Genomic DNA, 223,888 nt, shown 5'->3' on the forward strand with positions numbered 1-223,888 from the left:
CCGGTTGATGCCGGAAAGCATCGACGAACCAGAGCCAAGCCAATGCCGGATCGCACCACCCGTTCCATCGCCCATTTCGCGGCACCCTTCGTGCTTAGCGGGCTGGAAGGGCAACTGCCGGCCGGCGACTATGACATCGATCACGACGAAGAGCTGATCGAGGGCATGTCGCGGCTTGCCTGGCGTCGCGTCGCCACCTTCATCCATTTGCCGGCAAGGGCGGTGAAGAACCCGGCCACCAGCCAGCTTGTCGCCATCGACTACCTCGAACTCGAAACAGCGCTGAGGCGCGACCAGGAGAACGCAGCATGATCCGCTTCCAGCAGAATGCGCGTCCGCGCACCGATACGCCCTCGCACCTCTTCGCCATCGGCCAGACCGTGCGCATGAAGAGCCGCAGCGGGCTCGCCCAGCAGACCGCCGAGCTGTTTCAGATCAAGAGCAGATTGCCGGTCAAGGATGGCTCGCCGCAATATCGCATCCGCAGCGAGGAGGAGACCTATGAGCGGGTCACCACGGAAGACAACCTCGAAGTAGCGGACGCCCCGGCTGTCCCCGACAGCCAGGCAGTCTGACACCGCACCCACCCAGCACGTACGAAGGAGCAAACAGATGGCCAAGGGTCAGCAGCGCAGCAATCGCGAAACGCGCAAGCCCAAGAAAGACAAGGTGGTGGCCAAGGCCGCCTCCCCGTTCGGTTCCTCGGTCAAGCAGGCAGAGAGCAGCCTGAAGCCGAAGTCGAAGGGCTGACCAGGCAGGGCGCGCCTGGCGCACCTGCCGGCAATGGACTGACGATCTCGGACTGACGATCTCGCCCAAAACTCTGCAACGGAGGCTTGCTTGAACTTCTTCATCGAGTTCTACCGTTCGCGCGACGCCGACGAAGCCACGCTCGACAAAGTGTCGCTGGAAGCGCCCAACCTGCGCGCCGCCCTGCAAGGTGCCACCGCGCTGTTCCATACGCTGGCCATGCCGCAGATCCCCGACCGCGTGCGCATCTGCGACGAGGACGGCAGCGAGCTCTACGCCGGCCCCGGCGTAGGTTTGAGATGAGCCTAATGGCAACCAAACGCTATAGCAGCTTGTTTTCGCAGCCTCGAAGCACGACTCATGCTAACAATCCCATCCGTTGTGGGAAGTGCCGGTCACATTCCAAGTCTTAGCGACCAAAGAACAAATCATGTACCATGTTCAAGCTTCTCAAGCAGAGCTTTTGCCTCATCGTAGTAAGCCTTCGTAGCGGGCTTTAATCTAACTGCTTCAACAAATGCTTCGTCTGCGCTAACAAAGCCTTCCCTCAATTCGAGATATTTCGCCGTAGCAGCTAGCTCCAAGCAGCGCCAGTGCTTCTTATTCATTAGATGAACCTGATCAGCCTTATCAAAAGGTCGACTAGTTTCATTCTCCTGAATAAATTCAACACCATCACCGGTTAATTTATACGAATATCTGGAGTTTCCGTTCGAGCTATCATCAAAATATTCCACATACTCTTCAAGGAGGCCAAAAGAAACAGCAAATTGAAGGGCATCGGACACCGTTCGGCTGTAAGGTCCATAGTGGTGATATTCAAAATCAGTTATATCAAAATCTTCCAACCCTAAGGCCGCAAGCAGGAAGGTCTCTTTCTGCAGCCGTATTCGGGTATCAAGAGCATCGCCGGATGCGTGCACAATTCGGAGGATGCCCAGCACGGTCTTAGGTCGTCCCATCGTCACTCTCCCATTTCTCCCTATGATAGCACGCGGAACAAACAATGAACATACTACTTCAACAAAACATCCCGAACTTGGTCGAGCACGATCAAACGAGGAAAATAGTGCTTATTTTTCAAAGCTTTGACTATCGCACTGTCCGCATCCTCCTCAATCGGCTGGTCCTTCTTTCCGGCTCCTGTCAGCCAAATTGATTCATCGAAGGATTCCGGGGTAAAATTATAGCCTTTGTAACTAGTCCGAGAGGGATCATCGACTGCGACATAAAATCCGGCAGCCTCCTCACCCACAATTCCAGCCGTTATCTCCAGCGCTTTTTCCCGTTTTGCGGTTATTTTTGCGTAACCTATGTCCTCTATAGAAATAGACTTAAGTAGACTCCGGGTCATAATCCTTGAACTTAGATCGGACATTACGAAATCTTTTGAATGCCTCCAATGCTCGATTAGCGTCCAAATAGTCGCGTCAGAGACCCGTCCATAGGCCACGATACTAACTTTTGAACCTTGCTCCAAAATGGCCACAAGTGGGTGAGCGATCCCGTCGACGGCAGGGAATATAGATTTGTCGCCCTTCTGAAAAAGCTCATACGCCCGCCGGAAAAGCGACAGAAGCATCTGCGTTGCGGCTCGAACCGCTTGGTGATAATAGATAGCCCTATACAGTTGATCTATTGTAACCAAATAAGCCTCAACTGCCTCAATCGCGCCTCTATCCACTGCGATGCTTTTTCCGTCATGAATATCGAGTAGTCTATAAGCCGTTCAAAATCAAAACCATGCCCCTTTATTCCGCAAGACAAGGCATCTCGCTGCGTGTAGTCAAGTCTGTCGGCATCCATCTGGCTTGACACGATCTTGAATTTCCAGTGATCCGCCGATCTCAGCTTGAAATCAAAAAAGGCAGAAACTCTATCTCGTAATTTGTCGTCAATTTGATCAAGAATAGTTCTTATGGGTCCATCAGAGTTTATAAATGACCTCGTCATAGTTTCATGATGAAACTCAATGCCATTTCCCTCTAATATTTCTTCTAACGTATGAGAAAAGGCTCCGTGGCCCACATCGTGAAGCAAGGAGGCCAGTAAAACCTCCATTTTGTCGTCTAGGTTTTCCTCCATTGTACGGTTTCGGCAAATGCGCTCGAACATCAACCGGGCAACGTGCTGGACACCTATGCTATGAGAAAAGCGAGAGTGTTCAGCGCCGTGAAACACGAAGTTGGCTAAGCCGTTCTGCCTAATAAGTCGAAGGCGCTGAAAGCACTCGGTATCAATGAGCTTTTGCAATGCCCAACTTATCTGCTCCGCTTTTGACAAGCCCTTTGCAGGCGCAGCCAAATTTACAGAGTCGAACCGAATTTGCAGGTGTACAGGGTCTCGGAAGAATTTTGGCCGCGACATCGGTAGTGCCCCCCGACACTAGTTAGCTATACTAATCGAAGATTCGCAATCCTTCAAAATATTGCGAATCGATCAGTGCACTGAATCCAGTCTCAATGCCTCAGTAGCGGACACTCGCTCGTCGAGGCGTTTGCGTTTCCCTCTCTCGTTCTGGCAAACGAGAGGCCCGACGTGTGCTCCCTCAAATGCCCCGACCGCCTAGACTCTGCACCTCTCCCGAGGAAGTAAGGAAAGTGCCTGCTCGCCTGCCAGCGGACCTTCTCGTGTTGGGTCCGAGAGGCCCCCTAGCACGGACCGTTGTCGACGACGCGATAGTCGGCGGCACGAGCCTCGCAAGCATTGGGGAAGGTGCGCAGCTCGCCATGCCGGCGGGCGCAGACGGGCGCGTATTCGCGGGTGCAGAACGTCGGCTCTTCGCTGCCGCCGCCGCCGCCGTCACGGCAAGGGCCGTCGCGCACGATGCGGTAGCCCGAGCGCTCCGCGAGGCAGGCATTGGCGAAGGTCTGGCGGTCGCCACCGCGCCGCGCGCAGACCGGCTCATATTGCTTGCTGCAGAATTGCGGTTCAGGCCGTGGCGGACGGGGTCCCGGCCCGTCATCGACGACGACGGTGCAGGCCGCAAGAAGACCCGACAGGAAGAGAATGGTAAAACCCTGGCGCGAGAAGATCGTCGCAAGAAATCTCATGAATATGCCTCCCTCGAGACCCCCCGTCCCGGCGCAAAACGCGCCTGTCGATCCTCGCCATTCCCTTGCCAAATGCAACCCCCGTTTGCGGCGCTGCGGAGCCATGCGATGCCTCGCCCCCGCATTGGTCTGGCCCTGGACCAGACCGCTGGACCATGCGTGGCCGGGCTCTGGCTGGTGAACTCTCAAGAGGCCGGGTTTATCGAAGCGCCTGCGTCGGGACGCGTCGATGGACGCGGCCCGCGGCGCTATCTTGCAACGATCACGTTTCCGTGCGATAAATTTTGTGTTCGGGCATTTGCGACCCGGAGAGCGGAACGTTTTGGACGACCTTTCCCCGATACTGTGAATCTCTGACGGCCCCGTTTTCGGCGGGGGGTTTTACCATGCGCAAATGCAGGACTGCCGAAGCAACCACCGGGACTTGCCCACGATGCCAGGCGGCGGGCAAACCACAAGACTGACACGGGTGAAGGAGTTTCCCCAATGGCCCAGACCGGCACCGTTAAATTCTTCAACGCGACCAAAGGCTTCGGCTTCATCACGCCCGACGGCGGCGCCAAGGATGTGTTCGTCCACATTTCCGCGATCGAGGCCTCGGGCCTGCGTACCCTCGTCGACGGCCAGAAGGTCACCTTCGACGTTGAACCCGACCGCATGGGCAAGGGTCCGAAGGCGGTCAACCTCCGCGCGGCCTGAACCGGCGGTGCCCGCGCGCCCGTCAGGGCGCTCGAAAAAGCACCTCAAGCGTGTTTGAACCGGCTTTGTCAGCCGTCCAGAGTTTCGAAGGCGCGACGTTTCTGGTCGCGCCTTTTTCATGTCCGCCGTCGCCGCAGGCAAAGGACGCTCTACCGGTCCATGGCGTGGCTGATCGCCGGAGCAATCGTCTGGCGCGAATTGCCTTCGGTGCAACAATCTATTTGACCAGCCTTCAGCGTTGCCGCCCTGGCCAAAACTTTCTCTTGCCGATAGCGCTAAAATAAAGGACAAATTTCCCTTCGGGCATTTGCCGGCCCGAAACTGGACTTTATGGGATCAAAGGGAGCTTCCCATGCCGCAGACCGGCACTGTCAAATTCTTCAATCATGCCAAAGGCTTCGGCTTCATTACGCCCGACGACGGGCAGAAGGATGTCTTCGTTCATATTTCGGCCGTGCAGGCTTCGGGTCTTTCCGGTCTGGAGGATGGACAGAAAGTGACATTCGACACCGAGCCGGACAAGCGCGGCAAGGGTCCGAAGGCCGTCAACCTGTCGGTCGGCTAAGCCGGCTCAAGACAGTCCGGACGGAGATTGACGAGGCGGAGCGCCTTGCGTACGCGCTTGGTTTTGCCGCAAGAACTGGATCGTATCAGCCAATTCCGTTCAGCCCCCGTTCAGCCACGGTCTTCTATTAATCGTCCCCCAGGCTGGACCGCATCCCCCGAAAACTATCCGGGCCGGCACGAAGGAGACCAAAATGAATCGCATTTTCAAGACCGCCATCCTGGGCGCCGCTCTCGCCGCGACCACCCTCGCCACCTTGCCTGCCGCCAATGCCAAGGACTGGAACCGCTGGCATCATGGCCATGGTCGTCATCATAATGGCGACGCGCTTGCGGCCGGTGTCGTCGGCCTTGCGGCCGGCGCTCTGATCGCCGGTGCGCTGAGCAACCCGCAGCCGCGCTACAGCAGCTATGACGACGACTATGACTATCGCGAAGTGCGGCCGGCGCCGGTGCGCCGTTACTATGCCGAACCGCGGGTCGTCTATGCCGACCGCTATGCCGAGCCGTGGACCCGCGACTGGTACGAATACTGCTCGGACCGCTACCGGAGCTTCAATGCCCGCAGCGGCACGTTCACCGGCAATGACGGTGAGCAGCATTTCTGCGTCGCGAATTGACGCTTCCCTGCCCCAAAAAAAGCGCTGACCGCAAGGCCAGCGCTTTTTTTGTTGGCAGAAAGACATCGCTAAGTCAGGAAGGGATTGGTCCGCCTTTCCTCGCCAAAGCGGCCACCCGGGCCGTGGCCGCAGATGAAACCGATCTCGTCACCGAGCGGCAAAAGCTTGTTCTTGATCGAGGCGATCAGCGCAGCATGGTCGCCGCCCGGCAGGTCGGTGCGCCCGACCGAGCCGCGAAACAGCACATCGCCGACATGGGCGAACTTCGCCGCGCGGTTGTAGTATACGACATGGCCAGGCGCATGGCCGGGGCAATGCAGCACCTCGAATATATGTGAGCCGAACGAAACCGTCTCGCCCTCGCTGAGGAACCGGTCGGGGACGCAGTTGCGCACCCCGGTAATGCCGTAGCGCTGGCCCTGGTTCTCGAGATTGTCGAGCAATAGCTTGTCGGCTTCGTGCGGGCCGACGATCTCGATGCCGAGTGCTTCCTTCAGCTCCATGGCGCCACCGGCGTGATCGATGTGGCCATGGGTGATCCAGATCGCAGCGGCGGTGATCGCATTGTCCTTCAGCACCGCCAGCACCTTGTCGATGTCGCCGCCCGGATCGACGACGACGCCATGCTTGTCATCCATGTCGAACAGGATGGTGCAGTTCTGCTGGAAAGGCGTGACCGGCACGATGCCGGCATTGAGCTGACCCATGATTGTCCTTTCGCTGTTCCAGCGTGATGTAGAGGCGTGGGCGAAGGCCGTCCACTGCTGAAAGGCAAACAGTCCGTCCTAAAACAGAAATGGGCGGCCCAACGGCCGCCCATTTGACGAAGCCTCAGTCTCAAGCAATTCCAGGAAAAGTGTAAAGCGGTTTTCCGTCCGGAATTGCGTAAAACAACAAACTAGATCATTCGCCGTGAAACGGTGAATGATCTAGTTGGCTTACTTCTTCATCGCGCCCATGACCGCACCGATGATGCCGGTCAGGATGGCGCCGCCGCCGGCGCCGCCGAGCAGGTTTTTGAGGTTCAGCGTATCGCCCAATCCGCCCGCTGCCGTGGCAGCCGCTGCCGGGTCGGCCGTGCCGCCGAGCAGGCTGCCGAGGATCGCCGCGCCGCCGACGCCGCCAACGGCGCCACCGATGATTTTGGTCAGCTGGCCCATCGCCGCATTCTTCAGCGCAACGCCGACCGCCTGACCACCGACAACACCTGCAATTACCTGTACAACGAGCGCAATGAGCGTATTCGTATCCATGAACCTAGTCCCTCCATAGCTGCCAGCCTCCCGGGCCGACACCATCATGAGACGCTGAATTATACGAAAGTCAAATGCACAGATGCTGAAATAAAGGGGCGGGCCTCAAAACCGCCCCTGCTTGCGAAAAAAGCTGTGACTTTCGTTATTCTGCGGCTATCGCATGCTTAGGTTGCACCGCAGCAGAATAGTCGTTCATCAAAGTCTTGGCGATCTCGCCGACCTCGAATCGGTACGGACCGATCTCTGAGACCGGCGTCACTTCCGCTGCCGTTCCGGTGAGGAAGCACTGTTCGAAGCCTTCGAGTTCCTCAGGCATGATGGCGCGCTCGACGACTTCAAGGCCGCGGTCCTTGGCGAGGCCGATGACGGTGCGGCGGGTGATGCCGTCGAGGAAGCAATCGGGCTTCGGCGTGTGGATCTTGCCATCCTTGACGAAGAAGATGTTGGCGCCCGTTGCTTCGGCGACCTGGCCGCGCCAGTCGAGCATCATGGCATCGGCATAGCCCTTGGCCTCGGCGGCATGCTTGGACATGGTGCAGATCATGTAGAGGCCGGCGGCTTTCGACTTCGACGGCGCGGTGCGCGGATCGGGCCGGCGCCATTCCGCCAGATCGAGACGGATGCCCTTGAGCTTCTGCGCCGGGTCGAAATAGCTCGGCCATTGCCAGATGGCGATGGCGCAGTTGATGCGGCTGTTCTGCGCCGACACCCCCATCTGTTCGCTGCCGCGCCAGGCGATCGGCCTGACATAGGCGTCCTGGAAACCCTGCTTCTTCAGAAGCGTGGTCGAGGCGTCATTGAGCTCGGCCACGGAATAGGGAATATTGAAGCCGAGCAGGCGCGCTGATTCATGCAGACGCTCGTTGTGCTCATTGAGCTTGAAGATGGCACCGCCATAGGCGCGCTCGCCCTCGAAGACGGCGCTGGCATAGTGGAGGCCGTGGGTCAGCACGTGGATCTTGGCGTCGGCCCATTTGACGAACTCGCCGTTGATCCAGATGAAGCCGTCCAGTTGGTCGAAGGGAACGGATGCCATGGAAACCTCCCGCGGGCGGCGACCCGCATATCATTGGTGTTGTTTTTGGTGCGCGACAGCCGCGTCGGGCGGCCCTTGAAGCGTAAGCGGAGAATCGAACTCTGGCAAACTCAGGAAGTTCCGGAAAAACTGCACTCCCTTGCCTTTTCGTTCGCAATCCGCCCAAAAGCTTGCCAAAAATTACCATTGCAGGGAAATTACGTCAATAGTACTGACATAATTTCCCTCTATGGACGGAGAAATGATGACGGATCGAAGCCCAGCTGCCGGAAAACCGATCAAGACGCCTATCACCGACGAAGACGGCATCGACTTCGCCATCATCGAACTGTTCTTCTTTGCCTATCGCGATTTCACTTCCGATCCCGACCAGATCCTGGCCGATTACGGCTTTGGCCGCGCCCATCACCGGGTGCTGCATTTCGTCAACCGCCGGCCGGGACTGACGGTCGCTGAACTGCTCGACGTGCTCAAGATCACCAAGCAGAGCCTGGCGCGGGTGCTCAAGCAGTTGATCGACACCGACCATATCGTGCAATTGCAGGGTCCGCGCGACCGCCGCCAGCGGGAGCTCTATCCGACAGCCAAGGGGCGCGCCCTGGCGCTGGCCCTGGCGCGGCCACAGTCACGCCGCATCCGTGCTGCATTGGAAGATTCCGGAGCCAGCGAGCGTCCCTTGATCGAACGATTCCTGGAAGCCATGGTCAATCCGGAACTAAGGGCGCAGATCGACATTGTGCCTGCAAACATGTCAGGGAAAAGCCATGGAGACCATTGAGAGGGTGGACCAGCCGACGGCGCCGGACGATGACGCGCCGCATCTGCTTGTGGTCGACGACGACACCCGCATTCGCAATTTGCTCAAGCAGTATCTGACCGAAAACGGTTTTCGCGTCACAGTCGCCGGAAATGCCGGCGAGGCCAGGCGAAAGCTCGCCGGACTCGACTTCGACCTCCTTGTCCTCGACGTCATGATGCCCGGAGAGACCGGCGTCGACCTCACCAAGGCGCTGCGGGCGGAGAAGAACGTGCCGATCCTGATGCTCACCGCGCTATCGGAAACCGACAGCCGCATCACCGGGCTCGAGGCCGGGGCCGACGACTATCTGCCCAAGCCCTTCGACCCGCGCGAGCTGATCCTGCGCATAAACAACATCCTGCGCCGTGGCGGCCCGGCGACGACGCCCAAGGTCGAGCAGCTGGTCTTCGGCCCCTACACCTTCCAGATCGCCAGGCGCGAGCTGAAGCGGGGCGGCGAGGCGCTGAAGCTGACCGACCGCGAGCAGGAGATCCTGGCGATCTTTGCCGCGCGGGCCGGCGAAACGATCCCGCGCCATGAACTTGTCGGCGACGATTCGGAAGTCGGCGAGCGCACCATCGACGTTCAGATCAACCGGCTGCGCCGCAAGATCGAGCGCGATCCGTCCAATCCGGTCTGGCTGCAGACGGTGCGCGGTATTGGGTATCGGCTCAGCGTGGAATAGAATGCCGCTGACGGCCGCCCTTTGGCCATAGATATGTGGCCATCGACCAGCGGCCATTGACCCAGCGGAAGGATAAATGGCGACCACGCAACTGGAACGGCCGGAACAGGGCGGCTTTGGCGCGCGCGTATCACGCGCGCTGAAAGCAATGCCGCGTGCCTGGAAGCGGTTCTGGCGGCTGGTTGCGTTCTATATGCCCAAGCGGCTTTATGCCCGCTCGCTGATCATCGTCATCGCGCCGATGATCCTTCTGCAGTCGGTCGTCGCCTTCGACTTCATGGAACGCCACTGGGCAACCGTGACGCAGCGCTTGTCGCAGGCCACCGTGCGGGACATCGCCGCGATCATCGACATGATCGAGACCTATCCGCACGATGGCGACTACGCGAACATCATCCGCATCGCCCAGGACCGCATGCAGTTGAAGGTCGACCTCTTGCCGCCCGACCCGTTGCCGGCGCCTGGACCCAAGCCCTTCTTCTCGATCCTTGACGACGTCCTTTCCACCGAGATCACCCGCCAGATCAACCGCCCGTTCTGGATCGACACGGTCGGCAATTCCAACATCGTCGAGGTCCGCATCCAGCTCGAGGGCAAGGTGCTGCGCGTCTTCGTGCGCCGCAGCCAGGCCTATGCCTCCAACACCCACATCTTCCTGATCTGGATGGTCGGGACGTCACTGGTGCTGCTGACGATTGCCATCCCCTTCCTTCGCAACCAGATCCGGCCGATCCTGTCTCTGGCCGAGGCCGCCGAAAGCTTCGGCAAGGGCCGGCCGATGCCGCGCGATTTCCGCCCACGCGGCGCCGAGGAGGTTCGCCGGGCCGGCTTTGCCTTCATCCAGATGCGCGAGCGCATCGAACGCCAGCTGGAACAGCGCACCGCCATGCTGACCGGCGTCAGCCACGATCTCAGAACCATCCTCACCCGCTTCAAGCTGCAGCTGGCGCTGGCCGGCGGCAAGCCCGAGACCAAGGCCGCGCTCAACCAGGACATCGACGACATGCAGTCGATGCTGGAAGGCTATATCGCCTTTGCCCGCGGCGAAGCGTCGGAAGATGCCGGCCATTTCGATCTTGAGGCCTATTTCCAAAAGCTCGGCGACGAGGCGTCGCTGCACAAGCGCAAGCTATCGACCGTGCTTGCCGGTGATCCGGACGTGCATGTGCGCCCGCACGCTTTCGCCCGGCTGTTGTCCAATGTCGCCGGCAATGCCTTGCGCTATGCCAAGACGGTGGAGATCAGCGCCGATCACGGCCGCGGCTCACTCGTCGTCACCATCGACGATGACGGTCCGGGCATTCCGCTGGAAAAGCGCGAGGACGTGTTCAAACCGTTCGTGCGGCTCGACGAAGCGCGCAACCTCGACGCCAGCGGCACCGGCCTTGGCCTCTCCATCGCCCGCGACATCGCCCGCAGCCATGGCGGCGACATCACGCTGGAAGACAGCCCGCTCGGCGGCCTGCGGGCGGTGATCAAGGTGCCCGCCTGACCAAAGCATGATCTGGAAGGCGGGCTCGGCCAAAAACCACCTTCATCCGCCCGTCATGAAACCATGGTCAAGAGCGCGCATGAAGCGCGCGACCTCAGTTGATTCGGCTCAGCCGCCTTACTTCGACCTCGTGCCTGCCCGGGTGCGGTGGAGCGAAGCGAGGGCAGCCGGGCCGTACCGCTATCGCATCAAGGCAACCGTCGATCCGAGCAAAGGACCGCCATGCGCATCCTGATGGTCACCGACGCCTGGCGGCCGCAAGTCAACGGCGTCGTCCACACGCTGGAGCGGCTCACCGAAACGCTGAAAACCTTCGACGTTGCGGTCGACTTCCTGACCCCGAACATCTTTCGCACCTTGCCGTTGCCGACCTACCCCGACATCAGGCTGGCGCTGACCACGCCCGGTCATGTCGCGCGGCTGATCGAGGCTCGCAAGGCCGACCATATCCATATCGTCACCGAAGGCCCGCTCGGCATCATGGCGCGGCGCTATTGCCGCAATGCCGGCCGTCCCTTCACCACCAGCTATCACACCCGCTTTCCCGAATATCTCAGCGCCCGCCTGCCGGTGCCGGAGAGCTGGGCCTATCGCTGGCTGCGTGATTTCCACAATTCGGGACAAGGCACGCTGGTCGCCACCCAGTCGCTGGCGGAGGACCTTGCGTCGCGAGGCTTCACCAAGCTCAGGCCGTGGACGCGGGGCGTCGACACCGATCACTTCCGCCCGGACAAGAAGAAGGACCTCGGCTTTCCCGGCCCGGTATTCCTGTGCGTCGGCCGCGTCGCCATCGAGAAGAACCTGAGCGCCTTCCTCGATCTCGACCTGCCCGGCAGCAAGGTGATCGTCGGCGAAGGACCGGAACTGGCCAGGCTCAGGGCGAAGTACCCGCAGGCGCACTTCCTCGGCCATCGCCCGAACGATGAGCTGGCCGAGATCTACGCCTCGGCTGATGTTTTCGTTTTCCCCAGCCGCACCGACACGTTCGGCAACGTCATCATCGAGGCGCTGGCCAGCGGCACGCCGGTGGCCGCCTATCCGGTCACCGGACCGATCGACATTGTCGGCGACGGCATCGGCGGCGCGGTGTCGACCGATCTGCGCGAGGCCTCGCTCGCAGCGCTCAATGTCGACCGCGCCGAGGCGCGCGAACGCGCCATGCGCTACAGCTGGAAAGCCTGCGCCGAAATGTTCATGGACACGGTCGAAGACGCGCTGAGCACAAGGCGCAAGCTGGCCGCCTGACGCAATCTTCCTAAAACAACCTGCCGCCGTCCGGCACCTTGCGCTCGATGGCGCCAAGGACCACGGCGCCTTCCTCATCAGGGAAGCCGAGCGTGAGCACTTCCGACATGAACGGACCGATCTGGCGCGGCGGGAAATTCACCACCGCAAACACCTGCCGTCCCACCAGCGTTTCCGGCGCATAGTATTTCGTGATCTGTGCCGAGGATTTCTTCACGCCGATCTCAGGGCCGAAATCGATCTTCAGCTTGAACGCGGGTTTGCGCGCCTCGGGAAAAGGCTCGGCCTCGACGATCGTGCCGGCACGGATGTCGACACGATCAAAATCGGCAAAGCTGATCTCGGGCTTGCGCGCGCTGCTCGAACTCATGGAAGCTCAAGCGTTGCCATAGGTCTCGAACAGGACGCCGGCCAGCGCATCCTTGGCCGAGGTTCCCGACCAGACAACGAACTGGAAGGCCTGGAAATAGCACTCGCAGGCTTCAAGCGCCGACGACAAAAGCACCTCGACCTGCTGGCTCGACGGTTCGACCCCGCCGGCAAGCAGCAGCGACTGGCGAAACATGATCGCGCCCTCCTGCTCCCAGAGATCGAAATGGCCAAACAGCATCTGCTCGTTGATCAGCGACAACAGCCGCATCACTTCCAGCGCGCGGGCTTCCGGCACCTTGATGTCGAAAGCACAGGCCAGATGCAGCGCCTCGAAATCCTCCATCCATGAGAAGGAGACGTGATAGTCGGTCCAGCTGCCGGCAACCGAGATCGAGATTTCGTCATCGCCGGCCCGTTCGAAGGACCAGTCATTGTTATGGGCGACCTGCTCGATGACATCCACCGGATGGATTTCGCGGGAGAATTCGAGTTCGAGAAGTTCCATGGAATGCTTCCTGTGTTCAGGGGAGCGCCACACGCTCCGCGGGGCACACACGACGAACAATCTTGTCTTGAACTCGGACGGCCAGGACTTCACGACACAAAAACCCCGGACCGGACCCCACCGCCCGGCCGCATGACCCTGCTCCGAATCATGCAACAAATTCAGTCTATTGATCGGGAGTCGCGTGAACAGCCTAATTTTTCGCACTGCGTCATCAGCATGTGGAAAGGCGCTGTCACAAAGATTCATGCATCGCCGGTAAACGATTCACGGCAAAGCATTTTTTCGGATTGTGCTTTGTGGAAAAGTTCAAATTTTATTTTTTTGCTTTGGGCTTTGCCGCAGCCACAGGTGCGGCCTGTCCGGTCAATTCGGCAAGCCTGGCCTCGAGCGCATCGATGCGGGCGGCCAGCCTGGTGTTTTCTTCGCGGGCCTTGGCAGCCATGTCGCGGGCAGCCTCGAACTCCTCGCGCTGCACCACATCCATGGTGTTGAGGATGCGCTCGGCCTGCCCCTTGAAGGCAGTCTCCACCTCGCGGCGCACGCCTTGTGCGGCACCCGCGGCATCGGTCATCAGCTTGGCGAATTCATCGAGAATGCGGTTCGGTCCGGTCGACATGGCAAATCCTCGCTTGCTGGAATTGACGTAGTGGCACTGCCTGCGGAATGCAAGAACGTTGAAGCGGCTTCATGTCGGACGCGATTTGGCTCACGGTCCGGCCGACAGATTGCCATTATCGCAAATGGATTCGTGGAACGACGGTTGCCGTGACGGACAGTGCGGACTTGGAGAAGCGCTTTGCAGCACTCGATGCAGCACTCGCAAAGGGCATTTCGGATGCCAGTGCGGGCCGGGTCTAGCCTGGCGACGAGGTGCTGGACAGGCTTGAAGCCAAATACAGGGCAATGGCAGAGAGAACCACGTGAAGTTACTGGTCTTCACAGACCAGCGGCCTAGTTTTCCTCACGACTTGCTCAGGCAAGAGTCACTCTCATTCAGGATCAACCAATGGCAACGCCCCCGCGCCGACCGACCAATCCGATGGAAGCCGCTGAAGCGGCCTTCAAGCCGGTCAAGAAACCCGCGCCTCCCATTCGCGAACCCTCCGCCGCACCAAACGTTCGCGAGCTTGTCTCGATCAGGATCGATCGCGCCGTGCTCGACCATTTCCAGGAAGATGGCCCCGGCTGGCAAGACAGGATCAACGATGCGCTCAGGCAATTGGTCGCCGGCAAGCCGCAGGGTTGAGCCCGTTATCTCTGACGATCAGGCTGCCGTCACCTTGCCTTGACCCCGCCAAAACCCTGCCGCATGGTCCGCGCCCTAACGCGAGCCCTCCCGGGAGATCCTGTTGAACGACTATTTCCTGCTGCCGATGGCGTCGCTGTCCTTCCCCAACATCGACCCGATCCTGGTTCAGATCGGCCCGCTGGCGGTGCACTGGTACGGCATCGGCTATATCGTCGGCATCCTGTTCGCCTGGTGGAACGCCAAGCGGCTCGTCACCAACACAAGGCTGTGGCCTGATGGCGTCTTGCCGATGAAGCCGATCGACCTCGACGATTTCATCGTCTGGGCTGCCGTCGGCGTCGTGCTTGGCGGCCGCACCGGCTATGTGCTGTTCTACGATTTAAAGCGCTATATCGACCACCCGCTCGACATCTTCGCCGTCTGGCAGGGCGGCATGTCGTTCCATGGCGGCCTGCTTGGGGTCATCCTCGCCATGACGCTGTTTTCCCTCAAGCGCGGCATCCGCACCTGGACACTGTTCGACGTGGTGGCAGCCGGCGTGCCGGTCGGGCTCGGCCTCGTCCGCATCGCGAACTTCGTCAATGCCGAACTCTGGGGTCGCGTGACCGACGTGTCGTGGGGCGTCGTCTTCTGCAACGAGCGTCTCCAGCAGACCGTGGCGGGTTGTGTCGCGGGCCTGGAGCCTCGCCATCCGAGCCAGCTCTACGAAGCGCTGCTCGAGGGCGCGGTGCTGTTCCTGGTCCTGCGCTTCCTCACCCATTCGCGGCTGAAGCTGAAGACGCCGCGCTTTGTCGGCGGCGCCTTCATTTGCGGCTACGGCCTGTCACGCATCTTCGTCGAGTTCTTCCGCGAGCCCGACCAGCAGCTCGGCTACCTCCTCGGCGGCTGGCTCACCATGGGCATGGTGCTGTCGCTGCCGATGGTGCTGGCCGGTATCTGGGCGATGGCCACAGCCAAACCGGCGCCGCAACCACAGCCGGCATGACACGGCTGAAGACCCGCATCGTCGACCTGATCGGCGCGCTCGGCCCCCTCCCCGTCAACGAGTACATGGCGCTCTGCCTGTTCGATCCCAGCGACGGCTACTACACCACGCGCGAGCCGTTCGGTGCCGCCGGCGACTTCGTCACCGCACCCGAGATCAGCCAGATGTTCGGCGAACTCGTCACCGTCTGGCTCTATCAGGCCTGGCTGGCGATCGGCCGCCCCCTGCCGGTCACCATCGCGGAGATCGGGCCTGGCCGCGGCACGCTGATGAAGGACATGCTTCGCACCCTGACGCGGCTCGATCCGGCTATCGCCGCCGGAGCCTCCTTCGCTCTGGTCGAGACCAGTCCGCGGCTGACTGAAATCCAGAAGCAGATGCTTGCCGAAACTTCGGTTGAGCTCGGCTGGCACAAAAACATCGCCACACTACCGCAGGCGCCGTTGCTGATTGTCGGCAACGAATTGTTCGACGCTGTGCCGATCCGCCAGTTCATCCGCGCCGGCGCCGGCTGGCGCGAACGGGTGATCGGCCTCGACGTCTCAGACGAGTTGAGCTTCTTCGCCGGCGCCGGCTCGGTCGAGGCGACGCTGCTGCCGGAAGACGCCGCCGAGGCGCCACAAGGCTCTATTTTCGAAATAGCACCGGCCCGCGCGGCACTGATGGCGACCATTGTCGAACGCATAGCCGACCACGGCGGCGCCGGGCTGTTCCCTGATTACGGCCATCTCCAGCCCGGTTTCGGCGACACATTGCAGGCCGTGCGCAGACACGCCCCAGAAGATGTGCTGGCCAATCCCGGCGAAGCCGATCTCACCGCCCATGTCGACTTCGCGGCACTGGCCGCCGTCGTGCGGGCACATGGCCTCGATGTGGAATTGGCGACGCAGGGCGACTTTCTGCTTGGCATGGGATTGCTTGAGCGAGCTGGCCAGTTGGGCAGCCAGGCAAGCCAAGAGGCACGACAAACCATTGCCGATGCTGTCGAGCGCCTGGCCGGATCCGACGGCATGGGCACGCTGTTCAAAATCCTGAAAATCCTGCCGCATCAGCCAGTCTGACCCTCAGAGATCGTTACAAGCCGTCCCGCGACGCCGCCTATGGTCGCATGCCTGCTTTTGGCCAATGCAAAGTCGACGCGGCAGCACTGTCGCAATCACTCGGCCGAACTTCGCCTTGACGAAAACGCCGGCGCGGACAACAAACCCATCCATGCTGAATCAGACCAAACCGGATCCTGTTCGCTCGCCGCTGCTGGAAGCGGCCAAGCCGCGAGGTATCCGCCATGGCTATTTCACCCGTATCGGCGGCGTCTCCGGCGGCATCTATCAGGGACTTAACATCGGCACCGGCTCGGATGACGATCAGATGCTGGTCGCCGAGAACCGCCGCCGCGTCGCTGCCTGGATGGGTGTGCCGGCCAGCCATCTCCTGACCGCGCATCAGGTCCACTCGCCCGATGTCGTTGTTGCCAGGGAACCCTTTCCCGGCCCGCGGCCCAAGGCCGACGCCATCGTCACCGACCGGCCGGGCATCGCCATCGGCGCCTCGACGGCCGATTGCGGCCCGGTGCTGTTCGCCGATGCGCAAGCGCGCATCATTGGCGCTGCACACACCGGCTGGAAGGGCGCTTTCACCGGTGTGCTTGAAAACACCATTGCCGCGATGGAAAGCCTCGGCGCCCGCCGTGAGCGCATCATTGCGGTTCTCGGTCCTTCGATCGGCCCCGACAATTACGAGGTCGGGCCGGAATTCGTCGCCCGTTTCGTCGAAGCCGATGCCGAAAACATCGGCTATTTCGCGCCTTCGGCCAATCCGGCGCATGCAATGTTCGATCTCAACCTCTATACGGTCGACCGGCTGAAGAAGGCTGGCGTGACCGCGCAGGGGCTTGGCCGCTGCACCTATGCCGAGGAGGATCTCTTCTTTTCCTACCGGCGCGCGACGCATCGCAAGGAACCGGACTACGGTCGGCAGGTTTCGGCAATTGTTTTGGAGAACGGATAATGGCGCTGCATTTCGAACGGTCGGAATTTGACGCCCGGCGTGACCGGTTGATGATCGAGATGACGGAAAAGAAGCTCGATGCTGTACTGCTTTTCGCCCAGGAGAGCATGTACTGGCTAACCGGCTACGACACGTTCGGCTTCTGTTTCTTCCAGTGCCTGGTTGTGAAGGCTGACGGCTCGATGGTGCTGCTCACCCGCTCGGCCGATTTGCGCCAGGCGCGCCACACATCGATCATCGACAACATCGTGCTGTGGACCGACCGCGACGGCGCCAACCCGGCGGTCGACCTGCGCAACCTGCTCAACGACCTCAATCTCCTCGGCGCCCGCATCGGCGTCGAATACGACACCCATGGCCTGACCGCCTTCAATGGCCGCCGCGTCGACGAGCAGCTGCAGACCTTCGGCCAGATCGCCGACGCCTCCGGTATTGTCGGCCGTCTGCGCCTGTTCAAGAGCCCGGCTGAAATCGCCAAGGCCGAAAAGGCCGCCAACCTTTCCGACGACGCGCTCGACGCGGCCCTGCCGCTGATCAAGCAGGGCGGCGACGAAGCGCTGATCCTTGCCGCCATGCAGGGCGCGGTGTTTGCCGGCGGCGGCGACTATCCGGCCAATGAATTCATCATCGGCTCGGGCATCGACGCGCTGCTCTGCCGCTACAAGGCCGGGCGCCGCAAGCTGACCAAGAACGATCAGCTGACGCTCGAATGGGCCGGCGTGTTCCATCACTATCACGCGCCGATGATGCGCACCGTGCTGACCGGCAAGGCGTCGAAGCGTCATCAGGAGCTGTTCGACGCCGCCCGCGCGGCTCTTCTGGCGGTCGAGAAGGCGATGACGCCCGGCAACACCTTCGGCGACGTCTTCGACGCGCATGCCCGCACGCTGGAGGCGCACAGCCTGACCAAGCATCGGTTGAATGCCTGCGGCTATTCCGTCGGCGCCCGCTTCACCCCGTCCTGGATGGACATGCCGATGTTCTACCAGGGCAATCCCGAGCCGATCGCGCCCAACATGACATTGTTCGCGCACATGATCATCATGGACTCCGAAACCGAGACGGCGATGACGCTTGGCCGCACCTACCTGACCACCGAATCCCAGCCGAAGCCGCTTTCACGCCATGATCTCGACTTGATCGTACAGTGAATCCATAATGGTTGGTCCACGCGGGGGCGTTCACGACTAAGGAGTTTTCGGGCAGATGAGACGATCGCATGTGACGACCGTGTCATTGCTCGCAGCGCTTGTGCTAGCCGCTTGCACCAACGCCAAGGACGTCCTTGAGCCGTCCGCCATCACGCCGCCGGCAGCCTCGGCTCAGCCCTTGGCTGCCCCGGGCATTGCGCCCGCCGCCACACCAGCGCCGGCCGTCGGCGCCACGACACCCGCCAACCCCGCGCAGAGCGCCGCCGCTTTGTCGAAGACCCGGCTGCAGATCGCGCCGATCGTCGGCGCCTCGGTGGAAGCGGCAACGCCGCTGACGGCCGAACTGCAGACACGCGCCAAGCAGCGCGGCATCACCCTTGCCGGCAGCGCCGACCAAGCCGCCACCCATGTGCTGAAGGGCTACTTCTCGACGATGACGGAAGGCAAGGACACCACCGTTATCTATGTCTGGGACGTCTATGACCCCGCCGGCAACCGGCTACACCGCATCAATGGCCAGCAGAAGGCGCCCTCGGTCAATGCCGCCGAAGGCTGGCCCGCGGTTGCACCCGCTACCATGCAGGCGGTCGCCGACCAGACGATCGACCAGTTCGCGGCCTGGCTCGGCGGCAGCGCCGGCTGATCCGCCTGTTACCGGCTTCCGTTCACTGTTGACGTTTTTGAGATTAGCCGGCGGATTCCCGTCAACGAGGCTTGCAATACCGGCACGGCTCGCTACAAGCCCGATTAAGAGGACCTCCCCATCCTTCGCCAGGAACGGTGCATGAAGCTTTTCGCGGGCAATTCCAACCGGGTGCTGGCCGAAGCGGTCGCCCGCTATCTCAATGTCCCGCTGGGCAAGGCCAGCGTCAGACGCTTCGCCGATCAGGAAATCTTCGTCGAAATCCAGGAAAACGTGCGCGGCGAGGATGTCTTCATCCTGCAGTCGACCTCGTTCCCGACCAACGATCATCTGATGGAACTGCTCATCATGATCGATGCCTTCATGCGCTCCTCGGCCAAGCGCATCACCGCGGTCATCCCATATTTCGGTTACGCCAGGCAGGATCGCCGGGCCTCGGGCCGCACACCGATCTCGGCGAAGCTGGTCGCCAACATGATCACCCGCGCCGGCGTCGACCGCGTCTTGACGCTCGACCTCCATGCCGGCCAGATCCAGGGTTTTTTCGACATTCCGACCGACAATCTGTTCTCGGTGCCGGTGATGGCCCGTGACGTGAAGGCAAAATACAAACAGCTTGCCAATGTCGTCGTCGTCTCGCCCGACATCGGCGGCGTGGTGCGCGCCCGCGCGCTCGCCAAACGCTTCGACGCACAACTGGCCATCGTCGACAAGCGCCGCGAACGTCCCGGTGAATCCGAAGTGATGAACATCATCGGCGCGGTCGCCGGCAAGGATTGCCTGCTGATCGACGACATCGTCGATTCCGGCGGCACGCTGTGCAACGCCGCCGATGCGCTGCTCGCCAACGGCGCTACCAGCGTCACCGCCTATATCACCCACGGCGTGCTGTCGGGCGGTGCGGTCGCCCGCATCAGCGGCTCGAAGCTGCAGGAACTGGTGATCACCGATTCCATCCAGCCGACGCAAGGCGTGCTCGACGCCCCGAATATCCGCGTCATCTCCATCGCCGACCTGATGGGCGAGGCGATTTCGCGCACAGCGACCGAAGAGTCCGTGTCGAGCCTGTTCGATTAATCCATGTTGCCCAAAAGCGTGCCCCCGGGCCTGGCTCGGGGGTAATCTCGTTTTTGGAATCTGCCCCAAACCGTCGTGAAAGGAGCCAGCTGATGCGCAATCGAATCAAGGCTGCAGGCATCGCAGGAATGCTTCTCGCAATCGGCATCGCCAGCGCGGCCTATGCGCCGACAATCGCTCCGGTTTCGACCGCGCAGGCGCAAACGGAATATCTTCCCACCGAAAAGGATTTCATCGGCAAATGGAGCATCGCAGGGTCCGCAATCCGGCCACCGCGTGATCTGAAAGAGCCGGCGAAGCCCGACCAGGAAGCGGCTGCGACCGAATTTCAGCAGACTGTGACCGCCTTTTATGGCGCCTTCGACTATCTGGAGATCACGGCGGACGGCCGCTACAATTTTCACCAACCGGGTGACCCGGCATCGGGGCCTTGCGTCTGGTGCGGGACATGGTCGTTCAAGAACGATTCCGTGTGGCTCGAACTGGACACGGCACCCAGGCTCGACATCTACACCGAGGGCGGCGACATGCAGATGACCTACACGGCCGAGCCTGAAGAGACGTCACGATACAAATGGCTTGTTTTCAGCTGGACCAAGGCTGATTGAACTGAGGGGTGAGGCGTTCTCGCGCACGCCAACCGAAGCATCGGTGTCAAGCCCGATCTCCTGAGGCGGGCAGTCAGTCCATGGTTGCATTGTGCGAGGAGTTCACCATGGCCATACTGCCCCTCCAATCAACGGAGGAGTAGCAGATGCGGCGTAGGACTTTGCTCGGGCTCGCGGTTTCCATTGCAGCCACCCTTTCAGTACCGGCGGCCTGGGCCGCCGATTTTCCGGACCGGACCATCACCATGGTTGTCCCCTTTTCCGCCGGTGGCTCGACGGATCTGGTCGCGCGCCTGGTCGCCAACAAGATGTCCGAAAAGCTGGGCCAGCAGATTGTCGTCGAAAATGTCGGCGGCGCCGGGGGCAGCATCGGCGCTGCCCAGGTCGCCCGAGCCGAACCGGACGGCTACACGATCCTGATGGGCACGGTTGCCACACACGCTCTCAACCCGCTGATCCTGAAAACAAAGCCCTACGATGCGGAGAAGGATTTTGCGCCGGTATCGTTGCTCGTCCTGGTGCCGAACGTCCTGGTCGTGAACCCTGAATTCCCCGCCAAGGACGTCAAGGAACTGATCGAGCTGCTGAAGAAGGATCCGGACAAATACGCCTATGCCTCATCCGGCAACGGCACCCCGCTGCATCTCTCGGGCGAGCTTTTCAAGACGATGGCCGGCGTCAGCATGCAGCACATTCCCTACAAGGGCGCCGGACCGGCCTTGAACGACGTTATCGGCAATCAGGTGCCGATGATGTTCGACAACCTCCCCTCTTCATCGGGCCATATCAAGAGTGGGACGCTGAGGGCTCTCGGCGTTACCACCAAGGAGCGCGTCCCCTCCTTCCCCGACGTGCCGGCCATTGCCGAAACCATTCCTGGCTATGAAACCTACAGCTGGAACGCTCTGTTCGCGCCCGCAGGCACGCCGCCGGAGGTCGTCGCCGTTCTTCAGAAGGCGGCAGTTGAAGCCCTGAAAGACCCTGATGTGATCGCCCGCATGGCCCAGTTCAGCGCCTCGATCGTGGCCTCCACCCCGGAAGAGCTTGGAGCGCATGTGAAGGCCGAACTCGCCAAATGGGAACCGATCGTCAAGGCCAGCGGCGTTCAGCTGGACTAGGGCCTACGACAAAGTGGCTGCGGGCTTTTCCTGGCGCTACGGCGCCGGGGCCTCAAGCCGAGGCTGAGCCCGCCGCATGCCTTCGTCGCGGGCGCCGCGCATATAGCCGCGCGGCGAGGCGCCGAGCATGCGCTTGAACATGGTTATGAATGCCGGCACGCTGTCATAACCGAGGTCGAGCGCCACCCTGGTGATCGGCTCGCCGTCGGCGAGCCTGGGAAGTGCCGCGAACAGGCAGGCCTGCTGGCGCCATGTCGACAAGGACAGTCCGGTCTGGCGGTGGAAGGCACGGGTGAAGGAGCGCCGGCTCATCCCCGCGGCATCGGCCCACTCGTCGATCGTGGCATGCGGCGACGGCGCCGCCACGAAGCGTCGGCAGAGCGCCGCCAGCCTGGGATCAGACGGGAACGGCAGGCCGAGCGGCCGTTCCGGCAAGGTCGGGATCTCGTGCAGCAAGAGGTTCATGATCAACCCGCCGCGGCCTTCCAGTTCGCCGCCTTGCGGCAGCTTTTCCGATTCGACGATCAGGCTGTGCATCAGCTCGGTGATGCCGACGACGCGCAAACCTTCCGGCAGGCCCGGGATCGCGCCCGGCATGACATAGACCGAGCGCATCGAGACATCGCCCAGCATTTCGACGGAATGCTCGGTGCCGGCCGGTATCCACATTGCGTGGTCGGGTGGCACCATCCAGCGCCCGTACCTGGTCGTCACCAGCACGACACCGACCAGCGCATGCAGCAACTGGCTGCGGCTGTGGCGGTGTTGCGGAACGTGGTAGCCGTCGGGATATTCGGTCGGCAAAGCCACCGCCGGCCCGGAAACCTCCTCCAGCCACTGCCAGCGGCTTTCGTGCAATCGGCCGAGATCGGCATTGCCGGCCCGGAAGATATCCCTGCGATGTGGCATCGGCTATGGCCCACTTGCGAAACTATTGGACCAAACCACGAAAGAAGTCGCCTCGCAAGCAGCTTATAAGGCAGCCATCCCCAAGGCGCTCCGCGGGGGCGTCGCCCCATGCGCTTCAGACGAGCGTCCTTAAGGCGGTCCGCGGGAGCGGCCACCAAGCCTGCCCGCGGGCAAACACCCGCCAAAAGACCTCGGAGCCTGCCTTGACCGATACAGCCACCAGCATTGCACCGCAGCCAAGCGCCAGCCTCCCTTCAGCCCAAGCGACCGCCTTCACCGTCATTCTGGCGGTGAGCTTTTGCCACGGCATCAACGACATCATGCAATCGCTGCTGCCGGCGATCTATCCGCTGCTGAAAGAGAATTACGGTCTCGATTTCTGGCAGATCGGTCTTCTGACCTTCACCTTCCAGGTCACGGCGTCGCTGCTGCAGCCGGTCATCGGCATGATCACCGACAAGCGGCCAATGCCCTATTCGCTGCCCTACGGCATGGCGTCCTCGCTGATTGGCCTGATCGTTCTGGCCTATGCCGGCCACTATGCGCTGCTTCTGGTCGGCGCCTCGCTGATCGGAATCGGCTCGGCGATCTTCCATCCGGAATCCTCGCGCATTGCCCGCTTTGCCTCCGGCGGCCGCTTTGGCCTGGCGCAATCTTTGTTCCAGGTCGGCGGCAATTTCGGCCAGTCGATGGGGCCGCTGCTCGCTGCCTTCATCGTTGTGCCCTTCGGCCAGACCAGCATTTCATGGTTCGCCGTCGGGTCTCTGATCGGCATCATCGTTTTGTCGCGGGTCGGCGGCTGGTACAGCCGGATGCGCGCCGCGCAGGGCAATCGCAAGGCGGCAAGCTTCGTCTCCCCCTTCCCGCGCAAGAAGGTGATGGGAGCGCTGGCAGTGCTGACGCTGCTGGTGCTGACCAAGAATGCCTACATCGCCTCGCTCTCCAGCTACTACACCTTCTATTCCATCCATAAGTTCGGCGTGTCGGTGCAGATGAGCCAGGTCATGCTGTTCCTGTTCCTCGGCGCCTCGGCGCTGGGCATCCTGCTCGGCGGACCGTTCGGCGACCGCTACGGCCAGAAGGCGATGATCTGGTTCTCGATCGTCGGCGTGCTGCCGTTCACGCTGGCGCTGCCCTACGCCAATTTCGAATGGACGATGGTGCTGACGGTGCTGATCGGCCTGATCCTGTCCTCGGCCTTCTCCAACATCGTGGTGTTTGCGCAGGAGTTGGTGCCGGGACGTGTCGGCACCATCGCCGGGATCTTCTTCGGCTTCGCCTTCGGCATGGGCGGCATTGCAGCCGCCGTGCTCGGCGTCGTCGCCGACATGAAGGGCATCGATTTCGTCTTCCAGATCTGCTCGTATCTGCCGCTGCTCGGCCTGCTGACGGTGTTCCTGCCCAACATGAAGGAAGCCAGGAAGGCGCAAGCGGCGGCCAGATAAAACCGGTCGATTTTGCGGATTTGACGCAGGGCGCGGCATTGCTGCCCTCTGTGATTCTTTCACCATGCGCTGGTTGAAAAGCCTGCTAGAGATAGTCATCAACGAAGGCTTGGGGCCTTCGACGTCTCTGGGGGATGACATGCGCAAGATCGTATTGGCCGTATTGGGTGTGCTTCTTGTTACCTTGCCGGCGACGGCACGCATCGTTCCCTTTCCGCCGGGTTTCAAGACGCAGTCCGTCGAAACCAACGGCACCAAACTCTATGTGCGCGTTGGCGGCAAGGGTCCCGCCGTCGTGCTGCTGCACGGCTTTGCCGATACCGGAGACATGTGGGGCGCCGCGGCCATCGCCCTCGCAAAGGACCACACCGTCATCGTGCCGGACCTGCGCGGCATGGGTCTGTCGGCCCACCCGGAAGCGGGCTACGCCAAGAAGAACCAGGCCGTCGACATCGCCGGCGTGTTGGATGCCCTGAAGATCGACAAGGCAGATCTCGTCACCCACGATATCGGCAACATGGTCGGCTATGCGCTCGCCGCTCAGTATCCCAAGCGCATCACCAAATGGGTTATCATCGACGCGCCGCTGCCCGGCATAGGCGACTGGGAAAAGATCAAGCAAAGCCCGCTGCTTTGGCACTTCAACTTCCGCGGCCCTGATATGGAGCGGCTGGTCGCGGGGCGCGAGCGCATCTATCTCGACCGCTTCTACAACGAGCTGTCGGCTGACCCCAAGAAGATCGACGAGGCGACGCGCAGGCACTACGCCAAACTCTATGCCCGCCCGCATGCGATGCATGACGCTTTCGAGCAGTTCAAGGCGTTTGACCAGGACGCGATCGACAACCAGGCGATGCTTGCCGCCGGCGGCAAACTGACCATGCCGCTACTGGCTGTCGGCGGTGAAAAATCCGCTGGCACTACGCAGGCCGATCTCCTGCGGCTTGTTGCGACCGATGTAACGAGCGGCATCGTGCCCGACTCCGGTCACTGGATCATGGAGGAAAATCCCGACGCGACCGTCAAGCTGATCACTGGTTTTCTCGATAAATAAGGCACCGCCTCGCTGACATTTCGATGAAAGCAAAGGCACCCGCCCGGCGGCGGGTGCCTTGCTTATCCGACTGGACGATGTCTATTCAACTGAACGGTTCTACGCCTTGAAGAAGGCCAGGAGGTCGGCATTGATGACATCGGCATGGGTCGTCGCCATGCCGTGCGGGAAGCCCTTGTAGACCTTGAGCTCGCCCTTTTTGAGCAGCTTGACAGCCAGCAGCGCGGAGTCGGCGATCGGAACGATCTGGTCGTCGTCGCCATGCATCACCAGCACCGGCACGTCGATGGCCTTCAGATCGTCGGTGAAGTCGGTTTCCGAGAACGCCTTGATGCAATCATAATGCGCCTTGGTGCCGCCCATCATGCCCTGGCGCCACCAATTCTCGACGACAGCCTGCGACACCTGGGCGCCGGGGCGGTTGAAGCCGTAGAACGGGCCGGCCGCAACATCGTGGAAAAACTGGGCGCGGTTGCCTGCCTGGGCGGAGCGGAAACCGTCGAAAACCTCGATCGGCAGGCCGCCGGGATTGGCCGCCGTCTTCAGCATGATCGGCGGCACCGCGCCGAGCAATGCGGCCTTGGCGACACGGCCACCGGAGCCGTACTTCGCGACATAACGGGCCACTTCGCCGCCACCGGTGGAATGGCCGACATGGATGGCGTCTCTGAGGTCGAGATGCGCCGCAAGTTCCGCGACATCGGCGGCATACGTATCCATCTCGTTGCCGGTATCGGTCTGGGTCGAGCGGCCATGGCCGCGCCGGTCATGGGCAATGACGCGGTAGCCCTTGGAAAGGAAGAACAGCATCTGGGCGTCCCAGTCGTCGCTGCTCAGCGGCCAGCCGTGATGGAAGACGATGGGTTGTCCCGTTCCCCAATCCTTGTAGAAAATTTCGGTGCCGTCCTTGGTGGTGATCGTGCTGCTGCCGGGCTTGGTCATCTCGCTCTCCATTGATTGCTTCCGCGATAATCAATATCGCGATAACCATAAGATTAGCGCAGGTCCAAATCCTTGTCTACAGAAAAATATATCGCGATATCATTTTTCGTGGTACATATTGACGTGCTCAGTCGGCAAAGGAATGCCTCGTGCCTCTCCCGTTGGACAACCAGCTCTGCTTCACGCTTTACGCCACCAGCATGGCAATCAATCGCACCTACAAGCCCATGCTGGACGAGATGGGCATCACCTATCCGCAATACCTCGTGCTGAACGCACTTGCCGAAGCCGGCGGGATGTCGGTCGGCTCGATTGCGCACAGGCTCGCTTTGGAATCGAGCACCATCACGCCGCTGGTGAAGCGCATGGAACAGGCCGGTCTCGTCACCCGCCAGCGCAGCCAGACGGACGAGCGCCAAGTGCAGGTCGACCTGACGCCTGCCGGCCGCGCGCTGCTCGTCCAGTGCAACTGCCTCAACGAAACCCTGATCGAACGCTCGGGCATGACGATGGCTGAACTCGATGCCTTGAATCGGCGGATCCAGGCGCTGCGCGAAGCGTTGAGCAGCAAGCCGGACTAGCTGCCCTACAAACACGCCAGGCTTAATCCTTGCCGGCCAGCCAGCGCACGACGTTGCCCATCAGCTTGCCGTAGAGCGGCCATCCCAAAAAGTCCTGCGACAGCCAGTGTGGGCCGATGTCGGTCGCCCACGCGACGGTGCGGCCACGGCCATGCTCACGAACCGCAAGCAGCGGCCAGTCCGTGCCGCGATACTGGCAGGTCGCCAGAAGCTGGGACGAGCCGTCGCGCCTGAAATCGAGTTTGTTCATGCCGAGGATCGGCGGCAACGGACCCGCGACACCGGCAAGGATCGGATGCGACGCCTGAAGGATCGACGGCTGCAGGCCTTGCGGCACTTCCAGCCCGTCCGAGAATGGCAGGCAGCGCACGGGCAGCACGTCCTCGACCGGGGTGTCGTGGAAACGCGCCGTGCCGAACAGGCCTTGGAACCCCATATAGCCGCCGGCCAGCATCAGCCCGCCGCCGCCTTCGACATAGGCCTTGAGGACGTCGAGGCGGTTGACGCCGATGCGCCCGGCGCGGGCCTCCGGCGTGACCAGCAAGGTCAGCGCGCCGACATCGGAGATCACCACCGCCTGGTATTCGGCCAGCGCGTCGAGGTCATACGGAAATTCGGCCGCACAGCGATCGCCACCGATCTGCGTCACCGCTATGCGCTCTGCGGCAAGGGCGGCATTGAAGGCCGTCGCGCCATTCACCCATGTCGCACTTGTCAGAACGTCGCCGCCGGCAGCGACCGACGTCGTCGCCGCGAAGGTCTCGCCTGCCAGCAAGAGTTTCATCGTCGCCCTCACGCTTTTCGACTGACAATTGAACGAGCGGGCGCCGGCTTGAACCGGCGCCCGCCGGGCCTTGGGAGGCTTAGAACTTAAACTCGGCCAGGTTTTCCGGCGTCACGATCTTGGCCGGGCCAAGGATCAGTTCGCCGCTGGCGCCGATCGTGTACTCGCCGAGCCTGCCTGCCGTGAACTTCTCACCTTCCTTGCCGGTGATCTTGCACTGCGCCAGCGCCTGGGCCGCCTGATAGGTCAGGTAGCCGAGATCGGTGACATTCCACCAGATATCCTGGGCAGCGCCATCCTTGATGTATTTCGAAATCAAAGTGGCCGGCGCAAGGCCGGTCAGCTTGACCTTGCCGATCATACCGGCTTCCTCGAGTGCGCGCGCGGCCGCCGGAAGGCCTATGCCTGCCGGCACGATGATCACCTTGAGATCCGGAAACGCCTGCACCAGCGCCAAGGCCTGCTGCTGGTTGACCTGCTCGCTCTCCTCGCCATAGGCGACCTGCACCAGTTTCATCTTGGCGTATTTCGGCTCTGCCGCCATCTTCGCCTTCATGAAGTCGATCCAGGCGTTCTGGTTGGTCGCCGTCGGCGTCGACGACAGGATGGCGAACTCGCCTTCGCCGCCGCTGAGGTTGAATGCGCTTTCCAGCATCATTTCGGCCAGACTGTCGCCCTTCACCTGGTTCACGAACACCGCGCGCGCATCGGCCGCGACGTCGGAATCGTACGAGATCACCCGGACGCCTTGCTGAACGGCGCGCTTCAGCGCAGGCGCAACGGCATTGGCGTCGTTGCCGGCGATAGCGATGACGCCGACCTTCTGCGACACAAGGCTGTTGATGAATTCGATCTGTGCCTCGGCCGTCGCCTGCGACGGGGCGACCTGGGTGGCGGTGCCGCCAATTTCCTTCGCCGCCTCTTCGGCGCCGCCGAAAGCCACCTTGAAGTAGGGATCGGTGTCGAGCTTGGGCAGGAAGCCGACGGTCACCGGTTCCTTGGCGCATTCCTGGCTGTAGGTCAGCGAGGCCGGCGCAAGCAGAACCGCGGATGCGAGCAGGGCTATTCTAAACGCTTTCATTGTGTCTCCTCCGTCAGAATTCGGGCTTGAAGAAAGGGGCCCGAGATCACCCCTTGGTTTCGCGCAGGACGCGCGATCTTGACAGCCGCTCCTCCAGGGAGCGCCAGTAATTGCCGACCAGCAGCGAGCCGATCAGAAGCAGGCCGATGATCATGCCTTGAGCGTCGCCGCCGATCTGGTTGAGCGCCAGCACATTTCGGATGATGGCGATCAACAGCAGCGCCAGCATGACCCCCGTGAGCCGCCCCTTACCACCGAAGACGCTGACGCCGCCGAGCAGCACGATGGTGATGACATCGAGCTCCATGCCGAGCGCATTGTTGGCGCGGGCGTTGGAGAGGCGCGCGGTGTAGACGATGCCGGCGATGGCTGCGACCATGCCCGAAACGACGAACAGCTTCAGCACCATTTTGCGCGTATCGATGCCGGAATAACGCGCCACTTCGGGGCTGCCGCCGAGCGCATAGATGCGCTTGCCGGTCGGCGTCTTCTGCAGCACCACCGCGAAGATCGGCGCCAGCAGCAGGAACGGCACGATGGTCCACGGGATTTGTGTGCCCGGCAGGTTGCTGATGCCGAAATCGACGACCGCCGGCGGCAATATGTTGACCGAACCGGTGCCGAGCAGGATGTAGCCAATGCCCCGATAGAGCGCCATGGTGCCGAGCGTCACCACCAGCGACTGCAGCCCCAGCCCTGAAACCAGATAGCCATTGAAGGCGCCGAGCAGGCCGCCGAAGACCAGCGTCAGCGGAATGGCCGCCAGCGTCGGCACGCCGCCCTGGACGAGCAGGCCAAACACCACGGATGTCAGCGCCAGCACCGAGGCGATCGACAGGTCGATCTCGCGGGTGATGATGAGCAGCGTCATCGGCAGGATCAGCAACGCCTTTTCCGAGGCGCTCGCCGCCAGCTGAGAAAGGTTAAAGCCGGAAACGAAATTCGGCACGAAGACCGCCGCATAGACGAAGACAGCGAGGCAGGCGGTCGCCAGCAGCAGATCCCAGAAGTCGATCGAGCGGATAAACTTTTTCATCTCGCCCTCGCCTGTCTTGCCTGTTCGGCACGCCGCGCGATGAAGGTGTCGATGCCGATGGCAACCAGGATCACCAGGCCATAGACGCCCTGCAGCCAGAGCGGGTCGACACGCACCAGCGTCAGCCCGTTCTTGATGACCAAGAGCGTGAGCGCGCCAAGGATGATGCCGAGCAGCGTGCCCGAGCCGCCGCGGATGGCGACGCCGCCGACCACCGCAGAGGCGATCACCGTGAGTTCGAAGCCGAGCGCGACGCGGGCATCGATGGTGGCATAGCGCGAAGCCCACAGGGCGCCGCACAGGCCGCCTAGCAGGCCGGCCATGCCGAAGGCCAGCAGGATGCGCCGGTCGACCGGAATGCCGATCAGCCTTGCGCCGTCCGGGTTGGAACCGGTGGCAAACAGCTCGCGCCCGGTTGCGGTGCGATAGAGCAGCACATAGCCGGCGCACAGGATGACAATAGCGATGATGACGATCAGCGGCACGCCTGCGATCTTCAGCCCGGTCATGTCGAGCCAGGCTTGCGTGACTTCGTCGGCGCTGACCTGGTCGCCCGCCGCCCAGATCGAGTTGAAACCGCGGAAGATCGACATCGAAGCCAGCGTAACGACGATGGCCGGGATCTTTCCCCTGGTAACGACAAGGCCGTTGAGCAGTCCGGCAAAGCCGCCGACGGCGCAGGCGGTGATCAGGCCGATGCCGATGTCCAATCCGGGATAGGCCTGAACCATGCTGGCCGCCATATAGGCGGAGAGGCCGATCACAGCTGCGATCGACAGGTCGATGTTGCGGGTGATCAGCACCAGCATCTGCGCCAGTGCGGCGACAATCAGCAAGGCCGCGTCCATCGACACAGCGGTGAGGTTCGCCGCGCTCACCATGCGCGGGTTGATGATGGTGACCGGAATGGCGACGGCGAGCATCGCCGCAAGCAGGCCGAATTCCCGCCGCTTCAGAAAATCGAACGGTCCTTTTGCCTTTTCCTCCTCGGCGGCGCGTTCTATCTGCGCTGCCTGGCCGGCACGTTCATCGGTCCTGGTCGCCGATTCCAGTACCTTTTCCTGCGTGGCTTGCCCACTCAGCAGTCTGGCGGCCTTCGCGCAGCACGATAATGCGGTCGCACATGCCGATCAGCTCGGGCATCTCTGACGAGATCAGCAGGATCGCCATGCCTTGCGCGGCAAGGTCAGCGATCATTGCATGCACTTCCGCCTTGGTACCGACATCGATGCCTTGCGTCGGCTCGTCGAGGATGAGCACGCGCGGCTCGGTGCGCAGCCATTTGGCCAGCACCACCTTCTGCTGGTTGCCGCCGGATAACTCTTTCACCGGCTGCCCGTAGCCGGAAAAGCGCAGCTTCATGCGCTTCAGCCAGTCCGCCACCAGACCGATGGCGCGGTCGGTGCCGTAGAGACCGCGTTGTGCGGCCTTGTCGAGAACAGGTAGTACCGCATTGTCGAGGATGGAGAAATCCATCACCAGGCTCTGGCCCATGCGATCTTCCGACACATAGGCGATGCGCGCATCCATGGCGTCGCGCGCCGAGGCGAACTGCACGGGCTTGCCGTCGATCAGGATTTCGCCGGCGTCGGGCCGGTCGATACCGAACAGCACGCGCGCAATCTCGGTGCGTCCGCTGCCGACCAGGCCGCCAAGCCCCAGCACCTCGCCGGCGTGAAGCTTGAGGTCGATACCGGCAAACCCGCCGGCGCGCGAAAGTCCCTTCGCCTCCAGCACCAGCGCGCCTGAGGCATGGCGCCGTTCGGGATAGAGGTCGGTGACTTCACGCCCGACCATCATGCTGATGGCGGCAGCACGGCCAAGCTCGGCCTTCGGCTTGACGCCGATCAGGCGCCCGTCGCGCAGCACCGCGATGCGGTCGGCGATGCGGAAGATCTCGTCCATACGGTGGCCGACGAACATCATCGCCACGCCGTGCAGCCTGAGATCGGCAACGACGGAAAACAGCCGCTCGACCTCGCGCTGCGACAGCGCCGCCGTCGGTTCGTCCATGATCAGCACGCGCGCATCCAGCGATAGCGCCCGGGCTATTTCGACCAGTTGCTGTTCTGAGGTACGCAGGGTTCCCAGCCGCGTTGCCGCCGGCACGTCGAGCCCGACGGTCGCCAGCACCTTGCGCGCGCCGGCCAGCATGGCGGCATTGTCGATGCCGCCAAAGCGGTCGCGCGGCATGTGGCCGAGATAGATGTTCTCCGCCACCGACAGATCGGGAAACAAGCCAGGATGCTGGTGCATGACCGCAATGCCGGCCGCCTGCGCGTCATGCGGCGAATGGAAGACGGCTGATTTGCCGTCAACCTCGACATGACCGCTGGTGGGAGAATGCACACCGGCCAGAAGCTTCACGCAGGTGCTCTTCCCGGCGCCGTTTTCGCCAAGCAGCGCCAGCACCTCGCCGGAGCGCAATTCGAAGGAGGCGTCCTTGAGCGCAATCGTGCCGCCGAAAGCCTTCGTCGCCTGAACCAGGGCAACAGGAACAGCCCGCACCACCGCAGCGTCACTTTGTGTGCCCGAGTGCAGCACGTCTCCTCCCTGACCAGTTATTTTTTCAATTTGCTATATTAAATAGCGCAAAGGCGCAACGGCAAAATTGACTTCCATGGTTCCGACGCGCACTGTCGCCTCTCGCACAGGCATCGCAGGATGCTTCGGCCGAAGGTGGTTTCGGCCTCTTGCGGTAAGAACGGCGACATTTGAGGAGACGCGGGTTTTGTCAGGGAAAGGCAGCAATTCTGTCAAAGTTCGCCACTACAACGAGCGTTTCGTGCTCGACGCCGTCCGTCGCCTCAAGGAAGCCTCCAAGTCCGATCTGGCGCGCGCGGCCAGCCTGACGCCGGCGGCCGTCGCTGCCATCGTCGACGGCTTGGAATCATCCGGATTCGTAAAGCAAGTGGGAAAAAGGTTCGGGCAACGCGGATCGCCCTCCACGCTTTACCGGCTGACACCGGAACGCATCTACAGCGTTGGCATCAAGATCGGCCGGCGTGCGCTTGAAGCCGTTCTGGTCGACTTCGCCGGTGAAATCCGCGCAAGAGAGTCGCACGAATACCGCTTCCCCGATCCTGATCTGGTGCTGAAGGCCGGCAACATGGCGCTGGCCACCTTCGAAAAGCTGGTGGATGGGCTTGGCGATGCCAGCATCGTCGGCGTCGGCATTGCCTCACCCTATTTCCTCGGCGGCTGGAGCGAGGAACTCGGCTTTCCCGGCGATCTCGGCAGCCGCTGGGAGGCGATCGACCTGACGACATGCTTTGCCACGCCGGCGAAGACGCCGGTGTTCGTGGAAAACGACGCCACGTCGGCGGCGCTGGCCGAACTTGTCCAGGGCGCCGGCGCCCGCTTCCGCGATTTCATGCACATCTCGATCGACACTTTTGTCGGCGGCGGCCTGGTGCAAGGCGGCAGGGTCCATACCGGGCCGCATGGCAACAGCGCTGCCCTCGGACCCTTGCCGGTCTCGCCCTCAAGCCTCGATTCGGTGGCGGCGAAGCCTGCGCGCTACCAGAGCCTGCTGCATCGCGCCTCGATCTATGTGCTGGTCAATCACCTGAGGTCGCGCGGCGTGGTGATCAACCGCGTGCGAGAGCTCGATCCGTTGCCGCCCGAGGCGCGCGCGCCCTTGTTCGAATGGATCGACGATTGCGCGAGCGCGCTGGTCGAGGCGATCATCGCCATCACCTCCATCATCGATATCGAGGCCATCGTTCTCGACTCGATCCTGCCCAGGCCGATCCATCTCGAACTGCTGGCAAGGGTGCAGGCCCAGTTCAACCAGGCCAGCGCCATCGGCATCGTGGCGCCGGAGATCGTGCCGGGGCAATTCGGCCCCGAAGCGTCCTCGATCGGCGCCGCCATGCTGCCGTTCTCGGCGCTGCTGGCGCCCGACAGCGGCGTGCTCATGATCGGCAAGGACCGGACGAAACTGCTGAGCGCTCTGTCCACGCTCGGTGGCGCCAAGGGAAACGGATCAAATCCGCCCACCGACCTGCCGGCCTGAGCGCAATGCGGCGCGCCCAACGCAGGCATCGGCCGCCCTTGCCCGCCATGGCTTGCACGCCTGCCCGCCTTCCGCTATAGAGCCGCCACCCGCGTAGACACCCTTGGAGGCAACGCGGCGGAAGGCTGCCTTCCTTGTGATCCCGAACAAAGCTCCGCGTATGCGGTTTCTGGCATTCGGACATCCAGGCCTGGCGGCTTTCGACGTTTACGGTCCAGGCACACTGCCACCGCAAACGCTCCATAAAACGCGAAAGGAAATGCCATGAGCCACGATACTTACGAGCTCAAGGCCGAAGCGCGCGAACAGGTCGGTAAGGGGTCCGCCCGTGCAGTTCGCCGCAACGGTAAAGTGCCTGCAGTTATCTACGGCGACAGACAGCCTCCCCTGGCGATTGCGCTGAACTACAAGGACGTCTTCTACAAAATCCATGGCGGCGGGTTTTTGACCACGATCGCCACGATCGATGTCGACGGCAAGAAAATCCAGGTTCTGCCCAAGGATTTCCAGCTCGACCCGGTCAAGGATTTCCCGGTCCATGTCGACTTCCTGCGCATCGGCAAGGACACCGAGGTCAACGTCGACGTGCCCGTCCACTTCATCAATGAAGACAAGTCGCCCGGCATCAAACGCGGCGGCGTGCTCAACATCGTGCGTCACGAAGTCGAGTTCCACTGCCCGGCCAATGCGATCCCGGAATTCATCACCGTCGATCTCACCGGCGCCGACATTGGCGATTCGATCCACATCTCGGCGGTTACCTTGCCGGCCGGCGTCAAGCCGGTGATCTCCGATCGCGACTTCACCATCGCGACCATTGCCGGCTCCTCGGCGATGAAGCCGGAGACGGAAGAGACGGCGGAAGCGGCAGCCCCCGAAGCGGCGGCTCCTGCTGCCGAAGAGAAGTAATTTTCGGGCCCGGAGTTCACGATGCTTGTCTTTGCAGGCCTCGGCAATCCGGGCGCGAAATACGCTGATAACCGGCACAATGTCGGCTTCATGGCGGCGGACGCAATTGCCCGCCGCCATTCGTTTTCGCCCTGGTCGAAGAAGTTCCAGGGCCTGATCGCCGAAGGCACGATTGCCGGCGAAAAGATTCTCCTGATCAAGCCGCAGACCTTCATGAACCTGTCGGGACAGCCGGTCGGCGAAGCCCTGCGCTTCTACAAGCTCGGCCCCGAGGCGCTGACCGTCTTCTACGACGAGATCGACCTGCCGGCCGGCAAATTGCGGGTCAAGGTCGGCGGTGGCGCCGGCGGACACAACGGCATCCGCTCGCTCGACCAGCATGTCGGCAAGAACTTTCGCCGCGTGCGCATCGGCGTCGGCCATCCCGGCGTCCGGGAAATGGTGCATGGCCATGTGCTCGGCGACTTCGCCAAGGCCGACCGCGAATGGCTGGACGTGCTGCTCAACACCATCGCCGACGATGCCGGGCTGCTGGCCAAGGGCGACGACAGTTCCTTCATGAACCGGGTGACGCTGGCCTTGCGCGACAAGCTAACGCCAACCGGCGACGACGACCGTCCGCCACCCAAGGCGCCGAAGGCTGAGGGCCCGAAAGCTCAAAGCCACATCCGCCAGGCACGGCCACAGCAGGCGGCGGCCAAGCTGCCGGAAAGCGGCCCGATGGCCGCCATGCTGAAGAAACTGTTCGGCAAGAAGGACTGAGCGTCGATAGGATCGGGACCGCGGGGCTTGACGTTGCTCACTCCTATCGCCCATAGCCCTCATCAAATTTCTAGTTTCCCGATAGGACCGGACACATGGGTTTCAAATGCGGCATCGTTGGCTTGCCCAACGTCGGCAAGTCGACGCTTTTCAACGCGTTGACCAGGACGGCGGCGGCGCAGGCCGCCAACTATCCGTTCTGCACCATCGAACCGAACACCGGCGAGGTGGCGGTGCCTGATCCGCGGCTGCAGAAGATCGCCGCAATCGCCAAGTCTAAGGAGATCATCCCGACCCGCATCTCCTTCGTCGACATCGCCGGCCTGGTGCGCGGCGCCTCCAAGGGCGAAGGGCTGGGCAACCAGTTCCTCGCCAACATCCGTGAGGTCGACGCCATCGTGCATGTGCTGCGCTGTTTCGAGGATGACGACATCACCCATGTCGAGGGCAAGATCGACCCTGTCGCCGACGCCGATACGGTCGAGACCGAGCTGATGCTCGCCGACCTCGACAGCCTCGAGCGCCGCATCGTGCAGATCCGCAAGCGCGCCGGCAGCAAGGACAAGGAAGCAACCACCGTGCTGCCGATGATGGAGGCCGCACTCGAGCTCCTCCAGGCCGGCAAGCCGACCCGCATCCTGCTCAACGGCATTTCAGCGGAAGACCTGCGCATCCTGCAGGGACTGAACCTCTTGACCTCGCACCCCGTGCTCTATGTATGCAACGTCGCCGAAGCCGACGCCGCCACCGGCAACGAGCACACCAGGGCCGTGGAAAAGATGGCGACCGCGCAGGGCGCCGGCACCGTGGTGATCTCAGCCGCGATCGAAGCCGAAGTCGCCCAGCTCTCCGACGAGGAAGAGATGGAGTTCCTGTCCTCGCTCGGCCTCGACGAACCTGGCCTCAACAAGGTCATCCGCGCCGGCTACGATCTGTTGCATCTCATCACCTATTTCACCGCCGGGCCGAAGGAGACGCGCGCCTGGACGATCCACAAGGGCGATAAGGCCCCGCAGGCGGCCGGCGTCATCCACACCGATTTCGAGCGCGGCTTCATCCGCGCGCAGACCATCGCCTACAACGACTACATCACGCTAGGCGGCGAAGTGGCGGCCAAGGAAGCCGGCAAGGCGCGCGACGAAGGCAAGGAATATGTCGTCCAGGACGGCGACGTCCTGCTGTTCAAGTTCAACACCTGAGACGCCGAGGCATCTCGCGGCTCGCGCGCTGACGGCGGCCGATCACGGCTTCGTCAAGTGGAGGAGCCGGCATGCCGCTTCGCTTGACTGCCCTTGGCACCGGGTCTAAGGCCCTCTGCATCCGACTGGCCGTGGCCGTGGGAACTGCCGCGCGTGCAAGACCCATCGCTATCGAACGGAACCTCTTGGGCTCAACCAATGGAGAGCGGCGATGATCAAGGCCTTCGTCGTCGACAATGACCGCCTGCGCCCCGCCGACGATCTCGTGGCCAATGGCGATCACGTCGTCTGGGCCGACCTTCTCAACCCGACCAAGGAAGAAGAAACAGCGATCGAGACCTGGCTCGGCGTTGCCATCCCGACGCGCGAGGAGATGGAGGAGATCGAGATTTCGAGCCGCCTCTACATCGAGGACGGCGCCTACTTCATGACCGCCACCTTGCCAGCGCAGACCGAAATCGATGATCCCTTGATGTCACCGGTTACCTTTGTGCTTGCCGGCCCGAGACTGGTCACCATCCGTTATCATGAGCCGAAGGCGTTCAAGACCTTTCCCCTGCGCGCCGAGAAGGTGGCGACAGGCTGCACCACCGGCAACACCATCCTGATCGGCCTGCTGGAGGCGATCGTCGATCGCCTAGCCGATATTCTCGAACGCGCCGGCCGTGACATCGAGACGATCTCGCGCGATATCTTCGAAGCGCGGTCGACCAAGGTGAACAAGCGCAATCGCGACTTCCAGGAACTGCTCAAGGCCATCGGCCGCAAGGAGGACATTGCCTCCTCGATCCGCGACAGCCTTATCTCGCTGCAGCGCCTCACCGGCTTCCTTGCCCATGTCGCGACCCAGATCAAGATGAGCAAGGACGTCCGCGCCCGCATCAAGACAGTATCGCGCGACGTGCTGTCGCTCGCCGACCACGCCACCTTCCTGTCGCAGAAGATCTCGTTCCTGCTCGACGCGACGCTCGGCATGATCTCGATCGAGCAGAACGCCATAATCAAGATCTTCTCGGTCGCCGCCGTCATCTTCCTGCCGCCGACGCTGGTAGCTTCGATCTACGGCATGAATTTCGACGTCATCCCGGAGCTGAAATGGGAGCTCGGCTATCCCTTCGCCATCGGCCTGATGATCCTGTCGGCGATCCTGCCGTTCTGGTATTTCCGCCGCCGCGGCTGGTTGTAGGCCCAATAGAATTCGCTTGACCAAACGCCGCCCGGACGGCATCCGGATGCCCGGTGATCGTACAACCGGATTGGGATCATGACCGCAAAAAGCTGGGCCTACGAGGATTTCACCGAGGGCGCATCGATCGACCTCGGCGCCAAGCAGGTGAGTGCGGCCGAAATCATCGAATTCGCCACCGAATTCGACCCGCAGCCGATGCATCTCGACGAAGCCGCCGGCAAGGCCAGCATCCTTGGCGGCTTGGCCGCCTCCGGCTGGCACACCTGCGCGATCTTCATGCGCATGCTGTGCGACGCCTTCCTGCTCGACTCGACCGCGCAAGGCGCGCCCGGCATCGACCAGGTCAAATGGAAGAAGCCGGTGCTGGCCGGCGACACGCTGGCCGGCAGCACCAGCGTGCTTGCCAGGCGCCTGTCGAAATCCAGGCCTCAGCTCGGCCTCGTCACCTTGCGCAGCGAACTGTTCAACCAGCGCGGTGAAAGCGTCTTCGAACTTGAGAACACTGTCATGTTCTTGACCCGCGAGGCCGGCGCATGAGCCTCGACGCGTTCTTCCGCATCGGCGATACCATCAACCTCGGTTCGCACACATTCGAAGCCGAGGCGATCAAGGCGTTCGCCTGCAAATACGATCCACAGGTCTTTCATGTCGACGAGGAGGCGGCGAAGAAAAGCGTGTTCGGCCGCCTCTGCGCCTCGGGCTGGCACACCGCGGCCACCTGGATGAAGCTCAATCTCAAAAATCCTATGGACGCTTCTCAATGGACCGGACCCGGCCCGGTACCAGAATTCGGCCCCTCCCCCGGCTTCAGGAACCTGAAATGGCCAAAGCCGGTCTATGCCGGAGAAACCGTCACCTTCATGCGCACGGCCCTGTCCCACCGCCCGCTTGCCACCCGCCCCGGCTGGCGCCTGCTGGCGCTGCGCTCGGAAGGTTCCGATTCGGCAGGCGACAAGGTGCTGGAGTTCGACAGCGCCGTGCTGGTGAAGGCTGGGTAGTGAATAGTGAATAGTGAGTAGTGAGTAGTGAGTAGTGAGTAGTGAGTAGTGAGTATTCAATATCAGAGTGAGGTGAGTAAGCCTAGCGCCTGTCATTGAACGCTGACATTCACTATTCACTATTCACTATTCACTATTCACTATTCACTATTCACTATTCACTATTCACTATTCACTAATGCCCCTCAAACCCGATCAACGTCCGCACCGGCACGCCCAGCGCTTCGAGCTTCGCCCGTCCGCCGAGATCCGGCAGGTCGATGACGAAGCACGCGGCAAGAATATCGGCGCCGATCTGCCTTAGCAGCTTGACCGCCGCCTCCGCCGTGCCGCCGGTCGCGATCAGGTCGTCAACCAGGATCACCTTCTCGCCCGGCGCAACGCCGTCCTTGTGCATCTCCATCTCGTCCAGCCCGTACTCCAGGCTGTAGGCGACGCGTACCGTCTCGTAAGGCAGCTTGCCCTTCTTCCGGATCGGCACGAAACCGGCCGAAAGCTGGTGCGCGACCGCACCGCCGAGGATGAAGCCGCGTGCTTCGATGCCGGCGATCTTGTCGATCTTCTGCCCGGCATAGGGATGCACCAGCTCGTCGATGGCGCGGCGGAAGGCGCGCGCATTGCCGAGCAAAGTGGTGATGTCGCGAAACAGGATGCCGGGCTTGGGGTAGTCCGGAATGGTGCGGATCGCGGCGAGCAGCGTGTCTTCGAGCGAGGATTTCATGGGTCGAGATTACCTGAAACGGAGGTTGTTGCGCGACAATTGTTCGATCGAACTGCAGCCCATCAGCTTCATGCCGCGCTCGATCTCGATCCGCATCTGCTCCAGCGCCCGCTCGACGCCCGGCCGTCCGGCCGCCGCCAGGGGGAACAGATAATAGCGGCCGACGCCAACAGCCTTGGCGCCGAGCGACAGCGCCTTCAGCACATGGGTGCCGCGCTGCACGCCGCCATCCATGATGATGTCTATTCTGTCGCCGACGGCATCTACGATCTCGGCCAGCTGGTCGAACGCCGCCCGCGAGCCGTCCAGCTGCCGGCCGCCATGGTTGGACAGCACAATGCCGCTGCAGCCGATCTCGACGGCGCGCTTGGCATCCTCCACCGACATGACGCCCTTGAGACAGAACGGACCTCCCCACAGTCTGACCATCTCGGCAACATCGTCCCAGGTCATCGACGGATCGAGCATCTCGGTGAAGTAGCGGCTGATCGACATCGTGCCGCCGCCCATGTCGACATGCTCGTCGAGCTGCGGCAGCTTGAATCCCTCATGGGTGAAATAGTTGATCGCCCAACCCGGCTTCAGCGCGAACTGCAGCATGCCGGCAAGGTTGAGCTTGAAGGGGATGGCAAAGCCGGTGCGCTTGTCGCGCTCGCGGTTGCCTCCGGTGATGCTGTCGACGGTCAGCATCATCACTTCGACTCCAACCGCTTTCGCCCGCTGCATCATCGCCAGGTTGAGGCCGCGATCCCGGTGGAAATAGAACTGGTAGACCTGCGGGCTGCTGCTGATCTTGCGCGCTTCCTCAAGACTGACAGTGCCGAGCGAGGACACGCCGAACATCGTGCCGAATTTGGCCGAAGCCTTGGCCACCGCGCGCTCGCCTTGATGATGGAACAGCCGCTGCAAGGCGGTCGGCGAGCAATAGACGGGCATGGCCAGCTTCTGGCCCATCACCGTCACCGACATGTCGATCTCGCTTACCCCGCGCAGCACGTTGGGAACGAGGTCGCAGCGCTCGAAGCTCTCGGTGTTGCGGCGATAGGTGACCTCGTCGTCGGCCGCGCCATCGATGTAGTTGAAGATTGGCCCAGGCAACCGCTGCTGGGCCATGCGCCGGAAATCGGAAAAGTTGTGACAGTCGCGTAGCCGCATCATCGATTCCCAGGTGTCTTATCGCCGGCAATCCTTCATCACCGGTCGCGCGTGCATACCAATCACATGGCGCCCTGCCAACGGACTTGTTCGACCAGGCGGGTGGTTGCACCCAAGGCGACAGCCCCCTGCCCGCTTCGGCAAGCAAAAAGGGCGCCCGAAGACGCCCTTTCCGATTTCACAGGGGTAGCGGCGGTTAGTGGGCCACGCCTTCCCATACCTTGCGCTTGGTCAGATACATCAGCGCCCCAAACAGAAGCAGAAACACCAGCACGCGGAAGCCGGTCTTCTTGCGGTCTTCCATATGCGGCTCGGCCGCCCACATCAGGAACGCCGAGACGTCGCGCGAATACTGGTCGATCGTCTGCGGCGAACCGTCATCGTAGGTGACCTGGCCGTCGGAGAGCGGCTTGGGCATCTTCAGCGACACGCCGGACATGAAGTATGGATTATAGTGGGTGCCTTCGGGGATCACCATGCCGGCAGGTGGCGTCTCGTCGTAGCCGGTCAGCAGCGAATGGATGTAGTCCGGGCCGCCCTGCGCATATTGCGTGAAGATGTCGAAGACGAAGCGCGGGAAGCCGCGCTCGACGCCGCGCGCCTTGGCCAGCAGCGACATATCCGGTGGGGCAGCGCCGCCGTTGGAAGCGGCAGCCGCCTCCTCATTGGCGAACGGCGCCGGGAAATGGTCGGACGGCTTGCCCGGCCGGTCGAACATGTCGCCGGCATCGTTGGGTCCATCATGGATGGTGTACTCGGCCGACAGGGACTTGATCTGCGCTTCCGAATAGCCGAGGTCCTCCAGCGTGCGGAACGCCACCAAATTCATCGAGTGGCAGGCCGAGCAGACTTCCTTGTAGACCTTCAAGCCACGCTGCAGCTGCGCCTTGTCGTAGGTGCCGAACGGACCGGCAAAAGTCCAGTCCATCTCCTTCGGCTCGTGGATCGGGAAATGCGTCGGTGCCGCCGCGTTGTGCGCCTCTTCAGCGGCGATCGCCACACTGCCGACGGCTCCGATGCCAGCGGCAAACACGCCTAGCAAGGCGAGCGAGGTGAGAATCTTTTTCATGCCAAATCCCCTTAGATTCTCACTCAGCCTTTGGTTTCCGGCGCCGCGGTCGCACCGGCCGGATGTCCCCCTCCGGCACCCTTGTTCTTCTCCAGCACCGCCTCGCTGATCGAATTCGGCAGTCTGCGTGGCGTCTCGATCAGGCCAAGCACCGGCAGGATGACGAGGAAGAAGGCGAAGTAGAACAGTGTCGCCGCTTGAGCGTAGCCAACATAGTTGCCCGAGACCTCACCTATCAGGAGGGTCAACAGACCGCCGCCTTCCGCCGGCTGCGAGCCAAGCCAGCCAAGCAGGACAGCGTCGGCGACGAACAGCCAGAAGAACAGCTTGTACCAGGGCCGGTAGACCGCCGAGCGCACCTTGGAGGTGTCGAGCCACGGCACCAGGAACAGCATGACGATGGCGCCGAACATGCACAGCACGCCACCGAGCTTGGAGTTGATCGGCCCGATGTTGAAGGTGATCGCGCGCAGGATCGCGTAGAACGGCAGGAAGTACCATTCCGGCACGATGTGGGCCGGCGTCTTCAGCGGGTTGGCGATCGTGTAATTGTCCGGATGGCCGAGAAAGTTCGGCAGGTAGAAGACGAAATAGGCGAAGAAGAACAGGAACACGATCATGCCGAATGCATCCTTGATGGTCGCATAGGGCGTAAAGGCAACGGTGTCGGTCTTCGATTTCACCTCGATGCCGGTCGGGTTCGACTGGCCGACCACGTGCAGCGCCCAGACGTGCAGCACGACGACGCCGGCGATCATGAACGGCAGCAAATAGTGCAGCGCAAAGAAGCGGTTGAGCGTCGGGTTGTCGACGGCGAAACCGCCGAGCAGCAGTTCCTGGATCCAGTTGCCGACCAGCGGAATGGCGCTGAAGAAGCCGGTGATGACGGTGGCGCCCCAGAAGCTCATCTGACCCCAAGGCAGCACATAGCCCATGAAGCCGGTCGCCATCATCAGCAGATAGATGATGCAGCCGAGGATCCACAGCAGCTCGCGCGGCGCCTTGTAGGAGCCGTAATAAAGCCCGCGGAAGATGTGGATGTAGACGGCGACGAAGAAGAACGAGGCGCCGTTGGAATGCATGTAGCGCAACAGCCAGCCCGAATTGACGTCGCGCATGATCTTCTCGACCGAATTGAAGGCGAGGTTGGTGTCGGCGGTATAGTGCATGGCCAGCACGATACCGGTCAGGATCTGCGCCACCAGCATGATCGTGAGGATGCCGCCGAAGGTCCACGCATAGTTAAGGTTGCGCGGCACCGGATAGGCGATGAAGCTGTCATAGACCATGCGCGGCAGCGGCATGCGGGCGTCGAACCAGCGTTCGATACCGGTCTTGGGCGTATAGGTCGAGTGTCCCTCGCTCATCGAAATATCCCCTGCCTCAACCGATAAGGATTTTGGTATCGGAAATGAACTTGAATACCGGTACGGCCATGTTTTCCGGCGCCGGGCCTTTGCGGATGCGGCCGGCGGTATCGTACACCGAACCGTGGCACGGGCAGAACCAGCCGCCGAAATCGCCTTCCTGGCCAAGCGGAATGCAGCCCAGATGCGTGCAAACCTGCACCATCACCATCCAGGCTTCCTTGCCGGGCGTGGTGCGGTTGGCGTCGGTCGCCGGCGCATCGGCGGGCAGATTGGCGTTGCGGGCGATAGGATCCTTGAGGTCGGCAAGGTTCACGGCTTCGCCGTCCTTCATCTCCTGCTCGGTGCGATTGCGCACCACGACCGGCTTGCCGCGCCATTTGACAATCAGCGACATGCCAGGCGTCAGCGAGGCGACATCAACCTCGACCGAGGCGAGCGCCAGCGTCGAGGCATCGGGGCGCATCTGGTCGATGAACGGCCAGGCAACGGCGCCTGCGCCAACGACTGCGGCCATGCCGGTGGCGACGTAGAGAAAATCACGACGGTTGGGATCCTGGGTGTCGGTTGCGCTCACGGGTGCCTGATCCTTTCGCCTCTTCCGAGCCGGCGGCCGAGCTTTGTCCCCGCTCCATCGCGCCGGCCCGACAGCGCATGGCGAACAAGCTAGCGAATTCCTCCGGCATTTGGATTTCGGTTTATGCGTGAAGCCCGTTTTTGTCCAGCGGGCTGAAGCCACAAGGGCAGATTGTCGCGGGGACAGAACAGCGCGTCAGTTGGCCAGATGCCCAAAGGTCGGCAAAGGCGGCTAAACAACAGGGAAATATCAGCAAATCCGAGGCTCCCCGCCTGTCTCGACAGGACAGGTTGCCGTGATCTAGTCTCGCCGGCATGGCACATATTATCGACCGCGAGACCTGGACCAGGACGCCCGGCCGCTGGCAGGGCGAACTGCAATGCGGCGCCTACGGCTCCAACTCCTGCCTGATTTTCAACTATCAGGAAGAGATTGGCGGCGGCCCACGCCTGCACACGCATCCCTATTGTGAAATCTTCATCATCCGGCAAGGCACCGGCCTGTTCACGATCGGCGACCAGCAGATCGAGGCCACGGCCGGCCAGATCCTGATCGTCCCTCCCGATACGCCGCACAAATTCACCAATCTTGGCCCAGGCCCGCTCGAAACGACCGACATCCACGAAAACGGCAGCTTCATCACCGAATGGCTGGAATGATCGTTTGCCGGCCGGCGGCTTTCAGCTTGCACCGAGCCTGACCAGCACGGCCCTTGGGATATCGTATTCGCGGATGACCGACTCATGCCGGCGCAGGCCGCAGAGTTCACGCTGGATGAAATAGGCGTGCACCGCTGCGGCAGCCTCCTTGAGCAGCCGCGATCGCTGCTCCTTGTCGTCGTTGTTCTGACGGAGCTTGGCCAGCGTTTCCTCGACCCGTTGGCCGGCACGGCCGAGCGCTGCGGCCTTTTCAGCCAGTATCTCATGGCCGAGGGCGTCGAACGCGGCCTCGGCAGCCGAGGCGCCTAGGGATGGCGGACGCAGTGACATCTCAGCCTCCTTTTCTGTCTTGAGAGAGCATCATCCGGTGCGTGACGAATTCTTCGCCCACCACCGGCTGGAAGCCAAGCCGTTCATAGAAGCCAAAGGCTTCTTGTGGCGCGCGGGTGTTCAGCACGGCAAAATGCTGACGTGCCCTGTCAATGACGGTCTCGACCAGCATGCGGCCAAGGCCGCTGCGGCGATGACGCGCGCTGACGAACAGGTGCCTGACCCGGCCGTGGTCCCGGCCTTCGAAATAAGGATCGATGTTCAACCCGCACACACCAGCGAGTTCTCGGCCATGCCATGCGCCAAACAGCGCCTCGCCTCGTTTCAGGAACTTGTTGCGGCCGCCTGCCCAGCCATCCGCCAGACGCACCAGCATCCAGTAGCCCTCCAGCCGGCTCTCCTCCTTCAGCGCGTCGAAGGCCGGCGCGGATGGCCGCAGCCGCTTGAGGACGTAGCCAGCATCAGGCGACCCTGCCATGCCCTACTCCGCAGGCCGTGTTTCTTCCAGCACGCTTTCCTCGTGGTAGAGGAAGCCGCCGGACTGCCGCTTCCACAGCCGCGCATAGAGCCCGTCGAGCGCCACCAGCTCGTCATGCGTGCCCTGTTCGACGATGCGGCCTCCGTCCAGCACCACAAGACGGTCGAGCGCGGCGATGGTCGACAGCCGATGAGCGATGGCGATGACAGTCTTGTTCTCCATCAGGCTGGCGAGATTCTCCTGGATCGCCGCCTCGATATCGGAATCGAGCGCCGAGGTCGCCTCGTCGAGGATCAGGATCGGCGCATCCTTGAGGAAGACGCGGGCGATCGCGACGCGCTGGCGCTGGCCGCCCGACAGTTTCACGCCGCGCTCGCCGACAAAAGCCTCGTAGCCGGTACGGTCCCGGTTGTCGCGCAGGCCCAATATGAACTCGTGCGCCTCCGCCTTCTTCGCCGCCGCGATCACCTCGGCGTCGGTCGCGTCCGGCATGCCGAGCTTGATGTTGTCGCGCAGCGAGCGGTGGAACAGCGCCGTGTCCTGGCTGACCACGCCGATATTGGCGCGCAGCGAGTTCTGCGTCACCTCGGCGACGTCTTGCCCGTCGATCAGGACTTTCCCACTCTCGAGGTCGTAGAGGCGCAGGATGAGGTTGGCGAGCGTCGTCTTGCCCGCACCGGACGGCCCGACCAGCCCGACCTTCTCGCCAGGCTTGACGACGAGATCGATGCCGTTCAGCACGCCAAACCCCTTGCCGTAGTGGAACTCGACATTCTTCACCTCGATGCGGCCGCCGGCGACGACAAGCTCCTTCGCATCGGGCGCATCGACAAGGCCAAGCGGCTGCGAGATCAGCGCCTTGGAGTTTTCCAGCACGCCGAGGTTTCGCAAAATGCCGTTGAGCTGCATCATCACGCGCCCGAGCAGCATGTTGAGCCGTAGCACCAGGGACAGCGTGAAGGCGACGGCGCCGACAGTGATCGACCCTTCGACCCAGAGATAGACGGCAAAGCAGCCAATCGCGGTGATCATGATGCCCGACAGCGTCGTCAGCGCCATTCGCACGCCGGTCAGCCGGCGGGTGAAGGGCCGTAGTGCATCGAGATAGATGTCGAAGCCGTTCTTGATGTAGCGGTCGTCGCCGTCGGCCGAGAACAGCTTCAGCGTCTGCACGTTGGAATAGGAATCGATGATGCGCCCATTGATCATCGAGCCCGCTTCGGCCGTGGCCTCGGCATGCCTGCGGATCGAGGGCAGATAGAGCTTGGCCAGCCAGGCGAAAGCGAGGATCCAGATCACCACCAGCACGGCCAGGCGCAGATCCAGCCCGGCGACCAGCGCCAAGGTCGTCACCGTATAGATGAGCATGAACCAGATGACCTCGATGAAGCTCTCCATCAGGTCGCCGGTCGCCTGCCCCGCCTGCCAGACTTTTGTCGCGATACGGCCGGCGAAATCGTTCTGGAAGAAAGTGTAGGACTGCCGCGACACATGCCGGTGTGCCTGCCAGCGCACCAGATTGTAGAAGCCCGGCGTGATCGTCTGTTCGTTGACCAGCGCCGACAGGCCGACGACGACGGTGCGGATGACCAGCACCACTGCGATCATGAAGACAAGCTCAGGCCCGGCGGCGGTCCACAGCGCGTGCCAGCTGCGCTCGCCAGGAAGCTGGTCGAGAATATCGACCAGCCGCCCGACGAAGTAGAAAAGCCCGGCCTCGATCAGCGGCGCGATGCCGCCGATGACCAGCATGGCGAAGAAGGCGAACTTCGCCTGGCCGACATAGTGCCAGAGGAAGCCGCCGACGCTTGGCGGTGGCCGAAGGTCCGCCGGCTCCCTGAACGGATAGACCCAGTCCTCGAACCAGCGATAGACGGCTGTCATCATGCTGACGTCATCACTCTGCGGCTTCACCCTTCACGCCGATGTCGTTGGCAACGGCGTCATTGGCGGCATCGACCGGACCGTCGTCGAGCAGGAACCCGCCCGACTGGCGCTGCCAGAGCTGCGCGTAGAGCCCGCCGCTGGCAACGAGTTCCTCGTGCGACCCTTCCTCGATGACACGGCCCTTGTCGAGGACGACGAGCCTGTCCATCGCCGCGATGGTCGACAGCCGGTGCGCAATGGCGATGACGGTCTTGCCTTGCATGAGCTTGTAGAGATTCTCCTGGATGGCGGCCTCGGCTTCGGAATCCAGCGCCGACGTCGCTTCGTCAAGGATAAGTATCGGTGCGTCCTTCAACATAACGCGAGCAATGGCGATGCGTTGCCGCTGGCCGCCGGACAATTTGACGCCGCGGTCGCCGACATGAGCATCGAGCCCTTTACGTCCGGTGTGATCCGAAAGCCTGCCGATAAACTCCAGCGCCTCGGCCCGCCCGGCTGCCTCGACAAGCATTTCCTCCGTCGCATCGGGCCGCCCGTAAAGGATGTTGTCGCGCACCGAACGATGCAGCAGCGAGGTGTCCTGCGTCACCATGCCGATCTGCGCGCGCAGCGAATCCTGCGTCACCGAAGCGATCTCCTGGCCGTCGATCAGGATCCGGCCGTTCTCGAGGTCGTAGAACCGCAACAGGAGATTGACCAGCGTCGACTTGCCCGCGCCCGAGCGCCCGACAATGCCGACTTTTTCGCCGGGCTTCACCGTCAGCGACAGGTTCTCGATGACGCCCTTCTGCTTGCCATAGTGGAAACGAATGTCGTCGAAGCGGATCTCGCCCTTGGTGACGGCAATGTCCTTCGCCCCCGGCCGGTCTTCGACCAGGCGCGGCAGCGAGATCGAGGCGATACCGTCTTGCACCGTGCCGATGTTCTCGAACAGGCTCGACATTTCCCACATGATCCACTGCGACATGCCCCACATACGGAGCACGAGGCCGATGACCACGGCGACGGCGCCGATCGTCACCGCCTGGCCGAGCCACAGCCACAGCGCCGTCGCCGTCACCGAAAACAGGAGCAGCGCGTTGAGGATATAGAGCAGCCCGTAAAGCACCGTCACCAGCCGCATCGACCGGTAGACCGTGTCGAGGAAGCCTGCCATGCCTTCTTTGGCGAACGTTGCTTCGCGCCGTGCATGAGAAAACAACTTGACCGTCTGGATGTTGGTGTAGCTGTCGACGACGCGGCCGGTCATAGTCGATCGCGCATTGGCCTGCGCCTCGCCGACCTTGCCCAGCTTCGGGATGATATAGCGCAACAACCCGATATAGCCGAGGAGCCAGACGCCGAGAGGTGCCGCCAGCCGCAAGTCGGCCGAGCCGACGATGAACAGCATGCCGAGGAAATAGACGATGACGTAATTGAGCACCTCGATCACCTTGATGACGCATTCGCGCACGGCGAGTGCCGTCTGCATCAGCTTGGTGGCGATGCGGCCGGCAAATTCGTCCTGGTAGAAGCTCATCGACTGCTTCAAGAGATAACGATGCACCTGCCATCGGATGCGCATGGGGTAGTTGCCCATCAGCGTCTGCTGGTTGAGCAAAGAATGCAGCCATACCGTACCCGGCAGCGCGAACAGCACGACGAAGGCCATGCCGGCGAGCTTCCAGCTCTCGGTCTGCAGGAAGGTTTCGCGGTTCTGCCCGGACAGCCAGTCGACGATGTGGCCCATGAAGCCGAACATCCACACTTCCGCGATGGCAATCGCCGTCACCAGCACCGCATCGACGATGATGTATGGCCAGGCGCCGCGCGTATAATGCACGCAGAAGGCAACCAGCGTCTTCGGCGGCTCGACCGGTTCCGCTGCGGGGAACGGATCGAGCCTTCTTTCAAACCAGCTAAACATAGGGATGCTCACAAAACTGTTGTCCGCTCATGCGGCGCGGGAAAAATCCCCGGGGCGCTCCGCGTCCCCAGACCGTACGTCGGCGGGGACTGACGGCCCGGAATCACCCGGGCCATCGGTCCTGCTTCGCGCAATATAGGGACTTGCGGGCTTTTCACCGACAGAAGCCTTCGACTGAACTGACGGCACGCCGCCGCCAGTCCGGTTTTTCGCGCCCGGCCGGATCAGCCGGATGATCCGGCGCACCAGCGACGGCCGGCTGTGGTCGGGAACCGCACGCGAGAAATCGACATCCGGCAACATGCCGCGATGCGGACGCCGGCGCGTCTGCGCGTGAACCGCCGACGAATAGGTCTCGCCGACCAGCAACGCCCAGGTCGCCGTCTTGCGTTCGTGCAGGCTTCTTGAACCAGGTATCTTATAGGGATCGAACATCGGTCCGTCCTCCGTGTGAAAATAGACATAAAAAGGCGAAGCAATGTCGTGCGCCGGCATTCGGCCGGAGGCACGGATTGCATCCGTCGGGACACGAGGATAGGCCTCGGTCGCGACATGCTCAGCTGGGGCGCTTGGCCCCTTTAACCGGTTGAAAAACATCGCAGGATTCCTTCGAGAGCCGAAAATTGGGTTCGGCGGGAATCGGTGCGATCAGATCTAAGAAATCAGGTAAATCGTCGTACCGAAACCGCCGGAAGGCAGGTAAGCCCACGGGAGGGGCGCTGGATGTGCATGGTCATCATGAAATACCCCTCCATCGGTTCGGGTTGACAATGCGTGCGGTATAATCGACTTCGCAGAAAATGGCCACCCGCAGGTCCAGCAATTTCCAAAACCAGCCACCCGCTGTGGCCGATCTGCCACTTATTAGAAAGACGCGGAAATGAACCACCGTCTCCGCATCGCCCTCTACCAGCCTGACATCGCCGGCAACACCGGAACTATCCTGCGCTTCGCCGCCTGCCTCGGCCTTGGCGTCGACATCATCGAACCAGCCGGGTTTCCGCTCTCCGACAAAGCGCTCAAGCGTGCCGGGATGGACTACCTCGAAATGGCTGCCCTGACCCGCCATGTCGACTGGAACGCCTTCGAGGATTGGCGCAAGGGCGAAGCCTGCCGGCTGGTGCTGCTCACCACCAAAGCCGCGACCCCCTATGCGGGCTTCAGCTTCGCCCAAGGCGACATCCTGCTGTTCGGCCGCGAATCCGCCGGCGTGCCGGATCCTGTCCATCAGGCGGCGGATGCGCGGCTGACGATCCCGATGCAGCCGGGCACGCGCAGCATCAACGTCGCGCTGTCGGTCGCCATGGTCGCCGGTGAAGCCATCCGGCAGCTCGGCTAGACCCTTCAGCGCGTTGTCGTCATCGCCAACGGCCGTTGCGTCTTGCATCATTCTCACCCAGGCGCACATCGCCTTCTCCTCAATTGCCCTATCGACGTTTCCTGGCTACAAGCTCAACTTAAGTTGAGGTCAAGCGGAAAATCGAGATGGCTCCGGTAAAGGAATTGACGGTCGGCCAGGTGGCGATGCGCAGCGGCGTGGCGGTGTCGGCGCTGCATTTCTACGAGGCGCGCGGGCTGATCCGCAGCCACCGCACGTCGGGCAACCAGCGGCGCTATGGCCGCGACGTGCTGCGGCGGGTGGCGATCATCCGGATCGCCCAGGAGGTCGGCATCTCGCTGGCCGAGATCGGCGCCGCACTTGAATCGCTGCCAGAAGGCCGTACCCCGACGCGCGAGGACTGGAACCTGTTGTCGACCGGCTGGCGCGACGACCTCGATCGCAAGATCACTCAGCTAAAGAAGCTGCGCGACGGCCTGACCGACTGCATCGGCTGCGGCTGCATGTCGATCGACAAATGCCCGCTGCGAAACAGGGAAGATCGCTTGAGTGCGCAAGGGCCGGGCGCAAGGCGACTGCTTGCGGAATTCTAATCCGCCGCAGGCAGCCGCCGTATCGTGAATTCGATGACGTCGCCTGGCCGTTCGAACCAGCTTTCGATCTCGGTCCAGTAGGCCTGCTTGGGAAAGCGTTCGAACCATTCCTTGGCTTTGAGCCGCGCATCGGGGCGCGGCAAGACAAAGGTCTCCCGCAAAAACCCGTCACGCGGCATGCGCTCGCGCTCGGCGCGTGAACGATCGAGCCTTTTCTTCAGGCCATGCAGCGGCGGTCTTGCCGGCGTGCGCATGAAAGAACTCCTGGGCCGAACCAGATGACACTTGACCCTTGCCCCTAAGAGATTAGGGATCGCGCCCGGAAAAGGCTAGTGCTCCGATTCCAACATTCGCCTTCCTAATCCCCAGTCGCCGTTGCGAACGTTGGAATCACAAGGACCACTAGCAAGTTCATGTTTCTGGTGGAGTTTTCGAATTTGACATTTGCGTCGTGCCCTGCGCCACGCTGTGTGCAAATCTCAAATTCACTCCACTAGGTCCTTTGTCGGCTGCGACCGGAGACAGCATTTTGGAACGACCAGAAATACCGGCAGGCCTGCCAGCCGACATCGAACAGAAGAAAATGAAGGCCAGGCTCTGGTTCGAGACGCTGCGGGAGCGCATCTGCACCACCTTCGAGCAGATCGAGCAGGACTTGACCGGTCCGCTGGCCGAATGGTCGCCCGGCCGCTTCGAAAAGACGCCGTGGGAACGAGACCATGGCAAGGGCGGCGGCGGCGCCATGTCGATGATGCGCGGCCGCGTCTTCGAGAAGGTCGGCGTCCATACTTCGACCGTCTATGGCGAATTCTCGCCCGAATTCAGGAAGCAGATGCCCGGCGCCGAGGAAGACCCGAGCTTCTGGGCATCAGGCATTTCGTTGATCGCGCATCCCTGGAACCCCAACGTGCCGGCCGTGCACATGAACACCCGCATGGTCGTGACGTCGCGCCACTGGTTTGGCGGCGGCGCCGATCTGACGCCGGTGCTCGACCGCAACCGCACGGAAGATCACCCCGACACGGTCGCCTTCCATCGAGCCATGCAGTTCGCCTGCGAGAAGAACGCTGCGATCGCCGACCACCCCAAATTCAAGGCCTGGTGCGACGAGTATTTCTATCTGCCGCACCGCCACGAGCCGCGCGGCGTCGGCGGCATCTTTTTCGACTGGCTGCATTCGGGGGAGGAGAAAGGCGGCTGGAATGCCGATTTGAACTTCGTCCAGGATGTCGGGCGTTCTTTCCTTGTCGTCTACGGACACCTGGTTCGCGCCCATTTCAACGAGAACTGGACCGACGACGACCGCGACGAGCAGCTCATTCGCCGCGGCCGCTACGTCGAATTCAACCTTCTTCACGATCGCGGCACCATCTTCGGCCTGAAGACCGGCGGCAATGTCGCTTCGATCCTGTCCAGCCTGCCGCCGGAGGTCAGGTGGCCGTAAAAAATCGGTGAGCGAAACGTGAGCCGCATTGACGTCCCATTCGCCGAATCTGGGCAGCCAATGTGGCATCGCCATTATCTTTTTCGTCTAATAGGCGATTGAAATAAAACGACTATTTGTCGTTTCGGGCCGGGAAGCGCCGGCGGTTCAGTCCCGAACCGCGACACGACGCTACCGGACGGCCCTGAACAAGGCGGAGCATTTTCCAAACGGATGCCCGCATTTCCAGGAGTATTACATGCGAAAGCTCATTGTTTCGGCAGCCGCCGCTGCCCTTCTCGCTTCCGGCTCGATTGCCTTTGCCGCGGTCAAGCACACCACGGGCACGGTCAAGACCTATGATGGCACGGCCATGAGCCTCGTTCTGGACGATGGATCGACCTTTACGCTGCCCAAGACCTTCAAGGATCCTGGCCTGAAGGCAGGCGAAAAGGTCCGCGTTTCCTGGGACATGAGCGGCAAGAACAAGGTTGCCGAGTCCGTCAAGATCGAGAAGTGACCGGGACAAGACCGAACGTTCTCGCCTTGGCTTAGCCTGGCAAGAGGGGGCGGAGCAGCGCTGCTCCGCCTTTTTCGCCCCCACGGCAACCAAACTCGTGGAACCGTGTTATGCTAGCTCCCCCGTGCGCGCCCCCGAAACCGACTGCTGTGACAGGGCGCGGAACAGAGATGGCGGAGCTTCGTGTGCCCATGAGAGGCACAGGCTCCAAGGAGGAAAAGGAGAAAATCCCATGAAGGAATTCCATTGCGGCTCGCTGGTTCCCGGCTGTGAGTGGCACACCCGTGCCGGTGAGGAAGCCGAGGTCATGCGCCGCGCCGTCGACCATATGCGCGAGACACATGGCGAAACGGTCATTCGCGAGACGATGATCGAGGCGATCCGCTCGCGCATCGAGAAAGTTCGCGACGCGGCCTGAGCAGTCCTATCTGGCCTTCAAGGCTTCCGCGGCGCGCTCCAGCAGCGCGTCGCGATCGAGCGCAAAGCCGGACCAGATCCATTCCTTTTCCAGGTTTTTCAGGATCGCACCGAGTATTGGCCCCGGCGACGCGCCAAGCGCCGTCAGATCGCCGCCCTTGACTGGGAACACCGGTTTTTCCCATTTCAGCGCAAAAGCGAGCAGGCGCGAAAACCCGCCGGCCTGAACCAGCGAGTCATTGTCCTCGAGAGCCCGCGCTCGCGCCGACGCCAGCGACAGCCGCAGGCGATCGAGAAAACCCTGGCGCTCGCCGGAATAGAGTTTCTTGGCAAGTTCCGCTTCGCTTGTCTTGGGCTCGACGGCAGCCGTCAGCGCCCAGTGGCGCAGGCGCTCCGCCTCAGTGGTCGAAAGTTTCAGCCGCTCGGCCAGTGTCTTCATCCGCGCCGCATCGGGCGGCACGATCGCCTCCAGCCTGAGCAGCGGCTCCGGCGCCCAGCCCAGATCCTTCTCTGTCTTGGTCAGCCCATGAATGGCATCGATGCCCCATTTCTCGCTTTCCGGCAGGGCGCTGGTGAGCACGCCGGCCTGGCGCATCCACAGCAAGGCGCGCGACGGATCTGGGGCCGATAACAACTTCTTCAGCTCGGACCAGATGCGTTCGGCCGAGAGATGGGCGAGACCGTCCTTGAGCCGGGCGCAGGCCTTCAATCCCTCGGCATCGGGCCGACCCTCGCCATACCAGGCGAAAAAGCGGAAGAAACGCAGGATGCGCAGATAGTCTTCGCGGATCCGCTGCTCGGCATCGCCAATGAAGCGCAGCCTTCGTGCCTCGATATCGCCGACGCCGCCGACCAGGTCCACGACCGTCCCGTCAGCCTCCGCATAGAGCGCGTTGATGGTGAAATCGCGCCGTTCGGCGTCGGCCTTCCAGTCGCGGCCGAACGACACTTTGGCGCGGCGGCCATCGGTCTCGATGTCGGCGCGCAGCGTGGTGACCTCATAGGGCGCGCCGCCGGCAATCACCGTGATCGTGCCGTGCTCGATGCCGGTCGGCACCGCCTTGAAGCCCGCCGCCTCGGCGCGGCGAACGGTTTCCTCGGGCAGGCAAGTGGTAGCAACGTCGATATCGGCGACCGGCTGCCCAATCAGCGCATTGCGCACCGCGCCGCCCGCGATGCGGGCTTCCTCGCCGCCCTGCGCCAGCACGGCAAGCAGCCGCTGCAGATGCTTTTCACCCAGCCAGTCGGCTCTGCCCGCCAGCGATATCGGATCACTCAAGCATAGAGCCTTTCATAGAGCGTGCGGATGATGCCGGCGGTGACGCCCCAGATGCGCTGGCCGCCATAGGGCATATCGTAGAAGAACCATTCCAGGTCGTTCCACATGCGGCTGTCCCTGGTGTGGTTGGCCGGATCCATCAGGAACGAAAGCGGCACTTCGAAGGCGGCGTCGACCTCGTCGGAATTGAGCGACAGCGTAAAACCGGGCTCGACGATCGCCAGCACCGGCGCGATGCGATAGCCGCTGCCGGCGACATAATCGGGCATGCGGCCGATGATCTCGATGCGGTCATGGCCGAGGCCGATCTCCTCGAAGGTCTCGCGCAAGGCCGCTGCTTCCGGGGTCGCATCGGTGGGATCAATGGTGCCGCCAGGAAAAGCCACCTGCCCGGAATGGCTGCGCAGTTTTTCCGCCCGCTTGGTCAAAAGCACGGTCGCATCGCGTCCATGATCGACGACCGGGATCAGCACCGCGGCGTCGCGCAGCGCTTTGAGCTGCGTCAACCGTGGATGGCCGGGGTTGAAGCGATGATCGCCATAATCGTCGCCGGCATGGGCCTCAGCTTGCGCCGCGACCCGCGCGCGAAAATCCGCTGTGGAAAACGGCGGCGGCCTCACCTGATCCATCATGCGCTCAGCCTCTTCAGTTTTTCCGCCGGCATGATCGGATAGATTTCGCCTTTCGAGCGCACGGCAAACATCGTCTTGCCGCCGATATCGATCTCCTCGCCATGCTCGACCAGTTCGTACATCACCGGCCGCGCCACCAGCGCTTCCAGCCGCCCGCGCACCAGCACATAGGGTTTTAGCCCGCCGGTCTCGTTCTCGTCGACGAAGCGCAGCGGATGGCCAGGTCCGGCCTCGACGACATCGCCGACATTGGTGCGGAAAGTGATGGTCTGCTCGGCGCCGGCGCCGGAAACATCCATTTCAACCGCGATGAAAGGCGCGTCCACGACGCGGATGCCGACCCGTTCGACCGGCGTCACCAGATAGGTCCTGCCATCCTCGTCCTTGCGCAGCACGCTGGAAAACAGCTGCACCAGCGGCATGCGGCCGATCGGCGTGCCGAGATAGAACCACGTTCCGTCTTGTTTGATCTCCATGTCTAGATCGCCGCAAAAGTCGGGATTCCAGCGCTCCACCGGCGCCGCGCCCTTGCCGGCGCGAGCCGCACGCGAGATCAACGCTTCGAGACCGCGCGCCTCGGTTGCGGCAGCAAGGCTGTGCTCGCGATGTTCGGAGCGTTCCGTCATGGTCACGAAATAGTCACTGTTGTTCCGCTTGTCAGCCTAAGTCTGTGATTTAAATTCATTCGTAGGCGCCAGGCGAAGCCGAATCGCGGCATTCTAAGGCACTACAGTGCAAGCCGGTACTTCCAGCACAAGGATCGATGCGGCATGAGCGTAATGGTCAAGGAAAGCCCAATCAGCGAAAAGGACATGATCGCCCAGGCCGAGACGGCGCTGGCCGATATTTCCAGGGTGCGCGACGGCGTCGGCCGTGTCATTTTCGGCCAAGAAGTGGTGGTCGAGCGCACGCTGGTGGCGCTGCTTGCCGGCGGCCATGCGCTGCTGGTCGGCGTGCCCGGCCTTGCCAAGACCAAGCTGGTCGAAACGCTCGGTGTCGTGCTCGGCCTCGATTCGCGCCGCATCCAGTTCACGCCCGACCTGATGCCGTCCGACATTCTCGGCTCCGAAGTGATGGAGCAGGACGAGGCGGGAAAGCGCTCCTTCCGCTTCATCTCCGGCCCGATCTTCGCGCAATTGCTGATGGCCGACGAGATCAACCGCGCCTCGCCGCGCACCCAGTCGGCGCTGCTGCAGGCAATGCAGGAATATCACGTCACCATCGCCGGCATTCGCCACGACCTGCCCGCACCCTTCCATGTACTGGCGACGCAAAACCCGCTGGAGCAGGAAGGCACCTATCCCCTGCCCGAAGCGCAGCTCGACCGCTTCCTGATGCAGGTCGACATCCTTTATCCCGAAATCGAGGCCGAGCGGCGCATTCTGCTGGAGACCACCGGCATCGAGGACGCCAAGGCGCAAAACGTGCTGCAGCCGGCGCGGCTGAGGGAAATCCAGACGCTGATCCGCCGTATGCCGGTGCCCGAAAGCGTCGTCGACGCCATCCTCAAACTGGTGCGTTCGGCGCGTCCCGGCCAGGACAATGCCGAGACCGGCAAGCATGTCGCCTGGGGTCCCGGCCCGCGCGCCAGCCAGGCGCTGACGCTGTGCGCCCGTGCGCGCGCGCTTTATGACGGGCGGCTGGCGCCGTCGGTGGACGACATCCGCGCGCTGGCCGAACCGGTGCTGCAGCACCGCATGGCGCTGACCTTTGCCGCCCGCGCCGAGGGCACGACCGTGCGCGACGTGGTAGCGAAACTGGCCAAAGGAATCTGATGGCGCGTATCGGCGAAGTCCAGGCACCGGCAGCGACGCGCGACGCGCTCGCCAGGGGACGGTTGCGGGCTTCGCTGGTGCCGGACCTGCTGGTCGAGGCACGCCGTATCGTCAATACCGTAATTGCCGGCTGGCATGGCCGCCGCAAGCGCGGCATCGGCGAGAATTTCTGGCAGTTCCGCCCCTATGTCGAAGGCGATTCCTCGCGCATCGACTGGCGCCGTTCGGCCCGGGACGACCACACCTATGTGCGCGACCGCGAATGGGAAGCAGCCCACACGGTGTGGCTTTGGGCCGACCCATCGCCCTCCATGCTCTACAAATCGACTGGCGCCAGCGTTTCCAAGGAATCGCGCGCGCTGGTGCTGGCACTGGCCATGGCCGAATTGCTATCTCGCAGCGGCGAGCGCATCGCCTGGCCCGGCCTGACCGATCCGTTCACCGCCCGCAACGGCGCCGAGCGCATCGCGGCGCCGTTGATGCACGCCGCCGACCCGCCGGCAAAGCCTGACCTGTCCGCCATCCGCCGCTTCTGCGACATCGTCGTCGTCAGCGATTTCCTCGACCCGGTCGAGGAGACCATGGAATGGCTCGATGTGCTGGCGCGGCATGGCGTGCGTGCGCATCTGATCGAGGTTGCCGATCCGGCGGAGGAGACCTTTCCCTATGCCGGCCGCACCGAATTCACCGATCCCGAGACCGGCGACAAGCTGACCGCCGGCCGCGCCGAAATGCTCGGCGACGAATATCGCCTGCTCTACACCGCCCGCCGCCAGGAGCTGGCCAGCTGGTGCAAGCGCCTCGGCTGGAGCTATACCGTCAATCACACCGACCGCCTCGCTTCCGAGGCGCTGGTGCGCATCCACATGGCGATGACCGCCGATGGCGCATTCGTGGGAAGGGCCGGCGCATGAGCTGGCTGCCGCTCTCCTTTGGCGCTCCCATGGTGTTGTGGGGCCTGCTGGCGCTGCCGGTGATCTGGTGGCTGCTCAGGCTCACACCGCCCAAGCCGCAGTCCGAAATGTTTCCGCCGCTGAAGATCCTCGCTCGCGTGCTGAAGCGCGAGGAAACGCCGCAGCAGAGCCCGTGGTGGCTGACGCTGCTGCGGCTGTTGATGGCAGCCCTTGTCGTCGCGGCATTAGCCGAACCCGTTTTCAATCCGCGCGAAAAATTGCCGGCCGAGGGCGCCGCCCTGGCGCTCGTCATCGACAATGACTGGGCGAGTGCCGCCGACTGGGGCAAGCGCGTCGCCACCGCCCAGCGGCTGATCGCCGATGCCGGTTCGAACGGCGTACCGGTCGTCATCGCCTTCACCGCCGAAAAGCCGAACGCCGAGATCGGCCCCTTCGATGCGGCGGCTGCTCTCGACCGGCTGCGCGCCGCCAAGCCGAGGCCGATCCCGACCGACCGACCCGCTGTCTATGCCCGCGTCGCCGGCGTGCTGGAAACCTTGCCCGGCGCCAGCGTTGCCGTTCTCACCGACGGCCTTGCGGCAAAGGGCGACGAGGCCGCCTTCAACACACTGCTGTCGAAAAACGCCGCCCGTGTCGTCTGGGCCAATTCCGACCGGCTGGCGCTGACTGGGCTCACTGGCGCCGAAAATCAGGTCGACGGCTTCGCCCTGACCGCCATCCGCGCGCCCGGCGATCCGGCGCCGGCACAAGTCACCGCCGGCGCCTTCGACGATAAGGGCCGCCGCATCGCCGACGCGACGCTGACCTTCGCGCCGGGTGAGACTACCGCCACCGGCACGATGGCGGTGCCGTTCGAAATGCGCAACGACTTCGCCTCGATCGCGCTCGACGGCGAACGCCAGGCAGGTGCGGTGCGCGTGCTCGACGAAAGCTCCAAGCGCCGCCGCGTCGGACTTTTATCGCAGGCCGAGGCCGACCAGGCGCAGCCGCTTCTGTCGCCGCTCTATTACATCAGGCGCGCGCTGCAGCCTTTCGCCGATCTGGTCGAACCGTCGAGCGTCGATCTCGCCGACGCCATCCCGCAGCTTCTCGACCAGAAGCCGGCGATGATCGTCATGGCCGATATCGGTACCATTCCGCCGCAGGTCCATCAGCGGCTGGTCGACTGGGTCGACAATGGCGGCACGCTGGTGCGCTTTGCCGGTTCGCGGCTGGCCGCCGCCGGCAATGACGATGATCTGTTGCCGGTCAGGCTGCGCACCGGCGAGCGCTCGCTTGGCGGCGCGCTGTCATGGACGACGCCGCAAGCGGTGACCGAATTCCCGAAGAACGGCCCGTTCGCCGACCTCGCACCGCCGGCCGAGGTCACGGTGAGCCGGCAGGTGTTGGCCGAACCGACGCCGGACATCGTCGAACGCACCTGGGCAACCCTTGCCGATGGCACCCCGCTGGTGACCGGGTTGAAGAAGGGCAAGGGCACGCTGGTTCTGTTCCACATCACCCCGGAAGCGACATGGTCGACGCTGCCGATCTCCGGCAGCTTCGTCGAGATGCTGCGGCGCATCGTGCAGCTGTCGCGCAACCAGGGTGCGGCGGTTGCCAACGCCGAAGCCGCTGCTACGTCGCTGGCGCCTTATCGCATGATAGCCGCCGACGGCACTTTGGTGCCGCCGACGCCGGACGCGCGACCGCTGGTCCCCGGCGCCGGCACGCTGCCGGTGACGTTCGAGAACCCGCCCGGCGTCTACGGCTCGGAAACCGGCGTTTTCGCCCACAATCTGCTCGACCCGGCCACCGCCTTCGCGCCGCTGGTGCGCCCGCAATTCACAGTGCCGGTGACCAATATCCAGTACGCTTTCGATGAATCGCGCGACCTCAAGGGATCGCTGGTCACAGCGGCACTTGTGCTTATGCTGCTCGACACGCTGGCGGTGTTCTGGATGGGCGGGCTGATGTCGCGCCGACCGCGCCGCGGCCGATCGGCCGCAGCAACGACGGCTGCGCTGCTGCTTGGCCTCGGCATGCTGTTTGGCCATGCCGACCTCGCCCGCGCCGACGACGCCAAGCCCGGCGATGCCGCGGCAATCGAGGATATTGCCAAGACCCGCATCGCCTATGTGCTGACCGGTGTGCCCGGTGACGATTCGATCAGCCGCGCCGGGCTCGAAGGCCTGACCCGCTTCCTGATCGAGAAGACCGCGCTCGAGCCGGGCGCGCCGGCGGGCGTCGATATCTCGAAGGACGAGCTTTCCTTCTATCCGCTGATCTACTGGCCGATCGATCCTTCCGCGCCGATGCCGAGCCAAGCCGCGATCGCCCGCATCGACGCCTATATGCAGCAGGGCGGCACGGTGCTGTTCGACACGCGCGACCAGTTCGCCAACGGCATCGGTGCGGATTCGGCGAGCCCGGCGACGGAACGGTTGCGCGACATTCTCGGCAATCTCAACGTGCCGCCGCTGGAGCCGGTGCCCGCCGACCATGTGCTGACCAAATCCTTCTTCATCCTGCCCGAATTTCCCGGCCGCTTCTCCGGCAGCCCGCTCTGGGTGGAAGCCTCGCTCGAGGCCAGCAATGCCGAGAATCGGCCGGTACGCGTCGGCGACGGCGTCTCGCCGATCCTGATCACCGCCAATGATTTTGCCGGCGCCTGGGCCGTCGACGGGAATGGTGACCCGCTTTTGCCGACCGTGCCATCGGATCCGATGCAGCGCATCTATGCGCTGCGCGCCGGCGTCAACATCATGATGTACATGCTGACCGGCAACTACAAATCCGACCAGGTGCACGTGCCGATCCTGCTCGAACGGCTGGGGCAGTAGAATGGCGGTATTGGCTAATTTCGTCTCGATCCTGTCTCGAGCCGGCGGCGCAGCCTCACCCTCCCCCTTTTGGGGAGGGTCGGCTCGCTGTCGCAGCGAAGCGAAGACAGTGAGCCGGGGTGGGGGTGCAGCGCCAGCGCTCTGTCGCCTACCCCCACCCCGCTCCGCTACGCGGATCGACCCTCCCTACAAGGGGGAGGGTAAACGATGAACTGGTCGATTTCCTTCGAACCGCTGCTGTCCTGGCCCTTGCTGGCTTTGGTGCTCGCACCGCTGCTGGTGCTGGCGGCTGTCGGCTTGTGGTTTCGCCAGCGCGGCGCGATCTTCCGCTTCGCGGCGCTGATTGCGCTGGGCGCAGCACTCCTCAATCCGGTCTTCCTCGATGAGGAGCGCGAGGCGCTGAAGAGCGTCGTTGCCGTCATCGTCGACCGCAGCCAGAGCCAGGATATCGGCGACCGGACCAAACAGACCGACGAAGCGCTTGCCGGTTTGCAGCAGCGCCTTGGCCGCTTCAAGCAGTTCGACGTCCGCGTCGTCGAGGCCGGCAAGTCGGAAGCCGCCGACGAGCGCACCGAGACCAAGCTTTTTGCAGCGCTTGAAGGCGCGTTCCGCGACGTGCCGCCCTCGCGCATCGGTGGCGCCATCATGATCACCGATGGCGAGGTGCATGACGCGCCGGCCGCCCCCGACTTCAATGCGCCGCTGCACGCGCTGATCACCGGCAACGAGCACGAGAAGGACCGCCGCATCCGCTTCGAGAACGCGCCGCGCTTCGGCCTCGTCGGCAAGCCGCTCGACATGACCTACCGCGTCATCGCCACCGACGGCGAAACCGGCCCGGTCGATGTCCGCGTCTCGGTCAATGGCGAGCAGGTCGCGGTCGAAGAGGCGACCATCGGCCAGGCGATGCCGCTGCAGGTGACCATCCCCGGCGCCGGCCGCAACATCGTCGAACTCTCCATTGACCGCGAGCCGGGCGAACTGACCGACGCCAACAACCGCGCCATCGCGCTGATCGACGGCATCCGCGAGAACTTGCGCGTGCTTTTGGTTTCCGGCGAACCGCATGCCGGCGAGCGCACCTGGCGCAATCTGCTGAAATCCGACGCCTCGGTCGATCTCGTCCATTTCACCATTCTGCGGCCGCCGGAAAAGCAGGACGGCACGCCGATCAACGAACTGTCGCTGATCGCCTTCCCGACCCGCGAGTTGTTCGTCGAGAAGATCAAGGATTTCGATCTCATCATATTCGACCGCTACCAGCACCGCGACGTGCTGCCGATCCTCTATTACGACTACATCTCCGAATACGTCGAAAAGGGCGGCGCGCTGCTGATCGCCGCCGGGCCAGAATATGCCGGCGACTCCTCGATTGCCCGCACCCCGCTAATGTCGTCGCTGCCGGCAATGCCGACCGGCGAAGTCATCGACAAGGCCTTCTATCCGCGCCTCACCGATCTCGGCCAGCGCCATCCGGTAACGCGCGGCCTCGACGGCTCGGCGACCGAGCCGCCGCGCTGGAGCCGCTGGTTCCGCACCATCGGCGTGCAGAACCCCGAAGGCGAAGTGGTGATGAAGGGCGCCGACAACCGCCCGCTGCTTCTGCTCGATCATAAGGGCGAAGGCCGCGTCGGCATGCTTCTGTCCGATCAGGGCTGGCTATGGGCGCGCGGCTTCGAGGGTGGCGGGCCGCATGTCCAGCTTTACCGCCGCATCGCCCACTGGCTGATGAAGGAACCTGAACTTGAGGAAGAGCGGCTGACCGCCGGCGGCCGCGGCATGATGCTGGAAATCCGCCGCCAGACGATGAGCGACGATCCCGGCCCGGCGCAGGTGATCACCCCTTCGGGCAAGGCGCTGATCGTCAAGCTGGAGAAGTCCGAACCCGGCGTTTTCCTGGGCAGCATCGAGACCAAGGAGATCGGCCTCTACCAGATCGGCAATGGTGACCTGACCGCACTCGCCCATGTCGGCCCGGTCAACGCGCCGGAATTCTCCGACGTCGTCTCTACCGAGGACCGCTTGAAGGCTCCGACTGAGGCCACCGGCGGCAGCGTGCGCCGGCTGGCGGCCTCCTCCACCCTTGGCCAGCTCACCGGCAGCGTCGCCCTGCCCTCCATCGTCCCGGTCCGCGCCTCCGGTGCGGCCTCGGGCGCAGACTGGATCGGCCTGCGCAGCACCGACGACAGCGTGCTCAAAGCCGTCTCGCGCGTACCCCTGTTCGGCGGCTTCCTCGGCCTTTGCCTGCTGCTGCTGGCCATGGGCGCGATGTGGTACAGAGAGGGACGGTAGCACCGCTTATCCTTCTCCCGGTTCACGGGGAGAAGGTGCCCGAAGGGCGGATGAGGGGCAGCGCGAGCCTGAGGCTGTTGGCAATCTCCTCGGCCCGCGCAAGCGAACTGTCATCGACCTCGGCGCTGCCCCTCATTGTCTCAACCTACTCCTCCGGCTCCGTCGTAAACAGCAGCGGGTACCCCTTGGCCTTGGCCGCGTCGATGGCCCGTGTCGCCTTGGTCTCGGCGACATCCCTGGTGAAGACGGCAACGACGCAAACGCCGAGCCGGTGCGCGGTGATCATCACCCGGTTCGCCTGGTCTTCGCTGAGCTTGAACTCGCCCTTCAGCACCGTCACCACGAATTCGCGCGGCGTAAAATCGTCATTGATGAGGATGACCTTGTAGAGCTTCGGCCGCTCGGTCTGCGGCTTGGTCTTGGTGCGGGGTTTGGAACTGATTTCAGGCATCGGGAACCGGTATCGCGCGAGGGGTCGCTCTCACTTTGTCATGGGGGAAAGCCGTCGTCCATTTTGATCGGCGCGCCAAACCGGCTTCCCGGAAGTGCTGCCGTTCACAAATTTAGGAAGTGTATGCTGCGGTTCAACGGCCCTGGCGATTAGCGACGCGACGAGCCTGGAATTGCCGTGCGCTGGATGCCGCATCCGGCCTTGATCCGGCCGCCTTGTATTCGACCCAGGCGACCGCGAGCCAGCCGAAGAAGCAGGCCAGCGCCGCGCCGGTGATCACGGTAAGCAGCAGGCTTTGCCATGGTGTGATGTATTGCCAGCTGCTGGAGATTGCCGGTGCAAACAGCGACGGCTCTGTGCGCCCGCTCACCGGATCGGGCACCGGGCTGGCGGTGAACTGGATCAGCACCCTGACCATTGCCGAGGCCACAAGGCCGCCGATGGCCATCGAGCGCAGAATGGATGAAAGCCGCTTCTTCATGCGGGCTATCCTACCGGATCTGCATTGCAAACGGGTTAAAGTCCTGGGTGGCCGGCACCCATCAACGGGTAATCATGCTCACACGACAAGGCCGCTCCAGCCGGGGGGTGCTGGAGCGGCCTTGTTACAGACAAGCCTGTTGGCTGTCTGGATCAGGCCTTCGGGGCGTCCGTCTTGACGACCTTCTTCGCCTTCTTGTGCTTCTTGACGGGCTTCTTGGCGACGACCTTCTTCACCGGGGGCTTGGCGGTCGTGGTCGCCGGAGCGGTGGTCGTGGAAGCAGCCGGAGCAGCGGTCGTGGTGGCAGCGGCATTGCCCAGAGCCGGCATTGCGAAAGCGAGAGCGACGGCGAGACCGGTGGCGGAGAGGATGGACTTTTTCATGGCTTCATTTCCTTCTTTGTGCGGGTCGAGTTTCGAGTGTCACTGAACCGGGTCGATCGGTGTCACTCCAAGCAGCTTCAAAGCGTTCGCGAGCATCCGGATACCCTGTGCCTGTTTCTTGTTGGCGCAGAACCGGTTTCCCTTTCTTTGCAGTGCTTTCGCCGCGGTGACCTGCGTTGCCGCGGCATGGGTTTCGAGGGCTTCGTCTACCTGGCGATTGAGATCGATGCAGCGCTCGCTCCTTGTGATCGGCGTCACCTTTGCGGTTGTGGCTCCGATCGCGCCTGTGACGAGCGGAATGCTGAGCAGCGCACCCATCAAGCTGATCGTGAACCTGTGCATTGGTGATGTCCGTTACTCCGGAGACTTCGCGTCGCAGCCGATGTCCTGACCGCCACGGCACCCTTTATGCCCTTGATTTTTTTCGGGAGTTTTTCCGGACTATAGAATTTTGTTTCTGAATTGTTTCTGGCAAATCGGCTTTGCGGGCGATCATCGCCGCTGGCCAACATGTGGCCAGAATTCTATCGTGTGGGTGACGCCACAGAAGCAGACTCAGAAGGCAGCCGCCGACCGGCCGCCAGCAATGACAGGATCGCCGTGAAATCCGATGCGCACATACTGATCGTCGACGACGACAAGGGCATTCGCGACCTGCTTCAGGAATTCTTCCAGAAGCGCGGCCTGCGCACCACGGTTGCCGCCGACGGCGTCGAGATGGAAGACATACTGCGCCGCACGCAGGTAGACCTGATCGTGCTTGATGTGATGCTGCCAGGAAAGAGCGGGCTGGAGCTCTGCCGCGACCTGCGCGCCAGCTACTCGACGCCGATCATCATGCTGACGGCGGTCACCGAGACCACCGACCGCGTCGTCGGCCTGGAAATGGGCGCCGACGATTATGTGCCCAAACCCTTCGATCCGCGCGAGCTGCTGGCCCGCATCCGCGCCGTTTTGAGGCGCAATGGTGCTGCCGAGCCGAAGCGCGCCACCACCAAGCAGATCCATCATTTCGCCGGCTGGACGATGGACTGCTCGCGCCGGCGGCTGATGGCGCCGGGCGATGTCAGGGTCGAGCTGACGATGGCGGAGTTCAACCTGTTGCAGACCTTCGTCAAAAGCGCGCAGCGCGTGCTCACCCGCGACCAGCTCATCGAGCTTTCCGGCGGTGACAGCGACTATTCCTTCGACCGCAGCATCGACATCCTGGTCAGCCGTCTCAGGCGCAAGATGGAAGACGACCCCAAGACGCCGAAACTGATCCTGACCGTGCGCAGCGGCGGCTACCAGTTCCTGCCCGAGACCACCTCCGAATGAGACGGTTCCTGCCGCAAACCCTGCCGGTCTGGGTTTTGCTCATCGTCATTGCCGGCCTGCTGATCAGCCAGGTCGCTACGCTCTATATCGTCTCGCGCGATCGCGCCGTCGCCAATGACGAGGTCGATCTCTACCGGCTTAACGACCGCGCCTATTCGCTGGTGCAGCTGATGCATGACGACACGCCGGAGCAGCGCAAGCTGACGGCCTCCGGTCTGTTCAACGCCACCTATGCGCTCACCGTTTCGGACACGCCCGCGGTCACCTCGTCGATCGCCGGCGACGACGAACTGGCCGAACTCGAGGACATCCTGGTCGGGCGGCTGTCGAAATTCGGCATCACCGACGCCCGCGTCCGGCGCGATCCGGCAACCCAGGCAGCCAACGCGCCTGGCGGTGTGGCCGTGACCAAGGATGTGGGCGCGGTGGAGCGTGACCTGTTATCGCTGGCGGCCAGCTTCGCCCAGAGCGACAAGCTGACGGCATCTGTCCGCTTCGCCGACGGCCAATGGCTGAATTTCACCGAGCCCAACACGCCGGTCGGACCGATATTGAGCTTCGACAGCCTGCCGCTCTATTCGCTGATCGCGGCCCTGGTGGTGATCATGTCGATCTGGTCGCTGCGCCGGCTGACGGCGCCCTATCGGATGATGGAAACGGCGGTCAACCGGATCGGCACGGACCTGAAGAGCCCGCCGATCGCCGAGACCGGCAGCCGCGAAATCCGCGCCGCGGCCAAAGCCGTCAACGCCATGCAGGTGAGGCTGCGCGACTATGTCGAGGACCGCGAACATCTGGCCGCCGCGCTCGCCCACGATCTGCGCACTCCGCTGACCCGCATGCGGCTGCGCCTCGAGCTGTTGCGCAGATCGACGGCGCGCGAGGCGCTCGCCCACGACCTCGCCGACATCGAGAGCATCGCCAGCTCCGTCATCGACTTCGCCACCTTCGAAGTCACCGAGGAGAAGAGCGAGCGGATCGATTTCTGGTCGCTGGTGGAATCGATCGCCGACAGTTTCGAGGACGTCACGTTCGACCATGACGGCGCCAGGCCGCGTGGCATGATCTGCATGGCGCGGCCGGTGGCGCTCAAGCGCTGCGTCAACAATCTGGTCCAGAATGCCGTGACCTACGGCAAGAAAGCCCATGTCAGCCTGCGGCAGTCGGACGGCACGGTCACGCTGGTTATCCGCGACGAGGGGCCCGGCATACCGCAGGCGCAGCTCGACCAGGTGTTCGGTTCCTTCGTGCGGCTGGAGCAATCGCGCAACCGCCAGACCGGCGGTCTCGGGCTAGGCCTGACCATTGCCCGCAACATTGCGCGTGCCGCCGGCGGCGATGTCAACCTGTCCAACCATCCTCGCGGCGGCCTGCTGACGGAGCTCAGCCTGCCGCTGGCGGCATAAGGCAGCAGACTAGCGTCTCGATGGGCACCGGGGGTGGATCAACCAACCCAACCTTGCAATAGTGCGGCCGCTCGAACAGGAGGAGATCGCCGCATGCTTTACGCCATCCTGGCCTATCACGTCGAACAGACCATCCAGTCCCTGACGCCGCAGCAGGACGCGGCGCTGATGCACGACCTGCTCGAGGTCAATGCCAGATTGACCCGCGAAGGCAAGCTCGGGCCGGCGGCAAGACTGGGCGCGACCGCCGACGCCGTCACGCTGCGTGGTCCGGGAGACGGCATCGTCATCGACGGGCCGTTTGCCGAGACCAAGGAACAATTGCTGGGTCTTTATGTCCTCGACTGCGCCACGCAGGAGGCGGCGATTGTGGCTGCGCGCGACTTGCGCCGCGTGAACCCCTCGGCGGTGTACGAGATCCGGCCGATCACATTTTACCTTCCCGGCCTGGCGTTCCCCGTGATGAAGGGCGATTTCCAGGAGGCCGCCAGCGGCTGAGAGCCGCTTGCCCTACCCCATGGCCGGTCAGGCAGAAGCGATCTCGTTGCCCAGGCGGACCGTTTCGGCGACGAGAAGGTCGAGATCCTCGCGCCGGGTCCGGTGGTTGTTGATCGCCACCCTCAGGCAATGCTGGCCTTGCACCGTGGTATCGGAAATGGCGGCGATGCCTTCTTCCTGCAGCCTCAGCATGATCTCGATGTTGAGCGCCTTCGAGCGCTCGCCATCGAGCCCTTCCGCGCGATAGCGGAAGCAGACGATGTTGATGCTGGTCGGCGCTGTCAGTTCGAGCGCCGGTTGAGCCTCGATCAGGCCTGAGAGATACTGCCCCTGCGCAATGTTCTGGTCGATCAGACGGCCGAATTTTTCGACGCCGTGTTCCCGCAGCGCCATCCACACTTTCAGCGCCTTGAAGCCGCGTGTCGTCTGCAGACCGTAATCGTGCAGCCATTGGCCGGAGGCGAGGCCGCGCGGTGTCGATTCCAGATATTCCGGCGTCACCGCGAAGGTCTTGCGATGCGCCGAGGCATCCCGCACCAGCGCGCAGCCTGCCTCGAAAGGCGCATGCAGCCATTTGTGCGGATCGAGCGCGATGGAATCGGCCCATTCGATGCCGGCGACGCGATGTGCATTCTCAGGCGCGATCGCGATCAGCGCGCCGATGCAGCCGTCGACATGGAACCAGAGGTCCTCCTCATGCGCCAGCTTGGCCAGCGCCTGCAGATCGTCGATGGCGCCGGTGTTGACAGTGCCGGCGTTGCCGATGATGCAGGCCGGCTTGAACCCGGCCGCGCGATCTTCCGATATCGCAGTCCTCAAACCTTCAATGTCGATGCGCAGGCCGGCGTCGCTGGCAATGCGGCGCAGCGCCTTGTTGCCGAGACCGAGCGCTTCCATCCCCTTGCGGTGACAGGAATGGACCTGGTCCGAGCCATAGAAACGCAAAGGCTTTTCGATTGCTCCAACGCCGTGCTCGCGCACGCCGATGCCGGCCTTGGTGTTGCGCGCCACGGTGAGCCCGATGATGTTGGCCATCGAGCCGCCGCTGACCAGCGTGCCGCTGGCCGAAGCCGGCATGCCCATCATCTGCTTGCACCAGTCGACCACCTGGCCGTCCATCAGGGCGGCGGCATGGTTGCCGCCGCCGAGATTGGAGCCCTGGATTGCCGCCAGGAAATCGCCGATCGCGCCGGTAAAATTGCTCGACCCCATATACCAGGACCAGAAGCGCGGATGGATGTTGCCCATCGGATAGGGCATCACCTTGTCCACGACATCGCCATAGATGTCGGCAAGCGGGGTCGGCGATTGCGGCAGCGAGGCGGTGAAGAAATCCCTCACATCTCCAGGCATCTCCTGCCACACCGGCCGTTGCCTGACATCGCGCAGGTAAGCGACGGCATCGTCAACGATCCGATGCGACAGGCTTTGCACATCGGCCCAGTCCGAGGGGTCAAGCGTTTCCTCGGTACTGGTAGCCGAGTGTCCAGGCATCGCGTCCATGCAATTTGCTCCCGCGTCATCATGCCGGGAACTGGCAACCGGGCGTCGAGCGCGAGAGAGCAAGCTCTTCCGCATTCATCTCGGCCTCGATGCCGTCGAACAAAGGCGTGGTCATGTAGCGTTCACCGGTATCGGGAAGCATGCACAGGATCACCGATCCGGCCGGCGCTGTGCCGGCGATCTGGCGCGCCACGGCAAAAGCCGAACCGCCGGAAATGCCGGTGAAGATGCCTTCCTGCTGCGCCAGCGCCTTGGCCCATTTCATGCCCTCCGGCCCGGCGATCGGCATCACCTCGTCATAGAAGTTGCCATCGATGGCCTCCTGCAGGACGTGCGGGATGAAATCCGGCGTCCAGCCCTGGATCGGGTGCGGTTCGAAAGCCGGATGGCTGGCGGCCGGCGCTCCGCCGGCGCCACGCATCTGCCGCTTGCCGCTGCCGACAAGCTGCGCGTTGGCCGGTTCGGTGAGCACGATCCGGGTCTCAGGCCGCTCGCGGCGCAGCACCCGCGCCACGCCGGCGACGGTGCCGCCGGTGCCGTAGCCGGTGACGAAATAGTCGAGCCGCGAGCCGGCGAAATCGTTGACGATCTCGCGTCCCGTGGTAGCTTCATGAATGTCGGCGTTGGCCTTGGTCTCGAACTGGCGGGCCAGGAACCAGCCATTGGCTTCGGCCAGTTCCACCGCCTTCTTGTACATGCCGAAGCCTTTCTCGGCGCGCGGCGTCAGCACCACCTTGGCGCCCAGCATCCGCATCAGCTTGCGGCGCTCGACCGAGAAACTGTCGGCCATCGTCACCACCAGCTTGTAGCCCTTCTGCGCACAGACCATGGCAAGACCGATGCCGGTGTTGCCGCTGGTCGCCTCGACAATGGTCTGTCCAGGCTTGAGCGCGCCGGTGCGTTCACCTTCCTCGATGATGTTGAGCGCCAGCCGGTCCTTCACCGACGCCGCCGGATTGAAGAACTCGGCCTTGACGTAGATGGTGGCGTGCGCCGGTCCGAGATTATTGACGCGGATGACCGGCGTGTCGCCGGTGGTGTCGAGAATGCTGTCGAACAGGCGGCCGCGGCCGGCCGTGGTTCTGATTTTCTGCTGATGCAACATGGGTAAACTCCTGGTTCTTGCTCACGGGCCGGTTACACACCGGCGGTTTGAGCGGCGAGATTTCGACACCTTGCCGCACTACAGGTCCTTGACGTGCGGCAGTGTGGTAAACACCACATTCGGCGCACAAATTTTGCGAGCCGGGTGCACTTTGTCGTGCTCGGTGGTAAAGCAGGGGCCGACAGGTCAGCGTGGGAGCAGGCGTGGTATCTGGCGTGGAATCGAGCCTGGCGAGCAGCTATCAAGGTGTTGTCGTGCGCCTGTTTGGGCCGCCGACGATTGCGCGCGACGGCGTCCCGGTGGTCTTGCCGGCATCGCGCAAGCTGCGCGCGCTGCTGGCCTATCTGGCGCTGGCGCCCCATCCGGTCGGACGTGGCAAGCTCTGCGAGTTGCTGTGGGATGTTCCAAATGATCCCAGGGGTGAGCTTCGCTGGTGCCTGAGCAAGCTGCGGGCCGCGCTCGACGAACCGGGCCGCCGCAGGATCGAAACATCGGGCGATACGATCGCGCTCGACCTCGACGGCATCTCAGTCGACGTTCTGGATGTCGCGGCGGCGGCTGCCGCAGGCATCGAAACGCTCGAGCCGACGCGACTGCAGTTGCTCTCCGACCTGTTCGTCGGCGACTTCCTCGAAGGGCTGGAGATCGACCGCAGCCCTCTCTTCAACAGCTGGCTGACCGCGCAGCGCCGCCGTTTCGGTTCCTGCCAAGCTGCTATACTGGAACATCTGGTCAAGACGCTGCCGGCCGATTCCGAAGACGTCTCCGCCCATCTCGAAAAATGGCTGGAATTGACCCCGTTCGACAGCAGCGCCCATGTCGCACTCCTGGTGAGGCTGGCGCGGCGCGGCCAGTTCGGTGCCTGCGAGGACCATCTTGCCGCAGCAGCATCGCTCTTCCAATCGGAAGACCTGGATTTCGGCCCTGTGCGCCAGGCGTGGCTTGCCATTCGCGCGGAACGTCACTGCGCGACTTTGCCGGCACAGCCTGCGGTAGCGCCGGTGGCGGGCCACAGCCCGATCGCGCGTGCCCCCACCGAAGCCGCGACACCGCACAAGGCTTCGCTTGCCGTCATGCCGTTCGCCGAAGATGCCGGCGGCGTTCGTGGTGGGCTAGCCGACGGCTTGACCCATGACATCATTACCCGCCTCGCCAAGCTCAGGGATTTTTTCGTCATTGCCCGCGGCTCGGTCTTTGCGCTGGCGGAAAAGAACATCGCGCCGGAGGATGCCGGCCGCCGGCTGAATGTCGACTATGTCGCCACCGGCTCCGTGCGCAGTCTGGCGGGCCGGCTGACCGTCACCGTCGAGCTTGTCGAGGTTCGCACGGCCAGGATCGTCTGGGCCGAGACCTTCGAGCGCAAGCCCGAGGACATCTTCATTGTCCTCGACGACATCGGCAACAGCATCGTGGCCTCTATCTCATCCGAGATAGAGATGGTCGAGCGCAACCGCGCCATGCTGAAGGCGCCCAATTCGCTCAACGCCTGGGAGGCCTACCATCGCGGCCTCTGGCACATGTATCGCTTCACCCGCAGCGAGAACGACCTCGCACGGCATTTCTTCGACATTGCTGTCAGGCAGGATCCGACCTTCACCCGCGCCTATGCCGGCCTCTCCTTCACCCACTGGCAGAGCGCCTTCCAGCGCTGGGGCGGCCGCGATCAGGACAGCGCGCTTGCCTTTGAGGCAGCCGGCCAAAGCCTTTTGGTCGACGATCATAATCCCGCCGCGCACTGGGCGATGGGCCGGGCGCTGTGGCTGCGCGGCGAGGGTGATGCGTCCGTGGTAGAACTGCAAAGAGCCGTCGACCTCAGCCCGAACTTCGCGCTTGGCCACTATGCGCTGTCGTTCGTGCATTCGCAGTCGGGCGACCCGCACGCGGCGATCGGATCGTCGGATCATTCGCGCCATCTGTCGCCGTTCGACCCGATGCTGTTCGGCATGCTGGGCGCGCGCGCCATGGCGCATGTCCGCCTCGGCCAGTTCGACGAGGCAGCCGATTGGGCACTGAAGGCGGCCGCCCGCCCCAACGCCCATGTCATCATCCTGTCGATCGCCGCTCACTGCCTGGCGTTGGCTGGGCGGCTGGACGAGGCGAAAAACTTCGCCGCGGCCATCCGCAAGACGCTTCCGGATTACCGAGCCGACGACTTCATCGACACCTTCCGCTTCGACCGGGATGCCACAGCCCTGTTCAAGCTCGGCGCCGCGCGTATCGGGCTGGCTTAGCGCCGCAACACCGCGCTCAGCACGTCGCGTATGCCGATCGCCCCGACAAAGCGCGACTGGTCGTCGAACAGCGCCACGGGTGCGGTCTGCGAGCGGTGCATGGCCAGCATCACCGTCTTCAGCGAGGTCCCGGGATTGGCCCAGAACACTTGCGCCGTCTCCTCCGGCTGCGCCTCGACATCGGCGCATGAAACCCATACCGCCGGTTTGCCGTCGCGTTCCGCCGCCGCCACCAGCCCGTGCTCGTCGATCTTGAAGCGCGTCGTCTTGCGCCGGTCGAGCCACACCCAGCCATTATCGCCGTGCTCGAGGTCGCGGCTGTCGCGCATGACGTTCCAGGCGGTCAGCACCGACAACGGATTCACATTGGCGATGAAGTCGCGGACATAGTCATTGGCGGGCTTGAGCACGATGTCTTCCGGCGCCCCGGTCTGCACGATGCGACCGCCCTCCATGATGGTGATGTGGGTGCCGATCTTCAGCGCCTCTTCCAGATCATGGCTGACGAAGATGATGGTCTTCTTCAGCTCCGCCTGCAGCTGCAGCAATTCGTCCTGCAGCTTGGTGCGGATCAGCGGATCGAGCGCCGAGAACGGCTCGTCCATCAGCAGGATCGGCGCCTCGGTGGCGAAGGCACGGGCCAGGCCGACGCGCTGCTGCATGCCGCCGGACAGCTCATGCGCGTATTTCTTCGACCACTGGTCGAGATTGACCAGTTTCAGCTGGCGTTGCACGCGCTCCTTGCGCTCTTGCTCCGGCACGCCGGCGAGTTCGAGGCCGAGGCCGACATTCTCCTCCACCGTACGCCAAGGCAGCAGGCCGAACTGCTGGAACACCATCGCCACCTGCTTCTGCCGCAGCCGCCGCAGCGTCGCCTGATCGCAGGTCACGACATCGACGATATTGTCGCCGTCCTTGACCAGCACCTGGCCGCGCGACACCACGTTGAGCCGGTTGACCGCCCGCAGCAGCGTCGACTTGCCCGAGCCGGACAGGCCCATCAGCACCGAGATTTCGCCCTCATGCACGGTCAGGCTGGCGCCGGCGCAACCCAGCACATTGCCGGTCTTTTCAAGGATTTCGGCGCGCGTGGCGCCGCCATCGATCAGCGCTAGCGAACCGGCCTGGTCGGACCCGAAGACGATATCGACATTTTTGAAATCGACGGCGACGGTCATTTCTTGCCTCCAACGCCGATACGCGTCATCCGGTCGAGCACGATGGCGAGTACGACAATCGCCAGGCCCGCCTCGAGCCCGAGATCGATGCGGCGCGAGCCGAGCGCGCGGTTGATTTCAGTGCCGAGGCCGCCGGCGCCGATGAGTGCTGCAAACACCACCATCGACAGCGACAGCATGATCGATTGCGTCAGCCCGGCCATGATGGTCGGCAGCGCTGAGGGCAATTCGACCTTCCACAGCAGCTGCTGCTTGGTGGCGCCAAACGCCTCGCCGGCCTCGATGATCGACTTCGGCACCGAGACGACGCCGAGATGGGTGAGCCGGACCGCGGTCGGGATGACGAAGATGATGGTGACGATGAGGCCGGGCGCGTTGCCGAGACCGAACAGGGTCAGGACCGGGATCAGGTAGACGAAGGTCGGCAGCGTCTGCATCAGGTCGAGCACCGGCAGCATGATGCGGTAGACCTTCGGCTTGTGCGCGGCCCAGATGCCGAGCGGCACGCCGATGGCCATCGCCATGGCGGCGGCGGCCACGACCAGCACCAGCGTCTGCACCGTCTGCTTCCAGAGGTTCTGGTTGATGATGAAGATCAGGCCGAGAAAGACGCCTATGGCCAGCGGGCGCGAGCGCTGCAGCAGCCAGGCGATGATGGCGATGATCAGCGCCAGCAGCACCGGCGGCACCATCAAAAGGATGCCAACCAGCCCGTCGAGCAGGAAATTGAGGCCATTCGAGAAGGCTCTGAACACGGTGTCGAAATTGTCGGTGAGGAAACCGAAGAACGCCTTTCCCCAGGCGCCGATCGGTATCTTGTGATCAACCATGAATTTCGAAATCGGATCCATATCGCCCCTCTCATGCGAGAGACCGCCTGCTTCCGGCCTCCGCTCTCATTAGGTCATCTTCTCACAGGATATGAAAAAGGGCAGCCTTTTCTAGATTGGCTGCCCTTCCTGGTTCGGCTTGGCCGAATTAGTCGGCTCAGCTTCCGAGCGCGGTCTTGACCGCCGCTGCCGCATCGCCGCCATCGAAGGTGGTGACGCCGGCAATCCACGGCGCAACCGCGTCAGGGTGCTTCTTCAGCCAGTCGGCTGCGACCGTGTTGGCGTCGCCGCCCTTCAGGATCGCGTCCATCATCTCGCCTTCCATGTCCAGGTTGAACTTCAGGTTGGCGATGAACTTGCCGGCATTCGGGCATTCGGTGGTGTAGCCCTTGCGCACATTGGTGTAGACGGTGGCGGCGCCGAAGCCGCTGTCGCCCATGCCGTCGAGATAGGTGAGCTTCATGGCGCCCATCACCGGATGCGGCGTCCAGCCGAGGAACGCGATCCACTCATTGTTCTTGATCGACTGCTCGGCCTGCGTCAGCATGCCGGCTTCCGAGGACTCGACCAGCTCGAAGCCTTCGAGATTGTCCTTCGGGTTCTTGATCATGTCGAGGATGATGCGGTTGCCGTCATTGCCCGCCTCGATGCCGTAAATCTTGCCGTTGAACTTGTCCTTGAACTTGCCGATGTCGGTCAGCGACTTGACGCCGGCCTCCGCGACATAGGTCGGTACGACGATGCCGTAGCCGGCGCCGGTCAGGTTGGTGCCGATCGTCTCGACCGAACCATCGGCGGTGTAGTCCTTGATGTCGTTGGTCATCGACGGCATCCAGTTGCCGAGGAAGACGTCGAGATCCTTGTTTTTCAGCGACGCCATGGTCACCGGTACCGATAGCTGGATCGTCTGCGGCTCGTAGCCGAGCGCGGTGAGCAGCACCGAAGCGACGCCGGTGGTTGCCTGGATGTCGGTCCAGCCGACATCGGAAAGGCGCACCGCCTTGCAGCTCTCCGGATCGCCGGCAAGTGCAGCGCTCGTGGACAGAAAAGTCGCCAGGCCGAGGCCGGCGACGAAGGTGTTCATACGCGACATTGGCAGTCTCCCATTGTGATTCTTTGGCGAAGCGTAGTTACGGTTTCTCTGCCCGCCTTGTTTCGTCAGCCAAACACCATTCTGGTGTGGTTTCAAGCGCTAAGACAATCACGATCAACGGCGCGGACTGGCCAAACAGCGACACGCCCGCCACTTTTTCGATTGCAGACGGCTTTTCCCATCAAATGCAGCGGTGCCCTCTCCCCGCGCCGCGCCAACTCGGCTTAAAAGGACGGCATGGCCAAGCTCTACTTCCACTATGCGACGATGAATGCCGGCAAAACGACAATGCTGCTGCAGGCGTCCTACAATTATCGCGAACGCGGTATGACGACGATGCTGTTCGTCGCCGGCCACTACAGAAAGGGCGACACCGGGCTGATCTCGTCGCGCATCGGCCTGGAGACGGAGGCCGAGATGTTCCGCGACGGCGACGATCTCTACGCTCGCGTCGCCGAGCATCACGAACATACGACGGTGCATTGCATCTTTGTCGACGAGGCGCAATTTCTCGAGGAAGAGCAGGTCTGGCAGCTCGCCCGTATCGCCGACCGGCTGAACATCCCGGTGATGTGCTACGGCCTGCGCACCGATTTCCAGGGCAATCTGTTTTCCGGTTCGCGAGCGCTTCTGGCCATCGCAGACGATCTGCGCGAAGTGCGCACCATCTGCCGCTGCGGCCGCAAGGCGACGATGGTCGTGCGTCTCGGCGCTGACGGCAAGGTGGCCAGACAAGGCGAACAGGTGGCGATCGGCAAGGACGTCTATATCTCGCTCTGCCGCCGCCACTGGGAAGAGGAAATGGGCCGCGCCGCGCCCGACGATTTCATTGGCTTCACCAGAGGCTGAACGGCCGGGACAACATGAAAATTCTGCAGTTCACAGTTGATTGCCCGTTTCCGCCGGTCTCCGGCGGAGAGATCCGGAACGCCGCCAATGCACGCGCCCTGGCATCGATGGGCGAGGTCCTGACGGTAAGCCTGACTGGCGCCCCGGCACCCTCCACACCGCGGAACATCCCTCACCGGATCATCGAGGCAGCGCGCGGCAGGGCGCCCTGGGGCAGGCGCAGCCCGCACCCGACCGTGCATATGATGCCGGACGACGAGCTGGCCGAAGCCGACGCCATCTGGAGGGAATTCGCGCCCGATCTCGTGGTGATCGAGGAGATCGTGCTTTCGCAGCTGCTGACGCTGGCGCCGAAGCATCGCGCGCGCACCGTCCTTGACCAGCACAACATTGATTCCCGGACGGTGTCCGACCGGATCGCCGGCCTGACGCTGTGGCAGCAAATTCGAGACTGGCGCCAAAACAGGCGAAGGAAGGCAGAGGCGCGCGAAGCCGACAGGTGTGCGGCTGCCCTGGCCGACCAGGTCTGGGTTTGTTCGCGGGCGGACGAAGCGCTTCTGTCCGCTCTCGGCCCCGTCAACGACGTCAGGTTCGTCGCCAACCCCATTCCAGACGAGAGCGTGCTTTCCCTGCCGATTGCTGCCGAGCGCTTCAGTGAGCTCAGCCTGTGCTTCATCGGGCATCTCGGCTACTTCCCAAACATCGACGCCGTCAAGCAGATCGGCCGCGCGATGGCGCCGCGCCTCGCCGCCTCCGGCCGGCCCTGGTCGATCACCGTCGCCGGCAGAAACCCGCGCGATGTCGTGCGCGGTCTATGCACCAGGCATGGTCTGCGGTTGATCGAGAACCCACCGCATCTGCCGGAATTACTTGGGCGTGCCGGCTATGCGCCGATCCCGCTGCGCTTCGGCGGCGGAACCCGCATCAAGGTGCTGGAGGCGATGGCGGCGGGCCTTGTCGTCGCCGCCACCGAAAAGGCCGTCGAAGGGCTTGGCCTGCAGGCGGGCAGGCATTTCCTGTCCAGCGACGATGCCGGCAAGTTGGCATTGAAAATCATCGATCTCGCGACACGCCCGCAAGCGGCCGCCGAGATGGCGGAGATCGGCCGCGCTTTCGTGCGCGACAATCATTCGTCGGCGGCGATTGAAAAGCAGGTCAAGCAGGCGGTCGCGGCTATCCCGCGCACGGATTGAGCCCGGCTGCTATCCACCGGCATACGGCGTTTGTTAAGGCCTGCAGCCTATTTTGCCCTCAGCCAGAGCCAGCCGGGAACCGCCATGCTTCGAGCCATTTCATCAGGCCTTGTCATTTACTTGGCCGGTATCCTCGCCGCGCTGACCGACGGCGATGCAGCACTTGGCAAGAAAGTGTTCTACCGCTGCATGGCCTGTCACGAGGCGGCAAGCGACCGCGACAAGGTCGGCCCGCATCTCCTCGGTATCGTCGGCCGCATCGCCGGCACCGCCCAGAACTTCAACTATTCGCAGGCCATGAAGGACGCCGGCGCGGCCGGCCTGGTCTGGGACGAAGCCAACCTCAAAGTCTATCTCGGCGCTCCCAAGCTGAAGTACCCGGCAACAGGATGGGCTTCTCCGGCCTGAGCAGCGACGAGGACATCGCCAACGTCATCGCCTATCTGAAGGCCGATCCGAAGCCTTGAACGGCGCGATGGGTAGCGTGATGGCGACGGCTTCCGCCAGCTGTCTCGCGCTTGCAACTCGTTGAGTCCTCTGTCGAATTCAGGACACCCACACTGTCCGAAATCGACTTCTTCGCAGCCGTCAAAGTTCAATGACGGTTGAACAATACTTGGCCGGCTGGTTAATCACGCCATGACCCCGCCTTCATTGCCTTTCAAGACGACCGCGTATGTTTTTGTTTTCGGGGCGGGTCTTGTCTTGCGTCTTTCAATCCCCTGATACCCCACATATATTCGCCGCTGTTCGCAGCCAGCGACCGGAAGCCGAAGCGGGAGGCCCCTATGGCGACATTGCAGAATTTCGATGCCGAAATTGCCAAGACCAGGCAGGTCGTGCAGGACATGCGCTCCAAGATCGAGCAGTCCGGCACGGTGCTTGATACGCTGGCCACCGCCGACAAGAAGATCGGCGACGCCAATTTCGACATCGAGAATGCCCGCATCGAGGACGTGCTGAAGCAGCAGAAGGTGATGGAAGGCAACATCGCCGACCTGATCATCGGGCTGGAAGACGCCACCAACGTCTTCGGCACCGAATTCGAGAGCATGAAGAACTACACCGGCTGGGAAAGCTTCGTCGGCGTCTTCTCGGCGCAACGCAAGCAGCGCATGCGCACCGACCGCGTCCGCAACATGTCGCTGGCCGGCAATCTGCAGGAGCTTCTGGTCAAGTCCGACACCATCGTCGGCATCCTGAAAGCGCAGAAAGAGGTCCTCGACCAGCGCTACAAGACCTCGGAAAACAGCCTGTCGCAGGTGATCGAGCGCCGCAAGGTCACCATGACCAACCTCGAGGCGGTGCAGAAGCGCATCGAGGAGGTCAATCCGCTGCTGCTCGACATCGAAAACAAGATCGCCGCTTCTACCAGTCAGAAGGAGCGCACGCAGCTTGAGGGCGAGCGCTCGAAACTGGCGACCGAATACAATGAAAAGCAGGCCAAGGAGCAGGAGCTTCTGGCCGAAAGCCAGACGCTGGAACGCTACACCTCGATGTTCCAGACCTTCGTCGATTCGCTCAACAATCAGATCGCAGCGCAGTCGACGCTGATCAACAAGCTGACCATCGATACCGAGCAGCGCATCGTGCTCTACAAGGCACTGGAAGATTCCTTGAAGACCGCCGCCCAGCAGGATGTCGCCCACAAGATCAACACGCTGGGCAGCCAGGTTGACAACACCGCCGAAGAGACCATGGCCGGCATTGGCGCCGCCTCGCAAAAGCACATCGGCGATCTCCTCGAAATGCACGAGAAGAACATGGTCGCCAGCTCCGACATCCAGCGCCGCAAGAAGCTCGCCGACGACGCCTTCGCCCGCCGTTTCGACGACGTGATGAAGAAGCACAATTCGGCCAACTACGTGCAGTCGTAAGGAGCGGCTGCACGCGGGCACACCGGCATGACTCCCGAAAACGAAGCGGCGGCGCGCTATTTTTCCGCCATCACGGCGGCACTCAGCGGCCTCGAAGTGTTCATGCGCGACGACCGCTCGCCGCTTTACCGGCACGGCATCGTCGCCAAGATTGTCGCCGAATACATTGCCCGGCTGGACAAATCGTTTTCCTGCTGGCGCAACCGGCTCGGCTTCATGGACACGTTCCGCATTTCGCGCGCCGACAGCGGCTATCCCGTCTTCCAGAACCTGCTCGAACTGGAAAACGACCGCCGCCAGGCCGAGGCGCGGCTGGCCAACATTCCGCTGGCCGGCGAATTGCGCGAGGAAATGGCCGACTTCATCCTGCGCCACAAGGAATTCCCCGAAGCGCTGCAGAAGTCGATGGCCGAGCGGCTCTATCTCGAGGACGTCAAGAGCGAACAGACTTTTGGCCCGTTCTCGCTGGCGCAGACGGCCAAGGTCTCGGTCAATCCAAAGACCGGGCGCCCCTATTACCTCGTGCACTGGGCGAGCTTCGACGGCAGCGCCAACCTGCCGCTCGTCTACATGGTGACGGTGGAGGATTCTTCCGAAAGCATGATCCGGCAGCTCGTTGACAGCAACGGCAAGCTCAATGAACGGGTCGACATCCCGCTGCCGGTGGACGGCCTGCTCAACCCCGAACTCGCCCATCGCTTCGACGATTTCACCGAGAAGAATTCCGCCTACACGCTTTCGCCCGCAACGATTGCGGTCAATCTCGACAAGGATTTCGAGCCGCTGCACCCTAAGCAGCTGCGCCGCGTCGTGCTCGGCCCCTTTTATTCCGCAGGCATTACGGACAACAATTCGACCGTGACCGAGGTGCTGGCCAAGGTGCGCAAACCGGAAAATGCCTGGCTGCTCACCTGGACCATCCAGGAGGTCTACTCCAAGGGCGAGAAGCCCGGCCGCAAGGGCCTGTTTTCGAGCGAGAAGACCACGCAGGAATTCTTTATCAACACCGACGATCTCGAAGCCGCGCGCCAGGGTGTGTCGAGCTACGAGAACCACGCCCTGATCCCGCACGAAGCCTATCAAGCACTCTACGCCGCCGGCGAAGCTCAAAAGATCTTTTCCGGTTACAAGGTTCACATCCTGTCAAATGGGCAGGTGATTTCAGATGTCTGACCGTCACATCGCGGAGCATCCTTCATGGACACCGGCCTGACCACCATTCCGGAAGCGGCTATCGAAAAGCACCGCGCAACCGCGCAAAGCTTCATCACTCGCGTCGTCGTGCTGGAGGATCCTTCACGCGAATCCGGCACCGCGCTTGCCGGCACCAACCGCCGCTTCGTCTCCACCGTCTCGGTCGGCTCGGTGCGCCGCACACGCGAGGTCGAGCTGACCAAGACCGTGGCCGCAATCCATCCCGACGACCAGCTGATGAGCATCCCCCAGCACACGCTGCTGTTCCGCGCCCGCCGCGGCCTGGCGATTGCGCTCGCCATCTCCGACGTCTTCGCCGAGGGCTCCGACCTCGAAAGCCTCCAGGCCAAGAACACCCGCGCGCCTCTTGAGGGCGATGAGGCGGCGACCTTCAAGAAGCTTCTGTCAGCCTCGGCTTACGTTTCAGCCTTCAGCCTCGCCTCTTACCTGTTCCAGCTGATCGACAGCGACGGCGAGGCTCCCAACGATATCCCCGAACCGGACTTCCTGTTCGACACGCCGCAGGACGCGGTGAAGTCGATCGTCGCCGGGTTGGACAAGGCGATTGCAGGCTCCAACGACGACGGCGACCTGACGACGCGCGCGCGAGCTTTTGCACGGGTCGCCATTGATGGGCTGCTGGCCCGCAAAGGCCGCTTCGACGGCATCGGTCCGTTCGAGAACGCCCATATCCGCATCGACGCCGACGATTTCACCCTCGACGGCTTCGACGTCGCGCCCGGCAAGCGTTCGAAACCGCTGGTGATGACCTTCAAGAAGCCGGAAGAGGTCGTCGGCAACCACATTGCCAAATACCAGTCGGTCAAGCTCGCCAAGATGCTGATGGCCTACGATTTCGAGCGCGAGTTGAACCCGTTCGTCGAACTCGGGGGCTTCCTCTTCACCTTCATCGGCGACGGCGCGCCGGGCACCGGCAAGACGACGCTGATCCAGATGATCGCCGGCCTCGTAAACGGCTATTGCCAGGTCGCCGGCTATCCCTTCGCCTATGAGAATTTCGGCGTCGACCAGATCTCGTCCTACCAGGGCAAATCCGGCCAGAATTGCCGCCAGTTCATCAACAATGTCTTGAACCCACGCGTCATCGGTTTCGGCACCGTCGACGACATCGACCAGGTGGCGGCCCGCCGCTCCGACGACCGCGCCTCGGCCGGCCAACAGGAAATCACCGGCGTCTTGATGGACGCCTTTGCCGGCGCCGGCACGGTGGTGCGCGGCAATTGCTCGTTCGGCATGTTTTCCAACTATCCCGAAAATGTCGACGATGCGCTGCGCCAGCGCGCCGGGGCCCGCTGGCTGGTCGACGGCCCACAGAGCCGCGACGACTATATCGACATCTTCGTCCTGCTTGCCGGCAAGAACCACAAGATCCCACTCGGCGACCACAAGCTCTACGCCGCGCAGGAGATCCAGCGCGCGGTGACCGAAGCCTATGAGGAGCACGAGAAGCCTCAGGAAGACGGGCTGATGAAGGTCTATGAGCGCTACATGAAGGAGAATGGCGCGCCGAAATCGATGGCCGACATCGGCACCTATCTGCACCTGATCAAGGATGCCGAGCCGCGCTTCACCGGCCGAGCCATCAAGAACGTCACCGACGCCATCAAGATGCGCGCCATGGACATCGAGCTGCCCGACGACTGGTTCGAGAAGCCGGAAGCCTTCATGCACAAGGGCTACGACGAGAAGAAAGCCATGATCGAGGAACTGCGTGGGCCGTTCTCGATGGACATGGTCATGCAGGAGATCAACCGCTACGCCGACTCGGAGTTCCGCTATTCCGACAAATCCGACGACGCCGCGGTGGAGAAGCTGCTGCGCGACGCACGCCTGCGCGAACGGGCGGGGCGCGAGATGGAGGAGATGAAGAAGAAGGGGCTGTGGAATGCGTGAGCTTCCTTCGTTGCCCGCGGGTGCTGAAAGGCTTGGCGCTAACGCTGACGCCCACCTCTCCCCGTCCTTCACGGGGCGAGGGCAAGGGTGAGGGGCGGCGCATGCGTGGACCAGAGATCGCTACGACCATACTGGCAGCTATCGAACAGCGCCTCGATCGGCACATCCGGACCAATGATCTTCGATTTATTGCCGCCAAAGGCCATGGGGAGACATGTCCTTGAATGCTAGCGCTGCCCCTCACCCTTGCCCTCTCCCCGTGCAGAACGGGGAGAGGGAGGCGTCAGCGTTGGCGCTTCGCCACAACAGGCAACGCCACTCGGAACGTTCTGCATGAGCCACGCCAAAAAGCCCGACCTTCTCCGCGACAATGAGCTGATCTACGGCCGCTTGCTCACCGTCGACGAGCCGCACCTCATCCAGCGTTACAACAAGGCGCTTGTCGCCTTCGGCCTCAAACCGACCAAGCTGAAGAGCTTCCAGATCGACCGCACCGGCTTCTCGCCCGAAGTGGCCGAGGAATGCGGCGATTACGATTATCTCGACCCCAACGAGGTCAACCGCCGCTTCATCATCCTGACGCCGTCGCAGATCGATCTGCCGGTGGTGCACACCGCCTTTTCCAACACCTCGCAGCTGATGTTCGAGTTCATGTCCAAGAACCAGCGCGCCATCGATGCGCTGACGATCAAGGATGTCATCTACGGGGAGATCGAGGATTCCGTTCCCCTGGTCAACGACATCGAGGATCTGCTGTCGATCAGCCAGGTCGAGTTCAGGGTGCTTTCGGCCGAGGACGTGCTGGGCAAGGCCGCCGAACTCGGCAAGCTGGTCGACCGGCTGAAGCAGGAGCCCGATGCCTGGCGCGACAACACCATGCTGAGCCGTATGGTGGAGCTGGCGAAGGTCTGCGGCGATATCCGTGAGAATGCGCTGGTGCCCGACCAGGTGATCTTCCGCCACAACGCCTACTGGACCAGCCATTTCGGCGGCGTCTACGTCTTCGTCGATCCTGATATGACCACCGTCATCGGCGACCCGGCCGCCCCCGGCTTTCGCCGTTCGCGGCCCTGGCAGGTCAGCTATCTCTCGATCAACGATGCCGACAAGGTGTTCAAGTTCCTGGCCAGCACCGGCCGCATCGAACTGCCCCGTGCGTCATGGGTCGAAAGCTCGGGCTATCTCGAGCATCGCGCCGAGATGGTGGTGCGCGCTCTCATCCGCGACACAGAGCCGAACCGCAATTTGACCGAGGTCGACAAGGTCTGGCTGCAGACCTGGATCCATGGCCATGCCGATCTGATCACCAAGGACGGCAATTTCCCCTTTCTCAACGCCGCCAAGCGTGAGATCGCCCAGCTCGGCCATCTCAAGATCGAGGATGTGTTTCCGCAACAGCGCTTCCTGGTCGTGCGTGGCAAGCCCGACCATCCCGACGCCTGGCTGACCAACCAGCTGATCTCGGATTTCGTGCCGCAGGACTTCGTCTCGCGTTACGTCTTCAACAAGCCGGGCTTCTACAAGGACTATGACGGCTACAGCGACGCCTGGCGGTCGCATGTTGTGGACGTTCTGAAAACCACATATTTGAAAGACAAAGTGGCGTTTCGCACGCGCCTTTACGGCCTGACTGACTGAGGGGTGAACGAGAGCCATGCTTGATCCGATCGTGAATTTCTTCACCCGCATCTTCCAATGGATAGGCCGCGGCATCGGCCTCGTCATCGGCGCGATCCTGTGGCCGTTCCTCTGGGCTGGGCGCTGGTATACGCAGCGCGGCTGGATCCTGAAGGCTGTGGTCGGCCTCGCGCTTCTGGTGTTGATCGGCCTCTACGCCAATTTCTTCTACGCCACCCAGTGGTGGAACAAGTTCGATCCCAACTACGTCGACAAATACACCTTCGAGAACCGCAACATTTCCGCCGGCGAACAGGTCGCCGCCGGCGCCGGCACCGACACCGCCAAGACCTGCGGCAATTCGGGCATCGCCCAGGTGGCGGCCGACCTGACGGACTTCAACGTCAACCAGAATGCCTGGATCTCGTCGATGATCCTCTACAAACTCGGCCTGTTCGGCATCGACTGGGACAACACGCCGTTCATGGACAACAAGGCCTCGTTCCAGCGCGGCATCAACCAGGCGGTGCGGCGCACCGCCACCGAGCTTGCCGACAATCTCGGGCGTGTTCGCACCACATCGCAGATCGACGGCGACCTGCAGGATGCGCGCGGCAATCTGCAGTTCGACGAGGAGACCTGGTATTTCGGCCTCAACCCGTTCGGCCCCAAGACGCCGACGCCGAGCTATTATCGCGATGCCGTCACCAAGCTGCGCTCCTTCAACGCCCGCCTCGGCAGCTGCCAGGCGACGTTCGATGCCCGCGCCGACAATCTGAAGCAGTATATCGACCGCATCTCCTCCGACATCGGTTCGACCTCGGCGATCCTCAAGGAGCGCGCCGAAAACCATAACAATGGCTGGTTCGACTTCCGCGCCGATGACCGCTTCTGGTTCGCCTATGGCCAGCTCTATGCCTATTACGGCCTGATGAAGGGCGCCCAGGCCGACTTCGAGGACGTCATCAAGGAAAAGCATCTCGGCAATCTGTGGGACACAATGGATGCGCAATTCGTCTCGGCGCTGCGCATCCAGCCCTTCATAATCGCCAATGGCCGTGAGGATGGCTGGATCATGCCGACGCACCTGACGACGATGGGTTTCTACGTGCTTCGCGTGCGCTCCAACATGGTCGAGATCAGCAACGTCCTGACTCAGTAGCGTTCACTGCTTCCCGGTGAGCGATGGCGAATTTGCGCCGTCGCCTCTGTCGCATTCCGTGCATTGGGCGGCTGTTTTGAGACGGCGGAACGTCGCGTCCTCTGGCTTCTATACGGCGCGGCAACGGAGCCAGGAAGAACCGGCGACAGGTGGGCCGGCCGCAGAGACACTTTCTTCATAGGAAACATAGTTGCATGCAAGTTGAGGCCGCGGCAGCGACAGGGTTAGAACATGCCCGCGCCCGGGTTCAACATGCCTGCGAGTGAGATCAAACCCGTCCCCTCCACCGTCCAATCCGAAGGAAAGCCGTCATGGCCGAAGTGAAGTCCGACATCGAGATCGCGCGCGGCGCCAAGAAAAAGCAGATCCAGGAGATCGGCCAGAAGATCGGCATCCCGACTGAGCACCTTTTGCCCTACGGCCACGACAAGGCGAAGATTTCGGCCGAATTCATCAAATCGGTGAAGGGCAACAAGGACGGCAAGCTGATCCTCGTCACCGCCATCAACCCGACGCCGGCCGGCGAAGGCAAGACGACCACTACCGTCGGCCTTGGTGACGGTCTGAACCGCATCGGCAAGAAGGCGATCGTCTGCATCCGCGAGGCTTCGCTCGGCCCGAATTTCGGCGTCAAGGGCGGGGCCGCCGGCGGCGGCTACGCGCAGGTCGTGCCGATGGAGGACATGAACCTCCACTTCACCGGCGACTTCCACGCCATCACCACGGCGCACAATCTTCTGTCGGCGCTGATCGACAACCACATCTACTGGGGCAATGAGCTCGGCATCGACACCCGCCGCGTCGCCTGGCGCCGCGTCATGGACATGAACGACCGGGCGCTGCGCGAAATCATCTGCTCGCTCGGCGGCGTCGCCAACGGTTATCCGCGCGAGGCAGGCTTCGACATCACCGTCGCCTCTGAAGTGATGGCTATCCTGTGCCTGTCCACCGACCTCAAGGATCTGGAAAAGCGCCTCGGCGACATCATCGTCGCCTACCGCCGCGACAAGACGCCGGTCTATGCCCGCGACCTCAAGGCCGACGGCGCCATGGCGGTGCTGCTGAAGGACGCCATGCAGCCAAACCTGGTGCAGACGCTGGAGAACAACCCTGCCTTCGTGCATGGCGGTCCGTTCGCCAACATCGCCCATGGCTGCAACTCGGTCGTCGCCACCACGACGGCGCTGAAGCTCGCCGACTACGTCGTCACCGAAGCCGGCTTCGGCGCCGACCTCGGTGCTGAAAAATTCTTCGACATCAAGTGCCGCAAGGCGGGTTTGAAGCCGGCGGCTGCCGTCATCGTCGCCACGGTGCGCGCCATGAAGATGAATGGCGGCGTCAAGAAGGAAGACCTCGGCAAGGAAAACATCGAGGCAGTCAAGAAGGGCTGCCTCAATCTGGGCCGCCACATCGAGAATGTGAAACAGTTCGGCGTGCCTGCGATCGTGGCGATCAATCATTTCACCACCGATACCGAGGTGGAAATCCAGGCGATGAAGGATTTCGTCGCCTCGCTCGGCGCCGAGGCGATCCTGTGCAAGCATTGGGCCAATGGCTCTGCCGGCATTGAGGAGTTGGCGCGCAAGGTCGTCGAGATCGCCGAATCCGGCGCCTCGCAGTTCGCGCCGCTCTATCCCGACGCAATGCCGCTGTTCGAGAAGATCAACACCATCGTCCAGCGCATCTATCGCGGCGACGAGGCGATCGCCGACAAGTCGGTGCGCGACCAGCTGCATGCCTGGGAGCAGGCCGGCTACGGGCACCTGCCGGTCTGCATGGCCAAGACCCAATATTCCTTCTCGACCGACCCGAACCTGCGCGGCGCGCCGACCGGGCACACCGTGCCGGTACGCGAGGTCAGGCTTTCGGCGGGCGCCGGCTTCGTCGTCGTCATCTGCGGTGAGGTCATGACCATGCCCGGCCTGCCCAAGGCGCCGTCCTCGGAAAAAATCTTCCTCAACGAGATCGGCCAGATCGAAGGCCTGTTTTGAAAATTTCGAGATCGTTGCGAGATCCAAGAAGGGCGGCCACTGGCCGCCCTTTTGCTTTTCGGGGACAGATTTGCCTATGCAGCGTTGCGCGCCAGCGCGCGCTGGTTGGACGCATAGGGCGTGTCGCGTTCGGGCAAAGCACCGGTCTTCAGGCAATCGATCCATTCGGCGGTCTTGAGCACGGCCGCAAAGCGCGACTGCAGGATGATGGACACCACGCGGTGGATCTCCTCGGCCGAGGCGTAGCCGGCGCTGTTGGCGTAAGGCAGCGAACCGGTGGCGTCGGACAGGAACTCGACCGCAAAGCCGACATGCGCGGCGTGGATGATGCTCGACAGGTCGCAATTATGCGTCATGTAGCCGATCACCGTTATCGTATCGATGGTATTGGCGCGCAGCCACGCCTCGAGGTCGGTGCCGGCAAAGGCGCTAGGCAGTGACTTCTCGACATAGTGGTCGCGGCTTCGCCGGGCGATCTCGGGATGCAGTTCGCCGCCATGGCTGCCCTTGGCGAAGACTGGCGAGGTCTCGGGCGCCATCTGCTTGACGACCACCACCTTCACGCCGGCCGCAGCGGCGGCATCCATAGCGCGCGCGACATTGACGACGCTGTCGCGGAACGGCGGATACTGGATGGCGAGGTTGCCGCCATCATAATCGTTCTGGACATCAATGACGATGAGCGCGCGGCGCGGCGTGATATTGGCGGACATGGTGTTCTCCTTCGGGCTTGAATGGGATAGGTCGAAAATAGGCGGATCGCCCGACTGCCAAAAGTGGCCCGATTGACATCATTCGAAAGAATTGGGACAATGCGCTTTTCGCTTGCTGGAAACACGCATGGCCGACCCGATCATTGCCGTTCTCGCCTTTGACGGCATCAGCCCGTTCCACCTCTCCGTGCCGTGCGTGGTGTTCGGCACCGACCGCACCAAGCTTGGCCTGCCGCGTTTCGACTTTCGCGTCTGTGCACTCGAGGATGGGGCTATCCGCACCGATGCAGGGCTGACGATTGTGGTGCCGTACCGGCTTTCCGCATTCGACGATGCCGAAATCGTCATCATTCCGAGCTGGAAAGATCTCGACGCGCCGCTTCCCGAAGAACTGGCGGAGGCCCTGCGTCGCGCGCACCGGCGCGGTGCGCTGATCGTTGGCCTCTGTCTCGGCACCTTCGCCATTGCCGCCGCCGGGCTGCTTGCGGGCCGGCGTGCGACGACACATTGGGCCTCCACCGACCGGCTGCAAACATTATACCCGGACATCGAAGTCGACGCCGACGTGCTCTATGTCGACGACGGCGACATCGTCACCTCGGCCGGCGTCGCCGCCGGGCTCGATTGCTGCCTGCACATTGTGCGCGCCCGCTATGGCGCAGAGGTAGCGCTGCGGCTGGCCAGGCACATCGTGCTGTCGCCGCACCGGCAGGGTGGGCAAGCGCAGTTCATCGAGCGCCCGCTGGCGAAAACCCCGGCCACCGACCGCTTCACCCTGGCGCTCGACACGGTGCGGGCAACGCTCGGACAAACGCACAACCTCGACCGCGTCGCGGAGGCCGCGGGCCTGACCCGGCGCACTTTCACCCGCCGTTTCCAGAAATCGATCGGCACCAGCTTTGGCGAATGGTTGGCCGGCCAACGCATCGAACTGGCGCAACAGCTGCTGGAGGCGACGGAAAAATCGATGGACATGGTGGCCTTCGAAGCCGGCTTCGGCAGCGCCACCTCGCTGCGCCAGCATTTCGCCGCACGGCTCAAGACGTCACCGGCCCAATACCGGCGTGAATTCTCGCGGCGAGCCGGTCCGGACGAGCGTATAGCACGCACGGCTTCATACTGACCGCCCACGACGAGTTCAGCCCCGCTTGACCGCCCGCGCCGGATTGCCGACCACCGTGGTGTTGTCAGGCACGTCGCGCGTCACCACCGCGCCGGCGCCGACTATGGCGCCATCGCCGATGCTGATGCCGCCGAGGATGATGGCGCTGCCGCCGATCCAGGCGTCATTGCCGATGGTGACCGGCCGGGCAATCTCCAGTCCCGACTGACGGCCCGCGGCCTCCTTGTGGTGCTCGGCGCAGTAGATCTGCACATTTGGGCCGAGAAGCGTCCGCCTGCCGATACGCACCGGCGCGGGGTCGAGGATGGTGCAGCCGGCATTGAGGAAGGCGCCGTCGCCGAGATGGATGTTGAAACCGTAGGCGCAGTGGAAAGGCGCCTCGCCGGGAGCCTGCGCCCGCGCTGCCGAGCAGCGCCAATAGCGTCGGGCCGATATTGCCGCGTTGCTGGGGCGGCAGCGCGTTGTGCTCGAACACCGCATCGCGCGCGATCACGCGGAGCGCCTCCAGTTCGTCGTCGATGCAGGTGTACCATTCGCCTGCAATCATCCTTGTGCGTTCGCTTCCGGCCATCACAGCGACTCCGTCCCTTCGTCGTGTTCGACTGTTTACCAAAGTACAATGCTCGCTGATGGAAGAAGCACCATCGCCTACTCTCGTCAAACGCAGGACCTATGCTAGCTTGCCCTCGTGGGCCAGTCCCGGGCCTGCTTTCGAGGGGATCTACATGCTCTATTTGCTTGCACTTCTGATCGGCGTCATTGCCGGTCTTCGCGCCATGACCGCGCCGGCCGCAATCGCCTGGGGCGCGTATCTCGGCTGGCTGCCGGTGGCCGGCACCTGGGCAAGTTTCATGGGCCATTGGGCCGCCGTCGGTATCTTCACCATCCTCGCCATCGTCGAACTGGTCACCGACCAGCTGCCCTCGACGCCGAGCCGCAAGGTGCCGCAGCAATTCGGCGCCCGCATCCTGCTTGGCGCCTTCAGCGGCGCGGTGATCGGCGCCACCGCCGGTTCCACCATTGGCGGCCTGATTGCCGGCGCCATCGGTGCTGTCATCGGCACCTATGGCGGCGCCGAAGCGCGCGGCCGGTTGGCCGCCGCCTTCGGCAAGGATTTGCCTGCCGCCCTCATCGAGGACGCGGTGGCGATCATCGGCGGCCTGCTGATCGTGGCGGCGGTGGTATGACTGCCCAAGCCTCAGACGCCAAAACATACGACGCCATCATCATCGGCGCCGGACAGGCCGGCCCTCCTCTCGCCGGCCGGCTGACGTCAGCCGGCATGAGCGTGGCGCTGATCGAGCGCAAGCTGGTCGGCGGCACCTGCGTCAACACCGGCTGCATGCCGACCAAGACCATGGTCGCCAGCGCCTATGCGGCGCATCTGGCGCGGCGTGCCGCGGACTACGGCGTGACGTTCTCAGGCCCTGTCGGCGTGGACTACAAGAGGATCAAGGCGCGCAAGGACAAGGTCACCAACGACTCCCGCAGCAATCTGGAGACGTGGATCGCCGGCATGAAGGGCTGCACGCTTTATCGCGGCCACGCCCGCTTCGAATCCGCCAACACCGTGCGCGTCGGCGACGACCTTCTGACCGCCGAAAAGATCTTCCTCAACACCGGCGGCCGCGCCTCGGTGCCCGACCTGCCCGGCGTCAACGACGTCGACTACCTCACCAACTCCTCGATGATGGACCTCGACGTTTTGCCGCGCCATCTTATCGTCGTCGGCGGCAGCTACATCTCTCTTGAATTCGCGCAGATGTTTCGCCGCTTCGGCTCTGAAGTCACCGTCATCGAGAAGAGTTCGCGCCTGACCGGCCGCGAGGACGAGGACGTGTCGGCGGCCATCCTATCGATCCTCGAAAACGAAGCCATAGAAGTCCATGTCGGCGCCGACGACATCCGCTTTGCCAGACAGGGCAAGGACATCGCCGTGACCTTCTCATCCGGCAAGCCGCCGGCGGTCGGCTCGCATGTGCTTCTGGCACTCGGCCGCACCCCCAACACCGACGACCTCGGCCTCGACAAGGCCGGCATCACGGTCGATCTGCGCGGCTTCGTCACCGTCGACGACCAGTTGCGCACCAGCGTGCCCGGCATCTGGGCGATGGGCGACTGCAACGGCAAGGGCGCCTTCACCCACACCTCCTTCAACGACTATGAGATCGTCGCCGCCAATCTGCTCGACGACGATCCGCGCAAGGTCAGCGACCGCATCGAGGCCTATGCGCTCTACATCGATCCGCCGCTCGGCCGCTGCGGCATGACCGAGGCGGCGGTGAAGAAATCCGGGCGCAAGGCGCTGGTCGGCCAGCGACCAATGACCCGCGTCGGCCGCGCCATCGAAAAGGGCGAGACGCAAGGTTTCATGAAGATCCTGGTCGATGCCGACACCAGGGAAATCCTCGGCTGCTCCGTGCTCGGCCCCGGCGGCGACGAGGCAGTGCACTGCGTGCTCGACCTGATGTACGCCAAGGCGTCGGTCGATACGCTGGCGCGCGCCGTGCATATCCACCCCAACGTCTCGGAGCTGTTGCCAACCATCGCCCAGGAGCTGAAGCCGCTCGCCTGACATAGCCCCGCGTCAAGCTCAGCGCTTTCTGCATTGGTGCGTTGCAGCAATGTGCATTGCGCGCGGCAAGGCTTCTCGTTCAGTCTGAATTGAACCGATTCAGTCTGGATTTTCCATGCCTTTGCCGATCCTTGCGCTTGCCATTGCGTCCTTCTGCATCGGCACCACCGAATTCGTCATCATGGGCCTGTTGCCGGAGGTTGCGGCCGATCTCGGCGTGTCGATCCCCTCGGCCGGCCTGCTGGTCACCGGCTATGCGCTGGGCGTCGTCTTCGGCGCACCCATCGTCGCCATGGCCACCGCGCATCTGCCGCGCAAGCCAGTGTTGGTCGCGCTGACGGCGATGTTCGTCGTCGGCAATCTGCTCTGCGCCATTGCGCCCAATTACTGGCTCCTGATGGCCGCGCGCGTCTTCACCGCGTTCGGTCATGGCGCCTTTTTCGGCATCGGTTCCGTCGTTGCCGCCAGCCTGGTGCCGCGCAACAAGCGCGCCAGCGCCATGGCGATGATGTTCGCGGGATTGACGCTCTCCAACATTCTCGGCGTTCCTGCCGGCACCGCGCTTGGCGAAGCCTTCGGCTGGCGCTCCACCTTCTTTGCCGTCGTCGGCATCGGCCTGATCTCTGTTGCCGCCATCGCCTGGCTGGTGCCATCCAATGTCGTCGAACCGAGCGGCGGCGGCCTGCGCAGCGAACTGCGCGTGCTGGGCAAGCTGCAGGTCTGGCTCGCCATGCTGATCGCCTCGCTGGCCTCGGCCAGCCTGTTTGCCGTCTTCACCTACATCAAGCCCTACCTTACCGATGTCTCCGGCCTGTCGACCTCCGCGGTCACCTGGGTCCTGCTGCTGTTCGGCGCCGGCATGACCATAGGCAACATCATCGGCGGCCGGCTGGCCGACTGGAAATTGATGCCGACGGTCATCGGCACGCTGCTTTTGATGGCAGTTCTGTTTGTCGGCTTCATGCAGTACGGCGCGATCGCCAGCGTCGCCGTCGGCGTCGTCTTCTTGTGGGGACTGCTGATCTTCGTCGTCGTGCCGCCGCTGCAGATCCGCGTCGTCGAAGCGGCTTCGGAAGGGCCGAACCTCGCCGCCACGCTCAACCAGGGCGCATTCAATGTCGGCAATGCCAGCGGCGCCTGGATCGGCGGCGTGGCTCTGTCGGCCGGCGTTTCCTATGCTCATTTGCCGCTGGTCGGCGCGGTGCTGGCCCTGCTGGCGGTCAGCGTAGCCGTTGTCTCGCAGGCGCTCGAAGGATCGGCGCCGATAACGCCGGTTCCGGCCGCCGCCGAATAATTCCATTGCGCCCATGGCGGCGCGAACTGGACCAATCGACAGCCCTTCGGCAAAAGTGCATGTGTTCTGCCTCTTATCCTGGAGGCATCCCATGCAGAAATCGATCGAACGCATCGCCGGCGATACCGAAGGCGTTTCCTACGAATTCCCGGTGTTCCGCCTCGCCGGCGCCGACAAGGCAGCACCTTCGGCCTATCTGCAGGCAGCACTCCACGCCGGTGAATTGCCTGGTGTCGTCGCCATCGACGCGCTGATGCCGGCGCTGAACAAGGCCGAAGCGGAAGGCCGCATCAAGGGCAGCATCACGGTCGTGCCTTGGGCCAATCCGATCGGCCGCGCGCAATATCATTTCGGCGAGCACCAGGGCCGCTTTCATCTCGGCACCCGCAACAATTTCAACCGCGGCTTTCCGTTGCTCGCAGCACCGGACGCCAAGCTTTTGCCCGACACCACGCTTGGCACCCCCGACCAGCGATTGAAGACCCGTCTGGTGCAGCTGTCGCTCGGCCACGACATCGTGCTCGACCTGCATTGCGACGACGAGGGCCTTGCCTATCTCTACGTCCACGCCAGCCTGTGGCCGGCGATGGCCGATTGCGCCGCCGCCATGGGTATCGACGCCGTGGTGTTGTGGAGCGAGGACACCGACGGCACCTTCGAGGGCGCCACGATCATGCCCTACCAGAACGTCCCCGCCAACGTGGCGAAGCTCGACCGCCGCGTTGCCACCACGGTAGAATACCGTGGCATGCTGGATGTCGACGGCGCGCTGGCAAGTTCCGATGCCGAAGGCCTTTACCGGCTGCTGGCGGCGCGCGGCGTCATCGCCGATACCGCCCTTCCCGCACCCGGCGCGTTCAAGGGCCTCGTCGCGCCGCTGGAGAACATCGACATGATGCCGGCGCCCCGGGCCGGCGCCATCCTCTACGACGTCAAGCCCGGCGACCGCGTCGCCAAGGGCGCGCGCCTCGCCACCATCGTCCACACACCGGGCGAGGCCGGCGGCCGCACCGAAGTGCTGGCGCCGCAGGACGGCGTCATCCTGACCCGCCGCTCGCGCCGCATCATCCGCGCCGGCGAGGATCTCTTGAAGCTGGTCGGCGACAAGAAGAGCGCCGACGCGAGGTCAGGCACGCTGGAGGACTGAGCTAACCCGAAATCGCCAGCCGCGCCTTGGCCTCCAGCCATTCGGCCATCTGCCGGTACGGCACCGGGCCGTGGCTGACACGGGCGACACCAAGCTCGGCCAGGCGCTGGCGCGGCGGCACATGCGCCAGCGCGATGATGTTGACCGGCAGCACGGTGGCCTTGCACAGCGCCTCGATCAGACCCTCGTCGCCGAGCCCCGGCGCAAAGAAGCCGCTCGCTCCTGCCTTTTCATAAGCGTGCGCCCGCTCGATGGCCTGGTCGAGCAGCACGCTGTCATGCGCATCCGGCTTGGCCTTGAGGAAAATGTCGGTACGGGCGTTGATGTAGGCGGGAATGCCGGAAGCCTTCACCGCCGCCGCTGCCGCCTCGATCCGCTTCACCTGTATGGCGATGTCGTGCAGGCCGGCGCCGCCGACGATCTGGTCCTCGAAATTGAAACCGATGGCGCCGGCCTGCAGGGCACGTGTGACCGTCTGGGCGACAGTCTCCGGCTCGACGCCGTAGCCGCCTTCGAGGTCCATGGTCACCGGCAGGTCGACTGCCGCCACGATGCGCCTGATGTTGTCCAGCGCTAGCTCCAGCGGGATTTTCTCGCCATCGGCATAACCAAAAGCAGCCGCGACCGGCCAGCTTCCGGTGGCGATCGCCTTGGCGCCCGCCCTCTCGACGATCTTGGCCGAGCCCGGATCCCAGGCATTGTAGAGAACGATCGGGTTGCCCTTGACATGAAGGGCATGGAACGTGCGTGCGCGCTCGATCTGCTCGGTCATTGCTGTCTTCCCGTCTTTCCGATGTTGGACGAACAGTCTAGGCAGGACCCCAAGCCTTGGCGATGTGCCATGGGCTGCGGAAGCGGCGGCCACAAACAGGCCTTTCAAACCTGTTGCGCATCCGGCTTTTCGCCGCTATGGATTTCGCCCATGAACATGCGCTCGATCAAGACCATTTGGTGGTGGGCCCGCTGACAGCGGCCTGTTCGAACGCGTGCGCGTGAAAATAGAGGGTGGCCGCAACGGAATGTCCGGGCGGCCATTTGTTTTTTCAAAGCCAGTCCCGGGTCCGTTGCCCCAACAAGCCATATGGAGACGGCAATGACGATCAAGGCTCTGGAAAACGGCGCGGAAAGCTTCGTGACCGCAGGTGGTGTCACCATCACCCGCGAACGCCACGACAAGCCTTACGCCGGTGCGATCGACGCTTATGTCGACGGCTTGAACTCGCGCCGTGGTGCGGTGTTTTCCTCGAATTACGAATATCCGGGCCGCTACACACGCTGGGATACGGCCATCATCGATCCGCCGCTGGTGATTTCCGCGCGTGGCCGCGCCATGCGCATCGAGGCGCTGAACGGCCGTGGCGAAGTGCTGCTGCCGGTGATCGGCAAGACGCTGGCCGGCATTACCGAGGTGACGATTGCTGAAACCTCGAAAAAGCTGATCCGCCTCGATGTCGCCAAGCCCGGCCGCGTCTTCACCGAGGAAGAGCGCAGCCGCGTCCCCTCTGTGTTTACTGTGCTGCGCGCCATCACCGCTTTGTTCAAGACCGATGAAGACGCCAATCTCGGCCTTTACGGCGCCTTCGGTTACGACCTCGCCTTCCAGTTCGATCCAGTCGACTACAAGCTCGAGCGCAAACAGAGCCAGCGCGATCTCGTGCTGTTCCTGCCTGACGAGATCCTGGTCGTCGACCATTATTCGACCAAGGCCTGGACCGACCGCTACGACTATTCCGGCGACGGTTTTTCAACCGAGGGGCTGCCGCGCGACGAAATCGCCGAACCGTTCAAGACCGCCGACCGCATCCCGCCGCGCGGCGACCATGAGCCTGGCGAATACGCCAATCTGGTGCGCAAGGCGATGGATAGTTTCAAGCGCGGCGACCTGTTCGAGGTCGTGCCCGGGCAGATGTTCTACGAACGCTGCGAGACGCAGCCTTCCGAAATCTCGCGCAAGCTGAAGTCGATCAACCCGTCGCCCTATTCCTTCTTCATCAATCTCGGCGAAAACGAGTATCTGATCGGCGCCTCGCCCGAAATGTTCGTGCGCGTCAACGGCCGCCGCGTAGAGACCTGCCCGATCTCCGGCACCATCAAGCGCGGCGACGACGCCATTTCCGACAGCGAGCAGATCCTGAAGCTGCTCAATTCCAAGAAGGATGAATCCGAGCTGACCATGTGCTCGGACGTCGACCGCAACGACAAGTCAAGGGTCTGCGATCCGGGCTCGGTGCGCGTCATCGGCCGCCGCCAGATCGAGATGTATTCACGCCTGATCCACACCGTCGATCACATCGAAGGGCGCCTGCGCGAAGGCATGGATGCCTTCGACGCCTTCCTGTCGCATGCCTGGGCGGTCACCGTCACCGGCGCGCCGAAACTGTGGGCGATGCGCTTCATCGAGCAGAACGAAAAGAGCCCGCGTGCCTGGTATGGCGGCGCCATCGGCATGGTCAATTTCAACGGCGACATGAACACCGGCCTGACACTGCGCACCATCCGCATCAAGGACGGCATTGCCGAGGTGCGAGCCGGCGCCACATTGCTCTTCGACAGCATCCCCGAGGAAGAAGAAGCCGAAACCGAACTGAAGGCATCCGCCATGCTCTCCGCCATTCGCGACGCCAAATTGGGCAATACCGCAGGCGCCGAACGCACCACCGCGCGCGTCGGCGACGGCGTCAACATCCTGCTCGTCGACCACGAGGACTCCTTTGTCCACACACTGGCCAACTATTTCCGCCAGACCGGTGCCAATGTCTCGACCGTGCGTTCGCCGGTGCCGGAAGAAGTCTTCGAACGGCTGAAGCCCGATCTCGTCGTGCTGTCGCCCGGACCGGGCACGCCGAAGGATTTCGACTGCGCCGCGACCATCAAGAACGCCCGCGCCCGCGACCTGCCGATCTTCGGTGTCTGCCTTGGCCTGCAGGCGCTGGCGGAGGCCTATGGCGGCGAACTCAGGCAGATGCACGTGCCGATGCACGGCAAGCCGTCGCGCATCCGCGTCTCCAAGCCTGGAATCATCTTCTCCGGCCTGCCCAAGGAACTGACCGTCGGCCGCTACCACTCGATCTTCGCCGATCCGGTGCGGCTGCCCGACGATTTCATCGTCACCGCCGAGACCGAGGACGGCATCATCATGGCCTTCGAACACCGCAAGGAGCCGATCGCCGCCGTCCAGTTCCATCCGGAATCGATCATGACGCTCGGCCACAATGCCGGCATGCGCATCATCGAAAACATCGTTGCGCATCTGCCGCGCAAGGCCAAGGAAAAGGCCGCTTAGAAACGATGGCGGCAACGGACAACATGGCGGCGATCGCAGCGAAGGCAGCGGCCAGGCAAAGGATCGCCAGCCTTGCCTTCTGGTCGATTGTCATCGCCTGCGTGGTGCTCGCGCTCAAGCTTGCCGCATGGTACGTCACCGGCTCCGTTGCGCTCTATTCGGATGCGCTGGAGTCGATCGTCAACGTCATAGCCTCGGCCGCCGCCTATTGGGCGGTCCTGGTCAGCTACAAGCCGGCCGACCAGGACCATCCGTTCGGCCACCACAAGGCCGAGTATTTTTCGGCGGTGCTGGAAGGCGTGCTGATCGTGCTCGCCGCGCTTTTGATCCTCAACGAGGTCTGGCGCTCCTGGCAGACGCCGACCCCGCTCGAACAACCCTGGGAGGGCTTGGCGATCAACGGCGTCGCCACCGTCATCAACGCCTTCTGGGCCTGGACGCTGATCCGCGCCGGGCGCAGCGCAAAATCACCGGCGCTGGTCGCCGACGGCCGGCACATCATGACCGATGTCGTGACCTCGGTCGGCGTCTTCGGCGGCCTCGTCGGCGCTATCCTGACCGGTTGGCAGATCCTTGATCCGGCGCTTGCCGTCATCGTCGCGCTCAACATCCTGTGGCAGGGCTGGCACGTCATCGGCTCGTCGATGAACGGGCTGATGGACCGCGCAGTGGACACGACCGAACACATGCACATTCGCGACATCATCTCGGCCAATTGCAAGGGCGCGCTGGAGGTTCATGACCTCAAGACCCGCATCGCCGGCCGCGCCACCTTCATCGAGTTCCACCTGGTCGTCAACGCCGACATGACGGTCGGCGCCAGCCACGTCATTTGCGACCGTATCGAGGACGCGCTGAAGGCCGAAATCCCCTCGGTGCGCGTCACCATCCATGTCGAACCGGACGACGAGGCGAAGCTGCCGAAAGGCACGACGGCGGTGCCGTTCGCGTGAGGAAAAACTCAGGGCATCATCCTCGGGCGAGGATCTGCCGACCTCGCCGGATCGATTGCGCCATTACCGCCATGTGGGGTAGCCCGCCAATGGCTACATCCAGGCGTTGATTGCCTCCAAATCGGGCAGCGCCTGCTGCTCAAGGGCGCGCCAGCTCGGCCTCGGCAAAAGCGTAGTCAGGCGAACCGTCTAAGTTCGTCAATCCAACTCGGCAAGCGAAGTCCGATCCAAGGTAGCACCCGCTTGCGATCGGCTCATCATGTGTCGGTCGAGATGTCATCCCATTCCTGCCCCATATACCCAATCAGCCAATTGAGCGCGTAATGACGTTCGACAACCACGTCTCGTTCCAATCCTGCCGGCACGGCTTTCCCATTCACCCGCGCATCCATCACAGCCCAATTGTACCGATAGATCAGATCGGCAGCATCGAGAAGCTCGCTTTGCGGGCGCAAATTGGCCCGCTTGAGCAGCCCTTCCGTGTCGAGGTCACGCAACACCGAAACCATACGCGACACATCGCAAGGCTTGTCTGGACGCCCAAGGTTTTTGAAGACTTGCAACGCCCACAACATCACGAAAGCCCCTTCATAGCGCCAGCTAAAATTTGCGCGATCTTGCTCGGTTGCAACGGGGTTACCGACAAACGCTTGCTCTTTGGGCGTAAAAAACCCTTCGGCTCCAAACTGGCTGATCAAGTTGCTTAAAAGATTTCGATCATTGGTCTCCGCTGTGACGGCCACGATCACCAGTGCGATGGCGCGTTTAACCACCTCGTCCTTCGTTCGTCGCCGACTTTCGGCTTCGGTTTCGATCGTCGGCAAATGGTCGATGAACGGCACGCCCTCCTTCTTCAACTGTGCTGTTGAGGCCGCCTTGCGAGCCTCAGCCTCGCCTTCAGCGTTGGCGGAACCGATGAAAGCCAAGGAAGTCAGAAAACCAAGAAAGCTGCGACGCATCATATTCATTTCCAAATGGCTGCTAAAGTGACTAAGGCGCACACGCCGACTGCGGCATGGCCTCCAACCGGTAAACCTTGTCGTCCGACTTCGTCTTGCCATCCGCCGTCTTCGAGCACAAATCGACGATCGCCAGGCTGCTGTTGGGATTGGCGAGCATCATGGTGCCGTTGGCGCCGCGCTTGAGGAAGATTTCCTTTTGCGCGATATCGCAGGAAAAATTGCTCATCTTCGAACTGGCCGCGCAGCGCCATTGATCCGCTTCACCCTGGCAGGAATAGGTCTGCGTGACCTTCGTCCCGTTCTTCCTGGTGGTCACCGAAACGGCGACATCGGAGCCGTCGGGCCAGTTGGCGACATCGCCTGAGGCAAAGGAGGCGAGTTCGACCGGCCCGCGGAAGACCCGGATCGATTGCGTCACCTGGTCGGGATGCGAGGAGAGATGCGCGGCATCGTAGTCTCGCCCGAAACAGAAAGGCTGGTCCGGCTTCAGTCGCTCGCGCAAGGGAGCCCCAAGCGCCGGATCGATCGGGTCGATCTTGGCGAATTCAGCCTGGCAGGTTGCGGCCGGCATCGGGTCGAGGCGGAAATTGTTGTCCTCCGAGCCCAGAGCCTGCCGGTCATATTCGGCTTCGCCCAGTTCGTCTTCCGATCCGGCGTCGAGATAGAGATCGGACGAGACATCGGTAAGGATCAGGCGGCCTTTGTCATCGAGCTTCAGCGACGCCATGGTGCGGTCGCAGTCCATGCCGCAGCGGACCGGACCTGACTTGCCGTCCTCGGACTCGTGATTGCACCAGCCGCCGGCCCATTGCGGCGCCTTGGCGCCGCGCACCGTGGTGGTGAGAAAACCGTTGTAGGAGGTGTCGGCGTTTGCCATCGGCTCTTCGTTCGGATGGCTCACCGGATCATGGCCATAGAGGAAGAAGATCCGCGCCACCTTCTGCTTTGGATGCGCCTTGAGGTGCGCCGCATCATAGACGCGGCCGAAACACGCATCGGCGCCATTCGGGCTGAGTTCGGGTAATTTAAGCGCATCGCCGGCAAGGGCCGAACTTGCAAGCGCGCCGAGCAGCACGCAGCCAAATCCAGCGCTGGCAACAACCTTCCACTTCCTGAACGCCATGTGACCCCTCCTCGCATCGACAGGACGTAACGTCAATTTATGCTAGTATCATGGCCGCAGCCATGCAATTTGCGGTGAGCGCAAGCCGAGAGGATGCCATGCGTCGACGCGACATGTTCCGGGCCAGCCTTGCCGGCGCCGCCGGCCTGTTCGGGCTGAGCCGGGCGGCCGCCGCTGAAGACAGACCGAAGGTCGCCTATCACCTCAGCGACCTCGATAAGGTCAACTTCGTGCTCGGCAACATCAACAACCACTATGAAGGCACCGGCGGCAATGTCGACATCGTGCTGGTCGTGCATGGTCCGGCCCTTGCCGGCTTCAAGTCGAAAGGCATATCGGCGGCGATCTCGGGACGCTTTGCCGGCCTCGTCCAGCAGGGCCTTGAGCCGCATGCCTGCGGCAACACCATGCAAGGCATGGAGATCACGCTTGCCGACCTGCTCGAGGGCTTCCACGCCGCCGACAAGGGCGGTGTCGTCAAGCTCGCCGAACTGCAGCGCCAGGGCTACGCCTATCTCCGGCCCTGAGCCGCCGCGGGCTTGAACGTGAAGGCCATGAGAGCCTACGAAGGGCGGCCAAACATCCCGAAGGAAAGTGCTCATGACCGCGACCACCCTCGTCATCCCCGATCTTGCCGGCAAGGCGGTGCTGGTCACCGGCGCTTCGACCGGCATCGGTGCCGCCCTTGCACTGGCCTACGCCGGCCAGAAATGCCGGGTCGCCCTGCACTACAATTCGAGCCGGGAGGCCGCAGAAACGCTGGCCAAAAACATCCGCGACAGCGGCGGTGAGGTGTTCCTGACACAGGGCGACTTCTCACAGGCAGCCGATGTCGAGCGTGTCGTCGAGGAGAGCGCCGAAACATTCGGGCGGCTCGACGGGCTGATCAACAATGCCGGCGGCATGCTCGGCCGCGTGCCCTATGCGGAGCAGACCGAGGCGCACTACGACGCGGTGATGGACCTCAATGCCCGCTCGGTGCTGACGGCCTCGCGCAAGGCGATGCCATGGCTGAAGAAGCAGGGCGGCTTCATCGTCAACACCTCGTCGATCGCGGCGCGCAATGGCGCTGGCGGCGGCGCCGGGCTGTACGGTTCGGCCAAGGCCTTTGTCTCCAATGTGACGCGCGGCATGGCCAAGGAACTGATCGGCTTCGGCATCCGCGTCAACGCGGTGGCGCCGGGCACCATCGCGACACCCTTCCATGAGCGCTATTCCACCGACGAGCAGATGAAGGGCATGGTCGCCACCATTCCTCAAGGGCGTGCCGGCACGGCCGAAGACTGCGTCGGCGCCTATCTCTTCCTGTCCTCCGATCTCCTGAGTGGTTACATCACCGGCCAGGTGATCGAGGTGAACGGTGGCCAGTTGATGCCGTGAGCCGGCAATTGCATACTGCGTCTCGCAACCATGCATGTCGTGCGCACGTTTGCTGAGGTTGGAAGAAAGGGGAGAGGCAATGTACGGATTGATCGGAAAGATGCGGGCGGCGCGCGGCCAGCGCGACGCGATCATGGATGTGCTGCTAGCCTCGACCGGCGCCATGCCGGGTTGCCTGAGTTATGTCATCGCCCGCGACCCGGCCGATGCCGACGCGATCTGGGTGACCGAAGTGTGGACCGACGCCGCAAGCCACAAGGCTTCGCTGCAGCTGCCGGAGGCCCAGGCAGCGATCGCCAAGGCCCGGCCGATCATCGCCGGCTTCGAATTCCAGGTCGAGACCCATCCGGCCGGCGGTTTCGGCCTGCCCGCCATCAAGAACGAGTGACATCCCAACGCGGGGTCGGGGTCGTGAATTTCGTCCGAGACAGCGTTCGCATTTTTCTCTTCCAGGTCTAAGACCCAAACATGGACTCTTCGCCAGACCAACCGGCCGTCGAACGCATGGCGCGCATGCGTCCGGTTCGGCAGTGGCTGGTGCTGCTGATCGTCTCGCTGCTGTTCGCCGGCGCGCTGGAATACGCCGCACTGCCGGCGGCGCTGCTGATCGGCCCGATGCTGGCGGCGATCCTTGCCGGCACCAATGGCGCCACGGTGCGCGTGCCGCGGCCGCTGTTCGCCGCCGCCCAGGCCTTGGTCGGCTGTCTGGTCGCGGCGTCGATCTCCACCGACATTTTTTCGGTGTTCTACAAGGAATGGCCGCTGGTCCTTGTCGTGGTGCTGGCGACCCTTGCGGCGTCCAGCCTGCTTGGCTGGTTGATCAGCCGCTGGCGCATCCTGCCCGGCACCACCGCGGTCTGGGGCTCGTCGCCGGGTGCTGCCACTGCCATGGTGCTGATGGCCGGTGCCTTCGGCGCCGATCAGCGCCTCGTCGCCTTCATGCAGTATCTGCGCGTCATCTTCGTCTCGATGACGGCAGCACTCGTCGCCAAGATGTGGGTCGACACTTCGGGCATCGAGGTACCAGCCATCGTCTGGTTCCCGCCGATCGAACCGGCAGCCTTTGCCGCCACGCTCGGCGTGGCGCTGGTCGGCGGCCTGCTCGGCCGGTTGTGCCGGCTGCCGTCACCCTTCTTCCTCGGCACCTTCATCATCGGCACCATCGTCCATCTCGGCTTCGGCGTGGCGATGCAATTGCCGCCATGGCTGCTGGCGCTCTCCTATGCGATGGTCGGCTGGTCGATAGGGCTGAATTTTACCCGGGCGATCCTGCGTCATGCGACACGGGCGCTGCCGCAGATCGTCGGCTCTATCGTCGTGCTGATCGCCTTTTGCGGCGGGCTAGCCTGGCTGATCAGCCACGTCCTTGGTATCGATCCGCTGACCGCCTATCTCGCGACCAGCCCCGGCGGCATGGACAGCGTCGCCATCATTGCCGCCGCCGCGCAGAACGTCGACATATCCTTCGTCATGGCCTTGCAGTCGACCCGCTTCCTGGTCGTGCTCATCGCCGGGCCGAGCATAGCGCGGCTGGTGGCGAGAGCCGTCAGGGACTGAGATTCAAATATCCAGGGAAGAGGAAAAGTGCCCATGAAACGTCGTGTGAATGCCGTCGATCTCTCAGGCCGGGTCGCCGTGGTGACCGGCGGCGCGCAAGGCATCGGCCTTGCTGTCGCCCGGCGACTGCTGTCATCGGGCGCCAGCGTCGCCATCTGGGATGTGGACGAGACCGCCATGGCGAAGGCCGTTTCCGAACTCACCCCGCTCGGCCGGGTCGAGGGTTTGCTGTGCGATCAATCGCTGATGGAGGCCGTCGACAGCGCCGCGACCGAAACCGAGCGCTCGCTTGGTCCGGTCGATCTGCTGGTAAACAATGCCGGCATCGCCGGACCGGCAGCGACGGTGGCGGATTATGATCCTGCCGCCTGGCGCCAGATAATCGACATCGACCTCAACGGCGTCTTCTACTGCTGCAAGCGCCTGGTGCCCGGCATGATCGCGCGCAGCTACGGCCGCATCGTCAACATCGCCTCGGTCGCAGGCAAGGAAGGCAATCCGAATGCCGCCGCCTATTCCGCCGCCAAGGCCGGCGTGCTCGCGCTGACAAAATCGCTCGGTAAGGAGTTGGCTGGCCACGACATCGCCGTCAATGCGCTGACCCCATCGCCCGCCCGCACCCGCATCCTCGAACAGCTCACTGAGGCCCAGGTCGCCTACATGCTGGGCAAGGTGCCGCGAGGCCGGTTCGTCGAAGTCGAAGAGGCGGCTGCGATGATCGCCTTCATGCTATCGGACGAAAATTCCTTCACCACCGGCGCAACGTTCGATCTCTCCGGCGGCCGCGCCACCTACTGAGAAGCGCCGCTGTTCCTTGCTGTCGCCGTCGCTGTCGGCCGCGAAGGACTAATTCAAGAGCCGCTCAGCGTCGCGGCAAGCCGGTCGGGAAGAAAGTCGACGAAGGCGCGAACCTTTGGCGACAAATGGCGATTGGACGGCCAAAGCAACCGGAACTGGCCGCGGCCGTCGACATGGTCGTCCAGCACCGTGCGCAGCAGGCCGTCACGCAGCGCCTCGCGGACCAGGAAATCGGGCATCGAGCTGATGCCGAGCCCGGCCATCGTGGCGCCCTTCAGCGCCTCCGTGTTGTTGCAGGTCAGCATCGAGCGGACCTGCGGCTCGGCGCTGCCGCCGATGAACGGCCAGCCTTGCAGCTTGCCGCTGTTGGGAAAGCGGAAGCGGATGCCGTAATGGTTCACGAGATCGTCCGGGCGGCTCGGGTTGCCGTGCTGCTCGATATAGGAGGGTGCCGCACACAACAGCAGCCGGAAGGGTGCAAGCGGCCGCGCCACCAGGCGCGAATCCGGCAGGTCGCCGCTGCGGATCGCGATGTCGACGCCTTCGTCGATGAGGTCGACGATGCGGTCGTTAAAGTCGATGTCGAGTTCGATTTCGGGATAGCGCGCCATGAACTCGGACAGCACCGGGAACAGCAAATGATAGGTCACGATCGGCGTCGAAACGCGCAGCCGCCCATGCGGTGTTTCGCGGCTCCGCGACAGCATCGCCTCGGCATCGTCGATGTCGTCGAGGATGCGCCGCACCCGCTCGTTGAACAGCTTGCCCTCTTCGGTCAGGCCGATGCGGCGCGTGCTGCGCTGAAGCAACCTTACGCCGAGATCCTGCTCGAGCCTGGCGACGCTCTTGCCGACGGCCGATGCCGAGATGCCGAGCGTGCGGCCCGCAGCGATGAAGCTGCCGAACTCAGCCGTGCGGGCAAAGGCCAGGAGCCCATTGAGGCGTTCCATCGCATCTCTCCATTCGAGCGTTTCAGTCCGGTATATCTGGAGATTTAACACTATTTTTCTCGAAGTGTCGCGAGCCTATCTTCCCGTTGCGACCGGCGCAGCAAGCTTGCGCAGGCCGGCGGATCCTGGTTCAGATAGGAAATCCATGACCTCGAAGACCACAAACGGCGCGGTCGCGCCATGGCTTGTCCTGTTGTCGGTATGCCTTGCCGCCATGACAATGCCCTTGACCTTCACCGGCCCGGCCGTCGCGCTTTCCCGCATTGCGGCCGACCTCGGCGGCAGCCCGATCGCGCTCAACTGGGTGACCAACGCCTTCATGCTGACCTTCGCCGCCACCTTGATGGCATCAGGCGCGCTGGCCGACAATCATGGCCGCAAGCGGCTCTTCCTTGTTGGCCTCGCCACCTATGTGCTGGCATCGCTGGGATCGATGTTCGCCCCTGATATCGTCTGGTTCGATGTGCTCAGGGCTGCGCAAGGGCTCGGCAGTGCCGGCGCCTTTGCCGGCGGCGCCTCCGCTCTTGCCCAGGAATTCGATGGGCCATTGCGGCTGCGCGCCTTCTCCTTCCTCGGCACCAGTTTCGGCATCGGCCTCGCTTTTGGGCCGATCGCGTCGGGCCTGCTCATAGATGCTTTCGGCTGGCGATCGATCTTCGTCTTGGTGGCAGTGCTCGCGATTGCAGCCGCTTTGCTCGGCCTGCGCACCATCAGGGAATCGCGCGATCCGGATGCGACCGGCCTCGACTGGGCGGGAGCCGGCACCTTTACGATCGCGCTGGCATCGCTGACCTACGGGGTGCTGCAAGCGCCGCAGAGCGGCTGGACCGATCCCCTGGTGATCGCGCTTCTCGTGGCGGCCGCCCTTTGCTTTGCCGCTTTCGTCGTCGTCGAGCGGCGCGTGCGCCGGCCGATGCTCGATCTCTCGCTGTTCCGCTTTCCCCGCTTCGTCGGCGTCCAGTTCCTGGCGGCCGCTCCCGCCTATGGCTTCGTCGTCCTGCTGGTGCTGTTGCCGATCCGCTTCATCGGCATCGAGGGGATGAGCGAGATCAAGGCGGGGCAGTTGATGATCTGCCTGTCGGGACCGCTGTTGATCCTGCCACTGCTCGCCGGCCAGGTAGCGCGCTGGATCGCTCCGGCAACGATCTGCGGTGTCGGCCTGCTTGTGGCCGCCGGCGGCCTTGTCTGGCTGAGCCTGACACCGCCTGTCGTCGCAGCGCTGGTGGCGCCGCTGATCCTCATCGGCATCGGCATCGCCCTGCCCTGGGGGCTGATGGACGGACTTGCGGTCGGCGTCGTGCCGAAAGAGCGTGCCGGCATGGCGGTCGGCATCTTCAACACCGCCCGCGTCGCTTGCGAAGGCGTGGCGCTGGCGATCGTCATGGCAGTCCTGTCGGGTTTCACGGCAGCCCAACTGGCGGCTCAGGGAACGGCATCTTCCCTGGATGCAACCGCCGCCGCGCAACTGCTGGTGACCGGCAACATCGGCGAAGCGGCAGCCCACTTGCCGGGTGCCGGAGCCACGGTCCTGGTCCAGGCCTATGAGATCGCGTTCGACAGGCTGCTGATCGTGCTGGCGGCAATCACCATCGTCACCGCCCTTGTCGTCTTTCTCGGCTTGCGCCGTGGATCGGCGGTGGAACACGAGACCATTGCTCTGCCGGTTTGCCAGGAAGGGTAGCTGAGCCGCGTCAGGAGATGACGAGGCTCGCTATGCGGTGGCCGTCCAGCACGAAGGTCATGTCACCCTCGCCGTTGAAGCCATTGCCTTTCACGGCAATGCGGACGCGGTAGCTGCCCTCGACCTCGGCGATGCGGACAATGCGAAGATTGGACTTCACGCCGATATTGTCCGACTGGTTCCAGCGCGCGATCTGCTGGCGGCCTTGGAAGGACCGCCCCCAGTCGGTCAGGACGCGTCGGCTGTGAACGTGTGGAGAACGGCTTCGCTATCACCCGCATTGGTGGCCTCGATAAAGCGGCGGATAGGTTCGGGTGTGGCCATCAATCGAGCCGGTGCATCAGATCGTCATCCAGCCAGCGGCCGAAGAAATAGACCAGCTGCTTGTGCCACCATGGCCAGTCATGACTGACATCGCCGCCCCAATAGTCGACCCAGGCGGGAATGGATTTGTCGCGCAGGATCTGTTCCAGCCTGCGCGTCTCGACCAGCATCCGCTCTTCCCAGGCGCCCTGCCCGCAGCAGAAGATCATCCTCAGCGCCTTCAGCCGGGCAAGCAGTTTTGGGTCTACGATGCCGGGCAGATAGTCGAGCGGCGAATTGTAGAAAATGTCGCCTTCCAGCACCTTGCCGAAGAAGTCGCCCGCCGAATAGACGCCCGACAGCGCGATGACGCCGCTGGCGAGTTCGGGAAAGCGAAAGACGAAGTTCGAGGAATGATAACCGCCCATCGAACAGCCGGTGAACAGCGGCTTTAATTTGCGCCCGCCATTGGCTTGCTCAGCGGTCGCCAGAAACTCCGGCAGCGCCTCCTCGCGCACATATCGGAAATAAGCCTCGTGGCGACCGATACGGTGGGCGGCGCCGGCATGCTTGTTGAAGAACGATTCCGAATCGACGCCGTCGACCGCAAACAGCTGGATGCGGCCGGTATCGATGAATTCGGCCAGCGCTCCAACCCCGCCGGAATCCTCGAACTGGTAGAACCGCCCCTGCGACGTCGGGAACACCACCACCGGCCGGCCGGCATGGCCGTAGCGCTTGTATTCCATGTCGCGGCCGAGATTGCCGGAGAAACCCTTGTGATAAGAGATGTCCATCGCGTCTAAGCCTTTTCCGCGTGGATGTAGGCGACAGCCGCGCGCAGTGCTGCTTCGTCCTTCGAGCGCATCTGGTAGGCGTAATTTCCCATGGCGCGGCTGAAAACCTTTTCTATCGGCTGATGATGGACGATCTTGTCGCGATGCGCGGCTAGCACGTCCTCATGGCTGTGCAAATAGTGGAGGTGCTGCTTGCGGCTGGCATAAGCGGTGAAATACTTGCCCTCATAAGGACCACCGGCGGCATCCTTCACCACCATGTCCGCCCAGGCCGCGTAGACGTCGATGTCGAACGTGTAGTTGATCGCATCGGTCATCCAGGCGCCGGGCGGCCGCATGTTGACCTCAAGCGCGATGACGCGGTCGTCCTTGGTTTCGAACAGCTCGATGTGGAAGAAGCGCTCGCGCACGTCGAACGCCTTGAGGATTTTGCGGCCGGCCTCTTCGATCGCCGGTCGGACCTTGGGAAAGCAGGTGTAGCTCATGTGGCGATCCTTGTTGACCACTTCCATGATGCTCTGGTCGTAGCGGTGGCTGGCCGCCAGCACCACCTCGCCGTCACGGTTGACCAGCCCATCGAAGGTCACCACCAGCCCCTCGATGAATTGCTCCATGACGAAGGTCACGTCCTCGGGCTTGTCTCTGAAGAACTGGTCAAGCTCCCTGGCGTTGGAAATCTTGAAGGTGTTCGAGGCGCCGGACCCGGAATCGGGCTTCACCACCACGGGATAGCCGACGCGGCGGATGAAGGTCATGGCGCCGGCCCGGTCGGAGCATTTGCGCTGGGCGATGGTGTCGACGCCGCTCTTGCGGAAGAATGCACGCATGCGGCTCTTGCGCTTCAAATTCTTCACGAAATCGAGCTTGGTGCCGTAGATGTTGAAGTCGGTGCGGATGTTGGCTTCCAGCTCCAGCCAATGCTCGTTGAGTGACTCGAAGCGCTCGATGCGGCCCCATTTGTGGATGAAATGACCCATGGCCCGGAACACCGGATCGTAGTCCTCCATGTCGGCGATGCGGTAATATTCCGACAGGGCCACCTTCAGCTTCCCGTCCAGCGCCTCATAAGGCGCATCGCCAATGCCCAGCACCGTAGCGCCGGCCCTTTTCAGCCGGTCGCAGAAATCGGCGCCGTTGGCGGGAAAATGCGGCGAGAAGAAAACAAAATTCACGGATGATCCCTCCGACGGCGAAGCATTGCGGCCCCGGCTACACGCAAGTCTGGCGCATTTGCCGCGCATGGGGAAGAGTGCTCGCGAGTGGTGGAATGGCAGCCCACTTGCCTGTCCATGGCGGCTCCTGTATGAACCCCGCCATGAACACGCGCGTCTCCTCCGTCGCTTCCCGTCCGACCGGCTTTGCCGGCGAGACCGTGCGCGCGCTGGCATCGACCCTGCTTCTTCTCGGCCTTATCGGCGATCGCCGGGTTCGCTGAAGGAGCGCCCGGCGGTCGAACCGCCGCTTACGCGCACGCTCCTTGGCCAGTTCAGAAATTGGCAATTCACATCAAGCGAACGAAAATCTGATAAGGCGCTGCTCGCCCTGGAATCCGTCCGAAGACCGATCCGCGAGCCGCCGGGAGAACAAGACGATGAACGCACGAGAAGACATCCGCGCCGGCGAAGCCGAAAGCGTAAAACGCGCGGCCGGCCACATGCCGGGCGCGGCCCGAAAATACCAGCCCTACCCGACGGTCGGTCTCACCGACCGCACCTGGCCCAACAAGGTCATCGACAAGGCACCGGTCTGGTGCTCGGTCGATTTGCGCGACGGCAACCAGGCGCTGATCGATCCGATGGGTCATGAGCGCAAGGCGCGCATGTTCGCCCTGCTGCTCGACATGGGTTTCAAGGAGATCGAGATAGGTTTCCCCTCGGCCTCGCAGACCGATTTCGATTTCGCCCGCTGGTGCATCGAGGAAGGCAATGTGCCGGCTGATGTTTCGCTACAGGTGCTGGTGCAGTGCCGTCCCGAACTCATCACCCGCACCTTCGAATCTCTGAAGGGCGCCACCAACCCGATCGTGCATTTCTACAATTCGACCAGCGAGTTGCAGCGTCGCGTCGTCTTCGAGAAGGATGTCGGCGGTATCAAGCGCATCGCCACCGACGCGGCCAAGATGATCACCGACATGGCGGCCAAGGCCGGCGGCGGTTATCGCTTCGAATATTCGCCCGAAAGCTTTACCGGCACCGAGCTCGAAGTCGCGCTGGAGATATGCAACGCCGTCACCGAGATCGTGAAGCCGACAGCCGACAACAGACTGATCATCAACCTGCCGTCGACGGTCGAGATGTCGACGCCCAACATCTATGCCGACCGGATCGAATGGATGTGCCGCAACCTGGACGACCGCGAGAACCTGCTGATCTCGCTGCACCCCCACAACGATCGCGGCACCGGCATCGCCACCACCGAGCTCGGCCTGATGGCGGGTGCGGACCGCGTCGAAGGCACGCTGTTCGGCAATGGCGAGCGCACCGGAAATGTCGACATCGTGACGCTGGCGCTCAACATGTACACGCAAGGCGTCGATCCCCATCTGGATTGCTCCGACATCAACCGGATGAAGGACGTCTACGAATATTCCAACCAGCTGAAGATCTCCGAGCGCCATCCCTATGTCGGCGAACTCGTCTACACCGCCTTTTCCGGCTCGCACCAGGACGCCATCAACAAGGGCATGAAGGCCTTGAAGAAGGCCAACACGCCGGTCTGGGAAGTGCCCTATCTGCCGATCGATCCGGCAGATGTCGGACGCAGCTACGAGGCGATCATCCGCATCAACTCGCAGTCGGGCAAAGGCGGCATCGCCTATGTACTGCAGGCCGATTACGGCCTCAATCTGCCGCGCAACCTGCAGATCGAGTTCAGCCAGGAGATCCAGGCGATCACCGACGCCGAAGGCAAGGAAGTGCCGGCAAAACGCATCCATGACCGCTTTATTGAAACCTATGTCGACCAGCCCGGCGCACGACTGAAGTTCCTCGACCATCACACCTATCCCGATACCGAGAAAAAGGGCCGGCGCGTGGTCGAGGCGGTGATCCTCGACAACGGCAAGGAGACGACAATCGCCGGCTCCGGCACCGGCCCGATCGACGGCTTCGTCGATGCGCTGTCGCGTCATGTTGGCGTCGACATGTCGGTGCTTGATTATTCCGAACATTCGCTCCAGCGCGGCTCGAACGCCTCGGCGATTTCCTATGTCGAGATGGAATATCCCGGCGGCAAGCTGTTCGGCGCCGGCATCAACACCAACATCGTCGCCGCCTCGCTGGAAGCCGTTGTTTCGGCCGCCAACCGGATAATCGGCCGCAAGGCCGGCTAATATTTTCCCGGGCGCCGAATGTCCGCGGCGCCCGGAAATCCCCCATTTGCCGAGGGAAATTCCGGTTTTTTGGTGTCAACCACCGGCAACTATCCGGTGTGTTACGCGATCGCATAACATAAGCATGCTTGTATGGAAGTGCAGGCTCTATATGATTGCGCCTCAACCTGTGCCGAGTTCGAGAGGATCGACACTTGCAGCATGCCACGCCTGCCGCCCCCGCAGTGCGCGAGACACTGGAGCGACTGCTCGCCAGCGAAACGTTCGGCCGTTCCGAGCGCGCGCGCAAGTTGCTGCGTTATCTTGTTGAGCGCGAGCAGGCCGGCGAAGCCGACAGGCTCAAGGGTTTCTCCATCGCCATGGACGTCTTCGGCAAGGACGGCGATTTCGATTCGTCGACCGACGCCGTTGTCCGGGTGCAGGCAGGCCGGCTGCGCGAACTTCTCCAGCATTATTTCGCCAATGAAGGCATAGCCGAACCGGTTCGCATTGCCATTCCGCGCGGCGGCTACGTGCCGTCCTATGAGCTCAACGCCATACGCCTGCCGGTTGGGCAGGAGCCGCTTGCGGCGGCGGTAGCCGCCTTGCCCGGATCGCCCGACCAGGCGGCTCTTGACGCCGTTCCCGCTGCCGCGACAGCTTCGGGGGTTACAGAACCTGGGCCTTCGCTGGCGCGCCATCTCCAGTTCTTCTGGGTCGCCATGACGCTGGTCATTCTCATGCTGGGCGTGCTCATCCTGCGCCAGGGCAGCGGCGCATTGCTTGCCAGCAGCGATCCTACCGCGGTGGTCGAGACCGCGGGCGTAACGAGCAGCATCGCATCGCCGTCGATGGAGGCCCTGCCCCTCGTCTTCATCGCCGTGAAGGCCACCGGACCCGAGGCCGGCCGCGTCGCCGCTTCGCTGCGCGCCGGCCTTGCCGGTTTCGACACGATCGACTTCATCGGCCGCGACGCCGACAGCAAGCGCGATCCGAGCACCGACCCGACCAGCTTCGTTTTCGATGTCCTGCCGGGACCAATGGCAGGTGACGTGACGCTCGAACTGCAGAGCGTGGCGACCGGCCGCGTGCTTTTGTCCCGCAGTCTGACGGTCGCCGACAGCGCACCTGGCACCGTCGAGGATCGTATCGCCGCCATCCTCAGCTCGACCATTCCCGCCTCCGGCCCGCTCTACAGCTACATCGAACAGAACGGCATTCAGACCGGGCTGACGAGCTGCCTGATCCTCAACGACAGATACTATCTCGACCAGAGCACCAGGACGCACGAGGCTGCCTATCGCTGCCTGGACAAGCTCGCCGGCCAGGGTGCGAAATCGTCCTTGGTCTATTCGGAACTGGCCTCCCTGACCCTTGAGGCCGCCACCGATCATTACGCCTATCCGCCTGGCGCGACGGTCGATCAGGCAATGTCTTTCGCCCATCGCGCCATCCAGATGGGACCGACCAGCCCTTATGCGCACCGCGCCTATGGCTACCTCAACTCGCGCCTCGGCAACACCGAGGAATCGATCCGCTGGATGCGCAAGGCCTATGAGCTCAACCCCTACGACCTCGGCATGGCTGCCGCTTACGGCTATGGCCTGATCTTTGCCGGCAAATATGCCGAGGGAACACCGATCCTGACCCATGCCGTCGAGACGTTCAGCGGCCATCCGACATGGTGGGATTTTGGGCTTTTCGCCGGACAGTTCATGCTGGGCGACATGAACAAGGCCGCGATAGCCAGCGAGTCGCTGCGCACGACGGCGATGAAATCGCATTATCTGGCGGCGCGGCTGATCGGCGCCAAGGCTGCCGGCCGCGAACAGCTGGCAGCCAAGCTTCTGGATGAGCTGACCACCAAATTCCCGAAATTCGCCGCCGATCCGCGCGCGGCCTTCGCCGAGCGCAAATATCCCGCCGATCTGACCGACCGGCTGGTTGAGGCGCTGCGCGCCGCGGGCCTCGGCAACGCCAGCTAGTCTTTCCGGATCGCGAAAACTTTACTGGCCATCGGTCTGGACTGGGAGCAATCCAGCCTCGATTCGAATTTCCTCTCCAGTCTTGCAATAATCGCACATTTTCATGGTCTCATCCCTCTATGTTGCCGAGCGGGGCGCCGGGCCGAAGACGGTCGTCCTGCTGCATGGCTTCGGTGGTTGCCATGATATCTGGCGCGAGGTGACCGCGTCGCTAGGGCCCGATATCAGGACTTTGGCCTACGATCTTCCGGGACACGGACTGTCTCTCGAATTCCCTGGCAGCGGCCCGGCCAAAACAGCGGCGCGAGCGGTTCTCGCGGATATCGCCGCACGCGGGATAGCAAGGGTGCATGTCGCCGGTCATTCGATGGGCGGTGCGGTCGCCTCCCTGATGGCGCTTGCCGAGCCTGACAGGATAGGCTCGCTGACGCTTCTGGCGCCGGGCGGTGCTGGGTCAGAGATCAACGGACCGCTGTTGCGCCGCTACGCCGCGGCCGCCGACAGACGGGAAATCCGCGCCTGCCTTGCCGCCATGTCGGGACCGCGAAGCCCGCCGCCCGAACGCATCGTTGGCGTCCTGGCGGACCTACGCCGTCGCCCCGGCCAGTTGCGCAAGCTGATTGAGATATCGGCCGTCATGACCAGGAACGAGCGGCAGGGGGTCATACCCGGCGAACAGCTGGACACCCTCGACATGCCGGTGATGGTGGTTTGGGGAACGGACGATCCGGTGCTGCCCTTTACCCAGGCTGATTGTCTGCCGGCGCATTTTCATATTCATCACGTGCTCGATGCCGGCCATATGCTGGTCGAGGAAGTGCCTGATGTGGTCGCCCAGGCCGTGCGCCGAAACATGGCACGCCGCGGCAGGCGCCTGCGTCCGACATTCGAGGCCGCGGCGAGCTAACTTACTTGCGCCCCGCATCTCGCCAGTGCATTTTGCCGCCGCCTGTGTTAACTCGCAATTAACCATATCAGCGAGGCGACGCCGATGAAGGACACTGGCGAAAACATCACCCCCATCGACACCTCCCGCAAACTGTCCGACGCCGTTCGCGATGTGAAAAATGCCTTAGCCGATCGCGACGATGTCGTGGTCGACATGCGCGAGGCGCACCGGATGCGGCTTGATCTGCTCGCCGCCGAGCTCGCCCCGGTCTTTGCCGACGTGCCCGCCGACATGGACAATTTCGACTTCGTCGTCTCCTCCGGCCTGCAGCCCCGCCTGTGGATCGACGCCGTCAGCCATGTCGCCATGGGGCGCGACCGCCGCACCTACCGCTTTCTCAGGGATACCCGCATCGGCCGCGTCGTGCTCGCCGAATCGACCGATATGAAACCGGTCGCCGATCAGGTCACGCGCTATGTGGCGGAGCGTATCGTCGAGCGTCAGCGCATGATGGAGGGCGGTGTCGAGCCGGCCGTCGCCGACCTGAAACGCGCCGCCGTGCCGGAAGCTGAGCCGCCCTTGCAAGCAGCCGTGCCCCGCAGGGGCTGGTCGACGTTCCTTTCCGGTCTCGGCTTGGTCGCCGCCGGCGCGCTTGTTGGCCTGGCGGTGGCGGCCGCGCTGTTTTGGGATCGCCTGATGGCGATGAAGATCAGCTTCTGATCAACGATCTGGAGGCCTCGGTGTCTGCGCGCCGAGTTCAATGACCTGCAGGTCCGATGGCGGCAAGGCCGGCCCGGTCAGGCCGCGCCGCGTCAGGCGAATCAGCCAATTGCCCTTCTCCCCGTCAATATCGAGCAGATTGTACTGTGCCGCCGGGTTCTTGCTGCCTGGCGACTGCCCGGCGGCGGCGACGCCGACGACCGGAATCCTGGCGCCGCGCCCGCCGATGAAGAACAGCGACGGCAGATGCGAATGGCCGTGCAGCACGAGTTCGGCGCCATGCCTATGAACGGTCTTGTGGAAGCGGGAGATGCCGAACAGGCGCTTTTGCTGGGCGACGGCGCCGCGCACCGGCGGATGATGGATCATGATCACCCGCAACAGGCCGCGTTTGTTCGTTGCGTCGAGCACTGTCGCCAGCCTTTGCGCCTGACCTTCGAGGAAGAAGCCGTTGGCCATGAACGGCGCCGTGGCGCGCGCCGTCGAAACGCCGATCAGCGCGACATTGCCGCGTACGCGCAGATAGGGAAAAGCGTTGCGGTCGATCGGCGCAGTCACGCCGTCGCCGCTCATCCACGCCGCCCAGGAGCGGCAGACCTTGTCGAAGGCGCCCGGCACATAGGCGTCGTGGTTGCCCGGCACCACCGAGACATCCTCCGGCGAACCCAGCGTCTCAAGCCAGTGCTTGGCCATCTCGATCTCGCCGTCGAGCGCCAGATTGACCAGATCGCCGGTAACGGTGAGGTGGTCGGGTGTGCTCGCCTTCATGTCGGCGACGATGGTGTCGATGACGGCATCGTGCATATGGCGGCGGCGGTTGCGCTGCCAGTTGACGTAGCCGACGACGCGCTTGGACGCGAGTTCGCGATAGGTTACACCGGGAAGCGGCCCCAGATGGACATCGGAAATATGCGCGAGCCTGAACATCCTTCCTTCATAGGCGACGCGCTCCCCGCTTTCCACTCACTGTTTCCTGCCCATCCACGGTTTCGCTAGTCATGGCTATATCGGACCCGGAGCAGGCGTTTCGCCAGACCGGCTGGGCAGGCCTCAGGGCAAGGCTGTTCCATCTCTATTTCCTGCTGCGGCGGCCGATGACGCTGGGCGTGCGCGGCCTGATCCACGATCGCGCCTCGAACACTGTCTTCCTCATCCGCCACACCTACGTTCCCGGCTGGCAATTGCCGGGCGGGGGCGTCGAAGTCGGCGAGACGCTCGGTGAGGCGCTGGTGCGCGAACTGGCCGAGGAAGGCAACATCGCGCTGACAGCCCAGCCGGTGCTGAAATCGATGCATTTCAACCGCCGCTCCAGCCGCCGCGACCATGTCGGCCTCTATCTCATCGAAACCTTCAACCAGACCGCGCCGAAACTGCCGGACCACGAGATCGCCGAAGCAGGCTTCTTTCCGCTCGACCGCTTGCCGCATGGCACGACGCCGGCGACGCTGCGGCGGCTTGCCGAGGTTTTTGAAGGCGAGCCGGTATCGCCGTACTGGTAGGCTGTCAATCCGATGCTCACGCCGCCTGCCTGAACCGCGCCCGGTCGTGCGGCGCGCCATAGCCGAGCCCAGGCCCGACCGGCACGATGCGCGTCGGGTTGATGCTCTCGTGGCTGCCGTAATAGTGCATTTTGATGTGGTGCAGGTTCACCGTGCCGGCGATACCGGGCACCTGGTAGAGGTCGCGCAGATAGTTCGAAAGGTTCGGATAGTCGGCGATGCGGCGCAGATTGCATTTGAAATGGCCGACATAGACCGGGTCGAAACGCACCAGCGTGGTGAACAGCCGCCAATCGGCCTCGGTGACACGCTCGCCAGTGAGATAGCGCTGTTTTGACAGTCGGCCCTCCAGCGTGTCGAGCGCCGCGAACAGCTCGCCGAACGCCTCTTCATAGGCCGCTTGCGTGGTGGCAAAGCCGGCGCGGTAGACGCCGTTGTTGACGGCGGGAAAGACCAGCGCATTGACCTTGTCGATCTCGCCGCGCAGGCCTGGCGGATAGGAATCGAGAGCGGCATCGCCCCACTCGTCGAAGGCCGAATTGAGCATGCGGATGATTTCGGCGGATTCGTTGGAGACGATGGTCTCTTCCTTCTTGTCCCACAGCACCGGCACCGAAACCCGGCCCGAATAGGCTGGATCGGCCTTGGTGTAGATCTGATGCAGGAAGTCGAGGCCGTAGAGCGTGTCGCCGGTGGCGCCATCCTCGGCCAAAAACGTCCAGCCCTCAGCACCGAGGAAATGATGCACGACTGAAACCGGGATGATGTCTTCTAGCTTCTTCAGCGCGCGAAAGATCAGCGTGCGGTGCGCCCACGGACAGGCGAGCGAGACATAAAGATGGTAGCGTCCGGGCTCGGCCTTGAAGCCGCGCGTACGACCTTGCGCCGGCGCGCCGTCGCGCGTGATCCAGTCACGCCACTGCGTCTCGGCGCGGATGAACCTGCCGCTGCTATCGACATTGGCCGGACGGTCCTGCCATTTGCCTTCGACCAGCAATCCCATACGAAATCTCCTTGCGTGCCTTGGCCAATGTAGTCGCAAGGCGGCAATGCCGAAGCCGTCATCTGCTGAACAGAGCGTCACTCGTATGAAACGCCGGATGAAAACAGCCGATTGCAGCCGCCGGAAATTGATGCTAGCGGACACTCCGCATGTTCGATCTTGGCTTGATCCGGTTTGACCGACGACGAAAGGGCGCCCGCGCTTAGAAAGCGCTGACTGGCGAACGCTGCCGCTTGCAGCAACCTTTCCTCTTTATCGGACCGCGAAGACCATGAGCCTTGCCGACGTGAAATACCTGCCGGAAACTCCGGCGCATGATCCCGAAATCGAAGCCATCAACGACGAAGCCTTTGGCCCCGGCCGTTTCGTGCTGGCCGCCTACAAGATTCGCGAGACCGGCGGCCACGAGCGCTCGCTATCCTTTGTCGCCATGGATGGCGACATCGTCGTTGCTTCGGTGCGCATGACCCGCATCGCCGCCGGCGCCGGACGCGCGCTGATGCTCGGGCCGCTCGCCGTGCGGCCCGCCTTCAAGAATCTCGGTATCGGCCGCCGGCTCGTGGCGATCGCGCTGGAGGCGGCCGCCAAGGCCGGCGCGCCGGCGGTGATCCTTGTCGGCGACGAGCCTTATTACGGCCCGCTCGGCTTCAGAAAGATCCCCCGCGGCCAGATCTCCATGCCGCGCCCGGTCGACCTCGACCGGCTGCTGTCGCACGAGATCGTGCCCGGTGCCGTGGCGCGGCTCTCCGGCGAGGTCGGCCATGCCAACCTGGCCAGGATCGCCGAGCAGGCACCAGTGATGGCCTGAGCTCCAGGATCGGTCGCGGCAGCGGCCGCGATGGATCCCCATTGGTCAGGTTGCACCATGGCGGCGACCTCCGTAGCATGACCCGGAGCAGCACGGAGCATGCAGCATGAACCCGAACGGCCAGATTGCGATCGTAACCGGCGGCGGCTCCGGCCTCGGCGAGGCAACCGCCCGCGCGCTGGCCGACAAGGGCGCGCGCGTCGCCATTTTCGATATCGGCATCGACCGGGCATCGAAGGTGGCGGGCGACATTGGCGGCGCCGCCATCCAGTGCGATGTGAGCAGCGCCGACAGCGGTGCGGCCGCGGTCGCCGAGGTGGAAAAGAGACTTGGGCCAGCGCGCATCCTGGTCAATTGCGCGGGCATTGCCATCGGCGTGAAGACGATCGGCAAGGATGGTCCACATCCGCTCGACCAGTACCGCAAGGTGATCGAAATCAATTTGATCGGCACCTTCAACATGATCCGCCTCGTCGCCGACCGTGCCGCCAAACTCGAACCGCTGCAGGGCGGCGAGCGCGGCGTCATCGTCAACACCGCGTCGGTGGCCGCTTATGATGGCCAGATCGGCCAGGCCGCCTATGCCGCATCCAAGGGCGGCGTCGTCGGCATGACGCTGCCGGTTGCCCGCGACCTGGCGCGCTCCGGCATTCGCGTCTGCACCATCGCGCCCGGCATCTTCAAGACGCCAATGATGGCCGGCATGCCGCAGGAGGTGCAGGATTCGCTCGGCGCGGCCGTGCCCTTCCCGTCCCGCCTCGGCGAGCCGTCCGAATATGCCGCGCTCGCCCTGCATATCGTCGAAAACCAGATGCTGAACGGCGAAACCATCCGCCTCGATGGGGCAATCCGCATGGCGCCGAAATAGACGGCCATGGCGGCCGGCGCAGTGAAGACCGGTCCGCTGGCCGGCCTGAAAGTCATCGAGATGGCTGGGCTCGGCCCGGTGCCTCTGGCCGGGCTGATGCTGTCGGAGATGGGGGCCGAGGTGCTGCGCATCGAGCGCACCGGTTCGGACCAACCCCTGCTGCCGCTCTCCGATGCGTACAATCTCGACCGTCACGGCCGCTCCATCCTGCACGTCGACCTCAAGCAGGCCAAAGGAACGGAACTGCTGCTGCGCCTTGCCGAAAAGGCCGATCTGTTTGTCGAAGGCTTTCGCCCCGGTGTGATGGAGAGGCTTGGTCTCGGCCCGGGTGCTGCATTGGCGCGCAATCCGGCGCTGATTTACGGCCGCATGACCGGCTTCGGCCAGGACGGGCCGCTCGCAGGTCGCGCCGGCCACGACATCACCTACCTCGCCTATTCCGGTGTGTTGCATGCCACCGGCCGGGAGGAAGGCCGGCCGGTGCCGCCGCTGAATCTGATCGCCGACAATGGCGGCGGCGCCATGATGCTGATCGCCGGGGTGCTTGCAGCGCTGTTCGAGCGCTCGCGCTCCGGCAAAGGCCAGGTGATCGACGCAGCGATGGTCGAGGGCGCTTCGATGCTGGCGGCCCCCATACACGCCTTCATGTCGGCAGGTCTGTGGAGCGACCGGCGCGGCGCCAACCTGCTCGATTCCGGTGCGCCCTTCTACGACACCTATGAGACGGCGGACGCACGCCACGTTGCGGTCGGCTGCCTTGAGCCGCGCTTCTTCGCCGCATTCGCAAGGCTGCTGCCGCTCGGCGAGGATTTTGTCCGCGGCCAATACGACAAGGCGTTGTGGCCGGACATGCGCGCGGCCATTGCCGACCGGTTCCGGCAGAAGACACGCGACGACTGGGACGCGCTGTTTGCCGCAAGCGATGCCTGCGTGGCGCCGGTTCTGTCGCTGGCCGAAGCCAGGGATCATCCGCACAACCGGGCGCGTCACGCATTTGTGAAAGCAGGTGCGCTCGAGCGGCCCGCACCCGCGCCACGCTTCTCGGCCTCGCAGCCGGCGCTTTCCGGCATGCCTGAAGATGACGATCAGCGACCGCAGACCGTGCTGGCGCGCTTCGGCTTTTCGACAGCCGAGATCAAAGCGCTTGTCAAAGCCGGCATGATTGGCCAATAACTGGATTTAGAAAATCAACTTACCTGGTGAGCATTTTGGACCAGCCGAAGAAGGACGTCATTCGCGCGACGGACGCCGAGGCGATCAGGCTGGCCGCAACGCTGATCCGCAGCGCCCGTTTCGGCGCCCTCGCGGTGATCGAGCCGTCGACCGGCGCACCGCTGGCCTCCAGGGTCGGAGTCGCCACCGACATCGATGGCACGCCGCTGATCCTTGTCTCGGCGCTGTCAGCCCATACCGGCGCCATGCTTGCCGAGCCGCGCTGCTCGCTGCTTGTCGGCGAACCCGGCAAGGGCGATCCGCTGGCGCATCCCAGGATAACGCTTGTCTGCCGGGCGCAGCCGCTGGAACGCGGGTCGAGCGCGCATGCCCGCGCCGAGCGGCGCTATCTCAACCGCAATCCCAAGGCAAAGCTCTATGCCGAGCTCGGCGATTTCTCGATCTTTCGCCTCGAGCCGGAGCGCGCCAGCCTGAATGGCGGCTTCGGCAAGGCCTACCTGCTCGACCGTGCCGATCTCATCACCGAGGGGCCGATCGTCGACGAGCTGGCCGCCAGCGAACAGTCCGCTCTCGACCACATGAATGCCGACCATCTCGACGCCATCGCCGTCTATGCCCATCATTTCGCCAGGGTTGAAGGTGATGGTTGGACCATGACCGGCTTCGATGCCGATGGCATGGACCTGGCATCGGGCGACACCGTTTGCAGGGTCAATTTTCCGCAGCCATTGAAGAGCGCGCGCGACCTGCGGCCGGTTCTGGTCGACCTGGCCAAAGCCGGTCGTGCGCCAGCTACGCAAGGATAATCGTCATGAATCAAAAGCACGTCTTGAGATTTGGGCGAAATGATCTACGATTCAGGCGACGCTGAATCAGCAGCGTGATCCATAGCTGAATTATAGCAGCCAACGCTATTTGCCCCCATAGCGTTTGGATGAGCAGGAAAACATGGGGCATCGATGGTCTCGACCAAACTAATCGCCAATGCCGAATCGGCGGCGACATTTCTGACCCTTATGGGCAACGAAAAGCGGCTCTTGATCATGAGCTATCTGGCCGACGGTGAAATGTCGGTCGGCGCCATCGCCGAAAAGGTGATGCTCAGCCAGTCCGCTTTGTCGCAACATCTGGCCAAGCTCAGGGCGCTCGATCTTGTCGAGACCCGCCGCGACCGGCAGATGATCTACTATTCCTGCAAGTCCGAAGCCGTGCGCGAACTGTTGCGCATGCTGGACGGCATTTTCGGGATAGGCGACTTGTCCCAAATGGCAACGCGTCTGCGCCGCGCCGGGACTTGACCTGCAGGGCTTGACCTGCGGCTCCGATCGCTCCTTACCTCGCTGACGATTTTTCGCCGGCCGAGGTATTGATGGATCCTATCCAGATCGACGACGCGCGCGATCCGCGGGTCGCCGCCTATCTCGACATCCGCGAGCGCGATCTCACCGGCCGCCATGGCCGGTTCGTCGCCGAAGGCAAGGTGGTGCTGGACGTCCTGCTGTCAGCCGGACGCTTTGCTGCGGAGTCGATCCTGGTTCTCGAGAACCGGCTGGCCGGGCTCGACGACATCCTGCGCAAGGCCCCTGCCGACCTGCCGGTCTACGTTGCGGCAAGCGCCGTCATGGACAGGATCGCCGGCTTCCACATGCATCGCGGTATATTGGCGATCGGCAGCAAGGGCATGCCACAGCCCGCCGAGGCCTTGCTCGACACCTTGCCTGCCGAAGCGTTGATCGTCGTTCTCATCGGCATCGCCAACCATGACAATATCGGATCGATCTTCCGCAATGCCGCCGCCTTCGGCGCCGATGCCGTCTTCGTCGACGCCACCTGTTGCGACCCACTGTATCGCAAGGCGATCCGCGTCTCCGTCGGCGCCGCGTTGAAGGTGCCCTTTGCGTCCTTCGGCGACACTGAAGCTTTCATCGCGAAGCTCGGCGAGTTGGGCTTCGGCCAGGTCGCTTTGTCGCCGCGTGGTGAGGCTGACATTCGCGATGCCACGCGACCGAAACGACTGGCGCTCTATCTCGGCACCGAAGGCGAGGGCCTCCCGGAGAGGCTGCTCACTCGCCTGCGGACGGTGCGGATCGCGATGTCGGAAGGGTTCGACAGCCTGAATGTTGCGGCCGCCTCAGCCATCGCGCTGCATCATTTTTCGCGCTGATAGGGGTAGTCGGGCAATTTCAAGCCGAGGCTCGAAACTCAGCTCGGCGAGTCCGCCTTCTGCAACGCCCGGACGCGATCGGCGAGGCTGGTGGTTCCTGACCGCGTTTCCTGCGGCGCCGCCAGCGCCTTGGCGATCGGTGAATCGGGTCCTTCGAGCTTGGCCGTCAAATGGACGACCTCAGCCGCCAGATTGTTCATTTGTTCGCGCAAGGCAGAACCGGCATCATTGCCGTTGCCGGGGCCATTCCCGGGCTTCGCGGATCCAGAACCGCCAAGCTCCGCCTTCATCCGCTTGTTTTCGCGGGCCAGCGTCGTCAGCCTGGCTTCCAGCCGCTCTCGGTCGCCTTCGAGCTTGGCGAGCGTCTTGTCGATGTCCTCGTTCCTGGCGCGGGCACTGTCTTGCGCACCAACCTGGCCAGCAGCCGCGGCGGCTCCCGTAGCGTCGCCCTTCAGCCGTTCGCGAAGGCGGGCCAGTTCTTTTTCGCGACGATCGAGCTTGTCCTCGCGATCGGCAAGCGTGGCGAGCAGGCGCTCGAGCTTTCTGTCGAGGTCGGCGGTTCTTTTCTTTTCGGCCTTCAAGGCATCGCGCGTGGCCTTAGCTTCGGTGACGACTTCCTGATGGCGCTTGTCGGCCTCCTTGCGCTGGCCGCGCAGCACTGAAATGTCGTTGGCGAGTTTTTCCAGCTCGGATTCGCGTGCCACGAGTTCAATCTGACGATTGCTGGAGGAGAAGGACGCGTCGTCGTACATATGTTCGAGCTTTTCCAGCTCAAGCGCGCGCTTCTCCATCATGCGCTCTGTTTGTGCAAGCCTGTCCGACAGCTGTCGTATCTGCTGCTCGCGATGCAGGAGCAATTCGTTTTTTTCCCCGAGCTCCGAAAGCGCCTGCTTCTTGTCCTTGCGCTCGACCGCCAGGCCTTTCAGCGCCTCGCGGCCCCGATTGATTTCGACGAGTTGCTCATTCGCCTGCTCACGCAGCGTCTTGATGCTGATTTCGAGCCGGCGCGTCGTCATGGCGAACTCGGCCCGCAAGCTGTCCTTGTCGGCCTGGATCTCGGCCAGCGTTCGCGGCACCGACGCCTCGACACGCTTGCGTGTCAGCGCGACCGCCCTCCGCCAGATGGCCGGCGCGACCAGCAGTGCCAGAAAACCTGCACACAGAAAGCCGAGGGCGAAGAACAGGATCGACTGAACCAAGGTGACTACCCGTTACGGGCGGGCCGCTATCCGGCAACCGCCAAGTCTGGACTTTGCCATGTTCGCATGACGCAAATCCAGCGCTGCGGCAAGGGTTTGCCGCAGCTGCAGCGGGTCAGAATCTGTTGATCGGGTCGAAGTGTGGTCGGAATCGCTCAGAAGGGATTCCAGGTCGGCCTCTGCGTCAGCTTCAGATAGCCGAGATTGACGCCAAGCCGCGCGCCGACGCCGGTGCGGATCGGCACCAGCAGCACCCTGTTGTTCTGCAGCACGTTGAAGCCGACGCCGGCCACGACATAGGCCGAACCGGCAACGCCGCCGAACCGATTGTAGAGATTGCTGACGTCGTCGAGGTTATAGACGAGCATCATCACCCGCGATCCCTCGCCGCCGAAATCCCAGCCGAGCGAAGGCCCTTGCCAGAACACCTTATGGTCGCCGGCATTCTTGGTGTAGAGCGTACCTTCGCCATAGGTCAGGCCGCCGATCAGCGCGCCGGAGCCCTCTTCGCCGAGCAGATAGCCATTGGGCAGGCCGTAGGAGGCAAAAATCTTCTCGACGACGGTGGCGAGACCGCCCGACGTCGCGCCGAAGAACTTGTGACCGGAATCGACGATCTCCTGAGCGGTGTATTCCTGTGCCCGCGACGCAGAGGTTGAGAAAGCGAGAGCGCCCATGAGGGCAATCGCCATGAAGAAGACGCGGACAAACGTCCGGTCGTAGAATCGGGAAACCATGCTTCCAATCTCCGTCAGGGAGCACTTTCGCCGACGCCTCGCACCCCGTCCGGCTCTTTAGGCGGCCGTTAAGGATGACTGTTACGGGCAAACTATGCCGTAATCCTTTTTCAACCATTAACCTCCCACATGAACATGGCGGTTCGAAGGCTGTTTCTGACTGTCTGCGCGGGCTCCCATCCTGTGCAAAGCTGCCGTTTTTTCTCACGAGAATTGTGGATTGTTGCTGCACGCTCGGGCGCTGTGTATTCAGAATGCCTGGGGGAAAGAGCGTGATTCGGGTGGTGAGCGTGGCTGTCGGCCGCGCGGCCACCAGGATGTGAATTTTAGCAGGGATTTTTCGCCGATGGCTGAGCTTTTCTCTCTCTCCGCACCCGATCTCGCAGCCTTGTTGTGCAGCCGAGTCTGCCACGACATCATTTCGCCGGTCGGCGCCATCAACAACGGCCTTGAACTCCTGGACGAGGGCGGCGCCGACGAAGACGCCATGAAACTGATCCGGCAGAGCGCCAGAAACGCTTCGGCCCGCCTGCAATTCGCCCGCATCGCCTTCGGTGCCGCCGGTTCGGCGGGCATGATGATCGACACCGGCGATGCCGAGTCCGTCGCCATCGCCTTCCTGAAGAACGAGAAGCCGGAATTGATCTGGAACGGGGTTCGCGCCCTGCTGCCGAAGAACAAGGTCAAGCTGCTGCTCAATTTGCTGCTTGTCGCCAATGCCGCCATCCCGCGCGGTGGCAGATTGGTGGTCACGCTGGAAAACCTCGACACAGAGCCGCGCTTTGCGCTTGCCGCAAGCGGCCCGATGCTGCGCGTGCCGCCGAAATTCCTCGAACTCCATTCCGGCAACAAGCCCGAGGAGCCTATCGACGCCCATACCGTCCAGCCCTACTACACGCTGCTGCTGGCGCGTGAGGCCAACATGACGATCTCGATTCACGCGACCGCCGAAGAGATCGTGCTGTCCGCGGCCTGAGCGAAGCCGCTCGGCAGGACGTCCGAGCATCAAGAACAATCAAGTATCTTTTCCCGCTGATATTTGCGGCAATTCAGAACAAGCAAGTTTCATTGCCGGCAACGCCCCTGCCGAATGGGGCTGCAAACGACATGTTTGTAAAAACTTTACCTAACGGCTTTTCTGCTTCTTTACCAGATTGGCCTAGTGTGCATCCCGATACCCGGATGCCGCCGGTTCGCACCATGGCAAAGAGGACCCGGAAATGAAGCGCTGCATGTTTGTCGACGATTCGAGCGTCATCAGAAAGGTTGCAAAACGGATTCTTGGCGGCTCCGACATGGTGGTGATCGAAGCGGCAACTGGACTTGATGCTGTCGAGATGTGCGCTGCCGAGATGCCTGATGTGATTGTCGTCGACGGCGCCCTGCCGGACATGCAAGCGGTCGACGTCATTCGCCAGGTTCGCGCCATGGAGAGCACGATCAAACCGCAGATTCTGATCTCGCTGGTCGAGGTCGATGTTGCCTCGATCATGAAGGCAAAGCGCGCCGGCGCCCAGGGTTATCTGTTGAAGCCGTTCAACCGGCCGCAACTGCTCGAACGTTTTCGTACCTTGAAGGTTGCCGCCTGACTCGGCACGTCCTCGGCCAAGAAGGACAGCAAAAAACCCGGCCTGAGCCGGGTTTTCTCATTAAATTCAATTGGATGATGTTCGCTCAGGCGCTGACGCGGATGTCTTCCGGCTCGCGCAGCACATAGCCGCGACCCCAGACCGTCTCGATGTAGTTCTGGCCACCGGATGCTGCGTCGAGCTTCTTGCGCAGCTTGCAAATGAAAACGTCGATGATCTTCAGTTCCGGTTCGTCCATGCCGCCATAAAGGTGGTTGAGGAACATTTCCTTGGTCAGCGTGGTGCCCTTGCGCAGCGAGAGCAACTCCAGCATCTGGTATTCCTTGCCGGTCAGATGCACGCGCTGGCCGCCGACTTCGACGGTCTTGGCGTCGAGATTGACCACCAGGTCGCCGGTGGTGATGACCGACTGGGCATGGCCCTTGGAACGGCGCACGATGGCATGAATGCGGGCGACCAGCTCGTCCTTGTGGAACGGCTTGGTCATATAGTCGTCGGCGCCGAAGCCCAGGCCGCGCACCTTGTCCTCTATACCGGCCATGCCGGACAGGATCAGGATCGGCGTCTTCACCTTGGACAGGCGAAGTGTCCGCAAGACTTCGTAGCCGGACATATCGGGAAGGTTGAGGTCGAGAAGAATGATATCGTAATCATAAAGTTTACCGAGATCGACACCTTCTTCGCCGAGGTCGGTCGTGTAAACATTAAAACTTTCAGATTTGAGCATCAGCTCGATGCTCTGAGCGGTTGCACTGTCGTCTTCTATCAGCAGAACGCGCATTTCATTCCCCTTTTCTGCCGCCGGACCATGTCACGACCCATCCGGGACCGGAGCAGTGATTGCCTGAACAGAGGCTGCCATCGAATGGTTAACAAAACCTAATTCCGCACCAAGGACGGTACCAGATTTTTTAACCCCTTTCTACACCCTCTTGAATCTAATGATGAATCACAGAACCAAATCGCTAATGCAACACATTAATAAGTCGGACTAAGTGACTCAAGGGACTCGCTGGCCGGCTTCCGTATCGGGAGCCGGAATTTTTACCCGGCCTTAAGTCCTCGCCCTTATGATTAACAATGCGCGTAAACGAATGGTTACCGCCGGCAAAAAACTTTAGGGATTTGTTTCCCATAGTTCGGGGAATGCCGGTGGATACGGGCGGCGCCAGGCCCTGGCGGGCGGATTGGACGATATGTGCAGGTGTGCGTTTCCGGGAGTACCGAATCATGAAGTCACGTGAAAACCTCGTTCGGCTGAAGCAATTTCAGGTGAATGAGAAGCGGCGGCAGCTGCTGCAGCTCGACATGATGATCGCCGAGTTCGAGCGCATGGCCGTTGAACTGGAGCTTCAGATCACCGCCGAGGAGAAGAAGGCCGGCATCACCGACATCAATCATTTTGCCTATCCGACCTTCGCCAAGGCGGCGCGTCTGCGCCGTGATAACCTCAGAAACTCTCAAAGCGACCTCGCCCAGCAGCGAAGCGCTGCCGAATCATTACTCGGCGAAGCTGAAGCGGAGCTTTCCAAGGCCGAGATGCTGGAATCGCGCGACACCAAGATCCGCGACGCGGAACTCGGCGGTCGCAGCGCCATGATCGGCTGACGGCAGAGTTTTAACCCGACCGGCGCCGCCTGACGCCGCGCTTTGCTTTGCGTGTAGCGCGCCAAAAAGCCCCGGCGCTGCTGATCCGGCCCGTAAGGCGGCCGCAGCTTCAGGCCCGTGCGAAATCCCTGTCCAGGTTCGCAGCCGCCCTCGCCCGCGCTTGCTTGATGTCAGGCACATGCTCTTCCGACCAGGAGCGTATCTGGGTGAGCAGCCCCGCCAGGTTCTGGCCAAGTTCGGTCAATTCATATTCGACCCGCGGCGGGATCACCGGAAAGATTTCGCGCCGCACAAGCCCGTCGCGCTCGAGGACGCGCAGCGTCTGCGTCAGCATTTTAGGCGTGATGCCTTCGAGCTTACGCGCCAGTTCGCCGTTGCGCATCCGGCCACGGCGCAGCGCACAAACCGTCAGATAGACCCATTTGCTGGCCAGCATCTCGAGCACGGCGTGCGAAGGACACGTCCGCTGGAAGGCGTCATAGCCGGAGCCGCAATCATTATCACTATCCATGAGGTGCCTATATATGGAAAAGGTACATACTGGACAAGGGAATATTACTATCCAAATGATAGTGGCACAGAAACCCCAGCAGGAGCCTCCCATGCGTGCCGTTGTCCAGAATTCAGTCGGCGGACCCGACGTCCTCGTCATCGCCGATCGCCCCGCGCCCTCGCCCAAGTCAGGCGAAGTGCTCGTGCGCGTGCATGCCGCCGGCATCAATCCGGTCGATGGCTCGGTGCGCGCCGGTTACTATCCTTTGCTGGGCGAACCGCCCTTCACTTTGGGCTGGGATATTTCAGGCACGGTCGAGGCGGTGGGCCCAGGCGTCGATGGCGGCCTCAAGGTCGGTGACGCCGTGTTCGGCATGCCGCATTTTCCCAAGCAGGCGGCAGCCTATGCGGAACTCGCTGTCGCCCCGGCCGATGAAATCGCACCGAAGCCGCAAGGCATCAATCACTTTCATGCAGGCGCGCTGCCGCTGGCCGGCCTGACTGCCTGGCAAGGCCTTGTCCACCATGGCGGCCTGAAGCGCGGCCAGCGCGTGCTGATCCATGCCGCCGCCGGCGGCGTCGGGCATCTGGCGGTGCAGATCGCCAAGGCGCACGGCGCTTATGTCATCGCCACCGCCAGCCCGAAGAAACTCGATTTCGTCCGCTCGCTCGGCGCCGATGAAGTGGTCGACTACACCAAGGGAGATTTCGCCGCCGAGGTCAGCGACGTCGACCTGGTGCTGGAGCCGATGGGCGGCGACCATGCCGACCAATCGCTGACAGTCCTGAAGGACGGTGGGGTCCTGGTGTCGCTGCTCAATGTCCACGACACCACCCGAGCCAAGGCTGCTGCGCGTGGGATCCGCGTCGAGCGCATGTCCGTCGTGCCCGACCGTGAAGGCCTCGTCGAACTTGGCAAACTGGTCGATGCGGGAAAGCTTGCGGTCCATGTGGCAAAGAGCTTTCCGCTCGAACAGGCGGGCGCCGCGCACGCTTTTCTCGCCACCAGGCCGATCGGCAAGGTGGTGCTGACGGTCTGAGCAGCAGGCATTACCGACAGGCAAAAGGGCGCGGTTACCGCGCCCTTTTCTATTGTGGTCCTGGCTCTAGTGCCGGTATTGCTGGATGCGCGTCGTGCGCAGCCCGGCAAGGCCGTATTCGTCGATCGACGCTTGCCAGGACAGGAATTCCTCGGTGGTCAGCTTGTAGCGCTGGCATGCCTCGTCGAGGCTCAAAAGCCCGCCGCGGACCGCAGCAACCACTTCCGCCTTGCGCCGGATAACCCAGCGACGTGTATTCGTCGGCGGAAGATCGGCAATCGTAAGAGGGCTGCCGTCAGGCCCAATAACATATTTGACTCGCGGTCTAACAAGATCGGTCATCGTACTCTCTACTAAAAACTCAAAGACCCAATCCCCACCACATTACCGCCACAGCTTTAAAAATTGCCTAAGCGAACCCTAATGAGTAGGTAAGGATCATGAACGCCGCGTTAGTCTTTTCGTCGGCATTTGAGGCAACGGCGGGCAGGCGCGCAATTTTCCCGCAAAATCGGCACCGCCGCAAAGCTGGCGCCGCTGGTGTGGTTGACCTATATTCGCGCCACTGCCATTGAAGCGCCGCGCAGAACGAAAGAACCATGAACAGCCTCGACCTTCCCGCCAGCCCGCAAAACACCCGCGTCGTCGTCGCCATGTCGGGCGGTGTCGACTCGTCCGTCGTCGCCGGTCTGCTGAAGCGCGAAGGCTATGATGTCGTCGGCGTCACGCTGCAGCTCTACGATCATGGCGCCGCAACGCACCGGGCCGGGTCGTGCTGCGCCGGCCAGGACATTGACGATGCCCGCCGCGTTTCCGAGACATTGGGCATTCCGCATTACGTGCTCGACTATGAGGAGCGCTTCCGCAAGGCGGTCATCGACCCGTTTGCCGAGAGCTACGTTGCCGGCGAAACGCCCATTCCGTGCGTCTCTTGCAATCAGACGGTGAAGTTCGCCGACCTTTTGGCCACCGCCAAGGACCTTGGCGCCGATGCGCTCGCCACCGGCCATTATATCCGCTCCGGGGCCAATGGCGCCCACCGCGCGCTATTCCGGCCCGTCGATGCCGACCGCGACCAGAGCTATTTCCTGTTTGCCACCACGCAGGCGCAGATCGACTATCTGCGCTTTCCGCTGGGTGGGCTGTCCAAGCCTGCGGTGCGGGCCATCGCCGAAGAAATGGGGCTGACCGTTGCCGCCAAGCAGGACAGTCAGGACATCTGCTTCGTGCCGCAGGGCAAATATTCCGACATCATCGCCAAGCTGAAGCCAGCTGCCGCCAACCCAGGCGACATCGTCCATATCGACGGCCGCGTGCTCGGTCGCCATGACGGCATCCTGCGCTATACGATCGGCCAGCGCCGCGGCATCGGCATCGCCTCGGGCGAGCCGCTTTACGTCGTCCATCTCGACGCCGACCGGGCCCGTGTCATCGTCGGCCCGCGCGAGGCGCTGGAGACCCACAAGATCTATCTGCGCAACATGAACTGGCTGGGCGATCGCGCGCTGTCCGACATTCCGGCCGCCGGCATGGAGCTGTTCGCCAAGGTGCGCTCGACGCGGCCGCCGCGCCCGGCCGTGCTGCATCACCGCGCCGGCAGCACCTTTGTCGAACTGGTCGACGGCGAGTCCGGCATCGCGCCGGGACAGGCCTGCGTGCTCTATTCCGACGACGGCAACGAAGCCCGCGTTTTCGGCGGCGGCTTCATTGAGCGCTCCGAGCGCGGCGCCGAGGCCGAAGCCATGCTCAGCCGGCTCGCAGCCAGGCCGGCGCAGATTCCCGCAGAGTAAACACTACCCTCTCGAAGACAGTTTTAGTTTCGGTCTGCCTTCAGAGCAGGGTTTCGAAACGGTCTCAGGACTTTGTGTGCGTGACTGTACCCGCCGTCAGGATGCGCAGCACCCTGATGGCTTCCTCGCCGCTGGTGCGCGGCTCGGCCCGCGTCTCGATACACTGGATGAAGTGCTCGAGCTCGCGCGTCAGCGGCATCCCCTGGCCGACCGCGACATAGGACGGCTCGTTGGTGGTGAAGGCCCACTGGCCGCTGTCCTGCCACACCGCGTGGCGGTAGACGGCCAGCTTGCGCTCCCAGGGCTCGACATCGTCGAACACCGCCATTGCCTTGGTGCCGACCACGGTCAGCCGCCGCTCGCGATAGGGATTGAGCCGCGAGGTGAAGAGATGGCTGCGCAGCCCGTTGGGAAAACGCATGTGCAGATGCGCGAAATCGCTGAGATTGTCGAGGAGTGCCGCCCCCTCGCCCCTGACCTCGATCGGCTCGGTGCCGGTGATGGCCAGGATCATCGACAAATCGTGCGGCGCCAGATCCCACAGTGCGTCGTTCTCGGTGTGGAATTTGCCGAGGCCGAGCCGGTGCGAGTGGATGTAGCGGACCTCGCCGAGCTCGCCATTGTCGATCAGCGCCTTCAGCGTCTCGAAGGCGGGATGGAAGCGCAAGACATGGCCGACCATGAACACGCGGCCATTGTCCTTGGCCCCCTGCACGGCGCGCTCGGCGTCGGGCACGGTCAACGCAATCGGCTTTTCCACCAGCACGTCCTTGCCGGCCTCAGCGGCGCGCACGGCAAGATCGGCATGGAATTGCGGCGGCAGCGCCATGACGATGGCGTCGATATCGTCACGCACGAACAGCTGGTCGGGCTCGATCGCCAGGCAGTCCTGCTCGCTGGCAAAGCCTTCGGCCCGCGCCCGATTGGCATCGGAAACCGCATGCAGCGCGCCGAGCGCCTTGAGGGTGCGGATGTGGTTGCTGCCCCAGTATCCGCAACCGAGGACTGCAATGCGCGGCTTCATCAGCTTCAAACTCTAATTTCTTGGCCGAGACATAGCGGCGTGCCCCGTCGAACTCAACCCCGGTGGCTTGCCGGAGATGCCAGCCCGGCAAAGCTTTTACCGGCGACAATATGCCGGCGCCCCTCGCGCATCGATGCTTGACAGGCTCGCCCTCCCAACCTTATATCCGCGCGACCTAGGCGAACGCCTCGAAATGCCTTTCGATTTAAGGCGGATTTCGGGCCTTTCGCCGCCCTGGCGGGGTAGCTCAGTTGGTTAGAGCACGGGAATCATAATCCTGGGGTCGGGGGTTCAAGTCCCTCTCCCGCTACCAAAGTTCTCTTAAACAAATCAGCAACTTAGGTGCTATCACTAGCACCTCGGCGGCTGATGCCATGTCGCGTCATGTTGCAAACCGCTACCGTTGATTTCCAAGGGTTTCCTGCGACTATCGGCTGGTCCATGCGACATGGACGCGACATGGGAGGGACTATGCGCCGCGCAGTTTTCGGCATCGTTGTGGCTGGCTTGACAGGGTGTTCGAACAGCGAGCCCCGATATGAGGTTTCACAGGGTTCGATCGCGGCCTATATGAACCCAGGCCAGTCGCAGCCGACAACCGTCTTGCTCGACCGACAGACCGCACAGACGTGGTTCCTTGTACGTGACGGCACTGGTGGGATCACATGGCTTCCGCTCACTGAGCCGATGGCAAAATAGAAGCCCGCCACCGTGAGGCAGCGGGCCAAATTCCCCACCGTGGGTAATTTCAGGCGGCCTTGCGCTCGTCCATCACCTTCTGGTGGCAAGCCGCGGCGGTTTCGCTCAATCGCTCGGTCAAGTCTCGGGCTATCCAAAGCAGGTGCTGGACCTGCTGCATGGTCTTGTCGTCCGAACCCGCGTCGGAGACTGTGACGATCGTGCTGATGAGCGTCGACAGATTCGTGATGTCTCCTTCGAGGTCATTGAGATTGTCGCTCGGGCCGCTCATGCCTGCACCTTTGGGCCGTAGTTGACCCGGAAACGCTCCTCGGTCATGAGGACGCTCTTGTGTTTGCTGGTGGCAGACGGGCCGATGCGAAACCAGCGCTCGCCTTTACGGTCATGCTCTGGCGCGCGCCGGACGAAGATCTGCTTTACCTCGCCCCATTCGTAGGGCGATTGATACCAGCCATCGCCCTCGTACTTCGTCGTCGTGCGGAACGCTGCGATCATAATGCCGCAATACTTGTCGCCGTTGGTGCTGACAGTCCAGTTGTAGATGTTCGGATCGAGCGCTTCGGCCGCGGCCTTCAGTTCGGCCACAGCAGCCAGGAAGCGGTCGACGGGTGTTTGGTTGGCCAACGCGGCGGTTGCCGCTGCAGCGCTACCTACGGCCGGGAGAGAGGCGATTGCGCCAAGCGCGGCGCGGCGGGAAAATCTTCCCAGGAAGGCAGCTGGCATAGCTTCGCCGGCCGCCGGAACAGGGGTGTTCGGCATGGTGTTGCTCCTTGAGCGACGTTGATGTAACGTCATGCAAATTAAATGACTTTGGCAGCAAGTCAATACAATTTGAATGAAGTTGAGGGCAGATGACGATAACGGTGGGGCAATTAAGAGCGGCACGAGGCCTGATAGGCTGGTCACAACAGGACCTTGCTGAAAAAGCAGAGGTTGGTCGCGCGACGATCGCCGACTTCGAAGCCGGAAAACGAACACCCTATGCGACGACACTCGCGCGGCTGCGAGAGACCCTGATTACGGCCGGCGTCGAGTTCATCCCCGAGAATGGCGGCGGCGCCGGCGTCAGGTTGGCCAAGCGAAATCCATGAGCAAGACTGGCGCGTCGAAGAAGAGGAATAAGAAGCGAGCAACCCCGCTCCCAACCGAAACCGCAATCAAGCGCCTGGGCATTATGGTGGATATGGTTGAGCGTGAGCTTCGGACCGCAATTCAACTGGAAACGTCGCTTGAAACCGCCAATGAAATCGTCAAGGCGGAGCTACACGGGCACGCATTTTATGGGGCCGAGTGTTACGACACGATCAAGCTCGCGACGCAGCTCTATTTGGCGATCGTGCTTGCGAAAATGTTCGAAGATCCTCGTCCTCGACCGGGAGAATCGATTGCGAAGAAGGCCAACCGGAGCGATGTTGCGTCTATTCCTTTGATGCTGCGGCTGCTCGGCCAGAAACGATGCGTCAAGCGGCTGGTGTCCGCGGCCGGGTTGTGGATGCCATTCCGCAGCAGTGTCGATCAATCAAACGCAAGGGTAGCGAAACAGAGCGCTGACGCGGCGATTCTACGATATCGAGGGCTTCGGCGGTCACGCGAGGGTGACCGCGCGCTTGCAAAATTGTCAGCCTTTAGAAACGAATGGCTGGCCCACCTGCTCTTGACGCAATCGGAGAAGAACATCCCAAAATATGATCACCTGTTTCTGCTGGTTGATGCCGCACGCGACATCGTTGGGCATGCGAAGCTTGCAATAAAGGGCAACAATCTCGACCTCCGAGATTGGGAAGCAGAGCGTTCGCGAATCTCCAAAGCTTTTTGGAACCCCGCTCTAATCGCAGCGCGTGACGCGGGAAGAAGCGATGCTGATGACTAAGCTGCCTCCTCTGGGGAGCCGGCTTTGCATTGAAGCGTGACAATAAGCTTGGACGTTGCGGCCCTTATTATCAGCGATCAGTCCCATTGCGAGCTATCAGAACCTCTAGGAGGGTCCCTTCATCGGGATGGGGTGGTGGCTGAGGTGTCACGATCCTGAGTTTCGTCCCGTCGGCGCGGTTCAACCTGCCATCGAGCGCCAGCATGTCATTTCTATCAAACGTGTGCAGTTCGTCCACGTTGTTCAGCAGCGCCGTTGCGATATGGATGGCGTCCTGCGGCTTTCGAATTGACGCATGCTTTCGAAGGAGACGCCGCGCCGCCACGCCGATGTCCATGTCGACTTGCACCAAGGTCACGAAATCCTGCTCAATGTAGTCCTCGAACGCCTTGTCATCTGGTTCGGACAGGAGGTCCGATTCTTTGTTCGGCTTGTAGACCTCAGCCAGTGTAAAGGCCGATGTCCAGATCTTCACTTCGCCACGCTGGGCTCGCTCGATAATGTGCTGGCAAGCTTCAAATCGCCCAGGCTCTCGCTGAATCAACGCGATCCACATACAGGCGTCCCAATAGTAATTAGGCACTTCAGCCAAAGTCACCCTCGCGGAGCTTGTCGATGAACTCGGCCGTGGACGTGTCTCCAGTGAAATCCTGGTCCTCGATGTCCCTGGTGGTCATCTGGCGTGGAATGACACGACGGATGCTGGTCGCATCAACGCGCGTCAGCTTCCCATCGTCATCGAAATGCAACCGGCCTCGCACGACAATCCGTCGATGTTCCCAAACGTCGAGGAAGTTCGCAGATCTCGCTATCTCGTTCTGAGTGCTCTGGTCGACCCGGCAAACAATCTCGCGATCAGTTTTGCGCTCTCTGATTCGAACTGCCGGTCGATTCCGATCGGTGCAAACGTCAATCAACGATCCTTCGATCGACCCGACTTCGACGCGCTTTCTTTTACGGGGGAAAAGATCGAAGACATCCCTGTCATCGTCGGCCATGGCATCCAACGCAATCGAAGCGATCTTCGGAGTAAGGGTGATCGGCTTCGGCTGGACGCCGAACTTGGCGACGGTGGTTCCGATTCCGTGAGTATTGCGACGAAGGACACGCCGCATGGATTCGCGGCGACGCTTGCTTAAATCGCCCGCCGGCCGGCGTCCGTTGCTCACATCGTCCAAAAATCTTGCGGCCTCGGCGACTCGAGCCCGCGCTATCGGCTCAATGTTCACAGAAGGATCAATGGAAACCGCTTCGGCCTCAGCCGTGAACGGGCTGTTGGTCCCCGCAAAAGTGAGGTTCCAGACGACCACGCCTTCGTCTTTGTCGTCGACAAGGGCTTCGAAGAAGTCGAGTACTTGCTGCATCGCGTCCTTCACATCGAGGACGGTCGGATGCTCGGCAGATGGTTGAACTGTAATCTTGACCTTGGTCATGGTTTTAAACGGCTCCCTAGCCTTAGCCGTGTAAGGTTGACGCTATCAGAATGCGCCCAAGCAGGTAAAGCGACCGTTTCACCTTGCCAGCCGGCCCGGCATGTAGGATTATTGTCCTCGTTGCGGCGACCCCATCAAACCGGAGATCGCCAATGGCCAGAACCAAACCTTCCGAACAGCTTTCCCGGGCTGAAATCGACCGCTTCCTGGCGGCAGCCGAAGCGCTGCACAAGAGCATCGTCGGGCCGCTCCTGGCGTATCACAGCGAGCACTACCAAGCTCTACGTGAGGTCCATCGACCGCTGTTGAAGTCGATTGAGACCATTACCGGCAAGAGGGCGCCATTCATCCAGCCGAACATGACAGGGCCAGCACAGCCGCGGGAGAAGCCTCCGGGCTAGTTCTCCTCGCGGAAGTCCTGCAGTGAGGCGTGGCGGAGGTCCTCCTCGCCGCGCAGGTGCTTCACACGGCCGATCAGGCCCGGCTCGACCCATTGCGTCCAGGGCGTTATTCGGCGGCGACAAGCTCGACCAGTGCTACATCACGCTGATGGCACCAAGGCGCTCCCTGCCAGTCGTTCTAGTTGGTGACACACGCGCGCATGAGCTTGGCGAAATCGGTCAAGGCCTTTGCGTAATCGCGCATCGGAGCGACCATCGCCTGGCTGGTGCGGTCGACGGCCTCGGCGGCTGCTTTCGCATCTGATCCAAGTGTTCGTGCCAACTCTGCCATCTTACGACCCTCGGACTTATCCGCCATGAGGGTGGCTGACACGGCGGCATCCTCGGCCGAGTTGGCAAGCACGGCGCAGGCATCCCGTGAAAGCGTTTCAGCCGGCGCCGGCGTTGCGACCATCAGGAGAACTGTCAGAAGGATCTTCATCGGTAAAGCTGGGACTCGTTGCGGACGAACTTATCTAGGGTGCCTTGGCCCCCCGTAGAAATATCGACAAGTTCCATCATAAGAGAGGCATCTTCTGATGCCGACTGAACGGGCTCTGTAAGAAAGAAACTGCCAAACGCCTCAACAGGAACACCAACGCTGTGGCCGGACAGGTCGTTGCCCGCAGCTTCCAGCGCGTTGCAATTGAGAATGGCGCCGTAAAGAAGTCGCCGATCTATCGAGGTGACCACGGCCGGGCATGAGTTCGCTGGCGCACCGGTCTCACCGCCGGTCGATGGCCGGTCGACCAGCCCGGCGAACTGTTCATACTTGTAGACTTCGTATCGCGTCGGCTTTGTTGCCGTCCAACTACCCGGCTTGGTAGTCATTCCGAAATTCGTCGACCAATAAGTGTCTAACGGCCAATTTCCGTCTCCCATGCGGCCGCCCATGTACGGGGTCGACTGGTCCCTAGGCAATCCCATGTTGCCGGCGAGACCGAACGTCAATTGGTTCATAGCTGGGCATTGGCCAGCACCACCGGAAGTCTTCTTGGCCCCCTTTCTCACATTGGCAGCCGGGCCAAATTCGGCGGTATTGAAGCCGCCGCCGGTAGGCTTGATCCCAAACCGAACGTTGAACGCGTCTTGGACAGGCCCGGCATTCTGGCCGGTTTTGGTGTCGACCCCCTTCTGGCCATAACAGCCCTTGGGCTTTGAAGTTGCGATGGTCTCGGCAAGAGCCTTCGCACCGTTGCCTACACCGGCGGGAGGTTGGAGGAACCCGAAATTGCCAGGGCCAGCAGCGGCACCGTTGCCAACCTTGCGCACTTCAATGAGACGGCGGCGAAGGTTGGGGTCGGCGGCAGCATCTTGAAGCGTGTGATTTGGATCCCCTTCGTACGGGTTGCAGATAAAAACAGGTGTGAAGTCACATACCCCTGTCAGAAACCCGGCCACGGCCTGTGGCCGGATGTCCATAGTGTCGTTGCTGCCGATAAAGCTCGCGGGAAAGATCGTTTCAAAGGCACCCGCGCCGTCCGCCAGGCCGGAGGCGTTCACGGTTACTTCCGCGAATGACACCGCGGCGGGGTCGGTGCTCGCCCAGTTAACGCCGTTCGCGTCAACGCCGGCAGCGTCTAACCTGGTGTCGTCGCTGGCAGGAATGCCGGTCAAGTAGGTTACCGTTACATCAGACCGGGCGAACGTGTGATCGCCTGCGGTCGAAAACTTGGTCTTTTGCTCGGTCAGAAGGGTGGACGCCGCCCGGTTGGCTCGGATTATCGCATCCGGTCTGCCATCCAGTTCCGCAGCGGTAGCTAACGCAAGAGCGTCGACACCCTTTTGGAGATCATTGTGCAGTCCGTTGGCCCGGCTCATATCGATGGCCAACAATGCGAAGCCAACCAGCACAGGCAGCATGATTGCGACAAGGATCATCGCGACACCGCGCTGATCATTCCAGAATTCGCGCAAAACACGAAGCATCGCAGCAACCCCTTACCCAATGCCGCAGACATATTCCCCGTGCCCAAAGCATAGGCGCGGCCGCCAAAAGCAGCAAGGGGTGCATTAGCAATTCATTAAACGTTCCCAAAAAGGCCTAGTGACCGCGACTTTGCCGAGACAGATAGGCTGAGGAAATAGGGGCATCGGTGGCCGCTTGCGGACGGGTGCAATGAGGATCATGCTGGGCTGTTGGGCGGGAGCGGAACTCTTCCCAGCTTGGCCCGGCTGCTTTTCTCCCTTTGGTAGCCGGGCCGCCGCTATCGATCCGTTACCTCAAAAGGTAACCCCGGCGCGAGGCCGGGGTCAGGTCTTAGGCAGCAGCGCAACCTTGTGGTTGCCACCCGTGGTCCGTCTCACAGAAGCGGCCAGTGGGCGCCTCAATCAGATCGAGTTCTGCAAGGCGATCGATCATCCGGCGAATCCGACTGCCCTTGTTGATATACTCGGAATAGAGCGCGCGCAGGAGCAGGTCGGCGGAACCGTTCATCGGCTTCGTCCGCGCCTTCTCCCATCGACGTACCGCCTGCTCGTCGGCTCCCAGGATCCCGGCGAGGTTTTTCTGCGTAGTATCCATTTCCAGGCGCAGGAACCGGAGTTCGGCGCCGTTTAGGGGCTTAGGCAGCGATATGAGCCATTGACCGATGGCCTTGTGTAGACCTTCGGTATCTTGGATCGACACGCCCTCCCCATAGGCCGTCTCGTGCTTTGTGTATCCGTTCTCGAGCCACACGTTGTCGAGACCGCTTTCGATATAGTGGTAAGCCATCTCTCTTCACCCCTTAAAACACCGTGATCACGATCAGGGATTTTCCCCAATCAATTGCCACGACGCATTCCATCTCTTCTCCGGCCGCGTGCCGGTACATACTGACCTGCCAGTGCCCTTTCGCGTTCATGATCGGACCTTCTAGGATCGACCCCCGCTGCACGCACAGTTCAACCTGCCTCCGAGAAATACGCCGCTGCCGCCCGCGCTTGCGAGCGTGTGCTACTATGACGATCTTGTTCGTGTCCTCGGCCAAGTGCTTTATCATTTTCAAAGCAAGCGGCGCGGTGAGCTCCAGCGGAAGTATCTCGGCCATGTGCCTATCAATATGATAGGTCGGTATCAACAGTCAATGCGCCTGATTGGTTAAAGTTCCGTAACACATGCCGGCCACTTGCGGTTGGGCTTGTGAAATCAATTTCACTTGCGGCCTGACCAAGCGCAAATTTGCGCTTATTCGGCTGGCATAGGGCGCCGCTCCAAGAGCTTCAGCACCCTTGCCCTGTTCACAGCCTGCTTGGCACGGAAGCGCTCCAGCGCGGCCTCCTGCTCCTCCTGACGGGCTATGCGATACACCTCGGGCAAAGGCTGCCAGTCCTTGGGCTTGGTCTTCATCGTCCACTTCGGCCGGCGGAATCCCCAATGCTCGATGGCGACGAGATCGGAGCCGTCAAACCAGCATGACACGTTGAGCTTTGCGAAGTGCAGAGATCGAGCCGCCCACCAGACCTTGTCGATTTCGACGTCGACGGGGCCTTCTTTCCATGGCGTCCAGCCGCGGCCAGGACGCTCGGTCAGTTCGTGGTCTTGCAAGGGTGCACCTCGTGTAAGGACGCCGATATTGCATAAGCCGCGGCTTATCGGCAAGGCCGGCCCTCACGCGGGCCTGATAGCAATGGTGAAAGCCATGCCATTGGTAGCTTTGCAGATGAACGCTTTAGGATCGCTGCTTGCCGCGGCGAGTTTTCTGCGCACCGTCGCCATGCTTACGCTGCTGGTGCTACCGCCGCTGCCGATTTGCTGCAAATCGCCGTCGTTGGCCGGAGCTCTGATCACTTGGGTGTCGGCGTTCTGACCAGATGATGAGATTCCTGCAATGAAAAGTGTCTGTGCCGACCCCCACGATGGCGCGACGGCGGGCGGGTCCTTTGAACTTGCGGCAACGAAAAGCCCCTCCGGAATGCCCCTGTAACCGGTAATACGAAACGCGACATGAGCGCTGTCTCCAGCTGTGCTCGATACAACGCTTAGCGTAGATCCTTCGGACCCATCGGCCACACGATAGTAGATGGCACCGGCACCGGCAGACGACCGGCTATCAAGCAACGTCCAACCGGATGGCGTCGTTAGCGTGTTATTCGAATTGTGGCATCTGAAGCAAACGAGCAGCAAATCTCCGGATTGAATGCCGGCCGGGAGATCAACCGTTTTTGTCGTCGTCCCACCGGTGTAGACACTGACTGCCGTCGCGGCGACCACTGGGAAACCGGCAGCGCCGGGGCCGCGATCACCGAGTAGGTAGGATGCAAGCATAGTGTCTCCCCTTTTAAAGACCGGCCAGGCCAGCGCGCCAGGGCGACGCCAGCGGAAATGGTGAAGGGGCGAGCCAGGCGGTCATGCGGCTCCCTCGTGCCCATAGGCTGCCTGGATGATCTGGCCCGCCGACATCATGGCGAGCACGTATTCGTTGCCGAAGGCTTGCCAGAGGGTGATTGGAACCGACACGTTGACGGTCGTGCCGTCTTCCATGTCGAAGCGAATCCCGACCCACTCGCCTTTCGGCGCCGGCCCCACGCGGAAGCCCGCGATATGGCGACCCTGGAAGTCGCCGAACTCCTTTTGAAATTCAGCCTGGTTTGCCCGCACCAGAGGATTCTGCGGATCATAGGCCTCCGGGATGGTGGCCGGATCGAAGTCGGGAAAATCGCTCATTTGCCGCCCGGCCTCCTGCCTGCACTGGTGCTTGCTTGCCTCAACGAGAATTGCTGCAACCGGGTGGCGGTGAAGGTGTCAGTCACCAAGTCGAAGACATCACCAACGCCGAGGCCGAAGTCGAGCTTGACGTTCATCGTCCCACCGGAACCGGCAGGAGCCCCTGCAAGTTTGACGTCGGCGAAGCCGCCACCGGCAAAGCGCTGAACGGCCATGCCACGAGTCAACCCGTCGGCGATCCCGCCCAGGCTGAAGCCTTTCGACAGGCTGCGGAAGGCCTCGACGTCGGGCATGACGCCGGCATTGAGCGCAGCGAAGAAATCGGCGCCAAGAGCCTTGACGACCTTGGCCCGGATCACGAACTCGCCGACACTCAGCCGGGCCAGGATGCTGTCGCTGGTGCCGGTGCCAGGACCGTGGGAGAGATGGCCGCCGCGGGCGAAGCCACCATGCGAGCCGCCGCCGTCGGAAGATGAACTCGAGCCGGCAGCCGCGCGGAGAGACTGCGCCGCCGCCGCTGCGGCGCGGAGCGATGCCAGGATCCGAGCGATCGCCGCCTCGACCTGGGCCGCCAAACTGTTGACGATTCCGGCGAGACCGGAGAACCCGCCCTGCAGCAAGGCACGCATTCCAGATAGGATGGCAGACAGCTTGCCCGGAAGTGTCTCGAACGGCGCCACAATGGCCTCTGCGGCAGCCTGAGCTGCACCGGAGTCGAGATTGCCGAGCGAACTGTTAAAGCCGCTGGCGGCCTCCTGTGCGGCCGGCGCGATGGTGCTGATGCTGTTGGTGATCTCGTTTGAGACGCCATCCACGGCGCCGCTGGTGGCGTCGACGCTGCCTTTGAGGCCGTCGAGAGCTTGCTTGCCCTCCTCTGCCCGCTTGGCAACACCGTCGACAACGTCGAACACTTCCTTGGTGAGTTTGCCGCCAGCACCGCCGCCGCGGAAAACCGTGATCGTCTGGCCGAGTTCTTCGACCTTGCCCTTGGTCCCGTCGATTGCCGCGTTGGCATCCTTGGTGCCGTCGATGATCGGCTTGAAGCGGTCTTTCGTCTTTCCGGTCAGACGCTCCATTGCGGCCTGGGCTTCCGCAGCCGAGCCTTTGAATGCAATCACCACATCTTTCGCTTGTGATGCCGCGGTTTCGGTATCTCTGAACTTATCGGCCGCGTTTTGCATCCCGAGGGCCAGCGCCTGGATCTGACCGTCGGTAGACGCATCAGCGATCGCCTGCACCTTGGCCTTGAAGGCGTCGGCGTCGCCGCCGGTCTTCACAAATTCCAGCGCCAGGTCTCTAAGCGCGACGACCTGGTCCCTCACCGGTCCGGTCAGGGCTTCTGCAGCGCCGGGCCCTGGCCCTGCAAATTCCATGGCTTTCCGAGCTTCAACCGCAGCCGCTGTGAGCGCCGTCAAACTGGCAACTGCTTGCAGTGCGGTGGTGTGCTCGATGACCTTCGCCCAATCGGTCGCCGCCCCTTTCACCTTGTCGTAGGCTGCCCTGACATTGGCGAGAATGCCTTCGTGGACCTCTAAAGCCGCCGTTGCACTTTCTGTCCGCGTTGCCCAAAGCGCTATGCCGCCGGCAATGACGCTCAGCGCCGCCACCAATGGGTTTGCACGCAGGAACAGCAGGGCCGCGCCGAGACCTCGCACGGCTTGGATGAGGGTTCCAATTCCGCCGAGGACGAAACCAACGCCGCGACCAAAAAGGCCGAGCGCGATGAGCGCTGGACCAATTGCGGCCGCAACGGCGCCGATCTCAGTGCCGAGCCTGAGCGTTTCCGGATTGAGCTTCGAAAGCGCGGTAGTGAATTCGGTCAGCTTGACCACCATGCTTGTGACGAATTCGAGCAGGCCGGAATCGCCAATGGCGATCGACAGCGTTTCAACTGCGCTGTTGAACTTGTTCAGTTCTCCGGTGAGACCCTGCACACGCACTTCGGCCAGCTTGCTGGCGCCCACCGTGCCGATATCGGCCGCCAGTTGCCGGAAGCCAGCGCCGCCGAGCTTCATGAGGCCGATTGCGGTGCGCAGCGCATCGGTGCCGAAGATGGTCGACCCCTTGTCATTGAGGTCTTCCTGCGAGAGCTTGCCCATCTTTAGGCGCAGCTCCTCGGAAATGTCGGCCAAGCTCTTCATCTTGCCGCGGCTGTCGAAAAACTGAAGGTTCAATTCCTTGAAAACGGCCGCGGCTTGTTTGGATTGGGGCACCAGCCGTTGCAGGAAGGTCTTGAACGATGTGCCTGCATCGGAGCCGGAGGAGAACAGGTTCGACGTCCCGGCAAGCGCGGTATTCATGTCGGCCAACGAAACGCCCAGCGCCGAGGCTACGCCGCCGGTCTGGCCAATCGCCAGGCGATAATCATCGAAGCCGAGCTTCGACTTGATCAAGGTTCCGGTGACGTTGTCGACGACGCCAGGCAGTTGCTTGACCTGTAGGTTGAACTGCTTGATCAGGTCGCCAGCAATGCCGGCCGCCGGCACCAACTGGCCGCCATTGGCCGCGGCAAGGTCCAGCGTCGCCTTGGCCGCGCCATCCATGATCTGGGAATACTCCAGGCCGATCTTGGCCAACTCGGTCATCGCGTTGGCGGAATCGGTAGCGCTGAAAACTGAGGCATTGCCGAGCTCGATCGCCTTGGACTTGGCCTGGTCGAATGCGTCGCCCGCCGCTCCGGTGTTGGCAACGAATGAATTCATCGCAGTCTGGAAATCGGCGGCCTGCTTCAAGATGCCGGCGCCGAGGCCGACGATCGGCAGCGTCAGATGCGTCGAAAAGGTCTTTCCGAGATCCTGGGCCTTTTTACCGACCTCCCCAAATTGTTTGCCAAGGCTCTGAAGCTGGACTTGCGCCTGTTTCAGCGAGTTGAAAAACCCGGGGGAAAGACCTTTCGTCTGCGCAGCGGCAGATTGCAAATCCCTGAACGCCTTGCGACCGGCGGCGCCAAATTCCTCAAGCTCGCGCTTTAATTCTTTCCCGCCATCCAGCTGAATTCTTTGTTTGATCGTTGCGGCCATGCGTCAGCGTCCAAACCTGGCCAACGCGTCAGGAAGAGACCCCATCAGATATGAGGATCCGCCCGATAGCCTGCTGCTCTGGGTCGACCATTCAACAGTGCGGAAAAACCTGGTGGCCATTTCGACCGCGCGTTCTGCAGTTATCTCAGGGAGCGAAAGCGCCAAGTCGACGGCTCCCTCAAGATGCCGGCCGTTCCCGTCGCACAGCCGAACGATGTTGGCGAAGCGTGAACGCTCGACCGCGGCGCCTTCGATCTTTCCCAGGATCAGACCGTCTGCAAAGCCGGCGTCGCGTGCGGCGCTGATCTCCTCGGCCTCTTCAGTTGATGGTGCCATTGGTGACGTCCTTTCGCGTTAGGGCCAGCGGGTCCATTTTCCCACGGCGATCGGGCGGCTCTTCCGCGCGACTGGGTTGGGCTGTCGATCGTTAGAGCCGGCTGCCTTGGCGCGCGCGTACGCCGCTGCCGTGGCTTCGGAGTGCTCCTCCGGCACCCTGGTCCGGTAGAAGTCGCTCAAGGCCTGCCCGACCGTCTCCGAAACTGGCGTGTACGGCAGTTCGAAATCGGTTCTTTGAGGGGAGATCAGGACGCGCTCGCCCCACTCGTTCCGGACGAAAGGCATCAGGATTCCTCCTCATCGTCATCGTCGTCAGGCTCATCGCCTGAGCGGAGGTTGTTGGAGAGCTTGGCGAAATTGTCGGAAAGGCGCTGCCGGCCGGCGTCGATGATTGCTTCGATGCGCTGGCGCTCCCGCACATCCTTCGTGATCTGTGCCGGCAGTACTGACAGCATGGTGATAAAGCCGCCGACCACTTGATCGAGACAGCCGTTGCACTCCTCCATGGCGATCAGCTTCCGCTCTTCGCGGGCTATCCGCATCTCGATCTCTCTTGCCCGCGCGTCGCGAACACGAGAGTCTGCCGCTGATTTGGAAGCCTGCCGGCTGTCGTCCTTCAGGCAAGTGATGTAGCCCTGCACCACGTCGATCAGGTTCCATCTTCCACGACCGATAGGCTTGAACCAGCCATCACCGGAGAGCTTTTGGATATATCGCGGCGTCACCTTGATCAGCGCGGCCGCTGTCGCGGTGTCGATCGTGTTGGCTTGCTGCTTTTCCGATTTTCGGGGCATGGGTTCAGATGCCCCCAAATGCGAAGCGAAATGGAAAAATCAAAACATGAAAAACACTCGCGTTACGGGCTAGCGCCCATCGCATAGCCTTGTACCACCTAAGGAGGAACCTACAACCGGGGATAGATATAGCCCTCCGGACCCCGACCCGCTCAGGGTCTCGGAGGGCAGCGCCGATCACTGGGCAAGTGCTCGACGGTTTCTTCATTCTTCCACCTCGCCCGCGCCTGCTGGCCTAGCTGCCCGCTGTGCCTGACGACGCGCAAAGATAGCGGCAGCCTCGGGCATGGCCGTGCTTGGCTTGGTGCTGGCCACCGATTGCGTTGGCGCGGTGACTGTGTGGTCTTGTCGTGCGCGGGCCGGTGCCTTGGCCTTCTCGGCCTGAGGTGCTGAGCCCGTGCTCGGCGAACGGCGATTGGCGCGCTTGGCGTATATCTCGGATGCGAAGCTCATGCCGCTTCCTCGTTCTTCGAGGATACGTCGGCTTCCGCTGCATCAAGGTATTCAACGATGATGTCGGCCGTGTTGATCTCCGGTGCAGGACGCATCTCGGCGATCTGTGCCAGCTTGGCCAGGACAGAACGGGCATCGCTGAAGCTGGGTGATGCGAAGATCGGTGGATCACCTATCTTGAGGGCAGGTATCTCGATCGTTGCCAAGCCCACTGGCCGTTGCGGTGACTGCCAAGGAACGTATGTGCGGCGGATTAGGCGACGCCTGTACGCTCGCCGCTGGCCCTGGACCGAACCTACATCCTCTCCCGGATGCCTTCGGTTCATCTCGTCCTGCTTATCCGGCGGCATGACCTGAATGCCGGGCGAGTCGTAGCACCACAGCGTGACCCGCTCTTCCTTCAGAGTTTTCTCGGGCTGGCCCGGCCTTCCGCGCATTGCGAACTCGGGATCAACCAGCGGCACGGCGCCATCAGGAAGGTTGTGGTTCGCAAGGTCGACGGCGAGTTGCGCCTCGGCCAGTGTCTTGAGCAGTGCAACGAACTCGCGACCGATCGCCGGATACTTCGTGGCGAGTAGCTTGGCGGCAGCATCTGCCTGGGCCTTGGCCGCGTCGTATTTGACGGTTCGCTCTTGCTGGGTCTCAGTTATTGCGGCCGCCTCAAGCCGGCGCTCAAGCTCGGCCTTGGCCGCATAGGCGCGCTCGATATCGCGGTTTGCCGCAGCGATCTTGGTCTCGATGGCTTCGAGATCCTTGTCTGTGCCATCGAGCAGTACCCGGCGACGATCAGCTTCAAGCTTCTCGGCAGCAGCCTCAAGTCCTTCGATGTCGATCTGGTCGAGCGTTTGCCGAAGTTGGTCGGCCGTGCTCGTCTGGCCTCCTCGCAATGACTTGAGAATATTCTGGACGTTCATTTGCTCCCCATCGGGTTCGACCTGATGTGGGGAAGGTGGCAGTCCAAACGCGATGGGCAAAGGGCTGCAAACGCGATGAAACGCGACGAAACGCGATACCCGTTAACCGGCCCGACGCTTGGCTCTGATGGATGAGGCAGAGACCAGCCACCGGCCCCCATCCTTTACACAAAACACCTTGTTCTGCCGGCACCAAAGCCGGACCGTGTCTTTCGCGATATGGAACCGGCTCGCCGCTGCACTTGGCTCAATGAGGTCGTCGCTGCGAATGTCGGGTTGACGTGTGAGCGGCTGGAAATCGACAGATTCGTTGCGTTCGGCTTGCATTGCCCGCGCAGCCTGTAAAGCAGCGGCTACCTGATCGGCGAGGCCTTGCAGATGATTGGCGAGAATGTCGAGTGGGTCCGTCATGCATCCCCCCTCGCAATAATCGGAACCAAAGCGGAAAATGAGGGTTTCCTAATGGAAGGGATGAGAACCGAGGATGCCGAGGAATGGTTGAACTTTTGAACTTGGAAATGGCGATCGCCAGACAACGTGCGAAGCGAGCCGAAGTCTCTCTCAAGCAGGCAGAGAATTTGCTCAAAGCGAGCCACGGCATTGCAATCAGTCTTGCCCTTTGCAGCCGCATACGGGCTGGCCAGGCCAGTGCTAAAGCGGCCAGAAGGCGGCTGCAGAAGATTGCACCGCCAAGCGTGCATTGAGGAGTCTAGACCATGATACTGTTCGGACCACTCGACTCGGACGGTCACAAGCGCAGCGTGAATTACCATGCGGCCCGGTTGTCCATGCTCCGCTGTCGCGTGTTGACGCGCTTCGATAAGGTCAAAGACGCGACCGACAAGGTTGAAGCCGCGGCGGCCGTGCTGGTCGATGTCACTCATGGCTCTGCCGTCGACGCGTTCCAGGACGCGGTTTACAGAAATCCTTCGGCGGGTTTCCTGCAGTTGGAAACGGGCCAGACGCTCGGGCTGTGAACTGCGAAGGATGGCGGCATGGAACCCGCAGAAGGGAACACGCGTTCCCCTTCCATGGTCGATTATCTCAAAGCTCTGCTGCTGAAGGAACTGTGTCCTGCCTGGCTCATGCGGAAAACGGTCGACGTGGACGCCCGCCCCGTTGAGCAGCAGCCGCCCACGCGCGAACTGATAGGCGCGGCCCCGCCCGTGCGATACCGCGGCCCCGTGCGTTCGGAACCTTCCGACTATAGGCTTCACCATTCGCAAATGTAGATCTGCGGGTGGACAGGCAGGGCTCATGGGATGAACTCCCGCCCAGCAAGCGCCTCGTCAATCAGCAGCATCGTGTCAGCTTCGACGCGTTCGGCTAGAACCCGGATCTCGTCGCGGGCGGCCTCGCCAATGGATGACAGCCGCTCGAACAGCGTCCGCGCCTCGTCGATGCTGGATCGAACAGCGATAACGTCGGCTCGCTCGACCACGCGGGCGCCGCCGGTGCGCATCCTGCCCCGGAAGGTATCCGCGGCGACCGACGTGACCGTGACGGCCCGGGCAACGAAACTGCCGGCCTTCCGATCAATCAGGCAGCGCGGGAAAGAACCTTCCTCCCGATCGACAACCAGTGCGATGTCGCCTTTGCGAAGCGCCAGCGTCATGCAGCGTTCCCGTCTGGTCGGCTGCCACGATAGGTCAAGCGCGTCATCTCGGCGTCGACAGCCGACCAGAAGGCACCGAGTTGCTCGTCTTGCTCTTGTTCGGGAATGCCGACCCTGGTCATGTGCCCGAGCAAGCCGGTGGTCACCTGGTCGCGGTAGCTTTCGGCATGGCGGTCGGTCGACTTGTCGAGCATCTTGCGGGCGACGTCGCGAACCTTGCCAATCCGTCGGACCAGAGGGAAGACGATCACATGGCAAGGAGGATTCCAGTCGAGCAAATCCATTTGAGCGGTCATGCAGCTTTCCCCTTGGCCTTGGCGTAGCTGTTGGTCTGTTCCTCTCCCTCGCGCGTGTAGGCGCCAAGTTCTGTTCCGTCAGAGCGGTCTTTGGTATCCCTAAGGTTTCCCTCTAAGGTATCTACTTTACGGTCACCGTAAGGATCTCGGTTACCGGTCACCGTAAGCTTGTCGTTACCGGTCACCGGTATTTTTCGTTGCTGTTTGCGAAGCCTTCCATCCTTCAGCGCGGCGCCCTCCTCCCCCTTGGCAAACTGAGGCTTGGAAACCAACTCGGCCATGTCTGCCGCCCAACTGAAATTGAGCTTGATGAACAGGCCTCGCTCGCCCTTCCGTGGGGCGATGGTGGCGGGGACGTCGCGTCGGTGAAATTTCTGGAGAGCTCCGTCTGCCCTCATTTTGGAGATGGCAGGGCTGATCTTTTCCGGCGTCAGATTGAGTTCTGCCGCGAGCCGATCAAGAGACGGATAGGCGAAGCCGTGTTCGGGGTTGTAGAAGTCGGCGATCTTGGTGGCGACTCGTCCAAGGATGGTTTCGCGCTTCCATTTTGGCGCCGCGTTCACCGCATCGCGCCAATCGTATTTCGTCATTTCCCATAGTTCCTTTCGGAACCAGGGCTTGGGCTGTTTGCTCATGCATCACCGCCTTTGCCCTGCCAGGCACGGTAATGGTCGATCTGGTCGACGTAGTCGCGACGGCTATCGAATAGAGGCGTGGCCGGTGGCGTGGACGCGCGCGGCTTCGGCAAATCTTCCGGTTCGATCTCCGGTAGTTGCTCCTCAATCTCCTCGGCTATCTCTGGCCAGAGCGTCTCCGTCTCAGCCTCGATTTCCAAGACCTCGGCCTTGAACCCATCGAACGCGGCATTGTAGCGACTTTCGATAGAGGCGATGTCGTAGTTGCTCAGCACCTCGGCACGGAAGTTTCGGACGTTGCGTTCGATACTCCACTTCGCTTCTCGCACACGAGCAGGAAGTGTGGGGTCGAGATACCGCTCGACCTCGCTCCGCACGATTGTGGCCAGCACCCCAGGGTGAAGGGCTTCCAAGGCGTCGAGTTCTGTCGCGCCGCTTCCGAATCGTTCCTCGAACTTGGCGGCTCGCCGCTCCGTTTGCTTCAGCGGAATCCGAGGCAAACGATATGCCTCGCATTGCTCAGGCGTCAGAACGATCGGCTGGAGCGTGATGTCGAGATCAAGGTCGGCATCACGAACCCAGTATTCAATCTTGCGGGCCAGCGCGACAGGCATTGATCTGCCACCAGGGTCAAAATCGCTGACGTACAGAATCCGCATCGGCCGTCGATCTTGAACAGCTCGTTCGACGGCAAGCCTCGCGAGCACCTCGGAAGTTTCGCCAGTGCCTGGTACCAGATTGAAGCCGACTGTCTGCGCCAAAGGCACAAGGACGTCGTTCATCGTCGACTTTTCAATCCACACCTCGACCAGATATTCTTGGCAGGCGTCGAAATGATTCAGCGATGCAAACGGTGGATATATGGATGCCGGTTCCATGCCGAACTGCAGACCGGCCCCGCCCCTGCCATAGACCTCGAACGAAGGCGTTCCGGTTGCCGCTGGACCTGCATGGATGATTGGCGGATCGTTCCGAGCATCCGACAAGGCGCCATCCGGTATCAGGCGCAGGTAACGCGCCGACAGTGACGCTGAGGCGAAGTATTTCCAATCGTTTTCGGTGTTTTGATAGGGCTCGCCATTGGGCCGCAGGATTGGCGTCTCGCGAGAAACGAGATTGTAGTGAAGCCGGCGCGGATGACTGCCGACCACCCATCCACACGAGAGCCAGAGACCGGCAAACTATTCGGCCGCCTCTCGCCTGCTCGCGACACCAGCGTAGAATGGATCGTTGCCAGGCGTCAGCGCGATCAGGTCGGTGATATTGCAACCTATCTCTGAAGCCAGCCCTTTGATGAAATCGTAATCAGGCCGCAAGGGTCACCTCCAACCCGCGCCGGCGGCATTCGGTGATCAATGCGTCGTCGGTTGCCTTGCCGAGCATGCGCTCGACCATCGAACCAGACACCTCCTGTTGCGGCGTGGGGAATTCCCCACGGTCGGTGGCTGCGACTGATCTGGCTTTGGGGAATTCCCCACCGCCGCCCGTGATCTCCCGACGGATGCTGCCGACCGTCTTGTGGTCGACGGCGCATCGCTTGCCGATTTCCCGATCTGATTGTCTCGACCATTCCGGGTCGCGCAGCATTGCCAGGACAGACCGTCGCTTGTCTGCCGTGGTGCGCCGAAGACCGTGAGATGCATTGGCGCCGACTGCAAACAGGATCGCATCGCGCTTGCTGCCTTGCCGAACGTCAGCCGATATCGTAGCGCGGCCCGTGCGCCTCGCGGCCTCAATCCGGTGGAAGCCATCACCAGGCCAATAGGCCTCGCCATCGAAGAAAAGGACCGCGGGCGGGAACTCAGCTCCGTCGGCCATGGCTTCGGCATAATCGGTCACCACACCTACATCGAGGCCGGCAGTGCGCATCTGCAAGTCCGGGTCGTTCTGGATCAAATCCAGATTGATGGACTCGCTCATGCAGCGCGTGCCCTGATCAACTGAGATTCGCGAATAGCCGCACAGACATCAACGGCTGACAGCCCGAACATTTCCCGCATGGCCGGCACAAGCGGCGCCGGCCGCTGCCGTGGTGGCGTGGTCGCCAGCCATTGCGCTGCCTGGTCGATCGCGGCGGAATACTCGTGTTCGGCCGGCGTGAGGTCGGCGGCGGTCATGCGGCTTCCTTTCCCAGAAAGAACGCTCTCAACTTGCCGCGCTCGGCGACCCACTGATTGCCGACTTTGCGGGCAGGAAGCAGGCCTTGTTCAAGCATGTGGAATGTCTGCCGAGGCTTCCTATTGATTTCCTTCCCGATATCCGCCGCACCCCACACGAGGTCTATTACGATCTCGCCTTCATCCATTGTTCTAACCTCCGTGTCCGTAACTTATGGAAAAGAACGTAACACAAAGGAAGCGCATTGCGCTATTCGGTAAGCACCCATATAACGGTCTTTCAGAAAAGTGCGTAACAGGAGGGCAGCTAGCAGTGATCCCAGTTCGGCTGAAATGGCGACGGTGCCTGGATGGCGTCGACACGATATCCGGGGTCTATGGGGAAGTGACTGACGATCTGCCGAACGGGCAGGTTCACGTCTATGCATCTGGCAACACGCTGTTTGCTCAAAGGTCAGATCGATTTGAAGACGTGACCTACCGAGTTGCGGACCTCGAAAACCCTATCGTACTGCACTTCATCAACTGCTTCGAAAGCGGCAATGAGCCGGCCGGTTATGGAGCTTTTCTTTCTCGCTTCGGCATGCTGACAGACGAGAATGAAATGCACATCGCCGAAGTGGACGACCAAGCCAACATTTTCACTGTCGGGCTTGCCCTCTCAACGAACACGGAAAACACGGCTGACAGAGCTCGGGATGCAAATCACTTTTTGAAGCGTGTCCACCTGACGCCCGGCTTTGAATTTGACGGTCCGGATGCGTTAGGCCAACTGGTGCTGCAACCGGACTCGCTACTTGGCTTTATGGCGATGGAAGTAGCACTTGCGCACGAGGCTGGCGCCGCGCTCACATCGTGCTCGCATTGCAAGAAGTTCTATCTTACCGGCCCTCTGACAGGGCGCAGGTCGCACTCCCGTTATTGCTCCGATCGCTGCAGAGTTGCTGCGATGCGGAAAAGGAACAAGATGGAGGACAGGGCATCATGAGCATCCGCAAACGAACCTGGAACACTGGGAAAGGCGACGAGAAGACCGCTTGGGTGGTGGATTATGCCGACGGCAAGGGCGTACGCCGGCTGAAGACGTTCGCCAAAAAGAAGGACGCCGACAACTTCGCCGCCAAGGCCAAGGTCGAAGTCCGCGAAGGCTCGCACGTTGCGGACAGTGCCAGCGTGACGGTGAAGGCGGCCGGAGCGTTCTGGATTGCGACTGGCGAACAGGACGGGCTTGAGCGTTCCTCGATCGACCAGCGCAAGCGCCACCTGCAACTGCACATCGAACCGTTCATTGGGCAAACGCTCCTATCGCATTTCACCGTGCCGGGCGCTCGGGAGTTCGCCGACAAACTGCGAGAGAACGACCGCTCGCCGGCCATGGTTCGAAAGGTCATGGGTTCATTGGCCTCCATCTTTTCAGACGCACAGGAACGCGGGCTTGCTACCCGGAATCCGGTCAAGGATCTCCGCGGCGCCCGGCGGAGAGGCAAGGAACGCCAAGCCGACAAGCGTCAGAAAAGCAGGCTGAAGATTGGCGTCGACATCCCGACTCGGGAGGAGATCAAGGCTATCGTCGGCGCGGCGACAGGCCGCTGGCGCCCTCTTCTGATCAGCGCGATTTTCACCGGCATGCGATCGTCAGAGCTGCGCGGCCTTCGTTGGCAGGATGTCGATTTCGAGCGAGCGCAGATCAGCGTGCACCAGCGCGCCGACGACTATGGTGAGATCGGTCGGCCGAAGTCCGAAGCGGGAGAAAGGACGATCCCGGTTCCTCCGATGGTCGTCAACGCGCTGAGAGAATGGAAGCTCGCCTGCCCTCGCCGACCGACTGGCGACATCGATGCCGCTGGCAATCCGGTGAAGGAACTGCACTACGTTTTCCCGACGGGAAGCGGCAACATTGAAAGCCGCTCGAACATGACCAAGCGCGGTTTCCTGCCGACCCAGGTCTTGGCCGGCGTGACAGTGCCGAGCGATGAGCGAGACGACGCTGGTGAGGTCGTCATGGTGGGCAAGTATGGCGGCATGCACGCCCTTCGCCATTTCTATGCCTCGTGGTCGATCAATCGGCCGCAGGATGGGGGGCTCGGTCTTCCCCCAAAGGTCATTCAGGAACGGCTCGGGCACAGCTCGATCATGATGACGATGGACGTCTATGGGCACCTGTTCCCGCGCGGTGATGACGCCGATGAAATGGCTGCAGCCGAGCGGTCGCTTTTGGGTTGAGTGCGACATAGACGCGACACAGAGGCAAATTCTTCAACAAAATCAGCAATTGCACCAAGCATCATAATCCTGGGGTCGGGGGTTCAAGTCCCTCTCCCGCTACCAGCCTACCTAAGCTGTTGAAATCACAGTAAAAACGCCGACCTATGGTAGGCGCCCTGTCCGAAAAAATCTTCAATGATTTTCAGGACCTAGCCTGCTACCATTGTGACGCCAACGAACGTGTTGCGACGCTTCGCAGACAACAACTGCGCATCGAGAGACGTGATTTGCGAGAATTGGCTGAAGTCTCCACCTGCGGACCCATTCGGTCCCGATTCCGAGGCGCAATCGACGCGGATTTTCGAATGGCGCGCCCATGTCGCACGCCAGCCCTCAACGCTCGGCGGCTTATGCCCAAGTTATCCAGCTAAATTAAGCAGTCTCATCGGGCGGGCGCTCTGGATTCGCCGACGCCAATCCGCGTGTGCGTACGCGGATCGTCTGACAGATACGATCAGCGAGAGAGGCGAGCGCGCCCTGCACAGTGCGTGCCCCAAGAACGGATTGGAGGGTAACGGCCTGTGTTGCAAACCTATGTTTGAAGGCCTCTCCGCCACAGAGGAAATCGACCAATCCCAAGCCGTGATCAAACGACCACTGTATATACTCCGTAATCAGGACCGCACCCGGCGACGCTCGGCTAAAATCAGGGTCGTAGGTGGTAACGAATGCCATCATGACGTTGTGCTGGACGATGTTGATGGAAACCGCGACCATCGCACCATTGCATTCAAGTACGAAAATGCGCAGCACACCGGCGCCTGACAGCGCGTCGACCAGGGCGGCAAGAACCGGCTCGCCCTCTTCGAAAAGGTCGGATTCACGCGTGTGCTTTTCCAGCCATCTGCGCTTCAGCGCCGACAGTCGCTCCAGCAATGGCTGCAGCGACTCGTCGGCCGACAGGAGGCGGAATTTCGCTTCGCCTGTTTCCTCCAGTATCTTGATGCCGCGCCGATAGTTCTGGCGCATCTTTTTCGGCTGGTCCGCCAGCCACGCTGCTCCGCTGGCCCACTGTCCAGCGACGCGATAACTGACTTCCTCCCGGTGATTGGCGCGAAGCTTGACGCCGCTGGAAGAGCCCGGTGTAAAAATCCTGCGGGCTCCCGCATCCGGCGACAGACGATTGATAAAAGCAAGATCGAAGCCACCCGCCGAACAGATCCGGTTCCAGAGGTCCTGGAGGGCCGATAGGGAGCATTCCGGCGCGACAAGAATATCACCATAGTCCGTATAGCTATTGGCGGCCCATTCGAGGAGCCGCAGTCCTTTTCGTCTGCCGATCGCCAGGGGAATGACAGCGACCAGCCTGTCATCGCTCCATACCAGGCCGATCCGCAGCGAGCGCCGGGCGCGGTCACGCACGGTGCTCCACCATGCCGAAACCCAGGCATGGCTCTGAAAGATCAGTGCATCGGTACGATGCCATAGGTCTACCCATTCGGCTTCGATGGCGGCCAGGCGATCCGTCGAACTGACGATTTCCAGTCGCTCCGCACCAACAGCGTCAATCGAAGCCATTTTGTTCATGGTTGGAGACGGTCCTGCGGCCGCGCGACATCGATGCGCTTTTGAAACAGTCGCACGATATGGTTTGCCATTTTCTTGAGCGGCAGCACGTAAAGTCCAAAAAGCGACTGATAGTCGCGTACGTCGCGATCTATCAGTCCAAACTTGAGGTCTTCGTCCGGATCCGGGATGAACTGCGTTCCGAATATGCGATCCCAGAATGAAAAAAGCAGCCCGAAATTCTTGTCGTAGTGGCGAGGGTCGACGCTGTGATGCACCTGGTGCCAGTGCGGACACAAGATGACGCCGTTCAACCGGCCGAAGGAAATCTTCAGATGCGTGTGGCGAACAAAGTCCATCATGAGAATGTTGCGAATGACATAGACGTTGATGCCAAATATGGCGATCTCGACCGGATTAAGCGCAATCAGGCTCCACAAGCCGAAACTGATCCCCGGTATGACGCCGTCCCAGATCCGGTTCATCAAATCGTCCAGGGGGTGAACCCGGTCCTTGGTGATCCCAACCATCACTTCGGCCGAATGATGCACCTTGTGCAATTCCCACAGGAACGGAAAACGGTGCTGGGCAACGTGATAGAGGTAGTAGGAGATATCGTAAGCAACGAGCATGGTTACGGTGAAGAGGATGATCGTCACTGGACCGGCGGGGCCGGGTATCAGCGGTTGCGAGATGCTGAAGAGCCAGCCGACTGCCTGGTTTGTTGCATATCCCGTGGCGGCAACGAAGGTGACACCGGCGGGAATGAGCAGGAAGGGCATCACCAGCCTTTTCGTGATCCAGAACAATGCGTCCGCTCGCGCGGATGGGTGCATTATGACTTCCGCGGGAAAGGCGAAGTCGAAAAAGTCCCGGAAGGATTTCTGTTCGACCGTTCGCCAGTAGGCGACCACCGCGCTCCCCAGCGCCGTGAGCAACAGGAGACCGAGTGTCAGCAGATTGATGTGTGAGAGTTTTTCCACGATCACTCTGGCGAATTCCGAAAACATCGATGCAGTGGCTCCTAGGTGGTGAATGGCGATCCGGCTCGTCGCGAAGCACATATTGCCAGGCCCATCATGTGATGCCCGCAACTGTGTATCGGGATGCGACTGGCAGAACAATCATGGCCAAATTAGCAGATCAACGGTGTCAAAACCGCTAAATATCTGAACGTAATTAATGTCGAACGCTGCGCCTGCAACCTGCCCGTTATCGGGTCTGCGGCGGGCTTGGCGCGAGCCGGATGACTACTCCCTTTTCGCCTACTTGGCCACGCCATGCGAGGCGTTCGGCTGGCTGCCTTGCACCAAAACGCGGCGAAACCCAGCCGCCTTGGCCCGGTGTGTCGCCGCCGGAACGGATGTGGATCGCTGCGTCTGGAAAGTGGATAGTCATCAAAGGTTCAGCGCCGCGCAATATCGTGACAATGTTTCCATCCCTGTTGGCGTGGAGGTCGGCGGCGAGTTGGAAGACGATCTCAGCGACGCGGCTGCCGCCGAGCAGTTGGTCGGTCACGAGGATGCCGTCGCCATCGCGTGTCACGGCGCGTTGATGCACAACGCCGAAGCGGCCTTTGTACCCGTCATGTCGGGCACACAGCCTCCAGTGCGGCCCCGGCTCGCTCTCCACCAATGTCGCAACCGCCTTGTGCGACCAGTTGAACGCCCCGGAGATGATGCTTTGGCTTTTACCCTCTAGGTTCAGCGTGTTGTGCGCCGGCGTCGAGCGGAACCAGTCGCGCCAGCCTCCCCCCGAACCATAGAGCCATGTGCCGGGGTCGACCAGCACCGGATCGCCGTCAATGCACAGGGTGAGCGACAGCGCGTCGGCATGACCGTGCGCCGCTATCGAAAGGTAGCCCAGCGGGCCGTGGTCGTATGTCAGATGGACGTTGCGACCATTCATCTCGCCGCGCCAGACGGAGAGCCCGCCTTGCGTGAATGTATGCAATCCATTCGGCACCGGCGCCGGCCGCGGTGGCGCACCGAAGAAAAGCGCGCGAAAATCGCCAGGCTCCGGTGCGCTGCCCGGCATCCGTAGAAAACCATGGATGGCGGCCGCGACCGATCCGACATAATCGGCTTCGCCCCCCAGCGTGATCACGCGGCCTTCATCATTGTCGCCGAAGCCGCTGGTTTTCGGCGGGAGCCAGCCTGCGAAGTTGGCGAAAGCGGCCAAACGCGCTTCGACGGGCTGAGGAAAAGGCAGTCCCGCCTGGCGCGCCGCCGCAGCGCACAACAGGAAAAGCTCGGCACTAAAGGCGGCGTAGGTCGGGGTCTGCTCAGCCCCGGCGCCATCGGCCAGGATCTGTTTGAGCACCTCAGCCAGGAGCGACTCGCGAGCTACCTCGGCCCCGAAAGCCAGACCGATCAGATATTCGCCAGCCAGTTCCGCGACGAGATGGTTGTTGGCGGACGAAAAACGGGAGGGAAACCGCGGCAGCCAATAGGCGCTTGCCGTCAGTATTTCACCGACTTTTTCTCGCGTCGCCGCGCCAAGCCGGTCGCCGACGAGGTCGAGCGTGACAATCAGGCTGATGGCTCGTAGCGCGACCTCGATGCCCGAGGCCCAGCCAACGCCCCGAAATGGTGGGTTGGCGAAATGCCAGCTCTCGATCGCCGCCTCGATGGCCGCTCGGGATTGATCATCGCCGGTGAGAAGCAGATGGGCAGCCAGTGGCGGCAGTTGCTGCAGCCGGTTCATTTCCCAAACATATTTTACATCGCCACGGTCGGTGGCATGGCGAAAATCGATATCGAAAGTATGGGTCTCGGGGCCCGGCCAAAGCCGGCCGGTCACCGGATCAAGGCGCCAGAGCTCGGGGGGAAAGAGAGTATAGGGGTCTCGCTGTGGCCAGGTCTGCCCAAGGGCTGAAAACTGGCCCCGAAGAGTGTTTTGCGCAGCCGCCTCAACAGCTTGCCGCTGGGCTGGTGTCGCATCGGCCGGCACAGCATTCCGCAATCCGTGCAGCACCGGGTGCAACTGCGGCGGCGCATAGCGCTGCCAGCCGTCGTCGCGGCGGCGCGAAACGGTCCTCCGGCGCTGCTCGTCCAACCGATGCAATATCTCGGCCAACTCCATGCTGCGCAATCGGTTGAAATACCACCCGACCCTCATCCGCGCTCCGCCAAGATTTTGATCCTCATACACCATCCCGTCGAAAAAGCGTGTGGCGGCATCCTCTTTTCCGTTCCCGCGGTTAATATCTTCGGCCATGACGCGGAGTTTTGCGATGAGAAAAGTTGCCTACGTCATAGCGTGCGCGCTTGGCATGGCTATGTCAGCCGAGGCGGCGCCGATCCCGCTTGAGCGCGGCGTCGGCGTCCATGAATGGCTCAACTGGTCGCCGGTGGAGAAAGATGGTTCCTACAAATGGCCGCCCTATCGCAGCGAGAAGGAATGGCTTGCGGGCGGCAGGCCGCTCACCGATTGGCCGGACGGCGACCAGTTTGATCGCATTCGATCCATGGGCTTCGACTTTGTCCGGCTGAGTGTCGACCCTGGCCCTCTGCTTGCCAGCGAGGGCGCCAAACGACAACAGGCGCTGGACATGCTTGCCGCTGCGGTGCAGCGGGTCGTTTCAAGCGGGCTCAAGGTGGTTTTCGATCTGCATGGCGTCAGCCAGGTTCCGGCTTACAGCATGGAAATGATCTATGGCGGGGCCGACAGCGAGGGTGTTGCCCGCTATCGCAAAATGGTAGTGGCGGTGGCTGCCATGCTGATCAAAATTGGCGCCGACAAGGTCGCCCTCGAGCCCTATAACGAGCCCGCCTACTACCCTTGCGATTCAAGCGGCAGCGATGACTGGCAGCGGATCATGGCAGGCACGGTTCGCGATATTCGCGCCGTCAGCAGCGAACTCACCATCGTCGCGACCGGCGCCTGCGGCGGGAGCATCGCCGGACTGGTCAACCTGGACCCCAACTTCGACGACCCCAACGTCTATTACAGCTTCCACATGTATGATCCGCACAGCTTCACGCACCAGCGGGCCGATGACAAGAACGCTTTCTCCTCCGGCCTTCCCTGGCCTGCCGACGCCAGCACGCCCGAAGTGGTCGCCGAAACCCTCAAGGCGCAGATGGACGCCGCCGGCTTGAGCCAGATCGAAGAGGTGATGAACATGGCCTCGGCGCGTGAAACGATCGCCCGATACTTTGAGCAGAATTGGGGGCAGAGCCAGCTCGAAGCGGGTTTCCGTCAGGCGGTCGACTGGGCTGAAGCCCATGGCATAGCGAGCCGACGCCTGTTCGTGGGCGAATTCGGCGTTATCCTGATGTCTGCGGATGGCCGCATGGGAGCTTTCGATGCTGATCGCCTGCGCTATCTCATGGCAGTGCGCAGAGAGGCGGAACGCTTCGCGATGCCGTGGTCGGCCTGGGAATTCTCCAATCCTTACGGAATGAGTGTTATCCAACCCAAGGGGCCTGCGATCCCGGACCGGGAGATGTTGCGGGCACTGGGCCTGCCATGACTCGTCATCGGGTCAGGATCGGTTCGAGCGGTCTGCCTGGTTGCTGGCGATCAATCGCGTGAAACCCAAGGACTGTCGTCTCCAGTTGCAGCCGAGAGGGCCTGATCGAACCAAATCAGGCTCAGTTTTAAAATCACTCCACCGAGCAGCTATTTAATATATTCGCTATAGATTGGTGTCCTCAATCATACGCAAACAAGGGAAAGAGGGCCAAGGGAAAGAATGTGCGGAATTGCCGGCTGGATTGGGCGCAGGGTCGAGAAGCCACAAGATCGGGCCGCCGGGATGTCGAATGCCTTGCAGCATCGTGGTCCCGATGCCGAAGGCATCGAACTCCTGGACCTGAATACAGGCGAGGACCAGTTGGCATTGGTGCATCGCCGCCTGGCGATTATTGACTTAAACGCCGATTCAAATCAGCCGATGCAGACCGAGGACGGACGGCTCCGGATTATTTTCAACGGCGAAGTATACAACTACATCGAGCTGCGTGAGGAGTTGATCGGTCTCGGTCACCGTTTTCGCACACGCTCCGACACGGAAGTGCTGCTCAGGGCTTATGACCAGTGGCGCCTGGCCATGTTCGACCGATTGAGCGGGATGTTCGCTTTTGCGCTGTGGGACGCTCAACGGCGCGAATTGATCCTCGCCCGCGACCCCTTTGGAAAAAAACCCCTTTACCTCATGCAAGGCAGAAATTTGCTGTCGTTTGCCTCGGAGATCAGCGCGTTGTTGTCTGCGCAGCCAGATGGCCAGCAGCTCGATCTGGATGGAGTGCGCGAGTATCTGACCTGGCGTTACGTGCCTGGACCGCGGACGCTTTTTAAACAGATCCGCAAGCTCAACCCGGGAAGCTACGCTGTGTGGTCGCAAGGGGAAGTAACGGAAACGCGCTACTATGCGCCCCCGGATCAGACCGATCTGACAGCGGATATCGATCCAGGAACCGCCAAGCGGCGATTTCTGGAATTGCTCGACCGTTCTGTCGAGATCAGGATGCGCAGTGATGCGCCGTTTGGCGCCTTTCTGTCCGGGGGCCTCGACTCGTCGGCAATCGTTGCCCTGATGACCAGGCACAGCGACAACCCCATTCGTACGTTTTCGGTCGGTTTCAGCGAACAGGCTTACAGCGAGCTTCCATTCGCCCGGCGCGTCGCCGATCATTTCAAGACCGATCATTGCGAAATCGTCATCCAGGCGGATGACCTGATGAATCATCTGCCCAAGATGGTCCGCCATCGGGGGGCACCTGTTTCACAAAGTACGGACATTCCAATTTACCTGATGTCGGTTCGAGCCTCGCAGGACGTCAAGATGGTGCTTACGGGCGAAGGTGCGGACGAGATTCTCGGCGGCTACCCCAAACATCGCGCAGAGTCTCTGGCGGGTGTCTACCGGTCACTTGTTCCAGCGTCGCTTCACAACAATCTCCTCGCCCCTTTGATGCGCGCATTGCCCGGCGCATCGGCCAAGTTCGATACATTTGCCCGAAGCGCGGGTGAACGGGACTTTGCCACCCGGATGATCTCCTGGTTTGGAGCCATGACGGCGCGGGAACGCGATTCGCTCCTCGGTGGGTTGGCCACTTGCGGCCATGACCTCAACGATTTCCCGTTCTCTTCGAGTGTGACGGAATCTCATCTGCGCCGTGTGTTGTTTTTTGATCAGACATCGTGGTTGCCCGACAACCTCTTGGAACGGGGCGACCGGGTGATGATGGCCGGTTCAATCGAGGGGCGAATGCCATTCCTTGATCGCGATCTGGTTTCCTTCGTCAGCCAACTGCCCGATCGTTACAGGCTCGGCCTCCTGCACAGCAAACAGATCCTGCGCGACTGCATGGCCGGCATGGTTCCCGACGAGGTCCTCAACCGCCCAAAGATCGGCTTCAAGGTGCCCGTCGCCGAATGGTTCCGCGGGCCGATGAGCGATTATGTACGGGACCATCTGTGTTCGTCCCATTCGGTCATCCGTAGCTATTTGAGCGCCAAGAAGCTGGACCAGATTGTCAGGGAGCACGCCGAGCGCGCCGCGGACCACGAAAAACTGATATGGGCGCTTTTGAACCTGGAGATATTCCACCGCGAATTCGCGCTTGGCCCGCCGCAGTGACGACAATGAAGGACAGCGTCAGCGCTTGACCGATCGCGCCTCGGACGCGACCGATCTCCAGACATCGCAGATCGCGTCGACAAACGGTGCAAGCTCAAGCCTTTCCCGGTGCACCGCCATGGCGGCGGCGCCAAGCCGCGCGCGCAGCGCCGTATCCTTGACCAGCCGAGTTAACGCCTCGGTCAACGCCGCCACATCGCCGGGCGGCACCAACAGACCGGATTGTTCATGGGTGATGATGTCCTCGACCGCGCCCACCGGGGTGGCCACGACAGCCAGGCCGGCCGCCATGCCTTCGATCACCGACATTGGCAGATTTTCGGCGAACGAGGGGAGCACCAGAATATCGGCCGAAGCGATCAGTGATGCGACCTCGTCAGGTCCCACCCAGCCCGGAAAAGCAATACGGTCGGCAATCCCTAGAGCGACCGACCTCGCTCGTGCAGGCTCGACCTCACCATCGCCGGCGATCGTGGCACGCCAACCCCTGAGATGTTTCATCCGCCCCAGCGCCTCGCCCAACTGCGGCACGCCCTTTCGATCGCCGATGCGGCCGAGGAACAGGATGTGCACGTGATCGCCTCCGCCGACATGCGCCAGGGAAGGAACTGCCGTGGCGTTGGGAACGATGACAATGTTGCCGCCGCTCCCCGGTGCCCGGCTGGCGACGAAATCGCGCCAAAGCCCGCCCAGGACAATCACCCGGCCGGCATGCTCGAACAGAGCCCTGATACGGCGGCTCATAAAACTATGATCATCTTTCCAGAATGTCTGATACTGCGCCCCATGCAGATGAAGGACATATGGTATCGACAACAGCCTGGCGCAGGCGGCGATCATCATCTTGCGATAGGTGCTGCCGGAGACCGATATATTGATGTGAATGACGTCGGCGCGTCTGTCGAGGCGGGCCGCAAGCATCCGCGCGCAAAAACCAAGCATGTAGAAGATCGAAAGCCCGACATGTCCCGGGCCACGGCTGGAAAGAAAGCGCAGATCGATGTCGGCGATCTCTTGCCGTTCGAACTCCTGCTTCAGCGCCCCCATGATCCGGTCGATGCCGCCTTGTCCCGAAACGCCCGAGGGCGTTGCGACCAAGACATGTATTTTTCTATTGTGGGCGAGACGCTGCAACATGACACCATTTGGATTGCGGATGCCGGGTGACCGTAAAGCAAACGTTCCAAAAAAGGTTTACGACAAATCTTTTGGTTCAAACTGTATCCGTTCACCCTTTGCCGTCATCATGCTGGAATTCCCGTCGGTCAACGGTTAATCGACGGCAAATTTTCCGGGGACAACCCTTTGCTGCTCCGTTCCACGCTCATCTATGGCCCAGCTATTCTGCTGACGCGGGTCTCCGCTCTGCTCCTGCTGGTCGTCATGACGCGGTTGATCGACCAGACCGAGTATGGCCTGCTGACCCTGGTGGTCACCGTGGGCGAAATGACGGATGTTGCCGTTACCAACTGGCTGCGCATTGCCTTGCTGCGGCTTGGCGGAAAAGGCGACGTCAGCCGTGGCAGCCTGATGCTTGCCGGACAGGTATTGCTTGTCACCACGGTGCTGGCCCTGATCATATCCGTGATCGCCTCGGCGGTGATCGTGCCGGAGCGCTGGATCGAATTTACAATCGCCGTCTGCAGCTATCTGATTGCCGGCTCCATCAGCCGGTTCGCGTTGACGGTGCTGCAAATGCAGCAGCGTCATTCCCTCTATTCGATGCTTGAATATCTGCGCGGCCTGCTGCAACTCGCCTTGCCGATCGCCGCCATCCTTATCTTCCAACGCTCGTTTCTGACGGTATCGCTCGGCTCGAGCCTCGCCGTGCTGATTGCCGGCATCGTGGCGTGCGTGGTGGCATCCGGGCGCGTTATTGGCGGCCCGCCGCGCTTCACCCACAAGGAGTTTTTTGCCCTCGGCGTGCCCCTCGTCATCATGGCGCTGGTCGGTTTCGGTCTCAACAGCGCTGAACGCGTCTTCCTTAAGCTCTACTACGATGCCGGCGCGGTGGCTGTCTTCGCAGCCGCCTACGCATTGGCTCGGCAGCCGATCGATATGGTCGCCAACGCAATCAACATGGGCGCATTTCCAGAAGTGGTCAGCCGCTTCGACGAAGAGGGATCCGAGGCGTCCGGGCGGTTGTTGTCGCAACTCATGGCCTTGATGATACGCCTTTGCCTGCCGGTCGCAGCAACGCTTATCGCGCTCAGCGGCGACATCACGCGACTCCTGCTGCCCGCGGAATATCATGGTCGCTTCGGTCTGCTGTTTCCGATCATCGCCTTCAGCGTTCTTTGTGCCAATCTCACAAGCTTCGTTTATGGCGTCGTGGTGCACGCACATAAGCGGCCGTGGTTGCTGATCATCGCCAATTCCTTCGGCTCGGTGGCAACGATTTCACTGTCTTTTCTGTTGATTCCCACCATGGCGGAGGTTGGCGCGGCGTTGGCGTTGGCGGGCGGATCGCTGGCAGGTCTTGCAGCCTGCATCGTCATCGCCGAGAGGCTCACGCCGGTGCCGGTTCCCTGGCGCGACATCGCTGTCTCGGCCATCATTTCTATCTGCACCGGACTGGCCGCCAGCCTTGCCAGCACTGCGCTGGGCAATATGCCGGCGATCTTTCCGCTCGCGGCGGGCGGTGTCGCCGGCGCTGCGGCTTTCCTGGGACTGACCTGGTTGTTTCACCCCGCGGCCGTGACGCAGTTCATCGGCAAGCTAAGGGCACGGCTCCGGATCGCATAAATCCCGCGCAATGAGGCATGCTTGTCTGAAAGTCGCGAGCCTACGGATTGACGTTTCGGCGTCCCCGGCGAGACCAGAACTCACGCCACAGCAGCAGTGCATAGGCGGTGTTGGTATCGTAGTAGCGGCGCCACAAGCGTCGCGGCTCCTGCGCCACGCGAAACAGCCACTCCAGGCCCGCCGCCTGAACCAGTTTCGGTGCCCGGGCGACCTTTCCACCATAGACGTCGAAGCTGCCGCCCACGCCCATGACGAAACTCGGAGCAAGTACGTCGCGATAGCGCTTGAGAAAGCGCTCCTTGCTCGGCGTCGGCATCGCCACAAACAGGCAGTCGGCACCTGAAGCGTTGATGGCCTCGACGATCGCGGCCTCTTCCTCCGCCTTGAAATACCCATTGCGCCGGCCGGCAATGGCCAGGCTCGGATGATCTCTGGCAAGACGGCTTTCAACTGCGTCGAGAATGTGCTGTTCAGCGCCCAAAAGGTAGGGGCGATAGCCACGCTTGGCGCACAGCGCAAGCAGGTTGATCATGACGTCGACGCCGGTCACACGTTCCGGCAACTCGACGCCGCAGAGCCGCGCGCCCCAAAGCACGCCTTTGCCGTCGACATTGACCATATCCGCCCCGACGACATCCTCGCGCAGTTCGGCATTCTTGCGCATGTTCACAAGCTTGGCGACGTTCACGACAACATGATGAAGCGGTCGCCGCGTCGCCATCGCCTCGTCTGCGATGGCCAGCGTCTCGGCCATGGTCAGCGCATGGATGGTCGCACCGAGAAACTCGCGGCGGCGTGATGCCAATAGAGAGTGTTGCGCCCATGCCGGGTCATGCGAGTTCATGCCGCTTCTCCGGTGCGAGCGAGAGACTGCGAGCGTTCCATTTCGGATTTCTTGCCTTCGATGCGGGCGTCGGGCTTGCGCGCCTTGCGCCAGGTCCACAGGCCCCGTGTGTCGACGAGCTTCTTGTCCTTGAGCGCTTCGGGATCGATCAGATTGAATTGTCGATGGTCGACCAGCAGGACGACGATATCGGATTGGTCAATAGCGGAAAGTGCATCGGTGAACATGATGCCGCTGCCCTCGAGCTCGTGTGGCAACTGACGCGCATTGGGCTCGGCAGCGACGATCTTGATATTGGGAATCTTGGACAGAAGCTTAACAACCTCGACAGCCGGGCTCTCGCGCATATCGTCGATATTGGGTTTGAAGCTGAGGCCAAGACAGGCGATCGTCTGGTTGCGGGTCGGGTCGAGCAATGCCTCGATGTCCCTGACCACCGACAAGGGTCGCTCGGAATTGATGCGCCGTGCCGAACTGATCAGCCGCGTATTGTTCGGTGCGGCGTCGATGATAAAATACGGATCGATCGCAATGCAGTGGCCGCCCACGCCCGGGCTCGGCTGCAGGATGTTCACGCGAGGATGCCGGTTGGCGAGATCGATTACCTCCCAGACGTTGAGCGACAGATCCTGGCACACCGCCGCAAGCTCATTGGCGAAGGCGATATTGACATCGCGGAACGCATTTTCAGTCAGCTTAACCAGTTCCGCGCTTTCGGCCTGGGTTATGAACAGGTCGCCGGCGACGAAGCTTGAATAGAGTGCCGCTGTCCGCTCCGAAGACTTTCGGGACAGTCCGCCGATCGAGCGATCATTGTTGATCAGCTCGGTCAGCACCTTTCCCGGCAGCACGCGCTCGGGAGAGTAGGCGACCAGGACGTCAGCTTCCTCGCCATGCGCAACGGGAAATTTGAGATCGGGTCGCAGTTCCGCGAGCAGCGCTGTCATGACACGCGTCGTACCGACCGGCGATGTTGATTCCAGCACCACCAGGTCGTCCCGTTTTAGCACCGGAGCGATGCTTCGCGCTGCCGCAAGCACGTAGCTGACATCCGGCTTGCGGTCCGGGGTGATCGGAGTTGGAACGGCGATAATATAGGCATCGGCCGGCTGAGGCGTGCTGAATGCCTTGAGCTTGCCATTGGCGACAACTTTCTGGATCAAACCATCCAGGTCCGGTTCGATGATGTGGATTTCGCCGCGGTTGACCTTCGCGACCACCGCCTCGTTGATATCGACACCGATGACATCGAGTCCGCGGCTGGCAAAAATGGCACAGGTCGGCAGGCCGATATAGCCCATGCCGATAACGGAAACGGTTTTGATTTCAGCCATGATTCAGCAATTCCTCAACGATCCGGCTCGCAGCTTGGCCATTGCCGTATGGATTGTGCCTCTCCGCCATGCCGCGATAGACGCTCTCATCATCGAGCAGGCTATTGGCATTGGCCAGAATTTTTTCGATATCGGTGCCGACCAGCCGGGCAGTACCAGCGGCGATCCCTTCGGGTCGCTCCGTGTTTTCCCGCATCACCAGCACCGGCTTGCCGAGTGAAGGCGCCTCTTCCTGCACGCCGCCGCTGTCGGTCAACACCAGGTAGCTCTGTTTCTGCAGGTACAGGAACGGCAAATAGTCCTGCGGGTCGATCAGGTGGATGTTCGGCACCGTCCCGATTTCGGCCTCGACCACGGAGCGCACATTCGGGTTGGGATGGACCGGGTAGATGATCTGCACATCCCTGCGCGCCGACAATGCCTTCAGCGCGGTGCAGATCCTCTGGATGCCGCCATCGAAATTCTCACGGCGATGACCGGTGACGAGTATCATTTTCTTGGTCGGATCGATGAAGGGGAAACGAGCGGCGAGCTTGGCGTTCATCAACTTGTCGGCATCGATCTCGCTGGAGAAATGCAGCAGCGTGTCGATCACGGTATTGCCGGTTACGAAGATGGTGTTCGCAGCCTTTCCTTCGGCGATGAGATTGTCGCGCGCCTCGGTGGTCGGCGCAAAATGCCAGGTGGCGATGTTGCCGGCAATCTTGCGGTTCAGTTCCTCCGGAAAGGGAGAGTTGATGTTGTGGCTGCGCAATCCCGCCTCGATATGGGCAACCGGAATCCGCTTGTAGAAGGCAGCTAGAGCCGCGGTCATCGCGGTGGTTGTGTCGCCCTGGACGATGACGATGTCCGGCTCCGCCTTCTCCAGCACCCCCGCCATTCCGAGGAGCACGCGCGAGGTCACGTCGAACAACGTCTGACCTGGTTGCATGATGTTGAGATCGTAGTGCACCGGCAGGCCCGTCAGTTCAATGACCTGATTGACCATCTCGCGATGCTGGCCCGTCACACATATTTCCGTGGTAAAGCCTGGATGGGAGAGCGCGGCGCGCGCCACCGGAAAACATTTGAGCGCCTCCGGCCTCGTGCCGAACACGATCAGCAGTTTTCGCCTTGAGGGCAAGTTCGGATGTGAAACGGCGTTCATGGTTGACCCTGGTAACCGAAAGCGTGGGCGCCCGGCTGACATGTGCTTTCAGCCTAACAATAGCGCCCTGAACCGCCTTCGTATTCAAAAAAATTAACGTATGATTAACGCTAGAGTCCGCAGCCCCCCTTGGGCAACCCTTGCCAGGAACTGTGGGGAAAGATACCAGAGCAAAGCCATTTTTTGCTTTAACGAGAATAACTTGGGTTGACTAATATTTTAATCATCGGCCACGCCGTCGCATCCCGGCGCTGGGAAAATGAGCTTTTCATGCGGTTGGGTGCGGCAGGTTATGTGGTCTCGAGTTGCCACGCGCCGGCGCCGGCGCCAACCGCTCGGGGGCTGGACACTGTCTTGGCGATCGAGAGCCGGCGTTTCGGTCCCTCGCTGGCGGGCCGGTCCGAGCCGTTGCCGCCCATCGATCGCGGCCCTCCGGACCTCGTCATAGATCTCACTGCCAGCGCAACGGGGCAAGACGCGCCAGTCCTGAGGCTCGAATTTTGCGGTCGCAACAGCTTTCCAGCCGGCGTTGCCGCAATGTTGGCGAGCGGACAATTGCCTGAACTTGGCGCTCGCCTCGATGGCGTTGTCGTGGCCCAGGCTAGACCGATGCTGGCAGACAGGCTCTGGCTATCTCGAAGCTGCAACGACCTGCTCGCCGGCGCCATGTCGCTGATCATGCAAACCGTCGCCCGCTTCTTTGCGGGCAAGCTTGTGCCGGTAAGCGACAACCCGGTGCCGATCCTGAAGAACGACAGTTTTGTTCGACACTATGTGCCCTTTTTTGGCAGGGCTTTGATCGATCGCGCCGTGCAAAAAATCAGGCGGGGACGACGCCCCTTCTATTGGCAGGTTGCCTATCGGGTGATCGACGGACCAGGCATCGCCGAAACCGGGCAACTCGACGGCAAACCGTTCACAGTCCTGCCGGACGATGGCCAACGCTTCTATGCCGACCCGTTCGTCTTCGAGGCCGACCGCCGCCATCATCTGTTTGTCGAGGAATTCCCCTACGCGACGAGTCGCGGCGTGATTTCCGTCGCCGAGCTCGGTGACGATGGCACTTTCGGTGTTCCAAGGGTTGTATTGGAGGAAGCGCACCACCTGTCGTATCCGCAGGTGTTCGCACACGATGGCGAGATTTTCATGATCCCCGAAAGTGGTTCGGCTCGCGAACTTGTGCTCTATCGCGCCGCGCAGTTTCCCGACCGCTGGGTCCGCGACACGGTGCTGATGGCGGACAGGGATTTCAACGACGCGACGCTGCTCGAATCCGACGGTCGCTTCTGGCTGGTTGGAACGGAGCGGTTCGGCTACGGCAGCGCGTCGGACACGATGGCGGTCTATTGCGCACCCTCGCTGCGCGGGCCATGGGTCGCCCATCCGCTCAACCCCATTGCCGTCGATCATTCGGCCACCCGGCCGGGCGGCGCCTTTATCCGCCACGACGATGCCCTGGTGCTGCCGGTGCAGAACGGATCGAGGGCCTATGGCGGTGGTCTGGGGCTGATGCGGCTTGAGCGACTCGACGCGTCCGATGTCCGTTTTGCCTCGCCCCGGCCGATCGGCGCGGGTCCGGCATGGGCACGCACGGGCATTCATACGCTTAACCGCGCCGGCAATGTCGAGGTCGTGGACAGCGCGGGCTGACTGAAGCGCTGAAAGCGGTGAGCGTCCCGTTGCGTGGCCTGCTTATTTGTTCTCCGTGGCAATATGAGGAAGCGGTGTGTTTCTCGTCTTCCTTCTGCCGTTCAGGGTCTGAAGAATCGGCTTCTCGATCATCTCGTAAATCACCAGACTGACGAGGCAGGCTGCCACGATGCTGACCACCGACACCAACAATACCGTTGTCGGATGCTCGTATCCGACGGTGCGTCTGGCCAGGTACGCCACAGCGCCGATCACGAAGATATGCGACAGATAAAGCGCGTAGGAAGCGTCGCCCAACTGCTCGAGAAGGCTCCAGTGCTTGAGTTTCGGCTCCAGAATGAGGCTGAGATGAAGCAGGCCCGCCGCCCACATTGCTTGTCCCGCGAAGCTGATCTGACCCAAGAGCGGCGTACCGTCATCGACGAATGAAAGCACCACGCCTGCAGCGGTCATTACGCCGAATATCCAGGCATGGCGTATGTCGTAAGTGAAATCACCGTCCAAATAGCGCCGCCCTATCCACATGCCGATTACGAATGCCACCGGAGAAGGGTTGAGATAGAACTGGATAACAGGGTTGGTGGGAGCCAGCCACAGCCCGGATATCCACATCGCAATGAAAAAGACCGTCAGCACAAATACGCGCGAGGTCACGGACAGGAATGCGAACACCGCAAAAGCGATATAGAAAAATACCTCGTAATTGAGCGTCCAGCCGAGTGAGAGGATTGGACTGGCGCTATCCCGTCCAGGCGCTTCGTGAACAATGAAGAGGAGCGACTGAAGATAGTGGGGCCATGTAAAGACGGTCTTCTGGAAGAGACTTGGCGCGAGCGCCGCCAGAACCGCGGCGAGGCTGGTGAAAAGCCAGTAAAGGGGGATGATCCGGATTGCTCGGCGTTTCAGGAAGGTGGCAGCGGAAAACGGACCATCTCCCGTAATATGGACCATTATGAAACCGCTGATGACAAAGAACAGAACGACGCCCAGGCGGCCCGCCGTCACAATAATCAGATTGTCCACGCCAATCTGATAGGAAAAGGCGTGTGCGAACAGAACCAGCAAGGCGGCGCAGGCGCGAAGATACTGAAGCGAATAGAATTTCTTCACCTTGATCTCCTGCGCTTTGCCGGCGCCTGATGCCATTGTGCCGTCCACAGGCAGCGCGTCGGGCGCCGTGCAAAGCATCGCCATCAATACGACCGGCCAATTAAGTGTGGGTTACCGAGTTCACGAAATAGCGTAAATCCGGCTGCCGATGCATGTCGCGCAAGTGTATTCCGTGCATTCGTTCCCACGCGGCGCACTTTGGTGAGATTTCAATGAGCGGTGTCCGGCTTTTCGGCAAAGCTGACATGTGGCGACCCATGCCCGGCATCGCCACTGTTAAGATCGGGTTATCCATATTCCTTTACGTTCGTCCAGGAAAATGTACCCGGGGGCGCGTGCGTCCCCTGCCATCTCAATCGCAAGCCGCAACGCTGGTCGGATAATCGTGAGTGTCACCCCCACAGAGCAACAGTTCGTGACCGCGCAGGCCAGCCGCCAAGACGCCCTCACACTCCTGTTCTTTCTCCTCGCGGCCTTCGCTTTCCTGCTCCGCTCGACCATCTCTCCGCAGTTGATGAATATGGTGATGTCCTATTCGACGGAGGGGGGGTCGTTTCCCGAAAAGCTGCATATCGGGACCTATGCGATCTTTCTGCTGCTTGTCGTCATCGCCACGACCCGGCCAATTCGGCTCGAAGGCGATGAAGTCAGGCTGTTCAAGGCGACATTGTTATATTCGCTGCTGCTGTTGTGGCTGGTGCCTTATCTCTTCGTGATAGGCCGTGCCGGCTCGGCCGGCTTCATAATCGATTCCTATCTGGTCTCTTGTGCCGCGGCGATGATCATGCTTGCCCTGGGTGACCATGTGCGCAGGGCGCTTGGCAATGTCATCGTCGGCATGATCGTCCTCAGCGCCATCATCGGAACGATCGAGGCCGTCACCCAGCATCGATTCCTGCCCTATCCCCTCGTTGAGCTGGACTTTCGGCCGATCGGACTGTCGGCCCATCCGCTGGCGCTGGGCGCGCTTTGCACCACCGCCATAGGTTTCGTTGCATTGACGCGGTGGCGTATCTGGGTGTGCGCGCTTTGCATCTTCATTCTCTTCATCGGCACGGCCGCTTCGGGCGCGCGCACCGCCCTGCTGCTCGCTTGCGGCGAGATCCTGTTCCTGCTCGTGTTCCTGCCTTGGCCGGACTTGTCACCCAGACATCAACGCCAGGCCAAACTCCTGGTGCTGATGCTGACGCTGGCCGGTGGCGCCATAATGATTGCGATACTCTTTTCGGCGGGGCTGCTGAACCGCTTCAGCAACACGCTCTTTGATCAAAATTACGACGCGCGCGTCAAGATCTACGATGTATTCAAGTTTGTTGAATGGAGGGACATCCTGCTTGGCATGAATCCCAACGAGTTGTTGAAGATCGTCAACGAAAAGCTCAACCTCCCCTTCATCGAAAGCACGCCGGTCGTTCTTACGCTTTTGTTCGGCCTGCCGATCGCCCTGCTCTTCGCCTTTGCTTTCTTCCGGTTCCTTTTCAAGCTCCTGCGCAATACGCCTCGGGCCGCCCATATCGCAGCGGCCGCGTCCATTCTCGCGGCATTGTCAAACAATGCCCTTTCTTCGAAGGCGCCGGATATCATGCTGCTCGTCATCTTGTTGCTCGCTTATCGAAAGCCGGATGGGCGCCAAACCGGCACGCCCCTTCAAGGCCAACCAGCATCAACAGCGACATGACGCCAAGCCCGCTCCTTGCGGGTGCCCACGCGACGACCTCTTGCTTTTCCATTTGAAACGCCTGCACGCTTTGCCAGGCTACGACGGGCGTGGCAGAATACCGACCAAGGGTGGATAGATCGCTGTTCCGGAACGCGCCTGACACGCCTGGAAAATGAAATGTTAACGATGTTTCCGTAAAGCAGGCTGTGCGTATTGAATATTAAAGGGTTAGCATGATGTCCGCCGCTTCCGGTCCTCCTCCAGCCGCGGCCGCCGCCGGCATTAGCCCCTATGAACGGATCGAAAATGCGCGGCGCGCCAGCAGGCCAAAGCCGCAACAAACCGCGCCGATCATGGCACATGCGGCGGCACCCGCTGTAACGTCGGCCCCTGTAACGTCGGCCCCTGTGTCGCCTGCACCCGTGGCGCCGCCTGTAGCCGAGCCCGTCACGACGGTGACGCTCAACAAGATCGGAACCTTTCTCGAACTCGATTTCGGGCGTCTGTTTGTCTGGCTGCGCGCCGGCCTCGCTCTGGTATGCCTGCTGGCAATAGCCGGCGGGATCATCGGCGGTGCCTACGCTCTGCTGAGCAAGCAGCGCTACACCGTGACCACGGACATCCTCATCAATCCCGCCAATCTTCAGGTTGTTCCGAATGATCTTTACCCGCAATCGGCCCAAGTCGATGGACAGCTGCTCAGCGCGCGCAGCAAAGAGCGCATCTTGACCTCGGGCAGCGTGCTTTCACGTGTTGTAGACGATCTTGACCTGGCCAGTGACCCGGAGTTCTTCGACGCGGACCGAAGCCGCACAGGGACGGACGGCGCCAAACCCGACCCAAAGCTTACCGCCCTGAAGAACCTGGCGGAACGGGTTAGCAGCATCGCGGATGAAAAGTCGTTTGTCACGACCTTGATGGTATCGGCGGAAACCCCCGCTAAGGCGATCCTGATTTCGCAGGATATCGTCAAGACTTTCCAGGAAGAGCTGGCCAGCGCCGAGGCTTCCGGCGCCAGCCGTGCCGCGGCCGCGCTGGACGGGCGGCTGGGCCAGCTCAAGAGCGATGTGCAGGCGGCCGAAGAGAAGGTCGAGGCCTATAGGCGCAGCCACAATCTGGCCACCAGCAATGGGCAGCTTGTTTCCTCGCAAACCATGACCCAGCTCAACGGCCAGATCGTGGAGACGCAATCGCGCGTCATCGCCGCGCAGGCAAGTTACGACGCCCTGCTTGCCGCCGGCGCAAACGGCACCAATTCCGGTCCCGCCACGTCGGAGGCGCTTGTGGCGCTGCGCGCAACGGCCAACGGCCTGCGCCAGCAGATCGATTCGCAGTCGATGACCTTTGGCCCCCGTCATCCGTCGATCGTCAGGCTGAAGACGGAGTACAACACGGTCAGCGCGCAACTCAGCGCCGAATACGCGCGCACCCTGCGCCTGGCGAAGGTCAATCTCGATGCCGCCAAAACCTCGTCGGCCTCCCTCAATGCCAAGATGAATGACTTGAAGGGCAACGTGTTCTCGGATAGCGATTCCGAGGTCGCCTTGCGTGAGCTTGAACGTGACGCCGCGTCGAAGACGGCTATCTATGAGAGCTTCCTGTCGCGGGCACGCCAGATAACCGAGCGCGAACAGATCGACAGCACCAATGTGCAGGTGATTTCCACCGCAGTGCCGCCAAAGGGCCGTTCATGGCCCCCGCGCACGGTCGTGATGATCGGCCTGGGGGCCATTGGCGGCATGATCCTTGGCATGTTGCTCGCCATTACCCTGGGTATCGTGCGCGACATGCGTCTTCCGCCGAACCGCCCGGACGTCATTGCCAGCCGCGCCTGAAATGGCGAAGCGGATTGTCTTTCACATTGCCAGCCTCAGGGGCGGCGGCGCCGAGCGTGTATTCGTCCTGATGGCGAACGAACTGGCATCGCGCGGCCACAACGTCACGCTTTTTACCTGGAACGCGCAGGGGCCCAATGCCGCCCTGCTTTCGCCTGCCGTACATCTGGTCGATTTCGGCCTCCCCATTCGCGGCGAGGGTTATGGCAAGTGGGCGACATTGAAAGGCATCGTGCGAAGCGCGGGCCTGCTTGGCCGCGTTTCTCCCGACGCGATCTACAGCGCCCCGGAATTCGCCAATCTGGTCGTGGCGCTGGCGCTTTCCCTCGCGCGAAGCAGGGCGCGGTTCTTCCCGAGTTTCCACGCCGCCGCCTCACTGCCTTCCGGCAACCTTGGCGCGAAAATGGCGGTCTGGCTTTCGGCCCTGGTTGCGGCCCGCGCCGACAGGGCCATCGCGGTTTCTGAGGGCGTCGGCGGCGATCTTGTGGCCCGAGGCTTCCCGAAATCCAAGGTCGTGGTCATCAACAACCCGCTGCCGCCGGTTGCGGCATCCCAGCAACGCTCCTACGCCTGGCAGGCAGAGCTCGCGGCGCTGGGCGACGGCCCCGTCATCATCACCGCCGGACGCCTGGTGCCGGTTAAGGATCATTGGACGTTGCTGCGGGCCTTCGCTGTGCTGCGCGCCGGCCGCCGGGCTCGGCTTGTCATCTTCGGCGAGGGTCCGCTGGCCGACGAGCTGCGCGCCTATGCCGAAGAATCCGGTATCGGCGCAGACGTTCTGTTTGCGGGCTATGTCAATGATCTGGCGGCCTGCTACGCCGTAGCTGACTTGTTCGTCCTATCATCGACCAGCGAGGGCTTCGGCAATGTTCTGGTCGAGGCCATGGCAGCGGGGATTCCGGTGGTCTCCACGGACGCGCCGCACGGCCCGCGCGAAATACTTGATGACGGCCGCTTCGGCGCCCTGGTGCCGGTCGGCGATGCCGCGGCCCTGGCAGTGGCGATGGCCGGAATGCTCGACCAGCCGACAACCGCCGCGATCCTGAAAAGCAGGGCGGCGGATTTCGAAATTGAAAAGATCGGAGACCGGTACGAGGCGTTGCTCTGAATTAGCGCATGGATCGGCTTGCGGCGGCACAGGAATTCGCCATCGATGAGACAGGACGCCGCCAACATAGGCCGGTTACTCCCAATCCAATCATGATATTTAATATCAGTTTACCCAGAGTTGGTAACAACAGGGAACCCGCGTTTCATCCCCTCAGCATAGGGAATTTCCTTGCCGCAGCATCACAGCCTTCCTGCCGGCCGTGCAAACGATCGCAATTGGCCGAGATTGCACCGCCTCATGCGGGTTGAGCTGGAACTCGCGCCTGACGTTCTGGTGCCGCGAGCCGAAACGGAACTGCTTGGCCGGACGGCCGCGGCCATTCTTGGCGAACAGGCGCACGAAACGATCCTGATCGACATGTGCTGCGGCAGCGGCAATCTTGCCGTGGGCATCGTCAGCGAATGTCCTCGGGCTCGGGCATGGGCGGCGGACCTGACCGACAGCACGGTTTCGCTTGCCCGCCGCAATGTTGTGCGCCTCGCCCTGCAGGACAGGATCAAGGTCCGGCAAGGCGACCTATTTGCCGCGATCGAGGGTGACGGCCTCCGCGGCGCTGCCGACATGGTTGTGTGCAACCCGCCCTATATTTCCTCATCCCGTCTCGATAGCGAAAGCGCGCATCTGTTGGAGAACGAACCTCGGGAAGCTTTCGACGGCGGCCCTTACGGTATTTCGATCCTCCAAAGGCTGGTCCGGGATGCCGCAGCTTTCCTCAAGCCAGGCGGATGGCTGCTATTTGAGTTCGGCGAAGGTCAAGATCGGCAGATAGCAACCCTTTTATCGAGAACGAAATCCTACGAAACCCCAACCTTTGCCGTGACGGCCGACGGCCAGCCCCGTGTCGCCATGGCGCGCAAACATGGTGGCCGGGTTCCCGGAACCGGGAGCCCGGCGTGAGCGTCGTCCGCGCCCTCGATCAGGCCGACCTTGCGGCCGTCGCGGGCATGTTTCAACGCATGCTGCGCAAGAAGCGGGGGCCAGCGCCGGCCTCCCTCGTCGATTACATGAGGCGGTTTTATCTGGACGCACCCGACTGGGGCAGCGGGCTCCGTTCGCTTGTCCATGTCAATGACGCCGGCCAGGTTTCCGGCTTCGTCGGCGTTCATGCGCTGCCAATGAAATTCAACGGCCGGCAGCTCTACGCTGCCATCTGCAGTTCGCTGATGGTCGAGGATCACGAGACCGATCCGATGGCCGGTGCCCGCCTGTTGAAGGCCTTCCTCGATGGTCCGCAGGACATCTCCTTCAGCGAAACCGCCAATGATACGTCCGTGAAACTGTGGACGCGGCTTCGCGGCGTTGTGCTGCCGCAATACAGCCTTGACTGGGTTCGCGTGATGCGGCCGGCGACCTTCATGCTCAGCCTTTTTGCCAGTCACATGAAGCTTGCCTGGATGTTCAACCCGCTCGCCCGGATGGTCGACCGGCTCTACCTTCGCAAAATGGAGGGCGGTCAACGACGCTGGACCGGCGTCGTCGCCAACGCATCGAGCCGGGGGGCATTTCGGACCTCCGAGATCGACAGCGGCAGCTTTGCGGGGCTGCTGGAGCCGCTTTGCGCCCAGTTTCCGCTACGTCCGCAGTGGGCGGAAGGTCAGCTCAACCATATTCTGGGCGATGCGGCGCAAAAGCCGGATTTCGGAGAGCTTGTCTGCGTGTCGGTGGCATCGCCGAACGGCGCCAATGTCGGCGCTTTCGCCTATTACGCGCGACCGGACGGGATCGGCCGCGTGCTGCAGGTCCTCGCTCTTCCCGGCCAGGCCGGGCCGGTGATCGATTGCCTGGTCGAGCATGCCGCCCGGCGCGGTGTCTCCGGCTTGCGCGGCCGCGTCCAGCCCGCGCTTCTGGAGGCCATGCTTGTAAGACGCATAGCCTTCATACCGGTCGCCTCGACCGTCGTGCATTCACGCGATCCCGAGCTTCTGGATGCCATGAAGAACGCGCAGGTCTTTCTGAACGGGCTTGCGGGCGAGCAGTGGAGCCAGTTGATCGGCGGCCGCTTCACCTGAAGCGTTCCGCCTACAGCAATTCCAGGAAAGGGTGCGCGGCTTTCCGTCCGGAATTGCGTAAAGACAAGAGCTTAGTATTTCTTTCATGCATGTCGTATCGCAAGACCGGATCACTTTTGCTCGATATGCATAGGTCAGGAGCCGACTTCGTCCACGCCGTCAACGAGCTGCGGGCGCAGGTGCAGATAGCGCGTTGCCTTTCGCTTGGCGGCGATGTCGGCCCAGACGCGTTCGATCTGTGAGGCGGTCAATCCCGCCGCTTGCCCTACCACCTCGGCGGACACGCCGTTGTTGAGGCCGTAGAGACACAGATCCATCCGATCGTAAGGCAGGGAGAAGTAGAATTCTTCCTGCGTCTGCGCCAGCGAGTAGGTGTCGGTGGTCGGCGGCCGGTTGCGGACCTCTTCCGGAATGCCGAGATAGGCGGCTAGCGCATAGACCTGCGTCTTGTAGAGATGCGCGATCGGCTTGACGTCGGCGGCGCCGTCGCCGTTCTTGACGAAGAACCCCTGATCGTATTCCAGCCGGTTCGGTGTGCCGAGCACGGCGAAGTTCAGCCGGTCGGCATGATAATATTCGATCTGCTTGCGGGTGCGCTGCTTCATGTTGGTGGCGGCAACGATGCCGAGATAGACCGCCACCGGCATCCGCAGTTTCGTCTGCTTGCCTTGCGGGTCCTGCACCACCAGCGAGGAGATGTTGTAGCCCTCGCCTTCGAGCACGTTCGCGATCACGATCTTTGAGGCCCAGCCCTTGCCATAGTCCGGGACCATTTCGCGGATGAAGGCGTCGCGGCGTTCATAGCAGCCCATTGCCCGCAGGGTCGGCCCGATATCCTCCACAACGGCCTCGACGCCGAAAGTGTCGGCGACCAGATGGCCGAGTCGCAGGCTTTCGGGGTCGGAATCGCTTTCCGGCATGAGGACGCACAGTACATTCTGGTGGCCGACGGCACGCGCGGCCAATGCAGCCGAAACGCTGGAATCTATACCGCCCGAAAGACCGAGCACGAGGCCGCGCTTGCGAATGCCGCGCAACTGCTCGCGCAGGGCCGCCACGATCCTGTCCGTTTCGGCGGCGGGATCGATGACCAGGGCTTGCGTGAAGGCCGGCGCATCCTGGGTTGAGCCGATGTTCATTGCTCGGCCTCCATCATCTCAGCCGCGAGCCGGCGGCTGACCTTGCCCGACTCCGTCTTCGGTAATTCGCTGCGGAACTCTATGATTTTGGGGACCATGAAATCCTCCAGGTGCCGCGCGCAGTGACGAATGATGTCCTTTCCGCCAAGCGCCGGATCGGACCGCACGACGAGCGCGCCAATCGCATGCCCCAGCACCGGATCCGGCACGCCGACGACCACCGCTTCCGCGATACCTGGATGGGCGTGGAGCACTGCCTCCACTTCCTTGGGGGCGACCTTCTCGCCACGCGTCTTGATGATATCGTCCTTACGCCCGACAAAATAGAGAAAGCCGTCCTCGTCGGTCTGGAACAGGTCGCCCGTATAGAGCACCTTTTCCCAAGGGTTAGGCCCCGGCCGGAGCGCTCGTTCCGTCGCGGCCTGGTTGCGCCAATAGCCCTGCATGACGTGCGGACCGCGGATAACGAGCTCACCTGCCACGCCCGCCGGCACGCGTTGTCCAAGGTCGTCGACGACAAAGGCTTCCGTGTTGGGGATGGCTATGCCGACCGACCCTGGCCGGCGGTCAAGTTCCTCGGGTGGCAAATAGGTGCAGCGCTTGCATTCGGTCAGCCCATACATCGAATAGATCCGGACGCCGGGCAGCAGCGAGCGCAGGCGTTCTATGTGGGCTGGCGGCAAGGCGGCCGCGGTGTTGGAAATATAGCGGAGGCTGGGCAGGAAACCCGGCGCCAGATCACGCATCTGCAGGATCATCGCCGCCATGGTAGGCACCAGCGGAAGGCCGGTGACGCCCTCTTTGCGGATGCGTTCGAAGATCTCGTGCGGGAAGGCGAAGGACTTCTCGAGCACCAGCGTGGCCCCGAGCCTGACTGCCATCAGCAACTGATAGAGGCCATAGTCGAAGGCAAGCGGGAGGACGTTCAGGATGATGTCGTCCGGCGCGTTGCGCAGATAGGTGGCGATCGACCCCGCGGCAGCGTCGCAATTGCGATGCGTCATCATCACACCCTTGGGCCGGCCGGTCGAACCTGACGTGTAGATCAGCATCGCAAGGTCGACGTCGATGCCGCGATGGTTCACCTCCGCGCCATCGAACGTCAGGCAGTCAGTCAGGGACGCGGCCCCTGCCGGGCATTGCCCATCGGCCCCAGGGGTGGAAGCCACGAAGATGCCGGTCTTGCCTTGCGATGCGCAGGCTTCGGTGACCACGGGCACCAGCTTCGCCTGCGTCAGGACCGCCCTGGCGTCGCAATCGGCGATGACGTAACCGAGCTTGTCGGCCTTTGTGGAGGGGTTGATCGGACTGAAGGTCGCACCTGCCTTGAGTGCGGCAAAGATCGATACGGCGGCCTCCCAGCAATTGTCCATGAAGATCAGAACGCGGTCGTCGCGCCTGATCCCATTCATGAAGAGAGCGGTGGCCAGCCGGCTCGAAAGGTCGTCGAGTTCTTCGTAGCTCAGCCTTTTGCCCCTAGTGACCAATGCCGTCTTGGCCGGGTGGGCAGCAGCCTTCGCCACCAGAAAATGCTCGATCCGCACGGGACGTTCCTCGCCGTTGGCGCTTACGCTGCCAGCGTTTGTGCTCTCGCCTCGATGAAGGACGAGATGCGGTGAAGCGAGTCCAGGTTGGCCGGAACGATGTCGGCATCCACCATCGCGATGCCGAAATTGTCCTCGATGAAGGCCACCAGCTCAAGCACCGCAGTCGAGTCGATAATGTCGTTCTCGATCAGCGAGGCTGAATCCGACAGTTTGTAGGAGGTGTCGCCGAACAGGAAGTTGTCGACGATAAAGCTTCTGACCCTGTCCTTGATTGCCGTCATCGTGTCTTTCCTTTTCCTCGCCGTCTCAGGCCGCTCTTGCCGCGCCGACCGCTTGGCCGGCGAAATTCTTCTGCCACAGCTGCGTCGACAGAATGCCGACGAAGGCGGCGTTGTCGCGAAATCCGGTCGCGGTCTCCATGCGGCATTTCTCGTGGAGCTTGGCCACCGCCTTGGCGTTGAACAGGCCGCCGGCGGTAATGCTCGCCTCGCCCAGGCAGTCACGAACATAGTCTAGTTCCTCCGCCCCGACGAAGGAGCGGGCCTCCGGGGCGCGGTAAGGTTGCTTGGTGCGTTTACCGATCGCCGCCGGAAGGTGGTGCCTGGCCACCTTGCGCAATATGTGCTTCTCCATCAAGCCTTTCAGTTTCATCTCCGGCGGAAGTCTTGCCGCGAACTCTACCACGCGATGATCCAGGAAAGGAAACCGCCCTTCGATGCCGTGCGCCATGGCCATCCGATCGCCTTGGCTGGAGAGGATGTAGCCGGGCAGGAGGAAGCGGGTTTCGAGATATTGCGCCTGATGCAGCGGATGCCATAGGGAAAACGCCTCGGGTAGGCGGCTGGTCAGCTCTTCAGCTGCGTCATAACCCTTCAACGTCGCGCGCAGGTCGCCGGAAAAGAAGATTTTCGCCGCCGCCGTGGTCTTGAAGCGTGGCCGATGCGAGAACAGCGGATCGTCGAGGGCAGCGTTGCTGGTGCCGAAGAATGCAGCCAGATACTCCACCGATTGCTGTTGCAGGCCCGGCAGATACGGGTAAAGCCGGCGGAACAGCTGCGGCCTAATGCGCGATGCGGGCTGCCGCCCGCAGAACCGGCGGACACGCGCCTCCTTGAAGACGTCGTAGCCGGCGAAGACCTCGTCGGCGCCTTCACCCGTCAGCACCACCTTCAGGCCGGCCTGGCGAACCAGGGCGGATAATTTGTAGAGTGGCGCTGGCGCCGTGCGGATGATCGGCCGCTCGGCAAAGCGGACGACCTCAGGAAAGAGCCCGGCGATATCGCGGGCGCCGCATTCTATGGCGTGGTGGCGCGTGCCGAGCGCCGAGGCCATTTCGATCTGAAAGGCGCTTTCGTCATGCTCGGCGCTGTCGAAGGTTACGGAAAATGTCTCCAGTCTCCGAGGAGTCATGCCGGCGGCAAGCGCCGAAACAAGCGAGGAATCGAGCCCTCCGGAAAGATAGGAGCCGACCGGCACGTCGGCCCGCATGCGAAGCCTCACCGCATCGGTCAGAAGGGCTTGCAATTCCTCTGCCGCGTGGTCCTCGTTCGTGATCTTCGACGGCTCATCACGATGCGGATAGTCCAGGTGCCAGTACCGTTTGACCGTGACCTGCCCCTGCGTCGCGATCATCACACTTGCCGGTTCCAACTCGTGGATATTGCGGAACGCCGTGCGCGGAGCGATCGGCGCCCATAGCGTAAAGATCTGATCCAGCGCAATCGGATCAATTTCAGCGGAGACGCCCGGGACCTTTAGCAGGGCTTTGATCTCCGAGGCAAAGTAAAGCACCCCGTCCTTACTTGTGTAGAACAGCGGCCGGACACCCATCCGGTCTCGTGCAAGCACCATTCGTCGCTGCCGATTGTCCCATATCGCCAAGGCGAAATCACCGTTCAGGAGAGACAAGCAGTCTTCGCCCATCTCCTCATAGAGCTGAAGGATGACCTCTGTGTCGCTCGAGGTCCGAAAGTGCCGGCCCTTGGCGATCAGCCCTTCGCGCAGTTCTATGTAGTTGAAAATCTCGCCGTTGAACGCAATCGTCAAATTGCCGGCCTCGTCGGACATCGGTTGCTGGCCATCGCCGATGCCGATCACCGACAGCCGCGCATGCCCGAGCCCGGCATCGGGTGCTACGAATTTCCCTTGCTCATCCGGCCCACGATGGGCAATTGCGGCTACCATGTGCGTGAGCAAAGCTTCCGCATCCCGGATTGACCCGAAATAACCCCCGAATCCACACATCCCTTGAACTCATATTGAACGCTAAGGTACGGAACATAACCTCGATAGTGGCATCTGAGGTTAATCCGATATTTTCACCGAGCATGTGGTTAACAAGAAGTTTGCCACGATGTGGTCTTCGTGGCTAGGACGCGATGGCTCTCCATCACCTCGCGGTTGCGGCCGTAATAGCCGGAACGATAGCCCAGGCGCTCCGACGTGGCGAACCGCCTGGATACAAACGGGCCGCGCGCAACGTGCTGGCGACCTTGAGGCAAATTCAACCGCAGGCTGCTGGGCTGACTATTATCGGGGTAGGTTTTTTCAACGCTTGCAACGGCTTAGTGTTTTCCGACACGCGCCGGGCGCGAACGGACCAGAGCATTTCCAAAAAAGTGTGACACGGTTTTCTCTGCAGAAGCGCGCGGCGCTTCTGCAGCAATTTGCCTCGAAATCAAGAGATGACGGGGGTTTCAACCTGTCTGTGGAACGGTTGATCGCTCTAGGCCTTTTGTCCGGGTTGGCATGGCCGGACACGGGCGGCTAAGGCTGGAAATGTGATTGCACGTCTTCGCTGCCGGGGGGCTGGCCGGAGGACGAGGAGGATGGCGCTGAATTTCGAATATATTGCCGGCCATCCGGCGCTGCACCGTCATGTCGAGGCGCAGTCGAAGGCGCTGCTGCATATCTATGAAACGAGCCCACGCCTGGCTGCCGTGTTCGCCACGCAACAGCGCTGGCTGCTGGCTCACACCGGCCTAGCCCTGCATTTCGCCCGCGACCCGCGCGATCCCCGCACGGAACTGACACTGGCCCGCTTCATCGATGCCGTGCTTCACTATTCCGTCGCCAGCCGCAACACGGCCGAAGCCTTCATCAAGGAGATGCTGTACTATCACATCATCGAATACCTGCCGCACACCGGTGATGGACGAGCCCATCCCTTTCAGGTGACGGCAGCGACGCTGAAGGAATTCGATGGCTGGGTGGTTGCGCATCTGCGCACGCTCGACGGTCTCGACGGCGGCGACCGCCTCGCCGCGTTTCTCAAGCAGCACGGCATGATTGCCAGGCTGCAGCCGCTGGTGGCGGAAGGCCTGCTCTCCTCCAACCCTGTGCGTGAGCCCAAGCAGACGTTTTCGCTGTTCATCTGGCTCAACAATGGCGGCATCGTCATGGATTGGCTGATGTCCGGCATCGATCCCGACAATGCCGCCCTCGACCGGATCCCGACCAGCGTGGTTTCGATCGGCGAATTCGCCAGTTGGCTAAAACTCTCGCGCACCCATCTTGCGCGCAAATTGCGCGACGCCGAAAAGCTCGGCAGCGTCGGCTGGCTGGGCCGGCGCGGGCATTCGGTGATGTGGGTGTCCAACAGCTTCTACCAGGAATACATGACCGTGCAGGCCGCCAAGCTTGCCGTCATCGATGCCGCGTTCGAGGCCTGCCGACCGGCGTCGCCGCACGCTGGCTGAACGTTCGGCGCAGACGCTGTTGCGCAGCCGATCGTGCCGACCGCGAGGACCCGTCCGGGCGCATGGCCGAGGTGGCCTTTCCGCCGTCGGGATACGGACATCTGGACAGCGGGGGCGAAGCCTGAAAGCGGAACGATCCGCGCGAGCGGCAGCGATCCGCCCGACGGGTTCGGGTGGATCAACTGGTCAAAAGCCGGGCGCAGCATCTCAATCGATGTCGAATGACACGCCCTGCGCCAGCGGCAGCGCCTTGGAATAGTTCACCGTGTTGGTGGCGCGGCGCATATAGGCCTTCCAGGCATCGGAGCCGCTCTCGCGCCCGCCGCCGGTTTCCTTCTCGCCGCCGAAGGCGCCGCCGATCTCGGCGCCCGACGTGCCGATGTTGACGTTGGCGATGCCGCAATCCGAACCATCGACGCCGAGGAAGCGCTCGGATTCCTGCAGGTCGCGGGTGAAGATCGACGACGACAGTCCGGCGCCGACCGCATTGTGCTCGTCGAGCACGGCATCGAAATCGGAATATTTCATCACGTAGAGGATCGGCGCGAAGGTTTCTTCGGTGACAGGAGCCACCTGCTTCGGCATTTCGACCAGCGCCGGATGCACGTAATAGGCATCGGGATGGCCATTCTCGACCCGCGAACCGCCGGTCAGCTTGCCGCCGTGAGCGGTGGCTTCCTTGAGCGCCTTCTGCATGGCGTCGAAGGCCGCCTTGTCGATCAGCGGCCCGACGAGCGAAGACGTCTCCAGCGGATTGCCGACCGAGACGCTCTCATAGGCCTTCTTCAGCCGCGGCAGCAGCGCGTCATAGACGCTGTCATGCACGAACAGGCGCCGCAGCGTCGTGCAGCGCTGGCCGGCGGTGCCCATGGCGCCAAAGGCGATGGCGCGCAGCGCCATGTCGAGATCGGCGGTCGGGCAGACGATGCCGGCATTGTTGCCGCCGAGTTCGAGCACGGCGCGGGCAAAGCGCTTGGCCAGACGCGGGCCGACATCCCGGCCCATGCGGGTCGAGCCGGTGGCCGAAACCAGCGCCACCTTCGGGTGGTCGACCAGGATCTCGCCGACGGAGCGGTCGCCAATCAGCACCGGTGCCAGGCCCTGCGGCGCATCCGCGCCGAAGCGCTTGACCGCGCCGGCAAAAATCGCCTCGCAGGCGAGCGCCGTCAGCGGCGTCTTTTCCGAAGGCTTCCACACCACGGCGTCGCCGCAGACCAGCGCCAGCGCCGCGTTCCACGACCACACCGCGACCGGGAAATTGAAGGCCGAAATGACGCCGACGACGCCGAGCGGATGCCAGGTCTCCATCATGCGATGTCCCGGACGCTCGGTGGCGATGGTTAGACCGTAGAGCTGGCGGGAAAGGCCGACGGCGAAATCGCAGATGTCGATCATTTCCTGGACTTCGCCGAGGCCTTCCGACGGGATCTTGCCGACCTCGATCGACACCAGCCGGCCAAGCTCGGTTTTGTGCGCGCGCAACTCCTCGCCGAGCAGCCGCACCAGTTCGCCGCGCCGGGGACCCGGCACCATCCGCCAGGCCTGGAACGCCGTGTGCGCGGCATCGATGGTCTTGGCCGCATCGGCCGGCGAAATCGTCTTCAGCGCCGCGATCTGTTCACCCGTCACCGGGCTGCGCACGACGAGGTCGCCGCCGGTCAGCGCGTCCTTGGCCACACCCAGTTTCGCCAGAAGTTCGGCCGTTTCCTTCGCTATCGTCATTTTTATCCCTTTCAGATCCGCTCGCCATCATAGGGCGGCGGTCGAGCCTTGGCGCCATTATCGCCCGCATGCCGCGGGCGCTGTCATGGCGTGCCATTACTCGTTTCAGGGGAAAATCGCCACCCCGGCATGGTCCAAGCCGGGATTGCACGATTGAGCCAGAGGAGGAACAGGCTTAGTGCGCTGTCTTCGCCGGCGCCTTCACGGCTCCGTCCCGCATCAGCCGGTCGATATGCATGCGGATATGGGCGGCTTCCGCTGCCGTGTTGGCCAACGCAATGGCGCGATCGAAGGCGACACGCGCCTCTTCGCCACGGCCGAGCTGCATCAACAGACCGCCCTTGAGGCCGAAGAAGTGGAAATAGCCGGACAGCCTCTCGCCAAGCGGCTCGATCATGGCAAGGGCAGCTTCCGGCCCGCGCACCTTGGCGACCGCAACGGCACGGTTCAGCGTCACCACCGGCGAAGGTTGCATCGCCTCCAGCAGGCTGTAGAGCAGGTCGATCTCTGTCCAGTCGGTCTCCTCGGGGGTTGCCGCCCGCGCATGAAGGGCGGCGATCGCCGCCTGCACCTGGTAGGGTCCGGGCTTCTGGTGGCGCAGGGCCTTGTCGACCAGCGCCAGGCCTTCGTCGATCATCTTGCGGCTCCACAGCGAGCGGTCCTGGTCGTCGAGCAGCACGATCTCGCCATTCTCGTCGAAGCGGGCCGGCGCGCGCGCATGCTGCAGCAAAAGCAATGCCGTCAGGCCCATGATCTCCGGTTCGGTCTGGAACAGCCGCAGCAACAGGCGCGCCAGCCGGATCGCCTCCTCGCAAAGCGGCGCACGCGCCGGCGCCTCGCCGCTGTTGGTGGAATAACCTTCGTTGAAGATCAGATAGACCATGGCGGCAACGGCGGCGAGCCGCTCCGAGCGCTCGACCGCGCCGGGCGTCTCGAACGGCACGCCGGCATCGGCAATGCGCGCCTTGGCGCGCGTGATGCGCTGTTCCATGGCGCTTTCGCCGACCAGGAACGCACGCGCGATCTGCTTGACGGTGAGACCGGAGACGATGCGCAGCGCCACCGCGATCTGCTGCGTAGGGGGCAGATCCGGATGGCAGCAGATGAACAAGAGCCGCAATATATCGTCGCGGTAGTGCGCGCCGTCCAGCCGTTCGGCGATATCGCTCTCGGCATCTTCCAGGTCCGAGATCTGGTCCTCTTCCGGCATCGGCGCCTGCTTGGCGCGCTTGCGCACCGCGTCGATGCCGGTGTTGCGGCCGACAAAGATCAGCCACGCCGCAGGATCGCGCGGCGGCCCGTTCTGCGGCCAGTTCTTGAGTGCCCTCAGGCACGCGTCCTGGAAAGCTTCCTCCGCCGTATCGAGATTGCGGAAATAGCGCAGCAGCGCACCCATAGCCTGCGGGCGGGCAGCGCTGATCGCCGAGCTTATCCAGGCGAGGTCTGTCATGTGGCTACTCTGGTTGGGTTGAAGACGGAAACCGGTCGGATCTCATAGGATCCGCCGCTGGGATTGACCTCGGAAAGCTCGCGCGCGAAGTCGACGGCCTCGTCGAGATCGGCGCATTCCAGCGTGTAGAAGCCGAGGAACTGTTCCTTGGTCTCGGCAAACGGGCCGTCGATGACGACCGATTCGCCCTTGACCTTGCGCAGCGTCGTCGCGGCGGTGGTGGGCAAAAGCCGCGCCACCGGCCCAAGCCGGCCGGCTTGAGCGTATTTTTCCTGCACATGCATGAGCTTTGCCATGACCTCGTCATCCTGTGCCTTGCTCCAGGAGGAGACGACATCTTCGGAGGCATAGCAGAGGATAGCGTAGAGCATGGGACGTCCTTTTCTGTCTCAAAGGACGAAACAGTAGGGCCTATGCCGACATGGCGTCGACAAAAAAGTTACGCCATTTTTGTCAGCCTTCGCTTGCCTTCAACCATCTCAGCACAAGAGCCTCTTCATCGTCGAGACCGTCTATCGATCGCTTGCGTTTGTTGGCCTCGGTCATTTCGCTAAGCAGCCGCCCTTCCACCCAGGCTTCGAAAACCTGTGGATGGATGTAGCATTTGCGGCAGACGGCGCGTGTGTTGCCGAGCCGCTCGGCCACCTTGTCGATGACGGCGTTCATTACACGCTTGGTCTGCGCCTGGCTTTCGGGAAGCTCCGTCCGCGCAAACAGCGACGCGGCATGGATGGTGCCGCCCCAGGTGCGGAAATGCTTGGAGCTGAAATTGGCGCCGATCGCGTCGCGGATATAGCGGTTGACATCGTCGGAGCGCACTCCATGCCTCTCGCCATCCTCGTCGAGATATTGGAACAGTTGCTGCCCCGGAATATCCTGCGCGCCGCGCACGACCCGGGCGATGCGGCGGTCGACCAGCTTCAATTTCCATTCCTTGCCGGACTTGCCCTTGAAGGCAAAGCGCAGGCTCGATCCCTTGATGTCGACGTGGCGGTCGCGTAGCGTCGTCAGCCCAAAGCTCTTGTTGTCGCGGGCATAGGCGGCATTGCCGACCCGGATCATCGTGTTGTCGAGCAGCCAGACAATTGCCGCCACGACGCGCTCGGCCGGCAGGCCACGGCGGCGCAGATCGGCATCGATCCGGCGGCGCAGCTCCGGCAGGCTTTCGGCAAAGGCGACAAGGCTGGAGTATTTGGCGCCGTCGCGCTCGGCGGCCCACAGCGGATGGTAGCGGTACTGTTTGCGCCCGCGCTGGTCGCGGCCGGTCGCCTGGATGTGGCCGGCGGGATCGGGCGAGATCCACACATCCGTCCATGCCGGCGGAATGGCCAGCGCCTTGATGCGGGCAATGGCTGCCGCGCCGACGGCCTGTCCTTTCGCGCCCTTGTAGGAAAAGCCTTCGCCCGCCTTCAGGCGCCGGATCCCCGGCTCGCTGTCGCTGATATAGGTGAGCGAGGCCTGTTCGGCAGCGGTCTGCGCGCCGTTCTTCGGCGCTCCATCGTCCCCCCGTCCGGCAGCCGACCGGCCGGATGGCGTCCCAGATTTGTCAAGCATGCCCGCTCCACGAAATTTTTCTCGTAGATAAGCGCTAAGCCGACTGCTGGTTCCACCCCGTTGCTATGGAATGTGGTCGGGTCCACCAATGGTGGCACCAGCCGGCACGGCCATCCAGAGGCCGCCATCGTCGACGTGAGGCGGATGGTAGTCGCGCCCGGGCGGAATCTGTTCGAACACGGCCCCTGCCTCATCGGCAAGGTAGTCATAGCCCACATCCTGCAGGAGCCCCTTTGGATCAAGGTGGTGGTAGAGATTGCGGCGGGCGATCCGCCGCTTCGGCTCCATCATCTTTAAATGATAGAGGTTGAGCCCGCTGTTGCGGGCCTTGAAACCAAGATCGGGAGGATACCAGAGCCCGTGCAGGTCCTCTGGTCGGTACTTCGCCGGATCGTAGGCTCTGAACAGACGATACTGGAACTTTTCGGCCCACAGCCCGTCGACCCGGTACTCGGTCGGCGAATACAATTCGCGGAGCCGGAACCCCCAGGCCATGCGCCTGTAATCCCCCGTCAGCTGTCCGATCCGCTCCGCGGTACCGCGTTCCAGCCGCTCATCGGGATCAATAGCCAGGATCCAGTCGGCGGCAGCTTCATGCGCTGCGTCGAGCAAGATCCGCCGCCGCTGCGGCTCGCTGCTGAACACGCCGGTCGCCCCGCGATCGTCATAGGCAATCCAGCCGTCAACGACCGGATCGATATTGGTGATCAGATCGGCAACCAGATGCGCGTCATAACGATAGCTGAAAACTGCGACCGTTCTCTGGCGCGTCCAGAACAGTCGGCTCCGTCGCCAGCGTCGAGGCTTGATTTGGCTCGTTATCATTTTCTTGTTGCCGCTTTCACGCGATTTCGCACGCCAATATAGACACCCACGGATTTGACCAGCAGGGCAAGCCAGACAATTGGCATCGACATCATCGCGAAAGTTCGATCCCGATCGGAAAGCCCGATCTTCGCCAGCTTGCGGGCATTCCGCCGATCGCGAAACGTGTCGCGAAAACACCGAAACGGAGTGTTCAGGGCGGACGCTGCGAGGTAATCGCCGCGGCGACAGCCGCGCCTGTACTGATCGGCAAGCAATCTGGACAGCCGGGTTTCGTTGCGATGAACGGTTTGCACCTTAGGCTCCCAGACCGGCTGCAGTTCCTGCGGCAGCCGCCCCAGAAATTCGGTGTCTTCGGCAGCAGGCATGGTTTCATCGAACAAGCCATATTCATCGAACAGCCGCCGATCGAACGACACGCCGTAACGCAGCGCACGATCCGACGGCAGACCGGGAAGCCGTCGCATGAACATGATCAGATGAGCCGCACAGGCGATCAGATTGCGCGGATGGCTATTCACCATCGCGCTCGCCACGGCGCGGTCGCCAGCCAGATGCCGCTGCATCCGTGCCTCGGCCCAGCCCGAACAGGCGAGGCAATCATCGGCAAGAAAGGCAACGAAAGGCGCTTTGGTGGCCGCAATGCCGAGATTGCGGGCTGCGCCGACAAACAGCCTTCGACCGACCTCGATCACTGGCACCTTGACCCCGGCGCCGGTCAGCAGCGCCAGGACCTCGCCTCCGCCCGAGTTGACCACCATGATCTCAAGCGGCGCATTCTGATCAAGCAGGGATGTCACCGCCTCGACGATTTGAGCCGGCGCGCGATAGCCGATGACAATGACGGCAAGCTGCGGCGGGGCTGATTCAGGCACGTTGCAACTGGACGCGCGGAGAGGAAAACCAGCGCCGCAGCGCCAGCTTCAGCTGGTAGCGCCTGCAACGCCAGGTGTTCGACCGCACCTTCGGCGCCGCCGCCGCGATCCTCAGGAACCGCGCCGCCGTCTCCAGATCGCCGCGCGCATAGTGAACCCTGGCGATCTTGAGGGCGACCAGCCCCTCCCTGGTTTTTAGCGACGATAGTGGGATGCCACAGTCAGTCAGCTCGCGCAGCGCCAGCCGCCAGTCGAGAAAGCGGCGCACCGGCCTGGTGATGAAGCGATCATCGGAACGCACTGCCGAAACGTGGTAGATCATGACGGGATGCACGATCAGGGCAAGCGACGCCCTGCCCATCAGCCTGGACCAGAACAGCGTGTCCTCGTCATAGGCAAGCCCGGTCGGGAAGCGCGTGTCGCCGACGACGCGCCGGGAAACCAGCGCACTGCCCACGGCGATCGAGCGAATGTGACCTTCCAGATAGGCCGAGGCATTGGCTATACCATCTTCTATGTAGCCGGCTGGAAGCTTGAGGTTCCGGTTCTCGCCATCGGTGCGCCGACGGTAGGCGCCGATCACCATGTCGGCGGCCGGCTGCGCCCCCGCCCGGACCAGCATCGACCGCAGCCCGCCCTCCAGATGCAAGTCGTCGGCGTCGATCAGGTAGATCCAGGAGCATTGCGCCTGCGCCAGCGCCACATTGCGGGAGCCGCCCGCGTCCCGGCAGTTGCTCATGAGCACGCGCAACGGCAACGAGAATTGCGTGGCGGCATTCAGCGCGGCTTCTGCCGTCCCTCCGAGGAGGAATCATCGACCAGCAGCACCTCGCCGATAACCTCGGCTTCGGAACGAAGCGAGGCCAGCGTGGCCGCTATGGTTGCCGCCGCATTGTGCGCCGGGATGATGACACTGATTGCCGTCAATACCGAACTCCGCATCAGCATGCCTGCCGACCGATCCTCCCCGAAGGTTTCAACCGACCATAACGGGCATCGCCGTTGTTGAGAAGCTGTGCTTCGAGGCTGTCAGGCCTTCTCAAGCGCGACCGGAATGACGTCGACGGCCTGGTCGCCGACCTGGCCGCCGGTGGTTTTCAGCACGCCGACGATCGGAGCCACGTCGGAATAGTCGCGGCCATAGCCAACGGTGATGTGGTCGTTGCTGGCCCGCATGCCATTGGTCGGGTCGAATTCCTGCCAGCCGGCATCGCGCCCACACCACACCTTGACCCAGGCATGCATGGCATCGGCGCCTTCGAGCCGCGGCTTCCCTTTCGGGGGAATGGTGCGCAGGAAGCCGCTGACATAACCCGCAGGAATACCTAGCCCGCGCAGGCCGGCGATCATGATGTGGGAGAAGTCCTGGCACACGCCCCGCTTCAAACGGAAGGCATCGCTGGCCCCGGTACGCACCGTGGTCGCTTCCCCGTCATAGGTGAAGTCGCGGTGGATGCGGTTGCACAGATCGATGGCCATGCCGACCGTCGAGCCGCCGGCGCTGTCGCGGGCATAGGCGGTGATCGCCGCATCGATGCCGGCATGATCGCTGGCGGCGAGAAAGTGATGCGGTGCATCCGGCGCCAGTGACCGTACGGCGCCGAGTTCTTCCCGCAGGCGCTGCAGATCGGGCGACACGTCGAGCCCAGGCTCCGGCCGTGACACCGACACGCGCGCGCTCATTCTGATGTCGAGCCCGTCATGGACGTCGCGAAAGGCGATCGCGGTGACATTGTTGCCGAAGAAATCGGCAAAATCCGTGCGCTCCGATGGGGTCGGCACAAACGAAAGCGAGGCCGCGATCACGCGCTGCACGCCGGCAATGGTCGGCGGCAATACACGCACCTGATGCCGGCTGCCACCGGCCGCGGCGTCATAATCGTAGCTGAGATGAAGCCTGATATCGTACAGCATGTTAACCGAAATACGCTTTAGCCAGGCTGCTATAGAGGTTGCCGATCTCAGTTGCGAGATCGTCCAGCACCTCCGCCGACATCTCCGATGGCTCCATGACGGCAATTGCCGTGTTGAGCTGCAGGATTTCCTTGGCCGCGACCGACATATGCCCCTCCGGCCCAACCGATGGCAACAGGCCGATCTCCGCCTTCAGCCGTTCGAGCTGGAACAGGATCGAGCGCGGGTTGAGTGGGTCGAGCGCCAAGAGGTCGATCACCGTGCGCCGTCCGGCCCGCACCGGATATTGCCGGCGGTGGGTCATGACGCTGTCGCCGATCTCCAGCATCATGTCGAGCGAGCCGTCCGGCGCACCGGACCTTGTCAGTCGGGCTAGCGTACGGGCGATCTGGATGCCGCGCTCGATCCGCCGGCCGATCTCGAGGAAACGCCAGCCGGTGAAACGGTACATATTCTCGTGCAACAGGCCAGAGAAACCGGCGAGCTTGCGCAGCATGACCGTCATCGCCCGTGTCGCGTCGTCACCCGGCGCCACCGTGGTGGCGAACTGATGAATGGTCTTCGACAGGTCCTTCAGCGCCAGCCAGCCATCGGGCGAAAAGCGGTCGCGGATCTGTCCGGCGCTGTAGACGGCGCTGTCCAGCGTGCCGATCAATCCGGGCGGAATGGCCGCTTCGAGATCGATGCCGAAGGGTTCGAGATAGTCCCTTATATCGGCGAGCAGCAGCATGTCAGGATCGGATGTCTCGGCCAGCCGCACATGATAGGCGCGCAGGATGCGAACCGTATCCTCCGAGCGCTCGATATAGCGGCCGAGCCAGGTCAGGTTTTCCGCCGCGCGGCTGGGCAGGCTCCCCGGCATGGTGCGGACGAAGCTGTCATGCTCCTGCGGCAGCAGCGTCTCGCGCTCGACCGACCGGTCGCTGACCACCCAGACGTCGGCCGCCTGGCCGCCGCGCTGCATGGCGATGGCCGTCGGGTCGAGCGAAAGGCCGACACGGGCGAAACCGCCCGGCATTACCGTCCAGCCATCGGGCGTGCGCGCCAGATAGACGCGCAGGCTTGCCGGTCGCGGTTCCAGCCAGCCGCCGACATAGACCGGCGTCGTCGACAGCGTCACCGCTTCCTGGCCGACGAAACCGCTGCCATCGCTCTCGATGCGCGCGATCAGCGCGATGCGTTCCTCCGGCGTCAGTGCCGAACCGAGCCTGGTCTGGCCGTCATCCTCGAAGGCCAGCCGCGTCGACAGCGCCGGACCGATCACCATGCGATCGATGTTGGCAAGCACATGGGCTCGTTCGGTTGCTTGCCCGCACCACCAGGTGGCGACGCTTGGCAACAGAAGTTCTTCGCCGCGCAATGCGCGCGAAATCTTCGGCAGGAAGGCGAGCAGCGCCCGGGTTTCCATCAAGCCCGACCCCAGCGCATTGACCGTAGACACGGTGCCGCGGCGGATCGCCTCGACCAGCCCCGGCGTGCCGATATGCGAGTCCGACCTCAGTTCCAGCGGATCGGCAAAGGCGGCATCGAGCCGCCGCCACAGCACGCTGATCGGCATCAGCCCCGAAACCGTGCGCACCATCAGCTTGCCGCCGGCGACGGTCAGATCCTCGCCCTCGAGCAGCATGATGCCGAGATAGCGGGCGATATAGGCGTGCTCATAATAGGTCTCGTTGAGCGGCCCCGGCGTCAGAATGGCGACGCGGCCGTCATTCTCCTTCGCCATGCCGATCAGCGCATCGCGAAAGCGGCGGAAGAAACCGGCCAGGCGATGCACATGCATCTCGCCATAGACGTCGGACAAAGCCCGCGTCGTGGCGACGCGGTTTTCCAGCGCAAAGCCGGCGCCCGACGGCGCCTGCGTGCGGTCGCCCAGCACCCACCAGCTTCCATCCGGCCCACGGCCGAGCTCGAAGGCGCAAAAATGCAGGAAATGACCGCTGGCCGGCATGGTGCCGACGACGGGGCGCAAATATTCGGGGCTCGCCGCAATCAGGCCTGCCGGCAGGATTCCCTTCTCGATCAGCCGGTTCGGCCCGTAGATATCAGCGACTATCTCCTCGAAAAGGTCGGCCCGCTGGACGAGACCGGCGCTGATTCCTGCCCATTCCTTGTCTTCGATCAGCAGCGGGATATGCGCCAACGGCCATTCGCGCTCATTGGCGCCGGCCTTGTCGTAGACGCGGTAGTAGACCCCGGCATCGCGCAGATACTGGTCGGCGCGGGCAAAGCGCTGGCCCAGCTTTTCGGGACCCAGCTCCTCCAGCGCCTCGATGAAGGGCGCCCAGGCCGGACGCGGATGGCCCGAAGCATCGACCATCTCGTCGACGACGCCGTCAATCGGCTGGTAGTGCTCCAGCAGCCTGTGCCTCAGCGGCTTGCCGCGGACCTTTTTCTGATTCCCCTTTGCCATTGCTGATCAGAGTCTTGCTGGCCGCCTGAGGTCAAGGGTCATGGGGAAGTCTTCAGAGGCTTCTTCATTGCGCAGCACATAGGCCGACGGCGTATGGCCGCGCGGCTCGAAGCGGGCGAGACGCCTCGCCTCGGCCTCATTGCCGTTGACCGGGAACGTGTCGTAGCTGCGCCCACCTGGATGCGCGACATGGTAGACGCAGCCGCCCACCGCCCGCCCCGACCAACGGTCGTAAATGTCGAAGACCAAAGGCGTGTTGACCGGCAGCGCCGGATGCAGGCCCGACGAAGGCTGCCAGGCCTTGAAGCGCACACCGGCCACCGCGACCTCGCGATTGTCGGTGACCTTCATCGGCACGATTCGGCCATTGCAGACAATGGCATGACGTTCCGGGTTGAGGCCTTCGGTCCTGACCTGCAGCCGTTCGACCGAGGAATCGACGAAGCGCACGGTGCCGCCGATGGCGCCTTGCTCACCCATCACATGCCACGGCTCCAGCGCCTGCCGCAGTTCCAGCTTGATGCCGGCATGCTGGACTTCGCCGCAGAACGGAAAGCGGAACTCCAGCTGGGCATCGAACCATTCCGGCCGGAATTCGAACCCGTTGAGCTTGAGGTCGTCGAGCACGTCGAGGAAATCCGCCCAGACATAGTGCGGCAGCATGAAACGGTCATGGAGCGAGGTGCCCCAGCGCACGAAGCGGCCATCAAGCGGGTTCTTCCACGCACGGGCGATGATGGCGCGCACCAGCAATTGCTGCGCCAGCGACATGCGCGCATTGGGCGGCATCTCGAAACCGCGGAACTCGACAAGCCCAAGCCGGCCGGTCGGGCCATCGGGCGAAAACAGCTTGTCGATGCAGATTTCCGAGCGGTGCGTATTGCCGGTGACGTCAGTCAACAGATTTCGGAACAGTCGGTCGACCAGCCAAGGCAGCGGTGCGTTGCCCTGGTCGGGATGCGGCACCTGCGCCATCGCGATCTCGAGTTCGTAAAGCGAGTCATGCCGCGCCTCGTCGAAGCGCGGCGCCTGGCTGGTCGGGCCGATGAACAGGCCGGAGAATAGATAGGACAGCGACGGGCGCCGCTGCCATTGTAGCACCAGGCTCTTCAACAGATCGGGCCGGCGCAGGAACGGGCTGTCATTGGGCGTTGCGCCGCCGACGACGACATGGTTGCCGCCGCCGGTACCGGTGTGGCGGCCATCGATCATGAACTTGTCGGCGCCAAGCCGTGTCTGCCGTGCTTCCTCGTAAATCGCCGTCGTCGTCGCCACGCAGTCCTGCCAGTTGGCAGCCGGATGGATGTTGATCTCGATGACGCCGGGATCGGGTGCCACCCTGATGACGTTGAGGCGCGGATCGTGCGGCGGTCCATAGCCTTCGATATGCACGGGAAGGCGGATCGCCTTGGCCGCGTTTTCTGCGGCTGCGACCAGTTCGAGATAATCTTCCAGCGCCTCGACCGGCGGCATGAACACGCAAAGCCGCCCGTCGCGCGGCTCGACCGAAAGTGCTGTACGCACAGCGCCGCCGATCTCGGTGATCTCCTGTTCGACCCTATCCTGCTGGCCGGTCGTCGCCGTGAAAGAAATCGCCTGCTGGCGTCGCGCCATCTCGTCGGCGCCTTCCAGCTCGGCCGGAGCCGGTTCTGGCAGTATGGCTTCCCGCGCCGGCAGCGGTCCACGCGGCAGCGACGGATCGACCGGCACGATATAGGGGAACTGCGCCGGCGGCACATAGGGCAGCGTGCCCAGCGGCAGGCGGTAACCGACAGGGGAATCGCCCGGCACCAGGAACAGCCGCCCGCGCCGCGTCTTCCACTTCTCCGAGCGCCAGCGCGGGTCCGAAGCCTGGCTGTTCCAGCGCTGCACCGGCAGCACGTAGCCGGACGGCTTGGTCAGCCCGCGCTCGAACACTTTCGCCATGCGGCTGCGCTCTTCCGGGTCTTCCAGCTTGGAGTTGGACGGATCGACATTGTCGGGCAGCTTGCCTTCCTTCAGCAGCCATTCGGCCGGGTCCTCATAGGCCTCGCTGACCATCGCCTTGTCGATGCCGAGTTCGCCGGCGATTGCCGTCAGCAAGCTTTCGGCTTGCTGCGGCCCGACCTTCGCATCGCTCTTTTCGTGTGCGATTAGCGACGGATCGCTCCATACCGGCTGGCCATCGGTGCGCCAATACAGCGAGAAGGTCCAACGCGGCAGGCTCTCGCCCGGATACCATTTGCCCTGGCCGTAATGGAGGAAACCGCCCGGCGCGAAGCGCTCGCGCAGTTTCCGGATCAACGCATCGGCCTTTTCGCGCTTGGTCGGGCCGACGGCGGCGGTGTTCCACTCGGCGGACTCGAAATCGTCGATCGACACAAAGGTCGGCTCGCCGCCCATGGTCAGCCTGACATCACCCGCTTGAAGTGCGGCGTCGACCTTGTTGCCCAGCGCATCCAGCGCCTGCCAGCTTTCGTCCGAAAACGGCTTGGTGATGCGCGGATGTTCGGCAATGCGGTCGACACGCATGTCGAAGCCGAACTCGACATTGGCAAAGCTCGCCATGCCGGAAATGGGCGCGGCGTTGCGGAAATGCGGCGTGGCCGCCAGCGGCACATGGCTTTCGCCGGTGAGCAGGCCGGACGTCGGATCGAAGCCGATCCAGCCGGCGCCCGGCAGATAGACCTCGCACCAGGCGTGCAGGTCGGTGAAGTCGACGGCGGTTCCGGCTGGGCCATCGAGCGCGACCAGATCGGGCTTCAGCTGGATCAGATAGCCTGAGACGAAACGCGCGGCGAGGCCGAGATTCCTGAGGATTTGCACCAGCAGCCAGCTCGAATCCCGGCACGATCCCTTTTTCGCGGCCAGCGTTTCCTCCGGCGAGAACACGCCGGTTTCCATCCGCACGATATAAGCGATCTCCCGCTGCAGCCGCGCATTGAGGTCGACGACGAAGTTGACGGTGTTAGTGGCGCTACGGTCGATGGTTGCGAGGAAAGCAGACAGCAGCGGCCCCGCCGGCTCCGGCGTGCGGTAGATGGCGAGATCGTCCCTGATGTCCTCGGGGTACTCGAACGGGAAGGTCTCGGCCGATGGTTCGACGAAGAAATCGAACGGATTGTAGACCGTCATGTCGGCGACGAGGTCGACCTCGATCTTCAATTCCGTCACCGGTTCCGGGAAGACGAAGCGGGCGAGGAAATTGCCGTAGGGGTCCTGCTGCAGATTGACGAAGTGGTTCGCCGGCCCGACCTTCAGTGAATGGCTGAGCACCTTGGTGCGGGAATGCGGTGCCGGCTGCAGCCTGATGACCTGGGGCCCGAGAACCACCGGCCGGTCATATTTGTAATGGGTCAGGTGGTAGACGGCTGCCAGTATTGCCATGGGGCCCCGGAGATCGGCGTTTCTTCAGCCGAACCCTGACACATCTATTGGCCATTCTCCAAGCAGAGATGTTGCGCTGCACCTAAATTAAGCAGCCGAAGCCGGCTACGCTGTGTCGAGATTCAGGTCAGGCCGAGTCGAAAATGGCTGATACCGAAAACCGGAGCAGAGCGTACTTTTCGTACGCGAGCACCGGAAGCGCAGGCATCGGCCATTTGCAGGCCGGCCTCACCTGAACATCGGCACAGCTTTAGAAAAACGCCTGTATCCCCGTCTGAGCCCTGCCAAGGATCAGCGCATGCACGTCATGCGTACCTTCATAGGTGTTGACCGTCTCCAGGTTCTGCGCGTGGCGCATAACGTGGTAGCCGATCTGGATGCCGTTGCCGCCATGCATGTCGCGGGCCTGGCGGGCGATGTCGAGCGCCTTGCCGCAATTGTTGCGCTTGACGATCGAGATCATCTCCGGTGCCATCTTGCCTTCATCCATCAGCCGCCCGACGCGCAGCGAGCCCTGCAAGCCGAGCGCAATCTCGGTCTGCATGTCGGCGAGCTTTTTCTGGAACAGCTGCGTGCCGGCGAGCGGCTTGCCGAACTGCTTGCGGTCGAGTCCATACTGCCGGGCCCGGTGCCAGCAATCCTCGGCGGCGCCCATCGCGCCCCAGGAAATGCCGTAGCGGGCCCGGTTGAGGCAGCCGAATGGGCCGCCGAGGCCCTTGGCGTTGGGCAGCAGCCCGTCTTCGCCAACCTCGACGCCTTCCATCACCACTTCGCCGGTGATCGACGCGCGAAGGCTGAGCTTGCCGCCGATCTTCGGCGCCGACAGCCCCTTCATGCCCTTCTCCAGCACGAAACCGCGGATTTCGTCCTTGCCGTTGTCGCCCTTCAGCTTCGCCCAGACCACGAACACGTCGGCGATCGGCGCGTTGGATATCCACATTTTCGAGCCGGAAATCCTGTAGCCGTTCGCGGTCTTCTCGGCCCGCGTCTTCATACCGCCGGGATCGGAACCCGCATCCGGTTCGGTCAGGCCGAAGCAGCCGATCCATTCGCCCGAGGCCAGCTTAGGCAGAAATTTCTTGCGCTGTTCTTCCGAGCCATAGGCATGGATCGGATACATCACCAGCGACGACTGCACGGACATCATCGACCGGTAGCCGGAATCGACCCGCTCGACCTCGCGCGCCACCAACCCGTAGGTGACGTAATTGGCGCCGAGCCCGCCATATTCCTCGGGAATGGTGATGCCGAGCAGGCCGGCCTCGCCCATCTCGCGAAAGATGCCGGCATCGGTCTTTTCCTCGAGATAGGCCTCCTCGATGCGCGGCGCGAGCTTGTCGGCGGCAAAGGCGGCCGCGCCATCGCGCACCATGCGCTCATCCTCGGAAAGCTGGTTCTCGATCAGGAAGGGGTCTTCCCAAACGAACGCGTTCTTGTCGGCGGCCATGGCTTCGCTCTCTCCCAAAATCTTGAAGTGCTCGGGCTTATCCGCCTTCGCTTCGGAAAAATCAAACAAAATTGCATCACCGATCAATGAGGTTTAGTAATGGATCATGAACGTCCAACGCCGGCTTTTGCCCAGCACCAGCGCCCTTGCCGCCTTCGAGTCCGTGGCCCGCCTTGGCTCCTTCACCGCTGCCGCCCAGGAACTCGATTTGACCCAAGGGGCCGTCAGCCGCCAGATAGCACTTCTGGAGGAACAGTTCGGCCGCCGGCTGTTCGAGCGCGACAGCCGCAATGTTCGGCTGTCCACGGCGGGCGAAATCTATGCCGAAGCCGTGCGGGCGGCACTCGGGCAATTGCGCGACGCCGCGCTCGGATTGATGAGCAATCGGCATAGCGGCATGCTGAACCTCGCCATACTGCCGACCTTCGGCACGCGCTGGCTGATGCCGCTGATCCCGGATTTCGTCGCAGAAAACCCTGACATCACCATCAACTTCGTCACCCGCATCGGCCGCTTCGACTTCGCCCGCGAACGCCTCGACGCCGCTATCCATCATGGCCAGCCGGACTGGCCGGACGCCGATTCCACATTGTTGATGCGCGAAACCGTGATGCCGGTGGTTTCGCCCGACTTCCTTGCCAGCCGCGATATCACCACGGCGGCCGACATCAGCCGCCTGCCGCTGCTGCACATGGCGACGCGCCCTGGCGCCTGGGGCGAATGGTTCGAGGAACAGGGCTTGAGCGCACCGATCGGACCCGGCATGCAGTTCGAGCAATTCGGCACCGTTGCCCAAGCCTGCATGGCGGGGCTTGGCGTCGCGCTCCTGCCGCAAGTTCTTATCGCCGGCGAATTGCAGCGCGGTCAGCTCGTGCCGGCGCCGGGACAGCCGATGCAAAGCCGCAGCGCCTACTACCTCGTCGTCCCGAACGACAAGCGCGGCCACCCGCCCGTCGTCAGCTTTCGCGACTGGCTGCTGGGCCAGGTTGAGAAGGAACCGGCCGTTCTGGCCTGGTAGCTACTTCCGCTTCATCGGCTCGGTTTCCGGCTGGAAGCGCAGCGTTTTTGCGACTTGCGTTCGGCAACTTTCGCATCGAGCTTGCTTTTGATCCGGGCGAAAGCCTGGTCTCCATCGACCGAACTGCCACTCGCCATGCCCTCGTCCAAAGACGCCCCAACTCTTGGACACTCACTTTCTCGAAACTTGCCATATCGCGCGTATCTCCACACAAGGATGGTAGATAACGCTCTAGCGATTGCAAGGAACCATTCGAGGCTACTTCCGCTTCAAGGCATCGGCCAGTGCTGCGCCAAACGCGCCTTGCTGTGCCGGTCGTTCCGGCTGACGCCGCGGCATCGGCGAAGGTTGCGCCGGCTTGCCGCCGCCATTGTCGCGCGGCCCCTTCGGCGTCCCGCCCTCGCCGCCGTCCTTGCGCATGGACAGCGCGATGCGCTTGCGCTTGATGTCGACATCGACGACCCGCACCTTCACCACGTCGCCGGCCTTCACCACCTCATGCGCGTCCTTGATGAAACGATCGGCCAGTTGCGAGACATGCACCAGCCCGTCCTGATGCACGCCGATATCGACGAAGGCGCCGAAGGCAGCGGCATTGGTAACGGTGCCTTCCAGAAGCATGCCGGGCTTCAGATCCTTGATGTCGTCGATGCCATCGGCAAAGGTTGCGGTCTTGAAGCCGGGGCGCGGGTCGCGGCCGGGCTTTTCCAGCTCGGCAATGATGTCGCGCACCGTCGGCAGGCCGAAGCGTTCGTCGACGAAGACTCGCGGATCGAGCGCCTTGAGCGCTGCGCTGTCGCCCATCAGCGAGCGCACATCGCGGCCGCAGGCAGCGACGATCTTCTTGGCCACGCCATAGGCTTCCGGATGGACCGACGAGGCGTCGAGCGGCTCGCTGCCATTGGCAATGCGCAGGAAGCCTGCGGATTGTTCGAACGCGCGCGGTCCAAGCCGCGCCACCTTGAGCAGTTCCTTGCGGCTGGCGAACGGCCCGGTCGCATCGCGATGCGCGACAATGGCATCGGCAAGCGACGCGCCTAGGCCTGACACGCGGGCCAAAAGCGGCGCCGAGGCGGTGTTGAGATCGACGCCGACAGCATTCACCGCGTCCTCCACCACCGCCTCCAGCGAGCGGCCAAGCCGGTACTGGTCGACATCATGCTGGTACTGGCCAACGCCGATCGATTTCGGCTCGATCTTGACCAGTTCGGCGAGCGGATCCTGCAGCCGCCTGGCTATGGACACCGCACCGCGCAGCGACACGTCGAGCCCGGGAAACTCAGCCGCCGCTGTCGCCGAGGCCGAATAGACCGAGGCGCCGGCCTCGCTGACGATCACCTTGAGCGGCTTTGGCCTACCATCCGAAGGCATGTCGGACAGCATGTCGGCGACCAGCTTTTCAGTCTCGCGGCTGCCGGTGCCGTTGCCGATCGAGATCAGCTCGACCTTATGCTGGCGGATGAGTGCTGCGAGCTGGGCCTGTGTGCCGCGCACATCGTTCCGCGGCGGAAATGGATAGACGGTCGTCGTCGCCAGCACCTTGCCGGTGCCATCTACCACCGCGACCTTGACGCCGGTGCGGATGCCGGGATCGAGCCCCATGGTCGGCCGCGAGCCGGCGGGTGCCGCCAGAAGCAAATCCTTGAGGTTGCGTGCAAAGACATGGATCGCCTCTTCCTCCGCCCGCTCGCGCAGGTCGCGCATCAAATCGAGCGTCAGGTGCAGCGAAAGCTTGATCCGCCAGGTCCAGCCGGCGACTTCCATCAGCCAGCGGTCGCCCGGCAGGCTGCCGCCGATGGCGTAGGCATTGGCGATCATCCGCTCGACCGGCTTCACCGGCGAGGCATCGTCGGCATCGACCTCGATGTCGAGCGACAACACCTCTTCGTTGCGGCCGCGCAGCATGGCCAGCGCGCGGTGGCTCGGAACATTTGCCCAACGCTCGACATGCTCGAAATAGTCGGAGAATTTCGCCCCGGCCTCCTGCTTACCGTCGACGACACGGGCACGCATGAAAGCGCGCTCCTTCATGTAGGTGCGAAGCTTGCCGACCAGATCGGCATTTTCCGCAAACTGTTCCGACAGGATGTCGCGTGCGCCTTCCAGTGCGGCCTTGGCGTCGGTCACATCCTCGGTCACATAAGCCAGCGCCGCCTCGGCGGGCACCAACGACCGGTTGGCCAAAATAGCCTCCGCCAATGGCGCCAGCCCGCGCTCCCGGGCGATCTCGGCCTTGGTGCGCCGCTTGGGCTTGTAGGGCAGGTAGATGTCTTCCAGTTCAGCCTTGGTGGCGGCAGCCACAATTTTGGCCTCAAGTTCTTCGGTCAGCTTGCCCTGCTCGCGGATCGAACCGAGAATGGTATCGCGGCGCGCATCGAGTTCGCGCAGATAGGCCAATCGCTCGGCAAGGTCGCGCAATTGGGTGTCGTCGAGCCCGCCGGTGACCTCCTTGCGGTAGCGCGCCACAAACGGCACCGTCGCGCCCTCATCGAGCAGCCCTATAGCTGCTGATGCCTGCTCCGGCCGCGCCCCGATCTCTGCCGCGATGATGGATGCGATGCGTTTGCTGTCTGCTGCCATGCTGGTCCCTGTCGCAAAGAGCGGCGACCATAGGCGCTGATGTCCGTCACGCCAACCGCAGTGTTCTCAAGCGTCAAAGAGGTCCACAGGAAAGCGCCTTGCTTTGGCTCGTCCTCAGACCATCCCGCTCAGCGCCTCGAAAAAGGCAACGATCTCGCGTTCGAGCGGATAATCTTCAGGCACCGGCTGCGACCCCATTTTTGCAATCACCACTTCCGTCTTCGGGTTGACGTAGAGCCATTGGCCGTGGATGCCGATGCCGCAGAAGGCGCCGTTTGCCGCCCCCGTCTGGTACCATTTGTTACGGTAACGGCCCTTCGGGAACAGATGCACCATTGTGCCGCGCTGCCAGGCCTCCGCGCTGCCGCCGGCAACGGTCGTATCGCGCACCCAGTCTTCCGGCACGATGCCGCGGCCATTGGCCGTGCCGCCCTGCCGCATCATCTCGCCGATACGCGCCAGGTCGCGCGGCGTCACCGAAATGCCGCCGGCGGTGCGCGCCGTACCTTCCATGTCGACGCCGATCGAAGCCTCGCTGACAGCACCCAGCGGTAGCCACAGTTTCTCGCGCATCAGGTCCGGGAAGCGCTGGCCGGAAGCTCGTTCGAGCAGCAGGCCGAGCAGATCGGAATTGGGCGAACGGTAGCGGAAGGTTTTGCCGTGCGGTTCTTCGAGCCGCTGCAAGGTCAGAATGAATTCGCGCAAGCTTTCAGTGCCGCCGCCCGGATTCCACAGCGTAGCGCGACGGTAACGGGCAAAGGCGCTTTCGGGATCGAGATAGGCCTCCTCGAAGTCGAGGCTGACGCTCATGTCGAGCACATGCCGGCAGCTTGCATCGGCATAGGCCGAACCGGCGGCTTCCGGAATGTACTGGGTCACCGGCGCTTCCGGGTCGAACACGCCCTCGCCTTCCAGTATTCCGGCGATGATCGCGGTGACCGATTTGCTGATCGAAAAGATGATGTGACGGGCGCCGAAATCCATATTGGGCGCGAACCAGTCGCCGATGACCTTGCCAGCCTTCATCACCGTCAGCGCGTCGCTGGTCGAACGTGTGAGGAATTCGGCCACCGTTTCCGGGGCGCTGGCGATCGAAACCTTTTCGCCGAGCAGGCCGCTCAGGTCCCGCACCGGCGCTTCGACGCTTCCCGGCGTCGCCGCCACGGGAGCGGTCGGCACCAGTTCGCCAAGGTTCTGGAATGACCAGCGGTTGAAGGGGTTTTCGCGCCAGTTGGAGAGCAGCACCTCATTGCGGGCAAAGCCGTAGCGGATCTCGAACGCAGTCTTGCCGGTCATGAACGTTTCCTCGGAGGGATGATTTGTTGTGGGTCAACCAAGCGCCTTGGCGATGGCGTGCACCGCCTTCAGCGTTGCCACCGAATAGGCGACATTGCTGAAATCCGGATAGCTTGAAAGCTTGACCACGACCATGCCGGTGTCCCAGTCGATATGGATCATCTGCCCGAACACCCCCCGGCACATCAGTGCGCGTGAGCGCGGGTTTTCGATCCAGAACTGGTTGCGGTAGCTGCCCTCCGGCAGGCTCCGATTGAAATCCGGCGCATGCCTGCCGTTGCGCGTCGCCTCGATCCAGTCGGCCGGCACGATGCCGCGGCCATTGTCGAGGATCAACTGGCCGAAGCGGGCGTAGTCTCGCAGCGTCGCGTTGAAGCCGCCATCGGCCAGCGCATAGCCGGCGCTGTCAACCGTGAAGCAGGCGCTCTCGTCGGCGCCGAGCTTTTGCCACAGCTCCTCGGACACCAGCTGCGCCAGCCGTTTACCGGTGACCCGCTCCATGATGAAGGCAAGCACGTCGGTCTCGATCGAGCGGTACTCGAACGCGGCGCCATGCGGCCGCACCTTGTCCTTCAGCTGCAGGATCAACTCGAACAGATGCGGCGGCCATTGGAAATCCGGATCGCTGTCCGGCGGCACCGGCTTCCAGCCGGTGGCGACATCGACCTGGCCGATATCGGAATAGCGATCGGTGTATTCCTCGGAAAAGCGAACACCCGTCGTCATGTCAAGCACATGCTGCACGCTGGCGCCGTCCCAGCCGGTCGCGCCGAGCTCCTGCAGATAGGCGGTCACCGGTTTGGCCGGGTCGATCAAGCCGCGCCCAACCAGAATACCGAACACGGTGCCTGTTACCGACTTCGCCATCGACTGCGACAGATGCAGCGTGCGCTCGGCCATGCCGTTGAAATAGCGCTCATAGGCGACCTTGCCGTCTTTGAGCACCAGGAAGCCGTCCGTGTAGGTCTCGTCGAGCAGGCCAACGAGCGTCGTCGGACGGCCCTTGCTGTCTTCCACCGGCAGCGCGTCGAGATCGGTCTCTGCGCGCTCAAGACGATGGCGATGGCCATTACCGCGCCAGACCTCGATGGTCGGCAGGAATTCGCGGATGTGTTGGAAGGCCCAGCGATTCCATGGCGGCCGGTCCCAGTCGAGCTTCGGCAGCACCATTTGAGGCGGCGAGCCCCGCATGATCGACGGCCGCGGATCGCTGTTGCGATAGGAGTCCATGAAAGCCATTCCGGAAAAGAAAAGACCCGGCGGCGGATGCCGCCGGGTCTGTCAGACTGCGGTTATTTCTGCAGTTCGGTCCAAATCTTGGTGTAGATGTCCTGGATCTCAGGCGCGCACATCTTCTGGAATTCGCCTTGTGCCTTCGCAGTCTCCGGAATGACGACTTCCGGCGCATCCTTCATGTCGGCCGGCATGTACTTGTCCGAGCCGGTAATGGCGTTTGCGTAGCGATGGAAGGCCGAGAGGCCGGCCGCGTTTTCCGGATCCATGATGAAGTTCTGGAACAGCTTGGCGTTCTCGACGTTCTTGGCTTCCTTGAGAACGACGACGTTATCGCTCCACAGGCCGTAGCCTTCCTTCGGATAATTGTAATGGATGGCCGGATTGGCCAACCGCTGGCGTAGCGCCGAGCCGTTCCAGTCGCTGGTCGCCTTGAAGTCGCCGGCGCCCATCTTTTCGATGGTATTGTATTCCATGGCGATCCAGTTCGGCTTGGCCGCGACAAGCGTGTCGCGCACCTTCTTCAGCACCGTCTTGTCGTCGGTGCACTGCTGGCCGCCGACATATTTGATCGCCGCGAAGATAACGTCATTCATCTCCGGAACGACATTAGTCTTGCCCTTCAGCTCGTCCGGCGTGTTGAAGATGATGCCCCAGCTGTCGGCTGGTCCCTTGTAGGCATCGGTGTTGACGACAACGCCGACGGTGCCCAGCGCCCACGGCACGGAATATTTGCGGCCGGGGTCGAAGTCTGGATTGGCCCATTCCGGCGCCACGTTCTTGAAGTTCTCCATCTTGCCCGGATCGGTCTCCTGCACGAGGCCCTCCTTGATCCAGATCGGCACGTAGGTTTGCGACGGAACGGCGATGTCGAAGCCGGTGCCGCCCTGGCGTACCTTGGCGAGCGCCGTATCGTTGGAATCGTAATCGGTGATCGTCACCTTGACGTTGTATTTGGCTTCGAACTTTTTGATCACGTCGGGGCTGGTATAGTTGCCCCAATTGTAGATGTTCAGCTCGCCATCGGCGCGGGCCAGGCTCGTCGTTGCGAGCAGCGCCAACCCGATGGCGGCTGTCGTTGTTTTCCAGTTCATGGTTTTAGCTCCCATTTGTCGGTTCAGTCTCTTTTCCTGCTGACGAAGAAAAACAACGTGACGATCGCGACCGAAAGCAGCAGGAAGGCGGTCGATATCGCGTTGATCTCAGGCGTGATGCCGCGGCGGATCTGGCCGAGCATGTAGGTGGGCAGCGTATCCTGGCCGCCCGATTTGACAAACTCGGTGATGACGACGTCATCGAGCGAGATGACGAAGGCCAGCATCAGTCCGGCCAGTATGCCGGGCCACAAAAGCGGCAGCGTGATGCGGCGGAAGGTCTTCCAAGGCGTCGCGTACAGATCGGCGGCCGCGCGCTCCAGCGTCAGGTCCATGTTTTCCAGCCGCGCCCGGATCGGCAGATAGGCGAACGGGATGCAGAACGCCGTGTGGGCGGCGATCAGATAGCCAATGCCGGAATAGCCGGTGAAGATCTTGATGCGCGAGAAGAAGATCAGCAGCGCCACGCCCGTGACGATCTCGGGCACCATCAGCGGCTGGTTGATCGCCGCATATTTGAAGGTGAGGCCCGGATAGGACGCGGTGCGCGTGGTGGCAAGCGCGGCCATGGTGGCAAAGATTGTCGACAGCACCGCAGCCACGGCGCCGATCTGGAACGAGCGTAGCGTCGCGTCGATAACTTGCACGTTCTGCCAAGCCGACTGGAACCAGCGCATCGAAAAGCCGCCCCATTCGGACGTCGAGTTCGCCGCGTTGAAGGCATAGGCGACCAGCACGATGATCGGCAGATAGAGCACGATAAAACAGGTCGCAGCGATCACCGTGAAGCCGGTCTGGTGCTTGATGGAAAAGTTCTTAGCCATGCCGCGCCCCCGACTTGCCGGCATTGCGCACATAGGCAAGCAGCGCCACCATGACGATGATCATCACCGTGATCGACAGCGCCGAGCCGAGCGGCCAGTTGCGGCCTTGGCCGAACTGCAATTCGATCAGGTTGGACAGCATCATATTCTTGCCGCCGCCAAGCACGCTCGGCGTCACATAGGCGCCAAGGGCTGGAATGAAGACCAGGATGGAGCCGGCAATGACGCCGGGTTTGACCAGCGGGAAAATGATCTTCCGCAATACCTTGAATCGGGTCGCGTAGAGGTCGTAGCCCGCCTCGACGAGGCGAAAATCAAGCTTCTCCATGCTGGCATAGATCGGCAGCACCATCAGCGGCAGATAGACATAGGCCATGCCGATCAGAATCGCCGTGTCGGTGAAGAGGATCTGCACCGGCGCCGAGACGATACCAAGCTTGATCAGGATGGTGTTGATGATGCCTTCGTTGCGGATGATCTGCAGCACGGCGAAGGTGCGGATCAGAAGGTTGGTCCAGAACGGAATGGTGATCAGGAACAGCCAGAGATCCCTGGTTTTCTCGCTGCGCGTCGCCATGAAATAGGCGGTTGGAAACCCCAATGCCAAAGTGGCGATCGTCGTTATCACCGCCAGCTTGATCGAGCGCCAGAAGATGGTGACATGCGCTGCCGCAAGCGAAAGCGTATCGTCGAAAATGTCGCGTTCCATGAACACCGACAGCCAGGCATCGGGCGAAAACTGCCACTTCACATCGCCATAGGGGCCAGGCGTCAGGAACGAGTAGATCAGCACGATCAGCAAGGGGCCGGTCGCGGCGAGGAAGATCACCAGCAAGGCTGGCGCTGACAGCAGCCAGCGGTCGCGCACATCGCGCCGCTCCGCTGCCTTGGCGACTTGTTCCGCGGTCGCCATGATCAGTCCTTCAGCACTTGCGCGGCGTCGTTGCCGATCATGATGCCGATCTGGCCGCCCTGCACGAAGCCGTCACCGGCGCCGCGGCTGTTCTGACGCCGCACGATGAACGGCTCGCCACCGGCAAGGCGCAGATGGAAGTGCGTGTCGGTGCCGAGATAGACGATGTTTTCGACGGTGCCGGACAGCGAAGCGATCGGGCTGGCCGTGCCCAACTGCGCATGCTCTGGACGCACGACGATGGTGACCTTGCCGCTGGGGCTGAAGCCTTCCGGCAGCGAGGCTGGGATTTCCACACCAGACGGCAGCTTCACCGTCGCCCGGCCACCAGTCGCGCTAACCACATCCGCCTTGAGGAAGTTCGACTCGCCGATGAAGTCGGCGACGAAACGCTCGGCCGGCCGGTCGTAGATGTCGCGCGGCGAGCCGACCTGCAGGATCTTGCCCGACGACATCACCGCGATGCGGTCCGACATGGTCAGCGCTTCCTCCTGGTCGTGGGTGACGAAGATGAAGGTAATGCCCGTCTCGTGCTGCAGCCGCTTCAATTCGATCTGCATTTCCTTGCGCAGCTTGTAGTCGAGCGCCGAGAGCGGTTCGTCGAGCAGGAGCACCTTGGGCTGCGGCGCCAGCGCCCGGGCGAGCGCCACGCGCTGCTGCTGGCCGCCGGAGATCTGGCTGGTTCGGCGACCCGCCAGCGCCTCCATCTTCACCAGTTTCAGCATCTCGGCGACGCGCGCCTTGATCTCGGCCTTCGGCTTGCCCAGCATTTCCAGGCCAAAGCCGATATTGTCGGCGACCGTCATATGCGGGAACAGCGCGTAGGATTGGAAGACGGTGTTGACCGGCCGCTTGAAGGGCGGCAACGGCGCGATGTCCTGACCGTAGAGGAGGATTTCGCCGGCGGTTGGAAAGTCGAAGCCGGCAATCAGCCGCAGCAACGTGGTCTTGCCGCAGCCGGATGGTCCCAGCAGGGTGAAGAACTCATTCTCGCGGATGGATACCGAGACCGTATCGAGGGCAGCGACCTGCCCCTCACCCGATCCGAAAATTTTACTGACGTTTACGACTTCAATTGCATTCCGATCCGGTTTTTCCGGCACGATACGCCTCACTGTTGACCCCGCTCTTGCTGGCGGAGTTTTTCCCCTGTTCGATGTGACCACACGGCCGGTAGGTTGGCAAGTCCGGCATTGAATCACAGTTCAGTCGGTCATTTCGTCTTGCAAGCGGCAAGCTGTGCAAGCCGCATGCCATTGTCAGGCCTGGTAGGTGACCTTGCCACCGCAGACCGTCGTCACCGGTCGCAGCTTGTGCAGATCGGCGGGCGCCGTCTTCTCGATATCGGCCGACAAAACCACCAGATCCGCCATGTAGCCGGGTTTCAGAACGCCTTTGCGATGCTCGGCGAATTCGGCATAGGCGCCCTCGACCGTGTAGGCGGCAATCGCTTCCTGCAGCGAGAAACTCTGGTCAGGATCGCCTTCTGCCCATGGTTTGCGCTGCACTGCCGCCTGAATGCTCAGGATCGGGTCGATCGCCGCCACCGGCCAGTCCGAGGCGAACACGACATGGGCGCCGGCGCTTTTCAGGGTGCGCCAGGCATAGCTCAGCGGCCAGCGGGCCGGTCCGATGCGTGACACCGTCGGCTCCAGTGGAAAATCCATGGCGCCGGGCGGATGCGACGGCTGCATCGAGGCGATGACGCCGAGTTCGGCAAAACGCGGCACGTCGGCTGCTGTGGTGACCTCGATGTGCTCAACCCTGTGCCGGCTGTCGCGCTTGCCATTGAGCTTCTGCGCCGCCTCGTAACCGTCGAGCACTGCGCGCACCGCGCCGTCACCGATCGAGTGCACCGCGATCTGCAGCCCGCGTTTGTCGATAGCCACGGCGAGATCGATAAATTGCTGCGGCGTGAACAGCGGCTCGCCGACCCAGTCGGGACGATCCGCATAGGGTTCGACCATAACAGCGGTCCAGGAATCGAGCACGCCGTCATAGAACACCTTGACCATGCCCGATGACAGCCACTCACTGTGGTAGCGCTCGGCCATGACGGACGCCTTCTCGAGCATGTCGAGTGTCATGAAATTCTTGTAGTGGAACGGGATCTTGACGCGGCAGGGCAATCCCTCCTCGGCCTCGATCTCGGAAAGCAGTTCGAGCTGGTAGAGATTGCCGTCCATGTTCTGGATCGAGGTGATGCCGTGGCGCGCGCACCATGCAAGCCCGCGCCGCATGATGTCACGGTCAGCGGCCCGCTCGGCGGCCGACGGCATTGGGTCGGGCTCACCGCCGGTCGACAGCCCCAGCCGCACCCGGCTTTCGCCGGCAAGGTCGAGCACCGGACCGAAGGCCTCGCCCTCGCGCAATTCGCCCGCGGCCAGGCCGTCGCCACCCATCACGATCTCGTTGCCCGGACCGAGCGTGCGTCCCTTCAGGATGCCGGCTATCTCCAACGCCTTGGTGTTGGCCCACATCGTATGGTGGTCGGGCGCTGCCATGCAGAAGGGGCGGTCGGGCAGGATGGCGTCGAGATGATGGCGTGTCACCCGCTCGCCGCCGAGCACGGTGTAGTCGACGCCCTGGCCCACAAGCATTTTCGCCTCGGGCCGCGTCGTTGCGTAGTCGCGGATGGCGCTTTGAAGCGCCTCGAAGCCATGGATACCGCCGAGTTGAAGATGCGCGAGCTCGGCCCCTCCCGAGAACAGATGCATGTGGGCTTCGATGAAACCGGGCAGGACCGAACCGCCCTTGGCGTCGATCACCTCTGTGGTCGTTCCCTTGAGTTTTTCGATGGCGGCGTGGTTGCCTATGGCGATGATGGCGCCGTCCTTGACGGCAATCGCCTCGGCGGCGGGATTGTCATCGTCCATGGTCCGCACGCGACCATTGATGACGATCAGATCAGCATTTTGACCCGCACCCGTGACAGACATCGCGACTCCGCGCTTTTGACGACTGGCTGAGACCGACAACCCTCTTGTCCGACAAGCTGCCACTCCGCTGGAGCGGCGTTATCGGACGAAAACTGATGCCAGTGCGCTGTTTCGAAATTCCCCTTGTGATCTCTCAAAACAGCGTGGATAAAAGAATGCGACTAATTATTCGCGTTTGTCAACGTGCCGAATTTCGAATGTATTGTGGACAACACACCACGCCAATGTTGAGACCGGGACCTGTGTTGAAACCGGCAGGGAACGAAGGCATCAATCCGTGAAGCGCAGTCTCAGCCGCGAAACCAGGATGGCGCTCGAACCGCGCAAGCAGCCGCGGCAGGAACGGTCGAGCAAGGTGGTCGACAGGATACTCGACGCTGCGCTGATCCTGACGCGGGAGCAAGGAACCAAGACGCCGACGACGCTCGCCATTGCCCGGCGCGCGGGCCTGTCGGTCGGTTCGGTCTACCAGTACTTTCCCAACAAGGAAGCCATTCTCCTCGACCTCGCCCGGCGCTGGCTGTCGTCGTTTCCCGAGGTGATCGCCAGGCGCATCGAGGTCACCCCACCCACCAACCGCGACGAGTTTCGGCAGGAGGTGCGCAAGCTCTTCATCGATACCTCCAGAATATATCTCGAAAACGCCACCCTGATGCCGGTGATCGAGGCGATATCCGGCAATGCCGACCTCAGGCCGATCCAGGACGAATATGACGAGCAGATCATCGCGCTTTACGCCGCGTGGCTGCAGCATGTGAACCCGGCCCTTGAAGACAAGATCGCCAGCCGGCTCGGCGTGCTGATGATGGATGTCGGGCACGCCTGCCGGCTTGTGGGGTTGAAGCGGGATCGCAAGACATACGACCTCATCGAGGACGATGTGGAAAGAATGTGGCTCGCTTTGGTCACCCCCTATCTCAACCTTGACTGATTTCGCTATTTCGAGAGGAAATTCATGAAGACTGTCTATTCGCCGCTTCATGCCGGCCATGCCGGCCAGATGGAACTGGTCACGTCGGCAATCGTGCCGGGTTTCGAAAAGCCGTCGCGGGCCGAGTTCATCAAGGCGCGGGTCGAGAGCGAGAAGCTGGGGCCGATCATCGGACCGGTCGAGCACGATCTCACAGCCGCCAAGCGCATCCACAAGGCCGACTATATCGACTTCCTGCCGACCGTCTGGCCGGCGTGGAAGGCCGCCGGCTTCGAGGGCACGGCGATGCCCTTCACCTGGCCGACGCGCGGCCTGCGCGGCGACGTGCCACCCAAGCGCGTCGACGCCTTGCTCGGCTACTATTCCTTCGACGCCGGCGCCACCTTCGTCGAAGGCACATGGACCGCGATCAAATCGTCCTATGACGTGGCGCTGACGGCGGCGGCCTTGGTCAAGGGTGGCGAGCGGTCGGCCTTCGCGCTCTGCCGCCCGCCCGGCCATCACGCCGGTGCCGGGTTCATGGGCGGCTACTGCTACATCAACAATGCCGCGGTCGCCGCGCAGTGGTTCCTCGATCAGGGCGCAAAACGCGTCTCGATCCTCGACGTCGACTATCACCACGGCAATGGCACGCAGGAGATCTTCTATGAACGCGCCGACGTGCAGGTTCTCAACCTGCATGGCGATCCCATGGTGGAGTATCCGTTCTTCCTCGGCCATGCCGATGAACGCGGCGCCAGCGCCGGCGAAGGTTTCAACGTCAATTATCCCATGCCCTTCGGCACCAATTGGGACGCCTGGAACGCCTCGCTGGAGGACGCTTGCGCCAAGCTCGCCGCCTACGCCCCCGATATCGTCATCGTGTCGCTCGGCGTCGACACCTTCGAGAAGGACCCGATCAGCCAGTTCAAGCTGAAAAGCCCGGACTATCCGAAGATCGGCCGGCGCATCGCAAAGCTCGGCCTGCCGACGCTGTTCGTGATGGAAGGCGGCTATGCCGTCGAGGAGATCGGCATCAACGCCGTCGGCGTGCTGACCGGCTTCGAGGACAAGTAGGGGCAACGAGGGCGTCAGCAAGACGCCCTTCATTCGCGGCACGCTGGCGCGAGATGGAAGCCGCTAGTCGGCAATCCAACCCTGCCGCCGTTCAGAGTGCTTCAGTCGTTACCCGAACCTGCCGTTCGTCCGTGGCCTAGCAACGGCAGAGCCGGTCCTTGGAATTGGCCTGTCGCGCTGGAGCGTAATGCTTCTACGCAACAGGTTGATTGTTCTCGCGAAGCGTCTTGTTCACGCGATTCCTCCAGGGATAAATTCACTTTGCAAAAGCTGCTGGCAAAGTAGAACATATGCGGCTTTCCTGAACTCTTAGCCTCGAGGCAAGCGTGAATTCGACCAGCAAAGGTGATAAACTAGAAGACGCATTCCACCGCTACCTTGTCGACCAAAAAGATCGCGGGGAGCTAGTTTTTGGCGCGTATCCATCGCAAAACTGCAAAATTTATAAGAAGAAAGAATACTATTGTCGCGAACGCGAGGCATACGTTGAATTCGATGTCGTTTTGGAACTGTACCGAACTGGCAGCGATGTCCCACACCTATACGTCATATTCGAGTGCAAGAATCATGACGCCAGCGTCTCCGAAATATACGTCAACAATTTTTCATCGAAGATTGGCCGGATATTTCCGCATGCGTCGAAAGGGGTCATAGTAGTAACTTGGAGGCTGCAGTCTGGAGCAGAGATGGTCGCCAGAAATGGCGCGATGGGCATTGTAAAATTCGACGAGCATGGTTTGGAAATCGTTGCGGATCGCAAAAGTTCTTTTCTGGAACATGGCTTCGTGCGCGCCCAAATTTTCAGAAGCGATGATGTCGCTAAGTCTCTAAAGTTCTCCGGTTTCCATGACGGCAAATTTTTCGCACCTTAGACGAGTTGCTGACAGATCTGGATCCAGAGGCAGCCGCTCTCTCTCGATACGATCTCGAAGCCGGGGGTCGATCGGTGCCCTTCTTATCGATAGAGCAAATCAAAGTGGCCGCAGAGAAAGCGCTCAAATCAATCGATTACACGTCCGATGCAGTAGACTTACCCAAGCTTTGCCAAATGCTATCTATCGATTTACAGTTTTCTGATCGTGAAATGATCGACGTTGACGGGACCCCGATCTTGGGGTCGGCAAACTTCAGGCGAAAAATGATTATGATAAACTCACACTCGCTCCAGACACGAGAGCGCTTTACGGTTGCACACGAGATTGGCCATTTCGTTTTGGACCATGAACGATATCTACGCTCTGAGACCATTGTCGAGCGAGACCTTTTCACTACGAATGAGAATTCTAACAGATTTAATTATGAAAGATTAGAGTATCAGGCAAACGCATTCTCGGCTGAACTGATATTACCCGATGAAATTTTTCTACAAAAAACAGCACAGACTCGCCGACAATTAGATATAAAAGATCGAGGGCACGGGTATATATTTGTCGACGACCAGCCATGCAATTTTCTTGTCTACAATGAATTACTTTCGCGCCTATCAACGTACTTTGCGGTTTCGAAGCAGGCAATCGAAGTGAAATTTAAGAAGTCGAAAATGCTGACCGATCAAAGAAGAAGGAATGAAATTCCACCGATAGCCAGCCTCATTAACGTCCTGACGTCATTTCAAAAGCATTGAGTTGTATCAACAAAAAATATGAAGGCGTGTCGCGAGGCGACAGAATTTAGGACAGCTGCCGTAGCGTCGCCATCCTGAAACCTGCCTATCCGCTTCACCAATGTCGGTCATTCCTCCATTTATTGCTTCGCGAGCTACGCTGGTGCGCCGGTGCCTGCCGTGCCCATCGGCGCGGCTGCCTTTCGCGACCGGCCGATGCGGTAGACAATCACCGCCGCAATCACGCCTGCCGCCAGGATGGCCACCGCCAGCAACGGCCGGTACCAGAACCAGGCAATCGCAATCGTCACCGTGCCGACCAGGATCGCCAGGACGAAGGCGATGATGCCGGTGCCCATCCGCGCCATGCTGCCGAGGAAGGGTATGACGTCGAGGATCACCCCGATCGGGCTGAGGAACAGCGCAAAGCCTATGGTCAGCAACAGCAAGCCGCCGCCGCGCAGCAGCCAGGTGATCAGCGTGTTGGCGCTGACGGCGTCGGCGAACATCTTTTCGGCCGGGACGTTGCCGGTGTCGACCATCAGCAGCGCATCGCCGGCTTGCGTCTGGTAGGGCTCGAAGCGGCTGCCGGCCTGGCGCGCGATGATACTGATCACGCCCAGCGGCGCCAGTTCGTAGCCGATGCGATAGTCGCCCAAAGCGGGCGTCGTGTTGTCATTGCCGAGAAAAATCTTGCCATCGACGATGCTGAGCGGTTTCGTTCCGGTATAGGCAGCCTTTATCGCCGCCGACTGGTCGGCTGAGAGCGAATAGTCCTTGTCACCCTCGATACGGTCCAGCACTGGCGTATCGAGATCGAAGGCGACAAGCTTGCCCTCGGGAATCTGGAAGGTCCGGCCGTGGATTTCCATCGGCGGATTCTGGTGGCCGTCCGGCTTCTTGAAGTCCGACGAGTCGATCTGGCTGTCGTCCCACACCTTGGAATAGCTGTAGGTGGTCACCGTCTCTTCGCCACCGCCGAGCTTCTTGGTCGTCTCCGACTTGGACTCTTCCTTCCACTGATACATCTCGACACTGCGCGACAGCCGCAGCCCTTGCGTGGCGATGCCGAAATCCGGATCCGCCAGGCCGCTGTCCGCCGTCACCAGTCCGCTGACATGAACCAGCTTGCCGTCATTGGCGGTATCGACGCTGTCGGCGCCGACCGAAACCACCGCTCCAGAACCTTCGGCCAGCGAGCGCGCCGTCTGCACGGCGCGGCCTTCGTTCCAGAACAGCCCGATCACCATCAGCACGATCAGGATAAGGCCGAAGATGACCCCGCCGACCGCGCGCTTGATCCGCCCGAACCACGAGACGGATGTGACTTCCCGAAATGAATCGCTCATCGTTTCCCCCGAAACAAAGTTATCCCAAAATTACAACGCGGCCGGCGGCTGCGCGTTTAGCCCGTCAATCGGCGTGGATCTGCGCGCCGCAATCCCTTTCGCCGGCGCAGGCGTGCACCGCGCGCGTCGTGCCGCCATCGCCAACCCGCCACGGCGAGGCAGACAGCGGCGCCTGGCGATTGCCCCCGAGAAGATCGAGCGCCCGCATCGCCGTCTCTTCACCAGCCTCGTCACGCTTGACGATCTCGACGTCCTTGAGGCCGATCGCGGCAAGCTGCGGCATCACCACATCGGGGTCGCCCGCCACCACGATCAGCGACGGATCGAGCGACGCCAGGGCCAGCGCCTGTTTCTGAACCGCATCGAGCGTCAGCTTTGTGCGCGCCGCCATGCGGGTTTGCTGGTCCTCCAGCGTCGATCCGCTGCCGACCGCGCCAATCAGCGAGGAGAACAGACCAGCCGACGTCTCGGCCGATCCAGCCAGCGCCCGGCGATAGACAGTCACCGTGCGGTCGACTTCGTCCTGCGCCACCGGCAAGGTGGTCAGGCCGGCAAATCCTTTCAGGATTTCGGTAATCGCCGGCCCGGTGTTGGCGCGCTCGACGGTGGTTGCCACGACCAATCCCGAGCCGGCCTTCATCGGGCTCATCAGATAGCTCGACACGCCATAGGAGTAGCCCTTCTCCTCGCGGATCACCGAATTCAGCCGGCTGGAGAAATCGGCGCCAAGCAGGTTGGAGACCGCGGTCGATTCAGCGCGCTCGCTCTCGTCGGTGCCGGGCGCCGGCCGCGCCACGAACAGCGCCGACTGGCTGGCGCCGGGTTCGGGCACCAGCAGCACTTTCTGTCCCCCGTTGAAATGCGCCGCCGGCGACGGCTCGACGGCATAGCCGGCGGTGTCGCTTGTCCACGCGCCGAATGCTTTTTCAAGGCTGGCGGCGACGGTCACGACCGGCATCGGGCCGACGCTGTAGAAGGTCACCGCCTTCGGCGTGAACGCCGCCTTGAATGCGTCCCTCGCCTCGTCGAGCGAGATCGAGGCCAGCGCCTTTGCCGACCAGTCCACCGCTGCCTTGCCCGGCACCTGCGGGATCAGCGTCGCCTTTGCCATGCGGCCGGCAACGCCGGGCAGATCCGCCTCGCGGCCGTTTAGCCAGTCGACCGTCTGCGCCATCAGCACCGTCCATTCGGTCTTGTCGAAACGAGGCTTCAGCACCGCGTCGGCGAGCAGGCCAATACCCTGGTCGAGCTTTTCCGGCGGCACGCCAAGCGTCATCATCGTGGTCAGCGTTCCGGCCTGGTGGCCGACGCCGGCGCCGATGTCGCTGGCCGCCTTGGCGAAATCAGCCGAGCCGCGATCGGCGGCCCCGCGTGTCGCCATGCTTGCTGCAAGCTCCAGCAATCCCTCCTTGCCTTCCGGCACGCTGTTCCAGCCGCCGGCGGCACTGGCCGCGACATAGACCATCGGCGCTTCCGGCATTGTGTAGTGGACGAGTTTGATGCCATTCGAGAGCGTCGCCGTTTCCATGGCGGGCAGTGTTGCCGAAGGCGCTTGCCCGGCCGCATGCTTCGGAATGTCGATCGCCGCTCGCTCCGGCGCGGTGAACGGCTGCGGTGTGCCGGACGACCCGATCAGTGCATCGGGATAGCCGCCGCGCGGGCCGGGCTTCAGCATCAGCACGCTGGCATCTTCCGGTTTCAACAGCCGCTTCATCGTTGCCTCGACATCCGCCACGCTGGCGTCCTTCACCCGCGGGTCGTCGACCAGCGCGCTCTGCGCATCGCCGAGCACGTCGGCATTGTAGGAGACGACGCCGGCGCGATCCTTCAGTGCTTCGCTGCCGAGCCGCGCTGCCTGCAAGATGCCGGTGCGCGCACGCTCGACATCGACCGGATCGAGCGGGGTCTTCAGGAAATCCGCAAACGCCGTTTTCATCGCGCTTTCCAGCGCTTCCGGCGCCACACCTTCGGCGGCACCCGCCTCGAAGGTAAAGCGGCCACCGAGCAGACCGCCGGTCCAGCTCGCGCTGGCATAGGTGGCAATGCCCAACTGCGAAACCAGCCGGTTGCGCAAAAACCCATATTCGCCGTTGCCGAGCAGTTCGGCGGCAATGCTGAGCGCACCATTGTCGGGCGACTGCGCCACCGGGCCACTGAAGCCGACCACGACGATGGGGCTTGGCACACGATCCTCGAGCACCAGCTTGAGCCGGGCCTGCGTCGGTGCCGGCACGGCGGGCCGCGCCACATCGGCGCCGCGCGCCACGCGGCCGAACGTGTCGGCAATCAGCGCCTTGGTGTCGTCGATCTCCAAGTCGCCGACCAGCACCAGCACCGCATTGTTGGGCAGATAGTAGCTGTTGAAGAAACCCCTGACATCGTCGAGCGTCGCCGCATCGAGATCGGCGACCGAGCCGATGACCATGCGGCTATAGGGATGCGGCTTCGGGAACAGGCCGGACCAGAAAGCTTCCCAGCCGGATGCGCCGGCCTTGTCGAGCACGTTCTGGCGCATCTCGTTCTTGACCACCGAGCGCTGCAGATCGAGCTTGGCCTGAGTCACCGAGCGGCCGAGATTGGCCATGCGGTCGGCCTCCAGCGACAAGATCATCGGCAGTGACGACGACAGCCCGTCGACGTAATAAACCGTGCCGTCTTCGGTGGTCCAGGCATTGATCTCGTTGCCGAGCGCGGCGTGCGCGCCGAACACGTTCGGCCAGGCCGGCGTGCCGGAAAACATCAGATGTTCGAACAGATGCGCAAAGCCCGAGCGTCCCGCGGGTTCATTCATCGACCCGACGCGGTAGCGCAGGTTCATCACCACCTTCGGCACGCGATGGTCGGGCACCAGCACCACCTGCAGCCCGTTGTCGAGCGCATAGGTAACGGTCGGCTCAGCCTTGGCGGGCGCTGCCATGCCGGCAAGAGCCGCAAGCACCACCGTGAACGCCAGGAAAACCTGCTTCATCATGACCCCCGATGCTGATGGCCGCGAGCAAGCGCCGCCAAATCCGCCGTATGACCGAAGGGATGCCCACCCCTACCGGCTGCCGAGACCCTATCGGAATCGATCGGCCCTCGATACGGCAGTATCGCAACACCCTCTGGCTTTTTCGTGTCGGCGTTTCAGGCCTTTTGCGGCGGAAAAGGCCGCGAAAGCAGCCCCTGAGTCGCTTGAGTCCAATAATATTGATTTTGTCAAATCGCGTTTGATGTCGGATTCATCTGCGGGTAGATTAGACCCGAATCAGCCGGTCCTTGGGGGGCGCGGCGACCACCCAAAGTCTCAAGTTCCGGCCAATGACCGGCACCAGACGCGGACGGCTTCGCGTTCCCTGAATGGATTCGGCGATCAGCGCGACCGCCGCGCCGTGTGAGTGCTTCGTAAACGTGATGCGTCTTCAAGTTCGGCCGCTGCTAACCCCAGCGTCCGGGCTCAAGAAAAGACTCCGGCCATGACATACAACCAAAGCATCCAATGAGCAGTTCCGCCGCACTTCTCCAATCCGATACGTTAGGCTCGCGCCTCGAATCGCGCGGCGATCTCACCTCCTTTTTCATGCAGCTTGCCGCCGAGATCGGCGCCGACAGCTACATGCTCGTCGCCATCGTCCACGACCAGGACCGCAACGACGCCCGCATCGTCTCATCCAACTGGATCTTCGACGCCATTGAACTGATCGGCAAGCGGCTGATCGCCGGCCTTGCCCAGGGACCGCTGACCGTTGCACCTGGCATCCGCCCGAGGCCACTGGTCGCCGCCGCGGCGCCCGACGCCGGCGGACTGCTCACAGGCGAAGAGGCGCGCCTGCTCGACGTGCTTGGCCATGCCGAAGTCTATTCGCTGCGGCTCAATGTCGGCCGTCAGCGGCTGTTTGCGCTTTTCTCGGCGGCCGAGGCCGGCAGTATCGACCAGCCGGCGCTGATGAAGGCTCAGTTGAAGTGCTGTTACGCGCTGTCCGCCATCCCGCAATTGATCGCCGCCGCCGCCATGCAGGACCCGCTGTCCGACCGCGAGCGCGAATGCCTGTTCTGGGTGTCTGAAGGCAAAACCACCGATGAGGTCGCGGTGATCCTCGGGGTCTCGTCCAACACCGTCAACAGCTACATCACCCACGCCATCCAGAAATTCGCGGCCTCGAACCGCGCGATGGCCATCGCCACGGCGATCAGGAGCGGCATCATTTGAAACATGCTGACATCAAAGCGGCGGCCGAAGCCCTTTTCAACGAGCAGCGAAATCCGTTCGGCGCCTTCTCCATCAGTTCCGAGACGCACCATGCCGTTACCATCCCGGACGCGGTGCGCCGCTGCCGCTGGATCGCCGTCGACATCAACGCGTCGGCGTTTGGCCTCTATTTCGTCAGCCCCTCGCCGGAACGGGCGCGCCTGGTGCCGAGCTTCGATTCCGACTATCCAGCCACTGCGGTGACAACCAAGTTCATCGCCGGCGCCAATGGCGAGGAGATGGTGCGCCACAGCGGCGCCTCGACAGCGCCGCGCTGGTGGGCCGATGACGGCATCGCCGGCTCGGACGCCGTCTTCCAGAACCTCGCCTGGGCGGAGCGGACGGCGCCGCTGGCGCCGGGCACCAACGGCATTGCCTTTCCCGTCCATGCCGATCGCGGCCATTGCGGGCTGGTGGTGTTCCTCGGCTCGACGATCGCTCTGCCGGAGGACACGCTCTACGAAATCCACGCCCGCTGTTTTTCGCTGTTCGCCGCCGTCGCCCGCATTCGTCCGAACGATGCCGGCCGGATGCGGTCGATCTCCAAGCGTGAACTGGAGTGCCTGAAGCTGACCGCCAACGGCAACACCAGCGAAGAGATCGCCAGGCTGCTGAAGCTGTCGGTCCACACCGCCAACCAGTATCTCACCCAGTCGACGCAGAAGCTCAACGCGGTCAACCGCAACCAGGCGGTGGCCAAGGCGCTGCGCCTGGGTCTGATCGAGTGATCAAAGCCGCGTCCGGCGATTGGGATAAGACAAAAGATCAGCGATAGGCGAGCGGCTCGGTCCGGCGAATGCGCGCCTCTTCGATGACCGTCTCCAGCAAGGCGGTGTTGTGCTCGGGGTCTTCGCCGGGCTTCTCGAACGACACATAGTTGACCGCGACCGAAGACCTCTCCTCGCTCAGCGTCAGCTGGAAATAGACGGTGACGCCCGGCGGCCGAAGCTCGAGATCGAGCACGATGCGCGGGCTGCCGCTCCAGTCGACATGTGCCTCTCCGCCATGGCCGAGCCTGAGCGTGCCCGGCAGGAAGAACAGCTCCACCGCCGAATCCACCAGATCCGACAGGCAAGCGAAATGCTCGAGCCGGATGAAAGCGATGTAGTCGGCGACATCGATCAGCCGCAACTCGTCGACCACCTGCTCGATGGCCTTGGCGACGATGAGTTCGCGGGATTTTGCGTGCGGTTGGCGGTTCATGAAATTTGTCTCCGCTCAGCCTTTTTTGGAGTAGACGATCCGCACCAGTTCGGCGACGGCCTGGTAGAATTGCGACGGGATCACGCTATCAACCGAAACTTGCTTGTACATGGAGCGGGCGAGCGCCACGTCCTCGAAGATCGGGATGTTGTGCTCCTTGGCAATCTCGCGAATCTTGAGCGCCACAAGGTCCTGGCCCTTGGCCAGCACCATGGGTGCTGAATCCTCGTCGCGGACATATCTGAGCGCGATGGAAAAGTGCGTCGGATTGGCGATGATCAGCGTCGCGCGCGGCACCGCCGTCATCATCCGCTTGCGCGCCCGGTCACGCGCCAGCGAGCGCAGCCGCGACTTGATGATCGGGTCGCCCTCGGACTGTTTGAACTCGTCCTTGACCTCCTGCTTGGTCATCCGCAGATCCTGCTTCCAATGGAAGCGCGACCAGACGACGTCGACCGCCGCGATCAGCCCCATGACGAAGACGATCGCCACCAATATGTCGACGGTGATGCTTTTGATGACGAGGCCGAAAGCGACGGGGTTGGTGATCATGCCGGCCAGGAGCTGGCGGTAGTCCTGCGACAGCGTGAAGTAGAGCACGATACTGGCGAAGCCGAGCTTGCCCAGCGATTTCAGGAATTCTACCCAGCCCTGAATACCGAACATCCTGGTCCAGCCCTTAGCTATCGAGATGCGCGACAGTTGCGGCCGGATCCGCTCGCCGACGACTTGCGGCATGTTCTGCAGCACCGAGGCGCCGATGCCGGCCACCACCAGCAGCACCAGCAGGCTGACGACGGCGTTGCCTATTTCCATCATCACGGTCTTGTAGAGCGCGATGACGTCGGTCTCGGTGTCCATCGGCCACGCCTCGGGCTTTTCCAGGAACATCGACAGGAACATGCCGAGATCAACGACCGCGTCCTTGGCGTAGAAGACGGTGAACACCAGTATGGCGATGAAGGACGCCAGAAGTGCGGCCTCTCGCGAATGGGGCAGCTTGCCCTGTTCGACGGTGTCGCGGATCTTCTTTTCGGTCGCGTCTTCGGTTTTGGAGTCTTTGTCCGCCGCTTCAGCCATTCAGCGCTCGGCGTTAAGCCGCTTCGCTCTGCTGCGATGAGGGCAGTTCGAAAGCCCCCTCGCGCGAAAGCCGGATTGTCGCCACCGCGATGTTCTTGCGCGCCGTCATGATGTCGGCAAGCTGAATGCCTTCCGAGCCCTGTCCGAGCTCGGACTCGATCATGCGCCGCGACCGTGCGCCGATCGCCGAGAGCGCCGATTCCGTCAATGCGGGTGGTGCACCGCGCAGCGCCAGCGTAATCAGTTCGGTCGACAGCCTGTCGAACAGAAGCACCCGCGCCTTCTGCGTCAAAAGCGGCAGATCGTCGAAGGCAAACAACCTGGAGCGGACACCGCCGAGGTCCGGCGTGCCGGCCTCTTCCAGATCCTGCATGACCTCTTCCAACTGAGGCTTGTCCATCTCGTTGAGCATACTGGCGACGCGCGCCTGTCCCGCCGAGATGTCCTTGGTCGCTGTCTGCGCCAGCACGCTGGCGCGCAGCTGGTTCTCGATGATCCTGGTCGCCGCGTCCGGAATGGTCGCCATCGTCACCATGCGCTTGATGATCTGGCTGCGCATCGGCTTTTCCATCGTCAGCAGAATGTTGGCGGCGGCCTGCGGCGCAAGCTTCGACAGCACCATGGCCGCGGTCTGGGGATGCTCGGCGGCAAGGAACGTGCCCAGACGCGTCGGCTCGAGCTTTTCCAGCTCCGGCCAGATCGGCGGTGGTCCTTCCGGCGCAACCTCGAAGCGCTTGTCGCCCATGATGGCGCTCATCTCTTCGGGCGACAGCGATTCATTGAGGATCGTGTCCATCCGGTCGGCGGAATCGAGCAGGCCCGCACCTTCGGTGAACTCGGCCTCGAATTCGGCAACGATGCGTTCGAGGTCGCTTTGCGGAATGGTGCGCAGCAGCCGCGCCCCTTCGATCAGTGCCTTCAGTTCTTCTTGCTTGAAGAATTTCAGCAGCCGGCTGGCCGAAGGCTTGCCCATCGCCACCAGGATGGCGGCGGCCTTTTGCGGGCGCGTGAGCGTCACCGGCGTCGTCATGGCATAAGCTCCGATCGCTGCTGAGACCGCATGTCGTCTAATCCTCAGGCGCTCTTGGCGGCAGCGATGATTTCGGTCAACCTGATGCCAAAGCGCGACGGATCGCTTTCCAGCACGGTGATTTCGCCGCGCGCGATCTTGCGGCCGTTGACCACGACATCGACCGGTTCGCCGATGCGCCGGTTGAGCGCCACCGTCGAGCCCTTCTGCAGCGCCATCAGGTCCGACACCGACATTTCCGTGCTGCCGAGGATGATCTGCACATCGACGGGGATGCTCATGATGATGTTCGAATTGGCGCCGGACGTGGCAGCCCGCAAGGCGGCGTCGGGGCGCTTTTCCTCCTCCTGGAGGACACCGCGCAATTCCTCGATGGCGCGGTCGAGCTGTTCGTCCGGCTGGTCGATATTGGCTTCCACCTTGGTCTTGGCCATCACTCGTCTCCAGATGCTTGGGCTTGCCCGGCGTCAGCCCGGCATGAGCCCATCGATAAAATCCTGACCGGCATCGTAAGGATGCCTGATCCGGACGGTGTAGTTCTGCCCGAGTTTACCGAACTCGCAGACAAACAGCGTCTTGTCGCGCGCGCTCAGCTTGGCTTGGGACTGCGCCGTCTCCTCGAGCTCGATGATCTGGCCCGGCTCGAAGCCGGCGAGGTCGCCGAGCGTCAGGCGGGCCAGCGGCATGGTCGCTTCGA

At 62.3% G+C, this 223,888-nt stretch carries 220 protein-coding genes, 1 tRNA gene and 6 pseudogenes (1 of these 227 cut by a window edge); 106 read left to right on the forward strand and 121 right to left on the reverse strand.

Annotation, left to right across the window (positions count from 1 at the left end; genetic code table 11):
* Positions 1 to 42: 42 nt before the first annotated feature.
* From NKH38_RS00565 to NKH38_RS00580, 4 genes are all read left to right on the forward strand, one after another.
* Entirely contained in the window at positions 43 to 312 is a 270-nt protein-coding gene (locus NKH38_RS00565; protein ID WP_023701590.1) for a hypothetical protein, read from the forward strand.
* Complete coding sequence (locus NKH38_RS00570) at positions 309 to 575, forward strand: hypothetical protein (RefSeq protein WP_023728230.1); 267 nt, start codon at positions 309 to 311, stop codon at positions 573 to 575. Before NKH38_RS00565 ends, NKH38_RS00570 begins: the two co-directional genes overlap by 4 nt.
* A gap of 37 nt (positions 576 to 612) precedes the next feature.
* Positions 613 to 750 (forward strand): hypothetical protein, encoded by a 138-nt coding sequence (locus NKH38_RS00575; RefSeq protein WP_023683725.1) that lies wholly within the window; start codon positions 613 to 615, stop codon positions 748 to 750.
* 90 nt (positions 751 to 840) lie between these two features.
* The gene (locus tag NKH38_RS00580) at positions 841 to 1,053 is read left to right on the forward strand and encodes a hypothetical protein (RefSeq protein ID WP_023728231.1); all 213 of its coding nucleotides are present in this window, start codon (positions 841 to 843) and stop codon (positions 1,051 to 1,053) included.
* A 125-nt stretch (positions 1,054 to 1,178) separates the two neighbouring features.
* On the opposite strand, the gene NKH38_RS00585 is transcribed toward NKH38_RS00580, so the two are convergent.
* The 4 genes from NKH38_RS00585 to NKH38_RS00600 all read right to left on the reverse strand — a co-directional run bounded on the left by NKH38_RS00585 (position 1,179) and on the right by NKH38_RS00600 (position 3,803).
* Entirely contained in the window at positions 1,179 to 1,712 is a 534-nt protein-coding gene (locus NKH38_RS00585; RefSeq protein ID WP_023728232.1) for a hypothetical protein, read from the reverse strand.
* Positions 1,713 to 1,765: 53 nt separating this feature from the next.
* Positions 1,766 to 2,332, reverse strand: coding sequence for a hypothetical protein (locus NKH38_RS00590; protein WP_352758419.1), 567 nt, complete (start codon positions 2,330 to 2,332; stop codon positions 1,766 to 1,768).
* Between the two features lie 53 nt (positions 2,333 to 2,385).
* Positions 2,386 to 3,117, reverse strand: coding sequence for an HD domain-containing protein (locus NKH38_RS00595; RefSeq protein ID WP_352758420.1), 732 nt, complete (start codon positions 3,115 to 3,117; stop codon positions 2,386 to 2,388).
* A gap of 284 nt (positions 3,118 to 3,401) precedes the next feature.
* Complete coding sequence (locus NKH38_RS00600) at positions 3,402 to 3,803, reverse strand: Kazal-type serine protease inhibitor domain-containing protein (RefSeq protein ID WP_023728234.1); 402 nt, start codon at positions 3,801 to 3,803, stop codon at positions 3,402 to 3,404.
* A 486-nt stretch (positions 3,804 to 4,289) separates the two neighbouring features.
* On the opposite strand from NKH38_RS00600, the gene NKH38_RS00605 reads away from it, so the two are divergent.
* The 3 genes from NKH38_RS00605 (at position 4,290) to NKH38_RS00615 (ending at position 5,686) form a co-directional block, all read left to right on the forward strand.
* Positions 4,290 to 4,502 carry a cold-shock protein gene (locus NKH38_RS00605; RefSeq protein WP_006202520.1) on the forward strand — a complete coding sequence of 71 codons (213 nt, stop codon included), beginning with the start codon at positions 4,290 to 4,292 and terminating at the stop codon, positions 4,500 to 4,502.
* Positions 4,503 to 4,854: 352 nt separating this feature from the next.
* Positions 4,855 to 5,067, forward strand: a complete 213-nt coding sequence (locus NKH38_RS00610; RefSeq protein ID WP_023672019.1) for a cold-shock protein — start codon at positions 4,855 to 4,857, stop codon at positions 5,065 to 5,067.
* A 193-nt stretch (positions 5,068 to 5,260) separates the two neighbouring features.
* Complete coding sequence (locus NKH38_RS00615; protein ID WP_023672020.1) at positions 5,261 to 5,686, forward strand: BA14K family protein; 426 nt, start codon at positions 5,261 to 5,263, stop codon at positions 5,684 to 5,686.
* A 68-nt stretch (positions 5,687 to 5,754) separates the two neighbouring features.
* On the opposite strand, the gene NKH38_RS00620 is transcribed toward NKH38_RS00615, so the two are convergent.
* From NKH38_RS00620 to NKH38_RS00630, 3 genes are all read right to left on the reverse strand, one after another.
* Positions 5,755 to 6,393, reverse strand: a complete 639-nt coding sequence (locus NKH38_RS00620) for an MBL fold metallo-hydrolase (RefSeq protein ID WP_352758423.1) — start codon at positions 6,391 to 6,393, stop codon at positions 5,755 to 5,757.
* Between the two features lie 231 nt (positions 6,394 to 6,624).
* Positions 6,625 to 6,939 carry a hypothetical protein gene (locus NKH38_RS00625; RefSeq protein WP_023686110.1) on the reverse strand — a complete coding sequence of 105 codons (315 nt, stop codon included), beginning with the start codon at positions 6,937 to 6,939 and terminating at the stop codon, positions 6,625 to 6,627.
* Positions 6,940 to 7,084: 145 nt separating this feature from the next.
* Positions 7,085 to 7,978 (reverse strand): branched-chain amino acid aminotransferase, encoded by an 894-nt coding sequence (locus tag NKH38_RS00630; protein WP_023728237.1) that lies wholly within the window; start codon positions 7,976 to 7,978, stop codon positions 7,085 to 7,087.
* 244 nt (positions 7,979 to 8,222) lie between these two features.
* On the opposite strand from NKH38_RS00630, the gene NKH38_RS00635 reads away from it, so the two are divergent.
* The 4 genes from NKH38_RS00635 (at position 8,223) to NKH38_RS00650 (ending at position 12,199) form a co-directional block, all read left to right on the forward strand.
* Positions 8,223 to 8,756 (forward strand): MarR family winged helix-turn-helix transcriptional regulator, encoded by a 534-nt coding sequence (locus tag NKH38_RS00635; RefSeq protein WP_023683723.1) that lies wholly within the window; start codon positions 8,223 to 8,225, stop codon positions 8,754 to 8,756.
* The gene (locus NKH38_RS00640) at positions 8,743 to 9,462 is read left to right on the forward strand and encodes a response regulator (protein ID WP_023672025.1); all 720 of its coding nucleotides are present in this window, start codon (positions 8,743 to 8,745) and stop codon (positions 9,460 to 9,462) included. Before NKH38_RS00635 ends, NKH38_RS00640 begins: the two co-directional genes overlap by 14 nt.
* A 76-nt stretch (positions 9,463 to 9,538) precedes the next feature.
* Positions 9,539 to 10,954 carry an ATP-binding protein gene (locus tag NKH38_RS00645; RefSeq protein ID WP_352545767.1) on the forward strand — a complete coding sequence of 472 codons (1,416 nt, stop codon included), beginning with the start codon at positions 9,539 to 9,541 and terminating at the stop codon, positions 10,952 to 10,954.
* Positions 10,955 to 11,176: 222 nt separating this feature from the next.
* A complete protein-coding gene (locus tag NKH38_RS00650) occupies positions 11,177 to 12,199 on the forward strand; it encodes a glycosyltransferase family 4 protein (RefSeq protein ID WP_352758426.1) in 1,023 nt (340 codons plus the stop codon).
* Positions 12,200 to 12,209: 10 nt separating this feature from the next.
* On the opposite strand, the gene NKH38_RS00655 is transcribed toward NKH38_RS00650, so the two are convergent.
* The 3 genes from NKH38_RS00655 to NKH38_RS00665 form a co-directional block, all read right to left on the reverse strand.
* Entirely contained in the window at positions 12,210 to 12,569 is a 360-nt protein-coding gene (locus NKH38_RS00655; RefSeq protein ID WP_023672028.1) for a tRNA-binding protein, read from the reverse strand.
* A gap of 6 nt (positions 12,570 to 12,575) precedes the next feature.
* Positions 12,576 to 13,076, reverse strand: a complete 501-nt coding sequence (locus NKH38_RS00660) for a type III secretion system chaperone family protein (protein ID WP_006202532.1) — start codon at positions 13,074 to 13,076, stop codon at positions 12,576 to 12,578.
* 316 nt (positions 13,077 to 13,392) lie between these two features.
* Positions 13,393 to 13,695 carry an accessory factor UbiK family protein gene (locus tag NKH38_RS00665; protein ID WP_023672029.1) on the reverse strand — a complete coding sequence of 101 codons (303 nt, stop codon included), beginning with the start codon at positions 13,693 to 13,695 and terminating at the stop codon, positions 13,393 to 13,395.
* Positions 13,696 to 14,085: 390 nt separating this feature from the next.
* Here NKH38_RS00665 and NKH38_RS00670 point away from each other — a divergent pair, with 390 nt between their 5' ends.
* The 9 genes from NKH38_RS00670 to NKH38_RS00710 all read left to right on the forward strand — a co-directional run bounded on the left by NKH38_RS00670 (position 14,086) and on the right by NKH38_RS00710 (position 21,917).
* Positions 14,086 to 14,325, forward strand: coding sequence for a BrnA antitoxin family protein (locus NKH38_RS00670; protein ID WP_023683720.1), 240 nt, complete (start codon positions 14,086 to 14,088; stop codon positions 14,323 to 14,325).
* Positions 14,326 to 14,428: 103 nt separating this feature from the next.
* Positions 14,429 to 15,313 (forward strand): prolipoprotein diacylglyceryl transferase, encoded by an 885-nt coding sequence (gene lgt, locus NKH38_RS00675; protein WP_352758430.1) that lies wholly within the window; start codon positions 14,429 to 14,431, stop codon positions 15,311 to 15,313.
* On the forward strand, positions 15,310 to 16,374 hold the full coding sequence (locus tag NKH38_RS00680; RefSeq protein ID WP_352758432.1) for a class I SAM-dependent methyltransferase: 1,065 nt from the start codon (positions 15,310 to 15,312) through the stop codon (positions 16,372 to 16,374). The genes lgt and NKH38_RS00680 overlap by 4 nt, the downstream gene beginning before the upstream one ends.
* A gap of 151 nt (positions 16,375 to 16,525) precedes the next feature.
* Complete coding sequence (gene pgeF / locus NKH38_RS00685) at positions 16,526 to 17,320, forward strand: peptidoglycan editing factor PgeF (protein ID WP_352758434.1); 795 nt, start codon at positions 16,526 to 16,528, stop codon at positions 17,318 to 17,320.
* A complete protein-coding gene (locus NKH38_RS00690) occupies positions 17,320 to 18,471 on the forward strand; it encodes a M24 family metallopeptidase (RefSeq protein WP_023683716.1) in 1,152 nt (383 codons plus the stop codon). Before pgeF ends, NKH38_RS00690 begins: the two co-directional genes overlap by 1 nt.
* A gap of 55 nt (positions 18,472 to 18,526) precedes the next feature.
* On the forward strand, positions 18,527 to 19,114 hold the full coding sequence (locus NKH38_RS00695; RefSeq protein WP_023695795.1) for a hypothetical protein: 588 nt from the start codon (positions 18,527 to 18,529) through the stop codon (positions 19,112 to 19,114).
* A gap of 141 nt (positions 19,115 to 19,255) precedes the next feature.
* Positions 19,256 to 20,191, forward strand: a complete 936-nt coding sequence (locus NKH38_RS00700; RefSeq protein ID WP_023686119.1) for a ribose-phosphate pyrophosphokinase — start codon at positions 19,256 to 19,258, stop codon at positions 20,189 to 20,191.
* A 92-nt stretch (positions 20,192 to 20,283) separates the two neighbouring features.
* Positions 20,284 to 20,799 carry a hypothetical protein gene (locus NKH38_RS00705; RefSeq protein ID WP_023670049.1) on the forward strand — a complete coding sequence of 172 codons (516 nt, stop codon included), beginning with the start codon at positions 20,284 to 20,286 and terminating at the stop codon, positions 20,797 to 20,799.
* A 146-nt stretch (positions 20,800 to 20,945) separates the two neighbouring features.
* Positions 20,946 to 21,917 (forward strand): Bug family tripartite tricarboxylate transporter substrate binding protein, encoded by a 972-nt coding sequence (locus tag NKH38_RS00710; protein WP_352758436.1) that lies wholly within the window; start codon positions 20,946 to 20,948, stop codon positions 21,915 to 21,917.
* A gap of 36 nt (positions 21,918 to 21,953) precedes the next feature.
* On the opposite strand, the gene NKH38_RS00715 is transcribed toward NKH38_RS00710, so the two are convergent.
* Positions 21,954 to 22,826 (reverse strand): AraC family transcriptional regulator, encoded by an 873-nt coding sequence (locus NKH38_RS00715; protein ID WP_023825359.1) that lies wholly within the window; start codon positions 22,824 to 22,826, stop codon positions 21,954 to 21,956.
* A 203-nt stretch (positions 22,827 to 23,029) separates the two neighbouring features.
* Here NKH38_RS00715 and NKH38_RS00720 point away from each other — a divergent pair, with 203 nt between their 5' ends.
* Both NKH38_RS00720 and NKH38_RS00725 read left to right on the forward strand, forming a co-directional pair.
* A complete protein-coding gene (locus tag NKH38_RS00720) occupies positions 23,030 to 24,271 on the forward strand; it encodes an MFS transporter (RefSeq protein WP_023741069.1) in 1,242 nt (413 codons plus the stop codon).
* A gap of 139 nt (positions 24,272 to 24,410) precedes the next feature.
* Positions 24,411 to 25,325 carry an alpha/beta fold hydrolase gene (locus NKH38_RS00725; protein WP_023823413.1) on the forward strand — a complete coding sequence of 305 codons (915 nt, stop codon included), beginning with the start codon at positions 24,411 to 24,413 and terminating at the stop codon, positions 25,323 to 25,325.
* A gap of 99 nt (positions 25,326 to 25,424) precedes the next feature.
* Here the strand turns inward: NKH38_RS00725 and NKH38_RS00730 are convergent, their stop codons facing one another.
* Entirely contained in the window at positions 25,425 to 26,267 is an 843-nt protein-coding gene (locus NKH38_RS00730) for an alpha/beta fold hydrolase (protein ID WP_352758440.1), read from the reverse strand.
* A gap of 149 nt (positions 26,268 to 26,416) precedes the next feature.
* Here NKH38_RS00730 and NKH38_RS00735 point away from each other — a divergent pair, with 149 nt between their 5' ends.
* The gene (locus NKH38_RS00735; RefSeq protein WP_352758441.1) at positions 26,417 to 26,848 is read left to right on the forward strand and encodes a MarR family winged helix-turn-helix transcriptional regulator; all 432 of its coding nucleotides are present in this window, start codon (positions 26,417 to 26,419) and stop codon (positions 26,846 to 26,848) included.
* Between the two features lie 22 nt (positions 26,849 to 26,870).
* Here NKH38_RS00735 and NKH38_RS00740 read toward each other — a convergent pair whose 3' ends face one another.
* The 5 genes from NKH38_RS00740 to NKH38_RS00760 form a co-directional block, all read right to left on the reverse strand.
* Positions 26,871 to 27,632, reverse strand: coding sequence for a glutamine amidotransferase (locus tag NKH38_RS00740; protein WP_352758443.1), 762 nt, complete (start codon positions 27,630 to 27,632; stop codon positions 26,871 to 26,873).
* Between the two features lie 79 nt (positions 27,633 to 27,711).
* On the reverse strand, positions 27,712 to 28,713 hold the full coding sequence (locus tag NKH38_RS00745; protein WP_352758445.1) for a rhamnose ABC transporter substrate-binding protein: 1,002 nt from the start codon (positions 28,711 to 28,713) through the stop codon (positions 27,712 to 27,714).
* Between the two features lie 46 nt (positions 28,714 to 28,759).
* The gene (locus tag NKH38_RS00750) at positions 28,760 to 29,749 is read right to left on the reverse strand and encodes an ABC transporter permease (protein WP_023691580.1); all 990 of its coding nucleotides are present in this window, start codon (positions 29,747 to 29,749) and stop codon (positions 28,760 to 28,762) included.
* Positions 29,746 to 30,672, reverse strand: coding sequence for an ABC transporter permease (locus NKH38_RS00755; RefSeq protein ID WP_352758448.1), 927 nt, complete (start codon positions 30,670 to 30,672; stop codon positions 29,746 to 29,748). The genes NKH38_RS00750 and NKH38_RS00755 overlap by 4 nt, the downstream gene beginning before the upstream one ends.
* Positions 30,673 to 30,775: 103 nt before the next feature.
* Positions 30,776 to 32,293, reverse strand: coding sequence for a sugar ABC transporter ATP-binding protein (locus NKH38_RS00760; protein ID WP_352758450.1), 1,518 nt, complete (start codon positions 32,291 to 32,293; stop codon positions 30,776 to 30,778).
* Between the two features lie 241 nt (positions 32,294 to 32,534).
* Between NKH38_RS00760 and NKH38_RS00765 the strand changes: the two genes are divergently transcribed.
* The 7 genes from NKH38_RS00765 (at position 32,535) to NKH38_RS00795 (ending at position 38,824) form a co-directional block, all read left to right on the forward strand.
* On the forward strand, positions 32,535 to 33,767 hold the full coding sequence (locus NKH38_RS00765; protein ID WP_352758452.1) for an ROK family transcriptional regulator: 1,233 nt from the start codon (positions 32,535 to 32,537) through the stop codon (positions 33,765 to 33,767).
* A gap of 264 nt (positions 33,768 to 34,031) precedes the next feature.
* Positions 34,032 to 34,676 carry a 50S ribosomal protein L25/general stress protein Ctc gene (locus NKH38_RS00770; RefSeq protein WP_023686131.1) on the forward strand — a complete coding sequence of 215 codons (645 nt, stop codon included), beginning with the start codon at positions 34,032 to 34,034 and terminating at the stop codon, positions 34,674 to 34,676.
* 21 nt (positions 34,677 to 34,697) lie between these two features.
* Positions 34,698 to 35,438, forward strand: a complete 741-nt coding sequence (gene pth, locus NKH38_RS00775) for an aminoacyl-tRNA hydrolase (RefSeq protein ID WP_352758454.1) — start codon at positions 34,698 to 34,700, stop codon at positions 35,436 to 35,438.
* A gap of 95 nt (positions 35,439 to 35,533) precedes the next feature.
* Positions 35,534 to 36,637: a redox-regulated ATPase YchF gene (gene ychF / locus NKH38_RS00780; protein WP_023754576.1), complete on the forward strand. Its 1,104-nt coding sequence runs from the start codon at positions 35,534 to 35,536 to the stop codon at positions 36,635 to 36,637.
* Positions 36,638 to 36,848: 211 nt separating this feature from the next.
* Entirely contained in the window at positions 36,849 to 37,823 is a 975-nt protein-coding gene (gene corA, locus NKH38_RS00785; RefSeq protein ID WP_023695808.1) for a magnesium/cobalt transporter CorA, read from the forward strand.
* A 78-nt stretch (positions 37,824 to 37,901) separates the two neighbouring features.
* Positions 37,902 to 38,363, forward strand: coding sequence for a MaoC family dehydratase (locus NKH38_RS00790; protein ID WP_023670033.1), 462 nt, complete (start codon positions 37,902 to 37,904; stop codon positions 38,361 to 38,363).
* Complete coding sequence (locus NKH38_RS00795) at positions 38,360 to 38,824, forward strand: MaoC family dehydratase (protein ID WP_023733357.1); 465 nt, start codon at positions 38,360 to 38,362, stop codon at positions 38,822 to 38,824. The genes NKH38_RS00790 and NKH38_RS00795 overlap by 4 nt, the downstream gene beginning before the upstream one ends.
* Before the next feature lie 175 nt (positions 38,825 to 38,999).
* Here NKH38_RS00795 and NKH38_RS00800 read toward each other — a convergent pair whose 3' ends face one another.
* The 5 genes from NKH38_RS00800 to petA all read right to left on the reverse strand — a co-directional run bounded on the left by NKH38_RS00800 (position 39,000) and on the right by petA (position 43,713).
* Positions 39,000 to 39,545, reverse strand: coding sequence for an adenine phosphoribosyltransferase (locus NKH38_RS00800; protein ID WP_013529989.1), 546 nt, complete (start codon positions 39,543 to 39,545; stop codon positions 39,000 to 39,002).
* 9 nt (positions 39,546 to 39,554) lie between these two features.
* Positions 39,555 to 40,700, reverse strand: coding sequence for an alpha-hydroxy acid oxidase (locus NKH38_RS00805; RefSeq protein WP_352758458.1), 1,146 nt, complete (start codon positions 40,698 to 40,700; stop codon positions 39,555 to 39,557).
* A gap of 196 nt (positions 40,701 to 40,896) precedes the next feature.
* Positions 40,897 to 41,769: a cytochrome c1 gene (locus NKH38_RS00810; RefSeq protein ID WP_023670029.1), complete on the reverse strand. Its 873-nt coding sequence runs from the start codon at positions 41,767 to 41,769 to the stop codon at positions 40,897 to 40,899.
* 23 nt (positions 41,770 to 41,792) lie between these two features.
* Positions 41,793 to 43,136 (reverse strand): cytochrome b, encoded by a 1,344-nt coding sequence (locus tag NKH38_RS00815; RefSeq protein ID WP_352758461.1) that lies wholly within the window; start codon positions 43,134 to 43,136, stop codon positions 41,793 to 41,795.
* A gap of 16 nt (positions 43,137 to 43,152) precedes the next feature.
* Positions 43,153 to 43,713 carry a ubiquinol-cytochrome c reductase iron-sulfur subunit gene (gene petA, locus NKH38_RS00820; RefSeq protein ID WP_023670027.1) on the reverse strand — a complete coding sequence of 187 codons (561 nt, stop codon included), beginning with the start codon at positions 43,711 to 43,713 and terminating at the stop codon, positions 43,153 to 43,155.
* Positions 43,714 to 44,027: 314 nt separating this feature from the next.
* Between petA and NKH38_RS00825 the strand changes: the two genes are divergently transcribed.
* On the forward strand, positions 44,028 to 44,372 hold the full coding sequence (locus NKH38_RS00825; RefSeq protein ID WP_023724965.1) for a cupin domain-containing protein: 345 nt from the start codon (positions 44,028 to 44,030) through the stop codon (positions 44,370 to 44,372).
* A gap of 21 nt (positions 44,373 to 44,393) precedes the next feature.
* Here the strand turns inward: NKH38_RS00825 and NKH38_RS00830 are convergent, their stop codons facing one another.
* From NKH38_RS00830 to NKH38_RS00850, 5 genes are read right to left on the reverse strand one after another with little or no spacing between them, the layout of a single operon-like run.
* A complete protein-coding gene (locus NKH38_RS00830; protein ID WP_352740681.1) occupies positions 44,394 to 44,702 on the reverse strand; it encodes a DUF6665 family protein in 309 nt (102 codons plus the stop codon).
* 1 nt (position 44,703) lies between these two features.
* Positions 44,704 to 45,180 carry a GNAT family N-acetyltransferase gene (locus NKH38_RS00835; protein WP_352758463.1) on the reverse strand — a complete coding sequence of 159 codons (477 nt, stop codon included), beginning with the start codon at positions 45,178 to 45,180 and terminating at the stop codon, positions 44,704 to 44,706.
* 3 nt (positions 45,181 to 45,183) lie between these two features.
* A complete protein-coding gene (locus tag NKH38_RS00840) occupies positions 45,184 to 47,067 on the reverse strand; it encodes an ABC transporter ATP-binding protein (RefSeq protein WP_352536628.1) in 1,884 nt (627 codons plus the stop codon).
* A 10-nt stretch (positions 47,068 to 47,077) separates the two neighbouring features.
* On the reverse strand, positions 47,078 to 48,973 hold the full coding sequence (locus NKH38_RS00845) for an ABC transporter ATP-binding protein (RefSeq protein WP_352758465.1): 1,896 nt from the start codon (positions 48,971 to 48,973) through the stop codon (positions 47,078 to 47,080).
* A gap of 27 nt (positions 48,974 to 49,000) precedes the next feature.
* Positions 49,001 to 49,408: a hypothetical protein gene (locus tag NKH38_RS00850; protein ID WP_352711996.1), complete on the reverse strand. Its 408-nt coding sequence runs from the start codon at positions 49,406 to 49,408 to the stop codon at positions 49,001 to 49,003.
* 445 nt (positions 49,409 to 49,853) lie between these two features.
* Between NKH38_RS00850 and NKH38_RS00855 the strand changes: the two genes are divergently transcribed.
* Both NKH38_RS00855 and soxR read left to right on the forward strand, forming a co-directional pair.
* The gene (locus NKH38_RS00855; RefSeq protein WP_023814986.1) at positions 49,854 to 50,312 is read left to right on the forward strand and encodes a tRNA (cytidine(34)-2'-O)-methyltransferase; all 459 of its coding nucleotides are present in this window, start codon (positions 49,854 to 49,856) and stop codon (positions 50,310 to 50,312) included.
* 146 nt (positions 50,313 to 50,458) lie between these two features.
* Positions 50,459 to 50,905 carry a redox-sensitive transcriptional activator SoxR gene (soxR, locus tag NKH38_RS00860; protein WP_352536625.1) on the forward strand — a complete coding sequence of 149 codons (447 nt, stop codon included), beginning with the start codon at positions 50,459 to 50,461 and terminating at the stop codon, positions 50,903 to 50,905.
* Here soxR and NKH38_RS00865 read toward each other — a convergent pair.
* Positions 50,902 to 51,159 carry a hypothetical protein gene (locus NKH38_RS00865; protein ID WP_023683688.1) on the reverse strand — a complete coding sequence of 86 codons (258 nt, stop codon included), beginning with the start codon at positions 51,157 to 51,159 and terminating at the stop codon, positions 50,902 to 50,904. The two genes, soxR and NKH38_RS00865, sit on opposite strands and share 4 nt — an antisense overlap.
* Before the next feature lie 275 nt (positions 51,160 to 51,434).
* On the opposite strand from NKH38_RS00865, the gene hemF reads away from it, so the two are divergent.
* From hemF to NKH38_RS00880, 3 genes are all read left to right on the forward strand, one after another.
* A complete protein-coding gene (gene hemF / locus NKH38_RS00870; protein ID WP_023670015.1) occupies positions 51,435 to 52,349 on the forward strand; it encodes an oxygen-dependent coproporphyrinogen oxidase in 915 nt (304 codons plus the stop codon).
* A gap of 238 nt (positions 52,350 to 52,587) precedes the next feature.
* A complete protein-coding gene (locus NKH38_RS00875; RefSeq protein ID WP_023686144.1) occupies positions 52,588 to 52,848 on the forward strand; it encodes a DUF1344 domain-containing protein in 261 nt (86 codons plus the stop codon).
* Between the two features lie 232 nt (positions 52,849 to 53,080).
* Positions 53,081 to 53,266, forward strand: a complete 186-nt coding sequence (locus tag NKH38_RS00880) for a DUF1059 domain-containing protein (RefSeq protein WP_023670013.1) — start codon at positions 53,081 to 53,083, stop codon at positions 53,264 to 53,266.
* A 6-nt stretch (positions 53,267 to 53,272) separates the two neighbouring features.
* On the opposite strand, the gene NKH38_RS00885 is transcribed toward NKH38_RS00880, so the two are convergent.
* The 3 genes from NKH38_RS00885 to NKH38_RS00895 are packed head-to-tail and all read right to left on the reverse strand — an operon-like array spanning position 53,273 to position 55,802.
* Complete coding sequence (locus NKH38_RS00885; RefSeq protein ID WP_352758468.1) at positions 53,273 to 54,544, reverse strand: CCA tRNA nucleotidyltransferase; 1,272 nt, start codon at positions 54,542 to 54,544, stop codon at positions 53,273 to 53,275.
* Entirely contained in the window at positions 54,541 to 55,173 is a 633-nt protein-coding gene (locus tag NKH38_RS00890; RefSeq protein WP_023683684.1) for a CoA pyrophosphatase, read from the reverse strand. The genes NKH38_RS00885 and NKH38_RS00890 overlap by 4 nt, the downstream gene beginning before the upstream one ends.
* Complete coding sequence (locus tag NKH38_RS00895; RefSeq protein ID WP_023670010.1) at positions 55,173 to 55,802, reverse strand: DUF1285 domain-containing protein; 630 nt, start codon at positions 55,800 to 55,802, stop codon at positions 55,173 to 55,175. Before NKH38_RS00895 ends, NKH38_RS00890 begins: the two co-directional genes overlap by 1 nt.
* Before the next feature lie 144 nt (positions 55,803 to 55,946).
* On the opposite strand from NKH38_RS00895, the gene NKH38_RS00900 reads away from it, so the two are divergent.
* From NKH38_RS00900 to NKH38_RS00915, 4 genes are all read left to right on the forward strand, one after another.
* A complete protein-coding gene (locus tag NKH38_RS00900) occupies positions 55,947 to 56,951 on the forward strand; it encodes an AAA family ATPase (RefSeq protein WP_352758470.1) in 1,005 nt (334 codons plus the stop codon).
* Positions 56,951 to 57,865 (forward strand): DUF58 domain-containing protein, encoded by a 915-nt coding sequence (locus NKH38_RS00905; RefSeq protein ID WP_352758472.1) that lies wholly within the window; start codon positions 56,951 to 56,953, stop codon positions 57,863 to 57,865. The genes NKH38_RS00900 and NKH38_RS00905 overlap by 1 nt, the downstream gene beginning before the upstream one ends.
* Complete coding sequence (locus NKH38_RS00910; protein WP_352758473.1) at positions 57,862 to 60,687, forward strand: DUF4159 domain-containing protein; 2,826 nt, start codon at positions 57,862 to 57,864, stop codon at positions 60,685 to 60,687. Before NKH38_RS00905 ends, NKH38_RS00910 begins: the two co-directional genes overlap by 4 nt.
* Before the next feature lie 207 nt (positions 60,688 to 60,894).
* Positions 60,895 to 62,979: a membrane protein gene (locus NKH38_RS00915; protein WP_023728265.1), complete on the forward strand. Its 2,085-nt coding sequence runs from the start codon at positions 60,895 to 60,897 to the stop codon at positions 62,977 to 62,979.
* Between the two features lie 145 nt (positions 62,980 to 63,124).
* On the opposite strand, the gene clpS is transcribed toward NKH38_RS00915, so the two are convergent.
* From clpS to NKH38_RS00935, 4 genes are all read right to left on the reverse strand, one after another.
* Positions 63,125 to 63,430 carry an ATP-dependent Clp protease adapter ClpS gene (clpS, locus tag NKH38_RS00920; RefSeq protein WP_023683679.1) on the reverse strand — a complete coding sequence of 102 codons (306 nt, stop codon included), beginning with the start codon at positions 63,428 to 63,430 and terminating at the stop codon, positions 63,125 to 63,127.
* A gap of 133 nt (positions 63,431 to 63,563) precedes the next feature.
* Positions 63,564 to 63,911, reverse strand: a complete 348-nt coding sequence (locus NKH38_RS00925) for a hypothetical protein (RefSeq protein WP_023713954.1) — start codon at positions 63,909 to 63,911, stop codon at positions 63,564 to 63,566.
* Positions 63,912 to 64,063: 152 nt separating this feature from the next.
* Positions 64,064 to 64,294: a hypothetical protein gene (locus tag NKH38_RS00930; RefSeq protein ID WP_023670004.1), complete on the reverse strand. Its 231-nt coding sequence runs from the start codon at positions 64,292 to 64,294 to the stop codon at positions 64,064 to 64,066.
* 39 nt (positions 64,295 to 64,333) lie between these two features.
* The gene (locus NKH38_RS00935) at positions 64,334 to 64,636 is read right to left on the reverse strand and encodes a hypothetical protein (protein WP_352758476.1); all 303 of its coding nucleotides are present in this window, start codon (positions 64,634 to 64,636) and stop codon (positions 64,334 to 64,336) included.
* Positions 64,637 to 64,894: 258 nt separating this feature from the next.
* Here NKH38_RS00935 and NKH38_RS00940 point away from each other — a divergent pair, with 258 nt between their 5' ends.
* From NKH38_RS00940 to NKH38_RS00950, 3 genes are all read left to right on the forward strand, one after another.
* Positions 64,895 to 65,611, forward strand: coding sequence for a response regulator (locus NKH38_RS00940; RefSeq protein ID WP_352758478.1), 717 nt, complete (start codon positions 64,895 to 64,897; stop codon positions 65,609 to 65,611).
* Positions 65,608 to 67,017: an ATP-binding protein gene (locus NKH38_RS00945; protein WP_023670001.1), complete on the forward strand. Its 1,410-nt coding sequence runs from the start codon at positions 65,608 to 65,610 to the stop codon at positions 67,015 to 67,017. The genes NKH38_RS00940 and NKH38_RS00945 overlap by 4 nt, the downstream gene beginning before the upstream one ends.
* A gap of 93 nt (positions 67,018 to 67,110) precedes the next feature.
* A complete protein-coding gene (locus tag NKH38_RS00950) occupies positions 67,111 to 67,515 on the forward strand; it encodes a YciI family protein (RefSeq protein WP_352758480.1) in 405 nt (134 codons plus the stop codon).
* A 27-nt stretch (positions 67,516 to 67,542) separates the two neighbouring features.
* Here the strand turns inward: NKH38_RS00950 and NKH38_RS00955 are convergent, their stop codons facing one another.
* Complete coding sequence (locus NKH38_RS00955) at positions 67,543 to 69,018, reverse strand: pyridoxal phosphate-dependent decarboxylase family protein (RefSeq protein WP_352758482.1); 1,476 nt, start codon at positions 69,016 to 69,018, stop codon at positions 67,543 to 67,545.
* Between the two features lie 19 nt (positions 69,019 to 69,037).
* Positions 69,038 to 70,123, reverse strand: coding sequence for a PLP-dependent cysteine synthase family protein (locus NKH38_RS00960; protein ID WP_352758483.1), 1,086 nt, complete (start codon positions 70,121 to 70,123; stop codon positions 69,038 to 69,040).
* Positions 70,124 to 70,326: 203 nt separating this feature from the next.
* Here NKH38_RS00960 and NKH38_RS00965 point away from each other — a divergent pair, with 203 nt between their 5' ends.
* Entirely contained in the window at positions 70,327 to 72,354 is a 2,028-nt protein-coding gene (locus NKH38_RS00965) for a transcriptional regulator (protein WP_352758485.1), read from the forward strand.
* Here NKH38_RS00965 and choV read toward each other — a convergent pair.
* From choV to NKH38_RS00980, 3 genes are all read right to left on the reverse strand, one after another.
* Positions 72,351 to 73,532, reverse strand: coding sequence for a choline ABC transporter ATP-binding protein (gene choV, locus NKH38_RS00970; RefSeq protein WP_023669996.1), 1,182 nt, complete (start codon positions 73,530 to 73,532; stop codon positions 72,351 to 72,353). The genes NKH38_RS00965 and choV overlap by 4 nt on opposite strands.
* The gene (gene choW / locus NKH38_RS00975) at positions 73,529 to 74,383 is read right to left on the reverse strand and encodes a choline ABC transporter permease subunit (protein WP_023669995.1); all 855 of its coding nucleotides are present in this window, start codon (positions 74,381 to 74,383) and stop codon (positions 73,529 to 73,531) included. Before choW ends, choV begins: the two co-directional genes overlap by 4 nt.
* Positions 74,384 to 74,519: 136 nt before the next feature.
* Positions 74,520 to 75,455, reverse strand: a complete 936-nt coding sequence (locus NKH38_RS00980; RefSeq protein ID WP_023686157.1) for a choline ABC transporter substrate-binding protein — start codon at positions 75,453 to 75,455, stop codon at positions 74,520 to 74,522.
* A gap of 237 nt (positions 75,456 to 75,692) precedes the next feature.
* Between NKH38_RS00980 and NKH38_RS00985 the strand changes: the two genes are divergently transcribed.
* The 6 genes and pseudogenes from NKH38_RS00985 (at position 75,693) to NKH38_RS01010 (ending at position 82,482) form a co-directional block, all read left to right on the forward strand.
* Positions 75,693 to 76,304 carry a thymidine kinase gene (locus NKH38_RS00985; RefSeq protein WP_023683669.1) on the forward strand — a complete coding sequence of 204 codons (612 nt, stop codon included), beginning with the start codon at positions 75,693 to 75,695 and terminating at the stop codon, positions 76,302 to 76,304.
* Between the two features lie 14 nt (positions 76,305 to 76,318).
* Positions 76,319 to 77,497 (forward strand): glycosyltransferase, encoded by a 1,179-nt coding sequence (locus NKH38_RS00990; RefSeq protein WP_352758488.1) that lies wholly within the window; start codon positions 76,319 to 76,321, stop codon positions 77,495 to 77,497.
* Positions 77,498 to 77,581: 84 nt separating this feature from the next.
* Positions 77,582 to 77,964 (forward strand): annotated as a pseudogene (locus tag NKH38_RS00995) (c-type cytochrome).
* A 321-nt stretch (positions 77,965 to 78,285) separates the two neighbouring features.
* A complete protein-coding gene (locus tag NKH38_RS01000; RefSeq protein ID WP_023669990.1) occupies positions 78,286 to 79,374 on the forward strand; it encodes a hypothetical protein in 1,089 nt (362 codons plus the stop codon).
* Positions 79,375 to 79,401: 27 nt separating this feature from the next.
* A complete protein-coding gene (locus NKH38_RS01005) occupies positions 79,402 to 80,547 on the forward strand; it encodes a hypothetical protein (protein ID WP_023683666.1) in 1,146 nt (381 codons plus the stop codon).
* A 24-nt stretch (positions 80,548 to 80,571) separates the two neighbouring features.
* Positions 80,572 to 82,482 (forward strand): AAA family ATPase, encoded by a 1,911-nt coding sequence (locus NKH38_RS01010; RefSeq protein ID WP_352758491.1) that lies wholly within the window; start codon positions 80,572 to 80,574, stop codon positions 82,480 to 82,482.
* A 68-nt stretch (positions 82,483 to 82,550) separates the two neighbouring features.
* On the opposite strand, the gene NKH38_RS01015 is transcribed toward NKH38_RS01010, so the two are convergent.
* Complete coding sequence (locus NKH38_RS01015) at positions 82,551 to 82,688, reverse strand: hypothetical protein (RefSeq protein WP_023686163.1); 138 nt, start codon at positions 82,686 to 82,688, stop codon at positions 82,551 to 82,553.
* Positions 82,689 to 82,815: 127 nt separating this feature from the next.
* Here NKH38_RS01015 and NKH38_RS01020 point away from each other — a divergent pair, with 127 nt between their 5' ends.
* The 3 genes from NKH38_RS01020 to NKH38_RS01030 all read left to right on the forward strand — a co-directional run bounded on the left by NKH38_RS01020 (position 82,816) and on the right by NKH38_RS01030 (position 87,252).
* Complete coding sequence (locus NKH38_RS01020) at positions 82,816 to 84,120, forward strand: DUF6638 family protein (protein ID WP_023691610.1); 1,305 nt, start codon at positions 82,816 to 82,818, stop codon at positions 84,118 to 84,120.
* A gap of 16 nt (positions 84,121 to 84,136) precedes the next feature.
* Positions 84,137 to 85,261, forward strand: a complete 1,125-nt coding sequence (locus NKH38_RS01025; RefSeq protein WP_023686165.1) for a DUF2333 family protein — start codon at positions 84,137 to 84,139, stop codon at positions 85,259 to 85,261.
* 311 nt (positions 85,262 to 85,572) lie between these two features.
* Entirely contained in the window at positions 85,573 to 87,252 is a 1,680-nt protein-coding gene (locus NKH38_RS01030; protein WP_352758494.1) for a formate--tetrahydrofolate ligase, read from the forward strand.
* Positions 87,253 to 87,326: 74 nt separating this feature from the next.
* Here the strand turns inward: NKH38_RS01030 and NKH38_RS01035 are convergent, their stop codons facing one another.
* Entirely contained in the window at positions 87,327 to 87,965 is a 639-nt protein-coding gene (locus tag NKH38_RS01035) for an isochorismatase family protein (RefSeq protein ID WP_023748141.1), read from the reverse strand.
* 127 nt (positions 87,966 to 88,092) lie between these two features.
* Here NKH38_RS01035 and NKH38_RS01040 point away from each other — a divergent pair, with 127 nt between their 5' ends.
* Positions 88,093 to 89,088: a helix-turn-helix domain-containing protein gene (locus NKH38_RS01040; RefSeq protein ID WP_352758495.1), complete on the forward strand. Its 996-nt coding sequence runs from the start codon at positions 88,093 to 88,095 to the stop codon at positions 89,086 to 89,088.
* Positions 89,089 to 89,103: 15 nt separating this feature from the next.
* On the opposite strand, the pseudogene NKH38_RS01045 reads toward NKH38_RS01040, so the two are convergent.
* A pseudogene (locus NKH38_RS01045) lies at positions 89,104 to 89,659 on the reverse strand (sugar O-acetyltransferase).
* Between the two features lie 154 nt (positions 89,660 to 89,813).
* Here NKH38_RS01045 and NKH38_RS01050 point away from each other — a divergent pair.
* From NKH38_RS01050 to NKH38_RS01065, 4 genes are all read left to right on the forward strand, one after another.
* A complete protein-coding gene (locus tag NKH38_RS01050) occupies positions 89,814 to 90,275 on the forward strand; it encodes a membrane protein (RefSeq protein WP_023695827.1) in 462 nt (153 codons plus the stop codon).
* Positions 90,272 to 91,663, forward strand: a complete 1,392-nt coding sequence (locus NKH38_RS01055; protein WP_352758497.1) for an FAD-containing oxidoreductase — start codon at positions 90,272 to 90,274, stop codon at positions 91,661 to 91,663. Before NKH38_RS01050 ends, NKH38_RS01055 begins: the two co-directional genes overlap by 4 nt.
* 115 nt (positions 91,664 to 91,778) lie before the next feature.
* The gene (locus NKH38_RS01060) at positions 91,779 to 92,957 is read left to right on the forward strand and encodes an MFS transporter (protein WP_352758499.1); all 1,179 of its coding nucleotides are present in this window, start codon (positions 91,779 to 91,781) and stop codon (positions 92,955 to 92,957) included.
* 91 nt (positions 92,958 to 93,048) lie between these two features.
* Entirely contained in the window at positions 93,049 to 94,104 is a 1,056-nt protein-coding gene (locus tag NKH38_RS01065) for a succinylglutamate desuccinylase/aspartoacylase family protein (RefSeq protein ID WP_352758500.1), read from the forward strand.
* A 1-nt stretch (position 94,105) separates the two neighbouring features.
* Here NKH38_RS01065 and NKH38_RS01070 read toward each other — a convergent pair whose 3' ends face one another.
* The gene (locus NKH38_RS01070) at positions 94,106 to 94,876 is read right to left on the reverse strand and encodes an isocitrate lyase/PEP mutase family protein (RefSeq protein ID WP_352758502.1); all 771 of its coding nucleotides are present in this window, start codon (positions 94,874 to 94,876) and stop codon (positions 94,106 to 94,108) included.
* 321 nt (positions 94,877 to 95,197) lie between these two features.
* Here NKH38_RS01070 and NKH38_RS01075 point away from each other — a divergent pair, with 321 nt between their 5' ends.
* Both NKH38_RS01075 and NKH38_RS01080 read left to right on the forward strand, forming a co-directional pair.
* A complete protein-coding gene (locus tag NKH38_RS01075; RefSeq protein WP_352758504.1) occupies positions 95,198 to 97,387 on the forward strand; it encodes an anthranilate synthase in 2,190 nt (729 codons plus the stop codon).
* A 5-nt stretch (positions 97,388 to 97,392) separates the two neighbouring features.
* Positions 97,393 to 98,340, forward strand: a complete 948-nt coding sequence (locus tag NKH38_RS01080) for a cation diffusion facilitator family transporter (RefSeq protein WP_352758506.1) — start codon at positions 97,393 to 97,395, stop codon at positions 98,338 to 98,340.
* 257 nt (positions 98,341 to 98,597) lie between these two features.
* On the opposite strand, the gene NKH38_RS01085 is transcribed toward NKH38_RS01080, so the two are convergent.
* The gene (locus NKH38_RS01085) at positions 98,598 to 99,302 is read right to left on the reverse strand and encodes a DUF4272 domain-containing protein (RefSeq protein WP_023728286.1); all 705 of its coding nucleotides are present in this window, start codon (positions 99,300 to 99,302) and stop codon (positions 98,598 to 98,600) included.
* A 28-nt stretch (positions 99,303 to 99,330) separates the two neighbouring features.
* The gene (locus NKH38_RS01090) at positions 99,331 to 100,425 is read right to left on the reverse strand and encodes a hypothetical protein (protein WP_023728287.1); all 1,095 of its coding nucleotides are present in this window, start codon (positions 100,423 to 100,425) and stop codon (positions 99,331 to 99,333) included.
* Positions 100,426 to 100,523: 98 nt separating this feature from the next.
* Between NKH38_RS01090 and NKH38_RS01095 the strand changes: the two genes are divergently transcribed.
* From NKH38_RS01095 to NKH38_RS01115, 5 genes are all read left to right on the forward strand, one after another.
* Positions 100,524 to 100,952 (forward strand): DsrE family protein, encoded by a 429-nt coding sequence (locus NKH38_RS01095; protein WP_023669972.1) that lies wholly within the window; start codon positions 100,524 to 100,526, stop codon positions 100,950 to 100,952.
* Between the two features lie 73 nt (positions 100,953 to 101,025).
* Positions 101,026 to 101,805, forward strand: coding sequence for an SDR family NAD(P)-dependent oxidoreductase (locus NKH38_RS01100; protein ID WP_023728288.1), 780 nt, complete (start codon positions 101,026 to 101,028; stop codon positions 101,803 to 101,805).
* Between the two features lie 79 nt (positions 101,806 to 101,884).
* The gene (locus NKH38_RS01105) at positions 101,885 to 102,193 is read left to right on the forward strand and encodes a putative quinol monooxygenase (protein ID WP_023728289.1); all 309 of its coding nucleotides are present in this window, start codon (positions 101,885 to 101,887) and stop codon (positions 102,191 to 102,193) included.
* Between the two features lie 80 nt (positions 102,194 to 102,273).
* Entirely contained in the window at positions 102,274 to 103,362 is a 1,089-nt protein-coding gene (locus NKH38_RS01110) for an AbrB family transcriptional regulator (protein ID WP_023711109.1), read from the forward strand.
* Positions 103,363 to 103,407: 45 nt separating this feature from the next.
* Positions 103,408 to 104,160, forward strand: coding sequence for an SDR family NAD(P)-dependent oxidoreductase (locus tag NKH38_RS01115; protein WP_023728290.1), 753 nt, complete (start codon positions 103,408 to 103,410; stop codon positions 104,158 to 104,160).
* A gap of 53 nt (positions 104,161 to 104,213) precedes the next feature.
* Here the strand turns inward: NKH38_RS01115 and NKH38_RS01120 are convergent, their stop codons facing one another.
* Positions 104,214 to 105,110: a LysR family transcriptional regulator gene (locus NKH38_RS01120; protein ID WP_023669967.1), complete on the reverse strand. Its 897-nt coding sequence runs from the start codon at positions 105,108 to 105,110 to the stop codon at positions 104,214 to 104,216.
* A 145-nt stretch (positions 105,111 to 105,255) separates the two neighbouring features.
* Here NKH38_RS01120 and NKH38_RS01125 point away from each other — a divergent pair, with 145 nt between their 5' ends.
* A complete protein-coding gene (locus NKH38_RS01125; protein WP_352758509.1) occupies positions 105,256 to 106,791 on the forward strand; it encodes an MFS transporter in 1,536 nt (511 codons plus the stop codon).
* Positions 106,792 to 106,801: 10 nt separating this feature from the next.
* Here NKH38_RS01125 and NKH38_RS01130 read toward each other — a convergent pair whose 3' ends face one another.
* The 3 genes from NKH38_RS01130 to NKH38_RS01140 form a co-directional block, all read right to left on the reverse strand.
* The gene (locus NKH38_RS01130) at positions 106,802 to 106,951 is read right to left on the reverse strand and encodes a hypothetical protein (RefSeq protein ID WP_245275015.1); all 150 of its coding nucleotides are present in this window, start codon (positions 106,949 to 106,951) and stop codon (positions 106,802 to 106,804) included.
* A gap of 163 nt (positions 106,952 to 107,114) precedes the next feature.
* Positions 107,115 to 107,891, reverse strand: coding sequence for an esterase family protein (locus NKH38_RS01135; RefSeq protein ID WP_352723119.1), 777 nt, complete (start codon positions 107,889 to 107,891; stop codon positions 107,115 to 107,117).
* Positions 107,892 to 107,896: 5 nt separating this feature from the next.
* Positions 107,897 to 109,063 (reverse strand): ATP-grasp domain-containing protein, encoded by a 1,167-nt coding sequence (locus NKH38_RS01140; RefSeq protein WP_352758512.1) that lies wholly within the window; start codon positions 109,061 to 109,063, stop codon positions 107,897 to 107,899.
* Between the two features lie 482 nt (positions 109,064 to 109,545).
* Here NKH38_RS01140 and leuA point away from each other — a divergent pair, with 482 nt between their 5' ends.
* The 4 genes from leuA (at position 109,546) to NKH38_RS01160 (ending at position 114,795) form a co-directional block, all read left to right on the forward strand.
* Positions 109,546 to 111,222, forward strand: coding sequence for a 2-isopropylmalate synthase (gene leuA, locus NKH38_RS01145; protein ID WP_023683640.1), 1,677 nt, complete (start codon positions 109,546 to 109,548; stop codon positions 111,220 to 111,222).
* Between the two features lie 194 nt (positions 111,223 to 111,416).
* Entirely contained in the window at positions 111,417 to 113,186 is a 1,770-nt protein-coding gene (locus NKH38_RS01150; RefSeq protein WP_023691633.1) for a tetratricopeptide repeat protein, read from the forward strand.
* Positions 113,187 to 113,289: 103 nt separating this feature from the next.
* Entirely contained in the window at positions 113,290 to 114,093 is an 804-nt protein-coding gene (locus NKH38_RS01155) for an alpha/beta fold hydrolase (protein ID WP_352904327.1), read from the forward strand.
* Between the two features lie 84 nt (positions 114,094 to 114,177).
* Positions 114,178 to 114,795, forward strand: a complete 618-nt coding sequence (locus NKH38_RS01160; protein WP_352758514.1) for a hypothetical protein — start codon at positions 114,178 to 114,180, stop codon at positions 114,793 to 114,795.
* Here the strand turns inward: NKH38_RS01160 and NKH38_RS01165 are convergent, their stop codons facing one another.
* On the reverse strand, positions 114,796 to 115,722 hold the full coding sequence (locus NKH38_RS01165; RefSeq protein WP_023683636.1) for a metallophosphoesterase family protein: 927 nt from the start codon (positions 115,720 to 115,722) through the stop codon (positions 114,796 to 114,798).
* A gap of 71 nt (positions 115,723 to 115,793) precedes the next feature.
* On the opposite strand from NKH38_RS01165, the gene NKH38_RS01170 reads away from it, so the two are divergent.
* Entirely contained in the window at positions 115,794 to 116,294 is a 501-nt protein-coding gene (locus NKH38_RS01170; RefSeq protein ID WP_031195394.1) for an NUDIX domain-containing protein, read from the forward strand.
* 16 nt (positions 116,295 to 116,310) lie between these two features.
* Here NKH38_RS01170 and NKH38_RS01175 read toward each other — a convergent pair whose 3' ends face one another.
* Positions 116,311 to 117,297, reverse strand: coding sequence for a glutathione S-transferase family protein (locus NKH38_RS01175; protein WP_352758516.1), 987 nt, complete (start codon positions 117,295 to 117,297; stop codon positions 116,311 to 116,313).
* A 271-nt stretch (positions 117,298 to 117,568) separates the two neighbouring features.
* Here NKH38_RS01175 and NKH38_RS01180 point away from each other — a divergent pair, with 271 nt between their 5' ends.
* From NKH38_RS01180 to NKH38_RS01205, 6 genes are all read left to right on the forward strand, one after another.
* Positions 117,569 to 118,105 carry a GNAT family N-acetyltransferase gene (locus tag NKH38_RS01180; RefSeq protein WP_023691638.1) on the forward strand — a complete coding sequence of 179 codons (537 nt, stop codon included), beginning with the start codon at positions 117,569 to 117,571 and terminating at the stop codon, positions 118,103 to 118,105.
* Between the two features lie 106 nt (positions 118,106 to 118,211).
* Positions 118,212 to 118,973, forward strand: a complete 762-nt coding sequence (locus NKH38_RS01185) for a 3-hydroxyacyl-CoA dehydrogenase (protein WP_023683632.1) — start codon at positions 118,212 to 118,214, stop codon at positions 118,971 to 118,973.
* A 6-nt stretch (positions 118,974 to 118,979) separates the two neighbouring features.
* Positions 118,980 to 120,146: a CaiB/BaiF CoA transferase family protein gene (locus NKH38_RS01190; RefSeq protein ID WP_352758518.1), complete on the forward strand. Its 1,167-nt coding sequence runs from the start codon at positions 118,980 to 118,982 to the stop codon at positions 120,144 to 120,146.
* Positions 120,147 to 120,181: 35 nt separating this feature from the next.
* Entirely contained in the window at positions 120,182 to 120,952 is a 771-nt protein-coding gene (locus NKH38_RS01195; protein ID WP_352759264.1) for a HugZ family pyridoxamine 5'-phosphate oxidase, read from the forward strand.
* 153 nt (positions 120,953 to 121,105) lie between these two features.
* Positions 121,106 to 121,444, forward strand: a complete 339-nt coding sequence (locus NKH38_RS01200; RefSeq protein ID WP_023669951.1) for an ArsR/SmtB family transcription factor — start codon at positions 121,106 to 121,108, stop codon at positions 121,442 to 121,444.
* 71 nt (positions 121,445 to 121,515) lie between these two features.
* Positions 121,516 to 122,310 carry a TrmH family RNA methyltransferase gene (locus tag NKH38_RS01205; protein ID WP_352758520.1) on the forward strand — a complete coding sequence of 265 codons (795 nt, stop codon included), beginning with the start codon at positions 121,516 to 121,518 and terminating at the stop codon, positions 122,308 to 122,310.
* Between the two features lie 38 nt (positions 122,311 to 122,348).
* Here the strand turns inward: NKH38_RS01205 and NKH38_RS01210 are convergent, their stop codons facing one another.
* A complete protein-coding gene (locus NKH38_RS01210; RefSeq protein ID WP_023751282.1) occupies positions 122,349 to 123,509 on the reverse strand; it encodes a coiled-coil domain-containing protein in 1,161 nt (386 codons plus the stop codon).
* Between the two features lie 155 nt (positions 123,510 to 123,664).
* Complete coding sequence (locus NKH38_RS01215) at positions 123,665 to 124,201, reverse strand: DUF1134 domain-containing protein (RefSeq protein WP_245259859.1); 537 nt, start codon at positions 124,199 to 124,201, stop codon at positions 123,665 to 123,667.
* 391 nt (positions 124,202 to 124,592) lie between these two features.
* Between NKH38_RS01215 and chpT the strand changes: the two genes are divergently transcribed.
* Together chpT and NKH38_RS01225 are read left to right on the forward strand one after the other, a co-directional pair.
* The gene (gene chpT / locus NKH38_RS01220; RefSeq protein WP_023669947.1) at positions 124,593 to 125,222 is read left to right on the forward strand and encodes a histidine phosphotransferase ChpT; all 630 of its coding nucleotides are present in this window, start codon (positions 124,593 to 124,595) and stop codon (positions 125,220 to 125,222) included.
* A gap of 244 nt (positions 125,223 to 125,466) precedes the next feature.
* A complete protein-coding gene (locus NKH38_RS01225; RefSeq protein ID WP_023669946.1) occupies positions 125,467 to 125,835 on the forward strand; it encodes a response regulator transcription factor in 369 nt (122 codons plus the stop codon).
* A gap of 85 nt (positions 125,836 to 125,920) precedes the next feature.
* Here NKH38_RS01225 and ctrA read toward each other — a convergent pair whose 3' ends face one another.
* Positions 125,921 to 126,616: a response regulator transcription factor CtrA gene (gene ctrA, locus NKH38_RS01230; protein ID WP_006203583.1), complete on the reverse strand. Its 696-nt coding sequence runs from the start codon at positions 126,614 to 126,616 to the stop codon at positions 125,921 to 125,923.
* Positions 126,617 to 127,065: 449 nt separating this feature from the next.
* Between ctrA and NKH38_RS01235 the strand changes: the two genes are divergently transcribed.
* Positions 127,066 to 127,443 carry a flagellar export protein FliJ gene (locus NKH38_RS01235; RefSeq protein WP_023669945.1) on the forward strand — a complete coding sequence of 126 codons (378 nt, stop codon included), beginning with the start codon at positions 127,066 to 127,068 and terminating at the stop codon, positions 127,441 to 127,443.
* Positions 127,444 to 127,552: 109 nt separating this feature from the next.
* On the opposite strand, the gene NKH38_RS01240 is transcribed toward NKH38_RS01235, so the two are convergent.
* Entirely contained in the window at positions 127,553 to 127,954 is a 402-nt protein-coding gene (locus NKH38_RS01240) for a winged helix-turn-helix transcriptional regulator (RefSeq protein WP_023728297.1), read from the reverse strand.
* Between the two features lie 91 nt (positions 127,955 to 128,045).
* Between NKH38_RS01240 and NKH38_RS01245 the strand changes: the two genes are divergently transcribed.
* Complete coding sequence (locus NKH38_RS01245) at positions 128,046 to 128,975, forward strand: NADP-dependent oxidoreductase (RefSeq protein ID WP_352758524.1); 930 nt, start codon at positions 128,046 to 128,048, stop codon at positions 128,973 to 128,975.
* 66 nt (positions 128,976 to 129,041) lie between these two features.
* Here NKH38_RS01245 and sciP read toward each other — a convergent pair whose 3' ends face one another.
* Positions 129,042 to 129,317, reverse strand: a complete 276-nt coding sequence (gene sciP, locus NKH38_RS01250; protein WP_013529904.1) for a CtrA inhibitor SciP — start codon at positions 129,315 to 129,317, stop codon at positions 129,042 to 129,044.
* Between the two features lie 257 nt (positions 129,318 to 129,574).
* On the opposite strand from sciP, the gene mnmA reads away from it, so the two are divergent.
* Positions 129,575 to 130,765 (forward strand): tRNA 2-thiouridine(34) synthase MnmA, encoded by a 1,191-nt coding sequence (gene mnmA / locus NKH38_RS01255; protein WP_027049863.1) that lies wholly within the window; start codon positions 129,575 to 129,577, stop codon positions 130,763 to 130,765.
* A 64-nt stretch (positions 130,766 to 130,829) separates the two neighbouring features.
* On the opposite strand, the gene NKH38_RS01260 is transcribed toward mnmA, so the two are convergent.
* The gene (locus NKH38_RS01260) at positions 130,830 to 131,789 is read right to left on the reverse strand and encodes a Gfo/Idh/MocA family protein (RefSeq protein ID WP_352759268.1); all 960 of its coding nucleotides are present in this window, start codon (positions 131,787 to 131,789) and stop codon (positions 130,830 to 130,832) included.
* A 236-nt stretch (positions 131,790 to 132,025) separates the two neighbouring features.
* Between NKH38_RS01260 and NKH38_RS01265 the strand changes: the two genes are divergently transcribed.
* Positions 132,026 to 132,102, forward strand: a tRNA-Met gene (locus NKH38_RS01265).
* 435 nt (positions 132,103 to 132,537) lie between these two features.
* Here NKH38_RS01265 and NKH38_RS01270 read toward each other — a convergent pair.
* A complete protein-coding gene (locus NKH38_RS01270; RefSeq protein ID WP_352758527.1) occupies positions 132,538 to 132,759 on the reverse strand; it encodes a hypothetical protein in 222 nt (73 codons plus the stop codon).
* Complete coding sequence (locus NKH38_RS01275; RefSeq protein ID WP_352758529.1) at positions 132,756 to 133,247, reverse strand: hypothetical protein; 492 nt, start codon at positions 133,245 to 133,247, stop codon at positions 132,756 to 132,758. The genes NKH38_RS01270 and NKH38_RS01275 overlap by 4 nt, the downstream gene beginning before the upstream one ends.
* Positions 133,248 to 133,339: 92 nt before the next feature.
* Between NKH38_RS01275 and NKH38_RS01280 the strand changes: the two genes are divergently transcribed.
* Both NKH38_RS01280 and NKH38_RS01285 read left to right on the forward strand, forming a co-directional pair.
* Entirely contained in the window at positions 133,340 to 133,579 is a 240-nt protein-coding gene (locus tag NKH38_RS01280; protein ID WP_352758531.1) for a helix-turn-helix transcriptional regulator, read from the forward strand.
* Positions 133,576 to 134,358, forward strand: a complete 783-nt coding sequence (locus tag NKH38_RS01285) for an AbiU2 domain-containing protein (protein ID WP_352758533.1) — start codon at positions 133,576 to 133,578, stop codon at positions 134,356 to 134,358. Before NKH38_RS01280 ends, NKH38_RS01285 begins: the two co-directional genes overlap by 4 nt.
* A gap of 70 nt (positions 134,359 to 134,428) precedes the next feature.
* Here the strand turns inward: NKH38_RS01285 and NKH38_RS01290 are convergent, their stop codons facing one another.
* On the reverse strand, positions 134,429 to 134,941 hold the full coding sequence (locus tag NKH38_RS01290) for a type II toxin-antitoxin system VapC family toxin (protein ID WP_352759271.1): 513 nt from the start codon (positions 134,939 to 134,941) through the stop codon (positions 134,429 to 134,431).
* A gap of 1 nt (position 134,942) precedes the next feature.
* Entirely contained in the window at positions 134,943 to 135,791 is an 849-nt protein-coding gene (locus NKH38_RS01295) for a hypothetical protein (protein ID WP_352758535.1), read from the reverse strand.
* Positions 135,792 to 135,943: 152 nt separating this feature from the next.
* On the opposite strand from NKH38_RS01295, the gene NKH38_RS01300 reads away from it, so the two are divergent.
* The gene (locus tag NKH38_RS01300; protein WP_352758536.1) at positions 135,944 to 136,192 is read left to right on the forward strand and encodes a hypothetical protein; all 249 of its coding nucleotides are present in this window, start codon (positions 135,944 to 135,946) and stop codon (positions 136,190 to 136,192) included.
* Here the strand turns inward: NKH38_RS01300 and NKH38_RS01305 are convergent.
* The 13 genes and pseudogenes from NKH38_RS01305 to NKH38_RS01365 form a co-directional block, all read right to left on the reverse strand.
* Positions 136,189 to 136,296, reverse strand: a pseudogene (locus NKH38_RS01305) (ATP-dependent DNA ligase); the annotation flags it as partial. The gene NKH38_RS01300 and the pseudogene NKH38_RS01305 overlap by 4 nt on opposite strands.
* 74 nt (positions 136,297 to 136,370) lie before the next feature.
* Positions 136,371 to 136,673: a hypothetical protein gene (locus NKH38_RS01310; RefSeq protein ID WP_352758538.1), complete on the reverse strand. Its 303-nt coding sequence runs from the start codon at positions 136,671 to 136,673 to the stop codon at positions 136,371 to 136,373.
* Entirely contained in the window at positions 136,670 to 138,160 is a 1,491-nt protein-coding gene (locus NKH38_RS01315; protein ID WP_352758539.1) for a TadE/TadG family type IV pilus assembly protein, read from the reverse strand. The genes NKH38_RS01310 and NKH38_RS01315 overlap by 4 nt, the downstream gene beginning before the upstream one ends.
* 331 nt (positions 138,161 to 138,491) lie before the next feature.
* The gene (locus tag NKH38_RS01320) at positions 138,492 to 138,947 is read right to left on the reverse strand and encodes a helix-turn-helix domain-containing protein (RefSeq protein WP_352758540.1); all 456 of its coding nucleotides are present in this window, start codon (positions 138,945 to 138,947) and stop codon (positions 138,492 to 138,494) included.
* A gap of 13 nt (positions 138,948 to 138,960) precedes the next feature.
* A complete protein-coding gene (locus NKH38_RS01325) occupies positions 138,961 to 139,263 on the reverse strand; it encodes a DUF4258 domain-containing protein (RefSeq protein WP_352758542.1) in 303 nt (100 codons plus the stop codon).
* Between the two features lie 137 nt (positions 139,264 to 139,400).
* On the reverse strand, positions 139,401 to 139,760 hold the full coding sequence (locus tag NKH38_RS01330; protein WP_352758544.1) for a hypothetical protein: 360 nt from the start codon (positions 139,758 to 139,760) through the stop codon (positions 139,401 to 139,403).
* Positions 139,761 to 139,823: 63 nt separating this feature from the next.
* The gene (locus NKH38_RS01335; protein WP_352758546.1) at positions 139,824 to 140,480 is read right to left on the reverse strand and encodes a hypothetical protein; all 657 of its coding nucleotides are present in this window, start codon (positions 140,478 to 140,480) and stop codon (positions 139,824 to 139,826) included.
* A gap of 81 nt (positions 140,481 to 140,561) precedes the next feature.
* The gene (locus tag NKH38_RS01340) at positions 140,562 to 140,879 is read right to left on the reverse strand and encodes a hypothetical protein (protein WP_352758548.1); all 318 of its coding nucleotides are present in this window, start codon (positions 140,877 to 140,879) and stop codon (positions 140,562 to 140,564) included.
* Positions 140,876 to 143,899: a phage tail tape measure protein gene (locus tag NKH38_RS01345; protein WP_352758549.1), complete on the reverse strand. Its 3,024-nt coding sequence runs from the start codon at positions 143,897 to 143,899 to the stop codon at positions 140,876 to 140,878. The genes NKH38_RS01340 and NKH38_RS01345 overlap by 4 nt, the downstream gene beginning before the upstream one ends.
* 3 nt (positions 143,900 to 143,902) lie before the next feature.
* The gene (locus NKH38_RS01350; protein ID WP_352758550.1) at positions 143,903 to 144,235 is read right to left on the reverse strand and encodes a hypothetical protein; all 333 of its coding nucleotides are present in this window, start codon (positions 144,233 to 144,235) and stop codon (positions 143,903 to 143,905) included.
* A gap of 284 nt (positions 144,236 to 144,519) precedes the next feature.
* A complete protein-coding gene (locus tag NKH38_RS01355) occupies positions 144,520 to 145,029 on the reverse strand; it encodes a hypothetical protein (RefSeq protein ID WP_352758552.1) in 510 nt (169 codons plus the stop codon).
* Positions 145,030 to 145,478: 449 nt separating this feature from the next.
* Complete coding sequence (locus tag NKH38_RS01360; RefSeq protein WP_352758554.1) at positions 145,479 to 146,396, reverse strand: hypothetical protein; 918 nt, start codon at positions 146,394 to 146,396, stop codon at positions 145,479 to 145,481.
* A gap of 102 nt (positions 146,397 to 146,498) precedes the next feature.
* Positions 146,499 to 146,807 (reverse strand): helix-turn-helix domain-containing protein, encoded by a 309-nt coding sequence (locus NKH38_RS01365; protein ID WP_352758555.1) that lies wholly within the window; start codon positions 146,805 to 146,807, stop codon positions 146,499 to 146,501.
* Between the two features lie 83 nt (positions 146,808 to 146,890).
* Between NKH38_RS01365 and NKH38_RS01370 the strand changes: the two genes are divergently transcribed.
* Entirely contained in the window at positions 146,891 to 147,100 is a 210-nt protein-coding gene (locus NKH38_RS01370; RefSeq protein WP_352758557.1) for a hypothetical protein, read from the forward strand.
* A gap of 12 nt (positions 147,101 to 147,112) precedes the next feature.
* Complete coding sequence (locus NKH38_RS01375; RefSeq protein ID WP_352758558.1) at positions 147,113 to 147,373, forward strand: hypothetical protein; 261 nt, start codon at positions 147,113 to 147,115, stop codon at positions 147,371 to 147,373.
* A 278-nt stretch (positions 147,374 to 147,651) separates the two neighbouring features.
* On the opposite strand, the gene NKH38_RS01380 is transcribed toward NKH38_RS01375, so the two are convergent.
* The 7 genes from NKH38_RS01380 to NKH38_RS01410 all read right to left on the reverse strand — a co-directional run bounded on the left by NKH38_RS01380 (position 147,652) and on the right by NKH38_RS01410 (position 151,247).
* The gene (locus tag NKH38_RS01380; protein WP_352758559.1) at positions 147,652 to 148,011 is read right to left on the reverse strand and encodes a hypothetical protein; all 360 of its coding nucleotides are present in this window, start codon (positions 148,009 to 148,011) and stop codon (positions 147,652 to 147,654) included.
* Entirely contained in the window at positions 148,008 to 148,307 is a 300-nt protein-coding gene (locus NKH38_RS01385; protein ID WP_352758561.1) for a DUF6074 family protein, read from the reverse strand. The genes NKH38_RS01380 and NKH38_RS01385 overlap by 4 nt, the downstream gene beginning before the upstream one ends.
* A complete protein-coding gene (locus NKH38_RS01390) occupies positions 148,304 to 148,942 on the reverse strand; it encodes a hypothetical protein (protein ID WP_352758563.1) in 639 nt (212 codons plus the stop codon). The genes NKH38_RS01385 and NKH38_RS01390 overlap by 4 nt, the downstream gene beginning before the upstream one ends.
* Positions 148,939 to 150,093 carry a hypothetical protein gene (locus NKH38_RS01395; RefSeq protein ID WP_352758565.1) on the reverse strand — a complete coding sequence of 385 codons (1,155 nt, stop codon included), beginning with the start codon at positions 150,091 to 150,093 and terminating at the stop codon, positions 148,939 to 148,941. The genes NKH38_RS01390 and NKH38_RS01395 overlap by 4 nt, the downstream gene beginning before the upstream one ends.
* Positions 150,094 to 150,247: 154 nt before the next feature.
* Complete coding sequence (locus NKH38_RS01400) at positions 150,248 to 150,862, reverse strand: hypothetical protein (protein ID WP_352758567.1); 615 nt, start codon at positions 150,860 to 150,862, stop codon at positions 150,248 to 150,250.
* A complete protein-coding gene (locus tag NKH38_RS01405) occupies positions 150,859 to 151,059 on the reverse strand; it encodes a hypothetical protein (RefSeq protein WP_352758569.1) in 201 nt (66 codons plus the stop codon). The genes NKH38_RS01400 and NKH38_RS01405 overlap by 4 nt, the downstream gene beginning before the upstream one ends.
* Positions 151,056 to 151,247, reverse strand: coding sequence for a DNA-binding protein (locus NKH38_RS01410; protein WP_352758571.1), 192 nt, complete (start codon positions 151,245 to 151,247; stop codon positions 151,056 to 151,058). Before NKH38_RS01410 ends, NKH38_RS01405 begins: the two co-directional genes overlap by 4 nt.
* A gap of 197 nt (positions 151,248 to 151,444) precedes the next feature.
* Between NKH38_RS01410 and NKH38_RS01415 the strand changes: the two genes are divergently transcribed.
* Together NKH38_RS01415 and NKH38_RS01420 are read left to right on the forward strand one after the other, a co-directional pair.
* A complete protein-coding gene (locus NKH38_RS01415; RefSeq protein ID WP_352758573.1) occupies positions 151,445 to 152,047 on the forward strand; it encodes a hypothetical protein in 603 nt (200 codons plus the stop codon).
* Positions 152,044 to 153,282, forward strand: coding sequence for a tyrosine-type recombinase/integrase (locus tag NKH38_RS01420; protein WP_352758575.1), 1,239 nt, complete (start codon positions 152,044 to 152,046; stop codon positions 153,280 to 153,282). Before NKH38_RS01415 ends, NKH38_RS01420 begins: the two co-directional genes overlap by 4 nt.
* A gap of 414 nt (positions 153,283 to 153,696) precedes the next feature.
* On the opposite strand, the gene NKH38_RS01425 is transcribed toward NKH38_RS01420, so the two are convergent.
* The 3 genes from NKH38_RS01425 to NKH38_RS01435 form a co-directional block, all read right to left on the reverse strand.
* Positions 153,697 to 154,851 (reverse strand): GNAT family N-acetyltransferase, encoded by a 1,155-nt coding sequence (locus NKH38_RS01425; RefSeq protein WP_352758577.1) that lies wholly within the window; start codon positions 154,849 to 154,851, stop codon positions 153,697 to 153,699.
* Positions 154,848 to 155,840: a sterol desaturase family protein gene (locus tag NKH38_RS01430; protein WP_352758579.1), complete on the reverse strand. Its 993-nt coding sequence runs from the start codon at positions 155,838 to 155,840 to the stop codon at positions 154,848 to 154,850. The genes NKH38_RS01425 and NKH38_RS01430 overlap by 4 nt, the downstream gene beginning before the upstream one ends.
* Before the next feature lie 202 nt (positions 155,841 to 156,042).
* Complete coding sequence (locus tag NKH38_RS01435) at positions 156,043 to 158,049, reverse strand: heparinase II/III family protein (protein ID WP_352758581.1); 2,007 nt, start codon at positions 158,047 to 158,049, stop codon at positions 156,043 to 156,045.
* 61 nt (positions 158,050 to 158,110) lie between these two features.
* On the opposite strand from NKH38_RS01435, the gene NKH38_RS01440 reads away from it, so the two are divergent.
* Positions 158,111 to 159,307, forward strand: a complete 1,197-nt coding sequence (locus NKH38_RS01440) for a glycoside hydrolase family 5 protein (RefSeq protein WP_023707671.1) — start codon at positions 158,111 to 158,113, stop codon at positions 159,305 to 159,307.
* A gap of 222 nt (positions 159,308 to 159,529) precedes the next feature.
* Positions 159,530 to 161,419: an asparagine synthase (glutamine-hydrolyzing) gene (gene asnB / locus NKH38_RS01445; RefSeq protein WP_352758584.1), complete on the forward strand. Its 1,890-nt coding sequence runs from the start codon at positions 159,530 to 159,532 to the stop codon at positions 161,417 to 161,419.
* Between the two features lie 18 nt (positions 161,420 to 161,437).
* Here asnB (NKH38_RS01445) and NKH38_RS01450 read toward each other — a convergent pair whose 3' ends face one another.
* Positions 161,438 to 161,992 carry a glycosyltransferase family 4 protein gene (locus NKH38_RS01450; RefSeq protein WP_352759273.1) on the reverse strand — a complete coding sequence of 185 codons (555 nt, stop codon included), beginning with the start codon at positions 161,990 to 161,992 and terminating at the stop codon, positions 161,438 to 161,440.
* A gap of 102 nt (positions 161,993 to 162,094) precedes the next feature.
* Positions 162,095 to 162,556: pseudogene (locus NKH38_RS01455) on the reverse strand (glycosyltransferase); the annotation flags it as partial.
* A 168-nt stretch (positions 162,557 to 162,724) separates the two neighbouring features.
* Here NKH38_RS01455 and NKH38_RS01460 point away from each other — a divergent pair.
* On the forward strand, positions 162,725 to 164,164 hold the full coding sequence (locus tag NKH38_RS01460; protein ID WP_352758587.1) for a lipopolysaccharide biosynthesis protein: 1,440 nt from the start codon (positions 162,725 to 162,727) through the stop codon (positions 164,162 to 164,164).
* Between the two features lie 40 nt (positions 164,165 to 164,204).
* Here the strand turns inward: NKH38_RS01460 and NKH38_RS01465 are convergent, their stop codons facing one another.
* From NKH38_RS01465 to wecB, 3 genes are read right to left on the reverse strand one after another with little or no spacing between them, the layout of a single operon-like run.
* Complete coding sequence (locus tag NKH38_RS01465; protein WP_023725122.1) at positions 164,205 to 165,008, reverse strand: WecB/TagA/CpsF family glycosyltransferase; 804 nt, start codon at positions 165,006 to 165,008, stop codon at positions 164,205 to 164,207.
* Positions 165,005 to 166,342: a UDP-N-acetyl-D-mannosamine dehydrogenase gene (wecC, locus tag NKH38_RS01470; RefSeq protein WP_050485801.1), complete on the reverse strand. Its 1,338-nt coding sequence runs from the start codon at positions 166,340 to 166,342 to the stop codon at positions 165,005 to 165,007. Before wecC ends, NKH38_RS01465 begins: the two co-directional genes overlap by 4 nt.
* Positions 166,335 to 167,489 carry a non-hydrolyzing UDP-N-acetylglucosamine 2-epimerase gene (wecB, locus tag NKH38_RS01475; RefSeq protein WP_352758591.1) on the reverse strand — a complete coding sequence of 385 codons (1,155 nt, stop codon included), beginning with the start codon at positions 167,487 to 167,489 and terminating at the stop codon, positions 166,335 to 166,337. The genes wecC and wecB overlap by 8 nt, the downstream gene beginning before the upstream one ends.
* Before the next feature lie 609 nt (positions 167,490 to 168,098).
* Between wecB and NKH38_RS01480 the strand changes: the two genes are divergently transcribed.
* Positions 168,099 to 169,139: a glucosamine inositolphosphorylceramide transferase family protein gene (locus tag NKH38_RS01480; protein WP_023686303.1), complete on the forward strand. Its 1,041-nt coding sequence runs from the start codon at positions 168,099 to 168,101 to the stop codon at positions 169,137 to 169,139.
* 42 nt (positions 169,140 to 169,181) lie between these two features.
* Here the strand turns inward: NKH38_RS01480 and NKH38_RS01485 are convergent, their stop codons facing one another.
* Positions 169,182 to 170,285 (reverse strand): acyltransferase family protein, encoded by a 1,104-nt coding sequence (locus NKH38_RS01485; protein ID WP_352758594.1) that lies wholly within the window; start codon positions 170,283 to 170,285, stop codon positions 169,182 to 169,184.
* A gap of 379 nt (positions 170,286 to 170,664) precedes the next feature.
* Between NKH38_RS01485 and NKH38_RS01490 the strand changes: the two genes are divergently transcribed.
* The 5 genes from NKH38_RS01490 to NKH38_RS01510 all read left to right on the forward strand — a co-directional run bounded on the left by NKH38_RS01490 (position 170,665) and on the right by NKH38_RS01510 (position 176,864).
* Positions 170,665 to 171,927: a VpsF family polysaccharide biosynthesis protein gene (locus NKH38_RS01490; protein ID WP_023754981.1), complete on the forward strand. Its 1,263-nt coding sequence runs from the start codon at positions 170,665 to 170,667 to the stop codon at positions 171,925 to 171,927.
* Between the two features lie 215 nt (positions 171,928 to 172,142).
* A complete protein-coding gene (locus NKH38_RS01495) occupies positions 172,143 to 173,744 on the forward strand; it encodes a GumC family protein (protein ID WP_023756315.1) in 1,602 nt (533 codons plus the stop codon).
* Positions 173,656 to 174,852, forward strand: coding sequence for a glycosyltransferase (locus NKH38_RS01500; protein ID WP_352758598.1), 1,197 nt, complete (start codon positions 173,656 to 173,658; stop codon positions 174,850 to 174,852). Before NKH38_RS01495 ends, NKH38_RS01500 begins: the two co-directional genes overlap by 89 nt.
* A 171-nt stretch (positions 174,853 to 175,023) precedes the next feature.
* Positions 175,024 to 175,752, forward strand: a complete 729-nt coding sequence (locus NKH38_RS01505; protein ID WP_031242749.1) for a HemK/PrmC family methyltransferase — start codon at positions 175,024 to 175,026, stop codon at positions 175,750 to 175,752.
* Entirely contained in the window at positions 175,749 to 176,864 is a 1,116-nt protein-coding gene (locus tag NKH38_RS01510; protein ID WP_352758600.1) for a hypothetical protein, read from the forward strand. The genes NKH38_RS01505 and NKH38_RS01510 overlap by 4 nt, the downstream gene beginning before the upstream one ends.
* A gap of 134 nt (positions 176,865 to 176,998) precedes the next feature.
* On the opposite strand, the gene nadE is transcribed toward NKH38_RS01510, so the two are convergent.
* The 4 genes from nadE to asnB (NKH38_RS01530) are packed head-to-tail and all read right to left on the reverse strand — an operon-like array spanning position 176,999 to position 181,794.
* Positions 176,999 to 178,003, reverse strand: coding sequence for an NAD(+) synthase (nadE, locus tag NKH38_RS01515; RefSeq protein WP_023710993.1), 1,005 nt, complete (start codon positions 178,001 to 178,003; stop codon positions 176,999 to 177,001).
* On the reverse strand, positions 178,000 to 179,547 hold the full coding sequence (locus NKH38_RS01520; protein WP_023686310.1) for a class I adenylate-forming enzyme family protein: 1,548 nt from the start codon (positions 179,545 to 179,547) through the stop codon (positions 178,000 to 178,002). The genes nadE and NKH38_RS01520 overlap by 4 nt, the downstream gene beginning before the upstream one ends.
* A 23-nt stretch (positions 179,548 to 179,570) precedes the next feature.
* Entirely contained in the window at positions 179,571 to 179,831 is a 261-nt protein-coding gene (locus tag NKH38_RS01525) for an acyl carrier protein (RefSeq protein WP_352758605.1), read from the reverse strand.
* A 25-nt stretch (positions 179,832 to 179,856) separates the two neighbouring features.
* Positions 179,857 to 181,794: an asparagine synthase (glutamine-hydrolyzing) gene (gene asnB, locus NKH38_RS01530; RefSeq protein WP_352758607.1), complete on the reverse strand. Its 1,938-nt coding sequence runs from the start codon at positions 181,792 to 181,794 to the stop codon at positions 179,857 to 179,859.
* Positions 181,795 to 182,378: 584 nt separating this feature from the next.
* Between asnB (NKH38_RS01530) and NKH38_RS01535 the strand changes: the two genes are divergently transcribed.
* Positions 182,379 to 183,248 (forward strand): hypothetical protein, encoded by an 870-nt coding sequence (locus tag NKH38_RS01535; RefSeq protein WP_352758610.1) that lies wholly within the window; start codon positions 182,379 to 182,381, stop codon positions 183,246 to 183,248.
* A gap of 207 nt (positions 183,249 to 183,455) precedes the next feature.
* Here NKH38_RS01535 and amaB read toward each other — a convergent pair whose 3' ends face one another.
* The 11 genes and pseudogenes from amaB to NKH38_RS01590 form a co-directional block, all read right to left on the reverse strand.
* Entirely contained in the window at positions 183,456 to 184,970 is a 1,515-nt protein-coding gene (amaB, locus tag NKH38_RS01540) for an L-piperidine-6-carboxylate dehydrogenase (RefSeq protein ID WP_023671784.1), read from the reverse strand.
* Between the two features lie 175 nt (positions 184,971 to 185,145).
* On the reverse strand, positions 185,146 to 186,420 hold the full coding sequence (locus tag NKH38_RS01545) for an RNA polymerase sigma factor (protein WP_023707663.1): 1,275 nt from the start codon (positions 186,418 to 186,420) through the stop codon (positions 185,146 to 185,148).
* Complete coding sequence (locus NKH38_RS01550) at positions 186,417 to 186,791, reverse strand: YciI family protein (RefSeq protein WP_023671781.1); 375 nt, start codon at positions 186,789 to 186,791, stop codon at positions 186,417 to 186,419. Before NKH38_RS01550 ends, NKH38_RS01545 begins: the two co-directional genes overlap by 4 nt.
* A gap of 82 nt (positions 186,792 to 186,873) precedes the next feature.
* Positions 186,874 to 187,974, reverse strand: coding sequence for a DNA topoisomerase IB (locus NKH38_RS01555; protein WP_023683452.1), 1,101 nt, complete (start codon positions 187,972 to 187,974; stop codon positions 186,874 to 186,876).
* Between the two features lie 63 nt (positions 187,975 to 188,037).
* Positions 188,038 to 188,799 (reverse strand): hypothetical protein, encoded by a 762-nt coding sequence (locus tag NKH38_RS01560; RefSeq protein WP_023686315.1) that lies wholly within the window; start codon positions 188,797 to 188,799, stop codon positions 188,038 to 188,040.
* Positions 188,796 to 189,674 carry a glycosyltransferase family 2 protein gene (locus tag NKH38_RS01565; RefSeq protein ID WP_023741010.1) on the reverse strand — a complete coding sequence of 293 codons (879 nt, stop codon included), beginning with the start codon at positions 189,672 to 189,674 and terminating at the stop codon, positions 188,796 to 188,798. Before NKH38_RS01565 ends, NKH38_RS01560 begins: the two co-directional genes overlap by 4 nt.
* Positions 189,667 to 190,622, reverse strand: a pseudogene (locus NKH38_RS01570) (glycosyltransferase family 2 protein). Before NKH38_RS01570 ends, NKH38_RS01565 begins: the two are co-directional and overlap by 8 nt.
* An 81-nt stretch (positions 190,623 to 190,703) precedes the next feature.
* Complete coding sequence (locus NKH38_RS01575) at positions 190,704 to 191,588, reverse strand: transglutaminase family protein (RefSeq protein WP_023683456.1); 885 nt, start codon at positions 191,586 to 191,588, stop codon at positions 190,704 to 190,706.
* 1 nt (position 191,589) lies between these two features.
* Positions 191,590 to 194,001, reverse strand: coding sequence for a circularly permuted type 2 ATP-grasp protein (locus NKH38_RS01580; RefSeq protein ID WP_352758615.1), 2,412 nt, complete (start codon positions 193,999 to 194,001; stop codon positions 191,590 to 191,592).
* Positions 194,002 to 194,007: 6 nt separating this feature from the next.
* The gene (locus NKH38_RS01585) at positions 194,008 to 197,367 is read right to left on the reverse strand and encodes a transglutaminase family protein (RefSeq protein ID WP_352758618.1); all 3,360 of its coding nucleotides are present in this window, start codon (positions 197,365 to 197,367) and stop codon (positions 194,008 to 194,010) included.
* Between the two features lie 250 nt (positions 197,368 to 197,617).
* Positions 197,618 to 198,814 (reverse strand): acyl-CoA dehydrogenase, encoded by a 1,197-nt coding sequence (locus NKH38_RS01590; RefSeq protein ID WP_352758621.1) that lies wholly within the window; start codon positions 198,812 to 198,814, stop codon positions 197,618 to 197,620.
* Positions 198,815 to 198,920: 106 nt separating this feature from the next.
* Here NKH38_RS01590 and NKH38_RS01595 point away from each other — a divergent pair, with 106 nt between their 5' ends.
* Entirely contained in the window at positions 198,921 to 199,832 is a 912-nt protein-coding gene (locus NKH38_RS01595; RefSeq protein WP_352758624.1) for a LysR family transcriptional regulator, read from the forward strand.
* A 258-nt stretch (positions 199,833 to 200,090) separates the two neighbouring features.
* On the opposite strand, the gene NKH38_RS01600 is transcribed toward NKH38_RS01595, so the two are convergent.
* From NKH38_RS01600 to NKH38_RS01635, 8 genes are all read right to left on the reverse strand, one after another.
* The gene (locus NKH38_RS01600; RefSeq protein WP_352758626.1) at positions 200,091 to 202,412 is read right to left on the reverse strand and encodes a Tex family protein; all 2,322 of its coding nucleotides are present in this window, start codon (positions 202,410 to 202,412) and stop codon (positions 200,091 to 200,093) included.
* Positions 202,413 to 202,526: 114 nt separating this feature from the next.
* Positions 202,527 to 203,708, reverse strand: coding sequence for a serine hydrolase domain-containing protein (locus tag NKH38_RS01605; RefSeq protein ID WP_352758629.1), 1,182 nt, complete (start codon positions 203,706 to 203,708; stop codon positions 202,527 to 202,529).
* A gap of 33 nt (positions 203,709 to 203,741) precedes the next feature.
* The gene (locus NKH38_RS01610) at positions 203,742 to 204,938 is read right to left on the reverse strand and encodes a serine hydrolase domain-containing protein (RefSeq protein WP_352758632.1); all 1,197 of its coding nucleotides are present in this window, start codon (positions 204,936 to 204,938) and stop codon (positions 203,742 to 203,744) included.
* Between the two features lie 62 nt (positions 204,939 to 205,000).
* Positions 205,001 to 206,035, reverse strand: coding sequence for an ABC transporter substrate-binding protein (locus NKH38_RS01615; protein WP_023735013.1), 1,035 nt, complete (start codon positions 206,033 to 206,035; stop codon positions 205,001 to 205,003).
* Between the two features lie 23 nt (positions 206,036 to 206,058).
* Complete coding sequence (locus NKH38_RS01620; RefSeq protein ID WP_023671766.1) at positions 206,059 to 206,859, reverse strand: ABC transporter permease; 801 nt, start codon at positions 206,857 to 206,859, stop codon at positions 206,059 to 206,061.
* Positions 206,852 to 207,772, reverse strand: coding sequence for an ABC transporter permease (locus NKH38_RS01625; RefSeq protein ID WP_023691712.1), 921 nt, complete (start codon positions 207,770 to 207,772; stop codon positions 206,852 to 206,854). The genes NKH38_RS01620 and NKH38_RS01625 overlap by 8 nt, the downstream gene beginning before the upstream one ends.
* 2 nt (positions 207,773 to 207,774) lie before the next feature.
* Positions 207,775 to 208,875: an ABC transporter ATP-binding protein gene (locus NKH38_RS01630; protein ID WP_023683467.1), complete on the reverse strand. Its 1,101-nt coding sequence runs from the start codon at positions 208,873 to 208,875 to the stop codon at positions 207,775 to 207,777.
* 156 nt (positions 208,876 to 209,031) lie between these two features.
* A complete protein-coding gene (locus NKH38_RS01635) occupies positions 209,032 to 210,711 on the reverse strand; it encodes an amidohydrolase (protein WP_352758636.1) in 1,680 nt (559 codons plus the stop codon).
* 277 nt (positions 210,712 to 210,988) lie between these two features.
* Here NKH38_RS01635 and NKH38_RS01640 point away from each other — a divergent pair, with 277 nt between their 5' ends.
* From NKH38_RS01640 to NKH38_RS01650, 3 genes and pseudogenes are all read left to right on the forward strand, one after another.
* Positions 210,989 to 211,642 carry a TetR/AcrR family transcriptional regulator gene (locus tag NKH38_RS01640; RefSeq protein WP_023686329.1) on the forward strand — a complete coding sequence of 218 codons (654 nt, stop codon included), beginning with the start codon at positions 210,989 to 210,991 and terminating at the stop codon, positions 211,640 to 211,642.
* A gap of 24 nt (positions 211,643 to 211,666) precedes the next feature.
* Positions 211,667 to 212,698 (forward strand): histone deacetylase family protein, encoded by a 1,032-nt coding sequence (locus NKH38_RS01645; protein WP_023728364.1) that lies wholly within the window; start codon positions 211,667 to 211,669, stop codon positions 212,696 to 212,698.
* A gap of 326 nt (positions 212,699 to 213,024) precedes the next feature.
* Positions 213,025 to 214,322, forward strand: a pseudogene (locus NKH38_RS01650) (ImmA/IrrE family metallo-endopeptidase).
* 134 nt (positions 214,323 to 214,456) lie between these two features.
* On the opposite strand, the gene NKH38_RS01655 reads toward NKH38_RS01650, so the two are convergent.
* Together NKH38_RS01655 and NKH38_RS01660 are read right to left on the reverse strand one after the other, a co-directional pair.
* A complete protein-coding gene (locus tag NKH38_RS01655; RefSeq protein WP_352758640.1) occupies positions 214,457 to 215,650 on the reverse strand; it encodes a TMEM43 family protein in 1,194 nt (397 codons plus the stop codon).
* Between the two features lie 64 nt (positions 215,651 to 215,714).
* Positions 215,715 to 218,621, reverse strand: a complete 2,907-nt coding sequence (locus NKH38_RS01660; RefSeq protein WP_352758641.1) for a M16 family metallopeptidase — start codon at positions 218,619 to 218,621, stop codon at positions 215,715 to 215,717.
* A gap of 507 nt (positions 218,622 to 219,128) precedes the next feature.
* Between NKH38_RS01660 and NKH38_RS01665 the strand changes: the two genes are divergently transcribed.
* Together NKH38_RS01665 and NKH38_RS01670 are read left to right on the forward strand one after the other, a co-directional pair.
* Positions 219,129 to 219,839 (forward strand): helix-turn-helix transcriptional regulator, encoded by a 711-nt coding sequence (locus NKH38_RS01665; RefSeq protein WP_023671758.1) that lies wholly within the window; start codon positions 219,129 to 219,131, stop codon positions 219,837 to 219,839.
* The gene (locus tag NKH38_RS01670) at positions 219,836 to 220,606 is read left to right on the forward strand and encodes a helix-turn-helix transcriptional regulator (protein WP_352758644.1); all 771 of its coding nucleotides are present in this window, start codon (positions 219,836 to 219,838) and stop codon (positions 220,604 to 220,606) included. The genes NKH38_RS01665 and NKH38_RS01670 overlap by 4 nt, the downstream gene beginning before the upstream one ends.
* Before the next feature lie 37 nt (positions 220,607 to 220,643).
* Here NKH38_RS01670 and NKH38_RS01675 read toward each other — a convergent pair whose 3' ends face one another.
* The 5 genes in view from NKH38_RS01675 to NKH38_RS01695 are tightly spaced (at most 44 nt apart) and all read right to left on the reverse strand, a layout consistent with a single transcriptional unit that may run on beyond the window.
* Positions 220,644 to 221,081 (reverse strand): BspJ family T4SS effector nucleomodulin, encoded by a 438-nt coding sequence (locus NKH38_RS01675; RefSeq protein WP_023671756.1) that lies wholly within the window; start codon positions 221,079 to 221,081, stop codon positions 220,644 to 220,646.
* 15 nt (positions 221,082 to 221,096) lie between these two features.
* Complete coding sequence (flhB, locus tag NKH38_RS01680; protein ID WP_352758647.1) at positions 221,097 to 222,161, reverse strand: flagellar biosynthesis protein FlhB; 1,065 nt, start codon at positions 222,159 to 222,161, stop codon at positions 221,097 to 221,099.
* Positions 222,162 to 222,174: 13 nt separating this feature from the next.
* Entirely contained in the window at positions 222,175 to 223,191 is a 1,017-nt protein-coding gene (locus tag NKH38_RS01685) for a flagellar motor switch protein FliG (protein ID WP_352758650.1), read from the reverse strand.
* A 44-nt stretch (positions 223,192 to 223,235) separates the two neighbouring features.
* Positions 223,236 to 223,625, reverse strand: a complete 390-nt coding sequence (gene fliN / locus NKH38_RS01690) for a flagellar motor switch protein FliN (RefSeq protein ID WP_023725153.1) — start codon at positions 223,623 to 223,625, stop codon at positions 223,236 to 223,238.
* A 33-nt stretch (positions 223,626 to 223,658) separates the two neighbouring features.
* A protein-coding gene (locus NKH38_RS01695) for a FliM/FliN family flagellar motor switch protein (protein ID WP_023703971.1) crosses the window boundary here: on the reverse strand, positions 223,659 to 223,888 show its 3' end. It continues 703 nt past the right edge of the window; only the last 230 of its 933 coding nucleotides appear in the window; its start codon lies off the right edge, out of view; it ends in the stop codon at positions 223,659 to 223,661.

Source organism: Mesorhizobium sp. M1078, from assembly GCF_040318615.1.
Classification (GTDB): Bacteria; Pseudomonadota; Alphaproteobacteria; order Rhizobiales; family Rhizobiaceae; genus Mesorhizobium.

Excerpts from the sequence above, each read along its gene's own strand:
- NKH38_RS00565 (WP_023701590.1), top strand. The coding sequence starts at position 43 with ATGCCGGATCGCACCACCCGTTCCATCGCCCATTTCGCGGCACCCTTC.
- NKH38_RS00570 (WP_023728230.1), top strand. The coding sequence starts at position 309 with ATGATCCGCTTCCAGCAGAATGCGCGTCCGCGCACCGATACGCCCTCG.
- NKH38_RS00575 (WP_023683725.1), top strand. The coding sequence starts at position 613 with ATGGCCAAGGGTCAGCAGCGCAGCAATCGCGAAACGCGCAAGCCCAAG.
- NKH38_RS00585 (WP_023728232.1), bottom strand. The coding sequence starts at position 1,712 with ATGGGACGACCTAAGACCGTGCTGGGCATCCTCCGAATTGTGCACGCA.
- NKH38_RS00590 (WP_352758419.1), bottom strand. The coding sequence starts at position 2,332 with ATGCTTCTGTCGCTTTTCCGGCGGGCGTATGAGCTTTTTCAGAAGGGC.
- NKH38_RS00595 (WP_352758420.1), bottom strand. The coding sequence starts at position 3,117 with ATGTCGCGGCCAAAATTCTTCCGAGACCCTGTACACCTGCAAATTCGG.
- NKH38_RS00600 (WP_023728234.1), bottom strand. The coding sequence starts at position 3,803 with ATGAGATTTCTTGCGACGATCTTCTCGCGCCAGGGTTTTACCATTCTC.
- NKH38_RS00605 (WP_006202520.1), top strand. The coding sequence starts at position 4,290 with ATGGCCCAGACCGGCACCGTTAAATTCTTCAACGCGACCAAAGGCTTC.
- NKH38_RS00610 (WP_023672019.1), top strand. The coding sequence starts at position 4,855 with ATGCCGCAGACCGGCACTGTCAAATTCTTCAATCATGCCAAAGGCTTC.
- NKH38_RS00615 (WP_023672020.1), top strand. The coding sequence starts at position 5,261 with ATGAATCGCATTTTCAAGACCGCCATCCTGGGCGCCGCTCTCGCCGCG.
- NKH38_RS00620 (WP_352758423.1), bottom strand. The coding sequence starts at position 6,393 with ATGGGTCAGCTCAATGCCGGCATCGTGCCGGTCACGCCTTTCCAGCAG.
- NKH38_RS00625 (WP_023686110.1), bottom strand. The coding sequence starts at position 6,939 with ATGGATACGAATACGCTCATTGCGCTCGTTGTACAGGTAATTGCAGGT.
- NKH38_RS00630 (WP_023728237.1), bottom strand. The coding sequence starts at position 7,978 with ATGGCATCCGTTCCCTTCGACCAACTGGACGGCTTCATCTGGATCAAC.
- NKH38_RS00635 (WP_023683723.1), top strand. The coding sequence starts at position 8,223 with ATGACGGATCGAAGCCCAGCTGCCGGAAAACCGATCAAGACGCCTATC.
- NKH38_RS00640 (WP_023672025.1), top strand. The coding sequence starts at position 8,743 with ATGGAGACCATTGAGAGGGTGGACCAGCCGACGGCGCCGGACGATGAC.
- NKH38_RS00645 (WP_352545767.1), top strand. The coding sequence starts at position 9,539 with ATGGCGACCACGCAACTGGAACGGCCGGAACAGGGCGGCTTTGGCGCG.
- NKH38_RS00650 (WP_352758426.1), top strand. The coding sequence starts at position 11,177 with ATGCGCATCCTGATGGTCACCGACGCCTGGCGGCCGCAAGTCAACGGC.
- NKH38_RS00655 (WP_023672028.1), bottom strand. The coding sequence starts at position 12,569 with ATGAGTTCGAGCAGCGCGCGCAAGCCCGAGATCAGCTTTGCCGATTTT.
- NKH38_RS00660 (WP_006202532.1), bottom strand. The coding sequence starts at position 13,076 with ATGGAACTTCTCGAACTCGAATTCTCCCGCGAAATCCATCCGGTGGAT.
- NKH38_RS00665 (WP_023672029.1), bottom strand. The coding sequence starts at position 13,695 with ATGTCGACCGGACCGAACCGCATTCTCGATGAATTCGCCAAGCTGATG.
- NKH38_RS00670 (WP_023683720.1), top strand. The coding sequence starts at position 14,086 with ATGGCAACGCCCCCGCGCCGACCGACCAATCCGATGGAAGCCGCTGAA.
- NKH38_RS00680 (WP_352758432.1), top strand. The coding sequence starts at position 15,310 with ATGACACGGCTGAAGACCCGCATCGTCGACCTGATCGGCGCGCTCGGC.
- pgeF (WP_352758434.1), top strand. The coding sequence starts at position 16,526 with ATGCTGAATCAGACCAAACCGGATCCTGTTCGCTCGCCGCTGCTGGAA.
- NKH38_RS00690 (WP_023683716.1), top strand. The coding sequence starts at position 17,320 with ATGGCGCTGCATTTCGAACGGTCGGAATTTGACGCCCGGCGTGACCGG.
- NKH38_RS00695 (WP_023695795.1), top strand. The coding sequence starts at position 18,527 with ATGAGACGATCGCATGTGACGACCGTGTCATTGCTCGCAGCGCTTGTG.
- NKH38_RS00700 (WP_023686119.1), top strand. The coding sequence starts at position 19,256 with ATGAAGCTTTTCGCGGGCAATTCCAACCGGGTGCTGGCCGAAGCGGTC.
- NKH38_RS00705 (WP_023670049.1), top strand. The coding sequence starts at position 20,284 with ATGCGCAATCGAATCAAGGCTGCAGGCATCGCAGGAATGCTTCTCGCA.
- NKH38_RS00710 (WP_352758436.1), top strand. The coding sequence starts at position 20,946 with ATGCGGCGTAGGACTTTGCTCGGGCTCGCGGTTTCCATTGCAGCCACC.
- NKH38_RS00715 (WP_023825359.1), bottom strand. The coding sequence starts at position 22,826 with ATGCCACATCGCAGGGATATCTTCCGGGCCGGCAATGCCGATCTCGGC.
- NKH38_RS00725 (WP_023823413.1), top strand. The coding sequence starts at position 24,411 with ATGCGCAAGATCGTATTGGCCGTATTGGGTGTGCTTCTTGTTACCTTG.
- NKH38_RS00730 (WP_352758440.1), bottom strand. The coding sequence starts at position 26,267 with ATGACCAAGCCCGGCAGCAGCACGATCACCACCAAGGACGGCACCGAA.
- NKH38_RS00740 (WP_352758443.1), bottom strand. The coding sequence starts at position 27,632 with ATGAAACTCTTGCTGGCAGGCGAGACCTTCGCGGCGACGACGTCGGTC.
- NKH38_RS00745 (WP_352758445.1), bottom strand. The coding sequence starts at position 28,713 with ATGAAAGCGTTTAGAATAGCCCTGCTCGCATCCGCGGTTCTGCTTGCG.
- NKH38_RS00750 (WP_023691580.1), bottom strand. The coding sequence starts at position 29,749 with ATGAAAAAGTTTATCCGCTCGATCGACTTCTGGGATCTGCTGCTGGCG.
- NKH38_RS00755 (WP_352758448.1), bottom strand. The coding sequence starts at position 30,672 with ATGCTCGCCGTCGCCATTCCGGTCACCATCATCAACCCGCGCATGGTG.
- NKH38_RS00770 (WP_023686131.1), top strand. The coding sequence starts at position 34,032 with ATGAGCCACGATACTTACGAGCTCAAGGCCGAAGCGCGCGAACAGGTC.
- pth (WP_352758454.1), top strand. The coding sequence starts at position 34,698 with ATGCTTGTCTTTGCAGGCCTCGGCAATCCGGGCGCGAAATACGCTGAT.
- ychF (WP_023754576.1), top strand. The coding sequence starts at position 35,534 with ATGGGTTTCAAATGCGGCATCGTTGGCTTGCCCAACGTCGGCAAGTCG.
- corA (WP_023695808.1), top strand. The coding sequence starts at position 36,849 with ATGATCAAGGCCTTCGTCGTCGACAATGACCGCCTGCGCCCCGCCGAC.
- NKH38_RS00790 (WP_023670033.1), top strand. The coding sequence starts at position 37,902 with ATGACCGCAAAAAGCTGGGCCTACGAGGATTTCACCGAGGGCGCATCG.
- NKH38_RS00795 (WP_023733357.1), top strand. The coding sequence starts at position 38,360 with ATGAGCCTCGACGCGTTCTTCCGCATCGGCGATACCATCAACCTCGGT.
- NKH38_RS00800 (WP_013529989.1), bottom strand. The coding sequence starts at position 39,545 with ATGAAATCCTCGCTCGAAGACACGCTGCTCGCCGCGATCCGCACCATT.
- NKH38_RS00805 (WP_352758458.1), bottom strand. The coding sequence starts at position 40,700 with ATGCGGCTACGCGACTGTCACAACTTTTCCGATTTCCGGCGCATGGCC.
- NKH38_RS00810 (WP_023670029.1), bottom strand. The coding sequence starts at position 41,769 with ATGAAAAAGATTCTCACCTCGCTCGCCTTGCTAGGCGTGTTTGCCGCT.
- NKH38_RS00815 (WP_352758461.1), bottom strand. The coding sequence starts at position 43,136 with ATGAGCGAGGGACACTCGACCTATACGCCCAAGACCGGTATCGAACGC.
- NKH38_RS00825 (WP_023724965.1), top strand. The coding sequence starts at position 44,028 with ATGGCACATATTATCGACCGCGAGACCTGGACCAGGACGCCCGGCCGC.
- NKH38_RS00830 (WP_352740681.1), bottom strand. The coding sequence starts at position 44,702 with ATGTCACTGCGTCCGCCATCCCTAGGCGCCTCGGCTGCCGAGGCCGCG.
- NKH38_RS00835 (WP_352758463.1), bottom strand. The coding sequence starts at position 45,180 with ATGGCAGGGTCGCCTGATGCTGGCTACGTCCTCAAGCGGCTGCGGCCA.
- NKH38_RS00840 (WP_352536628.1), bottom strand. The coding sequence starts at position 47,067 with ATGATGACAGCCGTCTATCGCTGGTTCGAGGACTGGGTCTATCCGTTC.
- NKH38_RS00845 (WP_352758465.1), bottom strand. The coding sequence starts at position 48,973 with ATGTTTAGCTGGTTTGAAAGAAGGCTCGATCCGTTCCCCGCAGCGGAA.
- NKH38_RS00850 (WP_352711996.1), bottom strand. The coding sequence starts at position 49,408 with ATGTTCGATCCCTATAAGATACCTGGTTCAAGAAGCCTGCACGAACGC.
- NKH38_RS00855 (WP_023814986.1), top strand. The coding sequence starts at position 49,854 with ATGAACCACCGTCTCCGCATCGCCCTCTACCAGCCTGACATCGCCGGC.
- soxR (WP_352536625.1), top strand. The coding sequence starts at position 50,459 with ATGGCTCCGGTAAAGGAATTGACGGTCGGCCAGGTGGCGATGCGCAGC.
- NKH38_RS00865 (WP_023683688.1), bottom strand. The coding sequence starts at position 51,159 with ATGCGCACGCCGGCAAGACCGCCGCTGCATGGCCTGAAGAAAAGGCTC.
- NKH38_RS00875 (WP_023686144.1), top strand. The coding sequence starts at position 52,588 with ATGCGAAAGCTCATTGTTTCGGCAGCCGCCGCTGCCCTTCTCGCTTCC.
- NKH38_RS00880 (WP_023670013.1), top strand. The coding sequence starts at position 53,081 with ATGAAGGAATTCCATTGCGGCTCGCTGGTTCCCGGCTGTGAGTGGCAC.
- NKH38_RS00890 (WP_023683684.1), bottom strand. The coding sequence starts at position 55,173 with ATGGATCAGGTGAGGCCGCCGCCGTTTTCCACAGCGGATTTTCGCGCG.
- NKH38_RS00895 (WP_023670010.1), bottom strand. The coding sequence starts at position 55,802 with ATGACGGAACGCTCCGAACATCGCGAGCACAGCCTTGCTGCCGCAACC.
- NKH38_RS00900 (WP_352758470.1), top strand. The coding sequence starts at position 55,947 with ATGAGCGTAATGGTCAAGGAAAGCCCAATCAGCGAAAAGGACATGATC.
- NKH38_RS00905 (WP_352758472.1), top strand. The coding sequence starts at position 56,951 with ATGGCGCGTATCGGCGAAGTCCAGGCACCGGCAGCGACGCGCGACGCG.
- NKH38_RS00910 (WP_352758473.1), top strand. The coding sequence starts at position 57,862 with ATGAGCTGGCTGCCGCTCTCCTTTGGCGCTCCCATGGTGTTGTGGGGC.
- NKH38_RS00915 (WP_023728265.1), top strand. The coding sequence starts at position 60,895 with ATGAACTGGTCGATTTCCTTCGAACCGCTGCTGTCCTGGCCCTTGCTG.
- clpS (WP_023683679.1), bottom strand. The coding sequence starts at position 63,430 with ATGCCTGAAATCAGTTCCAAACCCCGCACCAAGACCAAGCCGCAGACC.
- NKH38_RS00925 (WP_023713954.1), bottom strand. The coding sequence starts at position 63,911 with ATGAAGAAGCGGCTTTCATCCATTCTGCGCTCGATGGCCATCGGCGGC.
- NKH38_RS00930 (WP_023670004.1), bottom strand. The coding sequence starts at position 64,294 with ATGAAAAAGTCCATCCTCTCCGCCACCGGTCTCGCCGTCGCTCTCGCT.
- NKH38_RS00935 (WP_352758476.1), bottom strand. The coding sequence starts at position 64,636 with ATGCACAGGTTCACGATCAGCTTGATGGGTGCGCTGCTCAGCATTCCG.
- NKH38_RS00945 (WP_023670001.1), top strand. The coding sequence starts at position 65,608 with ATGAGACGGTTCCTGCCGCAAACCCTGCCGGTCTGGGTTTTGCTCATC.
- NKH38_RS00950 (WP_352758480.1), top strand. The coding sequence starts at position 67,111 with ATGCTTTACGCCATCCTGGCCTATCACGTCGAACAGACCATCCAGTCC.
- NKH38_RS00955 (WP_352758482.1), bottom strand. The coding sequence starts at position 69,018 with ATGGACGCGATGCCTGGACACTCGGCTACCAGTACCGAGGAAACGCTT.
- NKH38_RS00960 (WP_352758483.1), bottom strand. The coding sequence starts at position 70,123 with ATGTTGCATCAGCAGAAAATCAGAACCACGGCCGGCCGCGGCCGCCTG.
- choV (WP_023669996.1), bottom strand. The coding sequence starts at position 73,532 with ATGACCGTCGCCGTCGATTTCAAAAATGTCGATATCGTCTTCGGGTCC.
- choW (WP_023669995.1), bottom strand. The coding sequence starts at position 74,383 with ATGGATCCGATTTCGAAATTCATGGTTGATCACAAGATACCGATCGGC.
- NKH38_RS00980 (WP_023686157.1), bottom strand. The coding sequence starts at position 75,455 with ATGTCGCGTATGAACACCTTCGTCGCCGGCCTCGGCCTGGCGACTTTT.
- NKH38_RS00985 (WP_023683669.1), top strand. The coding sequence starts at position 75,693 with ATGGCCAAGCTCTACTTCCACTATGCGACGATGAATGCCGGCAAAACG.
- NKH38_RS00990 (WP_352758488.1), top strand. The coding sequence starts at position 76,319 with ATGAAAATTCTGCAGTTCACAGTTGATTGCCCGTTTCCGCCGGTCTCC.
- NKH38_RS01000 (WP_023669990.1), top strand. The coding sequence starts at position 78,286 with ATGGCGACATTGCAGAATTTCGATGCCGAAATTGCCAAGACCAGGCAG.
- NKH38_RS01005 (WP_023683666.1), top strand. The coding sequence starts at position 79,402 with ATGACTCCCGAAAACGAAGCGGCGGCGCGCTATTTTTCCGCCATCACG.
- NKH38_RS01010 (WP_352758491.1), top strand. The coding sequence starts at position 80,572 with ATGGACACCGGCCTGACCACCATTCCGGAAGCGGCTATCGAAAAGCAC.
- NKH38_RS01015 (WP_023686163.1), bottom strand. The coding sequence starts at position 82,688 with ATGGCCTTTGGCGGCAATAAATCGAAGATCATTGGTCCGGATGTGCCG.
- NKH38_RS01020 (WP_023691610.1), top strand. The coding sequence starts at position 82,816 with ATGAGCCACGCCAAAAAGCCCGACCTTCTCCGCGACAATGAGCTGATC.
- NKH38_RS01025 (WP_023686165.1), top strand. The coding sequence starts at position 84,137 with ATGCTTGATCCGATCGTGAATTTCTTCACCCGCATCTTCCAATGGATA.
- NKH38_RS01030 (WP_352758494.1), top strand. The coding sequence starts at position 85,573 with ATGGCCGAAGTGAAGTCCGACATCGAGATCGCGCGCGGCGCCAAGAAA.
- NKH38_RS01035 (WP_023748141.1), bottom strand. The coding sequence starts at position 87,965 with ATGTCCGCCAATATCACGCCGCGCCGCGCGCTCATCGTCATTGATGTC.
- NKH38_RS01040 (WP_352758495.1), top strand. The coding sequence starts at position 88,093 with ATGGCCGACCCGATCATTGCCGTTCTCGCCTTTGACGGCATCAGCCCG.
- NKH38_RS01050 (WP_023695827.1), top strand. The coding sequence starts at position 89,814 with ATGCTCTATTTGCTTGCACTTCTGATCGGCGTCATTGCCGGTCTTCGC.
- NKH38_RS01055 (WP_352758497.1), top strand. The coding sequence starts at position 90,272 with ATGACTGCCCAAGCCTCAGACGCCAAAACATACGACGCCATCATCATC.
- NKH38_RS01060 (WP_352758499.1), top strand. The coding sequence starts at position 91,779 with ATGCCTTTGCCGATCCTTGCGCTTGCCATTGCGTCCTTCTGCATCGGC.
- NKH38_RS01065 (WP_352758500.1), top strand. The coding sequence starts at position 93,049 with ATGCAGAAATCGATCGAACGCATCGCCGGCGATACCGAAGGCGTTTCC.
- NKH38_RS01070 (WP_352758502.1), bottom strand. The coding sequence starts at position 94,876 with ATGACCGAGCAGATCGAGCGCGCACGCACGTTCCATGCCCTTCATGTC.
- NKH38_RS01075 (WP_352758504.1), top strand. The coding sequence starts at position 95,198 with ATGACGATCAAGGCTCTGGAAAACGGCGCGGAAAGCTTCGTGACCGCA.
- NKH38_RS01080 (WP_352758506.1), top strand. The coding sequence starts at position 97,393 with ATGGCGGCAACGGACAACATGGCGGCGATCGCAGCGAAGGCAGCGGCC.
- NKH38_RS01085 (WP_023728286.1), bottom strand. The coding sequence starts at position 99,302 with ATGATGCGTCGCAGCTTTCTTGGTTTTCTGACTTCCTTGGCTTTCATC.
- NKH38_RS01090 (WP_023728287.1), bottom strand. The coding sequence starts at position 100,425 with ATGGCGTTCAGGAAGTGGAAGGTTGTTGCCAGCGCTGGATTTGGCTGC.
- NKH38_RS01095 (WP_023669972.1), top strand. The coding sequence starts at position 100,524 with ATGCGTCGACGCGACATGTTCCGGGCCAGCCTTGCCGGCGCCGCCGGC.
- NKH38_RS01100 (WP_023728288.1), top strand. The coding sequence starts at position 101,026 with ATGACCGCGACCACCCTCGTCATCCCCGATCTTGCCGGCAAGGCGGTG.
- NKH38_RS01105 (WP_023728289.1), top strand. The coding sequence starts at position 101,885 with ATGTACGGATTGATCGGAAAGATGCGGGCGGCGCGCGGCCAGCGCGAC.
- NKH38_RS01110 (WP_023711109.1), top strand. The coding sequence starts at position 102,274 with ATGGACTCTTCGCCAGACCAACCGGCCGTCGAACGCATGGCGCGCATG.
- NKH38_RS01120 (WP_023669967.1), bottom strand. The coding sequence starts at position 105,110 with ATGGAACGCCTCAATGGGCTCCTGGCCTTTGCCCGCACGGCTGAGTTC.
- NKH38_RS01125 (WP_352758509.1), top strand. The coding sequence starts at position 105,256 with ATGACCTCGAAGACCACAAACGGCGCGGTCGCGCCATGGCTTGTCCTG.
- NKH38_RS01135 (WP_352723119.1), bottom strand. The coding sequence starts at position 107,891 with ATGGACATCTCTTATCACAAGGGTTTCTCCGGCAATCTCGGCCGCGAC.
- leuA (WP_023683640.1), top strand. The coding sequence starts at position 109,546 with ATGCCGGGCGCGGCCCGAAAATACCAGCCCTACCCGACGGTCGGTCTC.
- NKH38_RS01155 (WP_352904327.1), top strand. The coding sequence starts at position 113,290 with ATGGTCTCATCCCTCTATGTTGCCGAGCGGGGCGCCGGGCCGAAGACG.
- NKH38_RS01160 (WP_352758514.1), top strand. The coding sequence starts at position 114,178 with ATGAAGGACACTGGCGAAAACATCACCCCCATCGACACCTCCCGCAAA.
- NKH38_RS01165 (WP_023683636.1), bottom strand. The coding sequence starts at position 115,722 with ATGTTCAGGCTCGCGCATATTTCCGATGTCCATCTGGGGCCGCTTCCC.
- NKH38_RS01170 (WP_031195394.1), top strand. The coding sequence starts at position 115,794 with ATGGCTATATCGGACCCGGAGCAGGCGTTTCGCCAGACCGGCTGGGCA.
- NKH38_RS01175 (WP_352758516.1), bottom strand. The coding sequence starts at position 117,297 with ATGGGATTGCTGGTCGAAGGCAAATGGCAGGACCGTCCGGCCAATGTC.
- NKH38_RS01180 (WP_023691638.1), top strand. The coding sequence starts at position 117,569 with ATGAGCCTTGCCGACGTGAAATACCTGCCGGAAACTCCGGCGCATGAT.
- NKH38_RS01185 (WP_023683632.1), top strand. The coding sequence starts at position 118,212 with ATGAACCCGAACGGCCAGATTGCGATCGTAACCGGCGGCGGCTCCGGC.
- NKH38_RS01190 (WP_352758518.1), top strand. The coding sequence starts at position 118,980 with ATGGCGGCCGGCGCAGTGAAGACCGGTCCGCTGGCCGGCCTGAAAGTC.
- NKH38_RS01200 (WP_023669951.1), top strand. The coding sequence starts at position 121,106 with ATGGTCTCGACCAAACTAATCGCCAATGCCGAATCGGCGGCGACATTT.
- NKH38_RS01205 (WP_352758520.1), top strand. The coding sequence starts at position 121,516 with ATGGATCCTATCCAGATCGACGACGCGCGCGATCCGCGGGTCGCCGCC.
- NKH38_RS01215 (WP_245259859.1), bottom strand. The coding sequence starts at position 124,201 with ATGGCGATTGCCCTCATGGGCGCTCTCGCTTTCTCAACCTCTGCGTCG.
- chpT (WP_023669947.1), top strand. The coding sequence starts at position 124,593 with ATGGCTGAGCTTTTCTCTCTCTCCGCACCCGATCTCGCAGCCTTGTTG.
- NKH38_RS01225 (WP_023669946.1), top strand. The coding sequence starts at position 125,467 with ATGAAGCGCTGCATGTTTGTCGACGATTCGAGCGTCATCAGAAAGGTT.
- ctrA (WP_006203583.1), bottom strand. The coding sequence starts at position 126,616 with ATGCGCGTTCTGCTGATAGAAGACGACAGTGCAACCGCTCAGAGCATC.
- NKH38_RS01235 (WP_023669945.1), top strand. The coding sequence starts at position 127,066 with ATGAAGTCACGTGAAAACCTCGTTCGGCTGAAGCAATTTCAGGTGAAT.
- NKH38_RS01240 (WP_023728297.1), bottom strand. The coding sequence starts at position 127,954 with ATGGATAGTGATAATGATTGCGGCTCCGGCTATGACGCCTTCCAGCGG.
- NKH38_RS01245 (WP_352758524.1), top strand. The coding sequence starts at position 128,046 with ATGCGTGCCGTTGTCCAGAATTCAGTCGGCGGACCCGACGTCCTCGTC.
- sciP (WP_013529904.1), bottom strand. The coding sequence starts at position 129,317 with ATGACCGATCTTGTTAGACCGCGAGTCAAATATGTTATTGGGCCTGAC.
- mnmA (WP_027049863.1), top strand. The coding sequence starts at position 129,575 with ATGAACAGCCTCGACCTTCCCGCCAGCCCGCAAAACACCCGCGTCGTC.
- NKH38_RS01260 (WP_352759268.1), bottom strand. The coding sequence starts at position 131,789 with ATGAAGCCGCGCATTGCAGTCCTCGGTTGCGGATACTGGGGCAGCAAC.
- NKH38_RS01270 (WP_352758527.1), bottom strand. The coding sequence starts at position 132,759 with ATGAGCGGCCCGAGCGACAATCTCAATGACCTCGAAGGAGACATCACG.
- NKH38_RS01275 (WP_352758529.1), bottom strand. The coding sequence starts at position 133,247 with ATGCCGAACACCCCTGTTCCGGCGGCCGGCGAAGCTATGCCAGCTGCC.
- NKH38_RS01280 (WP_352758531.1), top strand. The coding sequence starts at position 133,340 with ATGACGATAACGGTGGGGCAATTAAGAGCGGCACGAGGCCTGATAGGC.
- NKH38_RS01285 (WP_352758533.1), top strand. The coding sequence starts at position 133,576 with ATGAGCAAGACTGGCGCGTCGAAGAAGAGGAATAAGAAGCGAGCAACC.
- NKH38_RS01295 (WP_352758535.1), bottom strand. The coding sequence starts at position 135,791 with ATGACCAAGGTCAAGATTACAGTTCAACCATCTGCCGAGCATCCGACC.
- NKH38_RS01300 (WP_352758536.1), top strand. The coding sequence starts at position 135,944 with ATGGCCAGAACCAAACCTTCCGAACAGCTTTCCCGGGCTGAAATCGAC.
- NKH38_RS01310 (WP_352758538.1), bottom strand. The coding sequence starts at position 136,673 with ATGAAGATCCTTCTGACAGTTCTCCTGATGGTCGCAACGCCGGCGCCG.
- NKH38_RS01315 (WP_352758539.1), bottom strand. The coding sequence starts at position 138,160 with ATGCTTCGTGTTTTGCGCGAATTCTGGAATGATCAGCGCGGTGTCGCG.
- NKH38_RS01320 (WP_352758540.1), bottom strand. The coding sequence starts at position 138,947 with ATGGCTTACCACTATATCGAAAGCGGTCTCGACAACGTGTGGCTCGAG.
- NKH38_RS01325 (WP_352758542.1), bottom strand. The coding sequence starts at position 139,263 with ATGGCCGAGATACTTCCGCTGGAGCTCACCGCGCCGCTTGCTTTGAAA.
- NKH38_RS01335 (WP_352758546.1), bottom strand. The coding sequence starts at position 140,480 with ATGCTTGCATCCTACCTACTCGGTGATCGCGGCCCCGGCGCTGCCGGT.
- NKH38_RS01340 (WP_352758548.1), bottom strand. The coding sequence starts at position 140,879 with ATGAGCGATTTTCCCGACTTCGATCCGGCCACCATCCCGGAGGCCTAT.
- NKH38_RS01345 (WP_352758549.1), bottom strand. The coding sequence starts at position 143,899 with ATGGCCGCAACGATCAAACAAAGAATTCAGCTGGATGGCGGGAAAGAA.
- NKH38_RS01350 (WP_352758550.1), bottom strand. The coding sequence starts at position 144,235 with ATGGCACCATCAACTGAAGAGGCCGAGGAGATCAGCGCCGCACGCGAC.
- NKH38_RS01355 (WP_352758552.1), bottom strand. The coding sequence starts at position 145,029 with ATGCCCCGAAAATCGGAAAAGCAGCAAGCCAACACGATCGACACCGCG.
- NKH38_RS01360 (WP_352758554.1), bottom strand. The coding sequence starts at position 146,396 with ATGAACGTCCAGAATATTCTCAAGTCATTGCGAGGAGGCCAGACGAGC.
- NKH38_RS01365 (WP_352758555.1), bottom strand. The coding sequence starts at position 146,807 with ATGACGGACCCACTCGACATTCTCGCCAATCATCTGCAAGGCCTCGCC.
- NKH38_RS01370 (WP_352758557.1), top strand. The coding sequence starts at position 146,891 with ATGGTTGAACTTTTGAACTTGGAAATGGCGATCGCCAGACAACGTGCG.
- NKH38_RS01375 (WP_352758558.1), top strand. The coding sequence starts at position 147,113 with ATGATACTGTTCGGACCACTCGACTCGGACGGTCACAAGCGCAGCGTG.
- NKH38_RS01380 (WP_352758559.1), bottom strand. The coding sequence starts at position 148,011 with ATGACGCTGGCGCTTCGCAAAGGCGACATCGCACTGGTTGTCGATCGG.
- NKH38_RS01385 (WP_352758561.1), bottom strand. The coding sequence starts at position 148,307 with ATGACCGCTCAAATGGATTTGCTCGACTGGAATCCTCCTTGCCATGTG.
- NKH38_RS01390 (WP_352758563.1), bottom strand. The coding sequence starts at position 148,942 with ATGAGCAAACAGCCCAAGCCCTGGTTCCGAAAGGAACTATGGGAAATG.
- NKH38_RS01400 (WP_352758567.1), bottom strand. The coding sequence starts at position 150,862 with ATGAGCGAGTCCATCAATCTGGATTTGATCCAGAACGACCCGGACTTG.
- NKH38_RS01405 (WP_352758569.1), bottom strand. The coding sequence starts at position 151,059 with ATGACCGCCGCCGACCTCACGCCGGCCGAACACGAGTATTCCGCCGCG.
- NKH38_RS01410 (WP_352758571.1), bottom strand. The coding sequence starts at position 151,247 with ATGGATGAAGGCGAGATCGTAATAGACCTCGTGTGGGGTGCGGCGGAT.
- NKH38_RS01420 (WP_352758575.1), top strand. The coding sequence starts at position 152,044 with ATGAGCATCCGCAAACGAACCTGGAACACTGGGAAAGGCGACGAGAAG.
- NKH38_RS01425 (WP_352758577.1), bottom strand. The coding sequence starts at position 154,851 with ATGAACAAAATGGCTTCGATTGACGCTGTTGGTGCGGAGCGACTGGAA.
- NKH38_RS01430 (WP_352758579.1), bottom strand. The coding sequence starts at position 155,840 with ATGTTTTCGGAATTCGCCAGAGTGATCGTGGAAAAACTCTCACACATC.
- NKH38_RS01435 (WP_352758581.1), bottom strand. The coding sequence starts at position 158,049 with ATGGCCGAAGATATTAACCGCGGGAACGGAAAAGAGGATGCCGCCACA.
- NKH38_RS01440 (WP_023707671.1), top strand. The coding sequence starts at position 158,111 with ATGTCAGCCGAGGCGGCGCCGATCCCGCTTGAGCGCGGCGTCGGCGTC.
- asnB (WP_352758584.1), top strand. The coding sequence starts at position 159,530 with ATGTGCGGAATTGCCGGCTGGATTGGGCGCAGGGTCGAGAAGCCACAA.
- NKH38_RS01465 (WP_023725122.1), bottom strand. The coding sequence starts at position 165,008 with ATGAACTCGCATGACCCGGCATGGGCGCAACACTCTCTATTGGCATCA.
- wecC (WP_050485801.1), bottom strand. The coding sequence starts at position 166,342 with ATGGCTGAAATCAAAACCGTTTCCGTTATCGGCATGGGCTATATCGGC.
- wecB (WP_352758591.1), bottom strand. The coding sequence starts at position 167,489 with ATGAACGCCGTTTCACATCCGAACTTGCCCTCAAGGCGAAAACTGCTG.
- NKH38_RS01480 (WP_023686303.1), top strand. The coding sequence starts at position 168,099 with ATGCTGGCAGACAGGCTCTGGCTATCTCGAAGCTGCAACGACCTGCTC.
- NKH38_RS01485 (WP_352758594.1), bottom strand. The coding sequence starts at position 170,285 with ATGGCATCAGGCGCCGGCAAAGCGCAGGAGATCAAGGTGAAGAAATTC.
- NKH38_RS01495 (WP_023756315.1), top strand. The coding sequence starts at position 172,143 with ATGATGTCCGCCGCTTCCGGTCCTCCTCCAGCCGCGGCCGCCGCCGGC.
- nadE (WP_023710993.1), bottom strand. The coding sequence starts at position 178,003 with ATGAACATCGGCTCAACCCAGGATGCGCCGGCCTTCACGCAAGCCCTG.
- NKH38_RS01525 (WP_352758605.1), bottom strand. The coding sequence starts at position 179,831 with ATGACGGCAATCAAGGACAGGGTCAGAAGCTTTATCGTCGACAACTTC.
- asnB (WP_352758607.1), bottom strand. The coding sequence starts at position 181,794 with ATGTGTGGATTCGGGGGTTATTTCGGGTCAATCCGGGATGCGGAAGCT.
- NKH38_RS01535 (WP_352758610.1), top strand. The coding sequence starts at position 182,379 with ATGGCGCTGAATTTCGAATATATTGCCGGCCATCCGGCGCTGCACCGT.
- amaB (WP_023671784.1), bottom strand. The coding sequence starts at position 184,970 with ATGACGATAGCGAAGGAAACGGCCGAACTTCTGGCGAAACTGGGTGTG.
- NKH38_RS01545 (WP_023707663.1), bottom strand. The coding sequence starts at position 186,420 with ATGACAGACCTCGCCTGGATAAGCTCGGCGATCAGCGCTGCCCGCCCG.
- NKH38_RS01550 (WP_023671781.1), bottom strand. The coding sequence starts at position 186,791 with ATGCTCTACGCTATCCTCTGCTATGCCTCCGAAGATGTCGTCTCCTCC.
- NKH38_RS01555 (WP_023683452.1), bottom strand. The coding sequence starts at position 187,974 with ATGCTTGACAAATCTGGGACGCCATCCGGCCGGTCGGCTGCCGGACGG.
- NKH38_RS01560 (WP_023686315.1), bottom strand. The coding sequence starts at position 188,799 with ATGATAACGAGCCAAATCAAGCCTCGACGCTGGCGACGGAGCCGACTG.
- NKH38_RS01575 (WP_023683456.1), bottom strand. The coding sequence starts at position 191,588 with ATGCTGTACGATATCAGGCTTCATCTCAGCTACGATTATGACGCCGCG.
- NKH38_RS01580 (WP_352758615.1), bottom strand. The coding sequence starts at position 194,001 with ATGGCAAAGGGGAATCAGAAAAAGGTCCGCGGCAAGCCGCTGAGGCAC.
- NKH38_RS01585 (WP_352758618.1), bottom strand. The coding sequence starts at position 197,367 with ATGGCAATACTGGCAGCCGTCTACCACCTGACCCATTACAAATATGAC.
- NKH38_RS01590 (WP_352758621.1), bottom strand. The coding sequence starts at position 198,814 with ATGGCCGCCGACAAGAACGCGTTCGTTTGGGAAGACCCCTTCCTGATC.
- NKH38_RS01595 (WP_352758624.1), top strand. The coding sequence starts at position 198,921 with ATGAACGTCCAACGCCGGCTTTTGCCCAGCACCAGCGCCCTTGCCGCC.
- NKH38_RS01600 (WP_352758626.1), bottom strand. The coding sequence starts at position 202,412 with ATGGCAGCAGACAGCAAACGCATCGCATCCATCATCGCGGCAGAGATC.
- NKH38_RS01605 (WP_352758629.1), bottom strand. The coding sequence starts at position 203,708 with ATGACCGGCAAGACTGCGTTCGAGATCCGCTACGGCTTTGCCCGCAAT.
- NKH38_RS01610 (WP_352758632.1), bottom strand. The coding sequence starts at position 204,938 with ATGGACTCCTATCGCAACAGCGATCCGCGGCCGTCGATCATGCGGGGC.
- NKH38_RS01615 (WP_023735013.1), bottom strand. The coding sequence starts at position 206,035 with ATGAACTGGAAAACAACGACAGCCGCCATCGGGTTGGCGCTGCTCGCA.
- NKH38_RS01620 (WP_023671766.1), bottom strand. The coding sequence starts at position 206,859 with ATGGCTAAGAACTTTTCCATCAAGCACCAGACCGGCTTCACGGTGATC.
- NKH38_RS01625 (WP_023691712.1), bottom strand. The coding sequence starts at position 207,772 with ATGGCGACCGCGGAACAAGTCGCCAAGGCAGCGGAGCGGCGCGATGTG.
- NKH38_RS01635 (WP_352758636.1), bottom strand. The coding sequence starts at position 210,711 with ATGTCTGTCACGGGTGCGGGTCAAAATGCTGATCTGATCGTCATCAAT.
- NKH38_RS01645 (WP_023728364.1), top strand. The coding sequence starts at position 211,667 with ATGAAGACTGTCTATTCGCCGCTTCATGCCGGCCATGCCGGCCAGATG.
- NKH38_RS01655 (WP_352758640.1), bottom strand. The coding sequence starts at position 215,650 with ATGAGCGATTCATTTCGGGAAGTCACATCCGTCTCGTGGTTCGGGCGG.
- NKH38_RS01660 (WP_352758641.1), bottom strand. The coding sequence starts at position 218,621 with ATGATGAAGCAGGTTTTCCTGGCGTTCACGGTGGTGCTTGCGGCTCTT.
- NKH38_RS01665 (WP_023671758.1), top strand. The coding sequence starts at position 219,129 with ATGAGCAGTTCCGCCGCACTTCTCCAATCCGATACGTTAGGCTCGCGC.
- NKH38_RS01675 (WP_023671756.1), bottom strand. The coding sequence starts at position 221,081 with ATGAACCGCCAACCGCACGCAAAATCCCGCGAACTCATCGTCGCCAAG.
- flhB (WP_352758647.1), bottom strand. The coding sequence starts at position 222,161 with ATGGCTGAAGCGGCGGACAAAGACTCCAAAACCGAAGACGCGACCGAA.
- NKH38_RS01685 (WP_352758650.1), bottom strand. The coding sequence starts at position 223,191 with ATGACGACGCCGGTGACGCTCACGCGCCCGCAAAAGGCCGCCGCCATC.
- fliN (WP_023725153.1), bottom strand. The coding sequence starts at position 223,625 with ATGGCCAAGACCAAGGTGGAAGCCAATATCGACCAGCCGGACGAACAG.